This is a genomic window from Nitrospirillum karajorum, assembly GCF_036348415.1.
Taxonomy (GTDB): domain Bacteria; phylum Pseudomonadota; class Alphaproteobacteria; order Azospirillales; family Azospirillaceae; genus Nitrospirillum; species Nitrospirillum amazonense_B.
The window spans coordinates 228,542-457,032 of the sequence record NZ_JAZBQB010000001.1 but is presented as its reverse complement, the minus strand read 5'-3'; the positions used below and the strand labels follow the sequence as shown (position 1 = coordinate 457,032).

The following is a 228,491-nucleotide window of genomic DNA, read 5'->3' as shown; positions in this document are numbered from 1 at the left end:
AAGGTGCTGGACAGCGAACGCCAGGCCTATCAGGCGGAGGACCGGGAGGCGGAGAGCCGCCTGGCCCGGGTGGAACACGTCATCACCCTGTACAAGGCGCTGGGCGGCGGCTGGCAAGGGGTGGATTTGGACGCCGCCACCGTTGACGCCCCCGCCGATTAGGGTTCCGCCAGCGTGCCGGCCAAGGCGACGAAGGCCCGAACGGCCGGTGCCGCGTCCTGCGCCCGGTGGGCCAGCGCCAGGGTGTAGTGGATGTCGTCGTCGGCCAGGGGGCGATAGACCACGCCCTCCACCGCCATGCAGGCGATGGTTTCCGGCATCAGGGAAACACCCAGGCCCGCCGCCACCAGCCGGATGGTCAGTGAGATCTGCGGCACCGATTGAACCACCTGTGGTGCGAAGCCATGGCGGGCGCACAGCTCGTCAATCAAGCTGCGCAGCTCGGCGGCGGCGGCGCGATGGTGCAGCACCATGGGCTCCTTCGCCAGACCGGCCACCGGGACGGCCGGCAACTGGGCCAGCGGATGGCCCGCCGGCAACGCCACCACCAGCCCCTCCGGCCGCAGCGGCAACACGGCCACGCCACCCGGCAGGCTGAGCGGCGGCAGGCGGATGAAGCCGACATCCAGATCGCCGGCGGCGATGGCGGCCAGTTGCGGGCCCACCGCCATTTCCACCAGGTTCAGGTCCACACCCGGATGAGCCTGCCGGAAATCGCGCAGGACGGCCGGCATAAGGGCGCTGAGTCCCGCGGAACCGACGAAGCCCACTTCTAGCCGCCCGACCTCGCCCCGCCCGGCCAGGCGGCCGATGGTCTCCGTCCGCGCCGCCTGCTCCAAGGTCTTGCGGGCCTCCGCCAGGACCAGGACACCGGCGTCGGTCAGGCTGATGCGGCCGCGCGTCCGGTTCAGCAACGGGGTGCCGATCTGCCGTTCCAGCGATTGGATCTGTTGGGTCAGCGCGGGCTGCACGATGTGCAGCCGCTCCGCCGCCCGGCCGAAGTGCAACTCTTCCGCCAGCAGGACGAAGGACCGCAGCAGTTTCAGTTCCAGCATGATGTCCTCAGGCCTTGGTGGTCGCGCTATGGATGGCGGCGGCGCGGCGGGCCTGGGCCACCAGCGCGCGCGCGGCGGCGGCCCCCTCGTTGGCGCGGTAGACCAGCATGATGGGGGCGGTGTCATCCCCGCCCTTCAAATCCAGCAGCCGCACGCCCTCCTGGCCCATGTTGCGCATGCTGTCCGGTGCCAGCGCCACGCCCAGCCCGGCCTCCACCAGGTTCAGCAGCGGCGGGAAGGCCGGCACCTCCTGCACGATGCGGGGGCTGAACCCGGCCTTGCGGCAGGCGGCGATCATGATGTCGTAGATGTTGGGGCCGGCCGTGCGCGGGATGATCAGGAAATCCTCATCCGCCAACTCCGCCAGATCCAGGGTGCCGGCGTCCGCCAGGCGGTGGCCGAGGGGCAGGGCGGCCAGCAACTTTTCCTCCACCACCGCATAGGTGGTCAGGCCCGGCATCTCCGCCGTCCGGCCACGCACCAGGGCCACGTCCAGCGCGCCGTCGCGCACCGCGTCGGTCAGTTGGCCGAAATCGTTCAGTTCCAGGGTCACCTGCACGCCGGGATGCTGGGCGCGGTAGTCGCGGATCAGACGGGCGATCCAGGGATGGGCGGTGACCGACATGCTGAGCCCCAGGCGCAGGCGCCCTTTTTCCCCCGCGCCACCTGGCGCGCGCTGGCCAGGGCCTGATCGATCTGGGCCAGGATGGCCTTGGCGTCCTTCAGGAAGCTGATGCCCACCGCCGTCAGCTCCACCCCTCGGGACAGCCGGTGGAACAGGGGGCTGCCGATCTCCCGCTCCAGCTGCTGGATTTGCTGGCTCAGCGGGGGCTGGCGGATGCCCAGCTTTTCCGCCGCCCGGGTGAAGTGCAGTTCCTCGGCGACGGCGGTGAAATAGCGCAGGTGACGGATGTCCAAGACGGCGTACCTATGTGTTTTGGATATCGAAAAGCGGTGGGTGATATATTGGACTGTAGGCCAGGTGGGGAGCATCATGCAAATCGATGAACTGGCTGGCGTTCCGCTCATGGGCGGTTCCGGGCCCCAACTCCGCGTGGCGTTTCCCCCCGTGTCCTCCCCAAGCCTAGCCCCCGCCGTCGCCCCCTCGCTTCCCGTCCTCAAGGGGCTTGGACTGCCGCGGATGGGGGAATGGATGCCCAGCCGGGGGGCGGTGGGGCACGCCGTGCGCACGGCGCTGGCCACCTTGCTGGCCCTCTACCTCGCCTACGCGCTGCAATTGGAAAGCCCGCAGACGGCGGCGGTGACGGTGCTGATCGTCAGCCATCCCATGAGCGGGGCCGTCATCGCCAAGAGTGTGTGGCGCATCGGCGGCACCCTGGTGGGGGCTGCGGCGGCGTTGGCGCTGATGGCGGGCTTCGGCCAGTCGCCGGAGGCCTTCCTGCTGCTGTACGGCCTGTGGCTGGCGGGCTGCGTGGCGCTGGCCAACCGGCTGCGCCGCTTCCGCTCGTACGCGGCCGTGCTGGCTGGCTACACCTTGGCTCTGGTGGCGCTGGGTGCGGTGGATGATCCCTTGCGCACCTTCGACATCGCCGCCGCCCGGGTGGCGGCCATCGTCGTGGGCGTGCTGGCCAAGATGACGGTATCCGGCATCCTGTGGCCGGTGACGGCGGCCCAGCGGTTGGAAAGCCGGGTGGCCCGCGTCACCGCCGCGGTGATCGGGGCGTTGGCCGATGACCTGACCGGGGCGGGCACGCCCGGCCGCCGGCACCGGGACCTGTTGGCCGAGTTGCAGGGCCTGGATGATCTGGCGACGTACGCGGCGGTGGAATCGGCCGCGTTTCGGCGGCAGTCCGATGGCGCGCGGGTGGCCGCCGCCGCGCTGTTCGGTCTTCTGGCCCGCATGGACGCCGCGCGCCGGGCGCTGGCGTCGCTGCCGGCCGCCGCTGAGCCCTTGCTGGCCTGCTTGAGACCGTTGGGGGAGGGCGACGGCCCGGCTTTCCGCATCGCCGCCGCCGCCGCGCGGCGCCGCCTGAGGGTGGCGCTGCACCTGGCCCATCGGGCCGGCGATACCGCCGCGCTGACGGCCGCGCACCAGTTGGGGGAGGTGCTGGACCTTCTGGTTCAGGTGGCGGTGGCGCGCGACCCCGCCCGCCGCCTGGCCTTCACCCTGCCCGAGCCGGCGGACGGCCCGCTGGGCAGCGCGGTCATCGCGGCGCTCCGCACGCTGATCTCCGTCGGCCTGGCCGCCAGCTTCTGGGTCGCCACCGAATGGCCGGCCGGAACCATCATGCTGAGTTGGACCAGCGCCTTCGGAGCCCTGCTGGCCAGCCGAGCCAACCCGGAGCAGGTCAGCATCCAGGTCTTTCGCGCCGCCCTTTGGGCGGGGCTGCTGGGCCTGCCCGTGACCTTCCTGCTGCTGCCCGCCTTGTCGGAGTTCTGGGGTCTGTCGTTGGTGCTGGCGCCCATCATCGTGGTCGCCGCCCTGATGTCGCAACGACCGGGGCGGGGGGATTTCGGCAGCTTCATGCCCTTGCTGTTCCTGACCCTGGTGGCCCCCACCAACCCCATGAATTACGACCTGCAGGCGTTCCTCAACGCCGCCGCCGCCATCGTGCTGGCCGCCATATGGATTCTGCTGACCTACCGGCTGATCCTGCCGGTGGACGGGAAGGGGGAGGTGCGCCGCCTGCTGGTCAGCTTCTCCGCCAGCGTCCGGGCCTTGGCGTCCGGGGCGGCGGCGTCGGATGGCAAGGCGTGGGAATACCGCCATCATCACCGCCTCGCCCGGCTGGCGGTCTGGGAGGTGGCCTCCGGCGGCGGGGTGGCCGGGAATGGGGACGGCGCCCTGGCCCAGGCGCGCGCCCGCATGGATGTCGGGCGGGCGCTGATCGCCATGCGCGGCTTGCTCCCCGGGCTTGGCCCCCAGGATCGCCGCCGGGCCGAGCTGGTCATGCTGGCGCTGGGGCGGCTGATCGAGGACCCGCCCCGCCTCTCCGCCTTCGCCCGGCGGGCGGGCCGCCGGCTGGAGGTGGCGGCGGATGACGCGGAAGGCCCGCGGCGCCGCGGTCTGCTGGACCTCGCCGCCTGGTGCCGGCAATTGGCCGGGACGCACCCGGACTGAAAATTATCGCGCGCGGCGATATTCCGCTCAATTCCCTCTAGTCCAACGTTAATCGCGGACTACCTGTTCGGATGAGGTGGGCGCCTTAGGGCTACCCAGAGGGCCTATAACAAGGGTTGGCAGGCACGGATGGTAGCGCGACATCGAACCGGCGGCGCATAACCTGCGGGCGCGCCCCATAACGGTTGTACCCGCCCGACTTGTCCTTTAGTGTAGCCCCCACATCGCTACGGACCGCCTCATGGCCACGGTTGCCGCCGCCAAAAAATGTGTCCTCATCGTTGAGGACAACGAACTTAATATGAAGCTTTTCAATGATCTGCTGGAGGCGCACGGCTATCGCACGGTGCAGACCCGCGATGGCGTCATGGCGGTGGAGCTGGCGCGGCGGCACCGTCCTGACCTTATCCTTATGGATATACAGCTTCCGGAGCTTTCCGGTCTGGACGTGACGCGCTGGTTGAAGGAGGATCAGGAGCTGGGGTCGATCCCGATCATCGCCGTCACGGCCTTTGCCATGAAGGGCGATGAGGAGCGTATCCGGGAAGGCGGTTGTGATGATTACATCGCCAAACCCATCTCAGTCGCCACTTTCATCCGGACAGTTCGGCGCTTTCTGGATTAGGGTGCGCGGTAGTGCCTTTTGATCAAGCTGTGGCGTTTCCGCCGCCGCCGGAATAAGTGGTGTCATGTCGGCTCGCGTCCTGGTCGTTGATGATGTCCTGCCCAACGTCAAGCTGCTCGCGGCGAAGCTGACGCGCGAGTATTTCGACGTCATCACCGCCAGCAGCGGGCCGGAGGCACTGGAGAAGATCAAGGCGCACGCGCCCGACATCGTGCTGCTGGACGTGATGATGCCCGGCATGGACGGGTTCGAGGTGTGCGAGCGCATCCGCAGCGACCCCGCCATCATGCATATCCCCGTCGTGATGGTGACCGCCCTGTCCGACATCGCCGACCGCGTGCGGGGGCTGGAGGCTGGCGCCGACGATTTCCTGACCAAGCCCGTCAACGATGTGGCGCTGTTCGCCCGCGTCCGCTCCCTGGTCCGTCTCAAGATGATGATGGACGAATGGCGCCTGCGCGAAAGCACCTCGGGCCAGCTGGGCATGCTGGTGTCCACCGACAGCATGCACAACCAGTCGGCCGAGGGCGCCAACGTCCTGGTGGTGGAGGACAGCTCCATCGACCTGGACAAGATCACCGAGACGCTGTGCCGTGACCGCGGCCGGGTGGCGGCGGCCGACACCTGCGCCAAGGGCCTGGAGCAGGCGCTGGCGGGTGATTTCGACTTCATCGTCATCAGCCTGACGCTGATGCGGGAGGATGGCCTGCGCCTCTGCTCCCAGCTGCGCTCGCAGGAGAAGACCCGCCAGGTGCCGGTCCTGCTGGTGGCGGACGAAACGGATATCGACCGCGTGGCCAAGGGCCTGGAACTGGGCGCCAACGATTACCTGATCAAGCCCATCGACCGGAACGAGTTGATGGCCCGGGCGCGTACCCAGATTCGCCGCAAGCGTTATCAGGAGCGGTTGCGCGCGAATTATGAGCAGAGCCTGTCCCTGGCCCTGACCGACAGCCTCACCGGCCTGTTCAACCGCCGTTACTTGAGCGCGCACCTGCCGCGCCTGCTGGACCGGGGCGGCGACAACCACAAGCCGGTGGCTGCCCTGTTGTTCGATATCGACCATTTCAAGGTCGTGAACGACACCTACGGCCACGGCGTGGGGGACGAGGTCCTGAAGGAGGTGGCGCAGCGCGCCAGCCGCAACCTGCGCAACTTCGACCTGGTGGCCCGGCTGGGCGGCGAGGAGTTCGTGGTCGTCATGCCCGACACCGATCTCGCCGCCGGTGTCCTGGTGGCGGAACGCCTGCGCCGCCGCATCGCCGAGACGCCGTTCAAGGTCAGCGTCGATGGCGGGGAGATCACGGTGACCATCTCCGTCGGCGTGGCCGTGGCCGATGGCGCCCTGGGCGATGGCCGCATGGAAACGGGCGACAGCCTGCTGCGCCGGGCCGACATGGCCCTCTATGAGGCCAAGCGCGCCGGTCGCAACCGCGTCGTGACCGACAGCAGCCTGGAGGCGCCGCCGCTGGCCCATGCCGCCGACACGCCGGATCTCACCCTGCCTGGGTGATGTTTCCTTAGGCGTTGCGCCTATCAGCCGCCATCAGCCCCGGTACAGGCGCTTGCGCACGCTGTCCGACAGGCGCTGCCAGCGGCGGGCCAACCGTATGGCCAGGGGTTGGCCCTCGTGCCGGCCGGCGGGGCGGGCGCCGATGCGCGAATCCATGTCGGTGCGCTGGCGGACGGGGATGGGGCGCACCAGATAGGGGGCGATGCCGTTGTCCCAGTAACGGTCCATGGTTTGGTCCACCGGCATGAAGATGCGCCGGCCGTAGTCCAGCATGCGCCTGGCCCCCTCCAGGCGGATGAGATAGGCGCCGAAGCCCAATACGTGGGTGCCCAGGCGCACCAGCTCGCCATCGCGCAGGGTTTTGACGGTGCGTCCCCGGAACTTCGGGGACTTGGGCTCGCGTACGCGCGGGCGCAAGGATTCCAGCCGCACCACCTGCCATTCCGGCGCGGGGTCGGCCAGCAGATCGGCCACGATGCGGGGCAGGGCGGGGCTCAGCTCCACATCGTCCTCCAGGATGAGGGCGGCGGCGATGTTCTCCCGCACCATGCGCTCATAAAGGCGATAGTGGCTGAGGTAACAGCCGATCTCCGTGTCCAGCATCTCCACGCCATAGACGCGCAGCGCCTTCGCGCGGTCATAGGCGGCGCGGTCGGCGTCGCCGAGGGCACGGCCGTTCACCGCCGGCACGAACTCCGCCGCTAGCCCCAGGCGCGCGCACTGGTCGGTCATATGCGCGCGCCGCACCCCGTCATGCTCTAGATTGATGACGAAGACGGGGCACGGGAGTGTCGGGCTGGAAGGCACGGAAGCGGTGTTCCCAAGGTTCTGGCGCGCCGGGAGAATACCCCAGCCGCCAGACATGCCAATAGGAAAGGGCCGCTCGAGGAGCGGCCCTTCGCCTGACCAGTGTCCTTAACGGTTCCGGCATTCTGTCGCCCGTGGGGGCGGGGCATAGGGCCGGAACGGCGCGCCCGAGCGGGCGCGCGGGACTTACTTGATCTTGGCTTCCTTGAACAGCACGTGCTTGCGAGCCACCGGATCGTACTTCCGGAACTCCAGCTTCTCGGTCGTCTTGCGCGGGTTCTTCTTCTTCACGTAGAAGAAGCCGGTTTCAGCGGAGCTGATCAGACGGATCAGCACGGTATTCTGCTTGGCCATGACCTTTAATCCCACCTACGACAACCCCGTTCGGTCGCCACTCTGGCGGGTCGGGGGCGGTCAAAAACAATTCCGTACCGTGGCCCTCTGGGGCACGGCGTCGCGGCACTTTAGTCAGCGGGCCCTGAGAGTCAAGGCCAAAGAGCCATACGCCGTGGGAACGGGCGCTGCGGCGGGGGATGCGCGCCGTGCATGGGGCCGCGCCACCCCAGGTGGCCGGCCGCAGGCCGCCCCGACGCCGCTGAATGGACTATTCTGAACGCCTTCCGCGTGATCGTTGCACGGTGCCGGACAGGAGAAGCCCCCATGGCCTTTTCCACAGTCGTGAACAGCCAGATCACTGATTCGGTGACGCAGAGCAACGTGAAGGTCGTGGGCGAGGCACCCGCCCAGGCCGAAGGCGAGCTGTTTCAGACGATGGCGGAATCAACCGGCACATCAATGGAAGGCGGGGCGCCGCCGGCTCCCGCGACGGAATAACGGTCCCGGCCGCGTCAGGGATCATTCCCCGCCGCTGGCTGGTCGGCCAGCAGGGGCTGGCCCGCCAGTTGGGCACGGCGCAACAGGGGTGGGTTGGCCAGCAGATCCTCCGCCACCGTCAGGTCCACCGGCGCCGGACGATTGCGCTCCGCCGGGCAGGCGGTGGGCGTACCGATGGGCCGTGGCTGGGCGCGCAAGGGGGCCAGGATGGCGGCGGGGTCCGTCAGCCCCGCGGTGCAGATGGCGGGCGCCAGGCCCTTATGGTCGAACATGTGTCCGGCCGGGGTCAGGATGCGGGACCAGGTGATGAACAGTTCCCCGCCATTCGGCAGGGGGGCGACGGTCTGGACCACGCCCTTGCCGAAGCTGGTGGTGCCCACGTCCAGCGCCCGCCCACTGTCGACCAGGGCGCCCAGCACGATCTCGGCGGAGGACGCGGTCTGCCCATCGGCCAGCACCACCAGGGGGGCGCCGTCCAGGATGTCGTCCGGCGTGGCGTCGTAGTGCTGCACGCTGTCGGGGTGGCGGCCCACGGTGTTCAGGATGGGGCCGCTGGTGATGAACAGGTCGGCCACGGCCACCGCCTGGTCCAGCAGGCCGCCGGTGTTGCCGCGCAGATCCAGCACCCAGCCCGTGGGCGGGCCCGCCGTGCCGGCGGTGTCGCGCAGGTGGCGGACGGCTGCGGCCAGCGCGTCCGCCGTGCCGGCGTTGAACCGGCTGACATGCAGCACGCCCACCGCGCCCGTCCGCTCCGCCATCACCGTGGGCAGGATGATGCGCTGGCGGCTGATGAGCAGCGTCACCATGCCCCCGGTACGGGCGACGCGCACCGGCACGCCGGTGCCTTCCGGGCCGCTGAGGCGGTTCATCACCGCCTCGACCGTCAGGGTGGGGCCGCCCCCGCCGGTGGTATCCACGGGCAGGCCGCCCACGGCGACGATGACGTCGCCCGCCTGCAGGCCAGCCGTGGCGGCCGGGCTGCCGGGCGCCACGGCGAGGATGCGAAAGCCGCGCGGCGTTTCCTCCAGCGTCACACCGATGCCGACATAGCCCTCGCGCCGCGTCCGTTCCGTCCGCGCCGCCGCCGGCACGGAATAGCGGCTGTAGGGGTCGAGGTCGGCGGTGGCGCCCTCCAGCAGGGCGCGGAACAGGGTTTCCCGGTCCTGCTGGGCCGATGCCAAGTCGGTGGATTGCGCCACCACCCAATCGGTGATGCTGGCGGCCAGGTGCGCCCAGGGCGCCGCGTCTTGGCTTTGGGGCAAGCCGTTGGGGGGCAGGGCGAAGGTGCGGGGCGTCCGCTTGCCCACCGCCAGGGTCACGGTGGCCTGGTCGGGGGGCACGGTCACTGTCAGGTCCGGCACCACCCGGCCCGCGTGGATCAGGCCATCGAGCACCAGGCGGCGCATGTCCACCGGGTCCAGGTACAGCTCATCGATCTTGCCGTAGGCGCTCTGGTAGAACTGCTCGGCGGTGACGCCCTTCCCGCCGGGACTGCCAGCGCAGGCGGCGAGGGCGAGAAGCCCGACAAGCGCCGACAGGCTCCGGGCCAGGGCGGCGCCCCGGCGGATATGCGCAGGCCTGAAACTGGTGGTCCGGGCGTGGTCCGCCCGGCAGGTGGCCTGGGCCACGGCGCCTCCCGGTTTGTTTTTCCCTTAGCCGCGGATGCCCATGGCCCACTGCACGCCGATCACCGCCCCCTTGAACAGGGGCAGCAAGGCCAGCGACAGGCCCAGGGTCAACGGTCCCCACAGGGCGGCATGCACCCACAGGGGGGGATGAAAATTCTGTTCCACCGCCAGGGCGGCGCCGACCACGATATGGCCGACGACGAAGATGGTAAAGTAGGGCGGCGCGTCGTCGGCGCGGAAATTACCCGTTTCCAGCCCGCAATTGGTGCAGACCGGCGCCACCTTGGTATAGCCGACGAACAGGGTGTGGGCGCCGCAGTTGGGGCAGCAGCGGCGCATGCCGCGCATCATGGCCGTGCCGACCATGCCCTTGGGCGGGGCGACGATCTCTTCCTGAGTGTCCGTCAAGGCATCCTCCCTATCACCGGCGACACTGGGCCTCGGCGTCACCCGGATGGGATTATCGGGGGGAACGGGGTCGGTCGTCATGGCCTAGATGATGGGTATGGATGGAGCCATGGTCCAGGCGCGTTTGCCAGACCTCAGCCTTGCCGTCCACACCTGTTGTGATTTGCGCGAATTGTGAGCCGGCGAAATCAGACGTTGAGCTGCAACAGGTCCCAGCGGGTGCCGTAGAGGTCCTGGAACACCACCACGGTGCCATAGGACTCGACGCGGGGCTCCTCGCAAAAAGTCACGCCGGCGGCCGTCATGCGATGATAGTCGCGCCAGAAATCGTCGGTGCGCAGGAACAGGAAGACGCGGCCCCCGGCCTGGTTGCCAATGGCGGCCTCCTGCTCCGGCCCCGCCGCCTTGGCCAGCAGCAAGCGGGTTTCGCCAGAGCCCGGCGGCGCCATGACCACCCAGCGCTTACCCCCGCCTAGGTCGGTATCCTCCACGGCGTCGAAGCCCAGCACGTCGCGGTACCAGGCCTTGGCCTCGTCATAATCGCGCACCACCAGGGCGACGCCGCCGATGAATTGCCGGGGGTCGGCCATGGTCAGTCCTTCTTCAGCGGGGGGCGCTTGCTGTGGGCCTTCTGGGGCTTGGCCGCCGTCTTCTTGGTCAGTCGGGCGCGCCCGCCCTTGCCATCAGATTTGCCGCCAGCCAGCCAGGGGGCGTCGTCGGTGTCCTCGCCCAGCAGGGCGAAGACCATGCTGCCGGAGATGCGGTCGGCCTCGACCAGGCGGACCTTGACGATTGTGCCCAGGCGGTAGGTGCGGCCCCAACGGCGGCCCACCAGCTGGTGGTTGACCTCGTCATGGTCGTAGAAGTCGTCCGGCAGGGTGGAGATGGGCACCAGCCCGTCGGCACCCGTCTCATCCAGGGTGACGAACAGGCCGAAGCGGGTGACGCCGCCGATGCGGCCGGTGAAGGTGCCGCCCACCCTGTCCGACAGATAGGCCGCGACATAGCGGTCCAGGGCGTCGCGTTCCGCCGTGGCGGCGCGGCGCTCGGTGACGGAGATATGCTCCCCCACCTGCACCAAGCGGCCAGCTTCCTCCTCATCCAGCCCACCGGGCCCCAGGCCGTAGGCTTTCACCAGGGCGCGGTGCACCACCAGGTCGGCGTAGCGCCGGATGGGGGAGGTGAAGTGGGCGTAGCGCGGCAGGGCCAGGCCGAAATGGCCGATGTTCTCCGGCTGGTACAGCGCCTGGCTTTGGCTGCGCAGGATGACGGTGTTCACCAGGTCCGCCTCCGGCGTCTCCGCCGCCTTGTTCAGGATGCGGGTGAACAGGATGGGCTTCATCACCTGGCCCTTGGCCAGGGTGTAGCCCAGGGACCCCAGGAACTGGCGCAGCGCCTCCAGCTTGTCGCGCGCGGGTTCGGCGTGCACGCGGTACATGCAGGGGCTGTGCTTGGCTTCCAGGGCCTCCGCCGCCGCCACGTTGGCGGCGATCATGAACTCCTCCACCAGGCGGTGGCTGTCCAGGCGGGGGCGCACGCCGATGCTCTGGATGGTGCCGGCCTCATCCAGCTTCACCACCCGCTCGGGAAGGTCCAGTTCCAGGGTGCCGCGGGCGTCGCGGGCCTTCTGCAGCACGGCGAAGGCGCCGTACAGCGGATTGATCACCCGCTCCATCAGTGGGCCGGTCAGGTCATCCGGCGCCCCATCCCGGGACTTCTGCACCTGGGTGTAGGTCAGACGCGCGACGGAGCGCATGAGGCCGCGCACGAAACGGTGACGCTTCAGGCGCCCGTGCGCGTCGATCCACATGTGGACCGCCAGGCAGGCGCGGTTGACCTCGGGCTTCAGCGAGCACAACTCGTTCGACAGCGCCTCGGGCAGCATGGGCACGACGCGGTCGGGGAAATAGACGCTGTTGCCCCGGTCGAAGGCGTTGCGGTCCAGCGCCATGCCGGGACGGACGTAGAAGCTGACGTCGGCGATGGCCACCAGCAGGTGCCAACCGCCGGGATTGTTGGGGTCGGTGTCCGGCTCGGCGAACACGGCGTCGTCGAAGTCGCGCGCGTCCTCGCCATCGATGGTGACCAGGGGAATGTCGCGCAGGTCGGTGCGCCCCTCCACCGTGGGCTCGGGGGCGGCCTCCGCCTCCTCGATCGCCGCCTTGGCGAACTGGGTGGGGATGGCGTGCTGGGCGATGGCGATCAGGCTGACGGCGCGCGGCTCCTCGATGCTGCCCAGCCGCTCCACCACCCGCACCTGCTTCAGGCCCAGGCGGGAGGAGGGCAGCAGTTCGGCCACCACCAGCTCGCCAGCTTGCGCGCCTTCCGCGTTGGCGTCGGCCACGGCGAATTCCGCCTTGGCGCGGCGGTCCACCGGCTTCAGCCGGCCGCCGTCACGGGCGCGCTCATAGATGCCGACGATGCGGGTGGCCGTGCCGCCGTCCAGCTTGCGCATGGTGCGGCCTTCGTAGATGTCTTCTTCCCCGCCAGGCTGGGGTTGCCGCGACAGACGGGCCAGCACGCGGTCGCCCACCGCCAGGGCGGGATGGCCGCGCTTCTCGGCGGCCATGTAGATGCGGGGCGGCGGCGCCTCATGCGCCCAACTGGTCGGCCGGGCCAGCACCTCGCCATCCGGCGTCACCTCCGCCACGATCAGCACCGCGACCTCGGGCAGGGCGGCGGGCACGGCCACGCGCCGGCCCTCGCCCTTCTCGATGCTGCCCTCGCCCTCCAGCTCCTTCAGCAGCTCCTTCAGGACGATGCGGCCGTCGCCGGTGATGTTGAAGGCGCGCGCGATCTCCCGCTTGCCCACGGGCACGGGGCTGGACTGGATATAGTCCATGATCTCTTCCCGGGTGGGGAAGGGGGCGTCGGCCGCACGGCGGGCCGGCACCGGCCTGGGCAAAGCCCGCCGGGGGCCCTCCGGACGCTTCGGCATGGTACTTCCTTAAGCTCGTGGTGGTCGGCGGGCTCAGTCGCCCGCCGCCGCCTTCTTCACTGCGGGCTTCTTCGCGGCTGTGGTGGCCTTCTTCGGCGCGGCGGCCTTCTTTTCCGCCGTCGCCTTGGCGGTCGCCGTCTTGGCCCCCGCAGCTTTGGACGGCGCCTTCTTGGCCGCCGCCTTCTTCGGCTTCTCCTCGCCATCAGCCGCGGTGGCTGCCGCCTTCTTGCCGCTGTCCTTGGCCGCCTTGGCCGCCAGCAGCTCCACCGCCTGTTCCAGGGTGATGGTGTCGGCGTTGATGGCCTTGGGGATGCTGGCGAACAGCTTCAGGTGCTTCACATAGGGGCCGAAGCGGCCGCTGCCCAGGGTGATGGGCTTGCCGTCCTTGGGATGGTTGCCCAGTTCCCGGCCCGCCACCGTCTTGCGCGTGGCCACGCCGGCCAGCAGGACCACGGCCCGGTTCAGGCCGATGGTCAGCACATCGTCGTCCGGCGTCAGGTTCTTGTACGCGTCGCCATGCTTCAGATAGGGGCCGAAGCGGCCGATGCCGGCCGTGATCTCCTGCCCCGTCTCGGGATGCGGGCCCAAGCTGCGCGGCAGGGCCAGCAGGCGCAGCGCGATGTCCAGGTCCACGTCCTGCGGGTTCATGGCGCGCGGCAGCGACACGCGCTTGGGCTTGGGCTCATCCGGCGCGCCGGTCTGGACATAGACGCCATAAGGCCCGCGCTTCATGGACACGGGGTAGCCCGTCTCCGGATCGTTACCCAGCTCGCGGTCGGCGTTGCCCTCCTCGCCGCCCTCGACGCTCAGGGGGCGGGTGTACTTGCAGCCGGGGTAATTGGAACAGCCGATGAAGGCGCCGTTCTTGCCCAGCTTCAGCGACAGCCGGCCCTCACCACAGACGGGACAGACGCGCGGGTCGCGCCCGCCCTCGCTCGGGGCCGGGAAGAAGTGCGGGCCCAGCGCCTCGTCCAGGGCGTCCAGCACCTGGGTGATGGTCAGGTCCTTGGTGCCGTCCACCGCGCCGGAGAAGTCGCGCCAGAAATCCCGCAGCACCGTCTTCCAGTCGATGCGGCCGCCGGAGATGTCGTCCAGCTTGGTTTCCAGGTCGGCGGTGAAGCCGTACTCGACATAGCGGTTGAAGAAGTTCTCCAGGAAGGTCGTGACCAGGCGGCCGCGGTCCTCCGGCTCGAACCGGCGCTTTTCCAGGCGGACGTAGTTCCGGTCCTGCAGCACCTGCAGGATGCTGGCGTAGGTGGAGGGGCGGCCGATGCCCAGTTCCTCCATCTTCTTCACCAGGCTGGCCTCGGTATAGCGCGGCGGCGGCTGGGTGAAGTGCTGGTCGGACTTGACCTCGCCCTTGGCCAGGTCGTCGCCGTCCTTCATGGCGGGCAGGCGGGTGTCCTTCTCCTCCTCATCGCCGGCGTCGTCGCGGTCCTCCTGATAGACCTTGAGGAAACCGTCGAAGGTGACGATGGAGCCGGTGGCGCGGAACTGCGCCTCCGCCTTGGGCGAGGCGATGTCGACCGACACCTGGTCCAACTCGGCGCTGGCCATCTGGCAGGCCACGGTGCGCTTCCACACCAGCTCGTACAGGCGCTGCTCGTCCTTGTCCAGGAAGCGGCCCATCTGGTCCGGCCGGCGGAACATGTCGGTGGGCCGGATGGCCTCGTGCGCTTCCTGCGCGTTCTTGGCGCTGGATTTGTACACGCGCGGGGCGTTGGGCAGGTACTCGTTGCCGAAGGCGGAGGAGATCAGGCGGCGGGCGCCGTCGATGGCCTCGTTCGACAGCTGCACGCCGTCGGTACGCATATAGGTGATCAGGCCCACCGTTTCGCCACCGATGTCCACGCCCTCATACAGCTTCTGGGCGATGCGCATGGTCTTGGTGGCGCCGAAGCCCAGCTTGCGGCTGGCCTCCTGCTGCAGGGTGGAGGTGGTGAAGGGCGGGAAGGGGTTGCGGCGCACCTGGCGCCGTTCCACCGCCCGCACCATGAAGGACAGCGGGCGGATGGTGGCCAGGGCCGCGTCGGCGTCGCCCTTGTTGCCCAGGGTGAACTTGTCCAGCTTCTTACCGTTCAGGCCCACCAGGCGGGCGGTGAAGGGCGCCCCGGCCGGTGTGCGGAACTCCGCCTCGATGGTCCAGTATTCCTGCGGGCGGAAGGCCTCGATCTCCGATTCCCGCTCGCAGATCAGACGCAGGGCCACGGACTGCACGCGGCCGGCCGAGCGTGAGCCTGGCAGCTTGCGCCACAGCACCGGCGACAGGGTGAAGCCCACCAGATAGTCCAGGGCGCGGCGTGCCAGATAGGCGTCCACCAGTTCCTGATGCACCTCGCGCGGATGGGCGATGGCGTCCAGGACGGCGCTCTTGGTGATCTCGTTGAAGGTGACGCGTTTCACGTCCACCTTGCCGGTGATGCGTTTCTCGTCCAGCAGCTGCTTGACGTGCCAGGCGATGGCCTCCCCCTCGCGATCCGGGTCGGTGGCGAGGTAGATGCGGGTGGCGCCTTTGGCGGCCTTGGTGATGTCGTCGATATGGCGTTTGGAGCGGTCGCCCAGCTCCCACTCCATGGCGAAGTCCTCGTCCGGCTTCACCGAGCCGTCGCGGGCCGGCAGGTCGCGCACATGGCCGTAGCTGGCGAGAACGGTGAAATCATCGCCCAGGTACTTGTTGATGGTCTTCGCCTTGGCCGGCGATTCGACGATGAGGACGTTGCTGCCCGACAAGGGGACCCCGCACTGCAATAGGTGGCGATGCTTTCCGAAACGCTCCCCCGCGGCGGGACCGCCAGCTTCACGCCAGGCTGACCCGGCCGCCGGGATGGCGGTGCAGACGGCCCGCCAGCTCAAGTTCCAGCAGGATGGTCAGCACCACCGCCGCAGACAATTGGCAGTCCCGGACAATTTCGTCAATGTGTACCGGGGTGGGGCTTAAGCACAGGGTCACCCGTGGGCGGGCCGCCTCTATCTCTTTTTCGCCAGGATCGGGCTGTGGCGGGACCGGTCCGCCGCCCGGTGGCGGGGCGTGGAACGACGCCAAGCCCTGCGGCCCCAGATAGGCCAGGATGTCCTCCGCCGTCTCCACCAACACGGCACCCTCCTTCAGCAGGCGGTTGCAGCCCTGGGCGCGCGGGTCCAAGGGTGAGCCCGGCACGGCGAAAAGGTCGCGGCCCTGTTCCAGCGCCAGGCGGGCGGTGATCAGCGACCCGGACTTCAGCGCCGCCTCCACCACCAGCACGCCGCGCGACAGGCCGGAGATCAGGCGGTTGCGGCGGGGGAAATGGCGTGCCTGCGGTTCCGTCCCCGGCGGCGATTCGGCCACCAGGGCGCCTTGGTCGGCGATGCGGCGGTGCAGTTCCGCGTTCTCCGGCGGGTAGATGACGTCGACGCCGCCGGCCAGCGCCGCGACGGTGCAGCGGTGCAGGGCCGCCTCGTGCGCCGCCGTGTCGATGCCGCGCGCCAGGCCGGAAACGACGGAGATGCCGGCCTCCGCCAGGTCGCGGGCGATCATGGCGGCCAGCTTGCGCCCGGTGAGCGAGGCGTTGCGGGCGCCCACGATGGCGACGGACGGGCGACTGAGTCGGGCGGGGTCGCCCAGCACGGTGAGGGCGGGCGGCGCGTCCTCGATGGCGGCCAGCTGGGCGGGATAGTCCGGCTCGCACCAGCACAGCAGGCGGGCGCCCAGGCGCTCCAGCGCCACCAGTTCCCGCTCCGCCGCCGTGCGGGGAACGATGCTCAGGGGACGGTCGCGGCCGCCCCGGCGGGCCAGGTCGGGCAGGGCCTCCAAGGCCGCCGCCGGGGTGCCGAAGCGCTCCATCAGCCGGTGGAAGGTGATAGGCCCCACCGACTCCGTGCGCGTCAGGCGCAACCAGTCCAGGCGCTCGACGGGGAAAGGGGGCGCGGGCTTCTCAATTCGGCTGTTCCGGAATCTTGAAGCCCAGATAGGTGCCGGCGCTGATGCCCAGGACGCCCAGGCTGTAGGGGTCGAGGTCCGGCATTTTGCGGTGGACCACCGTCTCGATCAGGAACAGCACGCCGATGACCACCGTCCACACCGCCGTCTGGAAACGGTGCAGGCTGATGCCGTTGGCGTCGGTCAGGATGTCGTGGACGAAGTCGCGGGAGGCCAGCTGGCGGGCCAGCGTGTCGCGGGTGGCGGTCAGCGTGGGCAGGTCGGCCGGTGGTGTGGCCGGGTCCGCCACCTGCGCCAGCACGCCCTGGTAGGCGGCGAGGATGGGGTTGGTCTTGTTCTGCTCCACCATCGCCGCCCCCATGGCGGTGCCGGTGCCCAGGCCCATCAGGCACAGCGCCTGGCCGGTCAGGGTGTCCAGCTCCCCCGTCACCAGGAACAGGTAGAGATAGGCAGCCAGCACGATGACGAACCACCAGGCCATCTGGCTTTGCGCCAGGCTGAAGGCCCGGCGCAACGGCTTGCCATGGGCGCCGGTCACGCCGGCGAAGGTGGCGGGCGCGTTGTCGCGCAGCATGTCGGTGGACATGGCCAGGTACAGCAGGGCGGCGGTGACCGCCACCAGCAGCAGCACGCTGCCCACCGCCAGGGTTTTTTCGCTTTGCGGCAGGGATTTCCAGGCCAGCGCGAGGCTGGCATCCCGGGCCGCCTTTGCCGCTGCCGCGCCGCTGCCATCGTCGATCCGGATTACCGTCCGGGGAACGGCGCCGGGGGGAGCGTCCGGGGTGGGCGCGGTGGTGATGGGCGTCTCGGTCACGGTCCCCGGCGGCGCCATCTGCGCGTCCGAAGTCTGCGCGTCCGCCGGGACCGCCATCATGTGCAACCCGGCGCCCAGCAGCGCCAGCAACGCCGTCACCAGAAACATCCTGCGCACCATGCCCCTCCCCAACCGCAAGGCCTCGCCTGAGAGCGGTAAATCTATCGCGACACACCTATTGAGGGAATGACCAAACAACGAGGCGCAATAAGGTGGTGGCGGACGCCAAATACCCCCTAATCGTCATGCGGGGCTGATATAGGAAGTTAGCCTTCACAGTTTGACTTCGTATCTGGCAACATCATCGGTATGAGCGATCCCTTGGACAGGCCCGACGCGGGCGACCCCGATGCCCCGGCCGTCATGGCGACGGCGGTGGAGTTGCGCGTGGTGCTGGGCCAATTACGGCGCAGGCTGCGCGAGCAGGCCAACGCCGGCGATCTGACGCCCTCGCAAATCGCCGTGCTTCGCCGGCTGGACGGCGGGCCGGCCACAGTAACGGCCCTGGCCAAGGCGGAGGGGGTGCGCTCCCAGTCCTTGGGCGCCACGGTCGCCGCTTTGGAGGCGGCGGGCTTGGTGGCCGGCAATCCCGATCCCGCCGATGGCCGCCAGACCTTGTGGGAACTGACCCCCACCTGCCGGGAGTGGCTGCGGGTAAGCCGCGCCGCGCGGGAGGATTGGTTGTTCCGCGCCATGAACGCCCGCCTGTCGGCGGCGGAGCGGGCCGAACTGGGCCGAGCCGTCGATCTTTTGAAGCGTCTGGTCAACGACTGACAGTCCCAAATTTTAGGAGATCGGCCATGGCCGTCACCACCCTGGATGCCCGCACCGCCCTGATCATCGTCGATCTGCAGAAAGGTTTGCTGGCCATGCCTGGCCTGCCGCCCCTGGGCGGGCTGGTACGCAACGCCGCCGATCTGGCCGCCGCCTTTCGCCGCAAGGGCTTGCCGGTGGTGCTGGTCACCGTGGCTGGCGGCGCGCCCGGCCGGACGGAACAGGGGCGCCTCCCCCAGGCCCTGCCGCCCGACTGGGCCGAGCTGATCCCTGAACTGAACGCCCAGCCCGGCGACCACCGCGTGACCAAGCGCACCTGGGGCGCCTTTCCCCACACGGACCTGGATTCCCACCTCAAGGGTCAGGGCGTGACCCAGGTGGTGGTGGTGGGTGTGGCCACCGGCATCGGGGTGGAATCCACGGCGCGCGAGGCGCATGCCCTGGGCTACAACGTCACGCTGGCGGTCGACGCCATGGCCGACCGCGATGCCGCGGCCCATGACCACAGTGTCACGCGCATCTTCCCCCGCCTGGGAGAGACGGGAACCACGGCGGAAATCCTATCCTTGCTGGACGGGAGCGCATGACCGCGTCCACCGCCTCCACCGGCACCTTCCGCGCCCTGGCCAACCATAATTTCCGCCTGTGGACCGTGGGCGGCATCGTGTCCAACGTGGGCACCTGGATGCAGCGCACGGCCCAGGATTGGCTGGTGCTGACGGAGCTGGCGCATGTCAACGGCGCCTCCGCCGTGGGCGTCGTCATGGCCCTGCAGTTCGGGCCGCTGGCGCTGCTGCTGCCCTTCAGCGGTTTCGCCGCCGACTATTTCGACCGCCGCCTCCTGCTGTTCTGCACCCAGGCGGCCTCCGGCCTGCTGGCGCTGGGCCTAGGCCTTCTGACCGTGCTGGGCCTGGTGCAGTTGTGGCACGTCTACATCTTCGCTTTCCTGCTGGGCTGCGTGGCGGCCTTCGACTCCCCCGCCCGCCAGACCTTCATCGGTGAGCTGGTGGGGGAGGCGGACCTGGCCAACGCCGTGGCGCTCAACTCCACCTCCTTCAACGCGGCGCGGATGATCGGGCCGGCGGTGGCGGGCATGCTCATCACGGCGGTGGGCACGGGCTGGGTGTTCCTGATCAACGCCGCCTCCTTCGTCGCCGTCATCGGGTCGCTTTGCCTGTTGCGGCCGGCGGACTTCCACTCCCGCGTGCGGGCGGTGCGCAGCCGGGGCAGCCTCGTCGACGGCTTCCGTTATGTCTGGCGCCGGCCGGATTTGCTGGCCGTGCTGTTGATGCTGTTCCTCATCGGCGCCTTCGGCCTGAACTTCCCCATCTTCATCTCCACCATGTCGGTGCACGCCTTCCAAGCCGGGTCGGGCGAGTACGGGGTGCTCAGTTCCACCATGGCCATAGGCTCCGTTGTTGGCGCCTTGCTGGCGGCCAGGCGCGCGGCCCCCTCCGTGCCCCTGCTGATCGGTGCCGCCCTGCTGTTCGGCGCGGGATGCGCCCTGGCGGCGGTCATGCCCACCACCTGGACCTTCGGCACCGTGTTGGTGATCATCGGCGTGGCGGCCCAGACCTTCACCACCTCCAGTAACAGCCTGGTGCAGCTGTCGACCGACAGCGCCATGCGCGGCCGGGTGGTGGCGCTGCTGCTGGCCATCGGCGTGGGGGGCACGCCCCTGGGCGCCCCTGTCGTCGGCTGGGTGGCCGACGTGGCCGGCCCGCGCTGGGCCCTGGGGGTGGGCGCTGCCGCTGGCTTGGTGGCGGCGCTGGTGGGGGTGCGCTATCTGGTGAAGCATGTGGGCTGGCGGCCCTGGGGCAGGTTCAAAACCGTAACGTGAACACCGTGCCGCCGCCCTCCACCGGGGACGCGGCGATGGTGCCGCCGTGGGCCAGCATGATCTGGCGGGCGAGCGGCAGGCCGATGCCGCTGCCCTCGCGCTTGGTGGTGTAGAAGGGCACGAAGATCTTGTCGGCCACGTCGGGCGGGATGCCGGGGCCGTTGTCGCGGACCAGCAGGTTCAGATGGCCGGTCACGTCCAGGTGGCCCGCCAGGGTGATGGCCGGCGCTCGGTTGGCCGTGCCGCTGGTCTTCCACTCATCCAGGGCTTCCACCGCGTTCTTGACCAGGTTGATCAGCACCTGGTCGATCAGGTCCGGGTCGGCGCTGATCTCCAGCGAGGGCGGCAGCACCACCACCTCCAGCGCCACGCCATGCTCGGCCAGGGCCGGACCCATCAGCCGTTCCACCCGCGCGAACAGCTCGCGCACCTTCAGACGCTCCACCTGGGGGCGGGGCATCTGGGTGAAGCGGCGGTAGCGCTCGACGAAGCGCAGCAGCCCCCCGGCGCGGCGGGTGACGGTGTCCATGGCCTCGCCCGCGTCCGCCGCGTCCACCAGCACGGCGGGCGGCAGGTCGGGGATGGCGGCCAATTGGGCGCGCAAATCGGCCAGCAGCGATTGCGCCGTGCCCGCCAGGGAGGAGACGGGCGTCAGCGAATTCATCATCTCGTGCGTTAGCACACGCACTAGGTCCGACCAGGCCTTGACCTCGGTCGCCTCCAGCTCCCCGCCGATGTTCTGCAAGGAGATCAGCAGGCGCGGCCCGTCGGCTAGGGTCAGCTGGGTGGCGCGCACGGTCAGGTGCAGGGGGGTGACGCCGCCGGCCACTTTCAGCAGCGCGCTCTGCCCCGGTTGCAGGACGCGCAGGGCGCTGTCCAGCGTGCCGCCGTCCACCAGGCGGCGGTTGAGGTCGTCATGGCCGATCAGGCGGCGGGCGACGTTGTTCAGCAGGTTGACCCGGCCATCGGGATGCACCTCCGCCAGGGCCACGGGCACATGCTCCACCAGCACATTCAGGTAGTCCGCCTTGCGCTCGGCATCGGCGCGGGCGGCGCGGAACTTGTCGAACACCCCGGCGAAGGCGCGCCCCAACTCCTGGAAGCTGGAGCCCATGGCGCGATAGCTGAAGCTTTGGGTGAAGTCGGAGTGGCTGAGCGCGTTCAGGAATCGGGCCAACTCGCGGTTGGTGGTGTTCACCACCCGCACGACGCCGCCGATCTGGAAGGCGATCAGGAACAGCACCAGCAGTTCGGTGGCGTGATAGTCCGTCGACCGCAACAGCAGGCCCAGGGCCACGCAGCTGAGGCACAGCAGGGTGACCCGCAGGGTCAGCGCCGTGCTGAACGATGCCTTAAAGGCCATGCTTCTCCATCCGGCGGTAAAGGGAGGTGCGGGTGATGCCCAGTTCCGCAGCCGCGTGGCTGATGTTGCCCTGGTGCTTGTCCAGCGCCCGGCGAATCACCTGCGCCTCGACCGTCTCCAGATCCAGGGTGCCCAAGGTCAGCGCATCGCCGCCCCCGCCGCCCGGGGCGGGCGCTGGTGCCGGGGGGCGGGGCGCGCCGCCGGGGGCCGACGGCAGGGAGAAGTCCTCCGCCTCCAGGACGTCGCCGGCGCCCAGGATCATGGCCCGTTCCACCGCGTGGCGTAGGGCGCGCACGTTGCCCGGCCAGTGATAGGACTTCAGCCGCCGCAACGCGTCCTCCGACAGGCGGCGGGGCGGGATGGCGTATTTGCGGGCGTACAGCGCCATGAAATGGGCCACCAGTGCCGGAATGTCCTCCGCCCGATCGCGCAAGGGCGGCAGGCGCAGCTCCACCGTGTTGATGCGGTACAGCAGATCCTGGCGGAAGGTGTCCGGGCTTTCCAGCTGGTCCACCGGCATGTTGGTGGCGGAGATCAGGCGCACGTCGATGGGGATGGGCCGGTTGCCCCCCACCGGAATGACCACACGCTGTTCCAGCACCGACAGCAGCTTGCTCTGTTGGTACAGCGGCAGGTTGCCGATCTCATCCAGGAACAGGGTGCCGCCGTTGGCCGCCACCAGCCGGCCCACGCGGTCCTCCTTGGCGTCGGTGAAGGCGCCCTTTTTGTGGCCGAACAGCTCGCTTTCGAACAGGTTCTCGGCGATGGCGCCCAGGTCCACGGCGACGAACACCTGGTCCGCGCGACGCGACCGGCGATGGATTTCGCGGGCGATGACCTCCTTGCCGGTGCCGTTCTCGCCCAGGATCAGGACGTTGGCGTCGGTGGGGGCGGCGCGATCCACCAGGGTCAGCACCCGCGCCATGGCCGGGCTGTCGCCGATCAGGGTCTGGCCCGGCTGGTCCAGGGCCGCCGCCAGTTCCTTGTTGCGGGCGCCCAACTGCGCCGCCTCCCGCCGCGAGGCGGTCAGGGTCATGGCGCTCATCAGCGTGGCCACCAGCCGCTCGTTCGACCAGGGTTTCAGCACGAAGTCGCAGGCGCCCTGCTTCATCGCCTCCACCGCCGTGCCCACGTCGCCATAGGCTGTCATCAGGATGACGGACAGGGTGGGGTCGATCTCCAGCACGCGTTTCAGCCACTGGAAGCCCTCGCGGCCGGTGTTGGCGCCGATGGCGAAGTTCATGTCCAGCAGGACGGCGTCGAACGCCTCATCCTTCAGCAGCAGGGGGATGCGGTCCGGCTGGCTTTCGGTATGGACCAGGATACCTTCGCGCTTCAGCAGCAGGCGGGCGGCCACCAGGATGTCCTGGTCGTCGTCCACCATCAGGATGCGGCCGCTTTTCTGTGTCATGGGTGCAAGCTCTCCAGGGTACTGTCCGGAAACGTACACCGGGCGCGGCCTTAGCGCATGTCCGTTGTGCGATGGTTCCCCCTGGCGTTGCCGGAGTGGCTCCCCTCCAATCATCGAAACGATCATCAATGAAGGGAGCGACCGCATGGCCGGCAAGCAGCACACTTACCGTGTCACCGTCACCTGGACCGGCAACACGGGGCAGGGGACCGCCCATTATCGCGCCTACACCCGCGACCATGAGATCCAGGCGGCGGGCAAGCCGGTCATTCCCGGCTCCTCCGATCCCGCCTTCCTGGGTGACGCCACCCGTTACAACCCGGAGGAGATGCTGGTCGCCTCGCTCTCCGCCTGTCACAAGCTCTGGTACCTGCACCTGGCGGCGGCGGCCGGGCTGACGGTCACCGGCTACCGCGACGCGGCGGAGGGCACGATGGTGGAAACGGCGGACGGCAACGGCCACTTCACCGGCGTGACCCTGCGCCCCGTCGTGACCATCGCCGCCGGCGGGGACCCCGCACTGGCCCAGGCCCTGCATGACAAGGCGCACCACTTTTGCTTCATCGCCAACTCGGTCAATTTCCCGGTGGTGACCGAAGGGTTGGTGGAGACGGCGTGAGGGCCCGCGGGCTATCCTCCGGCAAGCTTCATCCGCCCGGACCTGCCGCCCTTGTCCCGCTCCGCCCGCCTGCTCGACCTCATCCAGGCCCTGCGCCGTCACCGGCGGCCGGTGACCGCCGCTGAACTGGCGGCCGAGCTTGGCGTATCCATCCGCACCGTTTACCGCGACATCGGCACCCTGGCGGGCCAGGGCGTGCCGGTGGAGGGGGAGGCGGGGCTGGGCTATGTCCTGCGGCCCGGCTTCATGCTGCCGCCGCTCATGTTTGGGGATGATGAGATCGAGGCCCTGGTGCTGGGCCTGCGCTGGGTGGCGCAGCGGGGCGACGGCCCCCTGGGGCTGGCGGCGCAGAACGCGGCCGCCAAGATCATGGCCGTGCTGCCCGCCGACCTGAAGGCGCTGGCGGAGGACAGCGGCCTGCTGCCCGTCTCCCTCCAACCCAGCGTGGCCGAACCGCGCGACCTGACGGAAATCCGCCGCGCCATCCGCACGGAACGAAAGCTGCGCATTGCCTACACCGACGGCCAGGGGCGGGCCAGCGACCGCGTCATCTGGCCCTTCGCCCTGGCCTTTTTCGAGCGCATCCGCATGGTCGCCGCCTGGTGCGAGACGCGGCAGGCGTTCCGCCATTTCCGCACCGACCGCATCGTCGAGGTGGCGGTGGCGGATGAGCGCTATCCCCGCCGGCGCCATGCCCTGCTGGCCGACTGGCGGGCGGAGATGAAGGCCGCCCAGTCGGACGTTGCCAAGTCCGGTAAGGTGCCTTAAGGCGACGGCTTGGCGCTGTCGTAGGTCAGCAGTACGTCGGTATGGCCATCGCCCACGCTATGGAACAGGGTGCCGGTCACGGCCACGCGGCGGCCCAGCGGCGGCTTGACGCCCTGGGGCAGCTTCAATTGCAGGGCGTCGATGGACTCCACGTCCTCATCCGTCTCCGCGGTGCCGCCGGCGATGCAGATCATCTGCGGCAGGGTCAGCACATAATAATCCTCGCGGGTGACGCCCTTGGGGCCGTTGCGGGTGCCGTGCTGCAGGGTGATTTCCCCGGTCAGGGTCACAGGCTCCGGCTGGTAGGGCTGGCAATCATGGGCCCGCGCCGGGGCGGCGGCGACAAGGCCGACCAGTACGAGGATCCTGAAAAGCATGCTGTTCTTCCGGGCGGGGGCTTGCGAAAGGCCGGCAGACTAACGTTTGGGCAAAGGTTTGGCGAGGGCATCGATGCTGCTGACAGGACTTGTCAGGGGGCGGGGGCAAGATGCGGCTTCGTCTGATGGAGCCGCTGTCATGTCCACCGAAGCCGCCTTCACATCTGAATTGCCGCCGTCCTTCTCCTTGTGCTGCGCCACCGGTGCCGCCGGCTGGGTGTGGGTGGCCTCCGTCGGCGCCATCGGGCAGGGCCGCGAGGCGGGGGACGTGCGCCTGCCGGCGCGTCATGGCGGGGTGCTGCGCCGGTTGGGGGTGGGGGACCGCGTGGCCTGTTTCGCCCCCGATGCCATGGGGGGCGCCGCGTTCCTGACGGTGGGTCACGTCCTGCCTGGGGCGATGTATGACGAGCGTGACGCCGCCGGGCGTGACTGGGCCTGCCTGCCGGTGGCCTATCTGCCGTCGCGGCCGGTGCGGCTAGCCGCTGTCCTAGATGGGGCACTGGCAGCCATGGGGTGGGGGCTCAGCCTGCCCGTGGGGCTGACGCGGCTGGATGGCGCCTGCCTGGACGCCATCGCGCTGGCCGTTGGCGGACATGACCCTGATCAAACCGGCATGGCCTTTCCGCCGGTCCGCATTGCGTCGCTTGTAGACGCTGATTGATGCAGGTCAGGGATACGGCCATCAGGATGCAATAAAACACCTCTCATTGGAAATAAGTGTGGCGCCAAGGCGGTGGAACATTCGCCGGCCTCACTATTCAAGGAGGGGTAAGTGATGAAGTTCTTGTCCGTCACGGCAGCCGCTGTTGCGCTTCTGGCTGGTGTTTACGGTGCCGCTTCGACGGCGCGCGCCTCCGACGCGGGCGATTTCCTGATCCGGGGCCGTGCCCTGGTAGTGGCCCCGGACGTCGGCAGTTCCTTGTCCCTGGGCGGTGCCGGTATCCCCGGTCACACCGACATCAGCACCGCCATCGTCCCGGAACTGGACTTCAGCTACTTCTTCACCGACAGCATCGCTGCCGAGTTGATCGCCGGCACCACGCCGCACAACGTCAAGGCGTCGGGCACGCCGCTGGGCAAGGTGGACCTGGGCAATGTCTGGCTGCTGCCGCCGACGCTGACCTTGCAGTACCACTTCATGCCGCATGAGAAGATCAGCCCCTATATCGGCGTCGGCGTGAACTACACGCTGTTCTATGGCATTGACAAGGGCGATGCCCTGGCCATGAAGTACGATAACAATTTCGGCTATGCCTTCCAGGCCGGCGTCGATTACAAGCTGGACGACCACTGGTCCCTGAACGTGGACCTGAAGAAGCTGATGCTGAACACCACTGCCACCGTGAACGCCGGCCTGGGCACGCCCATCAAGGCTGACGTTGACATCAACCCCTGGCTGGTCGGCTTCGGTGTCGGGTATCGCTTCTAAGATTTGACGCTCCCGCAAGAGCCTTTGTAAGGGCCGCTCCGCCACTGGTGGAGCGGCCTTTTTAATTCCGGCTACGGCCTCGGGCGGAATGGTGGACTTCCATCGGCGAATTAATACTTGGCGGCGGCAATTAACGACATGTAAATGCGTCATAATACATTGAAATTAAAGAGTTTATATATTTTGGTGGTGAGTTGACATTAAGGAAAACTTAAGGATGCAATTATAACCTTTGGGTGTGGCCGGCGCTGCTTCTGGCCTATCCAAATGGTCATGGAAGGGGGTAATTATGAGAAACGGTTTCTTTTCCCAGGGCACGGGTTCGGATTCGCGGGCCGTATTGGCTGCCGTCAACCGTTCTCAAGCCATCATCGAGTTCGCGATGGATGGCACCATCCTGACCGCCAACCAGAACTTCCTGAACACCATGGGTTATACGCTGGACGAAATCCGGGGCCGGCACCACAGCCTGTTCGTGGATGAGGCTTTCAAGATAAGCGACGACTACCGGCGCTTTTGGGCGGCGCTGGGCCGGGGTGAATTCCAGGCTGCGGAGTACAAGCGGCTGGCCAAGGGTGGCCGGGAAATCTGGCTGCAAGCCACCTACAACCCGGTGATCGGCGCCAGCGGCAGGCCGGTGAAGGTCATCAAATTCGCCACCGACATCACCGCGGCCAAACGGCGCTCCCTTGATGTCATGGGTCAACTGGACGCCATCCACCGCAGCCAAGCGGTCATCGAGTTCGCCATGGACGGCACCGTTCTCACCGCGAACGAGAATTTCCTGAAAGCCATGGGGTACAGTCTGGCAGAGATCCAGGGGCGGCATCACAGCATGTTCGTGGAGGAGGCCTTCAAGGCCAGCGAGGATTATCGGCGTTTCTGGGCGGCGCTGGGCGCCGGCGAATTCCAGGCCGCCGAATTTAAGCGGCTGGGCAAGGGCGGGCGGGCCATTTGGATCCAGGCGACCTACAACCCCATCTTCGATATCAACGGCAAACCCTACAAGGTGGTGAAGTTCGCCACCGACATCACCGCGCAGGTAGAGGCCCGTGAGCAGCGCGCCACCACGCAAAAGGCGATCGCCCAGGACCTGAAGGGCCTCGCCGGCGCCATGTCGATCGCCAACGGGCAGGTTGGTCACGCCTCCAACGCGGCCATGATCGCGTCCGGCAATGTGCAGGCCATCGCCGGCGGCGCCACCGAACTGGTGGCTTCGATCGAGGAGATCAGCCGCCAGATGGCTGAGGCGTCCAAAATTTCAGAGGATGCCGTTCATCAGACCGACCTGACCAACAGCTCCGTCACCGGCCTGCTGAATGCCGCCCAACGCATCGGTGAAGTGGTGAAGCTGATCAGCGACATCGCCAGCCAGACCAACCTATTGGCGCTGAACGCGACCATCGAGGCGGCCCGGGCGGGTGAGGCGGGCAAGGGCTTCGCCGTCGTCGCTGGCGAGGTCAAGGCCCTGGCCAACCAAACGGCAAAGGCCACGGGTGAAATCGCCGAACAGATCGGGACGGTGCAATTGGCCACCACCGACTCGGCCCGCGCCATTCAGGGCATCGGTGGCATCATCACCCGTATCAACGCCATCTCCACGGCCATGGCGGCGGCGGTTGAGGAACAGAACGCGGTGGCCCATGACATCTCCCGCAACATGCAGACCGCGGCGGATGGTGTTTCCAGCATCAGCGAAAGCCTAAGCAAGATCGCCGAGGCCACCCAGGGCGCCGACGACCTGACGCGCCGGATCAGCGACGCGTCGATGGCCATGGTGGGTTGATTTCACGCGTGCACCTGTGCTCCCGGAATGCGGATGTATTGCGCCCCGCAACGCCCCCCTTCGAAATGCAGGGTTCAAATCAAGGCCCTGAGCGGGTATCTAAGCGGTCCGTTACAAGACCATTTCATGACCCGAGACGAGGAGGACCGCGATGCGGGCCGAGATCGAGGCGGTCGTCGAGGCTGTGCGACAGTCCTTGACGCTGCTAAGGAGGCATCTTTGACTGGGAGAATGCCCTCCGCCGCTACGACGAACTGAACGCCCTGTCGGAAGATCCCAAGCTGTGGGACGATTCCGACCGCGCGCAGAAGATCATGCGGGAAAAGACCCAGCTTGAGACCGCCATCGAAGGCTATCGCGCGCTGGAGCGCGACCTGAACGACGGCATCGAGCTGATCGAGATGGGTGAGCTGGAAGGCGACCAGGAGATCATCGCCGACGCCGAGCAGGGCCTGGTCGCCCTGCAGAAGCGCGCGGCGGCCCTGGAGCTGGAAAGCCTGCTGTCGGGCGAGGCCGACGCCAACGACTGCTATCTGGAAGTCAACGCCGGCGCCGGCGGCACCGAGGCCCAGGATTGGGCCCTGATGCTGCTGCGCATGTACACCCGCTGGGCCGAACAGCATAAGTTCAAGGTGGAACTGCTGGACGAAACCAACGGTGAAGAGGCGGGCATCAAGTCCTCCACCATCCAGATCAAGGGCCACAACGCCTATGGCTGGCTGAAGACGGAATTGGGTGTGCATCGTCTGGTGCGCATCAGCCCCTTCGACAGCCAGGCGCGCCGGCACACCAGTTTCTCCAGCGTCTCCGTCACGCCTGTCATCGACGACAAGATCGTGGTGGAGATCAACGAGAAGGATGTGCGGGTGGATACCTACCGCGCCTCCGGCGCCGGTGGTCAGCACGTCAACAAGACGGACTCGGCCGTCCGCCTGACCCACATGCCCACCGGCATCGTCGTCGCCTGCCAGCAGGAGCGCAGCCAACACAAGAACCGGTCCAAGGCCTGGGACATGCTGCGCGCCCGCATCTATGAGATGGAGCTGCGCAAGCGTGAGGAGGCCGCCGCCAACCTGGAAGCGCAAAAGACGGAGATCGGCTGGGGCCACCAGATCCGTTCCTACGTCCTGCAGCCCTACCAGATGGTGAAGGACCTTCGTACCGGTGTCGAAACCAGCCAGAGCGGCGCTGTTCTGGATGGCGATATCGACGAGTTCCTGCAGGCGGCGCTGGCCCATCGCATCAAGGGTCAGGGCGACGAGGCGGACGCCTGACCGGGCGCCCCGATCGTTTTGATGTTGTAATGAAAAGCCAGGGGTGACTCCCTGGCTTTTTCATTGGCCGGGCCCCGGCCGCCTGTCAACGGGCGCCGGGTCCCGGCGCTTGGACCCGCCAACGCTGGGCCGCCGTCGCCAGGTCCTTGACCGCGGAGCAGCCCGTTTGCCGCAGTTTCCGCATGAACGCCATGTGATAGGACTGGGGAAGATCGTCGAAGTAGACTAGGCGGCCGCCGGTTGTCTCATACCGGCGCAGGTTCGCCGCCAATGGGGCGGCTTCGGCCTGGGACGTGGCGAAAATACCGACGACCCGGTCGCCGAACAGCACGTTCCGCGGTCCCACCCACAAAGCGACGATCCGCCAGCCGTCCGGCAGGACATGCGCGATGGGGTCCCAGCAAATCTGGATGACGGCCAACGGCGCCCCGGTCCGCCGGGTCCAATCGTCAACGGCTTGCCACGACAAGCCGGATGGCGATAGCCGCTGTCGCGCGATGTCGTTGTTGGCGAGGCCCGCCAGATCCAGCACCCGCGCCTGGGGGGCGAGCCAGGCCATGACGCCGATATCATTCACGATGACTGGCGACGTCCCATAGAAGCGCGCCACGAACGCGGCGGGCTCGACATGTTCCCATCGTCTATCGTGGGGGGCGGCGGTCGCCAGCGTGACGGCATCCGCTGTCCGGTAGCTCGCCACCGCGACCAGGGCCAGCAGCACCAGGGCTTGGACCCGCAGGCGATGGTCCTGGAGCAGGATGACGAAGGCGGCCAGCATGTTCAGGGCGATGGCGGCGGCTTCATAGCGGTAAAGCCAACCCGCCATTCCCAGCACGACCTGGGCGGCCGCGCAGCACAGGGCGATCCCGCCGAGAACCAGGCCCCAGTCGTGACGCAGGCTGCCGAGGCCGAGGCCCCACCAACGCCTATGGGCGCGAAGGGCGACCAAGCCGGCGGTGATGGTCATGATCCCGAACAGGGTCCAGGCCGCCGGAAAGAACTGGATGACATGCTGACCGTCCTGATCATGCAACATCAGCTTCATCAGGATCGAATTCGGAACCGGCCATCCGCCATCCGCGACCCAGGCCAGGCCGAACGCCGCCATGGGCACCGCGGCGCCCAAGGCCAGGGCTGCCGCCAGGCGCAGCCGGCCATTGATCACGGCGACCAGGCACAGCGGCCCGATGATCAGCACGGCCTCATACCGCAGGGCGGCGACGGCGCAGGCGGCGATGGCCAGGCGGATGATGGTGCGGTCAGGGCACGCCTGGCGGTCCGCCACCGCCCGGCTGCCGTGATAGGTGAAAAGGCTGTAGGCCAGCACCTGTGGCGTATGCTCCATGCCGATGATGGCCGTAACGAACAGGGGGGTGGCGGCGGACAGCGCCATCAGCATGCCGACGCGCATGAGGGACCGAAAGCGCGGGGTTGGCCGTGATCTCGCCCCTTCCGCCGCGGATGCGGCATCCAGGATGGCATCCCACGCCAGCACGCAGCCGATCATGACGGCCGCGTTGATCGCCAGCGGCACCAGCTCGAAGCCCGTCCGCGCCCCCCACAGCAGGTGGACCGCCGCCAGGACCAGGACGAACAGGGGTGATGAGGAGGCGGCGGCCGGATCGAGGCGGTCTATTCCCCAGACGCCGCTGTCACCCCATGTCCGCGCGATCGCCATTTGTATGTAGGTGTCGTCCAGGGGATAGGTGAACGGCCTCCCCGCCGCGACCATGACGGCGCCGAGAATCAGCAGGTTGGCCAGACCCACGATCCATTGCTCGTATTTCAGCCACACAATCTGTGAGATTCTTTTTGAATCTGCGACGTTCAGCGCTGTTTGCATTCCGACTGCCCATAATTCTAATTAATTCTTACGTGCTCGCGCGCGATCAGGTCGGGCAGTATCAATATTTAAAATATTTCAGGAGTGGATACCGGACTGCCGCGCTATTTTCCATTATACCAATTCTGGTAGCGCGGCATCTTTAATAATGGAGCGCTGATCCGGTCGGCGGCGCCAAGCCGCAAAGGCCAGGGCGACAAGGTGGAGACATAAGCCCGCGCCCGGCTCTATTGTTCTGTATGTGTCATGGGGGGCGGTGGGATGATCCGCCGGCCCTTGTCCTTTCGGAGCCATCGTTCAGAAGCGGGCAACCAGGCGGTGGATGGTCTTGCCGGAGGAGGCGCTGGTCGCCTCCTGGTCGAGCAGGAGGGGGGCGCCGGCGAGGGCATCCCGCACCAGGTCGCTGTCGAAGGCGGCATAAAGGCGTCCAGCGCCATCGCGCAGATTGGCGCCCAAGGTGACCCGCCAGCTGAGGTAAAGGGTGCCGCCAGGTCGCACCAGGTTGGCCAGCCGGCGGACGGAGGGGCCGATCAACCCGGCGTCCAGATGCATGATCACCGTCTCACACAGCACGTTGGTGAACGCATGCTCGGGTAGGCCGGCCAAGTCGGGCAGGGCGGCCGTCTGGAAGGTCAGCCTGGGATAGCGCGCCTGCGCCTGCACCAGCAGCCCTTCCGAGGCGTCATACCCCACCGTGGGATAGCCGTTGGCCACCAGCCACGCCACCTCCCGCCCGCTGCCGCAACCGATGTCCACTGTGGGCGCGCCGGGGGTGAAGTACCGCCGGATCAACTCATGCAGGTCCGACGGGGGTGGTTGGCTGTGCCAGTCCTCGGCATATGAGCCCGCTGCGGTGTCGTAGGCGGCAAGCGTTTGCTGATCCATATCTTCCCCTCCCAGGGTGCTGCGGGTTCCCGCATCGGTGCAGTGGAGGGAATGGAGTGCCGTCCGTCAATGGACGATGGCGCCCTCGTCGTTGACCATCGTCAACTCGTTCCCGACCTGAACCAAGCGAGGCGGGTTGCCGAAGCGGGCCACGAGATCCGCGGGCGTGGTGAAGCGGGCAACGTTCCAAGCCACGCCCTGTTCCATGTAGGGGTGGTCATCGTCGAAAAAGTATTCGCCCTGGCCGGCGGTGGGCATGCCCGTATTCAGGTTGGATTTCTTCAGCCGCCCGTCGGCCTCATACAGGTCGGGGCGGGGGTTGTAGCACTTGTAGTGCAGATAGATCGGCACCAGCGTGGGGATGGCTTCCCCCATGTAGTTCATGGGGATCACCGTCGTGCTGGGCTGCGTGCTGACCAGATCCCACACCGGCTCGCGCACCAGTTTCCACATACGGTATTCACAGTGGGGCACGGCGCCGCGCCGCCACCAGAAGTGGCTGAACAGCGTGGTGGGATGGCGTCCTTCGGCGGCCCGCCACGCTTCGATTTCCGTCGTGTGCGGCAGGATGTGCAGCGGCAACCACATCACCACGTTGGCCGTGATGGACATTAAGGACCGCGGGTCGTGGATCAGGAACTCGTCGGGGTGGGCGGCAAAGAACCAGTCCCCTTCCGTCGCCGCGTCCCGCAGCATTTCGTACCCCCGGTGCCGCAGCGTCTGGTCGGTGATGGGGCCGGGCGGGTCGCGGTCATAGCGGACGTTGGCATAGTCGGCGCACAGGGTGCGGGTGTAGGTGCCATCGGAACCATCGACGACGGCGATGGTGTCGAAAAAGCCGTGATGCCGCCGCAGCCAATCCCCAATGATGAGGTCGTCATTGCGTGTGATCAGTATGGCATGCAGTTTCATCTATGGCCGTCCAGCGCCGTCCTTTCCTTGCCATTGCCATGATAGCGTGTAGACAGCCTTGGCGTAAACGCCTGTGCGAGAGGTCTATTCCAGGGCCGGTTGGTGTTCCGGGCCGACCCGGCCTGAAAACGTGAAAAGGGCGGCACCCGCCAGGACGCCGCCCCCGCACATACGTGAACTGCCAAAGCTCTCGTTCGGACGGGCGCCACCTTGGGTTGGGCTGCCCTTGACCTTGATACGCGGTACCCTGCCCGGACCCGTCGCCGACGGCCACAGATTTATGTGATAATATAACGCATACCCGCTATGGCGCTGGCGGCGCCGCGCCTGGCACGCGCGCCGCCTTGGATCTGGAATTGGGGGCGGGGGATCAGGCCGCCGTCCGCTTCACCCAATCCTGCACCAGAACTTCCAGGACCGGCAGGTTGACCGATCCCGAGGTCAGCACCGTGTCGTGGAAGGCGCGAATATCGAACTTCGCGCCCAGCTTGGCCTTGGCGGCCTCACGCAGTTCCAGGATCTTGTTCATGCCGATCTTGTAGGCCAGGGCCTGACCGGGCCAGACGAAGTAGCGCTCGATCTCGGTGATGTTGTCGTGCTCGGGGTTGGCCGTGTTTTCGTTCATGTAGGTGATGGCCTGTTCGCGCGTCCACCGCTTCAGGTGGATGCCGGTGTCCAGCACCAGCCGGGCGGCGCGGAACAGTTCCGAGGCGATGCGACCGGCGTCCGAATACGGGTCCTGGTAATAGCCGTACTCCTTGGGGAAGCGCTCGGCGTATAGCGCCCAGCCCTCGCCATAGGCGCTGTTCCAGATGAAGCGGCGGAAGGTCGGCAGGTTGGCCATCTCCTGCGCGATGGCGATCTGCATGTGATGGCCGGGAATGCCTTCGTGATAGCAAAGGCTCTCCAGCATGGGGATGGGGTTGACCGACATATCGTACAGGTTGGCGTAGAACACGCCGGGCCGCGACCCGTCGGGGGAGGCCGGCTCGTAAAAGGCGCTGGCCGTGGCCTTCTCCCGGAAGGGTTCCACCGCCTTCACCACGATGGGGGCCTTTGGCTTGGTCAGGAAGAACCGGTCGAGGTCGGAGCGCATGCGGTCGATGAGGTCGCTGGCCCGCTTCAGATAGGTGGCGCGGCCCTCCGGCGTGGCCGGGTCGTAGAAGCGCTTGTCGGTGCGCAGATAGTCGAAGAAGGCGCGCAGGTCGCCCTTGAAGCCCACCTTGGTCATGATGCCGCGCATCTCATCCTGCAGCGCCGCCACCTCCTTCAGCCCCTGCACGTGCACGGCCGCCGGGTCCAGGGGCAGGGTGGTCATCAACTGCACCTGGGCGCGGTAGAAGCGCTCGCCATCGGGCAGGGCCCAAACGCCGTTGCTGGCGGTCGCCTTGGTTTCCAGCGCCGACACGGTGCTGATCAGCTTCTGGAAGGAGGCTTGGACTTGGCCAGTCAGGGCCTTCTCCGCAGCGGCCAGCAGGCGGGCCTGATCCGCCTCGGGCAGCTTCAGCGCCGTCACCTTCTCCGTGAAGTCGGCCAACAGGGGGCTGGTTTCCGTGGCGTTGGCGGTGCCATTGGACGTGAACGGCTTGCCGGTGATGACGTTGCGCGCCGCCTCCAGGATGGATTTGAAGGCGAAGGCCGGCGGCAGGACGCCCATGTCCGCCTGCTTGGCGATGCGCGCTAGGTAGGCGTCCATCAGCGGGGCGATGCCCACCAGGCGGGCCACGTAGTCCTCCGCGTCCTGCACGCCGCCCACGGCATGGTAAGTGATCAGGAAGCTGGCGATGTCGGTGTGGGGGCCGGTGAGTTGGCTGATCACATAGCTATGGTTGCGCCAGGGATACTGGGTGATGGTCTGCTGCAGCTCATTCTCGAACAGCTGCTTGCTGACCAGCGCGCTGGGCGACAGGTCCGCCTCCTTGAAGCCCTTCAGGGTTTTCAAGCGCTGTTCGGCCAGGTGGAAACTCTCCAGCAGGCGGGCGTCGTCCGGGATGGTCCACTTGTCGTGCGGGCCCGGCAGGCCCAGCACGGTGCGTTGCTGCGGGTCGCGGGCCAGATCCTCATTCCAGCAATCCTCGAAGAAGGCATTCAGCGCCTTCTCCGTCGCCGACGGCTCCGCCGTAGGGGACGGGGCCGCCAGGGCGGGCCGGGGCGCCAGCTCGGGCAGGGCGGTCAGGGCGACCAGGGCGGTGCCGGCCATCAGGCCGCGGCGCACCAGGGTACGGCGGGACATCGTTTCACCGGAGGAAGAGGCGGTCATGGGCGTTCGGGTACCATGGTCAGGGCTGGCGGGGCAGCGGAGAGGGGAAGGCGCCGCCCAGGGGGCGGACAGTTGGCGGGGATGGTAGCAAGGGCGGAGCGACGGGCCCAAGATCAGTTTGTTACCGAACGGTAACCGGGCGGATCAGTCCGCCTCCTCCATTTCGGCGTCCCGCCCGGCCAAAATGGTTTCCAGGGGCGCCAGCGGCTCGTACCAGTCCGGTGGGAAATTGGCCTTGGCGCGGCTGGCATCGTTGAAGGGACGCTTGATGTCGCCCTTGAAGTACTGGCGGACCAGGGCGCGCCACTGCGCCGCCGGGTCGTTGCCGGCCGCCGCCGCGATCACGCCGAACCAGTGTCGGCCGGCGGCGACATGGCCGATCTCCTCATCATGGATGATCTGCAGCACAGCGGCGCTGTCCTCGTCCCCCACCTTCTTGAGGTTGGCGATCATCATGGGGGTGACGTCCAGGCCGCGCGCCTCCAGCACCATGGGCACCAGGGCCAGGCGGGCGGCCAGGTCGTGGGCCGTGACCTCGCTGGCCTGCCACAATCCGTCATGCGCCGGCAGGTCGCCATAGGCGGCGTCCAGGGCCGCCAGGCGCTGGGCCAGCAGGGCGTGGTGCTTGGCCTCCTCATCCGCGACCTTCACCCAATCATCTTTGAAGGTGCTGGGGGCGGGGGTGCCGTCGGGGAAGGTGGGAAAGCGGGCGACGATGTCCCAGGCGAGGTCGATGGCGTTCAGCTCGATATGGGCCAGGGCGTGCAGCAGGGCCACCCGTCCCGCCACGCTGCCGGCCTTGCGCCGCTTGGGCATGTCGCGCGGCAGCTTCAGCTCCGGCCGCGCGGGCCGCGCCGGCCGATCCGGTGGGACCGTATCGCCGGGACGGTCTGGCAGTGAACCGGCGCGCCAGGCCGCGGCGAAGGTCCGCGTCAGCCGCACCTTCTCCATCGGTGCCGCCGTGGTCAGCACGGTTACGGCCGCGGCGGCCAGGCTGGGCGGCAACGGTTGACCGGCCGAACCATCTTGGAATGGTTCTAAAGTAGCGCCCGGGGCGGTTTCGGGAACATGATAAGGTGCCATGGCGTTTTTGGACGCCAACCGGCGGGGTAAAGTCAAGGGTCGCTCCAGAGGGCGGTTCAAAGGGCATCCTGCGGATATAAGACGGGGCATGGGGGGGAGGATGCGTGTCATGAGGCGGGCGGGGATGGCGCTGGCGATGGCCTTGCTGCCGACGGTTGCATGGGCGGCGGCGGAGGTGGACCAACTGCCCACCATCATCATCACCGGCCGCGTGCCGCCCGACGCCGCCACCGAACGCATCTATGGCACCATCCAGCTGGACGGGCCCTGGCTGGATGCGGCGCCGGAACGGCGCCTTGATGAGGCCTTGCGCAGCGTGCCCGGCTTTTCCCTGTTCCGCCGCACCGGCAGCACAAGCGCCCATCCAACCGCGCAGGGCGTTTCGCTTCGTTCATTGGGACCCAACGGCGCCGGCCGCACCCTGGTGCTGGTGGACGACATTCCGGTCAACGACCCCTTCGGTGGCTGGGTGTACTGGAGCCGCCTGCCCACCGCCGCCATTGCCAGCGTGGCGGTGACGGAGGGTAGCGGCGCCGGCCCCTGGGGCAACCAGGCGCTGGACGGTGTCATCCGCATCACCACCAAGCCCCTGAATGGGGGCGAGGCGCGTGCCGGCAGCAATGGCCTGGTGGAAGGCACCGCCGGTGCCGCCGCCGGCGGTGTCTCCATCCTGGCGCATGCCAGCCGCAGCGACGGCAGCTATCTGGTGCGCTCCGACCAGCGCGGCCCCATCGACACCCAGGCGGGCTGGGACGACGCCTGGGTGGATGTGAAGGCGCAAGGGGAGGCTGGCCCCTTGGCGCTGGCCGGCACCGTCTCCGCCTTTCACGAGCATCGCGGCAACGGCACGCCCTTTCAGGAGAACGGCACGGATGCGCTGGAGGGCAGCCTGCGCTTCAGCGCCGCCGACGGCCCGCTGGGCCTGCTCTGGCACGGCACGCTGTACCTGCGGCGCTACGTCTTCAAGAACCGCTTCTCCTCCGTCAACGCCGCCCGCACGGCGGAAACGCCAGCCCTGGACCAGTACCGCGTGCCGGCGACGGCCGCCGGCGGTTCCCTGTCCACCACGGTGGAGGAGGGTGGCGGGCGCCGCACCGTGCTGGGCGCCGACCTGCGCTGGGCGGAGGGGGCGACACATGAGCGCTTCCAGCCCGTGGCCGGCGTGTTTCAGCGCGACCGCGACGCCGGCGGTGACCAGGTTGTGGGCGGCGTCTATGCCGAGCAGACCTGGCCGCTGGCGGAGACCATCGACCTGCACGGCGGTGTGCGCCTGGATGGCTGGGCCACCGGCGACGGCCATCGGGTCGAACGCTCCCTGGTCCCGATAGGGGGCCAGACCGGCGTCGTGACCCGCAACGACCATTACGATGACCGGGGCGGCGCCCTGCCCACGGCGCGGCTGGGGGCCGACTGGCGGCCCGAGCTGTTCGGCAAGCCGGGCGACTGGACCCTACGCGCCGCCGCCTACACCGGCTTCCGCCTGCCCACCATCAATGAGCTGTACCGCCCCTATCGCGTCGGCAACGATATCGTCGAGGCCAACGCCCGGCTGAAGCCGGAGCGCCTGGCGGGGGTGGAGGCCGGGGTGACCTGGGCGCCCGCCACGGGGCCGACGGTCAGCCTGACCGCCTATCATGACGGCGTGACCGACGCCGTGGATAATGTGCAGATTACCGACCGGCCAGGCACCGTGCCGGGCTTCGGCGTGGTGGTGCCCGCCGGCGGCACCTTCGCCCAGCGCCGCAACCTGGACCGCGTGCGGGCCGAGGGGGTGGAGATGCGGGCGACCTGGGCCCTGGATCCTACGCTGGATGCTGGTTTGGGTTATCTGTGGAGCCGTTCCACCGTGCTGCGTGCCGATGGCCTGCCGGCCCTGGTAGGCAAGCGGTTGTCACAGAGCCCGCTGCACACCGGCACGGCGGACCTGACCTGGACACCGGTGGCCGCCGTCACCACGGCCCTGCGGGTGAAGGCCAGCGGGCAGCAATATGAGGACGGGCTGAACACGCGCCCGCTGGCGCCCACGGTCACGGTGGACCTGTCGGCGGCCTGGCGGGTGCGGGAGTCTCTGGAGCTGTTCGCCACGGCGGAGAACCTGTTCGACCGCACGGTGGAATCAGGGCGCCGCGTCGATGGCCTGGTGGCGATCGCACCGGGCCGGATCATCTCGGGCGGGGTGCGGGTGAATTGGTAGGCGTGGGCTAAAGGTCTCGCACCCCTGCGGCAGGTATTCAGCGCGGGGTGACGGGGGTGGAGGGCTGCGGGTTCACGTAGAACTCGGCCGGATAGGCGGGCTTGTAATAGTGGCCGGCCTTGACCAGCGCCCGCTCATGCTCTGATCGCATGTAGCTGACCACGGGCAGGGACCAGGCTATGCCCAGCAGTAGTACCCACAGGCACAAAGTGACCAGGCGATCTTTATTGAACACGGCGGTCATGATCCCTACTCCTGAACTTCCCTTAACCTGATCCTTTATTGTGGAAGGATTATGGCGGGAAGTCGTGCGTTGCGGCTCATGACGGTATTTTTACGCCCGGGAAGATAAACAGGTTGCTAACAGCGGGGGCCGAGGCCGTGAATTTTTCGCAAGGCGCGATGCTCAAGCCATCCCGCCCGCGCAGACCTCAGCCCTCGACCGGGTCGCCGATGGTGTAGAAGTGGCCGCCGGCCACATGGTGCAGGCTGCGCCAGGCGGGGTCGGCCGTCTCGTAGGTCCAGTGACCGTCCTTGAAGACGCGTGTATCGGCCCAGGCGGCCGTCACCTCGCCAATGAACAGGTCGTAGGTCTGCTGGTTGTGGGGTTCCGGAACGACCCGGCAGGACAGCCAGGCCGCGCAGCCCGCCACGAAGGGCGGCACCTGACCCTCCATGCGGAACAACTGCACCCCGTGCCGGACCAGCTTGTCAGGGCTGTCGGCCAGGCTTTCGCCGCCCACGCCCCGGGTCAGGTGCACCTGCGCCCGCGTCGGCACCTGCAGGGCGAAGGCGCCACTGCCCTCGATCAGGGCGCGGGTGGCGGTGGCCTTGTCCAGCACCACGGTGACCTTGGGCGGGTCGAAGTCCAACGGGCAGGCCCAGGCGGCGGCCATGACATTGTCCGTGCCGTCATGGTGGGCGGACACCAGCACGGTGGGGCCGTGATTCAGCAGGCGATACGCCTTGGCGAGCGCGATGGGCTGGATGAAGGGGGCTTGGGCTGCGGCGTCCATGGTGTCCGTCTTTGGTCGAGGCAGGGCGAGCGGGGCGGAAGAATAAGGGAAGAAGGAAATGCCGGTCCCGTCCGGTACGGTTTCCTGGCTGGCGTCGGGCCCCGCCGTCGCCGGTTGGCGTGACACTATTAAGGTTTCGCGTCGGAATGGGGAGGGGTACGGAACGAAGCCCCTGTTCCTGGCAGGATATGGCAAGAAAATAGATAATAGGAAAACCTTGTTCGCGGTGGCTTGCGCCGCCGTGGCCCTTGTTCCTCCAGTCGCCAGTCGGGCGGCTGACAGTGATATCGTCGTGAACATGCCAACGGCGGCGGCATCCTGCCTGCTGTCCGCCGAAGGCACCCCTTCCCCAACAGCGGCGGCCCAATAGCGGCGGATGCCGGCGCTTTTCAAAAAATGTCACCGGCACAAGAAACGGATTGGCTGGTGGGGCCCCACGGCTCTACCGTTGCCGCCCGCGCCGGTGTCCCCCACCGGCGCATCGCCACCGTTGCCGCCGGATCGCCGCCATGTCCCCCATCCTGGGCCTTTACCTCGTCGCCGTCCTCATCTGGGGATCGACCTGGTATGTGATCGAGTTCCAGCTGGGGGCCGTGGATCCGGCGGTGTCGGTCGCCTATCGCTTCGGCTTGGCGGCGGTGCTGCTTATGGGTTGGCTGGCGGTGACGCGGCAAAGGCTGATCCCGCCCCGGCACGCTTGGCGGCAGGTCGCCCTGGTGGGCGCCTTCACCTTTTCCACCAACTACCTGTTGGTCTATCTGGCGACGGAGCGGTTGCCGTCCGGCCTGGTGGCGGTGGCAGGCTCGGCCCTCAGCCTCATGAATGTGCTGAACGCCCGTATCTTCCTGCGCCAGCCCATCCGTCCCCTGGTGCTGCTGGGCGGGCTGATCGGTATGAGCGGTGTGGTGCTGCTGTTCCTGCCCGAGTTGCAGGTGGACGGCCTGACGGGCAAGTCGGCGGTGGGCCTGGCGCTGGTCATGCTCAGCAACGTCAGCGCCTCGCTGGGCAGCATCTGCGTGCAGCGCGGTGCCCGCACCGGCGTGCCCCTGTTGCCGGCCACGGCGTGGAGCATGGCCTTCGGCGCCGTCCTGATGGTGGGCGTGGCGCTGGCCCGGGGCGCCGTCTTCAGCTTTCCGGCCAGCCTCAGTTACGCCGCCTCCCTGGGCTATCTGGCGCTGTTCGGCTCGGTCATCGCCTTCCTGGCCTACTTCTCCCTGATCGGGCGCATCGGGGCGGACCGCGCCGGCTACATCGCCGTGATGATCCCCATCCTGGCGCTGGTCATCTCCACCGTCTTCGAAGGCTATCACTGGTCGGCGGCGGCCTTCGTCGGCCTGGCGCTGGCGGTGGCCGGCAACCTGCTGGTGCTGGGCCCGAAGACCTGGCGCAAGCGGCGCGTGGACACGGCCACGGCCTGAGACGTCACACGATCGTCGACCCGCCGGGCGCCTATTCCAGCAGCAACCCGGCCGCCGCACAGGCGGCCAGGGTGGGCAGCAGGCCGAGGCGGGTATGGCGCAGGGCGATGAAGGCCACTAGCGCCAGCAGGGCGGCGGGGATGTCCAGGCCGGTGGGCAAGGGCAGGGCGAGGGGGCCTAGGTGCAGCGGCCGGCTGCCGCTGAACAGCACATGGCCGCCGAACCACACCGCCAGGTTCAGGATGACGCCCACCACGGCCGCCGTGATGGCGGCGAGGGCGGCGGTGATCGTGGTGTGGGTCCGCACCTGCTCGACATAGGGGCCACCCAGGAAGATCCATAGGAAGCACGGCGCGAAGGTCACCCAGCTGGTCAGCAGGGCGCCGAGAAAGCCGGCCAGCACCGGCGGCAGCGTTCCGGGGGCGTGGGCAGCCGCGAGGAAGCCGACATGTTGCAGCACCAGCACCAGGGGGCCGGGCGTGGTCTCCGCCAGGCCCAGGCCGTCGATCATCTCCCCCGGCGTCAGCCAACCGTATCCCGTCACCGCCGCCTGCGCCACGTAGGCCAGCACGGCATAGGCGCCGCCGAAGGTGACCAGCGCCATGCCGCTGAAGAACAGCGCCAGGTGGGTCCATACGCTGTCGGCGCCGGTGACCAGGCGCAGGGCCGCCAGCGGCCCCAGCCACAGGGGTAGCCACAGGGCCAGGGTCGACAGGGCCCGGCGGCGGCTGGGTTGGGCATGCGGCGGCACGGCGGCGTCCAGTTGCCGGTCCAGCAGGGCGTCGCCCGCCGGGGTGGCAGGGGTTGTGTTGGCTGCGGCGGGCGCGAACGCCGGGCGGGCCGCCATCCCGATCAGGCCGGCCGCCAGGATCACCACGGGGAAGGGCACATGGCCGACCGCCAGCGCCAGGAAGGCCGCGCCCGCCATGGCCAGGCCGGGCCATCCGCGCAACGCCCTCTTGCCCAGGCGCAGCACCGCGTCCAGCACCACCGCCAGGACGGCGGCCTTGAGGCCATGGAACAGCGCGCCCGTCAGCGGCGCCTGATGGTACAGGGTGTACAGCGTGCTCAAGCCCAGCATGACCAGCACGCCCGGCAGGATGAACAGCAGGCCGGCGATCAACCCGCCGCGCCGGCCATGCAGCAGCCAGCCGACATAGGTGGCCAATTGCTGCGCCTCCGGTCCCGGCAGCAGCATGCAATAGCTGAGCGCGTGCAGGAAGCGGGCCTCCCCGATCCAGCGGCGGTTTTCCACCAGCTCACGATGCATCAGCGCGATTTGACCGGCCGGGCCGCCGAAGCTCAGCAAACCGATGCGGGCCCAGACACGGGTGGCCTCGCCCAGGGTGGGTGGGGGCGCGCTGGGTGGGAACATGGGGATCGCCGTGCGGGGGTGTCGGGCTATTCGGCGACTAAGCCCCGCCTCCGTTCCGGCGTCAAGCGGTAGGTGTTCAGAACATGCCGTCGGGGCTGCTGGCCGGCACCGGCTGGCTGACGGACCAATGCTCCACCACCCGGTCGTCCGCCACGCGGAAGATCTCGACCACCGCCTCACCCCGGTCGCCGGGTGCCGGAATGCGATGGACATGCAGCACCACCAGGTCGCCCTGGGCGATGCTGCGCACCACCTCCGCCTTCGAGTCCGGGTGGCGTTGGAAAATCTCGGCGTAGGCGTCCTGCAAGGCGCGGCGGCCATCGGCCACGCCGGGCGTATGTTGTCTGCAGTCCTGTGCCACGTACCGATCCGCCGCGGACAGGTCATGCTTGTTGAAGAAGGCGTCATAGAAGTCCAGGACCGTCTGGCGGTTGGCCTCCCCCTCGGCCATGGTGCCCGGTATGCGGCTGCTGGTGGCGCCGGCCCATTGGTTGGCTGCTGGCAGGTTGGCTGCGGCTTGGGTGTGGGGGGACTGAACGGCCTCGGCCGATGCCAGGCCGGAACCGGCCAGCGCGGCGCCCAGGACCAGGGCGCGGATGATCAGACGCATCTCTTCCTCATGGGCTGAGCATCACGGGAAAGGCGGGCACCAGGGCGACCTTGCCCCGCCCGCGCCCATCCCGCGTCGCCTTTACCTGCACCGGCATTGTGGCGACTCTGGGGTGACGGCGGGGAAGGGTTAAGGCCCCGAACCATTATACGGTGAAGGGACCTGGTTCCGTGTCCCCGGCGTGGGGCGCCAGCGGGGATAAAATATTTGACATACGGTATCCGGAAACCGACGCTGGCGGCAAATGGGGATGACGGGGGCAAACATATGGGCGCGACCATGAACCGGGCCGTTTGGGCGTTGGCCTTCATCCTGGCCACGGCTTGCCCCCTGGGCCCGTCCCCGCAGGCCAAACCGGCCCCCGCCGGCGGTGTCGCGTCCGTCATCGCCGATTATGAGGCGCTGGCCCGCCAGACGGACGGCACCGACGGTCCCGGTTGGCCGGACGTCAGCAAGGGCGCCGCCGACCGCCGCGCCCAGGGCTACGCAGCGCTGAAGGCCCGCTTGGACAGCTTACCCCCGTCTAACCCCGACGGCGAGGAGGCGCTGACCCGCCGTCTGCTGGATTGGCGCCTCGGCGTGCTGGTGGAGGGGGCCAAGTTCGATGAGGACCGCATCCCCTTCGACAACGGCGACGGCTTCTTCAACACGGCCAACTATGCCGCCGCCACCACCGTTATCCGGACGGAGGCGGACGCTCAGGCCTGGATAGCGCGCCTTAGGGCTTTGCCCGCCTACTATGACCAGCAGATCGCCAATATGCGGCGGGGGCTGGAGACGGGATTCGTCCAGCCGCGTCCTACCGCGGCTTCGGTGCTGAACATCCTGAGGATCGCGGCGGACCAGCCGGCGGAGGCCAGCCCCCTGCTGGGGCCGCTGAAGGCGTTGCCCGCCACCATTCCGGCCGACCGCCAGGCCGCGCTGCGCGCCGACGCCCTGGCCGCGGTGACCCAGGCGGTGAAGCCGGCGCAGGCGAAGCTGGTGGCCTTCTTCGACCAGGATTATGTGCCCCACGCCCGCGACACGCTGGGGGCCAGCAGCCTGCCCGGCGGGCGCGACTACTACGCCTACGCCGTGCGCCGCTCCACCACCACCGACCTGGCGCCCGACGCGGTGTTCGCGCTGGGGGAGCGGGAGGTGGCACGCATCCGGGGGGAGATGGAGGCGGCGATGCGGGCCACCGGCTTCACCGGCACGTTGCCTGAGTTCATCGCCAAGCTGCGCACGGACAAGCAGTTCTACGCCCCGGATTTGGCGACCTATGTGGAAAAGGCCAGTGAGATCGGCAAGCGTGTCGACGGTCTGCTGCCCCTGTGGTTCGGCACGCTGCCGCGCCTGACCTGGACCATCCGGCAAAAGCCGCCGGAACAGGAGGGCTCGTCCAGCGGCTATGATCTGGGTGACCCGGTCAAGGGTGTGCCCGGCCGGGTGGTGGTGGGCTCCCGCTCCTTCGAGGACCCGCTGTTCGGCCTGCCCGCCTGGATCCTGCACGAGGGCGTGCCGGGCCACCATCTGCAGATCGCCCTGGGGCAGGAGCGCACCGACCTGCCCGCCTTCCGCCGCAAGGATGAGCCCACCGCCTTCATCGAGGGCTGGGCGCTGTATGCCGAGCAACTGGGCGAGGACATGGGCGTCTACCGCACGGCCTATGAACGCTTCGGCCGCCTGTCCTTCGATATGTGGCGGGCCTGCCGCCTGATGATGGACGTGGGCATCCACTGGAAGGGATGGAGCGCGGACCAGGCCGCCCGCTGCCTGCGCGACAACACGGCCTTGCCGGAACGCGCCGTGCTGGGCGAGACGCAACGCTACATCGCCTGGCCGGCCCAGGCCCTGGCCTACAAGGTGGGGGAGCTGAAGTTCCTGGAGGAACGGCGGCGGGCGGAACAGGCGCTGGGATCGCGCTTCGACATCCGCGCCTTCCACGACGCCCTGCTGGACGACGGCCCCATGCCCATGGACATTCTGCACGACCAGATGGGCCGTTGGCTGGCCCGGCAGGGGGCCCAATAAGAGGCCCAACGGGGGGCGCGGCAGAGCCCCAGCCCTGACCAGTGCCGGGTCGGGCGTCGCGTGTCGGAATAAAAAGCCGAGAGTCGTGGTAGAGGCTGAATGAAGGCCGGAGGCATCTATGGCTTCACGAGCCGCAGGCGGGGTGGCGAAGGTTCGGTCGAGGCGTCGCCGAGGGTGTTGAAGAAGCCTCTGATGGCCTCGATGTAACGGTTGTCGGCGAAGGCGATGACTGGGTCCTCAAAACAGGGTAGGGCGACCATGAGGCTGGTCACTTCAGTATCGGCCATGCGGATATAGTTACCGTCGCCGAGGGGGGCCGCTAGTTGAAGGGTGAGCCCCGTTTTCCCATGGCCTAGGCCGATGACCAGACAGTTCGCCACCAAATGGGCCATCAACCTCCCGTCTTGCTGGTAGCAGGTGATGTAAGCGACGGAGGCGCCAAAGCATATCGTGTTATTATCAAGACAGTAATCCCGGATCGTCCTAACATTTTCCACCGAGAATATTTGTTGATTTGTGAAGTTTCTCTCTGAAGACATTTTTTCTGCCCCTAATCGAAGGAAATGATATATGCAATTCGGCAGGTGGGGTGAAGAATATATTAATGCTGGGTTATAGTATCCCGGCCCGGCATATGGCCCACGCCTGCCATTATTAATTGTTGTTTTCTTTGGTGGATTTTAGCGTGGAAATGCATGATGGCCAATATCCCGATTTTTAGGGAGGCCAGTCCTAAGATCGGGTGCGGGCAATGCCGGTGGTTGGCGAGCATGGGCGCGGGACGCAGCCGGCTTCCTGTGAGGTTGTCCGCAGGCAGATTCGCGCCCAAGGGGGATGCACCTTTGGAGATTTGCCCCTAAATTCGGATAAGGCCGTGCGCGATGGCGATGGAGGCGGCTTGTGCCTTATTCCGGGCGCCCAGCTTCTTTCGGGCGCTGTCGATATGCTGGTGGACGGTATGGGACGAGATGTTCAGGCGACCCGCAATTTGCAGGGCGGACTCGCCGACAGCGGTCCAGGTCAGGATTTCAGCCTCACGAGGGGATAGCGACAGGGAGGCCCTTGGTTTGCCGACGTCCAACTTGATGATCTGTTCCTGGGCGTATGTGGCGATCACCTGCAACTCGTGCCGATGATTGGCGAAAAGGCGGGTGAATCCCTCACCTGTGAGGGAACTGCTGACGGCAAGCACGCTTTTGCCGGGGCCGGGGCCGTGGACCGGCACAATGGCCCCGGATCTCAATCCAGCCTCCGCGCCTTCCTCAAGGACGATGCGTTGCCGTTCTGTCAGATGCAGGTGGGTGGCAGGCCCACCCCAGGCACTGGGAACCACCGACTGCATCGCCCGGATCATGGCGATGTCGTCGCGGGTATAGCGCTGCTGAATATAATGATCGACCCAGGCTTGGGGATAGTTCCCACACACCAACTGGCCGGTCCAACCGTTGGGATGCACCAGGACGTCATAAACAAACCATTCGAATCCCATGCGCGCGGTTTCCGCGCCCAGCGCCTCGGCGACCTGCGGGATGGTTTTTGCCGCTGCCAGCTTGTCGAGGGATCGGTCGAGTTGGTTCATGGAGACGCCCGCCCACGACATTGGATGCCAGTGCGAGTATGGCCCGAGCGGGCCTTTTCGTCCAATCCCCAGCGATCCGAGGTGCCGGGCGCGGGGATGGGCGGAGCCAGGATACAGGAGGAAGAAGCCCTTGGGGAATGGCGACCCCAGCTGGATTCGAACCAGCGACCTACCGCTTAGAAGGCGGTTGCTCTATCCAACTGAGCTATGGGGCCCCAGGGCGGTCCCGACCCCATGGCCGGGACGCCCGATATCGACAGGGTATCAGAAACGGCCGACGCGGGGGCGGTCGGCGCGGAAGTTGTCGGCGTAATTCTTCGGCCGGACGATGCGGTCGTTGTGGGTGATGACCTCGTAGGTCCAGCCCTTGCGCGTCGCGTAGGCGATGGCCTCCTCCGCGCTTTCGAACGTCAGCTTCACCTGGTTCAGGGTGTCGCCCGAGCTGGTCCAGCCCATCAGCGGTTCCGGCCGGCGGGGGGTGGCCAGTTCATATTCCAGGATCCACGAATGGGTCTTGGCGCGGCCGGACTGCATGGCCGTCTTGGCCGGCTGATAGATACGAACCTGCATCTCTGGATCGTCCCCGGTTGAACACAACGCTTGGTGCCCGCCGTCCGGCTTGAACGGCCGCCGGGCGGCTTGGGAGCCGGACGTCGCCCGCCGGCGCCAGTCCGGGCGATGGTCGGGGCGCCCGGATTCGAACCGGGGGCCTACGGTTCCCAAAACCGTCGCGCTACCAGACTGCGCTACGCCCCGAAACCATCGCGAGCTAGGGTTTACGCGGTTCCCGGGCCCATGGTCAATCAGGAAAGCGGCCCGCCCGCCGGCAAGGCTGGTACGCCCTGCCCCGGCTCCACCCGGTTGCACCCAAGGACGCGCCACACCAGGAAATCCCGACCGCCCTGGATGGGGGGCGCCCGGCAAATTTGACCGGGTGCGGGGAAAATATGGCCGGCCGGATTGTTTGCGATCTTGTCTCGCTTCCCACGGTTTGGGCCGAAAATCCCTTTATTCACAGATACGTAAACATCTCGCCCGGCTGTTGGCACGGTTTCTGCGGTTCGTGAGCCGAACCTAACCGTCCATCAGAGGAGGTTGATGGCGTCCATGACAGCGTAGCGCCCCCGGACTTTCCCGGACGGACCAATTCCCGCCGCGTCGGCGGGGAGGGGCCGCCGCCCGGAGACGGGGACTTAGGCCCCCCCGGCAGCGGGCGGGTGGCGCTTTCGGTGTCGTGGGACCAGCAGCTTGCTCTCGCCAGAAGGATCAGACCGGCCCAAACGGCCGCCCTCCGGCAGCTCAAAAGGAGATGAATGATGTCCTCTCAAGTCGCGCTTTCTTCGGCAATGCGTTCGAACCTGCTGTTGCTGCAGAACACCAACAGCTCGATCGACAAGCTCCAGGCTCAACTGTCCACGGGCAACAAGATCAATAGCGCGCTGGATGGCCCCACGGCCTTCTTCGCCGCGCAGGGTCTGAACCAGCGTGCCAGCGACCTGTCCACCCTGAAGGATGCGATGGGCCAGGCCATCAGCACCATCAAGGCGGGCAACCAGGGCGTCACCTCCATCCAGAAGCTGATCGACCAGGCCAAGGGTCTGACGACCTCGGCCTATTCCAACCTGGGCAATGATCCGGGCGCCATCGCCACCCGCAAGTCGCTGGCCGACCAGTTCAACGCCATCAAGGACCAGATCGACAAGCTGGCGGCCGACAGCGGCTATGGCGGCAAGAACCTGCTGGCCGGCAGCGGCCAGACCTTCGACGCCACCTCCGTGTCGCGGGCGACCATCAACTCCATCACCGGCCTGTCCAACAGCCGCGTCACCAACGTGACCACGTCGGACACCTATTCCATCCGCGTGTCCGGCACGGGTGATATCTCGGGCAGCGCCGGCGACATCGCCTCGGCCGAAACCGCCCGCGGCCTGTTCGGCCTGAAGGTGTCCGGCAAGCTCAGCTCGACCGCCGGCAATTTCTCCGACGTGTCCATCGAGATGCGCGGCGCCGTCGGCCAGACCCGCACCGCCGTGATCACGGAAGGTGGCGAATCCCGGTCCATCACCTTCTTCGACAACACCCAGGCGGTTTCCAATTCCCTGACCACCGCTGGCGTGTCCGGCACCCCGCAGACGTCGACGATCACCATCACCGGTAACGTCGACAAGGGTGACACCTTCACCGCCACGGTCAACGGCACGTCCTTCACCTATACCGCGTCGGCTGGTGATGTCGTCGCGCCGGACGCCGCCACCCGTGAGAAGAACATCGCTGCTGGTTTGTACGGCAAGATCAACGCCGCCACGGTCGCCGGCGGTTCGCTGTCCACGTTCACGCTTTCGAATCCCGGAGGCACCAGCAACAGCTTCACGCTGACGGCTCCCGGCAGCACGGGCACCGCCAACACCTTCACCCTGGGCACCTCGGCGTCCAACGCCCTGACGAAGAACATTTCCGTGTCCTTCTCGTCAGGCACGGTGGTGTCGTTCACGGTGGACCGCACCACCCTTGAGGCCCTGGGAACCACGGGCAATGGCACCTCGACCATTGAAAAGGACGTGGACGTCGCCGTGACCGCCACCGACCTGAATGGCGTGTCCATCACCCGCTCGGGCGCCAATGACCGTGGCAGCGGCAAGCTGGCGGATGGCGAAAACGCCATGTCCTTCACCACGGGCACGGTGCGCATCAACGTCGACCCGACCAAGATCATGCAGGCGGCATCGGCCAGCGCCTTCGCCAACATGACGACGACGCAGCAAACGCCGGCGAACACGCAGAACGACCTGTCGGTGCAGTTCAACGAGACCAACACCAACTCGCTGACGGTGAAGTCCACGAACGTCACCACCGACGGTCAGGGCCTGCGCCTCGACTATGCCCAGAACAACTTCCTGGACCGGTCGGACATCGACGCCGCGGTGGCCCAGCTGACCTATGCCACCAACCAGCTGCGGTCGGCCGGCCAGACGCTCAGCACCAACCTGAACGTCATCCAGACCCGCTCCGACTTCACCGACGCCTTCAACAACGTCCTCTCGGACGGTGCCGACAGCCTGGTCCAGGTCGACCAGAACCAGGCCGGCGCGCAGTTGCTGACCCTGCAGACCCGTCAGCAGCTGGGTGTCACCACCCTGTCGCTGGCCAACCAGAGCCAGCAGGCCATCCTGAAGCTGTTCTAATCGGTGACGTGGGGATGGGCGCAGTCCCCATCCCCACGGTCCCCCATTCCGACGGCCCCCCATTTCGGCTGGCGGGCACAACAAAGAAGGGCGGTCCCTCGCGGGGCCGCCCTTCTTCATTTCATCCAGCGTCAGAAAACCAGGATCATTCCGTTCCCAAAACGACCAGGCGGGCGGGTTTGCGGAAATTCATGGTGATCATCAGGGTGGCCCGCCCCTTGATGACGTACAGCGCCTTGTCGGACACGACGGGCAGGGGAACGTTGCGCGACATGCAATAGCCCACCAGGGCCGCCTGCAACTCCTGCTCGGGGATGGCGACGTCGTTGGCCACCCCTTCCTGGGTAACGGACACGCGGGCCGTGACGCCGCGGTTGACGGTATATTCCAGGGCGCTGACCTCGCCCTCGGGAAAGGCCTCGTTCAGCTTGCGCCGCCGTTCGGTGATGGCGCTCACCACTTCGCGGTCGGTGAAGACGATGCAGCGGAGTTCCTTCATGCGCTCGCGTTCCGACAGGCCAGGGACGCGGAACCTTACGCCAGCTTCCGGCGCCGCCGCCAGTTGCAAATGGGATATGGCATCGCCTTCCAAGGCTCCTCCCGCCCCGCGTGCCGGGCTGCGGCAAATACGCCGATGCTTGCGAATGTGGGAATTTTTTTCGCCGACCCGCGCCGGGATTCGATGGCCGCCGCGTGTAACTCGCGCCCCCGGTACCGTGATCCGGGTCCCGCGCCACCACCGCAACCCCAGCCGACCCGTCACCGGTCGTGTCCCATAAGGCCGGCCCCGAACTTCTTAATTCGTCTGAACAGGCAGGATTTCTCAGCAAATGAAGCGTCTTCTCGCGCCGGTGGCCGCCGCGCCCCTGTGCCTCGCCGCCCTGACCGACCTCCACGCGGCGACGACGATCTCCGATACCCGGTCCAGCGGGGTTGCGACGTCCACAGCCGGTGACCTTACCATCACCGGCACGGTCAGTCCCTCCAGCGGGACGGCGGTGACACTCGACAGCAGCAACACCGTCAGCAGCTCGGGCACGATTTCCATCACCGGCGGCGACGACACGACGGGCATCCTGGTGAAGGGGGGCAACACCGGCAGCGTCAGCCTGAGCGGCACCCTGACCCTGACCGACAGCAGCGTCAGCTCCACCATCCCGCTGACTTCGGCCGAGCGGCGCAACGGCATCTGGGTCTCGGGGACGGGAGTGTTCACGGGTGACATCAACACCTCGGCCACCCTCACGGTGCGGGGCAACGACAGTGCCGGCATCCGGGTCGCGACCGAGATGGACGGCAGCCTGACCATGAGCGGCACGGTGTCGGTCACCGGCAACAACTCCTACGGTATCCAGACCACGGCGATCACCGCCGGCACCATCCTGATTTCCGGTACCGTCAGCGCCCTTGGAACCGGTTCGGTTGGTGTCGCGCTGGACGGCGTGACGGAAGGGACGGTGCAGGTCTCGGGTTCCGTCAGTTCCACCGGCTACCTGTCGACCACGCGCCCCACCACCACCGCCGGTTTCGCGGCACTGACCGCCAACGACGAGCTTCAGGGCGGCGCTGCCTTCCGCATTTCCGCGACCACGACCGGCGGGCTCAACCTGTTGTCGACGGGGTCCATCACCTCCTACGGCTCGGCTCCCGCGCTGCTGATCGGCAACACCAACTACACGGTCGAGTTGGGCACCGTGCCGGGCAGCACTTATGGCCTGGTACTGGCGGGCGCCGTCGTGGCCAGCGGCGTCTATGACGGCTTCAGCACTACCGGCGTGCAGATCGGTGGCCTGGGCGGTCCGGTCGTGATCGATGGCGGCATCGACTTGGCCGGCAGCCTGACTACCTTGTCCTACAAGGCGGACTCCACCGGTATCCAGGTCGGTTCGGGTGCCAGCGCGCCCAACATCACCGTGTCCGGTTCCATCAGCACCACCGTCTCATCGCAGTCCTCGCAGGCGACCGCCATTTCCATCGCCAGCGGCGCCTCCATCAGCACTTTGACCATCAGCGGCACCGTCGCGGCCTACGCCACGGGCTTCGCCGGCGCCACCACCCCGGTCGCCAGCAACGCGGTCGCGATCTACGACGCGTCCGGTACCGTCACGCAGATCACCAACACCGGCACCATCCTGGCCAAGGTGTCCGAATCCACGGACAACACCGGCATCACCGGCACGGCCACGGCCCTGGACCTGCGCGCCAACACCAGCGGCGTCACCATCGACAGCAGCGGCACCATCACCGGCGACATCTTGCTGGGTTCGGGCGACGCCACCGTCAACCTGACCGGCGGTACCGTGACCGGCGCGCTGTCCTACGGCAGCGGCACCAACACGCTGACCATCGATGGCGGTGCCAGTTACTCCGGCGCGCTGACCAGCGATGGAACCCTGGCCGCCACGGTGACCAACGGTAAGCTGCGCGACACCAGCACCAGCACCATCAACATGCGGTCGCTGACCGTGGGCTCCAGCGGTGAGATCGACTTCACCGCCGACCCGGCCAACAACACCAACACGCTGTTCAACGTCTCCGGCGCCGCGTCGCTGGCCTCGGGCACCAAGATCGGCCTGATCTTCAAGAGCAAGGTCACCGACAGCAACAGCTTCACGGTCATCAAGGCCAGCAGCCTGAGTGTGGGAACCACCGACCAGTCGCTGCTGGGCGACGTGTCCTACTGGTACAAGGCCAGCATCGCCGCCGACACCACGGCCGGCACGGTGACGGTGAACGTGGCGCGCCGCAGCGCGGCCGAGGCGGGCATCACCGTCGGCGCCAGCGCCTTCAACGCCATCTACGGCGCCTTCGACAAGGACACGCAGATGGGCGAGGCGTTCTTCAACGCCACCAGCGCCAGCACCTTCGGCAGCCTCTATGAAAAGATGCTGCCGGATTATAACGGCGGCCCGTTCCAGTTGCTGAACCGTGGCATGATGGCGCTGGCCCGTACCGAGGCCGACCCCACCGTGGCCATGGTTGATGAGAAGCGCGGCGCCTGGGTTCAGGAGTTGGGCTTCGCCGTGTCGCAGAACCGGGACCAGGGTCCGGGCTACAACGGCAACGGCGTGGCCCTGATGGGCGGCTATGAAAAGTCCGTCGAAAATGTCGGCATCGTCGGCCTGTCCAGCTCCTACATGATCACGGCGGTCAATGACCCCGATGCCTCCAGCGGTAACCAGGTGAAGGGCCAGGTCTTCACCGGGGGCGCCTATTGGCGCGACCGCTACGGCGGGCTGATGGCCAACGCCAGCTTGAACGCCGGCTATATCCGTTTCTCCAGCACGCGCGTCTTCACCGGCACGGACGACGACAGCGCCTCATTCGAGCGTGACGCCAGCGCGCACTGGACCGGTTACCTGGGCGATGCCCATGTCGGCCTGGGGTATGAGCAGTCGCTGGGCTTCATGTTCCTGCGCCCCACGGCGTCGCTGGACTATTTCGTCCTGTCCGACGGCGCCCACCAGGAAAGCGGTGGGACCGACGCCTTCAACCTGAAGATCGGCGAGCGCACGGGCCAGCAGGGCAACGCCGAGGCGGCGCTGACCTTCGGCACCCAGCTTGGCGGCGATTTCCAATGGAAGCCGGCGCTGACCGTGGGCTGGAAGCAGGTGTTCGGCGACGGTCCGGGCGACACCACCGCCAGCTTCGCCGGTGGCTCCAGCTTCACCCTGGTACCCCAGTCCATGGTCGGGGGCGGGCCCATCGCCCGGTTGACCGTCCAGGGCGGTAACCGCTACTCCGACATCGCCTTGGAACTGGGGGGCGAAAGCCGCCATGGCTACATCGGGTATGACGCCCGGTTCGTGAGCAAGTTCCGCTTCTGATTCCCCGTTCCACTGTCAGAAGGGCCGCCCCACTGCGGGCGGCCCTTTTCTGTATGTCGGGGGAGCCTGGATGTCAGGAAACGGGCGCTCCCAGGAAGCGTTGGCGCAAGGCGTCCCAGGAGCGATGGCCCAGGTCCGCCAGCGGTGGCAACCGGACGGCGACCTCTGACCCTCCAAGGGCTCCCTCATGCGGCCCACCACCCGGCCCGGCGTCCGTGCCGGCCAGGCTGTCACCCAACCGCCGCGCTTCGCGGGCCAGTTGCACCAGGCCGCAGCTGTCGGCCATGGCCGCCAAGTCGCGCGTGGCGTCGCGCAGCGCCGCCGGCGCGTCGGCCGCCGCCAGATCCAGGACGGCTTCCAGGCGGCTCCGGCCGCGGTTGATGATGCCATCGACCAGCACGCGGAACTCCTCGGGGGGCAATGTCCGTTCCAGCCGCGCCAGCACCCTGGGCTCCAGCAGCAGGGTGTCCTCTTCCAGCTCGGCGGGCGGCGGCGCCCGCTCCGTCAGCCAGCGCGCCACCATGTCCAGCAGGTGCTCGGCCTTGAACGGCTTGGAGACATAGTCGTCCATGCCGGCCGCCAGGTAGTCCTCCCGCATGCCGGTCATGGCGTTGGCGGTCATGGCGATGATGGGCATCAGCGGCGTGCGATGGTCGGCGGCGCGGATGCGGCGCGTCGCCTCGATGCCGTCCATGACGGGCATCTGCACGTCCATCAGCACTAGGTTGAACCGGGTCTGCAGGCAGGCGCGCACGGCCTGTTCCCCGTTCTCCGCGATCTGCACCTGGTAGCCCGCCTTTTCCAGCAGCACCGACGCGATGGTCTGGTTGGTGACATTGTCCTCCGCCACCAGGATGCGGCCCCGGCCGCCCTGGGGCGCGGGCGACGCCGCCGGTGCGACTGGCGCCGGCTCAACCTGCAGGCCGCACGCCTGGGCCAGGCCTTCCAGCAATTGGGGCCGGCGTATGGGCTTGGGCACCACGGCGTCGAACAGTTTGTCACCAGCCGCCGCGGGCGTTTCCAGCGAACTGGCCAGCAGCAGGCGGACCCCGGCCAGCCGCGGCTCCTCCCTGATCCAGGTGGCCAGGCCGGGGCCATCCAGGTCCGGCATATGGTGGTCGATCAGAATGACATCGGGCAGTGTCGCCCGGCTTCCCTCCGCGCAGGCCCCGGTCAGGCTGCCGTCCTGCACCGCCAGGATCCACAGCAGGTGGTTGCGGGCTTGGATGCCGCCCGGCGCCTCGTCCACCGTCATGCCGCAGGTCATGAGGTGGTGGACCAGGATCAGGCGGTTGACGGGAGTGTCATCCACCACCAGCGCGTGGCGGCCGCGCAGGCGATCGCCCAGGGGCTGGACCGTGCGGCTGGGCGCCACCCCCCGCTCCAGCGGCACGTCGAACCAGAAGGTGGCGCCAGCGCCGGGCGTGCTCTCCACGCCGATGCTGCCGCCCATCAGTTCCACCAACTGGCGGCTGATGGCGAGCCCCAGGCCGGTTCCGCCGAACCGGCGGGTGATGGAGCTGTCGGCCTGCTCGAACATCTGGAACAGCTTGCCGGCCTGGGCGGGATCGATGCCGATGCCGGTGTCCTGCACCTTGACGCGCAGCCGCCGCGACTGCTGCGGCAGGGCGGGGCCCTCGCCCAGCAGGGTTATGTCCACCGACACCGCGCCCTTGGCGGTGAATTTTATGGCGTTGCCCACCAGGTTCAGCAGTACCTGGCGCACCCGCGTGGGGTCGCCCCACCACATGCCGGACGCGTCGTCATGCACCAGGGCGCCGATCTCCAGCCCCTTGTCCCGCGCACGGGGGCCCAGGATGGCCAGCACGCCATCCACCAATTCATCCAGGTTGAACTGGATGCGCTCCAGCGTGACCTTGCCGGCCTCCAGCTTGGAGATGTCGAGGATATCGTTGATGACGCCCAGCAGGGCGTCGGCGTTGTCGCGGATGATCTCGGCGTAGCCGCGCTGTTGCGTCGTCAGCGGCGTGTCCAGCAGGATCTGCGCCATGCCGGTGATGCCGTTCATGGGCGTGCGGATCTCGTGGCTCATGTTGGCCAGGAAATCCGATTTGGCGGCGTTTGCCTGCTCCGCCACCTGGCGGGCTTCCTCCGCCGTCCGCCGGGCCCGGTCCAGGTCGCCGGTCAGGGTCAGCAACCGTTCCCGCTGAGCGTTCAGCTGCCCGTTCATCACATGCACGCGCCGGTACAGGCTGACCATCTCCGCCAACAGCAGCACCAGCACGACACTGGACGCCACGGCGCCGTCGGCGCGCGCCAGGAACCAGCCCAGGGTGAAGCGCGCCAGCCCCAGCCCGTTCAACAGCGTGTCCATCGCCAGCGCGACGGTGGAGATCAACAGCCCCAGATGGCCCACCGTCCGCACCTTCGTCACCGTGGCCAGCACGGCCGGGGTGCAGAAGTTGATCAGCAGCATCACCAGGTAGACGGCCTTGACCGTCACGTCGTTGTTGTAGGTGTTGACCAGGGTGACGTGCGGCAGCCAGCGATCGATGGAGGTGACGACGATGGCCAGGGTGAGGGGCGCCGCCACCACGGCTCCCATACCTGCTCCCCCAGCCATGCCTCGCCGGAACTCAACGGCGACCGCTGGCGGCTCCCGCCGTTGCCAGTGGGCGAAGCCCAGCACCGCCACCGGAAAGGCCGTGTGCCAGGCCACGTAAAGCCACAGGGCCGATTGCGACAGCGCCCCGTCGGGGTCCAGGGGGGCGAAGGCACCCGGCAATGCCGCAACCTGCAACACCGCCATCATGCCGGAATAGGCGTAGCCGCCGACCAGCCACAGCAGGGCACGCTGGCCCGACAGCAGGAATTGGCTGGCGATCAGGAAGGCCGTCAGCAGATCGGTGACCAGGATGATGACGGCATAGGCCGGCAGCAGGCCGGGGATGTTGCCCACCGGCGTTTTCGCCCCCATGGCACCGACCAGGAACAGGCCCAGCAGCGCCAGGCCCACCAGGAAGGCCGCCGCATGCTGCGACGGCGTGGTGGGGGCCATGAACAGGGTGGTGGCCGGCGCCACGCCCCTGGAGCGAGGGGATGCCAGTCCCCGTCGGCCACCAGCCCCCTGAACAGCGCCAGTCATACCCGTCTTCCCCCACGGGGAACCGTCGGTTCCACCCAAAAACCGGCCCGGTTTCCACTGCCAATCATTGGCGGCCAAACACAGGCCGTCAATCGGGGACAATACTTCAAACGGATAAGGATTGCTGATCTTTTAGCTAGGGTGCCTGATGGTCATGGGCATGCGGCGGATACAGGACGAGGGGATCGGTGACTACATCGGCGATTGTCGACAGGCCGTCCGGTGTCGCCGCCCGGTAGAAGCAGGACCGGCGGCCGGTATGGCAGGCGACACCCACTTGGTCCACCAGCAGCAGCAAGGTGTCGCCGTCGCAATCCACGCGCAACTCCCGCAGATGCTGCACCTGGCCCGAGGTGTCGCCCTTGCGCCAGAAGGATTGGCGGGATCGCGACCAATAGCAGGCACGCCCGGTGGTCAGGCTCTCGGCCACGGATTGGGCGTTCATCCAGGCCATCATCAGCACCTCGCCCGTGTCATGCTGCTGGGCGATGGCGGGCACCAGGCCATTGGTGTCGAAGCGGATGGCGGCCACTGTCGCCTCGACCACGGCCGGGGGCAGGGGATAGGTGATCGCGGTGGTCATGCGGTGGCTCCCGTCATGCGGTTCAACCCACGCTCCAGGTCGCGGATCAGGTCGTCGGCATCCTCCAGCCCCGCGTGCAGGCGGATCAGCGTGCCGGTGCCGGTCCACGGCGTGGCCGTGCGGATCTTGCGCGGGTCGGTCGGCAGGATCAGGGACTCGAACCCGCCCCAGCTGAAGCCGATGCCGAAATGGGACATGCCGTCCACCAGGGCGGCCACGGCGGCGCGCGGCTGCTTCTTCAACTCCACCGTGAACAAGCCGCTGGACCCGGTGAAGTCGCGGCGCCACAGGTCATGGCCGGGGCAGTCGGGGAAGGCGGGGTGCAGCACGCGCTGCACCTCCTCCCGGCCTTTCAGCCAGCGGGCGATGGCCAGGGCGGTCTCTTGGTGGCGGGCCATGCGGGCGGCGAGGGTGCGCATGCCGCGCATGGCCAGGTACAGGTCGTCGCCGCCCACGTTCTGGCCCAGTTGCAGGGCGGTGTTCTTCACCCGCTGCCACGCCTCGCGCGTGCCGACGATAACGCCCACCGTGGCATCGGCATGGCCCACGAAATACTTGGTGGCGGCGTGGATGACGACATCGGCGCCCAGGTCCAGCGGCTTGCTGCAAATGCCGGCTGACCACGTGCTGTCCACCAGGACGGCCACGCCCTTGTCATGGGCGGCCCGGGATATGGCTGGTATGTCCTGCACCTCGAAGGTGAGAGACCCGGGGGATTCCAGCAGGATGGCCGTGGTCTCGGGACGCAGCTTGTGCGCGATGTCGGCGCCGATCAATGGATCGACATATTCCACGACCACGCCCAGGCGGGTCAGCACCGTGTCGCAGAAGTCCCGCGACGGGCCGTAAACGGTGTCGGCCACCAGCAGGTGGGCGCCGGCCTTGGCATAGGCCAGCAGGGCGGTGGTCACGGCCGCCAGGCCGGAACTGGCCACCACCGCGCGGTGCCCGCCCTCCAGCGCCGCCACCGCGTCCTCGAACGCCAGGCTGCTGGGGGTGGAGCGGCGGCCATAACGTGGGGCGCGATGCTCGGGATCGTGCCCCTCCAGCTCATCCAGGCAGGAGAACAGGATGGTGGACGCGCGATAGGGCGGCACGTTGACCACGCCGTAATTGTCCAGCGGGTTGCGGCCGGCATGGACCAGCAGGGTGGCGGGGTTTTTCGTGTCGTCAGACATGGCGCTTAAGATCGAAACGGAAAGGGGGCGGGCATCTTGGCACCACCCCCAGCCCCAGGGAAGCGGCCGCGCCGCCGCGTCCCGTCATGCCTCCGTTGCGTTACAGCCCGTACAGGTAATCCACCGTCAGATGGGCCAGCGTGCGCGCGCCGACGATCAGGCCGGATTCGTCCACGAAGAACCTGGGCGAGTGGTTGGAGGCCGCCTTGGACAGGTCCGCGTCCGGTGGGGTGACGCCCACGAACAGGTACACGCCCGGCACCTGCTGTTCATAGAAGGAGAAGTCCTCCGACGGGGTGACCTTGTCGATCAACTTCACATGGTCCTTGCCCGCCACGCGCTGCAGGGTGGGGACGATCTTGGCCGTCAGCTCCGGGTTGTTGATGGTGACGGGATAGCCCTTGATGACGTCCACGTCGGCGGTGGCGCCGGCGGACTCGGCGATGCCGGCCACGGTGCGGCGCAGGCGCTTGTCGATGTCGGCGCGCATGCCCTCGTCGAAGGTGCGGATGGTGCCGTTCAGGGTGACCGTGTCGGGAATGATGTTGTTGCGGTTGCCGCCATGGATGCTGCCGACGCTCAGGATCGACGGCTCCTTGATCACCTCCATCTGCCGGCTTTCGATGGTCTGCAAGCCCAGCACGATCTGCGAGGCGGTGACGATGGGATCGATGCCGGTCCACGGCAGGGCGCCATGACTCTGCCGGCCGTGCACGGTGATGACGAACTCATCCGCCGCCGCCATGAACGGGCCGGGACGGTAGCCCACGTCGCCGGCATGCAGGGTGGAGATGACGTGCACGCCGAAGACGGCGTCCGGCTTGGGGTTCTCAAACGCCCCTTCCTTCAGCATCTGTTCCGCGCCGCCGACCTCGCCCTTGGCCAGGCCCTCCTCCGCCGGCTGGAAAATGAACTTCACCGTGCCGGGCAACTGGTCCTTCATGCCGGCCAGCACCTCGGCCACGCCCATCAGCATGGCGACGTGGGTGTCGTGGCCACAGGCGTGCATCACGCCCACCTCATGCCCCTCGTATTGCGTCTTCACCTTGGAGGCGAAGGGAAGGTCCACCTGCTCCGTCACCGGCAGGGCGTCCATGTCCGCGCGCAGCGCCACCACCGGGCCGGGCTTGCCGCCCTTCAGTACGGCGACCACGCCCGTCTTGGCCACGCCGGTGCGCACGTCCAGGCCCAGGCTTTTCAGGTGCTTGGCCACCAGGGCCGCCGTACGCGTCTCCTGGTTGCCTAGTTCGGGATGCTCATGGATGTCGCGGCGCCAGGCGATGATCTTGGGCTGTTCCACCGCCGCGCGGGTGTCCACCGTGGCCTGCGCCTGTTCCCGGTCGCCGGCCCAGGCCACCGTCCCCGAGGCCAGCAGCGCCCCCACGCCCGCACCCAAGGCCAATGTCCAGCCGAAATGCCGCTTGCCCATCTGTCACCGCCCCTTGTTGTTTGCCGCCATCGCCTTGGATTGGCTTGGCCTTCTGGGGAAAGGGTACCCATCCACCCCGTCCCGGCCAGCCTGTCGTATCCGCATAGCGGCGCATGGCAGATATGCAAAGCGAGGGGATTATCCCCTTCGATATCCAGCGTGGGTGTCGCGCTGATCTGGTCTCCCCCATTTGCGCAGATCGCTCTATGGCCTTGGCGTCATGTCCTTACCCTCCGGGCTGTTGAATGGGGTGGGTGCAGAAGAGTATTTTTAACAGAAAGTTCATTATTTCAAATAATGGTGGCGCCATGTCCATGAAGGGGCGAACTGACGCCCGGATAGTGGGGCCACTGTTTCTTGGAGGATAAGACTAATGACTTTTGCAACCCGCGCCCAGATTTACGCTTTTTTCACCATGGTCACCCTTGCCGGGGCCGGTAGTGCCGTGGCGGCGAGCGCTGGCAGCACTTCGTCCGGCCCCTGTGGGGCGGCCCCCGTCCTGTCCCTGAAGCACCTCGATGCGCCGCCGGCTGCCATCGACGGCGACGCTTTCGTTGCCCAGGTCAATCGCTACGCCGCCAAGGCCAAGGCCCATGGCGCCTGTTTGGCCCAGGTCGCCGCCAATGGTGATGCCACCGCCCGCACCAGCGGGCCGACCATGGCGCCCGCCCCCTCCGGCGACTGAGCCCAAGACCCATCCAACAGGTTCTGAATGAAGGCGGCCGGGAAACTGGCCGCCTTTGGCGTGCTTTGCGCATGGCAAGGTCGCGAAAACCGCATGTCAGTATATCAGAAGCATAATTCTCTTTTACCGCAATACGTTCTGGGCAAGGTCCGCATCGGTGATAGCGTTATCACCTTCAGGGCGATGGTTGACGGGCCAACCTGGCGGCAGTAGTTTTGCCGCAACGCACAATAAGTATGTGCGTATGCGAAATCACTGTTTCGCCAATCAATCCGCGGGGGAGGGCGCGACCGTCAAGGGCACCACCTTTCGCCATCGGAGATGATTATGGCTTCTGTTTCCCGCGTTTTCGCCGCCTTGATCCTGGGTGGCCTGGTCACCGCCGCGGCGCCCGCCATGGCGCAGTCGCTGGGTGTGGAGCGCGCCTGCGGCAAGCCTCCCGTCGCCCCGGTCAACCACCTGTCCGCCACGGCCACCCCGGCCGACGTCAGCGCCGCGACGGCCGAGGTCCGCGCCTATGGCAAGGCCGCCCAGGCCCGCCTGGCTTGCCTGGACAATCTCAGCGCCAGCAGCGTCATCGCCTGGACGCCCGATGGCCGCGCCGCCATCGCCAGCAGCTATGACCGCACCATCCGCGACCTCAAGGTCGTGGCCCGCGACTTCGCCACCTTGCCGGCGGAGCAGGTGGCCGACACCGCCCACTGACGGGGCCTATCCCTCTCGTGCGGCCGGCGGTTCCGCTGGTTGTGGAACCGCCGTCGCCCCCGGCTTGCGCCCATGCCGGGGCGGCGGGCTCATTTCCGCTGCGCGCGCGTGCAGATCCGTCAGATCCTGGGTCAGTTGCTCCAGCGCGAAGGACAGGGTGTAAATCTGCCCGGTGACGCCGCGGGGCAATTCCCGCAATACGCCCTCGGCCCGCAGCGCCTGCACCGTGTCCAGATAGGCGCGCGCCGCCGCCTGCACCGGCTCGATATCGGGCGCCTGGCCTTGCGTGCGCAGGGCGGTGGCGGCATGGCGCAGGAACAGCACGCCCTGGCGCCGTACGTCCGCCTGGGGACCTTCCAGCCGCCGGGCCGCCGCCCCGTCGGACGCGGCGCGGTCGGCGGTGGCGCGGCCGACCATCACCAGGTCATGACGCACCCGGGTCAGTGTGCGGACCAGGGGGGCAGGGTCGCGTTGGTCGCCCAGCCAGGTGCGGCGTTCGCGCTGCGCCTCCTCCACCGCCGTGTCGAGGGGGCGCAGGGCGGCCCATAGCTGCGCATGGCGCTTGGACAGGCCCTGGCGAACCTCCTCCGGCAGCGCCGGGTCCAGCAGCGCGTCCAGCATGTCGGCGCACAGGTCGGTGACCCGCGCGGCGGTGGTCAGCACCGTCCCGTAGGCCCTGGAGGGCAGCACGAACAGGGCCACGGCCAGGCCGACGATGTTGCCGATCACGATTTCGAACACCCGGTCCATGGCAAGCGCCAGGGACGATTGGGTGCTGCTGGCAGAGGTCAGCAGCACGATGGTCGCGGTGACGGGGGCCAGCTTGAACACCGGGTGGCGTGCCGCCAGCCAGGCCAGCGGCGCCAGCGCCACGGCCAGCGTCAGGCACAGGTGAAGCGGGGAATCCCGCAACCCGACCGAGGCGACCAGGGCGCCCCAGGCCGCCCCCGCCAGGGTGCCGGCAAAGCGATCCAGCGCCGCCTTCAGCGATCCGCCGATGCTTGTCTGCATGACCATGATGGCGGTGATTACCGCCCAATAGCTCTGTGGCAGGTTCACCAGGCGCGCCATGGCCAACGCCGCCACCCCGGCGACCGTGACCCGGAACGCCAGCCGCAGTTCCGGCGCGCGCAGAACCGCCATCATCGTCATGGGCGAGAGGCCGAGGGGCGAAAGGCGATTGGGCGACGGGGCGGCGCGTCGGTGGCGGTCGGCTGCGTCTCCGGCGGGGACGGGGTGGGGAGCGGTGGTTCGGCCAGCGGAATGTGCGGCCCGGCGGTTGGTGGCATGACGCCGGTCCACCGGGGATCGTCGACGAATTTGCGCTCTTGGCGCAAGCGGCGGAAACCAGTGCGCAGATAGAGCGGCAAGGCCGCCGGATGATCGAAACTGCAGGTGTTGATGGTCAGGCGGCGAACGCGGGGCCGCTGCCAGACATGGTGAACCGCCCAGTCCAGCAGCCAGGAACCCAGCCCCCGGCCTATGGCCCAGGGCATCAGACCAAGATAGTCGATGGCCACCGTGCCGTCGGCCGGCAACAGACGCCAGTCCAACTCCACAAAGCCGGCGGGCATGCCATCGACATGGATCACGTGCACCTCCACCTGCGGGTCGGCCAGCATGCGGGACAGTTCATCCTGGTCCATGCCGCGCCGCAACGACCATAGCCATCGTTCGCCAATCGTATCGTACAGGAAACGATAATAGGCCAAGGTGCAGTTCCGGGCCAAGAGCGGACCCTGCGCGATGCCGGGGGCGGGGCGCGGCGGTGTCTGCGGCGGCGTGGCCATTTCCATGAAGGTGATCAGGACCGGCAGTTTGCCGGGCGGTGCCCTGCCCACCTCCCCGACGCCCATCTCCCCGACGCCCATTTTCGCTCAACCCCGTATCGGTTTCCGATGCGGGGTGTAACGACAGGGTTTCCATCAACCCTGCGCCGCTGGCCTGCGGCATATGGTGGCAGGACAGGCGCGCCTCAGGGCTGCCGGGCCAGGGGAATCTGGGGGGCGGCGGAGAGGGGCAGCAGGCCGGTCAGGCGAGGGTCATCCACCAGCTTGTCCTCCGTGCGCAGGGGGTGGAAGCCGACGCGCCGGTACAGGCCCAGCGCCGATGGATGGTCGAAGGTGCAGGTGTTGACCGTCAGCCGCCTTGCCCCGGGCCGGGCCCAGGCGCGGCGCACGCCCCAGTCCAGCAGCCAGGGGCCAATGCCCCGGCCGATGGCCCAGGGCATCAGGCCGAAATAGGCCACGTCCATGGTCCCGTCCGCCGCCAGCTTGTCCGCATCCAGCTCGATATATCCGGCGGGCACGCCCTGGATGGACACGACGTGCACCTCCACCGCCGGGTCGGCCAGGATTTCGGCCAGGCGCTCCGGCGCCATGCGGCGGCGATACTCCCACAGCCAGGGTTCCCCCACCGTGTCGTAGAGGAAGCGGTAATAGGCCGGGGGGCAATTGACGGCGTGCACCGGACCGTCCACGCCGGCAGGCCGTACGGCCTGCGGGCCGACGGGTGGTTCCGCCATTTCCAGATAGGTGATGGTGACGGGCAGCTTGCCCGCGGGTACGTCGCTCCGTGGCACGCCGGCTTCGAGTTCCATGCGTGGCCTCAGGCGGGGCCGGTGGCGACGGGCAGATCGGCGCGGCCGCCCCATTCCGTCCAGGACCCGTCGTAGATGGCGACGTCCGGCTGCCCGATCTCATAAAGCGCCAGCGCCAGGATGGCGGCGGTCAGACCGCTGCCGCAGCTGGTGACCAGCGGGCGGTTGACGTCCACGCCCGCGTCCTGGAAGCGGGCGGCCAGCTCATCCGCCGGCTTCAGGCGGCCATCGGCGATCAGCTCGTTGAAGGGGACGTTGCGGCTGCCGGGGATATGGCCGCCACGCAGGCCGGCGCGCGGCTCCGGCGCGGTCGCTTCGAACCGGCCTTGCGAACGGGCGTCCACCACCTGCTCCACCTTGCGGTCGATGTTGGCTAGCAGGGCGTCGGCGTTGCGCACCAGGGCCGGGTTCAGGTGCGCGGCGATGGGCTCCCCCGCCGGCTTCGGCGTGGCGGGCCCAGCCTCCACCGGCCGTCCCTCGGCCAGCCATTTGGGCAGGCCGCCGTCCAGGACGTAGACCTTGTCATGGCCGAACACGCGGAAGGTCCACCAGACCCGGGCGGCGCTGAACAGGTCATAGACGTCGTAGACGATGACGGTGCTGTCGCGGCCGATGCCCAACTCCGTCACCGCCTGGGCGAATGTTTCCGCCGTGGGCAGCATGTGGGGCAGGGGGATGGTCTTGTCGGCGATGCCGTCGATGTCGAAGAACACGGCGCCGGGAATGTGCTGGGCCGCGAACTCGGCCTTGGCCTCACGCGGCACGGCGGGCATGTGATAGCTGGCGTCGACGACACGGATATCCGCGTCATTCAGGTGCTGGGCCAGCCAGTCGGTGGTGACGAGGGCGCTCGAGGGCGTCGAACTGGGGTTCACGGGGCCAGGCCTCCTTCTTACAGCCAACCGGGAACGGGCAGGTTCCGTTCCTTGAGGAATTCGGGGTTGAACAGCTTGGACTGATAGCGGGTGCCGAAGTCGCAGAGGATCGTCACCACCGTATGGCCGGGGCCCAGGTCGCGGGCCACGCGGATGGCGGCGGCGACGTTGATCCCGCTGGACCCGCCCAGCACCAGGCCCTGGGTCTTCACCAGGTCGAAGATCAGGGGCAGGGCCTCCTCGTCCGGGATCTGCACCGCATCGTCGATGGGCGCGTCCGCCAGGTTGGCGGTGACGCGGGCCTGGCCGATGCCCTCGGTGATGGAGGTGCCGGTGGACACCAGCTCCCCCGTCTTCTTCCAGTTATACAGGGCGCTGCCCATGGGGTCGGCCATGACGATGCGGACGTTGGGGTTGCGCTCCTTCAGCGCCAGCGCCACGCCGGCCAGAGTGCCGCCCGTGCCCACGGCGCAGGTGAAGGCGTCGACCTTGCCGTCCGTCTGCTCCCAAATCTCGACGCCGGTGGTGGCGCGATGGCCCTCACGGTTGGCCAGGTTGTCGAACTGGTTGGCCCAGATGGCGCCGTTGGGTTCCGTCGCCGCCAGCTCCTCCGCGATGCGGCGGCTGACATGGACGTAGTTGCCCGGGTCCTTGTACGGCACGGCCGGCACCAGGCGCAGGTCGGCGCCGATCAGGCGCAGCATGTCCTTCTTTTCCTGGCTCTGCGTCTCGGGCATGACGATGACGGTCTTGAAGCCCCAGGCGTTGCCCACCAGGGCGAGGCCGATGCCGGTGTTGCCGGCCGTCCCTTCCACGATGGTGCCGCCCGGCTTCAGCGCGCCGCGCTGGATGGCGTCCTGGATGATGGCCAAGGCCGCGCGATCCTTGACCGAGCCGCCGGGGTTCAGGAACTCCGCCTTGCCCAGGATGTCACAGCCCGTCGCCTTGGAGGCCGCTTCCAGCCGGATCAGGGGGGTGTGGCCGATCGTTCCGATGAAACCGTCACGTATGTCCAAGGCTGTCTTCCATATCACCAGGGGTCGGGGCGCCGCCCCCGGCGGGCCGCGAGGGCCGCCGAGGGAAAGATCAGAGACTAATGAGCCCGCGCCCACCCTTCAAGCGCGGCCCCCGCATATTGGCGTTGAATGGGACGGAAATCACACAGATACGCTGGTAAATCGCGCGCGCCTTTCAGGTCCGCCAGCCCTGGGGTCAACCGGGGGATGTCCTTGTAAACCGCCAATGGTAGCGGTAACGTGCGGCCATAAATCCAAGCATAAGAATATCGGGAGGATCAATGCGTCGCTTGCTCGGTTTCACCTTGCCCATTCTTGGCGTGCTGTGCGCCGCCCCGGTCGTCCTGGCCCCAGTCGCTTTGGCCCAGGACAAGCCGGCCGATGCCGCTGTCCAATCGACGGGCCAGAATCCCGTGGCCCTGAACGGCAAGCATTTCCTGTCCCAACCCCTGGTGACGGAGATTTTCACGGCCGATCCTTCGGCGCATGTCTTCGATGGCAAGATCTACGTCTACCCCAGCCACGACATTGATGCCGGCATCCCCGATGATGATCTGGGCAGCCAGTACGCCATGCGCGATTACCGCGTCCTGTCCATGGACAAGATCGGCGGGCCGGTGACCATCGGCGGTGTGGCGCTGTCGGTGGAGCAGGTGCCCTGGGCCAAGGAATTCATGTGGGCGCCCGACGCGGCCTACAAGAACGGCACCTATTACCTCTACTTCCCCGCCAAGGATAAGCAGGGGGTGTTCCATATCGGCGTCGCCACCGGCGACAAGCCCATGGGGCCCTTCAAGGCGGAACCGCAGCCCATCCCCGGCAGCTTCTCCATCGACCCGGCGGTGTTCACCGACGCCGACGGCGGCAGCTATATGTATTTCGGCGGCATCTGGGGCGGCCAGCTGCAGAAGTGGGCCAAGGGCCATTATGACGCCGGCATCGGCGACACCGACCTGAAGCAGGATGACAAGCCGGCGCTGACCGCCAAGGTCGCCAAGTTGTCCCCCGACATGAAGACCTTCGCGGAGAAACCGCGCGACGTCGTCATCCTGGGCGAGGACGGCAAGCCCCTGTTGGGCGGCGATCACGAGCGGCGCTTCTTCGAGGCGTCGTGGATGTACAAGCGCGGCGGCACCTATTACTTCACCTACTCCACCGGCGACACCCATTTCCTGGCCTACGCCACCGGCGACAACCCGTATGGCCCGTTCAAGTACCGGGGCCATTTCCTGCTGCCGGTTCAGGGCTGGACCACCCATCATTCCATCGTGGATTGGGGCGGCAAGACCTGGCTGTTCTACGCCGACAACCAGTTGAGCGGCAAAAACCACCTGCGCAACGTCAAGATGACGGAGATGCACTTCAACGCCGATGGCACCATCCAGACCATCGATCCGTTTGTGCCGTGATGGAGCGTGGGGAGGGCGGGCATGTACCCGTCCTCCCTTCCCAACCGCAGACAAGGGCATGGTATAAGGGCGCACACGACATCCGCAGCCGAAAGCCTGGTCCCATGGCCGTCCGCCGTTCCGAGATTTGTTATACCTGCCGCCATTGGCTGGGCGGCGGCGTGCGGGAGCGGGGCCCCAAGGGGCAGTGCCGGCGCTATCCGCCGGTGGTGACGGACCGGGCGCCGGCGGGCGTCTTCCCCACCACGCTGTCCACCGACTGGTGCGGAGAATGGCTGCGCAACGCCGGCTTGAAGCCGGAGAGCGATCCTGGTCCCGATACCGATGAGGACGTGATGGTGGATGACCGCCCGCTGGCCGCCGTGCGCGCGGATGCGGCGGCGGCACGGGCTGGCGGACATCGGCAGGAGGCGCCGGCCCGTCAGGCGCCGCGACCCCAGGAAGAGGGTACGCTCTACGACGATCTGTGACCCCCGGCGGCCCAGTAATTACCGGTCCGGGAACTATTGATCCAAAAACTCCAATGCCGTCCTGTTGAACACGTCCGGCCGTTCCAGGTGGACCAGATGGCCGACGCCGTCGAACACCACCACCCGGGCGTTGGGCATGGTCGCGGCGATGGCCTTGGCGTTGTCGGCGTTGTGGCCCATGCCGGCGCCCAATTCCTTGGTGGTGTAGGGCTTGCCTGGCGCGTTGTGGTCGGCGGCGCCCATGATGAACAGGGTGGGGGTGGCGATCAGCGGGTATTCATGCACCACCGGCTGATCGTGGATCATCTGATAGGACTTGATGAAGGACGTCACCCAGCGCGGATACTCGCCGCTGGCCTTCAGCCGTTCGCGTAAGCTGACGAAGGGCTCGATCGCCGCCACCGGCACGGACAGGGAATAGCTGTTCTTCAGGAAGTCGCGGTAGGCGTCGGCGGACAGGGCGTACTCGCGGTCATAGAGGAAGGCGTCGCTGACCGGGGGCACGGTCATGCGGTAATCCTCCAGCCCCACCGGCGCCTCCAGCACCAGCCGGCGCACCCGCTCCGGATAGGTGCGGGTGAAGCGGGCCGCCAGCATGCCGCCGATGGAATGGCCCACCAGATCGACTTGGGCGATACCCAGGCTGTCCAGGAGGGCGGCGCTGTTGGCGGCGAAGAAATCGAAGCTGTAGGGCAGGTCGGGCTTGGAGGATTTGCCGAAGCCAATCTGGTCGGTGGCGATGACGCGGTAGCCGTCATTGGTGAAGGCGCGGATGACCGTGTCCCAATAGCTGGCGGGGAAATTGCGGCCGTGGAACAGCAGGGCCACGCGGCCATTCGCTTTGCCGGTGGGCGCCACGTCCATATAGGCCTGACGCAGGGTCTGCCCCTCCGCCACGAACTCGAAATAACTGACGGGGAAGGGATAGGGCCATCCCTCCAGCGCGATGCCGATGGGCTCCGCCGCCGCCGGGGCGACGGTGGAGGTCCCCGCCGTGGTGGAGACAGCGGGGCTGGCGGCCAGGGCGGCCGCCAGGATCAGGGGAATAAAGCGCCGCATGAGGGATGGCCCTTCCGGTATCAGGCGATGAAGTCGACCACGCCGCCGTCCACGCGCAGGGCGGCACCATTGGTGGCCGACGCTTGGGGGGAGCAAGCGTAGACCACCATGTTCGCCACCTCCTCCACCGTCGCGGTCCGCTGGATCAGCGAGGTGGGGCGGAAGGCGCGCACGAAGTCGGCCCCGACCTCCTCGATCGGCTTGCCGGTCTTGGCCACCTGGTCCTTCAGCATGGCCTCCACCCCTTCCGACAGGGTGGGGCCGGGCAGGACGGCGTTGACGGTGACCTTGCTGCCGCGCGTCAGCTTGGCCAGGCCGCGCGACACCGCCAGCTGGGCCGTCTTGCTGAAGCCGTAGTGGATCATCTCCACCGGGATGTTCAGCCCGGATTCGGAGGAGATGAAGATGACACGGCCCTGGTTGCGTTCCAGCATGCCCTTAAGATAGGCGCGGGACAGGCGCACGCCCGACAGGACGTTGACCTCGAACATGCGGGTCCAGTCCTCATCCGGCGTCTCGAAGAAGTCCTTGGGCTCGAAGATGCCGGCGTTGTTGACCAGGATGTCGGCCTGGGGCACCGCCTCCAGCAGGGCGGCCGCCCCCTCCGCCGTGCTGACGTCGGCGGCCACGCCCCGCGCGTCGGCGCCGGGCACCAGCTCATTCAGCTTGGCCACGGCGGCGGTGACGGTGGCCTGGCTGCGGCCGTTCAGGATGAGGGAGGCGCCGGCCTTGGCCAGCCCCAGGGCGATGGCGAAGCCGATGCCGGCGGTGGACCCGGTGACGATGGCCGTCTGGCCCTTCAAGTCGATCTGCATGATTTTTCTCCATCAGGAAGGGCGTCGGATGCGGCGCCGTGCATGGCCCTTGATGTAGCACCGGCGGCGGGCGGCAAGAATGGGCGCTGTTGCCAAATCACTCTTTCCAAAACGTGAAGAGTGTTTCCATAAGCATCCCGTTTTTCGCATGCGCGAAAGGGGCGAGGGTGGGGGCGACACCAAACAGATAGGTCGCCGACGCGGTTTTTTCCCGTGCGGCCGATCGCATGAGGCGGAGTGATAGCCATGCCCCTTCCCCTTTTCGCCCTGGCGGCCGCGGCGTTCGCCATCGGCACCACGGAATTCGTCATCATGGGCCTGCTGCCCGATGTGGCGATGGACCTGGGCGTTTCCATCCCCGTGGCCGGCCTGCTCATTTCCGGCTACGCCCTGGGCGTGGTGATCGGCGCCCCCTCCTGACCCTGACCACGGGTGAGCTGCCGCGAAAGGTCCTGCTGATCAGCCTGATGGGCCTGTTCATCGTGGGCAACGTCCTGGCCGCGCTGTCCACCAGTTACACCCTGCTGATGGTGGCGCGCATCGTCGCCAGCTTCACCCACGGGTCCTTCTTCGGCATCGGCTCCGTCGTCGCCGCCAGCCTGGTGCCGGCGGAGCGGCGCGCCAGCGCCATCGCCCTGATGTTCACCGGCCTGACCCTGGCCAACATCCTGGGTGTGCCGCTGGGCACCCTAATCGGCCAGCATTTCGGCTGGCGCGCCACCTTCTGGGCCGTGGCCGGCCTGGGCCTGGTGGCGACGGCTGCCGTGGCGGCGCTGGTGCCGCCGGTGGCGGCGTCGGAGCCGGGCAGCCTGGCGGCGGAGGTCGCGGTACTGAAGCGGCCGGCCGTGCTGGTGGCCCTGGCCACCACCGTGCTGGGTTTCGGCGGGGTGTTCCTGGTCTTCACCTACATCACCCCCATCCTGGAACAGGCCGCGGGGTTGTCCCCCACCGCCGTCACCAGCGCCCTGCTGGTCTTCGGCCTGGGCCTGACCCTGGGTAACATGCTGGGCGGCAAGCTGGCGGACCGGGCCCTGATGCCCACCCTGGTCGGCGTGCTGGCGTTGCTGGGCCTGGTGCTGGCCGTATTCTCCATCACCATGCACAACGCGGCGGCGTCCATCGCCACCCTGTTCGTCTGGGGCGTGGCCGCCTTCGCCACCGTTCCGCCCCTGCAGATGCGGGTGCTGGAAAAGGCCGGCGACGCGCCCAACCTGGCGGCCTCGCTCAATATCGGCGCTTTCAACCTGGGCAACGCCGGCGGCGCCTTCCTGGGCGGCCTGGTGATCGATGGCGGCTTCGGCTATGAGGCGGTGGCCTTTGCCGGCGCCGCCGTGGCCGGTGGCGGCCTGTTGCTGGCCCTGCTGGGCTGGGCCCAGGACCGGCGCGCGGCGGCCAGCCTGAAGGTGGCGGCGGCATCGTGCTGACCAATACCTTGGGGTGATTTGGAAAATGGGATCGGAAGGGGCCGGCCCACGCCGTGTGGACCGGCCCTCCACATAATCTCCACGAAGCTCGCGTACCCCATCTCGGATTACTGGCCATTTTGCTATCCTGGCCCCGGCACCCGGTGTCGTGGGCGCCGGGGTGCCCATCATTCCATGGCCGCCGTAACCGTCAGGATGACGACCGAGATGTTGAAGCGACTGAGTTTTTCGGCCCCCGTGGGCGCCACCCTGCTGAGCCTGCTGGTCCTGACGGCGTGCGACAAGAAACAGGAGGCGGCGGCCCCGCCGCCGCCGCAGGTGGGTTACGTTGTCCTGCACACCCAGACGGTGCCTCTGAAGGCCGAACTGGCGGGCCGCACCAGCGCCCATCGCGTCTCCGACGTCCGGCCGCAGGTGGCCGGTATCATCCAGAAGCGCCTGTTCGAGGAGGGCGCCCTGGTCCAGGCGGGCCAGCTGCTCTACCAGATCGACCCCGCGCCTTATGAGGCGGCCTATGAGCAGGCCCAGGGCAATCTGGCCAACGCCGAGGCCAACCTGATCAGCCTGAAATCCAAGGCCGAGCGCTATGCCGAACTGGTGAAGGTCGAGGGCGTCAGCCGCCAGGATTACGACGACGCCCGCGCCGCCTATCAGCAGGGCCAGGCCACCATCGTCGCCGACCGGGCAGCGGTGAAGGCCGCCAAGGTGAACCTGGACTATACCCGCATCACCGCCCCCATCAGCGGGCGCATCGGCCGGTCCAGCATCACGGAGGGCGCGCTGGTGACGGCGGACCAGACGACGGCGCTGGCCACCATCACCCAGCTGGACCCCATCTACGTCGACATCACCCAATCCAGCATGGAGATGACGACGCTGAAGCGGCGCCTGATGTCCGGCGGCCTGGGCAAGGGGGACGCGCAGGCGACCCTGAAGCTGGAGGACGGCACCGCCTATCCCACCCCCGGCACCTTGAAGTTCGCCGAGGTGTCCGTGGACCAGGATTCCGGCGCCGTGACCCTGCGCGCCTTGTTCCCCAACCCTCAGGAAATGCTGCTGCCGGGGATGTATGTGCGCACGACCGTGGAACAGGGGGTGATGTCCAACGCCATCCTGGCGCCGCAGCAGGGCGTGTCGCGCAATCCCAAGAGCGAACCCATCGCCCTGGTGGTGACCGCCGACAACAAGGTGGAGCAGCGCCTGCTGACCGTGGACCGCACGGTGGGCGACAAGTGGCTGGTGACCGATGGCCTGAAGGAGGGTGACCGCCTGATCGTCGAGGGGTCGATGAAGGCCAGGGTCGGCCAGGCGGTGACGCCGGTGGAGGTCGACCTGTCCGCCAAGGCCCCCACATCGGGCAGCGGGAAGTAAGGCGCCATGTTCGCACGCTATTTCATCGACCGGCCGATCTTCGCCTGGGTCATCGCCATCGTCATCATGCTGTTCGGCGTGCTGGCCATCTTCACCCTGCCGATCTCGCAATACCCGGACATCGCCCCACCCTCCGTCTCGATCAGCGCCTCCTACCCCGGCGCCTCGGCCGAGGCGGTGGAGAGCAGCGTGGTGCAGGTCCTGGAACAGCAGCTGACCGGCATCGACCACCTGCTGTACTTCAGTTCCAGCAGCAGCTCCGACGGCGACGCCAGCATCAGCGTGACGTTCGAGCAGGGCACCAATCCCGACGTGGCCCAGGTGCAGGTGCAGAACAAGGTGTCGCAGGCCACCAGCCGCCTGCCCACCCAGGTGCAGCAGCAGGGCATCACCGTCGCCAAGGCGCAGACCGATTTCCTGATGGTCGTCTCCGTCTATGACGAGACGGACAAGGCGACCAGCGCCGATGTGGCCGACTTCCTGGTCAGCAACCTGCAAGACCCGTTGAGCCGCGTCAGCGGCGTGGGCGCCACCCGCGTGTTCGGCTCGCAATACGCCATGCGCATCTGGCTGGACCCGCACAAGCTGCACAGCTATGGCCTGATGCCGGCGGATATCGAATCCGCCATCCAGGCGCAGAACACCCAGGTGACGGCGGGTGAGATCGGCGCCCGGCCCTCCGCCGCCACCCAGCAGCTGAACGCCACCGTCACCGCCATGTCCCGGCTGCAGACGCCGGACCAGTTCCGCAACATCATCGTCAAGACGTTGACCGACGGCGCCACCGTGCACCTCAGCGACGTGGCGCGGGTGGAACTGGGCAACGAGGATTACAGCGTCAGCACCCGGTTGAACGGCCACCCGGCCTCGGGCATGGCCCTGCAACTGGCCTCCGGCGCCAATGCCATGAAGACCGCCGCGGCCGTGAAGGCCAAGGTGGAGGCCATGGCCCACAGCTTCCCCGCCGGTTACAAGATCGCCTATCCCCGCGACAGCACCGCCTTCGTGAAGCTGTCCATCCATGAGGTGATCAAGACCCTGATCGAGGCCATCATCCTGGTGGTCATTGTGATGTTCGTCTTCCTGCAGAGTTGGCGGGCGGTGCTGGTCCCGGCCATCGCCGTGCCCGTGGTGCTGCTGGGCACCTTCGGCGTGCTGTCGGCGGCCGGCTACTCCATCAACACCCTGACGCTTTTCGCCATGGTGCTGGCCATCGGCCTGCTGGTGGACGACGCCATCGTCGTGGTGGAGAACGTCGAGCGCATCATGCGTGAGGAGAAGCTGTCGCCCTATGAGGCCACGGCCAAATCCATGGAAGAGATCACCGGCGCCCTGGTGGGCATCGCCATGGTGCTGTCGGCCGTGTTCCTGCCCATGGCCTTCTTTGGCGGTTCCGTCGGCGTGATCTATCGCCAGTTCTCCATCACCATCGTCTCGGCCATGGCGCTGTCGGTGGTGGTGGCCCTGGTGCTGTCGCCGGCGCTGTGCGCCACCCTGCTCAAGCCCAATGGCCACGGCCATACCAAGGGCCTGGCCGGCTGGTTCAACCGCACTTTCGACCGGGGGCAGGACGGCTACGCCCGCCGCTTGGGGGGCATCATCGGCCGGCCGGCCCTGTTCATGCTGACCTATGGCGTCATTGTCGGCGCCATGGCCCTGCTGTTCGTCCGCCTGCCGACCAGCTTCCTGCCCGACGAGGACCAGGGCAGCGTCATGGTGCAGTACACCCTGCCGGTGGGAGCCACTTATGCCCGCACCGACCAGGTGTCCCGCGCCATCGAGAAGTATTTCCTGGAGAATGAGAAGGACACGGTGCGCACGCTGTTCACTGTGGCCGGGTTCAGTTTCGCCGGGTCGGGCCAGAACGCTGGCATGGCCTTCCTGGCGCTGAAGGACTGGAGCCTGCGGCCGGGGCCGGAAAACAAGGCGCAGGCCATCGCCGCCCGCGCGACCAAGAGCCTGTCCAGCGTCCGCGACGCGCAAATCTTTTCCCTCATTCCGCCGTCCATCCAGGGCCTGGGCCAATCCAACGGCTTCGACATGTGGCTGCAGGATAACGGCACGCTGGGCCATGCCGGTCTGATGGCCGCCCGCAACCAGTTGCTGGGCCTGGCGGCGCAGGACAAGACCCTGCAGGCCGTCCGTCCCAACGGCCTGGACGACACGCCCCAACTGAAGATCGATATCGACCAGGCCAAGGCGACGGCCCTGGGCCTGTCCATCAGCGATGTGACCAGCACGCTGAGCGGGGCGTGGGGGTCCAACTACGTCAACGACTTCATCGACCGGGGGCGTGTGAAGCGCGTCTATGTCCAGGCCGATGCGCCCTATCGCTCCTCGCCGGAAGATCTGGCGGCCTGGTACGTCAAGGGCTCCAGCGGCACCATGGCGCCCTTCACCGCCTTCGCCAAGGCCCGCTGGGAGATGGGGCCGCCGCAGCTGCAGCGGTTCAACGGCCTGGCCGCCCTGGAAATCCAGGGTGCCGCGGCGGGTGACACCAGCTCCGGCGACGCCATGAACACCATGGAGAGGCTGGTGGGCCAGCTGCCGCCGGGCACCAGCCTGTCGTGGAGCGGCCTGTCCTATCAGGAGCGGTTGTCCAGCGGCCAGGCGCCCATGCTGTACGCCCTGTCCATCCTGGTGGTCTTCCTCTGCCTGGCGGCGCTGTACGAAAGCTGGTCCATCCCGGTGTCGGTGCTGCTGGTCATCCCGCTGGGCGTCCTGGGCGCCGTCACGGCGGCGACCCTGCGCGGCCTCAGCAACGACATCTATTTCCAGGTGGGCCTGCTGACCACCATCGGCCTGTCGGCCAAGAACGCGATCCTGATCGTGGAGTTCGCGGAGGCGGCGGAGAAACGGGGCGTGCCTACGGTGCGCGCCGCCATTGAGGGCGCCCGCCTGCGCCTGCGGCCCATCCTCATGACCTCGCTGGCCTTCGTCGCGGGCGTGCTGCCCCTGGCGCTGGCCACCGGGGCCGGTGCGGGCAGCCAGAACGACATCGGCACCGGCGTGGTGGGCGGCGTGGTCTCGGCCACGGTGCTGGCCATCTTCTTCGTGCCCCTGTTTTACGTCCTGGTGCGCAAGCTGTTCGGCGGCGACCTCGCTGGCAAGCATGGTGGCGGGCCCAAGGAAGATACCCAGTCGGAGGGCGTGTGATGACGCGCGGACTCATGCGTAGCGCCCCGTCCCTGTTGGTTCTGGGCCTGCTGACGGGCTGTATTTCCCTGGACCCGGATTACCAACGCCCGGCCGCCCCGGTTCCAGCCGCTTGGCCCAAGGGTGAGGCCTACGCCGCGCCGGCGGCAGGTGTGCCAGTGGCGGCGAATGTCGCGGCGGAAAAGGGGGCAGCGGAGACGGGGTGGCAGGACTTCTTCGTCGATGCCGACCTGCGCGCCGTCGTCGGGCAGGCGCTGGACAACAACCGGGACCTGCGAGTGGCGGTGCAGAACGTGCTGGCCGCCCGGGCCAAGTATCAGGTGCAGGACGCGGCGCGGCTGCCCACGGTGGATGCCACGGGCAGCGCCGGTTACAGCCGCACGGGCGCCGGCGGCACGCGGCGGGAGACCAAGTCGCTGTCCGCCGGCATCGGCGTCAGCGCCTTCGAGGCCGACCTGTTCGGCCGCGTCGCCAGCCTGACCCGGGCCGAACTGGAAACCTACCTGGCGCAGGAGGAAACGGCGCGGGCCACCCGCATCAGCCTGATTTCCGAGGTCGCCACCGCCTACATCACCTACGCCGCCGACAAGAGCCTGCTGCGCATCGCCCAGACGACGATGGAAAGCGCCCAGCGCTCGGCGGAGGTGACGCGCAAGCGCCTCACCAACGGTGTCGCCACCCGGTTGGACGCGGCGGAGGCCGACACCGTCTATCAGACCGCCCGCGCCAACGTCGCCAGCTACACCACCCAGGTGGCGCAGGATCTGAACGCGCTGGAGATCCTGACGGGTGCGCCGGTGGACCCCGCCCGCCTGCCGGACGGGATCGAGGGCCGTGTCTTCACCCTGGCGGCCCTGCCGGCGGGCATGAGCACCGACGTGCTGCTGAACCGGCCGGACGTGCTGTCGGCGGAACACAGCCTCAAGGCGGCCAACGCCAATATCGGGGCGGCCCGCGCCGCCTTCTTCCCCACCGTCAGCCTGACGACGGCGGCCGGTTTCGCCAGTTCCGCCTTCGGCAACCTGTTCCAGGCCCGGTCGCAGTCGCTGAGCTTCACGCCGTCCGTGTCGGTCCCCATCTTCGACAATGGCGCCAACCAGGCCAACCTGGACTATGCCAAGGCCACGCAGCAGGCGGCGGTGGCGACGTATGAGAAGACCATCCAGACCGCGTTCAGGGAGGTGGCGGACGCGCTGGCCCGCCGCGGCACCATCGCCGAGCAATTGGACGCCCAGCAGGCCACGGTCCGCAGCGCCCAGACCAGCTACGACCTGTCCCAGGCCCGCTACGCGCAAGGGGCGGACAGCTACCTGAACGCCCTGGACGCGCAACGCACCCTGTATTCCGCGCAGCAGACCCTGGTTTCGGTCCGCCTGACGGACGCCAGCAACCTGGTCACCCTGTACCAGGTGCTGGGCGGCGGCATCAAATGACCCCGCCGGAGACGGCGGTGAAGGGGTGACGCGATGAGTTCCCTGGTGCTGATTGCCGAGGACGAGCCCGAGATCGCCAGCATCCTGCAAGGCTATCTGGAGCGGGAGGGCTTGCGCACCGTCACCGCCATCAACGGCCAGGTGGCGCTGGACCTGCATCGGGCCCTGCCGCCCGACCTGGTCATCCTGGACGTCAAGATGCCCAAGGTCGATGGCTACGAGGTGCTGGCGGAGCTGCGCCGACGGGGCGATACGCCCGTCATCATGGTGACGGCGCTGAGCGAGGACCTGGACAAGCTGCAGGCCCTGCGCATCGGCGCTGACGACTATATCGTGAAGCCGTTCAACCCGCTGGAGGTGGTGGCCCGGGTGAAGGCCGTGCTGCGCCGCACCCGGTCGGCCGAAGGTCAGACCCTGCTGCGCCTGGGACCGCTGGAGCTGGACCTCACCGCCCATATGGCAACGGTGACCACCGACGCGGGGCGGGGCCGGCTGGATCTGACGCTGACGGAGTTCCGCATCCTGGCCCACATGATGCGGGCCCCGACCCGCGCCTTCACCCGGGCGGAACTGATCGATGCCTGCCTGCCGGAAGGGGACACGCTGGAGCGCACCATCGACAGCCATGCCAGCAACATCCGGCGCAAGCTGCAGGCGGCCGGGGCCGGCGGTTTCATGGAAGGGGTGCGGGGCGTGGGCTATCGCCTGGGCCCGCCGCTCTGACAGGGGGATGACCATGAGACTGGGGGATTTCCGGGGCCTGCGGCGAATCACCGGCCTGAACCGCCAGCTGGTGCTGTCCATGGCCGCGGTCACGGGCCTGGCGCTGGTGCTTATGACCGCGGGCATCACCACCTTCTTCACCGTGGTCTTCCGCCTGTGGCCCGAGGTCCTCCACCATCCGCCGGGGATCTGGCAGCGTGTGATGGATTGGACGGTCACGGCGGTGCTGGGCATGCTGGGCGTGGCCCTGGCCGCCCGGGTGGCGGTGCGCTTCGCCCGCCGGCTGATCGCCCCCCTGGATGCCGTCGCCGGAGCGGCGCAGCGCATCGCTGGCGGCGACCTGACCGCGCGCGCCCAGGTGGACGCCAGCGCCTTCCAGGAAACCCGGCAACTGGTCCAGGACTTCAACGCCATGGCCGCGCAGCTGGAACGCGCCGTCATCGAGATGCGCACCTGGAACGTCGCCATCGCGCATGAGCTGCGCACGCCGCTGACCATCCTGCGGGGCCGCCTGCAAGGTTATGCCGATGGCGTCTTCACCCCCGACACAGCGGCGTTCCATGGCCTGGTCGGGCAGGTCGACCTGCTGACCCGCATCGTCGACGACCTGAAGCTGCTGACCCTGGCGCAGAGCGGGCGCCTGGAACTGCGCCGCGACCAGGTGGACGTGGCGGCTGAGGCGGCGGCCGTGGTGGCGCTGGTGGGGCCCAGCTGCACCGCCGCCGGCTTGACCATCGAGACGGAGTTGCGGCCTGTCCAGGTCTCTGCCGACGGCGCCCGCGTGCGCCAGGCCCTGCTGGCCCTGCTGGAGAATGCCCGCCGCTACGCCGCCCCGGGCCGGGCCCGGGTGACGACCGGCCTGGAGGGCGCCAGCGTCGTCCTGCGCGTCGTGGATGAGGGCCCCGGCCTGCCCCCGGGCATGGAAACCCACGCCTTTGATCCTTTCTGGCGCGCCGATGAATCCCGCGCCCGCATCAGCGGCGGCACCGGCCTGGGCCTGGCCGTCGTCCAAGCCATCGCCCGCGCCCATGGCGGCGACGTGCGCGCCGAACCGGTGACGCCCCAGGGCGTGGCCTTTGAGATCAGGCTGCCGGCGGGGGCGTGACCACGGCATGCATTATAGGGGCATTCTCATGAATGATCAGATCGACGATCTCAGCTTCGTGGGGTTTGTGAGAAATATCCACGTCAATAGGATCAGAACAGATGACGGCGGATTCCGGCTAGACGTCAAAATTCATCTTTTTAATGGCTATGAAGAAAACTCGCCATCCATTGAGATTGAATTCATTGGCGTTGCCGAGATTGAACTCGGCAACGCCAATTTCATGTCATCGAGCCTGATCACAATATATAATATGTCATCGCACCAATTGGATAGAATTAAGTATCATGTTGTTGATGAAGAGGCAAAATTATTTGCATTTTACCGCAGGGAATTCAGCAGAAATTAACTCCCCAGAGCGCATAACTTCCATCACCTCGCGCCATTGGGCAAACGTTTCAGTAATTTAGGCCGCTGGTATAACGCATATAATTTTCATTGATAAATGTGTTTTAGTGGATAAATGTGTTTTAGTGGTAAATATTTTACACGCTCAACTCTCTGGGGGGTGCCATGTTTCTGAGAATATTGATTTGCACGGTTTTCCTAGCGGCGCCGGTTACCACGCTGGCGGCCGAAAAGCCCTGTAAAACAATCAATGCTCATTATGTTTCTGCTTCTTCTCCTCTATATAAGTTGGATTTTGTAGATCTCAAAGGAAAAGAAGAGATCTCTTCGGATGTTGGTATTCATATTCAGAACGGTATAAAAGGGGAGGAAATTTGGTACTTTTTTGACCAGGGAACGACGGCTAGGATATCCTTAATATCGACTACAGATCTTACTGTTAAGGACTGGCATTCGCCTTCTGACGGTGACCCGCGACCTCATGGGGTTGCCCAGTTTATAGCAATGGATTTGAATGGAAAGATTCCAGATCAACCGCCGAAAGCTGATTCGATTGCGCCTCATTATATAATTATACCTGAATTCGTGGGCGGTTTTCGTTTTAGTAAATCCCCATATTCTCCTTCCGCGTTCGTTTTTGAAAAGTGTACGGGCGACTAGAATAGATCGACGGGAATTGGAATCGCCTTTGGGCGTGATTCCCCTCTGGAGTCGTGGCTGATATTGCCCGCAACGTCATCAACCCCACCGTCGCGGCCGATGCCGCCAGGTGATCTCGGCGCACTCAACATTAATTAATTTCCTATGCATTCCGGGCTGCGCGATTAGCCACCTCCCAGCACGGGTCGGCCTTCAGTTCCGCCGACAGGAAATCCAGGAAGGCGCGCAGCTTGGCGGCGGCGTGGCGGCCGGCGGGGTAGACGGCCTGGATGGCGGGCGCCGGGGAGTGGTAGCGCGGCAGCAGGCCTTTCAGCCGGCCGGTCGCCAGGTCGTCACAGATGTCCCAGATGGATTTCATGACGATGCCGGACCCGGCCAGGGCGGCGGCATGGCCGACCTCGCCATCGTTGGTCTGGATCAGGGGGCGGATTTCCACCGCCACCGGCTCCCCCTCCGCTTCCCGGCAGTAGAAACGCCAGGTGGACATGGGCGGGTCGCCCATGACGATGCAGTGGTGGCGCAGCAGGTCTTGCGGCGTCGCCGGCTCGCCATGCTGGGCCAGATAGGCGGGGGCGGCGCAGGGGACGCGGTAGTTGGGCGCCAACATGCGCACCATCAGGCTGCTGTCGGGCAGGGCCGCCTGGCGGATGGCGACGTCGATGCCGGCCTCCACCAGGTCCACCACCGTGTCGGTCACCAGCACCTGCACCCGCACGTCGGGATATTGGGCGTGGAAGCGGGGCAGGCGGGGGGCGATGTGGCGGCGGGCGAAGGCGGCGGTGGCCGTCACCCGCAGCAGGCCGGTGGCGGCGCGCCGGCGGCTGGCCACCAGATCCTGCGCCTCCTCCAAATCGGCCACGATGCGTACACAGCGCTCATGGAACTCCAAACCCTCATCCGTCAGGCTGAAGCGCCGGGTGGTGCGGTTGGCCAGGCGCACGCCCAGCCGTTCCTCAAGCCGCGCCAACCGCTTGGACACCACCGCCAAGGACAGGTCCAGCTCCCGCGCCGCCGCCGACAGGCTGCCCGTGGCGACCACGCGGATGAAGATGGTGATGTCGGTCAGGTTGTCGATCAGCATGGAAAGAACACCGTTGCCAGGGAAAGCGATACTATAGTCGGGCGGACGAAACCGCCCACCTTGGCGTAAGGTGATGGTTCACGGACCGGTCTCCCCCGCCCCGGGCGCTTACTTGGGCGGAGGATCGTGCCGGCATTAATCCTGCACCAGATAGGAAACGCACCCATGAAGACCCGTGCCGCCGTGGCGTTCGAGGCGAAGAAGCCCCTTGAAATCGTGGAAGTGGACCTGGAGGGCCCGAAGACGGGCGAGGTCCTGGTCGAGATCATGGCGACCGGCATTTGCCACACCGACGCCTACACGCTGGACGGCCTGGACAGCGAGGGTCTGTTCCCCTCCATCCTGGGCCATGAAGGCGCTGGCATCGTGCGCGAGGTGGGGCCGGGCGTCACCAGCGTGAAGCCGGGCGACCACGTCATCCCGCTGTACACGCCGGAATGCCGCCAGTGTAAGTCCTGCCTGTCGGGCAAGACCAACCTGTGCACCGCCATCCGCGCCACCCAGGGCAAGGGCCTGATGCCCGATGGCACCAGCCGCTTCAGCTATAAGGGCCAGCCCATTTTCCATTACATGGGCTGCTCCACCTTCTCCAACTTCACGGTGCTGCCGGAAATCGCCGTGGCGAAGATCCGGGAGGACGCGCCCTTCAACACCTCCTGCTATATCGGCTGCGGTGTCACCACGGGCGTGGGCGCCGTGGTGAAGACGGCGAAGGTCGAGCCGGGCGCCAACGTCGTCGTCTTCGGCTTGGGAGGCATCGGCCTGAACGTCATCCAGGGCGCCAAGATGGTGGGCGCCGACAAGATCGTCGGCGTCGACATCAACGACAGCAAGGAGGAATGGGGCCGCCGCTTCGGTATGACCCATTTCGTGAACCCGAAGAAGGTGGAGGGCGACATCGTCCAGCACCTGGTGGCCCTGACCGAGGGCGGTGCCGACTACACCTTCGACTGCACCGGCAACACCGTGGTGATGCGCCAGGCGCTGGAAGCCTGCCATCGCGGCTGGGGCGTGTCCGTCGTCATCGGCGTGGCCGAGGCCGGCAAGGAAATCTCCACCCGTCCCTTCCAGTTGGTGACCGGCCGCGTGTGGAAGGGGTCGGCCTTCGGCGGCGCCCGCGGTCGCACCGACGTGCCGAAGATCGTCGACTGGTACATGAACGGGAAAATCCAGATCGACCCGATGATCACCCACACCCTCAGCCTGGATGAGATCAACAAGGGCTTCGACCTCATGCACGCCGGCGAGTCCATCCGCTCGGTGGTGGTGTATTGATTTGATCCACCGTCAGGACCGGGCGCGGCCGCCGCGCCCGGTCTTCTCATGTCTGGAGTCACCTCATGACCCTTGAGACCGTATCCACCAGCCGCAGTCACGGCGGGACCCAGGGCGTCTATCGCCACGCTTCGGCCGAGACCGGCACGCCCATGGTGTTCAGCGTCTTCCTGCCGCCGCAGGTGGCCCAAGCAGCAGAGGGGGATGGCGCCAAGCTGCCCGTGGTCTGGTACCTGTCGGGCCTGACCTGCACCCACGCCAACGTCACCGACAAGGGGGAGTTCCGCCAGGCGGCAGCCGACCTGGGCCTGATCATCGTCTGCCCCGACACCAGCCCCCGGGGCGAGGGCGTGGCGGACGACACCGCCTGGGACATGGGCCAGGGGGCGGGCTTCTACGTTGATGCCACCCAGGCGCCCTGGGCGCCGCATTTCCGCATGTGGTCCTACGTGACCAAGGAATTGCCAGAGGTGGTGGCCGCCAACTTCCCCGTCGACATGGACCGCCAGGGCATCACCGGCCATTCCATGGGCGGTCACGGCGCCCTGACCGTGGCGCTGCGCCACCCCGGCCGCTTCAAGTCCGTCTCCGCCTTCGCGCCCATCGTGGCCCCCACCCAGGTGCCGTGGGGGCATAAGGCGCTGCCCGGCTACCTGGGCGATGACCCGGCCGCCTGGCGTCGGCATGATACCGTCGCCCTGATCGAGGACGGCGCGCGGGTGCCCGACTTGCTGGTGGACCAGGGCACGGCCGACAGCTTCCTGGAAAACCAGCTGCGGCCGGAACTGCTGCGCCAGGCCTGCGCCGCTGCCGGCATTCCCCTGACCCTGCGGCTGCAGGAGGGCTACGACCATTCCTACTTCTTCATCTCCACCTTCATGCGCGACCATCTGGAATGGCACGCGGAACGGCTGAAGGCCTGAGCGCGTTCTGTCTTCCAGCACCGTTGACGTTTCCCGGGCGTGCCCCACCTATGGCGGGGCCGCCCGTTTCATGTCGGGCGGCGGCGAGACGGTCCAGGCCGTTGGGCCAAGGCGATACAGGTGAGGAGGGAACGATGGCGAAGCAGGGCCGCATCCGCGTGGGCATCGGCGGCTGGACGTACGAGCCCTGGCGCGGCGCCTTCTACCCCGATGGCCTGACGCAGAAGCGGGAGCTGGAATATGCCAGCCGCCAGCTGACCTCCATCGAGATCAACGGCACCTATTACGGCTCGCAAAAGCCGGAGAGCTTCGCCAAGTGGCATGACGAGACACCGGACGACTTCGTCTTCGCCCTCAAGGGCCCGCGCTTCACCACCAATCGCCGCGTCCTGGCGGAGGCGGCGGAGTCCGTGCAGCGCTTCATCGACAGCGGCGTGCTGGAGCTGAGGGACAAGCTGGGCCCCATCAATTGGCAGTTCATGCCGACCAAGAAGTTCGACCCTGAGGATTTCGGCGCCTTCCTGGCCGCCCTGCCGGCCGAGGCCGGGGGCCGGGCGCTGCGCCACGCGGTGGAGGTGCGGCACGACAGCTTCCGCGATCCGCAGTTCGCGGCGCTGGCGCGCCGGCACGGTGTCGCCGTCATCCACGCCGCCGACAGCGACTATCCGGAAATCGAAGTGGACACCGCCCCCTTCATCTACGCCCGCATCATGGGCACGACGGAGGGGGAGGAGAAGGGCTACAGCGAGGCCGCCCTGGACGCCTGGGCGCAGAAGGCCAAGACCTGGGCGTCGGATGGCAAGGACGTCTACCTCTACGTCATCAGCGGCTACAAGGTGCGCAACCCCGCCGCCGCCATGGCCCTGATCGAGCGCCTGGGCTGAGGGGACCGATGCCGGCCGACCTTTTGGCGGGGCTGGAACCGCCCCCGCCGGTACGGGAAGAGCTGGGGCCGGGCGCCGTGGTGCTGCGCGGCCGGGTGCTGGGCGTGGTGCCGGCGCTGCTGGCCGCTGTGGAACATGTGGCGGAGGTGGCCCCCTTCCGCCACATGGTGACGCCCGGCGGCTTTGAAATGTCGGTCGCCATGACCAATTGCGGCCCCGCCGGCTGGGTCACCGACCGGGCTGGCTACCGCTACGCCGCCCACGACCCCATGACCGGCCGGCCCTGGCCTGCGATGCCGGACGTGCTGCGCGATCTCGCCCAGGCGGTGGCGGAAGAGGCGGGGTATCCCGGCTTCCAACCCGATGCCTGCCTGGTCAACCGCTATGAACCGGGGGCGCGGCTGACGCTGCACCAGGACAGAGATGAGCGGGACAGGGGGCATCCCATCGTGTCGGTGTCCCTGGGCCTGCCCGCGATCTTCCAGTTCGGCGGGCTGAAGCGCACGGATCCCGTCCGGCGCATCCCCTTGGCCCATGGCGACGTCGTGGTCTGGGGCGGCCCTTCGCGCCTGTTCCATCACGGAATCCTGCCGCTGAAGGAAGGGACGCATCCGGTGCTGGGCGCGCGGCGCCTGAACCTGACGCTGCGCCGGGCGCTATAGGCTGGCGCGTGACGAGCGGACGGAACTTTCCGGCAGGGTAGCCGGCAGGGTGGCGCAGCCGTACAGCACGGCGCGGCACATGGCGCGATAATGGGTGGTCAGCATGTCATCCGGGACGGCCGACAGGTCTTGGGTCACGGCGCGGCCGCCATCGGACAGGGTCTGCGCCGCCATGGCGTGGGTGAACTCTGGCGACAGGCACAGCAGGCCATCCCCCTCCAGTTCCCGCAGCAACTTTTCCAGCAGGGACTGGAAATGGGCCGCCGCCTCGACCATCTGGTCGCGGCAGCGCTTCAGCACCTCCGCCGTCAGGTCGATGATGTGGGGAGACTTGGCCAGGACGCGGCGGGTGTAGCCATAGCGCACGTCCATGACCTCGGTGATGATGTCCAGGGCGCTGCCGCCCGCCTGGCGCACGCGGCCCCCCGCCTCCAGCCCCGCGCGGATCAGCATGGTGTTCTCATGCCAGGTGCTGGCCTTGAAGGCGTCTTCCTTGTTACGGAAATAATGGTACAGCGCGCGGCGTGTGAAGCCACAGGCCTCGGCCAGATCCACCATGGTCAGATCGCTGTAGCCGTAAGTCAGAAAGGCCCGGCGCACCCGCGTCAATAATTCGGTACCGGGCTTTAGTGTCTTTTCAGCCATTTGCTTAGCCGCGTCTGTCGTTCATCCCGAAAAGGCGCCATTACTAATGGCGCGGTGACCCCGACGCACCGGGGCAGATGCATTAACTCTTCCTACAGTGGCAAGATCATGGCGATGTCGCCTACCGCGCGGATATACGCCGATGGTGGATCATCCTTCGGCGCCACCGATACCTCCCCTCCATCCTATCGTTTATGCCTCCGGTCCCGCCTGGGGCTATCGTGCGGCGCGGACGGAACCAGTGGCGAAAGGGCGCCCCCATGAGGATCATCTTGACCGGTGCCGGTGGCTTCGTCGGCGGCCATCTGGCGCGCCGCCTTCTGGCTCAGGGCCTGGACGGTCGGGTGGTGGAGCGGCTGGTGTTGGCCGACCTCGATCCGCCCATATGCGACGATGTCCGCGTGTCCCGGGTCGCGGGCGACCTGTCGGACCCGGCCGTGCGGGCCCGATTGGTGGCGGACGGGGCTGATGTGCTGTTCCATTTGGCGGCCCTGCCTGGTGGCGCGGCGACGCGCGACCCCGCGCTGTCGCGCAAGGTGAACCTCGACGGCACGCTGTCCCTGATCGAGGCTGTGGCCGACGCCAAGGGCGGGGGCGAACCGCCACCCCGCGTGGTGTACACCAGCACCATCGCCGTCCTGGGCCATCCCCTGCCGACGCTGGTGGATGACGCCACGCCGCCGCAGCCGGCCATGACCTATGGCACGCACAAGCGCATGGTGGAATTGGCCTTGGACGACTACCGCCGGCGCCGGGTGGTCGATCCCGTGGCCATCCGCCTGTCCGGCATTCTGGCCCGGCCGGGCGGGGCCTCGGGCCTGAAGTCCGCCTTCATGAGCGATGTATTCCATGCCCTTGCGGCGGGGCGGCCCTATACCTGCCCGGTGTCGCCCGGCGCCACCATTTGGGCCATGTCGCTGGACCGCTGCGTCGACAATCTTCTGCACGCCGCCACCGTCGACGGCGCGCTGCTGCCTGGCGCCGTGACCCTGCCCGCGCTGCGCGTTCCCATGGGCACGCTGGTGGACGCCATCGCCCGCCGCACCGGGGCGGATGCCCGCTTGGTCGATTACGCCCCCGATGCGGCCTTGGAGGCCGCGTTCGGCGCGTATCCCCCCTTGGCGACGCCGGTGGCCGATGCCGCCGGCTTCCGCCATGATGGTACGGTGGACGCACTGGTGGCCTCCGCCTTGGCCACGCTCTAAAAACCTCTCTTCGCACGCTGGTCGGGGACACCTCCACCGTTCGCCGATGCCGTGGCGCGCGGGTGCCGTCACGCGCCCGCGCGTCCATGCATTTTGGCCGAAAGCCTGCAAATCTGCCGGGGGCTTTTCTGCGAAGGAAGGCTTGACGGCTATTAAGACGATTAATATGATAAAACGACCTGGCGCTGGTCCGTCCAAGCGACAATCACGTCCACTTCCGGTGGGACGGAATTTCGCTTGGGGGCGTGAGCCATGATGGGTGCGGGAACATCCCGCCCATAAAAGCCGGTCTGCCCTCGGGCGCCGCCACAAGAAACATGAAGGGGGAGGGACATGCGCAAGCAATCCCAGAGAGTCTATTTGCATTCAATCGCCACCCGTTTCCGGGCGGGCGTCAGCTTGGTCGCCCTCGCAGCCGTGGCCACCGCCTTGGCCGCCGGTTCCGCCCAGGCGCAGAGCGCCGCGTCGGCGCCCAGCGATGACCTGCAGGAAATCGTCGTCACCGGCCTGCGCGCCAGCCTGCGCGACGCGCTGGAGCAGAAGCGCACCACCGACATGGTGTCGGAGGCCATCTCCGCCAAGGACATCGGCCAGCTGCCCGACGTGACCATCGCCGAGGCGCTGGTGCGTCTGCCCGGCCTGAACGGCACGCGCGACCGGGGTAACGAAAGCCAGGCTGTCATCCGTGGCCTGGGGCCGCGCCTGGCCTTTGGCACCGTGGACGGGCGCGAGGTCGCGTCCAGCGAGCCGGACCGTAATATCCGCTATGAGCAGTACCCTTCGGAACTGCTGACCGGCGTGCAGGTCTACAAGGCGCAATCCGCCGACCTGATCGCGGGCGGCATCGCCGGCACGGTCAACCTGCAGACCATCCAGCCGCTGGATTACACCGGGCCGCAGTTCGTCGGCCGTTTCGGCGCCGTCTATTATGGCGCTGCCGCCGATCTGCCCAGCTACAGCCCCGTGGGCTACCGCGGCAGCGCCACCTATGTTGGCAAGATCAATGACAAGGTGGCCTTCGCGCTGGGCGGCACGGTGCAGCAGCAGAAGAACGGCTACGCCTCCATCCAGGGCTGGGGCTACAACTCCGGCGCCGATGCCGGCGACCTGAACGGCGATGGAGTCAAGGATCCCACCCCGTGGGGCGCCCAGACCGCCGTCACCCGCATCGACGAACTGCGCAAGGGCGCGTTGGGCGTGCTGCAACTGCGGCCCACCGACAGCCTGGAAATCAAGATCGACGCCTTCTATTCCAAGTTCCACATCGTCGAGAACCAGAACCAGCAATGGTTCCAGAACTGGGGCAACTGGGACAATTCCAACGCCGGCAACTACAGCAACGTCAAATATGAGAACGGCGACGTCGCCGGCGGTACGGTTGCCTGGAACTATCTGCGCAACGTCATCGCCCGCTACGACCAGGACAACTCCGTCTTCAACACCGGCACCAACGTCAAGTGGACGGCGGACAAGTGGACTGTCACGGGCGACGTCTCCTACAGCTACGCCAGCCGCGACAACGTCTGGAACGCGCTGTACATCGACAGCACCAGCCCGGTCACCAGCACCTTCGACTTCCGCTCCGGCGTGACGCCGTCGCTGTCGGTCGTTGGCAGCCCGCTGGCCAATGGCCAGCTGTCAGTGGCGCAGGGCAACAACACCGGTCCCGACCATCTGCGGGACAGCCTGGGCGCCGGTCGCCTGGACGTGACGCGCGACCTGGACAGCAGCGTGCTGAAGGCGTTCGATTTCGGCGTGCGCGTCGCCAACCGCACCAAGTGGTACAGCGCTTACAACTGGACGCAGACCCCGACCAGCACCACCATCCCCTCCAGCATGCTCAGCACCTTCACCGTGTCGGGCTACACCATGCCGGCGCTGCTGGACGGCGATTTTGACAGCCTGGTCAACAAGACCCTGGGCGGGCTGAACAGCAGCCTGGCGACGCAGGACCTGTCACAGCAGTGGCATGTCAATGAGAAGACGGAGGAAGGCTACGCCAAGCTGCGGTATGACACCGACCTGTTCGGCGTGCCGGTCACCGGCAATGTCGGCGTGCGCGTCATCCATGTCGACACCACCAGCGGCGCCTTCCAGTCCGTCAATGGCGGCCCCTACAGCCCGGTCAGCGTCGACAACAGCTATACCGAGCCGCTGCCCAGCCTGAACATGAACTTCCAGGTGGCGCCGGATCAGACCCTGCGCCTGGGCCTGTCGCAGGCCATCAGCCGTCCGCCGCTGGACGAGTTGCGCGCCAGCCGCAGCCTGGACACCACCGGCAACACCCCCACGGGCAGCGGCGGCAATCCGAAGCTGCAGCCCTACAAGGCCAAGCAGATCGACCTGTCCTACGAGTGGTACTTCCGGCCCGAAGCGCTGGTCGCCGTCGCCGGCTATTACAAGTACCTGGACAGCAACGTCGGCTATAAGACCGCCATCCAGAACATCAATGGCGTCCCTTACCAGATGATCAGCCCGTTCAACGGCAGCGGCGGTTTCATCCGGGGTGCCGAGTTCACCTTCCAGACGCCGTTCTTCTTCCTGCCGGAACCGTTGCAGAACTTCGGCATCTATTCCAACTACGCTTATGTGAACAGCAACGTTCACGAATACGCCCCCGTGAACAACCCGCTGGCGGCCAATGGCTTGGCCCGGCACACGGCGACGGTGGACCTGTGGTACAACCACGCCGGCGTGGAGGCCCGCCTGGGCTACAAGTACCACAGCCGTTTCACCACCATTTACGGCTGGGACGCCACGCAGCTGACGACGCTGGAGGCGGAAAGCACGCTGGACTTTAGCGCCGCCTATCAGTTGAACGACAACATCGGCTTCCGCTTCCAGGTCAACAACCTGACGAACGAGCCGCTGCGCCTCTACTTCGACAACATGCCGGACCGTCTGGCCCGCTATGAGAAGTACGGCCAGCGCTACTCCTTCGATGTGACGTTCAAGTACTGAGCGCCCGTTCGTTCCCAGTGAGTGTGTTTCCCTAGTTTTCTCTCTACTCCTCCCGGCCGGGGCGCACCATCGCCCCGGCCTTTTTTCGCGTAAATCTTAAAGGGTGACCTAGTCGCCTGTGAAGAATGGTGCTGATTGGCTCAATTGGAGCTGATCAGGGCCATTTTGCTTTGGACTTGGAGAGCCAGGAAGAGGGCACGCCAAAGGTATTTGAGCCACCTGACGAGGAGGTGGAAGTTGAAGCCGGCGGCGGCGAGGATGGCGTTGATGCGGTCGCCGCTGCGTCCCTTGAGATAGTTCCGCCCCATGCGGTGTTCGGCCTTGAGGTGGCCGATAATGGGCTCGATGGCGGCGCGGCGCTTCATCTCTCGTTTGATGGCGGCGGTTGTCCTTCGGACCTGGCCGGTGATCCAGACCTTGAACTTGTTGGGATGGTCGTGCCCGCGATAGCCCTTATCGACGTGGACCCGGTCTGGATCGCGCCCGGTGTTGGCCTTGATGTCGGCGACGGCCTTGGCGAGGGTGTGTCCGTCGAAGGGGTTGCCGTGGATGGCCTGGGCATGGAGGACAAAAAGCCCTCCCTTGGGCTTGGTGATGGGGACGGCGACGCTGACCTTGCAACCGAACTCGTAGGGGGCGCGGGCCTTGCCCTTGCCGATGCATTCGACCTCGGGGGCGTGGAGGGAATAGACCTTCTGCCCGCGCTGGCGCTGGGTCTGCATGCTGATCTTGATGGCCAGGTCACGTAAGGGGCCATAGTGGGCCAGGAGTTCCGGGGCCTCGGCGTCCCCCTTGGCGGCGATCTTGCGGTTGATGTCGCGGATGAGGCGGCCCAGGCGGGTACGCAGGAACTTCAGTTGGCGATTGGCCCGCTTGTGCTGGTGGGCGTGGGTGTAGCGGCCGACCATGATGGCGGCCTTCTTGGCCACGCGCAGATAGCTCTGGCGCAGCGTGATGCCGTTGTCCTTGGCGAAGGCGACCAACTTCTCGATGGCCTTGGGCTGGACGGTGGTGTCCACCGCCACCCGCGCCAAGTCCTTGGTGCTGAGAGCGCCGGTGGCCTGGGCCACCCGCAGGCTCTCCTGGATCAGTGCCGCCAGCCGTTCCTCGCCCAGACGCTGGCGCCAGCGGGACATCGACGACCGGTCGAAAGGCAGGTCGTGGCGGAAGACCTCCTCGCCGCAGAAGAACTGGAAATAGGGGTTCTCCGCCCAGCGGGCGGTCAGCACCTCGTCGGACAGATTGTGCATGTGCTTCAGGATCAGCAGGCCTGCCATCAGCCGGACCGGCAGCGGCGGCTGGCCCGGGCCGCCCTTGTAGACGCCCCCCAGACGCTGTTCCAGGAAGCCCCAGTCGATCTTCCCCGCCAGCACCACCAGTGGATGCTTCAGGTCGATGATCTGGTCCAGGGCTGGACGCAGAAGGTCTTTCTGTCGGGTATCCCGTGGTCGTGACATGGCCTGTTCCCACCGCTGTTCACAGGGGGAATCGAAATCACGAAACGGCCCAAAAGGGGATCCCCAAATCGCAAGAAAGCGGAGGTCGAGCCCCCGCTTTCCTGCAAATCCGATTACTGATCGGGCGCTGAAACACTCACTGTGCCAAAGCGTTAGCGATCATGCACGGACGACGACCTACTCAAGCACCGGCCGCATGAAACTGCGTTCATAGCTGAGGATGCTGCGGTTGCGCGCCTCCAGGGCGAAGGCGGCCTGGCAGTCGGGGTCAGCGGCCGCGCGGCGGCGGTAATCCTCATAGGCTGCCAGGCTGGGGAAGCTGAACAGGGCTAAGGCGATGTTGTTCGCGCCTTCCGCCGGCAGGAAATAACCGTGGTGGGTGCCGCCCATGCGGGTCACCAAGGAAATCCACAGGCGGGCATACTCTTCGAATTCCGCCACTTTGTAGGGATCAAGGACATAGCGGACATGGCAGGTGATCACGATTGCAGGCTCTGGGCTGTGGTCCAAGGGGGCTTACCTTGGACCACTCCCCCGCGAGCCGTCCACCTCACCGCACGGCCAAGCTCACCGCCGCCAGGCCCGCGCCGTCCGCAGTGACGGCCGCCCCCTTCAGGCTATCGCCGATGCGGATCAGGAAGCTGGCGGTGCCAGCCTCTGTTGGCACATGGTTCGGGCTCATCAGCGTCAGGTGGCCGTTGAGGCCCAAGTGAATGTCGGTGCCGGTGGTGGGAACCGCCGTGCCGTCGGCGTCGACTAGGCGGGCGCGGACGAACAGCACGTCGTTATGGCCGGGGGCGGGGGCGACACCCTGGGTGTCCAGGGACAGTTCCAGGTGATGCGGCGCGCCGGGGGTGCGCACCTGCTGGTGGGCGACGGCGCGGTCGCCGATATAGGCCACCGCTTCCAGCGTTCCGGGCTCGAAATGATCCAGATGGAAGGTGAAGGGTGGGTGGCGCAAGTGACTGGACAGGCGGTTGCTGTCGGGGGATTGGCGGGCGATCAGCCGGCCGTTCAGACGTAGCTCCACGGCGTCGGCGTTGCTGTAGACCCGCACCGCCGGGCTGCTGTCCGGTGTCCAGCGAGAGGATATGTGGACCATGGCGCCGCCACCATCGGCGTTGGCGTCGCGCTGGCTCATGAAGAAATAGGCGGCCGGCTTGGGCAGCCGGTCGATGCTGTAGACGCCCGAGGTTTCCAGGTCGGGAGCGTAGCCGCGGTTGTAGTCGAACATGCCCCAATAGCCGTCGCCCACGGCAGTCAGGCCGAGGTTGTCGTTGTGCGCCTCCTGCACGTTGGTCGCCTGTTGCAGCAGGCCCTTCTCCGGTCCGCCCAGCTCTTGCCGGCTGCTGCGTTCCTGGGGCAGCAGGTCGCCCCACTGGCCCTGCTGGAAGCCGGCGTTCATGGCGTAATACTCCCAGTCGCCGTATTCGGAGACGATCAGGGGCTTGTCCGGGGCGGCGGCCGGCGCCTCCTTGCCGGTTACCGGCAGGCGGTGCTGGCGGGCCTGGAGGTAGATGTCGTAGGCGCGCGGCATCCAGCCGGCGGAGTAGACGCCGGGGCCGGGCAGCTCCTCATGCACCGTGGCGTGCAGCGCATCCACCAACGCGTCCGCCATGGGGGATTCGTTCAGGGAGCATTCCCAGGCCAGCACGCTGGCATGGTTGCGGTCGCGGCGGATCATGTCGCGGCAGGTGCGCACCACCTGGGCGGCGAAAGCGGGGTCCTGGGGGGCGTACTGCCAGCCGGGAATGCCGTCCAGCACCAGCAGGCCCACCTCATCCGCCGTGTCCATGAAGGCCGGGTCCTGGGGATAGTGCGACAGGCGTACATAGTCGAACCCGGCGGCCTTGATCAGGCGGGCCTCCCGGCGGCTGGCCTCCGGTGACAAGGCATAGCCGACATAGGGGTATTCCTGGTGGCGGTTGACACCGCGCAAGAAGGTTTTCCGCCCGTTCAGCCACAGCCCGTCCTTGGTCATGACGATGCCGCGCAGGCCGACGCGGGTGCGGCGGCTGTCCACCGCTTTGCCGTTGGCGGTCACCGTCGTTTCCAGGTCGTACAGCGCCGGATCGTCCAGGGACCAGAGGTGGGGGTTGGCCACCGAGAGACCCTGCGGCAGGGATAGCGCGGCGCCCGGGGCCAGGGAAGCGGTCCTGCTGGTTCCCCACGCCGCCGTCTTGCCATCCCGCACCAGGCGCTGGGTGATGGTGATTCGTTGCGCCTGGGCGCTGTCGTTGCGCACCTCCGTCGTCACGGTCAGGTCGGCGCGGGCGGCGTCCACATCGGTCTGCCGCACGACGATGCCGCCGCCGGCCACATGGTCGGCCAGCATCTCATCGGTGATGTGCAAGGGCCCGCGCACGCTGAGCGTGGCGCCCCGGTACAGGCCGCCATAGGTGTTGAAGTCCAGGTCCTTCAGGGGCTTCGGGCCCGTCACCGCGTTGTCGCGGTTGTCCAGATGCACCACCACTTCGTTCTCGCCGTCCGCCTTCAGCCCGTCCGTCAGGTCCAGGGTGAAGGGCAGGAAGCCGCCCAGATGGGTGGTCAGGTGGCGGCCATTCAGCCAGATGTCGGCCACGTTCATCGCGGCCTCGAACCGCAGGGTCACCCGCTGCCCCTGCCAGGCCGGGTCGGTCTTGAAGCGCTTCACGTAGAAGGCATCGCCCTGCCATTGCGGCCGACCGGCCGACTGGATGATGCGTGCCTCCAGGTGCGCGGTATGGGGCAGGCGCACGGCCTCCCATGTCCAGCCCGCTTGGGGCAGGGCGTCACGGCCGAGGGCGGGGCCGCTTTCCACGCGGTGGAATTGCCAGCCGTCGTTAAAGGCGATGTCGGTGGCCAGGGCGGAGACGGAACTGGCCAACAGGGCGGCCAAGCTCAGGAGGGGGGTCTTCAACATCAACGGCCGGCTTTCGCGGTAAGGGTCGTGGCGGCGGTGACGGTGCGGGCGGCGACGCCCTCCGTCGTGGCCGGCAGCAAGGGGTGATCAAACCCCGGCCCGTCGAACAACTGGTAATGGATGGTCGTGCCCGGCATCACGGCGGCGTGGATGTCCACCTGGCCGTCCTTGGCGCTGACCGGGAAGCTGCCGGCGCCATTGTCCAGGAAGTCCGCCCAGAAATAGGGCGTGGCGCCGGCCGGTACGCTCAGGCGGAAGGTGACCGGCACCGGCGTGGGGTAGGTCGCGCCGACATAATCCCAGCCGGGCAACGCGGCGTGCCGGGCGCCATAGCCGAACAGGGCGGCGTTGCCCCAGGTGGTGCCTTCGCCCCAGCGGGTGCGGCACCGGGTGGCCACCCAGTCGGGCGCCCAATAGACCACGCCGATGCCACCATTGGCCAGCGTGGTGCGGGTGACATCCAGCAGATAGGCCCGCTGCCCCGCCGGCGTGGCCGGATAGGCGGGATCCAGGCTGTCCTCCCCGAGCACGCTGGGCGACGCGCTGCTGGGTTCCAAGGTCCAGGGATAGGCGGTTTCCACCAGCAGCACCCGCTTGTTGAAGCGGGCGGCCAGGCGGTTGACGGTGCGGCCCATGACCGCCATCGGCTGACGCGACCATTTGCGGTAATAGCTGAAGCCGATGATGTCGAAGTCGGTGACCCCGGCGGCCTCGGCATCCGCGAACCACGCCTCGAGGTTCTCCGGCTGCGCCACATGCAGCATGATCTGGATGGGGTGGCCGGTGGCGGCCGCCGTCTCGCGCACCGCTTGGATGCCGGCGTTCAGCAGGGCGGCGTTGCGGGCCCAGCGGATGGGTTTGCCCTCCGTCTTCGGTGCCCGCAGGATGTCGCCATTGGTCTCGTTACCCACCTGCACCATGTCGGGTGTCAGGCCGTCGGCGGCCAGGGTCGCCAGGGTGTCGCGGGTGAAATCATGGACCGCCTGGACCAACCGCGCCTGGTCCAATCCCGCCCACGCCTTGGGGATGGGCTGGTTGTCGCCATCGGCCCAGTCATCGGCGTAGTGGAAATCCAGCAGCACCCGCAGGCCGGCCTCATGCGCCAGGCGGATGCTTTTCTTCACATCGTCCAGGGTGCTGTAGCGGGTCCAGTCCGGGCTGTTCCACAGGCGGATGCGGGCCAAGGTGCCGCCATGGTGGCGCAATATCTGGAAGGGATTGGCCGTCTGGCCGTTGTCGGTGTAGACGGCGCCGCAATCGGCCATCTCATTGGCGAAGGACAGGTCGGCGCCCAGGTAGGGCGGTGGTGCCGCGGCGAAGGCGGCGGCCGATGACAGCAACAGGGTGGCCAGGGCGGCGGCGGCCGGCGGCATCAGGCGGGACAGGTGCAGGGACAAGGACAGCCTCACTTCCGGGCTTCGGGAACCCCCCTCCCAGGGGCGCGTTCTTCTCAGGCCCGGCCGGGGCGCGAGCGCCCTTTTTATCATATAAATAAGATCGTGCTGTCAACCGTCCCGGCCGTGACAAGGACGGGGTGGGCGTTGCCGCCCACCCCGTTCTCAATCACGGGCCGCACCCGCCACGGCCCCGACCGGAACGGTCACTCGGCCGGGGTGGGCGGTGCGCCGCTGGCCAGGCGCAGGATTTCCGACGGGATGTCCCGTTCCGGTAGCACCACCTGCACCAGCCAGACATGGTCCGGGTCGGCCTTCACGTCCGCCAGCGCCTGTTCCAGATGCTCCAGCGTGGTGACGCGGGAGGCCTTGGCGCCCAGGGCGCGGGCGAACTCCGCATACTCCCACTTTGGGATTTTGTTGTAGGCGTTGAAGGGCTGGTCATCGGTGTAGGTCGCCGAATTGGTCAGCGCCTGCTCGATGCCATAGATGGCGTTCTCCATGATGAAGACGACCGGGTTGCGGCCGTAATGCGCCATGCTGGAGATGGTCTGCGCCACCATCTGGAAGCCGCCGTCGCCGGCGAACACCACCGGTCGGGCGCTGGGATCGGCCACCGACAGGCCGAAGCCGGCGGCCGAGGCATAGCCGATGGCGCCCCAGGCCGCCTGGCTGACGAAGCCGTTGGCGCGGTTCACCGGGATGTTGCAGCTGACATACATGCTGCTGCTTTCGTCCGGCACCAGGGTCATGTCGGCCTCCACCCATGTCTCCATGCGCTGGAAGAAGCGGGCATAGGTGATGAGATCGGGCGGGAAGGGCCTGTAGTCCGGGTCGATGGTGGCGGGGCCCTTGGTGGCCCAGGGTTGGCGCGCCGGCTGGTCCGCCAGGGCGGTGGCCAGGGCCGCCAGGAAATCGGCCAGCGGCACGCTGCTGTAGGTGGCGGCGCCGATGCGCACGCTGTTGTCATAGGCCACGATCATGGTGTCGAAATCGGCCTCCATGATCTCTTCGTAATCATCGGTGATCAGGTCGCCGGTCACCACCAGCAGGTCGGCGTCCTTCACCGTCTGATAGGTCGTATAGGTGGATGAGGGCCCGGTATAGGTGCCGACGAAGCCCTCCGTCGTTTCCGCCAGCACACTCTTGGCCAGCAGGCTGGTGACGTAGGGCAGGCCGGTCTGGACGCGCAGGTCCCGGAAGGCGTCTTGCAAGCCATAGCGCTGCAGCTCGATGCCAGCCCAGAACAGGGGCCTTTCGGCGGCGGTGATGTGGGCGGCGGCGGCCGCCGCCGCCTGGGTTATGGCCGCTTCGTCACGCGGCAGTTTGGGCACCGCCAGCGGACCCTGTGGGCGGGCACACTCCGCATCCCACAGATTGCGCCACAGTTCCAGGTAGACGGGCCGCTTGTAGGCCAGCGCCAGGCCCAAGGCGCGGTCGATCTCCGCCGGGGCGTGCGCCGCGTCGCGGATGATCTCCGCGGCCACGGTGATGTGCTGGTAGGCGTCGCGGTCGGCGCGGTAGTTGCCGGTGGCGTGATGCAGCAGGATCTTGTAGGTGCGGGCGAAGGGCCGGTCGGTGGCGGCGGTGCCGGGGCTGCCGGAGATAGCGACCACCGGCAGCCGCTCCACATAGGATCCCGCCACCGGATTGACCAAGGAGAAGGCGCCCACGCCATAGGTGACGGCGGCGCATCCCACGCCCCGCAGGCGGGCGTAGGCGTCGGCGGCATAGCCGGCCTCCAGCTCCGATCGGCAGCCCAGGCGCGTCAGGGGCGTATCCGGGTTGCGGGCCGGGTCGTCGATGTAATCGAACCAGCGGGCGACATAGTCGCCTGGTACGGTGAACACGTCGCGCAACCCCACCTCATAGAGGCGCTGGATGAGGTAGTCACTGACGGTGAAATAATCGGGTAAGGGGTTCATGGCTCACGCCCTCGGGCAAAAGACGGGGATGGGGCCGGGGCCGATGGCGCCGCCGGCCCGCTCGACAGGGGTGGAGAAGGGGATCAGGGTCCCAGGATCTTTTCCGGCGGCAGGCCCGTCAGGTACTCCGGCCAGGGCAGGTGGAACTTGTCGCGCAGGACATGCTCCGCCGTTTGCAGGCAGCCCTCGACCCAGCCCTGGTTGTTGGAATAGGCCTCGCCGCAGATGTAGACCTTCTCCGCCGCCAGCGGCTGGCGGATCTTGGGCATCAGCAGGTTGTAGCGGAAGCCGGCCTTCCATTCGTGCCAGCCGCCGCCGTAGGGGTCGCCCGACCAGTCGTGGTAGATGGCGGAATAGGGCTGGTCCACGTCCACTAGGCCATGGACCTCCAGGATCTGGCGGTGGGCGCTGGACACCATGGCGTCGGTGGCGATGCACTCCGCCAGGGGCACCACGCGCTGATCGTCGCCGGTGGCGGCCGCTTCTTCCTTGGCCAGCGGCGTCACGTTCTTCGGGCGGCGGCCGACGAAAGGCGGGCCGTGCTCCAGGCCCTTCCAGAAGGGGACGGTGGTGATGTCGTTGTAGGACGCCATCAGCAGCGAACGGGTGTTGCCCTTCTCCCCGCCCGGCTGGTCCTCTTCCGTGCCGAAATAATAGATCTGGCGCACAGGCAGGTCGGTGATGGACCGGCCCGCCACCAGGTTCATGGCCCGCCACCACGGATAATCATAGGCCAGCAGCAACTTGAAGGCGTCCTGGATCAGGACGCTGGACAGCATCTCCTTCACGCCCTTCTGATCCCACCCCTCCCAGTCGATCAGTTCCAGGGAGCGGCGGGGCAGGCCCAGGATGATGTCGCGGGCATGCACGATTTCCGGCGGCACCCCCTCCTTGTCCTTGGTCTCCTCATGCACGCCGCCGAAATCGGTGTCGACCACGCGGGTTTCGGTGACGATGAAGGTCAGCTTGTAATGGCCGTCGGCGTCCTTCTCGATCTTGGCCAGGCGCCGGTTCATGTGGATTTCGGCGCCCTGCTCGGCCGCCTGCTCCGCCAGGGTCAGGGGCAGGCGCTGATAGCCGCCGGTGATGGCGCGGAAGCCGTCGGTGTTGGCGTATTCCGTGGCCGGCAGCTGCGCCACCGCGTTGGCGTTGGCGACGTTGGCGTCATAGCCGCCGGCGTCCTTCATGAACTGGTAGGCCTCGGAACTCAGGGTCTGCGACATCAGGTTCCAGAAGCCGTAGGTGTACAGCGGGTGGCCGTAGACCCGCGTCTCCATCCACTGTTCCAGGCTCAGGTTCTGGTTGTTGGGCACCAGCAGGTTCATGGCGAAGACCTGCAGGTCGTTCACCGTCTTGCCGCGTTCGTTCCAGCTGAGGTTGTAGGGCACCTGGGCGGGGTCGGACTGCTGCTTGACCAGCAGGTGCTTGCCCCGCAGGTACAGGATGTTCTCCTTCTCGCCGATGGGCTGGCCATCGGCGCCCTTCTCGGGGTTGCCCATGAGGAAGACATGGCTGGGCAGGTCCAGCGCCTCGATCAGGTTGCTGACCATGGGCTGGTTGGAGGTGGGGTCGTCCTTCTCCGGCACGATGTAGCGCATGCCGCCCAGCTCGGCCGCCACATTGGGCATGCCGGGAAAGGTCTTGGTGTACAGCCGGCCGCCGATGCGGTCGCTGTATTCGAACAGGGCCACGCGCCGCTGGCCTTCCTTCAGGCCCTGCGGCCCCGTCAGGCGCCAGGCGCAGTAGGTGCCGGCGACACCGCCGCCGATCACCGCCACGTCCAGGATTTTGCTCATCCGATATCCTCCCAAGGGCGCCGGCCGCACCGTGAGGCCGGCGAACCATCGGGGGAAGATACTCGTTATGCGAGCATAGTGAAAATCAATGCTTCGTTAACGGGCATTTGCAGCAGTGTGGCCGCTCACGCCCCGCCCGGCGTCCGGCGCCAGTCTCCAGGCGTCATACAGGCTGAGCAGCACGGCCGCGCCCATGACGAAAAAGGCGTTGCGGAAGTCGATCAGGTCGGCGTGCCCCTGGGGATGACCCCGGAGAAAGGCCCCCAGGTTCAGCGCCAGGGCGCCCGTGACCACACCCAGGCCCGAGGTCAGCTGCCCCAGCATGGCGGCCAGCGTGTTGGCGGCCGACACCTCCTCCTTGGGCACGTCGGCGAACTGGATGGTGCTGATGCTGGTGAACTGCATGGAGCGGAACAGCCCGCCCAGGAACAGCACCACGCCCACCACCGCTTTGGGCGTGGCGGGCGTGAACAGGCCGCACGCCGCCAGCGACAGGGACATCAACACCCCGTTGGCCAGCAGCACCCGGCGAAAGCCGAAGCGGCGCAGCACCTGACTGGTGACCAGCTTCATCGCCAGGTTTCCGGCGAAGATGCACAGCACCAGGGTGCCGGACTGGAAGGCGTTCAGGCCCAGCACCGTCTGGAACAGCAGTGGCGTCAGGAAGGGCACGGTGCTGATGGCGACGCGCTGCACCGACCCGCCCCAAACGGCGACGGCGTAGGTCGGCAGGCGCAGGGCGTCCAGCTTGAACAGCGGGGCGGGATGGCGGCGGCAATGGCGCACCGTCAGGACCGCCAGCGCCAGGCCCAGACCGACCCCGGCCACGGCCTGCAGGGGGGCGCGCGACCCCTGGCCCACCATGTCCAGGCCGAAAACCAGGGCCACCAGCGCCGCGCCCGACAGCAGGAAGCCGCCAAAATCCAGCGGCCGCGCGCCGGCCGGCCGTTCCTTGGGCACCCAGGCGATGGTCAGGGCCAGGGCTAGCAGGCCCAGGGGCAGGTTCAGGAAGAAGATCCAGGGCCAATCGGCGTAGGTGACGATGAAGCCGCCCAGCGGCGGCCCCAGCACCGGCGCCACCAGGCCCGGCCACACGGTGGTGCCGATGGCCCGCATCAGGTCCTTTTTCTCGGTGATGCGCAGGATGATCAGCCGGCCCACCGGCACCATGGCGGCCCCGCCCAGGCCCTGCAGCACGCGGGCGGCGGTGAAGCTCCACAGGCCTTGGCTCAGGCCGCACAGCAGGGACGACAGCGTGAACAGGGCGATGGCGCCGCCGAACACGGTGCGCGGCCCCAGCCGGTCGGCCACCCAGCCGCTGATGGGGATGAACACGGCCAAGGCCAGCATATAGGCCGTCATGCCGATGTTCATGTCCACCGGCGCCACGCCGAAGGTCCGCGCCATCTGCGGCATGGCGGTGGCGATGACCGTGCCGTCCAGCAGTTCCATGAAAAAGGCGCCGGCCACCAGATAGGTGACGGCTTGGGCGTGGCGGCCCCGGGCGACGGCGGGACTGTCGGTCATGAACGGGAACCAGGCGGGAACCGGGAAGGGGGACGGGACCGACTATGGCGCGCCGTTCCGTCCCCGTCCCCTGCGTTTAGCTCACCCCACCTTCCAGGCCATGGTGCCCTTGGGCCCCCGATACCAGCCGGGATCGCGGTAGTCGGCGGCGACCTCGTCCCGCACCTTGATCACCGTTACCATGCCGCCCATGTCCAGGCCGCCGTAGGGGCCGGTGCCGGTCATCATGGGCGGGGTGTTGGCCGGGCCGGGCATCATGCCGGCCATGGGGCCCATGTCGCCCATGCCCCGTTCCCCCATGGGCATGTAGCCGGGCAGTTGGGCGCCCAGGCGCCGCGCCACCTCCCCCTGGCTGACGCCCAGGAAGTTGGGGATGTCGTGGCCCATGGTGTTCATGGCGTGATGGCTCTTGTGGCAGTGGAAGGCCCAGTCGCCCGGGTTGTCGGCCACGAACTCCACCGTGCGGGTGGTGCCCACCGGCACCTGGATGGTGGTTTCCGGCCAGCGCGCGCCCTCCGGGATCATGCCGCCATCGGTGCCGGTCACCCACATGTGGTGGCCATGGATGTGCATGGGATGCTCATGCATCGACACGTTGCCGATGCGCAGGCGCACCCGCTGCCCGGTCTTCACCACCAGATGCTCCACGGCGGGGAAGACGCGGCCATTGATGGTCCAGGTGTCATGCTCCAGCATCACCGCCGGGTCGGGGCGCGAGGTGCCGGGGTGGATGGCCCAGGCGTGCAGCATCATGGTGTAGTCGCGGTCCACCGGGCCCACGGTGGGGTCCTTCGGGTGGATGATGAACATGCCCATCATGCCCACGGCCATCTGCACCATCTCATCGTAATGCGGGTGGTACATCTGGGTCCCGTGCTGGCGCAGGGTGAACTCATAGGCCCAGGTTTCCCCCGGTGGGATGGGCGGGGCTGACAGGCCGCTGACCCCGTCCATGCCCGAGGGCAGCAGTACCCCATGCCAGTGGATGCTGGTGGCCTCCGGCAGCTTGTTGGTCACCAGGATGCGCACCCGGTCGCCCTCCACCGCCTCGATGGTGGGGCCGGGGCTGCTGCCGTTGTAGCCCCAGACCTTGACCTTGAAGCCGGGCGCGAACTCCTGCTCGAACTCGTGCGCCGTCAGGTGGAATTCCTTGACCCCGTCCTTCAGGACATGGGGCAGGGTGCTGCCGTTCAGGGTGATGGTGGCCGGCCGGTCGGTGCCGGGCACCAACTTGGGCGGACGCGGCGGCGTGACGGATGCCGCCACCGCTTTCCTGTCCATGCCCATGGTGCGGGGGGCGGGTGCCGGCGCGGCCGGGCTGGCGTGATGCGCATGGTCCTGCGCCGCCGCCGGCGTGCCGCGCAACAGGGCGCTGGCCCCGCCCAGCAGGGCGGCGGACTTCAGCAACTGGCGGCGGCCCCAGGGAAGATAGGTGTTCATGACGGGCCTCCCGGCTGGGCCGTTTCCTTGATGTTGGACGGGGGAATGGTCTGTCGGCCGCCGGCTAGGCGGATCAGGTCGCCGTCGGCCAGCCAATAGTCGCGCACCGCGTCGATGTAGCGGCGATAGGCGGTCAGGCGGGCCTGGCGCGCGGCCATGACCTCGAACGGGCTGGTCAGCATGTAGTTGTATTCGGCCATGCCCAGGCGGACCAAGCGGTCCTGCAAGGGCAATACCGTGTGCAGGTAATGGTCCGCCAGGTCGCGGGCGCGCACCAGGCGGTCGCGCGCCTCCCGCGCCTCTGACCGCAGGTCCACGGCCAGTTGCAGGGTGCGCCGCGCCTCCTGCCGGTACTCGGCCTCCGCCTTGGCCACGGCCGGCTGGCCCTGGTCGAACAGCGGCAGGGCCAGGGTCAGGGAGGGACCCAGCACCAGGGAGCGGTCGGTCTCCCGCTCCCCGCCCACGCCCAGCTCGCCGTCCGTCCACAGGCGGCTGGCATCCGTCAGGCCCAGGCCAGCGGCCTTGGCCGCCGTCGCCCGCCGGGCCGCCGCCAGCTTCAGGTTTCCGGCGATCACCGTCGCCTCCACCATCGTCAGGTCCGGCTCGCGCGGCGGCAGGGGCGGCAGGTCGCCGTCGACGCTCCACCGCGCCTGCGGCCCCCACAGCCCCATGAGGCGGTTCAGCGTCTCCCGCGTGGCCGTGACCTCGCCGGCGGCGTTCATGCTCTCCGCCCGGACGTCCTCCAGGGCCGCCTGCTCGGTGGCCAGGCGCCGCTCGCTGACATTGCCGGCCTGGTGCAGGCGGACCATCAGGTCATAGGCGGCCTGGGCCGCCTCCAGCGCCTGGTCCAGGGTCCGCGCCTCCTCCAGGGCCGCGCGATGCCGCAGGTAGGCGGCGCGGGTTTCCGCCGCCAGGTCCAGCACCTCGGCGCTGACGGTCAGCTTCACCTGCTCGAACCGCTCCGCCGCGACCTTGCGCCGGGCCGGCAGCCACAGCAGGTCCAGGAAGTTGGCGACCACGCTGAAGGTCAGCTTGGGCGGCTCGGCGCCGCTGTTCTGGCCCTTCAGGGGAAATTCGCTGGCCAGGGACAGCAGCGGGTTGCGCAGCAGCCCCGCCTGGACCAGGTCGGCCTGGGCCACACCCAAATCCTCGTAGGTCGCCTGCAGGCCGGGATTGTTCAGCAGGGCCACCTGCACCGCGCCGTCCGCCGTCAGCGGCTTTTCCAGCAGCGTGGCCACAGCCTTCGCCGCCTCCGCGTCGGCGGCGCTGTCCCGGTTCCAGGCCACGCGCTGCGGCAGGCGATCCTCCAGCCGCTTCTGCACATCGGGGAAGCCGGCCTCCGGCGGCACGGTGGCACAGCCGGCCAGGGCGCCCGCCATTACCAACGCCGCCAGCCGCTTCATTGACCGCGCGCTCATGGCGTATCCCGTCCCTGGTGCTGGCCATGATCCATACCCGGCATGGCGGGCATGGGGGGCGCGTCCGCCGGCGGCTGGGTGGACAGGGGGGCGGTGGGGTGGGGCTCCGGACGGGACCAAGGGGTCGCCGGCGCGCCGGCGTCGGCCGCGCTGGGGCCCGGGCCGAAGGGCAACGGGGGCGCCGCTATGGGCGCACACCCTGCGGCGGCCGCCAGCAGGGCGGCACGCGCAAGCATTCTGGGCATGGGAAATCTCGTGGAAATGGGAACCGCGGTCGCGTGGGGGCGCCGCCGGGTTGGCCGAACCGACCCCGGCGCGTCAGGCGAAAGAGGTCGCTCTGGGCGGTCCCAAGGCCGGGGCCAGGGCCAAGCCCGCGCCGCCGGTATCCCCCAAGGGCAAGAGGACGGATTTGGCGGCGGAACGCTCCGCGTCCGGAAGGGGGGCGGGCACCAGCGCGCCGACGCAGGCGGTGGCGCACCCCCCCATGCCGCCGACGCAGCAGCAATCGGCGGCCCGATGGCAATCGTGCGCGGCGGCCGCGATCGCCCGATGGGTCAGAACGGCGGAGGGATGCGCGTGCCCCTGGTCAGGGGCCGCCACCGACACCTGGGCCACCGCCATTTGGGGATGCTGCACGCAGTCGTGCGCCCACGCACCGCCCGACCAGCCCGTGACCACGGCCACGAGGGTCAGGAACGCCAGCAGGAAGGGCAAGGACGACCGCATCATGCGCTCGACTATACCGTCCTCGGCGGCGCGGGCAAGCGTGAAGGGCTTGGTAGCCCAGAGGTTCAGCCCTTATCGCGCGCGTGTTCCGGCTTGCCCTTGCGCTTGGTGGAAGCCAGGTCGCGCAATTCCTCCTCGCTCATCGATTTTTCCATGGAGCGGGAGGCGCCCTTCAGGTCGCTTTCCTTGATGTCGCCCCGCTTGGCGGCCAACGCCGCGCCGGCGGCCTTTTGCTGGGATTTGGATTTGGCGGGCATGACGCTCCCTTTCCTGGAAGATGGATGTCCATGGGAAATCAGGCCCTTGTCACTTTGTTCCGCCTCAGTTCAGGCCCCTTTTGAAATCTCGTCCAGGGCGGTTCCGGCGGCGGGGCGGGAACAATCGACCGCCGCCCCGGTTGAGAAGACCAGCGACTAACCGCGCAATCCTGTTGGGGAGGCTTTCATGATCGGAACCATCCTGTTGGTTATTTTGGTCCTGTTGCTGATCGGCGCGTTGCCCAGTTGGCCTTACAGCAGCGGCTGGGGGTATGGCCCCAGCGGCTTGTTGGGCCTGGTGCTGATCGTCGTGCTGGTCCTGGTGTTGACCGGCAGAGCGTGACCGGGGGCCCTGCCCCCCAACCCGTTTCCCGTCCAAAGCGCTGCCTGAGGGCAAAATGACAAATCAGGACATCGGTCGCCTGCTGGGCGACGTTTCCAGCCATTTTGAACGGCCCCATGACATCGTCGTGTCCGACCAATACACGCGGGAGCAGAAGATCAACCTGCTGCGCCACTGGGAGCACGACCTGCAGCTGTTGATGGTGGCGTCTGAGGAAAGCATGACCGGCGGCACCCCCGGCCAGACGGCGGAACAGATGAAGGCGGTCTGCGACGCCTTGTCGGCGCTGGAGGGCCTGCACCGCCCCGGTGGGCCGGCCAAGGTGGGCTGAAGGCCAGGGTGGATTCCAGCCATTCGGCCGGAACCATCAGGCGCTCAATGGGGTTTACCACCATCGGGCCCAACTTCCGGATCCCGTTCCCGGAGATGATAAGGAGAGCAAACCCATGGCGAGCATGAGCATCGACGACGTGACCGGCAAGGCCTCTGACATCGCGGCGGATACCGCCGCCGCCGCCAGCAAGGTGGGGCGCACGGCTTACGACGCCGTGCGGGAAGGCGCCTATGCCGCGGCGGATTTGGCCAAGGCCAAGGGCGACCAGGCCGTGCAGGAGGTCAGCACCCGCGTGGCGGCGCGGCCCTTGACGGCCATCGCCCTGGCCGGTGCCGCCGGCTTCATCCTGGCGCGGCTGTGCAGCCGCTGATCCTGCCAGCGTTCAGCGACGGCCCCGGTATTCCGGGGCCGTTCGCTTATGTCGGCGGGGCCGTCTGTCTGGTTTGGGGCCTATCTGGTCTGGGGAAGCGTTGGTCCCGGGCGTTTGCGCGCTCTGCGTGCAATATTCGGGGCCGCCGCCATGGTCAACTGTCGCTGATTCTGCCACCCGGGGCCCCACTACACGGGCCCGGCCATCAATAACGCGCCACCAAGGGGGATGACATCCGTGCCTACCGCCGCCCCGGTCCCCGCCGACACGTCGCCATCGGTCGGGGCCCCGACGCCGCTATCAAGCCTGCCGCCCACCGGGCACCGCCGCCCCGCTGCCCCGCAGGCGCGCTATCGCGCCGTCAGGGAGGAGACGGTGGCCCGAACCCTGGGCCTGACAGCGGAAGACCAGACGCTGCAATCCATGCCCGACGCCAGCCCCACCAAATGGCATCTGGCCCATACCACATGGTTCTTCGAGACCTTCCTGTTGACGCCGTTGGTGCCGGGGTACCGGCCGTTCGATCCCACGTTCCGCTACCTTTTCAATTCCTATTACGACGGTGTGGGTGAGCGGTGGCCCCGCGCGGCGCGCGGCCTGCTCTCCCGCCCCACGGTGGCGCAGGTGATGGCCTATCGTGACCATGTCGACCAGGCGATGGACGCATGGTTGTCAGGGGGCATCGACGCCCATGCCTCGGCACTGCTGGAACTGGGATTGCAGCATGAGCAGCAGCATCAGGAACTGATCATCACCGATATCAAGCATGCGCTGCTGACGCACCCGTTCCCGCCCCCCGTCTTTCCGCCGCCCACCCCGGTGGTGGCCCCCGGGGTCGATGACATCGTCTGGCGGAGGATGCCGTCGGGCCTTTACGCCATTGGTAGCGGCGGCGGCGGGAGGGACTTCATCTTCGACAACGAAGGACCACGGCATAAGGTCTGGCTGGAGACATTCGAGATCGCCGACCGGGTCGTGACCAATGCCGACTACCTGGCCTTCATGGAGGATGGCGGTTACCGGCGGGCGGACCTTTGGCTGTCCGATGGCTGGGCGGCGGCGCAGGCCCAGGGCTGGCAGGCGCCCTTGTATTGGCGGCGGGGGGAGGAAGGGGCCTGGCATGTGGGCACCCTGTCCGGCGTCCGCCCCGTCGATCCCAACGATCCCGTCTGCCACATTAGTTTTTACGAGGCCGACGCCTACGCCCGGTGGGCCGCCGCCCGCTGGCCCGGCGCCCGCCTGCCGACGGAGGCGGAGTGGGAAATCGCCGCCGGGGAACCCGGCACCGACCGTGTGGTGGACGACAGTTTCCACCCCCGCGCCGTGGCCGGCTTTTACGGCGACGTCTGGGAATGGACGGCCAGTCCCTACACCGGCTACCCCGGCTATCGCCCGCCCGAGGGCGCCATCGGTGAATACAACGGCAAGTTCATGAGCGGCCAGATGGTGCTGCGCGGTGGCTCGCGTGCCACCCCGGCCGGCCATATCCGCAAAACCTATCGCAATTTCTTCCCGCCGGCCGCGCGCTGGCAATTCTCCGGCATTCGACTTGCGAGGACGCCATGATCGTGACGGACGTGATCGACCGTGTGAGCTTCATGGACTTTGAGCCGGCCGGGGCCAGCTTCCGTGACGATGTGCTGGCGGGCCTGTCGCACCCCATCCGCCGCATCCCCTGCAAATACCTGTACGACGCCACCGGTGCCGCCCTGTTCGAGCGTATCTGCGAGTTGCCGGAGTATTATCCCACCCGGACGGAACTGGGCATGCTGCGCCGGTATGGCGGGGAGATCGCCGCCCTGGCGGGGCCGGAGGCGCAGGTGGTGGAATTCGGCACCGGCGACGGCCGCAAAAGCCGGCTGCTGCTGAACGCCCTGGACCGTCCGGCCTCCTACGTCTCCATCGACATTTCGCGCGACCAGTTGATCCGCGAGGCGGCGGCGCTGGCGCTGGACATGCCGCAGGTGGAGATCACCGCCGTCTGCGGTGACTACACCCAGCAGACCCTGTCGCTGCCGACCATTGGGCGGCGGCGCATCGGCTTCTTCCCCGGTTCCACCATCGGCAATCTGACGCCGGTGGCGGCCACCGCCTTCCTGGCCCGCTGCGCCCATCTGCTGCCGGGCGGCGCCATGCTGGTGGGCGTGGACATCCCCAAGGACATTTCCGTGGTGGAGGCCGCCTATAACGACAGCGCCGGCGTCACCGCCGCCTTCTCGCTGAACCTGCTGGCCCGCATCAACCGCGAGCTGGGCGGCACCTTCGACTTGTCGGGCTTCCGCCATTACGCCTATTTCAACGAGGACCAGTCGAAGATCGAGATCTTCCTGATCAGCCAGCGGGAACAGCGGGCCGCCGTGGCCGGCCGCTTCTTCCACTTCCGCGCCGGCGAACGCATCCACATCGAGGATTCCTACAAACTGTCGCCCGCCACCTTCCAGAACATGGCGCGGGCCGCCGGGTTCGAGCCCACCAAGGTCTGGGTGGATGCGGAGGGACTGTTCAGCCTGCACTGGCTGTCGGCGCCATAAGGTTAAGGGAACCGGTGGACAAAGGCGCTTCCGCCAACGAAGCTCCGGTCCGGGAGTGAACAGCCTGGAAGGATAAGCGATGAGATTGGGCGGTACCGGTCCCCGATCGCGCGGGGCGACCGCGTGCTAGGCGGCGATGTTTGGCTGATCCTGGCGGCAGGCGGTTGCATAGTCCTGGCCGTGGTTCTCATCATCCGGCTGAAGCTGCATCCCTTCCTGGCGTTGCTGTGCACGGCGTTGGCCCTGGCGGTGGCGCGGGGCATGGCGCCGGATCGCGCCATGGGCGCCGTGCAGAAGGGTTTCGGCGACATCATGGGCGGGGCGGGCCTGGTGGTGGCCTTGGGTCTGACCCTGGGGACCATGCTCCAGCTGTCGGGTGCCGCCGCCTCCTTGGCCGGGGCCACGGTGGGGGCGGTGGGGCCGCGCTGGCGGCCCTGGGGCTGCCTGCTGGCCTCGCTGGTCCTGGGCCTGCCCCTGTTTTTCGAGACGGGCGTCGTCCTGCTGCTGCCCATCATCGCGGCGCTGCCTCTGAGGGGGGCCCTTGGGAGTGGCGACCGTGACGGCCGGCAGCATCTGCGCCTGATGCTGCCAGCCCTGGCCGGGCTGTCGGTGCTGCACGCCCTGGTGCCGCCCCATCCCGGGCCCATCATCGCCGTCGACCAGTTGGGCGCCGGCGTCGGCCCGACATTGGTGCTGGGCGTGCTGCTGGGCCTGCCCATCGCGGTGCTGGCGGGGCCGGTGTTCGCCGGTCTGGTCGTGCCCCATGTTGCCGCGTCCCATGTCGCGGTGTCCCATATCACAGGTGGCACGGCGGGCAAGGCGCACCCTACGCCGTGGCCGTCCCCTTGGGTGGCGCTGGCCGTCGTGCTGCTGCCGGTTCTGCTCATCGCCGCGAAGGCGGTGCCAGCCCTGGGCCAGAACCCCGTGTTGGCCCTGCTGGGGGCACCGCCCGTGGCCTTGCTGCTGGCCAACCTGGTGGCGCTGACGGTCTTTTTCGCGCCCCGGCGCGGCCGGGGGAACGGGGCTCATGGGGATGGGGCTGTCAATTGGGATGCGCTGTGGCATCAGGCCATGGCCCCGGCGGCCGGCATCCTGCTCAGCATCGCCGGTGGCGGCGCCTTCAAGCAGGTGCTGGTGGAGGCCGGATTGGCGGACACCCTGGCGCGCATCGCCCAGCAGGGGGCGGTCTCGCCCATCGTGCTGGCCTGGGGCATCGCCGTGCTGATCCGCCTGGCCACCGGCTCGGCCACCGTCGCCACCATCACCGCGTCAGGCGCCCTAAGCGCCGTCGCGGGGACATCCGGGGTGGCGCCGGAATGGCTGGTGCTGGCCGTGGGCGCGGGGTCGCTGTTCTTCTCCCACGTCAACGACCCGGGCTTCTGGCTGGTGAAGAACTACCTTGGCCTCAGCACCGCCGACACGCTGAAGACCTGGTCGGTGATGGAAACCATCGTTTCCGTCACCGGCCTGATTCTGGTGCTGGCGGCCAGCCACCTGTTCTGACCTTGGATGCAAGAAAGCCAATGGCGCGGGAATATTCTCGCGCCATTGGTAGCCCGCGACTGCGGGCGCCGGAGCTTTCCGGGGAGCGTAGCGGAATGGAAAGTGAGGAAGGCAAGCGGCCGGATGGCCGCGCCCGCCGTTTGAGGGCACCGCTTAAGCCGCCAGCCCGTATCGCTTCAACAGCGCATCGTTCTGTGGTTCGCGCCCCCGGAAAGCGATGTAGCTGTCCAGCGCCGGGCGGGAGGAGCCCACGGCCAGGACCTGGGTGCGGAAGGCCTCGCCCGCCGCCGTTCTGTCACCTTCCAGGAACTTGCCGAAGCCGTCCAGCGACAGCCGCTCCGCCCAGAGATAGCTGTAATAGCCCGCCGCGTAGCCGCCGGCGAAGATGTGGGTGAAGGCGTGGGCGAAGCGGTGCCATTCCGGCGGGGTCAGCACCGCCACCTCCGCCCGCACGCGCTCCAGCAGGGCCTGGATGCCCTTGGCGTCGGTGATGCCGGCGTCCAGGTGCATCTGCAGGTCGAACAGGGCGAACTCCACCTGGCGCAGCAGGGCCAGCGCCGCCTGGAACCGCTGGGCGCCCAGCATGGCGTCGAACAGGTCGTCGGGCAGGGGGGCGCCCGTGTCGACATGGCCGGACATGGACCGCAGCACCTGCCGGTCCCAGGCGAAGTTCTCCAGCAACTGGCTGGGCAGTTCCACCGCGTCCCACTCGAAGCCGGTGACGCCGCTGATGGAGGGGTAGTCGACCTCGCTCAGCACGTGATGCAGGCAGTGCCCCATCTCATGCAGCAGGGTCAGCACGTCGCCATGGCTCAGCAGGCTGGGCTTGCCGCCGGCCGGCGGGGCGAAGTTGCAGTTGAGGTAGGCGACGGGCAACTGCGTGCCGTCCTGGCCCTTAAGGCGGGCGCGGCACACCGCCATCCAGGCGCCGCCTTTCTTGCCGGTGCGGGCGTACAGGTCCATGTACAGGCCAGCGAAGGGCACGCCGTCGCGCGACAGGGTGTAGTAGCGCGCATCCGGGTGCCAGACCGGGGCAGGCTGTTCCGCCAGGGTGATGCCGAAGACGTCGCGCAGCAGGCCCAGCAGGCCGTCCAGCACCCGGGGCAGGGGGAAGTAGGCCTTGACTTTCTGGTCATCGACGTTGTGCAGGGCCTGCCGCAGCTTTTCCGCGACATAGCCGTTGTCCCAGGGCTCCAGCATCGTGATGCCCAGCGTGTCGCGGGCGAAGGCCTCCAGCTGCGCCTTGTCGGCCAGCGCCGGCTGGCGGGCGCGGCGGGCCAGGTCGCGCAGGAAGTCCACGACCTCCTGGCCCGTGCGCGCCATCTTGGTGGCCAGCGATAGGTCCACCGGGTCCTTGAAGCCGAGCAGCGCCGCCGCCTCCCGCCGCAGGGCCAGGATGGCGCCCATGCGCTCGCTGTTGTCCAGCGTTTCTGGCTTCAGGCCCTGGTCCGACGCCCGCGTGCCATAGGCGCGGTAGACGCGGGCGCGTAGGTCGCGGTTGTCGGCGTAGGTCAGGATGGCGCGCACCGACGGCTGGTGCAGGGTGACGGCCCAGCCTTCGAGGTTGCGCGCCGCCGCCAGGCTGGCCAGCATGGCCTTGTCTCCCGCCGGCACGCCGGCCAGCATGGATTCATCCGTGATGTGCTCCACCCAGGCCTCGGTCGCGTCCAGCACCGCGCTGCTGTAGGCGGTCTGCAGCCGGCCCAGTTCCACCTGCAGGGCGGCGAACCTCTCCCGCTCCGCCGGTGGCAGGGCGACGCCGCCCAGCTTGAAGTTGCGCAGGCTGAGGTCTACCAGGCGCCGCTCCGTCGGGCCCAGGGCCGACTGGTCCACGGCGGCATAGGCGGCATAAAGCTCCGGGTTCTGCGCGACGGCGGAGGAATAGCCGATCAACCGTTCCAAGGCGGCGGCGTGGGCGGCGCGCAGTTCCGGCGTGTCCGCCACGCTGTGCAGATGGCCGACGGTCGCCCACAGGTCGGACAGCTCCGCCTCCGCCTGTTCCATGGCGCGGCAGACGGTGTCGAAGCCGCGGTCGTCACCCGTGACGATGGCCTGCACCACGGCGTCGTGCCGGGCGATGGCGGCCTCCAGCGCCGGGGCGACGTGTTCCGGCTTCACCGCGTCGAAGGCGGGCAGGCCGCCGGGGGCCAGCAGCGGGTTGTCGACGGCGGCTTCCGGGGCGGTTGGGGCGATGGTCATGGATGCGCTCAAGTCCTTGATCTAAGACGGCGGATGTCGGAACCAAAATCCCATATGGGATGCCGCCCGTGCAATTGGGAGAGGGGGTGCCAGAGCGGCGCGCCGATGCCGCTGCCCCGGCCGGGGTACCTACGACGCACCTGTTAATGGACTGGTTACGGGAATGGTGGAAAATGGTTGGGGAAACCGGCATTTTCCCGACTGACCGTGCGGCCGATGCCGTGCGGATCGACGGCGCGGCTCGGGCCTGGAGGCGGATTTGGTGGAGCATCGTAGCGCGTCCGCCCGGGTGGATGACCGGGCCGGCCTATGACGGCGGGTTCCGACATCACCGCGCCAACGACCGCTGGGCACCGCATCCTGCTGGTCGAGGATTCGCCCACCCAGGCCCTGCGCCTGCAAATGACCCTGGAAGGCCAGGGCTGGTCCGTCACCGTTTGCGGTGACGCCGAAAGCGCGCTGGACCATCTGGGCCGCGAAATGCCGGATCTGGCGCTGGTCGACTACCACCTGCCCCGCATGAACGGCGACGAGTTCGTCCGCCGGGTCCGCCTGGATTTGCGCACGCGCGGCCTGTCGGTGCTGATGCTGACCGACAGCCACGCTGCGGATCGGGAGCGCCAGGGCTATGATAGCGGCGCCGACGCCTATGTGCCCAAGTCCGCCGACATCGATATCCTGTTGAGCCGTGTCGCGGCCCTGCTGCGCAAGACCACAGCCGGTGCGGTGGGGGACGGTCCCCGGCCTGGCCCCGGTGGCCATGCGCCGCAGCCGCCTGCTGGTGGTGGACGACAGCCCGACCTACCTGCTCTTCATCACCGCCCAGTTGCAGGAGGACGGGCACGAGGTGGTGGGCGTGTCCGGTGGACGCGAGGCCCTGGACCGCATCGAGCGCGAGAGGTTCGACTGCGTCGTCGTCGACCTGGTCATGCCAGAGATGAGCGGCACGGAATTGTGCCAGCACCTGGACCGGATGCGCCGCCAGCATGACCGGCTGTTCCAGATCATCATCCTGACGTCCCGCGACAACAAGGAAGACATGATGCGCGGGCTGGAGGCCGGCGCCGACGACTTCGTGGGCAAGGCCAGCGAAAGTGAAATCCTGAAAGCCCGCATCCGCGCCCTGCTGCGCCGCAAGTTCCTGCATGAGGAGAACCTGCGTATCACCAGCGAATTCCGCGATAAGGAGATGGAGCTGGAGCGGACGCGGGACGAACGCCGTATCGCCCAGGAGCGCGCCGCCATGGCGGAGGCGCTGGAGCGTTCCCATGCGGAACTGGAAGAGGCCTATCGCGAACTGCAGGACACCCAGTCGCAGTTGGTTCAGGCGGCCAAGATGGCCTCCCTCGGCGCGCTGGTGGCCGGCATCGCGCATGAGCTGAACAACCCTCTGGCCTTTGTCGGCAACCATCTGGGCACCATCGCCCGCTGCCTGGAAAACATCACCCCGGAAATCCATGGGCATCTGTCGGAAAAGGGCGGGCGCGACCTGGAAAAGATGCGGCAGCGTCTGGCCGCGACCCGCCTGGGTATCGACAGGGTCGAGGATCTGGTGGTGAAGCTGCGCACCTTCTCCCGCCTGGATGAGGCGGAGGTGAAGGAGGTGGAGATCGAGGACAGCCTGGAATCGGTGCTGACCCTGTTGCAGCACAAGCTGTCGGAACGGATCGTGGTGGAGCGCAAATACGCGGGCCCGAAACGCATCACTTGCCAGCCGGGCCCCCTGAACCAGGTGCTGATGAACGTCGTGGGCAATGCCATCGACGCCATCGACGGGGCCGGCACCATCACGCTGGAAACGGCCCGGAATGGCCCAATGTTCCGCCTGTCCGTGCGCGACACCGGCCACGGCATTCCCGCCGCCATCCGCGACCGCATCTGCGAGCCCTTCTTCACCACCAAGCCGGTGGGTTCCGGGACTGGCCTCGGCCTTTCCATTTCCTATAGCATCATCCAACGCCATCGCGGGCGCTTGGAATTCCACAGTGAAGAGGGACAGGGTACCGAGGTGGTGATCGAGATACCCCTGGACGGGGCGTCGGCGGACGCGCCGGCCCAGCCCGGTCCCGCGCAGGCGGCGCATACCGCGCCGGGGCAAGCGGCGCACGCGGCGCCGGGGAGTGCATGATGAACGGCCAGCAGCTTCCCACCGTCATGGTGGTCGATGATGAGCCGGAGGTGCTGATGGCGGTGGCCGACGCGCTGGAGGACGAGTTCAACGTCCTGACCAGCACGTCGCCGCTAACGGCGCGCGCCATGCTGGAGGATGAGGACATCGCGCCGGTGGTCATCATTTCCGACCAGCGTATGCCGGGCGTGGCGGGGCATGAATTCCTGCGCTGGGCGCGGGAATTGTCGGACGCGACCCGGGTGTTGATCACCGGGTACACCGACATTGATGCCTTGGGCGCGGCCGTGAATGCCGGCCAGATTTTCGGCTACCTGCCCAAGCCCTGGACGCCCGAGCGCCTGCGCCGCCTGATCCGCGAGGCGGCGGAGCATTGCGCCGTGCGCCGCGCCCTGGCGGAGGAGCGGCGGCTGCTGTCCCATCTGATGGACAGCGTGCCGGACGCCATCTCCTTCAAGGACAGGAACCTCCGTTACCTGCGGGGCAACCGCGCCCACGCCCAGGCCCTGGGACTGACTGATCCAGCGGACCTGATCGGCCGCACGGACACCGAAATCGGTATCGTGGACGCGGCCGCGCGCGAGGCGGCGGACCGGGCGGCGTTGGAGGCCGGCATCGTCGTCGCCGAGGCACCCCATGATGCCGCCGGCCACCGTTGGCATTCCGTCGTGCGTTCCACCTTCAAGAATGGCGAGGGGGGGACGGAAGGTCTGGTCACCATCGCCCGTGACATCACCGCCGCCAAGGAGGCGGAGCGGGCGTTGAGCGAGGCGCACGCGACCTTGGAGCGCCGCGTGGCGGAGCGGACGGAGGACCTGGCGGCCACCGCCCGCGACCTGCTGGCCGCGCGCAAGGCTGCCGAACTCGCCAATGAGGCCAAGTCCCGTTACCTGGCGACCGTGGCCCACGAGCTGCGTACCCCTTTGACGGGGGTCATCGGTTTTTCCGAACTGCTGTTGCGCGGCGGGGTCAGCCCGGGGGAATGGCACCGGTTGCTGACCTTGCAGGCGGAGGCTGGCCGTGCCCTGCTGGGCCTGCTGGACGATATCCTGGACCTGTCCAAGATCGAGGCCGGCCGGCTGACCCTGGAAAGCCTGCCGTTGGATGTCCGCGCCCTGGTCGATGATTGTGCGGCCCTGGTGCGGCCCTCGGCCATCGGCAAGGGCCTGGGGTTCAGCACGGCGGTGGCCGGCACCGTGCCGGCCAGGATCATGGGCGACCCGACCCGCCTGCGGCAGGTCGTCCTCAACCTGCTGACCAACGCCGTGAAGTTCACCGCCACCGGTGGCATCGACCTGGTGGCGGAGGTCCTGCCTGGCCGCCAAGGACCGGAGGGGCAAGCATCGCGCCTGCGCGTGTCCGTCACCGACACCGGCATCGGCATCCCCGCGGAACGTCTGTCCAGCCTGTTCGAGGAATTCAGCCAGGTGGATGAGACGACGGCCCGCCGGTTCGGTGGTACCGGCCTGGGGCTCGCCATCTGCCGCCGCCTGGTGGAGCATATGGACGGCCGCATCGGGGTGGACAGCGCGCCGGGCCAGGGCAGCCGCTTCTGGTTCGAGCTGCCGCTCACCCTGCCGGCGGAGGCGCCGGCGACCCCGCCCGCCGAAGAGGTGGCGGGGCCACCGCAACGACCGGCGGCGGGCCGCCGCATCCTGCTGGTGGAGGATGACCGCTCCACCCAGGTTCTGGTGTCCACCGTCCTGCGCAGCGCCGGACATGAGGTGGAGATCGTGGACGATGGCGCCGCCGCCGTGCGGGCGGTGGACACCGGCACCTATGACCTGGTGTTCATGGACATGCACATGCCGCGTATGGGCGGGCTGGAAGCCGTCACCCTTATCCGGGCGCTTCCCCGCGCCCCGGACCGCCCCCTGCCGCCGCTGGTGGTGTTGACCGCCGGTGTCTCGGACGAGGAGCGGGAGCGGTGCCGCGCGGCGGGGCTGGATGCCTTCCTCAGCAAGCCCGTGGATTTGGAGGAGTTGCTGAAGGCGGCGGCCACTGTTGGCCTTCCGCCCCGGGATCTGGCCGGTGAAGGGACAAGTGAAGGGGATGCCCATGGCTGATCCGGGCCAGAGCACCGGCGCCCCGCTGTTGCGCTTCGATTTGGACGGCCAGGCCTATGGCCTGCCGCTGGCCATGGTCGAGCGGGCGGTGCGCGCCGTGGCGGTCACACCCCTGCCGGGGGCGCCAGGCCTGGTGCGCGGCGTCATCAACCTGCAGGGACAGGTGGTGCCGGTCATGGATGTCCGCCGCCGCTTCGGCCTGGACTCCCGGCCGTTGTCGCTCAGCGACCACATGATCGTGGCGCGCGGGCCCTACCGCACCGTCGTCCTGCTGGTGGACAGCGTCGTGGGCACAGTGGCCGCAGCACCCCTCGATTGGGTGTCGGCTCAGGGCCTGGTGCCGGGCACGGACGACGCCATCGTCGGCGTGGTGCGGCTGTCCGACGGCCTGCTGCTGATCCACGACCTCGACCGCTTCCTGTCGGCGGCGGAGGAGGAGGCGCTCTCGGCCGCGCTGGCCAGTGCGAAGGGGCCAGCCGTGGGGGAAACAGGGGGGCGGATGCATCGCACCCTGCCTGATACCCTGCTCTCCGCCATGTCCGACCGGTTGAGCGCCAGCATCGGCCTGTATTTCCCGGCTGACCGCTGGATGGATATGGAGCGCGGCCTGGAACGGGCGGCGGTGGAGCTGGGCTATCCCGACACCGTGGCGGCCGTGCGCGATTGGTTGTCGGCGGGCGCGCTTGACCGGACGCAGCTGGAGGCGCTGGCCGGGCAGCTGACGGTGGGGGAAACCTATTTTTTCCGCGAACCCCGCAGCTTCGAGATTCTGGGCCAGAACATCCTGCCCGATCTCATCGCGGAGCGGCGGGCGGCCGGTACGCTGGCCCTCAGGATATGGAGCGCCGCCTGCTGCACGGGGGAGGAGGCGTACAGCCTGGCCATGCTGCTGGACACGCTGTTGCCCGACCGCTCGGCCTGGACCATCACGCTGCTGGCCACGGATGTGAACCCGCGCTTCCTGCGCCGCGCGGCCGAAGGCATATACGGCGAATGGTCATTCCGGGGCGTGGACCCGGCGCTGCGCGGCCGTTACTTCACCGCGCTGGCGGGCGGGCGTCACCGCATCAGCCCCGACATCGCCCGCATGGTGACCTTCGCCTACCACAACCTGATGGACGATCCCTACCCGGCGCTGGAAAGCAACACCAACGCCATGGACGTCATCCTGTGCCGCAACGTCCTCATGTATTTCAACGCCGATCAGGCGGGGCGTGTGGTGCGGCGCCTGTCGCATGCCCTGGTGGACAATGGCTGGCTGCTGCCCAGTTCCGTGGACGGCGCGCCCACCCTGTTCGCCCCCCTGACCTTCGTGCCGTTCGACGGGGCGACGGTCTATCGCAAGGTGTCCTTGCCGGCACCCGCGCCGCCGCCGGTCCACCGGCATTCCCCGCCCATGCCCGTGCCTGTGCCCACTCCCGTGCCCATGCCCGTGCCAGCGTCGCCGTTTCCGCTCGCCGTACCCGCGAAGGCGCCGGTCCCGACCTTGGCCCACTGTCGCGCGCTGTATGATCTGGGCCGGTATGGCGACGCCGTTGAGGGACTGGAGGCCCGTTTGGCCGTGGCGCCGGCGGATGAGGTGGCCATGCTGCTGCTGGCGCGGTGCTATGCCAACCAGGGACACCTGGCGGAGGCCGCGCATTGGTGCCAGGGCGTGCTGAACCATAACCGCGTCAGCGCGGAAGCCCATCACCTGCTGGCCATGATCCAGCAGGAGCGGGGGGACGCCGCCGCCGCGGCCATGTCGCTGCAGCGCGCGCTGTTTCTGGCGCCCCAGTCCATCGCCACGCATCTGGCCATGGCCAACCTGGCGCGCAGCCAGGGCCGCATCCGCGACGCCCGCAAGCATTACAGCAACATCATGGGGCTTTTGCAGGGCCACCGCCCGGATGACATCCTGCCCGACCTTGAAGGCATGACCGTGGGGCGGCTCATGGATGTGGCCGCGCACGCCCATGCGGCGCTGGGCGGCGACCCGTCGGGGGAGTTCTGAGGCATGGCCATTTACCAGGGCATGGAGAACCAAGCCACGGAGAGACGGAGCATGGACTGGGACAGCGCCCATCGCCGGCTGGCGGCTTGGGCGGCGACGCTGGAACGTGGCTGGGTCCCTGATGAGGAGATGACGCGGCGCATCCTGCATCGGCGTGGGCTGGAGTTGGCCAAGCCGCCCGTGCTGACCGACGACGGCGATCTCCTGGAACTGATGGAATTCACGGTGGGGACGGAGCGGTACGCCTTCGAGACCGCGGCCGTGGCGGAGGTGATGGCGCTGAACGGCTTGACCGCCGTGCCCAAGGCACCGCCCTTCATCGCCGGCCTGACCACCGCGCGCGGCCAGGTGCTGCCCCTGGTCGATCTCGGCCGCCTGCTGGGCCTGGCGCCGGTGGCGCCGGCGGAGTTGCGCCGGGTGGTGGTGCTGGCCCAGGCGCAAGCGCTGGGGCAGCCGGCCGGCGGCCTGGGATTGCTGGTCACCGCCATCGTTGGCGTGTCCCGGGTGCCGCGCGCCCAGGTGCAGGCGCCGCCGGCGGTGTTGGCCGGCCGCCAACGCCATTACCTGGCGGGTGTCCTGCCCCCGCACCTGGCCCTGCTGGACGCTCGGCGGTTGGTGGCGGATCCCGACCTCGTTGTTGACGGCCGGCCGGCCGCCAGGTCGGGCTGAGCCCCATGCGGCCGAGCACGCGCCCAGTCACCCACCAAGCCCCGTCCCAAAATCACGGTCCACGCACAGCCCCTCGGGAGCGCCGGTCATGAAGTATTCTGTCGGAATGAAAATCTGGATCTGCCTGTGCAGCGTCCTGTTCATTCTTCTCGTGGTGGCTGCCAGCTCCTACGGCAACATTCGTCAGCTGACGGAAACCACCTCGCTCCGCTCCCATTCCTATGAGGTGCAGGCCCGCCTGCTCAGCCTGCTGACCGCTGTCCAGGATATGGAGACGGGGCAGCGCGGCTATCTTGTCACGGGGGAGGAGCGCTATCTGGAACCCTATCGCCAGGGCATGAACACCCTGGAGCAGGTGTTGCAGACGGTGACGACGCTGACCCAGGACAACCCGGTGCAGCAGCAGAACCTGGAGCGTTTGCGCGTTCCCCTGAAGGACAAGGTGACGGAGCTGAAGGATACCATCGACCTTCGCCGCCTGCAGGGCTTTGACGCGGCGAAGGCGGTGGTGCTGACGGACCGCGGCAAGCAGTCGATGGACGACATCCGCCGCATCGTCGCCACCATGCAGGCGGGCGAGGGCGAATTGCTGCGGGCGCGGGAGACGGCGGCGGCGGCCAGTGCGGAAAGCACGGTCCTGGTCATCGCCGGGGGCACGTTGCTGGCGGCGGTGTTCGTGGTGGTGGCGGGCCTGTTCCTGGGCCGCAACATCGCCACGCCGTTGCGCGCCATCACCACCACGGCGGAGCGCATCGGCGCGGGCGACCTGACGGTGGCCGGCAGCATCGAGGTCAGCGACCGGGGTGACGAGGTGGGCAGCCTGGGCCGCACCTTCCACGCCATGGCCGGCAACCTGCGCCAGCTGATGCGCGATCTGCGCGAAGGAACCACGGTGCTGGGCACGGCCAGCAGCCAGATCGTCACCATCACCGCCCAGGTGGCCGCCAGCGCCGCCGAGACGGCCACCGCCCTGGCCCAGACCAGCGCCACCATGGAGGAGGTCAAGAAGACCTCCCAGGTGTCCAGCGAAAAGGCGCTCTACGTCTCGCAGACGGCGCAGAGCACGGCCCAGATCTCCCAGAACGGCAAGCAGGCGGTGGAACAGTCCATCGACGGCATCACCAAGGTGCGTGAGCAGATCATGGCCATCGCCGAGGCGGTGATGCAGCTGAGCGAGCAGAGCCAGGCGATCGGCGAGATCGTGGCGACCGTGAACGACCTGGCCGAGCAGTCCAACCTGCTGGCCGTCAACGCCGCCATCGAGGCGGCCCGTGCGGGCGAGCAGGGCAAGGGTTTCGTCGTGGTGGCTCAGGAGGTGCGCAGCTTGGCCGAACAGTCCAAGCAGGCCACCACCCAGGTGCGGTCCATCCTGGGCGACATCCAGAAGGCCACCGCCACGGCGGTGCTGGCGGCCGAGCAGGGCAGCAAGGCGGTGGATGCCGGCGTGAAGCAGTCGGTGGCGGCGGGCGAGGCCATCGACCGCCTGGCCCAGAGCATCGCCGTGGCGACGCAGGCCGCCACCCAGATCGCCGCGTCCAACCAGCAGCAGCAGGTGGGCATCGACCAGGTGGCGCTGGCCATGGAGAACATCAAGCAGGCCAGCATGCAGAACATGAACGCCACCAAGCAGGCGGAGACCGCCGCCCACAACCTCAATGAATTAGGGCATAAGCTGAAGACCGTCACCGGCCAGTACCAGGCCTGAGGACCGGCGCATGAGCCAGTCGGACGATCAGCTCCTGAAAAGGCTGCTGGCCATGTTCGAGGTGGAGGCGGAGGAGCACCTTTCCGCCATCGCCGCCGGACTGCTGGCCCTGGAGCAGGCGCCGCCGCGCGACCGCGCGCAGGAGCTGGTGGAGACCACCTTCCGGGAGGTGCACACCCTCAAGGGTGCCGCCCGCGCCGTGAATCTGGGCGCGGTGGTGGCCGTGTGCCACGCCATGGAAAGCGTCTTCGCGGCCTTGAAGGGCGGGCGACTGGCGCTGACGCCCGCCGGCCTGGACCTGCTGCATCAGGGTTATGCCCGTGTACGGGGCCTGCTGGACGGCAGCTTGGCCGCCGGGCCGGACCAGGACGTTCTGGTGGCGGCCCTGGACGCTTATGCCGAGGGGCAGGAACCGGCTGCGGCGGTGCCGGTGTCGGTCCTGACACCGCCGGACGCCCCGCCCGCCTCACCGGCTTCGGAGCGGAGAACGGAAACGCCGGCCCCCGACGCGCCGGCCCCCGACACGCCGGCCCTGGACACGCCGCGCGTCGGCAGCCGTCCCACCCTGCGCATCGCCACGGCCAAGGTGGATGCCCTGCTGCGCCATGCGGAGGAGCTGGTGTCCGCCCGGCTGGCCGCCGGTCGCCAGGTCGCGGAACTGGGGGGGCTGGCGTCGGAGGTGGCGGAGCGCGTGCGCTCCCACGAGCGGGCCCGCCGCCGCGTGGTGGAGGAGGGGGAGGACAGCCCCACCGTCCGCCTGCTGAAGCAACAGGGTGACACGCTGCGCTGGCTGTCCGGTCGCATCGCCCAGCTGGCGAACGCCGGTCGCCAGGACGTGCGCATCCTGGGCAAGATGCTGGACAGCCTGCTGGACGAGGCGAAGCAGGTGCTGATGGTGCCGGTGTCGGTGCTGCTGGATCCCATGGCGCCGCTGGTGCGCGACCTGGCCCGCGCCGAGGGCAAGGACGTGGATTTGGTCATCCGGGGCGGGGACCTGGAAATCGACCGTCGCATCCAGGAGGAGATGAAGGACGCGCTGCTGCACATCGTGCGCAACGCTGTCGCCCATGGCATCGAGGCGCCGGAGTTGCGCGCGCGTCGGGGCAAATCGGCCCGGGGCGCCCTTGCCATCACCGTGGCCCAGACGGAAGGGGGAAGGGCGGAGATCGCCATCGCCGACGATGGCGGCGGTTTCGACGTGGCGGGCCTGCGCCTGGCCGCGGCGGAGCACGGGCTGATGACGGCGGAGGCCGCGGCCGCGCTGGACGACGACGCGGCCCGCGCGCTGGCCTTCCATTCCGGCCTGTCCACCAGCGGCCTGCTGACCGACGTGGCCGGCCGGGGGCTGGGCCTGGCTATCGTGCAGGAAAAGGTGGAGCGGCTGGGCGGCAGCCTGGCGGTGGAATCGACGCCAGGCCTGGGTACCGTCTTCCGCATCCGTTTGCCCGTCACCCTGGCCAGCTTCCGCGGAGTGCTGGTGGAGGTGGAGGGCGCCTGTTTCATCCTGCCCACCGGGGGAGTGGAACGGGTGGCCCGCATCGCCCAGGGCGCCATCGCCACCGTGGAGAACCGCGAGACGGTGGTGTTGAACGGGCGCACGCTGGGCCTGGTGCGGTTGGCCGATGTGCTGGGCTTGTCGCCCGCGCGTCCCTCCCAGGCGCCGCCCAGCCACCACACGGTGGCGGTGCTCAGCCGGGGCGGGCAGGCCACCGCCTTCATCGTCGACCGCGTGCGCGATGAGCAGGAGGTGCTTATGAAGGGCCTGGGGCCGCAGTTGGCTCGCGCCCCCTATGTCACCGGCGCCAGCGTCCTAGCGACGGGAGAGGTGGCGCTGATCCTGAATGTTGCCGACCTGCTGGCGGGGGCGGCCCAGGCGCCGGCCACCCCACGGTCGACGGTGACCGTGTCGCGCAAAAAGTCCATATTGATTGCAGAAGACAGCATCACTGCACGCACGCTATTCAAGAACCTGTTGGAGGCGGCGGGGTATCAGGTGCGCACCGCCGTGGACGGGATCGACGCCTGGGCGGTCCTGACCGGTGGGGAGGAGTTCGACCTGCTGGTGTCGGATGTGGAAATGCCGCGCATGGGCGGGTTCGAGCTGACCGCCAAGGTGCGCGGCACCGCCAAGCTGGCGGACTTGCCGGTGGTGTTGATCACCTCGCTGGGCTCACGCGAGGACAAGGAACGGGGGATCGATGCCGGCGCCAACGCCTATCTGGTCAAGGACAGTTTCGACCAGGGCAACCTGCTGCAAATCGTCAGTCATTTGGTTTAAGGGAAGTCTCTCATGATTCGGGTCGTCGTCGCTGAAGACTCCCCCACGCTGCGCGAATATCTGGTTTCCATCCTGTCGGCTGAACCCGATATCGAGGTGGTGGCCACCGCCATCGACGGCCTTCAGGCGGTGGAGGCCGTGGCCCGCCATCGCCCCGACGTCGTGACCATGGACATCCACATGCCGCGCTTGGGTGGCCTCGCCGCGACCCGGCGCATCATGGAGGAAACGCCCTGCCCTATCGTGGTGGTCAGCAGCACCATGAGCGACCAGGTGGCGGCCACCTTCCGCGCCCTGGATGCCGGCGCCGTGGCCTTCGTCCACCGGCCGGTGGGGGTGGGTCATCCCCGCCAGGCCATTGAAGCGGCGGAACTGGCGCAGACCGTGCGCCTGATGGCCGAGGTCAAGGTGGTGCGGCGTTGGGCCAACCCGGCCAAGCTGCCCCGTCCGCCCGTGGCCCGCCCCATGCCGGAGGCCAGCCTGCCTGGCGGCGTGCGGCCCGCGGTCATCGCCATTGGGGCCTCCACCGGCGGGCCGGTGGCCCTGCAGGCCATTCTGGCGGGCCTGCCCGCCGACTTCCCCATCCCCCTGATGGCGGTCCAGCACATCTCTCCCGGTTTCGTCGGCGGCTTCGCCGAGTGGCTGGCCGGCGGCTCCGCCTTGCCGGTGCAGGTCGCCAAGGCGGGGGAGGTGCCCCGCCCCGGCCACTTCTATCTGGCGCCCGACAACGCCCACATGGGCTTGGGCGCGGATGGGGCCATCACCCTGGATCACGGCCCGCCGGAGAACAGCGCCCGGCCGGCGGTGTCGCATTTCTTCCGTTCCGTGGCCCGGGTCCATGGGGGCCGCGCCGTGGGGGTGCTGCTGTCCGGCATGGGCGTGGACGGGGCGGTGGAATTGCGTGAGATGCGCGACGCCGGCGCGGTCACCTTCGCGCAGGACAAGGAAAGCAGCATCGTCCACGGCATGCCCGGTGCCGCCATCGCCCTGGGCGGCGCCACCGCCGTGCTGAAACCGTCCGACATCGCCACGCGTCTTGTCACGCTGGCCCGCAAAGTGGAGGAGAGCTAGGCCTGCCGCTGCGCCCGGAAGGAGCCGGGCGCCAGCCCCGTCCATTTGCGGAACGCGCGGTGGAAGGCGCTGGTCTCGGCGTAGCCCAGGCGGGCCGCCAGGTCGGGGATGGCCTCCGTCCCCGCTGCCAGCGCCGCTTCGGCGGCGCGGCGGCGCAATTCGTCCTTGATGGCCTGGAAGGGGCGCCCCTCTTGCCGCAGCCCCCGGCGCAGCGTGGCGGGGAGCAGCGCAGGGTGCGCGCCACACTGTCGAAATCCGGCCAAGCCGCGGGGGGCTGGCGGTCCAGCAACTGAGCGACGCGGCGGGCGTAGCTGTCGGGGTTGCGATAGCGCACCAGGAAATTTTCCGGCGCGCGGTTCAGGAAGGTGACAGCGGTCCGCGCGTCCTGCGCCACCGGCAGGGCCAGCAGGGTGGCATCGAACCACAGACGGGCGGCCTCCTGGCCGAAGCGCAGGGTGGAACTGTACACCACCCGGTATTCCTCGGCATGCGGTGGCGCCGGGGGGATGAAATCGGCGGCGCCGATGGGAATGCGCCGCCGCACCAGCCAGCAAGCCAGGCCGTGCAGATAGGTCATCAGCGTCTCTTGCGCGAACAAGGCCAAGGGCGCGTCGGGGACGGTGGGGCGGATCTCCAGGCAGGCCAGGCGGCCTTGGCGGCGCAGGCCCACCCGGATGCCGTCGAACACGCTGTTGTATCCCCGGCAGGCGAGTTCCAGCGCCCGGCCCAGGTCCCGCCCGCCCAAGGCCAGCAGGCAGATGACGGAAAAGGTGCCGATCTTCATGCGGCGGCTGTCCAGGCCGAAGAACTCGTCATCCAAGACCTGGGCCAGCAGGCGCAGCAGGGTGCCGTAGGTGGCCACCGGCACGCGGGCGCCGTCAGGAAAGGCGCCCAGGCCCGCCTTGCGCCGCAGCGGGGCGGCGTCCAGGCCGCACGCGGTGGCGCAGGCCAGCGCGGCCTCCACGAAATAGGGGGCGACACTGTTCTTGTCCTGAAGGAACTTGTCCACGCGACGACACCCAAGACGGATTGACAAAAACGATCACCGGATTTGATCCGGTTGGTCATTCCCGATTGGTTCGATCATGTCTAGTGTGGTCGCGGCTGGCAAGCCGGCCCCAAGAATGTGGAGGAAGCGTCCCGATGCTGATCACCGAGGAACAGGCCATGGTGCGCGACATGGCGCGCGCCTTCGCCCGGGAGCGGCTGGCCCCCGGGGCGGCGGAGCGTGACCGCACTAGCGCCTTCCCGGCCGAAGAGATCAGGGCTATGGGCGAATTGGGCCTGATGGGCATGCTGGTGCCCGAGGAATGGGGCGGGGCCGGCACGGATATCCTGTCCTATGTCCTGGCGATCGAGGAGATCGCGGCCGGCGACGGCGCCATCTCCACCATCATGAGCGTGCACAACTCCGTCGGCTGCGCCCCCATCCTGAAGTTCGGCACCCCGGCGCAGAAGGACCGCTATCTGCGCGCCATGGCCACCGGCCAGATGCTGGGTGCCTTCTGCCTGACGGAACCGCAGGCGGGCTCCGACGCATCCGCGCTCAAGACCCGCGCCGTGCGCGATGGCGACCATTGGGTCATCAACGGCGCCAAGCAGTTCATCACCAATGGCCAGAACGCCGGCGTGGCCCTGGTCTTCGCCGTCACCGACCCGGCCGCCGGCAAGAAGGGCATCTCCGCCTTCCTGGTGCCGACCGACACGCCCGGCTATACGGTGGCACGGCTGGAACACAAGCTGGGCCAGCGTTGCAGCGACACGGCGCAGATTGTGTTCGATGACGTCCGCGTGCCGGCTGACGCCCTGCTGGGCGAACCCGGCCAAGGCTATCGCATCGCCCTGGCCAACCTGGAAGGTGGGCGCATCGGCATCGCGGCGCAGGCGGTGGGCATGGCCCAGGCCGCGTTCGAGGCGGCGCGGGATTACGCGCGCGGCCGCACCAGCATGGGCGTGGCCATCATCGAGCATCAGGCCGTGGCCTTCCGCCTGGCGGACATGGCCACCCGCATCGAGGCGGCGCGCCAGTTGGTGCTGCATGCTGCCAGCCTTCGCCAGGCGGGCCAGCCCTGCCTGAAGGAGGCGTCGATGGCCAAGCTGTTCGCGTCGGAAATGGCGGAGCGCGTGTGCTCCGACGCCATTCAGACCCTGGGCGGCTATGGCTATGTCGAGGATTTCCCGGTGGAGCGCATCTATCGCGATGTGCGCGTCTGCCAGATTTACGAGGGCACCAGCGATATCCAGAAGCTGGTGATTTCCCGCAACCTCTAAAGGATCGGTAAGCGATGAAAGTACTGGTCGCGGTCAAGCGGGTCGTTGACTACAACGTGAAGGTTCGCGTGAAGGCGGACGGCACGGGTGTGGAGACGGCCAACGTCAAGATGTCGATGAACCCGTTCGACGAGATCGCGGTTGAGGAGGCTGTGCGCCTGAAAGAGGCGGGCAAGGCCACCGAGATCGTGGTGGTGAGCGTGGGGCCGAGCCAAGCGCAAGAGACGCTGCGCACGGCGCTGGCCATGGGTGCGGATCGCGCCATCCTGGTGCAGACGGATGTGGAGACGCAGCCGCTGGGCGTGGCCAAGGCGCTGAAGGCGCTGGCCGAGAAGGAACAGCCCGGCCTGGTGATCCTGGGCAAGCAAGCCATCGACGATGACGCCAACCAGACCGGCCAGATGCTGGCGGCGCTGCTGGGCTGGGCCCAGGGCACCTTCGCCAGCAAGGTGGTGCCGGCCGAGGGCACGGTCGCCGTGACGCGCGAGATCGACGGCGGTCTGGAGACGGTGGAGCTGAAGCTGCCGGCGGTGGTGACCACCGACCTGCGCCTGAATGAACCGCGCTACGCCTCGCTGCCCAACATCATGAAGGCGAAGAAGAAGCCGCTGGAAACGGTGGACCCGGCCAGCCTGGGTGTGGACCTGACGCCGCGCCTGAAGACGCTGAAGGTGGCGGAGCCGGCGAAGCGCGCCGGCGGGGTGAAGGTGGACTCCGTCGAGGAGCTGGTGGCCAAGCTGAAGACCGAAGCGCGGGTGATCTGACCATGACAACTCTTGTGATTGCTGAGCCCTCGGTGGAGGGCGTGAAGGCCCCGACGCTGACCACCCTGGGGGCGGCCGCCAAGCTGGGCGGCGACGTCCACGTCCTGGTCATCGGCCAGGGCATTGCTGCTGTCGCCGAGGCGACAGCCCAGGTCGCCGGTGTGGCCAAGGTGCTGACGGCGGACGCCGCCGAGCTGGCGCATGGCCTGGCGGAGAACGTGGCGCCGCTGGTGGTGAACCTGGTGAAGGCCGGCGGCTACAGCCATGTGCTGACGCCCAGCACCACCTTCGGCAAGAACGTGGCGCCGCGCGTCGCGGCCCTGCTGGACGTGGCGCAGATCAGCGACATCACGGGTGTGGAGGGTGCGGACACCTTCACCCGGCCGATCTACGCCGGCAACGCCATCGCCACCGTGCAGTCGTCCGACCCGGTGAAGGTGGCGACGGTGCGCGGCACGGCGTTCGAGGCGGTGGCGGCCACGGGCGGCAGCGCGTCGGTCGAGGCCGTGTCGGGTGCGGCGGATGCCGGCCTGTCCACGTTCGTGAGCCAGGAGGTGTCGAAGTCGGAGCGGCCGGAGCTGACCAGCGCCCGCGTCATCGTCTCGGGCGGCCGGGGCATGCAATCGGGCGACAACTTCCCGCTGCTGGAGGCCCTGGCCGACAAGCTGGGGGCGGCGGTGGGCGCCTCTCGTGCGGCGGTGGACGCCGGCTTCGTGCCCAACGACTACCAGGTCGGGCAGACGGGCAAGATCGTGGCGCCGGAGCTGTACATCGCCGTCGGCATCTCGGGCGCCATCCAGCACCTGGCCGGCATGAAGGACAGCAAGGTCATCGTCGCCATCAACAAGGACGAGGAGGCGCCCATCTTCCAGGTCGCCGACTACGGCCTGGTCGCCGACCTGTTCAAAGCCGTGCCGGAATTGACCGGCCAGGTCTGAGGCCGCTTCAGTTTCAAGGAATAACACCGTGACTTGGCCGGGTGCTCGTGAGGGCGTCCGGCCAATTTTTTATTCCACGCCCCTTAAGTCACCTCATGCCCCGCCGCCCGCAGCAACGACAGCGCGCGGTCCCGGTTCTCCGCCTTCACCATCAAATGGTCGGTGTTGAAGGTGGAGGTGACGAAGATGCCGATGCCATCCTCCGACAGGGGCCGGATGACGGACAGCAGGATGCCCGCCTGATCGAAGGCGAAGGGGCCGATGAACTTCAGGCACACCCAATCACGATCAGCCTTCACGTCCTGTGGCACCCGCTCTTCCCGGCAGATCAGCGACAGTTCCTCATCATCCCGGGCCAGGGCGGTGAAGCCCTCGCCCTCCCACCAGGCGGGGATAGGGGTATCGGGCGGAAATTGGACGATGGCGTAGCGGCCATCCAGGTGCTGCAAGGTGATGCCCATGGGGGTGCTTTCCGAATGACGAAGCGGTGGCGCCAATGACGGCGCCACCTTACCGGAAAGTCCCCCATCTTACAGGTGGGGATGGCGGCGGCCACACCCGGCCACCGCCTCGCGTCCTATTCCACCGTGTCCACTGGGGTGGCGGCCACCACCACCGGCGCCTCGGCCAGCAGGTCGCCCACCGCCGCGCGGAAAGCGGTGTAGTGCGGGCTGGCGCGGTGGGCCTCGATGGCGGCCTCATCGGCATAAATCTCGAACACATGGAAGCGGACCGGCGTGTCCGTGCCCCGGAACAGGTCATAGCGGCGGTTGCCCGGCTCCGCGCGCGAATGACCGGTCAGCGTGCGCATCAGCGCTTCCACCTTGTCCACGGCCTCGGGCTTGGGCGTGACGGTGGCGATCAGGGAAATGCTCATCATCTAACTCCATTTGCGCCCTCAGGCGCCGGGTGCCGGCATCCGCCGGCTAGGCTTATCCTCGATTTCCAGTCCGCCTTTGGCTCCCCGGAAATCTCCGGCGGACGCGGTCGCGTCCTACGGCGGCATGGGTCCTCCCATGCCGCCGTTGTTGGTCAGGCTTCGACGGCGTAGCGCTGCAGCCAATGGGCGTAGGGGGCGGGCAGCACCCAGGAAGGGCGCTCGATCCCCAGCTTCAAGGCGGCGGCGTAAGGCCAGTGCGGGTTGGCCAGGTGGTTGCGGCCGACCAGCACCTGGTCCAGCTGCTGCTCCCGCACCGCGCGGTCGGCGACCTCGGGGTTGGCGAAACCCCAGGCGGAGGAAACGGGGATGCCGGCCTCCTGACGCACGCGGGCGGCGATGGGCGCCAAGAAGGCGGGGCCCCACGGCACATTGCCCTTGGGCGTGGAGAAGCCGACGCTGACGCTCAGCAGGTCCAGCCCTTCCTGGCGGAAGCGGCGGGTCAGGGCGATGGACTCCGCCATCGTCTCCTCATCCCGGCCGTCATACTCGATGACGCCGAAGCGCGCGGTCAGGGGCAGGTGCTCCGGCCAGACCTGGCGCACGGCGGCCAGCGTTTCCACCAGGAAGCGGCCCCGGTTCTCGGCGCTGCCGCCGTACTGGTCTGTGCGCTGGTTGGCGTCGCGGTTGAAGAAGCTCTGGGCCAGATAGCCGTGGGCGAAGTGCAGCTCCAGCCATTCGAAGCCGGCATCGCGGGCGCGCTTGGCGGCGGCCACGAACTCTTCCCGCACCCGGGCGATGTCGTCCAGGGTCATGGCCTTGGGGGTCTTGGGCAGGTTGGCGCCGAAGGCGATGGCCGACGGCGCGATGGTGTCCCAGCCGCGCGGATCGCCCTCGGCGATATGGTCATCGCCCTCCCAGGGGCGGTTGGCGCTGGCCTTGCGGCCGGCATGGCCGATCTGGATGCCCGGCACGGCCCCGGCCGCCTTGATGGCGCGGACGACCGGCACGAAGGCCTGGGCCTGCGCGTCGTTCCACAGGCCGGTGCAGGCCGGGGTGATGCGCCCCTCCGGCGCCACGGCGGTGGCCTCCACCACCACCAGGCCGGCACCGCCCCGGGCCAGGGTGGCGTAGTGGCTGAGGTGCCAGTCGTTGGGCAGACCATTGGTGGCGCTGTACTGACACATCGGCGGCACGGCGATGCGGTTGCGCAGGGTGATGTCCTTGATCTTCAGGGGATCGAACAAGGTGGGCATGGGGAAGCTCCGGATGAACGGGAACGGTAAGGGATGGGACAGGGGTGGTCAGCCTCGAAGCGCCGCCAGCAACAACTCGGCGGTCTTTTCGGACGAGGCCGGGTTCTGTCCGGTGATCAGCAGGCCGTCCTGAACGGCGTAGGGCTGCCAGTCGCCGATCTTGCTGTAGACGCCGCCCTTGGCCGTCAGCATGTCCTCAACCAGGAAGGGGACGACCGTGGTCAGGCCGACGGCCTCTTCCTCGCTGTTGGTGAAGCCCGTGACCGCGCGGCCCTGCACCAGGGGGGTGCCGTCCGCCGCCTTCACGTCGCGCAGCACGCCTGGGGCGTGGCAGACCAGGGCGACCGGCTTGCCCGCCGCGACGGTGGTTTCGATCAGGCGGATGGAGTTGGCGTCGTTCGCCAGGTCCCACAGCGGGCCGTGGCCGCCGGGATAGAACACGGCGTCGAAGCCCTCATGTCCGACCTCGGCCAGGATTCGGGTGGTGGCCAGGGCCTGCTTCGCCGCGGCGTCCGCCTCGAACCGGTGGGTGGCGTCCGTCTGGAAGCCTGGATCGCTGCTCTTGGGGTCCAGCGGCGGCTGTCCGCCCTTGGGCGAGGCCAGGGTGACGGTCGCCCCGGCGTCCTTGAAGACGTAATAGGGGGCGGCCAGCTCCTCCAGCCAGAAGCCCGTCTTGGCGCCGGTGTCGCCCAGTTGGTCGTGAGAGGTCAGCACCATCAGGATGTTCATGATCCTATGTCCTTTCGGTTCGAAGAGTGGAATAGACCAGTCGTCTAGTTATTTGGGCGCGGAAACACCGGCGAAGGAGGCCGCCGGCGGGACCGCGTCAGTGAGGGGTGTCGAGGTGCAGCATCATCCGGGTGGCGCGCATCGCGGCCTCCAACGGGCTGGCGCTACGGGAAATCTTGGCCATCAGGCTGGCACCCAGCCAGGTCTGATACAGGGTTTCCGCCAAGGGACAGGGGGCCCCGGCGATGGTGAGCGACCCGTCGGCGACGCCGTCCTCCAGCGCCTGGCCCAGGCGCTTGATGATGGCCTTGGTGCCCCGGTCCAGCACGGCGCGCATGGCCTCCGACAGGTCGGCGACCTCCGCCCCCAGCTTTACCGCCAGGCACTTGCCTTCGGCATCGCAGTCGCCCTGGGTGTCGATCCAGTTCTGCCAGTAGGCCAGCATGCGATCGACCACCGGCTTGCCGGGCGCCGACAATTGCCGGTCCAGATCCGCCAGATAGGTCGCGAAATAGCTTTCCAGCAGGGCGGTGCCGAAGGCGTCCTTGGAGTCGAAATAGTGATAGAACGACCCCTTGGGTACATTGGCGGCGCCTAAGATCTCGTTCAGCCCAACCGCGGCGAACCCCTTGCCGCCGATAATGCGCTGGGCGGTGTCGAGGATGTGCTGGCGCACGTCGATGCTGTGGGGCTTGGCGATCATGGGTGCGATATAAGCACGATTAGACCAGTCGTCTAGTGACGGTCGTCACCCTTAGTCGACTTCCACCACGATCTTGCCCACCGCCTGACGGGCGCCCAGGGCGGTCAGGCCTTCGGGGGCGCGGTCGAAGGGTAGGCGCAGGCCGATGTGGGGGCGGATTGTGCCCTCGGCCAGCCAGCCCATGATCTCCCGCAGGTAGGTCTGGTTCAGGGCGGGGTCGCGGCGGGTGAACTCGCCATAGAACACGCCCAGCACGGCGCCGTCCTTCAGCAGGGTGAGGTTCAGGGGCAGCTTGGGGATGCCGGCGGTGAAGCCCACCACCAGGTAGCGGCCGCGCCAGCCCAGGGTGCGGAAGGCGGGTTCGGCATAGGCGCCGCCCATGGGGTCGTAGATCACGTCGGCCTCGCCCTTGCCGGAGACGGCTTGGCAGGCGGCGCGGATGTCGGCGGTCAGGGCCTTGGCGGCGGCGGGGTCGTCCAGGGTGGCGGGATAGACCACCACGGCGTCGGCGCCGTTATCCTGGGCGATGGCGGCCTTCTCTGGGGAGGACGCGGCGGCCACGACGCGGGCGCCCATGGCCTTGCCCAGTTGCACCGCCGCCAGGCCCACGCCGCCGGCCGCCCCCAGCACCACCAGCGTTTCCCCCGCCGCCAGCTTGGCGCGGTCACGCAGGGCGTAGTGGCTGGTGCCGTAGGTCAGGCGCAGGGCGGCCCCGGCGGCGTCATCCACACCGTCCGGCAGGGTCAGGCAATCCGATGCCGGCAGGGCCAGCTGTTCCGACAGCCCGCCATGCGGCACCACACCGATGACGCGGTCGCCGATGGCCAAGCCCTGGACGCCCTCGCCCAGGGCGATCACCCGGCCGGCCACCTCCAGCCCGGGGGCGAAGGGCCGGGGCGGGCGGGCCTGGTACAAATCCTGGATGACCAGCAGGTCGGGGTAGTTCAGCGCCGTGGCGCTGACGGCGACCACCACTTGGCCGGGCCCCGCCACCGGTGGCGGCAGATCCGTGTCCAGCACCAGGGTGTCCGGTCCCCCCGTCCGATGGCTGCGCCATGCCCGCATCGCTGTCCTCCCAGTTCGTTGGGGCCCAGAGTGGGGGAGGCGGCGGGGCCGGTCCATCATTCATATTGACCGGTCCCCGCACCCTTTCCAGGATCGCGGCGTTGCCGGCCCGCGCGCAGTGCGCTGCCGGGCCGGGTTTTCGAGAAAGGGAGTGTCACGCATGATCGGCCGCCTGAACCATGTCGGTATCGCCACACCGTCGATCGAGGACGCCATCGCCGTCTACCGGGACCTTTTGGGCGCCACGGTGATTCGGGAACCCTTCGATTTGCCGGCCCAGGGCGTGCGCGTCTGCTTCATCGACACGCCCAACAGCCAGATCGAACTGATCGAGCCCCTGGGTGAGGCCTCGCCCGTTCACGCCTTCCTGAAGAAGTTCCCCCAGGGCGGCCAGCACCATGTCTGTTTCGAGGTGCCGGACATCCACGCCGCCGCCGCCGACATGGCGGCCAAGGGCGCCACGGTGCTGGGCCAGCCCCGCATCGGCGCCCACGGCACGCCCGTGATCTTCGTGCACCCCAAGAGCATGGGCGGCGTGCTGGTGGAACTGATGGAAACGCCCAAGGCTCCGCATTGATCCGGCGCCCTACGTAAACCCTAGGCCCCGACCGGGGCCGCCGGAGATTTCTGGGGAGCGTCAGCGGACTGGAAATCGAGGATAGCCAAGCCCGCGGATGCGGGCGCCCGGCGCCTGAGGGAAAACGAACAAAACTACACTCCGCTCAGGATACCCTTGATGCGGCTGGCCAGCGCCTCCATGGAAAAGGGCTTGGTCTGCACATGCAGGCCAGGCGCCAGCCGTTCATTGCCGATGACGGCGTTTTCGGCATAGCCGGTGATGAACAGCACCTTCAGGCCGGGGCGCAGGTCCCGGCCCGCGTCGGCCAACTGCCGGCCGTTCATGCCCTGGGGCAGGCCGATATCGGTCACCAGCAGGTTGATGGGGGTGTCGGATTGCAGGATGCGTAGCGCCTCCGGGCCGTCCATCGCCTCCAGCGTCGTGTAGCCCAACTCATCCAGCACCTCGGTCACCAGCAGGCGCACGGTGGGCTCATCATCAACCACCAGCACGGTTTCCCCCCGCTTGGCCCGGGGGGCGGCCTGGGTGATGGCCAGCATCTCCGCCGCCTGCTCCTGACCGTGGTGGCGGGGCAGGTACAGCGACACGTTGGTGCCCAGCCCCACCTCGGACAGGATGCGGATTTGGCCGCCGGATTGCCGCACGAAGCCATAGATCATGGACAGGCCAAGGCCGGTGCCCTGGCCGATGGGCTTGGTGGTGAAGAAGGGGTCGAAGGCGCGGGCGATGACCTCCGGCGGCATGCCGACGCCGGTGTCGGTAACGCTCAGCAGCACGAACTGGCCGGGTGTCATGTCATGGGCGCTGGCGGTTTCATTGTCGATCTCGCGGTTGCTGGCCTCGATGGTGATGTGGCCGCCGCGGGGCATGGCGTCGCGGGCGTTGATGCACAGGTTCAGCAGAGCGCTTTCCAACTGGTTGGCGTCGATTAGGGTGGTCCACAGGTCCGGCGGCGTATCGACGATCAGCGCGATGGCGGGGCCCACCGTGCGCCGCACCAGATCCTCCATCTCCAAGACCAGGCGGCTGACATCCGTCGGGCGAGGGTCCAGGGTCTGCTGCCGCGAAAAGGCCAGCAGCCGGTGGGTCAGGGCGGCGGCGCGGTCCACCGCACCCCGCGCCGCCGTCATGTACCGGTCCAGCGCGTTCAGGCGGCCCTGGCGGACGCGCTGGTCCAGCAGTTCCAGGCTGCCGCTGATGGCGGTCAGCAGATTGTTGAAGTCATGGGCTAGGCCGCCGGTCAACTGGCCCACCGCCTCCATCTTTTGCGCCTGGCGCAACTGCGCCTCCGCCAGGCGCAGGGCCTCGGCCTGGCGCTTCTCCTCCGTGATGTCGCGGCCATAGCCATAGACCACGTCCCCTTCGGCGAAGGAGTTCCAGGAAATCCAACGGAAGCCGCCATCCTGGTGCCGCAGGCGGTTTTCGAAGCAGATAAGCTGGCCCTCGCTCAGCAAGGCCTCATGGGCCTGCACCGTGGCGCGGGCGTCGTCGGGCCAGACCATCTCCACGAAGCTGCGGCCGATCAGTTCCTCGGGTTCATGGCCCAGGATGGCCTTCCAGGCGGGGCTGGCGTCGCGGAATATCCCGTCGCGCCCGATCACCAGCAGCAGGTCGCGGGAAAAGCGCCAGACGCGGTCGCGTTCCGCCGTGCGCTCCGCCACCCTTTCTTCCAGGTCGGCGTTCAGGCGGGCCAGCTTGTCGGCGGTGACGCGCAGGGTGCGCTCCGCTCGCACCTTGGCCGTCGTCTCCACCACGATGGCGATGACACCGGCGGGCCTGCCCGCCTCATCCAGGATGGGGGAATAGTCCAGGTTCATCCACACCTGCTCCGGTCGGCCGGAGCGATGCAGCGTCAGTTCCTGGTCCTGATAGGCCAGCGTGCCGCCGGCCAGCCCCACCTTCATCACATTGTCGTTGAAGTCCGCCACCTCATGCCAGCCTTCCCGGACCTTGGAGCCCAGGAGTTGGGGGTGGCGGCCGCCGGCGAAGACGGAATAGGCATCGTTGTAGATCATGATGCCATCCGGTCCCCACAGCGTGACGATGGGAACGGGCGACTGCAGGATCAGGCCCACGCTGGTGCGCAGGCTTTGCGGCCATTGGTCCAGGGGCCCCAAAGGCGTCCGCGACCAGTCATAGGCCGCGATCAGCGACGCCAATTCGCCGCCGCCGGACAGGAAAGCCGGTATTGCCTCTTGCGCCATATGCCGCCGCGCCCCATCCAACCGCATTAGCCGCCTTCACGCCGAAAATCCTACGACGCTTGTTATGTCACGCGAGGAAGGCGGGCACATCGCCAACCAAAGACTATGTCGCGGCGCGACATCCCCCTCCAAAAGGCAGAGGCGCGGGGTATCGGGGTCAATGCTGGTGGTGAAGGTCCATCATCTCCAGCGGCATCATGTTGGCGCTGAGGTTGGCCATGATCCACAGCGATCCCGCCACCACCAGGAAAACGATCAGCACGCCGAAGGCCAGGGCCAGCACGTTGTTGGTGTTGTCCGGCCCGGTGGTGATGTGCAGGAAAAAGACCAGATGGACACCCATCTGGGCCACGGCCAGGACGGCCAGGCCGATGGGCACCCCTTGCGGCCACAGCACATGGGTGCTGGCCGCCCAGAAGGACGTCGCGGTCAGCAGGATCGCCAGCGCCAGGCCGACGATATAGACCTTGAGGCTGGCCAGAAGCTCCTCCCGGCTGTCGCCCGGCGCTGTGTCCAGGGGAACCGCGTCATGAGGGATGCCATCGGGGGCATGATGATCGGTTTCGGCCATCTCAGCGTCCTCCCATCAGGTAGACGATCGTGAACAAGGCCACCCAGATGATGTCCAGGGCATGCCAGAACAGGCTGAAGCACATCAGTCGGTGCAGGACGGTGGTGCGCCACCCCTTGTCCGCCACCTGCGCCACCATGACCACCAGCCACAGCAGCCCCACGGCGACATGGGCGCCGTGGCATCCCACCAGGGTGAAGAAGCCGGACAGGAAGGCGCTGCGCTGGGGCGTGGCGCCCTGGGCGATCATGCCGGCGAACTCACGCATCTCCAGGACCAGGAAGCCCAGGCCCAGCAGGAAGGTAACGGCGGCGGCGCTATGGAAGGCGGTGCGGTGGCGCGCCTCCATGGCCAGCGACATCATCCCGCAACTGAAGCTGGAGAAAAGCAGCAGGGCCGTTTCGACGGCGACGTTGGTGGGGTCGAACAACTCGGCCCCCGTCGGTCCACCGGCCGTCGCCTTGCCCACCACCGCGTAGGTGGCGAACAGGGCGGAGAACATCACGATGTCGCTTAGCAGGAACAGCCAGAAGCCGTAGGCGATGATGATGCGCTTGGGCGCCGGCCCCGCCGTGCTGGTGCCGGTCCGCATGCCGTGGGCGGCCCTGGGCGCGTCGTCGTGTAGGCTGGCGGCGGTCATGGCGTGACCCCCGTCCATTGGGCATCCTGGTGGTGGGCGTCTTGGTGGGCGCGGTCGGCCTGCGCCACCGCTTCGGCGGGGATCTCGTACTCGCTGTCATCGCGCCAGGCGAAGACCAGGGTGGTGGCCAGGGCTCCGGCCAGGCCCAGCGCCACCAGCCACCAGATGTGCCAGATCAGGGAAAAGCCGGTGACGACGGCGAAGAAGGCGGTGACGAAACCGGTGGGGCTGTTCACCGGCATGTGGATGGCCTCATACACCAGCGCCCTGGCGGCGGCCACCCGCTCCTCCCGCGTGCGCCGCTTCACCTGCCAATAGGCGTCCTCCCGCTCCACATGGGGCAGGATGGCGAAGTTCCAGGCCGGCGGAGGGGAGGGTGTGGACCATTCCAGGGTGCGGCCATTCCATGGATCGCCCGTCACGTCGCGGCGGCGGTCGCGGGTGCGGATGGACACGATCAGTTGGATGATCAGGGCCACGATGCCGGCCAGGATGAAGGCGACGCCCACGGCCGCCACGATCAGCCAGGGCTGCCAGGATGGATCGTCATAGTGCTGCAGCCGTCGGGTCATGCCCAGCATGCCCAGATAGTAAAGCGGCATGAAGGCCAGGTAGAAGCCGACGAACCAGCACCAGAAGGAAACCTTGCCCCAGCCTTCGTCCAGGGTGAAGCCGAAGGCCTTGGGGAACCAGTAAGTGTAGCCGGCCAGCACACCGAACACGACGCCGCCGATGATGACGTTGTGGAAGTGGGCGATCAGGAACAGGCTGTTGTGCAGGACGAAATCGGCCGGCGGCACCGCCAGCAGCACCCCGGTCATGCCACCGATGACGAAGGTCACCATAAAGCCCACGGACCACAGGATGGGCACCTGGAACCGCACCCGCCCGCCGTACATGGTGAAGAGCCAATTGTAGACCTTCACGCCGGTGGGCACGGCGATGATCATGGTCATGACGCCGAAGAAGCCGTTGACGTTGGCGCCCGCCCCCATGGTGAAGAAGTGGTGCAGCCAGACGATGAAGGACAGGATGCAGATGGCCATGGTGGCCGCGACCATGGAGCGGTAGCCGAACAAGGGCTTGCCGGAGAAGGTCGAGACGACTTCGGAAAACACGCCGAAGCAGGGCAGGATGAGGATGTAGACCTCTGGATGCCCCCACACCCAGATGAGGTTGATGTACATCATCGGGTTGCCATCGCCGTCCGCCGTGAAGAAGTGCATGCCGAGATAGCGGTCCAGCAGCAGCATGGCGAAGGTGGCGGTCAGCACCGGGAAGGCGGCGATGATCAGCAGGTTGGACGCCAGCGAGGTCCAGCAGAACACCGGCATGCGCATGTAGCCCATGCCCGGCGCCCGCATCTTCAGGATGGTGGTGGCCAGGTTGATGCCCGACAGCAGGGTGCCCACGCCCGAGATTTGCAGGGCCCACAGGTAATAATCGACGCCCACGCCGGGTGAATATTTCAGTTCGCTCAGCGGCGGATAGGCCAGCCAGCCGGTGCGCGCGAACTCCCCGATCACCAGCGACAGGTTGGTCAGCAAGATGCCCGAGGCGGTGAGCCACAGGCTGACGGAATTGAGCGTGGGAAAGGCCACGTCGCGGATGCCCAGTTGCAGGGGCACGGCGAAATTCATCAGACCGATGATGAAGGGCATGGCCATGAAGAAGATCATGATGGTGCCGTGGGCGGAGAAGATCTGGTTGTAATGCTCCGGCGGCAGGTAGCCGGAGTCCGGACCCACGGAGATGGATTGCTGGATGCGCATCATGACGGCGTCGGTGAAGCCGCGCAGCAGCATGACCAGGGCCAGGACGACGTACATGACGCCGATGCGCTTATGGTCGACGGACGTCAGCCATTCCTTCCACAGATAGGGCCAGTGGCCCTTCACCGTCACCCAGGCCAACACACCCACCACCGCCAGGATCATGAGGCCCGAGGCGATCATGTCGATAGGCTCGTTGATGGGGATGGCGCTCCAGCTCAGCTTGCCAAACATGCTGCGTCCTTCTTCAAGGGCCCTGCTTCACCGGCGGGGCCGTCAGGGCCGGATGGGCGCCCGGGTTGGCGATGGCGGTGAACAGGTCCGGTGTGACGTCGCGGAAGGTGCGGGGGCGGTCCGCCCGGCTGGGCTCGGCCAAGCGGTGGAAGGCGGCCTCATCCAGCGCGTCGCCTTGGTCCCGGGCGGTGGCGATCCACTGGTCGAAGGCGTCGCGCGGCACGGCCTCCACCGTGAACAGCATGTCGGGGAAGCCGGCGCCACTGAACTGGGCGGAGATTCCGGGATAGCGGCCGGGCTTGTCCGCCTGCAGGTTCAGTCGCGTGATCATGCCGGGCATGGCGTAGATTCTGGCTGCCCAGTTGCGGCACGAAGAAGCTGTTCATGACGCCGTCTGAGGTCAGTTGGAAGCTGATCGGCGTGCCGGCCGGCACGACCAGGTGGTTGACGCTGGCGATGCCCTGTTCCGGGTAGATGAACAGCCATTTCCAATTCAGCGACACCACCTGGACCGGCACGGCGCGGCCGGCGGCGGCCAGGGGCCTGGGCGGGTCCAGGTCGCGGGAGCTGACCCAGCCGATACCGCCCAGCAGCAGCACGGTCATGGCCGGAATGGACCACACCACCATTTCGATGCGGCCGGAATATTCCCAGTCGGGGCGGTAGCGGGCGCGGGCATTGCCGGCGCGGAACCACCATGCCACCCCCAGCGTCGCCAGGATGGTGGGCAGGACGATGGCCAGCATGATGCCCAGGGAATCCAGCAGGATGGTCAATTCCTGCGCGGCAACTGGGCCTTGCGGGTCCAGGACGCCGCCGGAACAACCGGCAAGGCCGGGCAGCACCAAGGCCAGGGCGGTGGCGGCGACGGGGCGGGCCATGGCTTTCCTTGGGTGTGGTGGGGAGGGAGGGGAACGGGGGTACGGCCGGTCAATGCGCCGGTCCGCCAGATGTTCCAGACGGGGGATGGGGAAAAATGTCGCGGGGGTCCCCATATCGCGGTGAACGCCCTCACGCCAGACATCCATCTCCGAAGGAAGGGTCATGCCCCGTCAGGCCAGCCTTTTTCCCGACATGCCGCCGGCCGCGCCGCCCGGATTTCGTTACGCACCCGATCTCATCGACGCGGGGGAGGAGGAAGGGCTGGTCGCCAGCATCGCGGATTTGCCGTTCGCGCCCTTCGATTTCCATGGCCATCAGGCCAACCGCCGGGTCGTTTCCTTCGGCTATCGCTACGACTATGCCCGGCGGGCGGTGGCGCCGGCCCCGGACATACCGGCCTTCCTTTTGGATCTGCGGGCGCGGGTGGCGGCCTTCGCCGGCCTGCCGCCAGAAGACTGCCGCCAGGTGCTGATCAATGAATACGCCCCTGGCGCCGGCATCGGCTGGCATCGGGACAAGCCGCAGTTCGGCGTGGTGGCGGGGGTATCCTTGCTATCCCCCGCCACGCTGCGCTTCCGTCGGCGGGAAGGCCCGGAGGACGCTCCGGCTTGGCGCCACGCCGCGGTACCCCTGGCACCCCGGTCGGTCTATCTGCTGACGGGGGAGGCGCGTGCCCTATGGGAACACAGCATCAACGAGGGGGAAGCGCTGCGCTATTCGGTGACGTTCCGCACCCTGGCGTATCAGGTTTGACGGGAAAGACAGCGCCTTTGGAGCTGAGTACCCAACCGGCGGGGCATCTGGCGCCACGCCCCTAGTCAGGGGCCCGGCGGCCCACCCAGCTCATCCAGTTTCCGCTTGAGCGCGCGCGACCGGCGACGGTGCAAAGCCACATATGCGGCCGACCAGAGCATGATAAGTCCGATGAGGGGCAGATAGAGCCCCAGGTGGTGGTCGCCACTTTTTACCCAGTACCCCCAGGCGATGGTGGCCACGCCCATCAGGGAGGGCAGCGCGACCGCGACGGCGGAAGGCATGGCTATACGTCGCCGAGCAATCATATGCCGGTAATAATCGGTAACCGCCTGGCATGTCGCGGACGGGGAGGGAAGATCGCCAGGCCAAGTGTCAGATGCAAACCATACAATCATGATAGCCCCGAGGACGCTGAACACTTCGCCAATCCGGATTATCGGATCAGTCTCGTTCCATGCTTGCCATCCAAACAAACCGGCCAACGCCATGCCAAGGCCCGCCCCTACGATTATTCTGGTGCGGAGCTTGCGACGATACGTGCTGGCCAGGGATCGAATGTCAGTAACGGACATTGGCTTCATCTCCTGTGGTTGGTCTTTCCAGATTTTCTTGAGAAAATCATCGGGTGGGCCGGCCGTCATGGCGTGACTCCCTGCTGGAACATCTTTGCAAGAACTGTCTTGAGGCGATGTATTTTCGTCGCCACCGCGCCCGGCGACATCCCCACAACCTGGCTTATCGCCGCTGCGTCGAGATCTTCCAGGTAGAGGAGCGCGATCTGCCGGTCTGGTTCCGCCAACCGCCGGATCAAGGCCATGAGCCGATCCAGCGAACGACGTTCATGGACGCTTGCCTCCACATCGTCAGGGGCTGTGATTTCGCCAGCCTCTTCAAGGGTTAAGGTGCCGGCGCGTCTCTGGCGCCGGCGCTTGATCGCGTATGACGAAGCGACATTGTGTGCGACGCGAAAGACCCATGTGCTTGGTGAGCAACGACCATCGTAACGGGCCAGGCTTTGCCAAAGCGCGACGTGCATGTCCTGGATGAGGTCGGGCCTCAAATCCGGCTGCAGCTCATAGGCGCCGGCTATCCGCTCGATGGCCGCGCTGAAAGCGCTGGATAGCGCCGTGTAGCGCTCATCTTGATTGAGACCTTCGAGCTTCATTCGCTCATCTTTCGATAAACGCGACTGCAATGATTAGTCTTCCAGCGCCCGGAAATCTTACAAGCAGGGCCGGATTTTTCTGAGCGGCGGTGGTTGGCGTCATGATGTCGGGGCAGCAATTGCGCCAGGCGGACTCGGCCGGGGTGGTCAGTGGGCCGGTACGCCAGATGTTCCGGACCGGGGGTGGGCAAAATTGTCGCGGGGCCGCGCCCCGAACCGTCCCGGCGGCCATGGCGGCGAAAAACGACAAAACACCGCACGGCAGGGCAATCCACTGCTGCGCCGGCCCCATAGTGTGATGGCGAAACCGCGTCAGGCGCGGTGTTTCGTCTTGGCTCCGGAGCCCACCGCATGCGGGCTGCCGAGCCTGAGCTCGTGTTGGGGGAAGGATGCCGTCCATCACCATGTCGCCGCCGCTTCGCCGCCTCTATCCCCTGATCCTGGCGCTGGCCCTGTCCGGGTGTGGCGACAAGCACCCGCCGGCGGCCGCCGCCGCTCCGCCCGCGGTGACGGTGGCCCAGCCGCTGCCCCGCAAGATCGTGGACTGGGATGAGTTTACCGGCCGCTTCGAGGCGGTGCAGACGGTGGAACTGCGCGCCCGCGTTTCCGGCTATCTGGAACAGATCAAGTTCCGCGACGGCCAACTGGTGCAAAAGGGCGACCTGCTGTTCGTCATCGACCCGCGCCCCTTCCAGGCCACGCTGGACAAGGCCAACGCCGATCTGCAGCGGGAAAAGACCCGTCAGGCCCTGGCGGTTTCAGAGCTGAAACGGGCGGCCCAGCTGTTGGCCGCCCGTGCCATCAGCCAGGAAGAGTACGACACCCGCGCCCAGGCCGAACAGGAAAGCCAGGCGGCGGTGGCATCGGCGGCGGCGGCGGCGCGGTCGGCGGCGCTGGATCTGGAGTTCACCCAGATCCGGTCCCCCATCTCGGGCCGCATCGGCGACCGCAAGATCGACATCGGCAACCTGGTCAGCGGCGGGTCGGCGCAATCCACCCTGCTGGCCACCATCGTGACGCGGGACCCGATCTATTTCGTCTTTGACGGCAGCGAGGCGGATTACCTGCGTTACAATCGCCTGGCCCTGGAAGGTGTGCGCGCATCCTCGCGCGACAAGGCCAACCCCGTCTTCGTCCGGTTGATGGATGAGACCACCTGGACCCGCAAGGGCGAGATGGATTTCGTCGACAATCGGCTGGACCCCAGTTCCGGCACCATCCGTGGGCGCGCCGTCATCCCCAACAAGGACGATTTCCTGCAGCCGGGCACCTTCGGCCGGCTGCGCCTGCTGGGTTCCGGCGAGTACGACGCCCTGTTGGTTCCGGATGAGGCCATCGCCTCCGACCAGTCGCACAAGATCGTCATGACGGTGGGCGAGGATGGAACGGTGACGCCCAAGCCCGTGGTGCTGGGCAACCTGGCCTATGGCCTGCGCGTCGTCAAATCCGGGCTGGCGCCGACCGACCGCATCATCATCAGCGGCCTGACGCGGGCACGGCCCGGCGCCAAGGTCACGCCCCAGCCCGGGACCATCACCCCCGCGGCCGAGCAGTAAGGGCCGGCATCATGAAGTTCTCCCATTTCTTCATCGACCGGCCCATTTTCGCCTGCGTGATCTCCATCCTCATCACGCTGGTCGGCGGCCTGGCCTATTTCGCCCTGCCGGTGGCCCAATATCCCGAGGTGGCGCCCCCCACCGTGGTGGTGACGGCCACATATCCCGGCGCCTCGGCCGAGACGGTGGCCAACACCGTGGCCGCCCCGTTGGAACAGGAGATCAACGGCGTCGACGACATGCTGTACATGGTCTCCCAGAACACGGGTGACGGCGGCCTGTCACTGACCATCACCTTCAAGCTGGGCACCGACATCGACAAGGCGCAGGTGCTGGTGCAGAACCGGGTGTCGGTGGCGCAGCCGCACCTGCCGGACGAAGTGAACCGCCTGGGCGTCACCACGCGCAAGAACTCCCCCAACCTGATGATGGTCATCCACCTGTATTCCCCGGATGACAGCCTGGATCAGCTCTATATCTCCAACTACGCCACCTTGCAGGTGCGCGACCCGCTGGCCCGCCTGGATGGCGTGGGTGATGCCCGCATCCGTGGCGCCGGCGATTATTCCATGCGCATCTGGCTGGATCCGGAGAAGGTGCAGGCGCGCGGCCTGACCACGGCCGAGGTGGTGCAGGCGTTGCAGGGCAACAACGTGCAGGTGGCCTCGGGCCAGCTGAACCATCCGCCGGTGCCCAAGCCCGCCGCCTTCGAGGTGCAGGTGCAGACCCTGGGCCGGCTGACCGACCCCGGCCAGTTCGCCGACATCGTCATCAAGTCCGACGCCCAAGGCCGCGTCACCCGCGTACGCGACGTCGGTTGGGTGGAGCTGGGCGCCCAGGACTACAACACCTATTCCTATGTCGACGGCAAGCGCGCCGCCGCCATCCTGATTTACCAGCGCCCGGGTTCCAACGCCCTGAAGACCGCCGCGGCCGTGCTGTCGTCCATGGAGACGATGAGCCACGACATGCCCAAGGGCCTGGCCTACAAGGTCGTCTACAACCCCACCCAATACATCGCGGAATCGGTGAACGAGGTTTACCACACCATCTTCGAGGCGATGGTGCTGGTGGTCATCGTCGTCATCGTCTTCCTGCAGTCCTGGCGGGCGGCGCTGATCCCCATCGTCGCCATCCCCATTTCGCTGATCGGCACCTTCGCCGTCATGGCGGCCGTGGGCTTTTCCCTCAACAACCTGTCGCTGTTCGGCCTGGTCCTGGCCATCGGCATCGTCGTCGACGACGCCATCGTGGTGGTGGAGAATGTCGAGCGCAACCTGGCCCAGGGCCTGTCGCCCCGGGAGGCCGCCCACAAGACCATGGATGAGGTGGGCGAGGCGCTGATCGCCATCGCCCTGGTGCTGACGGCGGTGTTCCTGCCCACGGCCTTCCTCACCGGCATCTCCGGCCAGTTCTATCGCCAGTTCGGCGTCACCATCGCCGCTGCCACGCTCATTTCCATGCTGGTGTCGCAGACGCTGAGCCCGGCCCTGGCGGCCCTGCTGCTGAAGCCGCACGACACCCAGCACGACGCCCAGCACGACAAGGCGCAGGGTGCTGCGGCCAAGCGCGGCTTTCATCCGATCGCCCGCTTTTTTGCTGGCTTCAACCGGGGCTTCGACTGGCTGTCGGACCGGTACGGCCGCTTGACGGGCCATCTGGTGCGGCTGGCCACGGTGGTGCTGGTGGTCTATGCCGGCCTGATCGTGCTGGGCGGCGGCCTCATTTCCCGCACCCCCACCGGTTTCATCCCGTCACAGGACCAGGGTTATTTCATCACCGTCATCCAATTGCCGCCGGGATCCTCCCTCAGCCGCACGGACGCCGTCCTGCGCCGTGCCCAGACCCTGCTGGCGGCCCGTCCGGGCGTGGCGCATACGGTTGGTTTCGCCGGCTTCGATGGTGCCACCTACACCAACGCCCCCAACGCCGGCGCCGTGTTCGTCGTCACCAAGCCCTTCGCCGAGCGCGTCAAGGAGGGGCTGACCACCCAGGGGATCTTCAGCGATCTGCAGAAGACCTTGCAGCAGATCGACGGCGCCCTGACACTGCTGATCCCGCCGCCCACCGTGCCGGGCATCGGCTCCTCCGGCGGGTTCAAGCTGTATATCGAGGACAGGCGCGGCCGTGGCTTGCAGGCGCTGGCCGACGCCACGCAGGAGATGATGCTGGCCGCCAACAAGACGCCGGGCCTGGCCAACGTCTTCAGCCTGTACAACACCCGCACGCCCCAGGTTTACGCCGACATCGACCGGGTCAAGGCCGACATGCTGGGCGTGCCGCCGTCGCGCATCTTCGATACGTTGAACGTCTATCTCGGCTCCGCCTTCGTCAACGACTTCAACCTGCTGGGCCGCACCTACCGGGTGACGGCGCAGGCCGATGGCGCCGGCCGTACCAGCGTGCGCGACATCGCCTACCTGCGCACCCGGTCCGACAATGGCGGGCTGGTGCCCTTGGGCTCCGTCGCCACCTTCCGGGACGTGACCGGGCCCTATCGCGTGCCGCGCTACAACCTTTATCCGGCGGCGGAGCTGCAGGGATCGCCGGCACCCGGCTATTCCACCGGCCAGGCCATCGCCGCCATTGGCGAGCTGGCGCGCGAGCATCTGCCCGACGGCTTCTCCTACGAATGGACCGAGCTGACCTATCAGCAGATCATCGCCGGCGACACGGCGCCCATCGCCTTCGGTTTGGCCGTGGTGTTCGTTTATCTGCTGCTGGCGGCGCAATACGAAAGCTGGATGCTGCCGCTGTCGGTCATCCTCATCGTGCCCATGTGCCTGCTCACCGCCCTTTCCGGTGTGAACCTGCGCGGCATGGACAACAACATCCTGACCCAGATCGGCTTGGTGGTGCTGGTGGGGCTGGCGGCCAAGAACGCCATCCTGATCGTGGAGTTCGCCAAGCAGGATGAGGAACAGGGGCTGGACCGCTTCCAGGCCGCCATCCGCGCCGCCCGCACCCGCCTGCGGCCCATCCTCATGACCTCCTTCGCCTTCATCCTGGGCGTGGTGCCCCTGGTGATCGCGTCCGGTGCCGGGTCGGAGATGCGGCAGGCCCTAGGAACGGCCGTGTTCTTCGGCATGCTGGGCGTCACCTTCTTCGGCCTGTTGTTCACGCCGGTATTCTACGTCGTCTGCCGCTGGCTGGCGCAGTGGGGCCAGCGACGCTTCGGCAAACGGCGGGACACGCCGCCGGCCGGTTCACACGGCCCGCACACGGCCTGACGGGGAGGGGGATCGGTCCATGCGTATTCCAGGTGCCCTACTGACCCTGACGGTCGTCCTGTTGCCCCTGTCGGGCTGCGTGACCGTAGGGCCGGATTACCACACGCCCGCCACACCGGCTGCCGCCGGGGCGCCCTTCACCCGGGCCGTTCACGCCATGGACGGGGACGCCAACCTGCTGAAGGCGGAGGAACCGCTGGAGGATTGGTGGCGCCAGCTGGGCGACCCGGTGTTGGACCAACTGGTGGCTGACGCCGTCAAGGCCAACCTGGACCTGAAGGCGGCTGACGCCGCGGTCCGCGCCGCGCGCGCGGAAGCCGAGGCCGTGGGCGCCCGCAACCTGCCGTCGGTGGGCGCCAGCGCCAGCTACAGCCGCGCCCGTGCGGCCGCGGCCACGCAACAGGGCCTGCCCGACGCGCAGCTGCCCGACAGCAACGTCACCACCGCGGGCGGCACCCTGTCCTGGGAAATCGACCTGTTCGGCCAGGTGCGCCGCGCCATCGAGGCGGCGGAGGCCGACACCGCGCGGGCGGAGGCGCTGCGCCATCAGGTGCTGACTGTCATCATCGCCGACGTGGCCAGCACCTATGTCGATCTGCGCGGCGCGCAACTGCGCCTGTCCGTGGCGCTGCGCAACGCGGAAAACCAGCGCGGCACCTTCGACCTGACCCATACCTTGAGCGATGCCGGCCGGGGGACGGACCTGGATATCGCCCGCGCCCAGGCGCAGCTGGAAACCACGCTGGCCTCCATCCCGCCGCTCCGCGCCACGGTGGCGGCGGATGAGCACATTCTGGCCACCCTGACGGGGCGGGAGCCTGGGGCGCTGGCGGCCCTGCTGGACGCGCCGGCCCCGCTGCCCGACCTGCCCGACAGTGTGGCCGTGGGCACGCCGGCCACGCTGCTGGGCCGCCGGGCCGATGTGGCGGCGGCGGAGCGGGCCCTGGCGGCGGCCACGGCCCGCATCGGCGTCGCCACCGCCGACCTCTATCCCAAGATCTCGCTCACCGGGTCGGTGGGGGTGCAGGCCCTGCAGCCGGGGGACTTGGCCGCGCGGGGCGCCTTCACCTATGGCATCGGGCCCAGCATCAGCGTACCGCTGTTCGACGCCGCCCTCTATGCCCGTATCCGCGAGGCCAACGCCAACACCGACCAGGCCCTGGCCAATTTCCAGAAGGCGGTGCTGACCGCCTGGCAGGAGGCGGAGACGGCGCTGGTCCGCTATGCCCAGGAACGGGCACGCCGCGCCGCGCTGGACACCGCCGCCACGGCCAGCACCCGGGCGGCCAGCCTGGCGGCAACCCGCTACCGCTATGGCGCCGACAACTTCCTGACCGTGCTGGACGCCCAGCGCACCCAGCTGGCGGCGGAGGACCAACTGGCCCAAAGCCGTATCCAGGTGGCGCAGGATCTCGTGGCGACATACCGCGCCCTGGGCGGCGGCTGGACGGTTGCCGGTGAGGTGCCGTCCGCAGCCACGGCCGCCGCGCGTTAAGGGGGAACGGCGCCGGTCCCGCGCCGTCTTTCCAGCGTCAGCAGATAGTCCTTGGCCTCCAGCCCGCCGGCGAAGCCGGTGAGGGCGCCATTGAGCCCCACCACGCGATGGCAGGGTGCGATGATGGACAGCGGGTTGCGTCCGTTGGCGGCCCCCACCGCCCGCACGGCCGCCGGCTTGCCGATCTGACGGGCGATGTCGGTGTAGCTACGCACCGCGCCATAGGGGATGGTCAGCAGCGCCTGCCACACCTGCCGCTGGAACGCGGTGCCGGTGAAAGAGAGCGGCACGGTGAAGACGGTGAGATCGCCCGCGAAATAGGCCAGCAACTGCCGCTCCGCCTCCCGCAGGACGGGGTGGTCGGGTTGGTGCGCCAGGGTACCTAGGCGGACCCGGCCGGGCCGGTCATCCTGCCACAGGACCGCCGCCAAGCCTTCGTCCCCGGCCACCAGCGTCAGGCGGCCGACGGGCGAGGGCAGGGTCTTGAACGCGAACGGCGTGGCGGTGGCCATGATGACAGTTCCTTCGGCGGAGGCGCAGGGTGGCGGCGGTCCGCCGCCCGCGCAAGGGCCTTCATTCAGGCATCATAACAGTTATCGCTATGTTCAATCGAATATAGCGGTTAGCGGGGCGACGTGTATCGGCCCATATCCGGGATATACTTTTGGTTTGGTAATACAGTTTGCGCATGACGCAACCAATTTTCTGAATTTAGTTAATGAGAATGGTTATCAACTGCCTGGTGTTCATTCGCTCCCGTATAAATTCGCCGGCAATAACTTGACGGTGGGCGCCGCCGTCTTATGATGCCGTATTCGTCTGCCGGCGTCTGCTTGCCCTCGGGGCGGGTCTTGGCGTTCCGGCAGGGCCGATTTTTCACGGGAGCGTGTGAGACATGGATCTCAGTCGTCGCGGCTTTATCAAGCTGTCCGGCGCGGGACTTGCGGCTTCCAGCCTGGGCGCGTTGGGCTTCGGCCTCGCGGGTTCGGCGCTGGCGGCCTCTGTCCGGCCGTTCAGGCTGACCGCCGCCACCGAAACCCGCAACACCTGCACCTACTGCTCGGTGGCTTGCGGTATTCTTATCTACAGCCAGGGCGATCGCGCGAAGAACGTGAAGTCCTCGGTCATCCATATCGAGGGTGATCCGGACCATCCGGTGAACCGCGGCACGCTGTGCCCCAAGGGCGCCGGCCTTCTGGACATCGTGCGCGCGCCGGGCCGCCTGACGGTTCCGAAATACCGGCCCGCCGGGGCGAGCGAGTGGAAGGAAGTCTCCTGGGACTTTGCCCTGGACCGCATCGCCACGCTGATGAAGCAGGACCGCGACGCCAACTTCGTGGAGAAGAACGCGGCGGGTGACACGGTCAACCGGTGGCTGTCCACCGGCATGCTGGCGGCCTCCGCCTCGTCCAGCGAGACGGCCTACGCCACGTGGAAGGTCGCCCGCTCGCTGGGCATGTTGGCGTTCGACAACCAGGCGCGTGTCTGACACGGACCGACGGTGGCCAGTTTGGCCCCAACATTCGGTCGCGGTGCGATGACCAACACCTGGCAGGACATTAAGAACGCCAATGTCGTGCTGGTGATGGGCGGCAATGCCGCCGAGGCGCATCCTTGCGGTTTCAAATGGGTGATCGAGGCCAAGATCGAGAACAAGGCCAAGCTGGTCGTTGTCGATCCCCGCTTCACCCGCACGGCCTCCGTGGCCGACGTTTACGCCCCCATCCGGCCGGGCACCGATATCGCTTTCCTCAGCGGCGTCATGCGCTATCTGCTGGAGAACGATGCGATCCAGCACGCCTATGTGAAGGCCTACACCAATGCCAGCCTGATCGTTAAGGAAGGCTTCGGCTTCGAGGATGGGCTGTTCACCGGCTATAACGAGGAAAAGCGCAGCTACGACAAGTCCAGCTGGGATTACGAGCTGGATGAGCAGGGCTACGCCAAGTCCGATGACACCTGGCAGCACCCGCGCTGCGTCATCAACCTGCTGAAGCAGCATGTCGCCCGGTACACGCCCGAGCTGGTGTCCCGCATCTGCGGCACGCCCCAGGACAAGTACCTGGAGATCTGCAAGATCTTCGCCAGCACGGCGGCGCCGGACAAGGCGCTGACCAGCCTGTTCGCGCTGGGGTGGACGCAGCATTCCGTGGGGGCGCAGAACATCCGCGCCATGGCCATGGTGCAACTGCTGCTGGGCAACATCGGCGTCGCCGGTGGCGGCATGAACGCGCTGCGCGGTCATTCCAACATCCAGGGCCTGACCGACGTCGGCCTGATGTCCAACCTGCTGCCAGGCTACATGACCATTCCGAAGGATTCGGACGTCACCCTGGACAAGTATCTGGAGACCAAGCAGTTCAAGCCGCTGCGGCCGGGGCAGACCAGCTACTGGCAGAACTACCGCAAGTTCTTCGTCAGCTTCCAGAAGGCCCTGTACGGCGATGCCGCCAAGGCTGAGAACAACTGGGCCTACGACTGGCTGCCCAAGCTGGACGTGGACGGCTACGACGTGTTGCGCGCGTTCGAGCGCATGGATAACGGGCAGATGAATGGCTACATCTGCCAGGGCTTCAACCCCATGCAGGCCTTCCCCGATCGGGGCAAGATCCGCCGCAGCCTGTCCAAGCTGAAGTATCTGGTGGTCATCGACCCGCTGGATACGGAGACGGCCAACTTCTGGCAGGACTACGGTCCGCAGAACCCGTCCAAGCCGGCCGAGATCCAGACAGAGGTGTTCCAGCTGCCCACCACCTGCTTCGCGGAGGAGGAGGGCTCGCTCGTCAACTCCGCGCGCTGGCTGCAATGGCACTGGAAGGCGGCGGACGCGCCGGGCGAGGCCAAGCCCGACCTGTGGATCATGGCCGGGCTGTACCACCGCCTGAAGTCCCTATACGCCAAGGACGGTGGCGCCTTCCCCGATCCCATCCTGAACCTCAGCTGGTCCTATGCCGACCCGGCGGAGCCGCAACCGGCCGAGCTGGCGCGGGAGATGAACGGCCGCGCCCTGGTCGACATCAAGGACGACACGGGGGCGGTGGTGCTGAAGGCGGGACAGCAGCTGGACGGCTTCGCCCAGTTGCGAGACGACGGCACCACCATGTCCGGCTGCTGGATTTTCGCCGGCAGCTGGACGGAGAAGGGCAACCAGATGGCCCGGCGCGACGCGTCGGACCCGCGCGACGCCGGCATCGCCCCCAACTGGGCGTGGGCCTGGCCCGCCAACCGCCGCATCCTGTACAACCGCGCCAGCGCCGACCTGGACGGCAAGGCGTGGAACCCGCACAAGCCCGTCATCCAGTGGAACGGGTCCAAGTGGGTGGGCTTCGACGTGCCGGACTACGGCCCGACCGTGAAACCGCAGGACGGGGTCGGCCCCTTCATCATGAACCAGGAAGGGCAGGGGCGCCTGTTCGCCCGGGGCCTGATGGTCGAGGGTCCGTTCCCTGAGCATTACGAGCCGTTCGAAAGCCCGGCGGAGAACGTGCTTCACCCCAAGGTGAAGAGCAACCCGGCCGCCCGCGTCTTCCCCAACGACCGCAAGGCCATGGGCACGGCGCAGGACTTCCCCTATGTCGGCACCACCTACCGCCTGACCGAGCACTTCCACTATTGGACCAAGCACGCCCTGATCAACGCCATCCTCCAGCCGGAGGAGTTCGTTGAGATCGGTGAGGCCCTGGCCAAGGAGAAGGGCATCGAGCAGGGCGGCTGGGTCAAGGTGTCGTCCAAGCGCGGCCAGGTGATCTGCAAGGCCTTCGTGACCAAGCGCATCAAGCCGCTGATGGTGGATGGCAAGCCGACGCACGTCATCGGCTGCCCCATCCACTGGGGCTTCACCGGCGTGGCCCGCAAGGGCTATGGCGCCAACACCCTGACGCCGTTCGTGGGCGACGCCAACACCAACACGCCGGAGTTCAAGGCCTTCCTGCTCAACATCGAGAAGACCAGCGCGCCGCCCGCGGTGGACGTGGCCCAAGGGCCGCGTGACGCCCAGGGCGTGCCGAAGTCTCTCACCAAGGTGGGGAGCCTGTGATGGCCGACCTGCAATCCCAGGACTATATCCGCCGGTCGGCCACCAACCTGACGCCGCCCTCGGTGCGCCACCATGAGCTTGAGGTGGCCAAGCTGATCGACGTCAGCCGCTGCATCGGCTGCAAGGCCTGCCAGTCCGCCTGCATGGAATGGAACAACCTGCGGCCGGAGATGGAGGAGTTCCACGGCGCCTACGAGAACCCGCACGACCTCAACCCCGGCACCTGGACCCTGATGCGGTTCGCCGAGTACGAGGACGAGCAGGGGAACCTGGAGTGGCTGATCCGCAAGGACGGCTGCATGCACTGTGAGGATCCGGGCTGCCTCAAGGCCTGCCCGGCCCCCGGCGCCATCGTCCAGTACGCCAACGGCATCGTCGACTTCATCAGCGAGAACTGCATCGGCTGCGGTTATTGCGTGAAGGGCTGCCCCTTCAACATCCCGCGCATCAGCGCCCAGGACCACAAGTCGTACAAGTGCACCTTGTGTTCCGACCGCGTGGGCGTGGGGCTGGAGCCGGCCTGCGTGAAGACCTGCCCCACCGGCGCCATCATGTTCGGCTCGAAAGACGACATGAAGGACTGGGCGGGCGAGCGCATCGCCGAACTGAAGGAGCGCGGCTTCCAGAACGCGGGCCTATACGACCCGCCGGAGGTGGGCGGCACGCACGTCATGTACGTGCTGCATCACGCCGACAAGCCCTCGCTCTATTCCGGCCTGCCGGACAAGCCGCATATCAGCGCGCTGGTGGGGGCGTGGAAGGGCTTCCTGAAGCCCTTGGCCCTGGCCGGCCTGGCCTTCGCCGCCGTCAGCACCTTCGTCCACTCCATCGTCTCCGGTCCCAACGAGACGACGGCGGAGGATGAGGAGGCCGCGCGCCGGGAGATGTCAGGCCCCGAGATGTCAGGCAAGGGGGATTCAGAAGGGAAGGGCAAGTCATGAGCTATCCCAAGGGGACGCTGGTCCGCAACTCCACGGCCACCCGCCTGAACCACTGGATCACCGGCATCTGCTTCGTGCTGCTGACCCTGTCGGGCCTGGCCATGTTCCACCCGGTCTTCTTCTGGCTGTCGAACCTGTTCGGCAGCGGGCAGTGGATGCGGGCGGTGCATCCCTGGCTGGGGGTGACCCTGATGGTCAGCTTCATCGGCCTGTTCGTGCAGTTCTGGCGGGACAACCTGTGGAACCGCGACGACACCGCGTGGGCCAGGAAGCTGGACCGCGTCATGGCCAATGACGAGGAGCATGTGCCGCCCGTCGGCCGGTTCAACGCCGGCCAGAAGGTGGTGTTCTGGGGCATGGCCCTGATCATCCCGGTGCTGTTCGTCACCGGCATCCTGATCTGGGAGGTCTATTTCGGCGCCGCCACCTCCATCGAGACGCAGCGCGTGGCCGTACTGATCCACAGCATGGGCGCCATCGGCGCCATCCTGATCTGGATCACGCATGTCTACGCGGCGATCTGGGTGAAGGGGTCCATGCGGGCCATGCTGCATGGCTGGGTGACGCCCGGCTGGGCCCACCGGCACCACCGCAAGTGGTTCCGCAGCCTGGTCGCCAGCGGCTCGCCGGGGCCGACGCCCACCAGCACGGCTAAATTCCGCGAGCACTGAGCGGCATCTGGGCCTATCTATCAGGGGCGCGGGTCCTGCCGGGGCCCGCGCCCCATTTCTTTCATACGATGCGGGGGCGGCAAGGCGCCGCCCCGGGAGAGACCGGTCATGAGACAGGGTGAGGTGGCGCCCAAGGCGCCGTGGATGGGCAACCCACAGGGCGGGGTGACGGCCCCGGCCCCGGTGATCCTGCCGGACCCCACCACCCGGTTCGCCCGCACCTCCGGGCGGCTGGGGGTGCTGGCCGTGGACCACCCCATGGCCCAATGGCTGGATTTCCTGTGTGAGCTGTCGCAGGCCCAGCAGGAGGCCGCCGACATGATCGACCTGCCGGCGGTGGACGCGGAGGATGTGGCCAAGGCCAATGGCGCCGGCATGCCGCCGCTGGCCGCCGACGGCCATGACCGCGACGTCGCCTGGCGGGAGGCGCTGACCCTGATCCTGCGCTATTTCGACCGCCTGCCGGAGGTGCCGGACCTGGTGGCCGCCGTCATCGACAGCCTGAACGACGTGGATGGCGAGACGCTGGAACATCTGGCCGACGATTTCCTGCACGGCGCGGTCAATCCCGATGACGCCGGCCGCGCCGTCTTCATCGCCGCGGCCCTGCAGGTCTATTTCACCAAGCTGGCTGGTAGCCTGGAGGAAAGCCAGGCACCCCTGTTGCCCGAGCGCGGCCTGTGCCCCTGCTGCGGCTCAACCCCGGTGGCGGGCGTCATCACCGCCTCGGGCGCCACGCCCGGCGTGCGCTATCTCTATTGCTCCCTCTGCTCCACCGCCTGGAACCATGTGCGGGCGGTGTGCATCACCTGTGGCCAGTCGGCCCAGCTGTCGCTGAAAAGCGTGGAGGGGGAGAATGGCGCCGTGCAGGTGGAAACCTGCGACGACTGCCACACCTACGCGAAGATGCTGTACCTGGCCAAGGACCCCAAGCTGGACCCCTACGCCGACGATCTGGCCAGCCTGGGCCTGGACCTGATGGTGGCCGAGGTCGGCTGGCTGCGACACGCGCCCAACCCACTGTTGCTGGCGTAGGGAGAGCGGCCCCGGTCCTCATGGCACCGGGGCCGTCCGCAGTCGAGCGGGTGGTGACGGCTAGAACAGCGCCACCGCCAGATAGCCGCCGACGATGCCCAGCAGCACCACGCCGGCGATGACCGCCGCCAGCGCCTTGGGCGGGAAGGAGCGGTGCAGCATGGCGATGGACGGCAGGCTGACGGGCGGCAGGGTCATCAGCAGGGCGCCGGCGGGGCCCACGCCCATGCCCAGCGACAGCATGGCCTGGATGATGGGAACCTCCCCCGCGGTGGGGATGACGAACAGGGTGCCGGCGATGGCGAAGGCGGCGATCCAGATGAAGCTGTTGCCGACCTCCGGCCCGATGGTGGGGAACAGCCAGGCGCGGGCCGCCCCCAGGACCAGCACGATGACGATGTATTCCGGGATCAGGCGCACCGCCATGCGGCCCAGAATCTTCAGCCAGCGCACGAAGGGGTTCTGCGCCTCCGCCTCCGCCTGAAGGGCGTGCAGGGCGGCCTGCTGGTCGGCGATGGGGCTGAAGCGGTTCACCAGGGCGCCCATGCCCAGCACCATGACCAGGCCCAGCGCCAGGCGCAGCCCCGTCCACTGCCAGCCCAGGACGAAGCCGATGAACACCAGGGTGGCGGGGTTCAGCACGGTGTTGCCCAGCCAGAAGGCCATGGCGGCGCCGGGGGCGGCCTGCTGCCGGCGCAGGCCCATGACCACCGGGGCGGCGCAGCAGGTGCACATCATGCCGGGCAGGGACAGCAGGCCGCCGGCCAGGACACTGCCGAAGCCGGTGCGGCCCAGCGCCCGCGCCACCCAGTTGACCGGCAGCAGCGCCTGGATGGCGGAGCCCAGCAGCAGGCCCAGCACCATGGCCTGCCAGATGGCCTTGCCATAGGCCAGGGCATAGCCCACGGCCGCGTCCCAGGATGGGGCCGGGGCGGCGGCGTCGCTGCCCATCAGGATGGACTTGCCGATGGCATGGTTGGCCGCGGCGACGAAGGCGCGGGCGTAATAGGGCGACCACTTCACATAGAACAGGCCGGCGACGGCGATCAGCACGACGATGGCGGGGCCGATCATCGGATGAATCTGGGGCGGGTTGATCTTGGGGGCTTTTTGTACTGACATCATGATCCGGTGGGCAGGGGGCTGGGTCGCGCGGCGCCCGGCCTGGGGCGTCGCGCGGGGTCGGGCCCGGCCGGGCCACGGGTTCCGCATCGGGCGCCGCTGATCGCCGGTTGCAGGCGATAGGCGTCCTCGATCGGAACAAAACCCGTCTTAACGCCGCTTGCAAATATTGGCAATGTCCTTATCTGCATGCGGTGGCCGATCCTGCCATCCCTACAAAAGACGGCGCATCCATACAAGTAAAGGCGATAGAAATGTCCAATGACCCGATACGTTTGACCGATCTCGCCCATGGCGGCGGCTGCGGCTGCAAGCTGGCGCCGGCGGTGCTGCAGCAGCTGCTGGCGGGTCAGGCGCAGACGGCGGCCTACGCCAACCTGCTGGTGGGCACGGAAACGGGGGACGACGCCGCCGTCTGGCAACTGGACGACCGCCACTGCATCATCGCCACCACCGACTTCTTCATGCCGGTGGTGGACGACCCGCGCGACTTCGGCCGCATCGCCGCCACCAACGCGCTGTCCGACGTCTACGCCATGGGCGGCCGCCCCCTGTTCGCGTTGGCCATCCTGGGCATGCCCCTGGGCAAGCTGGCGCCCGAGGTGGTGCGGGAGATCCTGGCCGGCGGCGCCGCCGTCTGCGCCGAGGCCGGCATTCCCGTGGCCGGCGGCCATTCCATCGATTCAGGTGAGCCCATCTACGGCCTGGCCGTCATCGGCGTGGCCCCGCCCCAGGCCATCCGCCGCAACGCCACCGCGCGCCCCGGCGACGCCCTGATCCTGACCAAGGGCCTGGGCGTGGGCGTCTATTCCGCCGCCTTCAAGAAGCAGCATCTGGACGCGGCCGGCTATGCCGAGATGATCGCCAGCACCACCCTGCTGAACAGCGTCGGCGCCACCCTGGCGCAAGATCCCGACGTGCACGCCATCACCGACGTCACCGGCTTCGGCCTCCTGGGCCACGGGCTGGAGATGGCGCGGGGTGCCGGCGTGACGCTGTCGGTGGACTGGGACCGTCTGCCCTTCCTGTCCCAGGCGGCCCAACTGGCCCAGGCCGGCTTCATCACCGGCGCCTCCAACCGCAACTGGGCCAGCTATGGCGAGGAAACCCGCCTGCCCGCCGACCTGGCCCCGTGGCAGCGCGCCCTGCTGACCGACCCGCAGACCTCCGGCGGCCTGCTGGTGGCCGTGGCGCTGGAGCGGGCGGAGGCGATCTGCCGGCAGGTTGTGGAGGCGGGCTATCCGATGGCGCGTGTCATCGGCCGCGTGACGGAGGGGGAACCGGTGGTGCGGGTGGGGTGAGCCCCGGCAGCGACCGAAAATTGGCGGAAGGGAATGGGAGTTGAACCCACCCGGGACAGTCTCGCTGCCCCACCCGGATTTGAAGTCCGGACGCCCCACCAGGGGCGATTCCCTTCCGTCTAAACCGCTGAACTCACAAAACCACAGGCGGGCCGAACAAGTCCAGCCGGTGCGGATTGATGCGGCGCAGGTCACCCCGGCGCAGGGTGACGCCGTGGCGGTCGAAGAAGTCCAGGATTTGGATGGCGACCTTGCGCCCGTTGTCCATGCGGTCGCGGAAGGGGGCCACGACGAAGGTGCCGCCGGGGGCCTGCGCCGCCACGTCCACGGCGATGGCCACCATCTCCCGCACCGTGTCGCGCAGGAAGAAATGGTCGTGCGCCACCTGGTCGGCCCAGCCCATGCGGCCGGCCAGCTTCAGGATGCGGCGCACCTCCGTCTCCTCCCGCCCGGTTTCGGTGGCGATGTCGCGCACGCGCGGCGGGCGGAAACGCACCTCGCCGCCCAGCAGGGGCGCCATCTCCGCCCAGGCCGCCTCATCCGCCGGCGCCAGGCGCACGGTGTGGCCGCTGAGCCGGATGAAGGAGCCGTCCAGCGCCACCAGCCCCTGCGCCACCGCGCGTTGCACCGCCACGGCGAAGACGGCGGCGGGCAGGCGGGGCTGGACCGCCAGGCGCAGCTTCTCCCGTCCCATGCCCTGAAGGTCCGGATTCTCCGCGTGATAGGCGGCCAGCGTTTCCGACAGGTGCGCCAGGAAGGTGGCCCACTGCTCCGCCGACAGGGCGGTGCGCGCCTCCCCCTGCTCCAGCACCACCAGGCCCAGCTCGGCGGCCAGTGCCTCGGCGGCATCGCCGGGCAGGGCGTGGTCACGGACGAAGGCCGTCAGGTCCACGGTATGGGGCGGGATGGCCAGCAGGGCGCCCAGGGCGGCCCTGGCATCGGGCAGGGCCAGGGCGATGCGCTGGGCCACGCGTTCCGCCGTGCGGCGGCGGCGGGGCGGGGGGCGCAGGTCGATGAAACGGCCGCCGCCCAGGGTGTGCTGGGCGGAAACGTCGCGGATGACGTAGCGGTCGCCCACCGCCGCCGCGATGGGCCGCTCCAGCACCAGTTGAACCTGCGTCGCCTCGCCGCCCGCCAGCGTGTCCTCCGACAGCAGGACGACGCGGGCGCCCACCTCCGCCGCCGCATGGTGTAGCCGCACCGGGAACCATTGCGGCAGCGGCTTGGCCCCCGCCTCCCGCGGCAGCAGGCGCAGGCTGGCGTCGATGCGGTCGGTGGGGGCGTGCAGGGCCGGGGCCAGCACCATATCGCCCCGGTGCAGCGCGTCCTTCACGATGTCCGGCCCGGCCAGGTTCAGGGCGCAACGGTCGCCGGCCCGGCCCTCCTCGGCAACCGTGTTCTGGGCATGCAGAGAGCGGACGCGCGCCGTGAGGCCGGAGGGGCTGACCGTCACGGTGTCGCCCACCCGCACGCGGCCGGACAGCACCGTGCCGGTGACCACCACGCCCACGCCGGTGAGGGTGAAGGCGCGGTCGATGGCCAGGCGGAAGGCGCCGGTTTCGGCCGTGCTTTTGGCCACCGCCTGGGCGCGCGCCTCATGTTCCAGCCGGGCCCGCAAGTCCGCGACGCCGGTGCCGTCGAGGGCGGAGACGGGCAGGATGTCGGCACTGTCCAGGCTGGTGCCCCCCAGGGCCGCCCGGATTTCCGCCGTCACCGCCGCCAGCCGATCGGGCGTGGCGAGATCCGCCTTGGTCAAGGCCACCAGGCCGTGGCGGATGCCCAGCAGGTCGATGATGGCCAGATGCTCGCGCGTCTGCGGCATGACGCCATCGTCGGCCGCCACCACCAGCAGGGCGTAGTCGATGCCGCCGGCCCCCGCCACCATGGTATGGACGAAACGCTCATGCCCCGGCACGTCGACAAAGCCCAGCGTCGGGCCGTCGGCCAAGGGCAGGTAGGCGAAGCCCAGGTCGATGGTGATGCCCCGGGCCTTCTCCTCCTTCAGGCGGTCGCCGTCCACGCCCGTCAGGGTGCGGACCAGCGCGGTCTTGCCATGGTCGATATGGCCGGCGGTGCCGATGATCATGGCCGGGGCAGCTCCGCCAGCGTGGCCACGAACGCGGCCTCGTCGCGCAGGCAGCGCAGGTCCAGCACCAGGCACCCGTCCTCGATGCGGCCGATGATGGGGCGGGACAGGGCGCGGAAGGTGGCGGCCAGTTGGGTCAGGGCGCCGCCGCCCGCGCGCACGGCCAGGCCGGCGCTGGGCAGGGTGTCCAGGGGCAGGGCGCCGGACCCGATCTGGCTGGCGCAGTCATAGACCTCGACCGTGTAGCCGTCACCAAGGGCCTGCGCCAGGATGGGCGCCAGGCACTGCGCCTGCGCCTCGATCTCCGCCCTGGGGCGGGACAGCAGGGCCAGGGTGGGCAGGCGCTGGGCCAGGCGGTCGGGGTCGCGGTACAGCTTCAGCGTCGCCTCGATGGCTGCCAGCCGCACCTTGTCCACGCGCAGGGCCCGCTTCATCGGGTTGCGGTTGACGGCGGCCACCAGGTCCCGGCGGCCGACGATGAAGCCGGCCTGGGGCCCGCCCAGCAGCTTGTCGCCGGAGAAGGTGACCAGGTCCGCCCCCTCCGCCACCGCCTCGCGCACCGTCGGCTCCCGCTTCAGGCCGTGGGTGGAGAGGTCCACCAGGGTGCCGGAGCCCAGGTCGTTCAGCAGGGGCACCCCGGCGCCGTGGGCGATCTCCGCCAGCTCGGGCGCCAGCACCTCTTTGGTGAAGCCCTGGATGCGGTAATTGCTGGTGTGGACCTTCAGGATCACGCCCGTCTCGGCCGTCAGCGCGCCCTTGTAGTCCTTGGCGTGGGTACGGTTGGTGGTGCCGACCTCCACCAGCCGGGCGCCGGCCTGGGCCATGATGTCGGGCATGCGGAAGGCGCCGCCGATCTCGATCAGCTCCCCGCGCGAAACGATGGCGTCACGGCCCTTGGCCAGGGTGTTCAGCGCCAGCAGCACGGCGGCGGCGTTGTTGTTGACCACGGTGGCGTCCTCCGCCCCCGTCAGCTCGCACACCAGGGCGCGGACATGGTCGTCACGCTCCCCCCGCTTGCCGCTGTCGAGGTCGAATTCCAGCGCCACCGGGGCACCCATGGCGGCCAGGGCCGCCTCCATCGCCTCGGGCGCCAGCAGGGCGCGCCCCAGGTTGGTGTGCAACACCGTACCCGTCAGGTTGAACAGGGGCCGCAGGTTCGACCGGCTGGCGTCCTCCAGCCGGGTCAGTGCCAGGGCCGCCACCGCCTCGGCATCCGGGACCGTGTCTCCGCCGGCCAGCAGGGCGACACGCGCCTCGGTCAGCACGGCGCGGATGGCGTCGGTCGTCGCCGCACGACCGTGGCGGTCCAGCGGCGCGGACGCGGCGGGGGTGGCAAGGACGGCGCTGATGGAGGGTAGGTCGCGGAGACGCACGGGACGGGGCGCTTTCGTTGGGGACGAACCCCTTGTGGCCCCCTTTTAAAATTTGGTCAATCCCGCCGGAATCAACGCCTTGGCCCGTCCTGTCGCCGTGTGGTCTCCGGCCTCCGACGATCGCTCATAACGCCAGGATTCAAAACGCGAGGCCTAGGCCCACGGTCCAGCCCCGGACCCCGTTGCCGACGATGGCGGAGCCGCGCAGGGTGACGCCCTCCACCCCATAGCCGATATGGGGCGTCATCACCTCCAGCCCGCCGCCCACCTCCAGGAACTTGTCAAAGCCCAAGAACGCCTGCTGGGCGCCGATCAGGATGTTCCCCCGGCCGAAGGCGATCCAGCGCAGGTCGTCGGCGAACAGGTGGCCCAGTGGGCCGTCCAACTGCGCGTTGACGGTGGCGAAGCCGAAGCTGCCCGTGGTTTCCAGTGAGGGGTCGCTGACCCGGTTGGGGATGTCGGCGAACTCGCTGAAGCGGCCCATCAGGTGCAGGCGCAGGTCATCGGGCAGGGCGCGGTCGTGCTGCACCTCCACCCCGCCGCCGGCCAGGAAGCTGTCGATGCGCATGCTGGTCAGGATGCCGCCCGTGCTTTCCCGCAGCAGGTCGGCATCCGTGCCGCTGAATTCGCCGCTGCCGCGAATGCGGGTGTACCCGCCCAACGCCACCGGCCGGATGGTGGTGGATGGGCCCACCGGGATGTCCAGGCCGAAGCCACCCAGGGCGGAATAGGACTTGTAGCTTTGCTTGACCTGTCCGGCGTCGGCCGGGCCGCCGACGCTCGCCAGCGCCGTGTCCTGCCAGGCGCTTTCATAGCCCAGCGTCACCTCCAGGTAGGGGGCCACGCCGTCGGTGTCGTCCTTGTCGCGGAAGCTGTGGGTGATGGGCAGCTTGTAGCCGTGCAGCGTGATCTTGTCGCTGCTGTAGCGGGCGGCGCTGGCGTCGGGCGTGCCACCGAAGACGCCCAGGGTTTCAAAACCGTGGCCGATATCCTCCGCCTTCAATTGTTGGCGCACGGCGTCGCGGATGGCTTGCGGGTCCGCCCCGGCGGTTTGCGCCCGCGCCATCGGCGCCAACAGCATCCCCCCGGCGACCACGGTCCAGGCGATTCTGGCTGCCGGTCGCCATCCGTTTGCTTTCGCGCCGCACCGTGGATTTCCCATGCGCATCGGCTCCAACCCTTTCATCGCCCGTTCCAGGGAAATGCTATGCGGCGGCCAGGGGACAATGGGGCAAGAGTAATAACAATAAAAATGGTGTTATATATTTTGTATTGACGATTCTGTGCGGCGATGATTGAAATCATCCAACGGCCTATGCTGGAGGAATGATCATGAGAATGACGGCGACGGCGATCGCACGCCCACGGACGCAAGCGTGGGCGGAAGCCTGCCTGCCCCTGGTGGCCCTGCTGTATCTCATGCTGCTGGGCACGATCTTCGCGGTTTGAGCCGCTTCACGAATAGAACACTAATCGTCAGTGAAACCTGTTTCCGTCATCCCGGAAACAGCAACGGCGGCCACGGGTTTCCCCGGGCCGCCGTTTGTCCGCGTGTCGCGGCGTTACCTCAATTGGTGGCGGGACGCTGCACCGTCCGGTCCACCAGCCCGGCCCAATTGCTGACCGAAACAAAATGGGCATAGACCAGGGGCAGCCAGCCGCGCTGCCGCCAGCGCTCGAACTCTTCCGCGCTCAGCTGGTTGAACTTGCCTTCGTCGATGACCTTGAAGCCCGCCAGGCTCAGCTTCTGGCCGTCCTTCAGCGTCACGTCGGCGCGGTTTTCCACCAGCAGGCCGGCCTTTTGCAGCGCTTCCACGAAGTCGGTGGTGGCGTTGTAATGGCCCTGGTAGTCGCTGCAGAAGGCCAGGGCGTTGCGGGTCACCTCGGTCGGCTGGCCACCGTCGAACAGCTTGTTGGCGCTGCCGCGGCCGAGGCTGGCGGCCGCCTCGTCAATGCACAGCGTGAACTCCGCCTTCTCCCGGTTTTCCAGGAAGATGAAGGGGTAGCGGCGGACATAGGCGGGGATGTAGGCGCCCGGTTCCCAGCCGCCCTCGGCATCCACGAACAGGTTTTCGCCATTGCGCAGGCCCAGCAGGACCACGGCCTGGGGCGGGGCGCCATCCAGGAACAGGATGGGATAGTGCTTGCACGCCAGCGTGAACTCCGCCCCGATGACGGGGACCGAGTTGGCGCCCGTGGCGAACCGATAGTCCGTGACCGGCGCCAGCGACAGGTCACCATCACGCTCCGCCGCCAGGGGACGGGGGCGCTGGTAGAAGGCGGGAAGGGTTTGCTGCGTGCTCATCTCTGTTCCAGATCCCAAGGTGGGGGAAGGCCCGGATGTTAGGGGGCCTTTCCCGCGCGCGGTCAACATCGGCGACGGGGTAACGCCCGTCGCCGCCACGCTACCACCGATGGCGGAGGAATGGGCACTGCTATCCACCCCCCGATTGCCCACCTCGCTTCGCGGGTTGTCATTCCGCTACCTGGGCCAGGCGGATGCTGTGGCGGTTGACGGGCACGTCCAGGCCCAGATGGCCGCGTAGGGTGTTGGCCGTGTAGTCGGTTCGGAACAGGCCGCGACGCTGCAGGATGGGCACCACCTGCTCGGTGAACTGCCGGAAGGCGCCAGGCTTGCTGACATGAATGTTGAAGCCGTCGGCGGCCCGGCCCACGAACCAGCGCTCAATCTCATCGGCCACCGTCTCCGCTGTGCCGATGAAACTGCCGCGCCAGCGGCCGAAGCGCCAGGCCGCCGCCCGTAGGGTCAGGCCTTCTTCCCGCGCCGTACGGATGATGCGCTCCGCATGACCTTTGTAGCCGTTCAGGCTGACATGGCTGAGGTCGGGGAAAGGGGCGTCCAGGTCGTATTGCCGGAAGTCGTGGTAGTTGAAGGGACGGCCCAACTGGACCAGCAGCTTGTCCAGGTCAAGGTCCGCCTCCTGCTCCGCCGCCAGGCGCTCCGCCTCTTCCTGCGTGTCGGCGATGGTGACCGTCAGGCCGGGCAGAACGACGATCTTGTCCGGGTCGCGGCCCTTGGCGGCGGCGCGGGCCTTCAGGTCGGCATAATAGGCCTGGGCGCCTTCGAAGGTGTCGGGGGTGGCGAAGGTGGCGTCGGCGATCAGGGCGCCCAGGTCACGGCCGGCGTCGCTGTCGCCAGCCTGGAAGATGACCGGCTGCCCCTGCGGGCTGCGGGTCAGGGCCAGGGGGCCGGCGACGGAGAAGAAGCGGCCCTTGTGGTTCAGGGCATGCTGCTTGCTTTTGTCCAGGAACACGCCGGCCGCCTTGTCGCGGGGAAAGGCGTCATCCTCATAACTGTCCCAAAGGCCCTGAACGACGGAGACGAACTCCGCCGCGCGCTGATAGCGTTCCGCATGGTCGAAATGCTGGTCGCGGCCATAGTTGCGGGCGGCCCCCTCCAGCCCCGTGGTCACCACGTTCCAGCCGGCGCGGCCCCGGCTGATATTGTCCAGCGAGCCGAACTGCCGGGCGACGTTGTACGGCTCCCAATATGAGGTGGTCAGGGTGCCTACAAGGCCGATGTGGCTGGTGGAAACGGCCAGGGCCGACAGCAGGGTCAGCGGTTCCAGCCGGTTCAGGAAATGCGGTGCGCTGTCGGGCGTGATGTAGGGGCTGTCGACGATGAAGACCAGGTCGAACTTGGCGGCTTCGGCCTGGCGGGCGGCGTCGATGTACCAGTTGATGTCGACACTGGCGTCACAGGGCAGGTCGGGATCGCGCCAGTCGCCATGGGTGGTGCCGACGCCGGCCAGGATGGCGCCCAGGTGCAGGGTACGGGTCATGGTGTGGGTCTCCCAGGCGGTGTCCAGGGGCTGGCCGCCATCAATTGGTTCGGGGAAGGCTGTCGGGGAAAAGTCTAGCGCCGCCGGGCCTGCCGGAAATTTTGGAAATCGTGCAGCGATTGTTTGGCGGCGCTGAAGGATGGCTCAGAACTTCACCGAGACGCGGCTGTAGTAATAGCCGCCGGTGATGCCGAAGGGAGAGAACAGGCCGTATTTGTTCAGGCCGGTCTTGGCGTCGACGATGCCGATGGCGTCGGGATAGACGTCGAACAGGTTGTTGGCGCCCAGGCTGACGCTGACGCGGTCGGTCAAATCCACGCCCACGTCCAGGTCGGTGATCCATTTGGCGCTGAAGGTGCGATCGTTGCTGGCCACCGTGCCGGCCTCGGTATAGCTGCCGTAGCGGGTGACGCGGGTGCCCACATGCAGGCGGTCCCAATGCCAGTTGGCCGACAGGATCAGCTTGCCGCGCGGGGTGCCGTCGGTCAGGTCCGCCTGCCGCTGCCGGTCGAACAGTGCATAGCCCAGGGTGGCCAGTTGCGTGGGCGTCGGCTTGATATGGGTGATGGTGGTGCGCGTCCAGCTGTAGGCGGCGCCCAGCCGCACGTCGCCGGCATCCCCCAGATCCGCCAGGTAGTTGGCCACGGCGTCCACCCCGTCCGTCCGGGTGTCGACGGCGTTGGTGTAGTACTGCGCCGACAGGCCGGGGGCGAAGCCGGCGCGCTGCAGGATGGTGGACACGGCGCTGCCGGTCAGCAGCCCGGTTTCGACGATGCGGTCCTTGATGTCGATGCGGTAGGCGTCCAGCGTCAGTTGCAGGTTGCGCGCCGGCTCGGCCGTCACGCCCACGCTGGTGTTGGTGGAGGTTTCTGGTGTCAGGGGCGTGGCCCCCAGGGCCTTGGCCTCGCCCGAGGTCGCCGGCAGCACCTTGATGGGCAGGGTAATGTAATTGCCGGCCGCGTCCACCGTGCCGGTGAAGGTGGAGGAGGCGTAGATGCTCTGCGCCAATGAGGGTGCGCGAAAGCCATTGCTGACCGTGCCGCGCAGGGCGTAGCCGGGCGCCAACTCATAGCGCGTGGCGATCTTGCCGCTGGCGGTGTCGCCCACGGCGCCGGTGTAATGCTCCACCCGGCCGGCGGCGTCCACCGACCAGGCGGGCGTCAGGTTGGTGGCCAGGTCGATATAGGCGGCGCCGTTGTTGCGGGCGATGGCACCGCTGTCGGCGGGCGAGGTGCCGCTGTACGAGGCGAGGCCCGGCTGTGGATGCTGGCCGGCGTAGTAGCCGCTGGGAATGACATAGCTGCCGATGGCGTAGCTGGCCGGGTCACCGGGGCCGATCTCATAGCGCTCATACCGGTGCTCTAAGCCCCAGGCGACCGTGACCGGGGCGGGCAGCCCGAAATCCAATGGGCGGTTCACGTCCAGGTTTGTGGTCACCTGGTCGAAGGTCTGGTCGGCCAGGTGGAAATAGGTGGGGCTGGTCGGCCCCAGGGTGGCGTTCAGGGTGTTCTCGCCATCCAGCTTGGCGTCGTCACGGCCATAGGTGGTGCTGAGATCCCAGGACCAGGAGGCGATCTCACCCCGCCCGCCCACCGTGGTTTGGAAGTCGGTCTCCCAGATGCGGCGCAGGGCGTTGAAGCCGTTGGGATAGACCTCGGGCAATGAGTTGAGGTTGTTGGGCAGGAAGCTGCCGGTATTCTTGCGCGACCGCCGCTTGGACACGGTGCTGAAGGAATAGAGGGTGACGTCGTCGCCGACCGGTAATTCGGCATTATACGATCCGCTGTAGATCGTCTCCTGTCCGGGGCCGTAGCCGCCGCCGTAGAAGGTGCGGTCGGCCGTGGCCTCGCGCGGGTCCCGGGCGCCGTTGGCCAGGGGGTTGTACAGGTTGGCCACGCTGGTGGGGGCGGCGCGGCTGGCCGACTGGTTGTCCTTGTAGTCGGCGGACAGGTTTATGAAACCCTGTCGCGGCAGCTCCAGCCCATAGTTGGCGGCCACGTGCTTGGTGAAGCCGTCACCGCCGTAGTTCTGGCCCAGGCTGCTCTCGACACCGCCGCCCTCGGCGTTTTTCTTCAGGATGATGTTGATGACGCCGGCGATGGCGTCCGATCCATATTGCGCGGCGGCACCATCGCGCAGCACCTCGATATGATCGATGGCCCCCACGGGGATCAGGTCCAAATCCACCGGGACGCCGCCGTTGGCGATGCGCGCCAGGTTGTTGATCAGGGCGGTGTTGTGCCGCCGCTTGCCATCGACTAGCACCAGCGCCTGGTCCCCGTTCAGGCCGCGCATGGTGGTGGAACGCACGGTCCAGCTGGTGCCGCCGCCGTTGACGCCCGGCAGGTTGAAGGAGGGCACCAGCTGGTTCAGCAGTTCCTTCAGCCCGACCTTGCCCGTCTCCGCCAAGGCGGCCGACCCCACGACATCGATGGGGGAGGGACTGTCGATGGCCGCCCGGCTGCCACCGCGCAGGCCCGTCACCACGGTTTCCTGCACCGCGTCCAATTCCACACTGCCGCTGGCCGGGGCGCCGGTGGTCGCTGTCGCCGGGGCGGCCGGTTCCGCCGCGTGCGCCGTGACGGCAACGGCGGGCAGGGCCAGCGCGGTGGCCAGCAGGAGGATGTTGTGGCGGTTCAAGATGGCGGTGGCACGCATGTAAAACCCCCTTGGGCCCGGCTTGGCACGCCTGCCAGGCTTCCCCGTGTTGAATAAAGCGATGGGGTTTTTAGACAGGCCGCTGCCCTGGCCCGTAAATCGACTTATCCTTGAGGATCTGATGAGGGTACTAAATTGGTAGTCAGGCCGCGCATCATTGCGGCGGGCTGCCCGAGGTGAAGCCTTGGAAAGGCTGGATTCTTATAATGCTTTAAATAAGTGTGAAATATGGAGCTATGCGATATATTGTACATCGCTATGCTGCGGACTCAGGTTGCTGTCTTGCGTGTCGGCATGTGTAATTGGGGCAATGAGAACCCATGGACAGTGAGGACCGTGCCCCATGCCCCCCAATCTGCCCACCGAATTGCTGCGCACCTTCGTCGCCATCGTCGACGCCGGCACCTTGCAGAAAGCGACGGAGCGCATCTTCCTCACCCAGTCGGCCCTCAGCCTGCAGATCAAGCGGCTTGAGGATCTGCTGCAGACGCAGCTGTTCCTGCGGGAGGGGCGGCGCCTGACCCTGGCGCCGGCGGGGGTCACCCTGCTGGGTTTCGCCCGCAAGATCCTGGAGATGAACGAGCAGGCGGTCAGCGCCGTCACCGCCGGGGCCTTCGCCGGGCCCGTGCGCGTGGGCATGGTGCAGGACATGACCGACACCCTGCTGACCGGCGTGCTGGCCAGCTACGCCCAGATCCACCCCCAGGCGCAATTGCACGCCCGCATCGCCGGCACCGCGGAACTGCTGGACCTGCTGACGGCCGACCGGCTGGACGTGGTGGCGGGTTTCGGCCCGGCGGGCGATCCCAACGGCGTGCTGACCGTGCCGGTGCGCTGGATGGGCAATCCGGAGCTGTTGAGCGCCGACGTGCTGCCCCTGGTGGTGCTGGAAACGCCGTGCCGCTTCCGTGAGGCGGCGCTGGCGGCCCTGGACCGCATCGGCCGGCCCCATCGCATCGTGGTGGAAACCCCTAACCTGTCCAGCCTGCGCGCCGCCGTGCGCGCCGGCCTGGGCCTGACCTGCCGCGCCATGGCCTTCGACCCGCTGCCGCCCCTACCGCACGGGGTGCTGCCGCCTCTGGCGCCCGTCAGCGTCGTCCTCGCCCACCGCCCCAACCCGTCGGAGTCCATCGCCAGCCTGATCGGTCTGGTGCGCCAGGCGGTCGCGGCCCAAGGTGCCGGGGACGATGACGGTGAGGAGGATGAGCCGCGGGCCAACGCGGCGTGATTTCAACGGCGCTCGAATATGAAAATGGGCTCACGGCATCGCTGTCGTGAGCCCTTCCCTTCATGGGTAACGGATAGTTACGCGTCATACCCCGGCGATTCCCGGGCCAGGCGGCGCAGCAGGCCGGCCCAGGGCAGCTTGGCGTGATCGGGGCGGTGGTTGGCCACCTGCTGGCGCACCTCGGCCTGGGCGTGTTCCGGGGCCAGCAGGATGCCGTTGCGACCGGCGCTTAGGGTGCGTACTTGCAGGGTGGCGGAGCGTTCCAGGGCGTGGATGCCCAGGAAGGCGTGGGCGGCGGTGGGGCCCAGCGCCAGGGTGCCGTGGTTGCGCAGCAGCATCAGGCTCTTGTCACCCAGATCGGCCACCAGCCGCTCCCGCTCATCCAAATGCAGGGCGATGCCTTCATAGTCGTGATAGGCCAAGCGCGGGATGACGGTCAGGGAATGCTGGTTCAGGGGCAGCAGCCCCTCCTTGTGCGCTGAGACGGCGATGCCGTCGGCGGTGTGCAGGTGGATGACGAACTTGGCGTCGGGCCGGGCGCCGTGGATGGCCGAATGGATGGTGAAGCCCGCCGGGTTGATACCGTATTCCGTGTCGCCCCCCGTTGAGTCGTTCCAGGCCGGCGCCTGCAGGATGTTCCCGTCCAGGTCCACCTTCACGAGGCTGCTGGCGGTGATCTCATCGAAGTACAGGCCGTAGGGGTTGATCAGGAAATGCTCCTCCGGCCCCGGTACGCGGGCGGAGATGTGGGTGTAGATCAGGTCGGTCCAGCCGAACAGGGCCACCAGGCGGTATAGCGCCGCCAACTCCACCCGCACCTGCCACTCCGCCTCATCCACCCGCCCCTTCAGGGACTGGATGCCCAGGTCAGGATCCGTCCGCCATCGTCATTCTCCATCATGATGATTGGCCTTCACCGTTGATCCACGCGGGCGATACGTCAAATTGGGGTTTTTAAAGCATCGCTTGAGCGCGCCTGCGGCGCCCATCCCTCTGGGGGCTGCTCAAGCGACTGTTGAGACTTATCAAACAGTCGGCGCCGCCCGCGTCCGCTAGCCTGGGCCTTGGCGGTAAACATTGGGGTTCGGGTGCATCATGGCGTGGGGTCGGGATTGGTCGCGGCGGGGTTTCTTGCGGGCGGGCGCGGGGCTGGGGGCGGCCGTCGCCGTTCCGGCGCTGCTCACCGGCTGCGATGACAAGAAGGCGCCGGGCGTCCTGAAGGTGGGGGACCAGCGCGGCGGGTTGCAGGCGTTGCTCAGCGCCTATCCTGACGACAAGCCCGGCCTGGACTATCAGGTGGAATGGGCGCAGTTCCCCAACGCCGCCCCGGTGATCGAGGCGCTGAACGCCCGGGCCATTGACGTGGGCGCGGTGGGTGACGCGCCCTTCGGCTTCGGCCTGGCGAGCAAGGCGCAGGTCAAGGCGGTCGCGGCCTACCGCTCCAGCGGGGCGGGCACCGCCATCCTGGTGAAGGGCGACGGGCCGGTGCGGACGGTGGCCGACCTGGCCGGCCATACCGTCGCCACGAGCAAGGGCTCCATCGGCCATTTCCTGGTGCTGCGCGCGCTGGCGGAGGCGGGGGTGCCGGTGGACAAGGTCACCATCGCCTTCCTGGCGCCCAACGATGCCAAGGCCGCCCTGCTGGCCGGCAGCATCGATGCCTGGGCCACCTGGGACCCCTACAGCGCCCTGGGGGAGTTGCATGACAGCTTGACGGTGCTGGTGAACGCGGAGGGACGCATGCCCGGCCTGTCATACCTGTTGTCCACGCCGGCGGCCCTGTCCCAGCGGCGCGACCTGGTGCGCGACTTCGTCGGCCGCATCAACCGGGCCCGCGACTTCACCCGCGCCCAGCCGGACAAATACGCCGCCGTCTTCGCCGAGCAGACGGGCGTGCCGGCGGAGGTGGCCTTGTTGATGATCCGCCGCACCAACTTCCAGCCCGTGGTGATCGACGACGGCATCATCGCCGACCAGCAGAGCGTGGTGGACCAGTTCGCCAAGGTGGGGCTGGGCGGTGATGGGCTGGATGTCCGGCCCGCCTTCGAACGGTCACTTTGACGCGAAGAAGCCGGGATCAAAGACCGCGTAGCATGGCCATGAAGGGGGCGACCCGTGACTGGTGCGTCTCAACCGCCTCACCCAGATTGGCCCCACCCAGGTTGGCATCGCTGCAAAGCCCCAGGAAAAAGGTGGCGATCATTCCCGCCACCGCCCTGGCGTCCAGCGCCGGGTTCGCCGCCGCCACGTTGCGCTCAAGGCTGTCCAGGCGCCGCGCGTTGTAGGACCGGATCAGGTCCGCCGCCGCGTCCGGCAGGGCGCCGATGGCGCCGGTGGCGTTGACGACGAGGCAGCCGGGCTGGCTTTCCAGGATGAACGGCGCCTCGGTCAGGAATTTTTCGATATTCGCCCAGCCCAGAGGTTCCCGCGCCAGCAGGCGCAAGGCCGGCCCCGTGTCCAGGTAGCGTTGAAGGGCGGCCAGGAACAGATCCTCCTTGCCCGTGAACTCGGCATAAAGGCCCGACTTGTTGACGCCGGTCGCCTGTTCCAACTGCTGCACGTTGGTGCCGGCGTAACCCTGCCGCCAGAAAAGCGGGATCGCCTTGTCCAGGACGGCGTCCCGCGTGAATAGCTTTGGTCTGGCCATGCCCCTCATCCCACCCGGTCTGTGCCAATCAATTCAATAACCGCGCCTGGGAACTATATCGAACCATTTGGTTCATAAGGTCATTGGCGGAATGCCCCGTGAGGGGGGGTGAACCAAACAGCTCTGAATGTGCCGGGTCAAGGCCCTGGCAGGGAGTGACGAATGCGCTTCGCAGTATCGGATAGGATTGGCTTCTGGATCGCCGCCGGGGTGGTGGCGCACACGCTATGGACCAGCGCCGCGCCTGCCATGGTCTATCCGCTGTATGCCACCCATTGGCACCTCAGCCCCACCATCACCACCGGCATCTTCGCCGTCTATCCGGTCACGGTCGTCGCCGTGCTGATCCTGTTCGGCAACCTGTCCGACCAGCTTGGCCGGCGGTTGGCCATGCTGTTTGGGGTCGCGGCCTCGGCCGCCGGCGTCCTGCTGTTCGCCATGGCCAGCGGCGTGGCGGACCTGTTCATCGGCCGCTTCCTGATGGGCGTGGGGGTGGGGCTCTCGGCCGGCCCGTCGGCCGCCGCCCTGGCCGACTATGCCGGCGGCGGCGCCGGCGCCTCCCGCGCCAGCGCCGCCACCCTGGTGGCGCAGTCGGCCGGTTTGGCCGCCGCGCTGTTGGTGGGCGGGGCCTTGGTGCAGTACGCGCCGTACCCCACGCACCTCAGTTTCTGGGTGCTGGGCGCCCTGCTGTTGCTGCTGTTCGCCGGCGTCGCGCTGTTGCCGCGCCGGCCGGCGACGGCCACCGCGGCGGGGTGGCGGCCCGCGTTGCCACGGGTGCCGGCCGGCTTGGGCGCGGTTTTCGGAATCACCGCCTTCACCGTCATGATCGCCTATGCCCACGGCGTCATGATCGCCTCCCTGGGCGCCCAGGTGGCGCGGGATCTGGTGCGGTCCAACAACAGCCTGATCAATGGCGCCGCCCTGGCCCTGTTCGCCATCGCCCTGGGCGTCACCGGCCTGTTCGCCCGCCGCCTGCGGGCGGAGACCGCCATCCTGATGGGGGCCGGCGCCTCCGTCGCGGGCATGGGCTTCCTGGCCGCCGCCGTGCTGGCGCACAGCCTCGCCGCGTTCCTGGCCGCCACCGTGACATCGGGCATGGGATACGCCTGGATGGTCTATGGCGGCCTGGCCGCGCTCAATGCCGTGGCGCCACAGGGCTCTAGGGGCGGGCTGCTGTCCGCCGCCTTCCTGCTGGCCTACCTGTTCACCGGCGTTTTGGCCTTGGCGTTGGGCCGGCTGGCGACAGCGACGGACATGGCCATCGCCGTCCTGACCGGGGCGGCCATCATGACAGCCCTATGCGCCGTCCTGTTGGTCCTGATGGCCCTACGCTCTGGACGGAGCCTGAGCGCGAGCGTCAGCGCGCCATTCGCTTGAGCATTTTGAACCGTTCGGTTCCAATCCGTCCAAATCGTCCGGCGTCATCCAAGCCTCAGCCGCCCCGTCGCCGGGATGCTGGTGGCGGGGCGAGTGGCGAAGGCGACTTCAGTCCTCCGACCCCGCCAGCAGGGTCTCCACCTCCGAGGCGCGGGTCAGGGTGATGTCCACCGGGCAGCGGTTGGCGATGGACAGCAGCTTGGCCCGCTGCTCCTCGTCCAAGGGGCCTTCCAGCACGATGGTCCGCGTAAACAGGTCGGCCGGCGTCTGGTCCGGCCGCTTGGTGTGGGTCACCCGCGTCTGGGCCCGCACCAGGGGCAGGCCCTTGCGTTCCGCGTACATGCGCATGGTCATGGTGGTGCAGGCGGCCAGGCCCGCTGATACGAAGTCGTAGGGGGCGAGGCCACTGTTCAGGCCGCCCACGTCCACCGGCTCATCCGCCAGGAACTGGTGCGGACCGCTGCGCATGGCCAGCTGATAGCGCCCGCGGCCGGTTTCCACCGCCAGCACGCCGTCCGCCTCGCCATGGGGGCTGGGCGCCGCGTCCTGCGGCGGCAGGTAGCGCCCGGCCCAGGCGGCGATGACGGCGGCGGCATAGTCGGCATCGGCCGGGCGGGTCAGCAGGTGGTCCGCGTCATCCAGCGAGACGAAGCTCTTGGGATGCTTGGCCGCCACGAAGATGCGCTGCGCGTTGTCGATGCCCACCGTCATGTCCCCGGGGGCGTGCAGGATCAGCAAGGGCCGGTGCAGCTGACCGATGCGCGCCGCCAGATCCTGCTGGCGGGCGTCATCGACGAAGCTGCGGCGCAGGACGAAGGGCCGGCCGGCCAGATCGACCTCCGCCGCCCCCTCCGCCTCGATGCGGTCCAGCGCCTCCGGCCCCACGGTCCGCAGCACATGGGCGACGTCGGCCGGGGCGGCGATGGTGACCACCGCCTTGACCGACGGCATGTCGCCCGCCGCCGCCAGGGCCGCCGCCCCGCCGAAGCTGTGGCCCAGCAGCAGGCCGGGCGCCATGCCCGCCTGGGTCATCGCGGCGCCCGCCGCCACCAGGTCATCGACATCGGCCGCGAAGCCACCGCCGGCGAAATCGCCGCCGCTTTTGCCCAGGCCGGCGAAATCGAAGCGCAGCACGCCGATGCCCGTCCTGGCCAGCGCGCGGGCCAGCCGCGTGGTGGCCAGGGCATCTTTGCCGCAAGTGAAGCAATGGGCCAGGATGGCCCAGCCGCGCGGCGCGCCCTCGGGCGGCTCTATCCGGCCGGACAGGCGATAGCCCTTGGCGCTGTCGAAATCGAATTGCTGGCTGGCCATGCCGGCCTCCTTATCCCCTATGGCGATCCCCCTCTTGTACCACCGCCGGTGGGGCGGTGGCCAAGGCAAGGGGGCGGGGTCGGGCAGGCGGTTACCGGCCCGTGACCCGGCGCAAATGGCGTTTCAGGGTGTCCTTGGGGATGCGCAGGTCCTGGCTCCACGCCTCGATATCGCCGGGATGGCGCTGCATGACGTCCAGCAGTTGCTCCGCCGGGATGTCGCCGGCGGTGCGCAGGGTGGGGGAGCGCTCCATCAGGCGGTACAGGCTGGTGCGCGATACGTTGAGAAGCTCGGCCGCGGCCTTGACGTTCCAGCCCGCCCCCTCCAGCGCCGCCAGCAGTTCCGCCTCATCCACCGTCGCCGGGTCCCGGCGCTTGCGATCTGCCGCCGCGTCGGCCGCTGCGGCGCGCGCCGTTCCGCCCGCGACCGGCCCGGCATGTGGCGGGTGGGGCGCGGCGGTCCTGGCGGGGGGAAGATCGGTTGCCAGGGTCACCGGCGTCCCCAGGCGGATTTGCCGGGCGACGCCGATCAGTTCCCGGATGTTGCCGGGCCAGCTGTGCAGCAGCAGGGGCATGACCTTCACCGCCGGCAGGGCGGCGGGATCGAAGGCGTTCAGGTTGGGCTCGCCCCGGGTCAGGAAGTGGCGCAGCAGCAGGCCGATGTCCACGCGGCGCTCGCTCAGCGGCGCCAGCTTGATCACCACGCCCTCCAGCCGGCGGCGCAGCGGCTGGTTGAAGGCGGGGTCGTCCAGCGGCCTGTCCGTGGCGGAAATCACCCGCACGTCGGCCTTCTGGTTCCGGGAATCGCCCAGCTTGCGGTACTCCCCACACTCCAGGGCGCGCAGCAGCATGGGCTGCACCTCCTTCGGGGTGTCGCCGATCTCATCCATGAACAGCGTGGCGCCGTCCGCCAGGGCGAACAGGCCGCTGCGTTCCCGGGTGGCGCCGGTGTAGGCGCCGGCCGCGGCGCCGAACAGCTCGGCATGCGCCAGCGCCGGCGACAGGGTCGCCATGTTGATGGTGTGCAGCTTCTGCGCGGCGCGGCCGCTCAGGGCATGGATGGCCGACGCCACCAGTTCCTTGCCCACGCCCGTGGCGCCGCTGACGAAGACGGGCAGGGCGGTCGGCGCCGCCTGGCGGATCAGGCCCCAGGCCACCTGCACGCTCTGGCTGACGCCGATCAGCCCGTGCTTGGCCGCCTCCGTCTGGATGGGCAGGCACGCCTCGAAGATCGACAGGATCACCGTGTCGGACAGGCAGATCAGGATGTCCGCCCCCAGCTCACCCAGGCTGACGGTCTGCGCGCCCTCGATCACCCGCCCGTTGACGGAGACGGACATGCGGCTGTCCGGCGGCCGGATGTCGAAGGTGCGCGGGCCCCGTCGGCGGATTTCCAGCGGCTGGCGCGAGATGTGGCGGTCCTCCAGCGCCCGGTGGTTCTGCCCCACGGCGGAGCGGAACAGCGGCTGGAAACGGCTGAGGGCGAAGGCGCCGTCCGGCCCGAAGGCCAGAGGGGTGATCATGCCGACCAGGCTGGGGTCTGGATGCCAGACGATGCCCAGGCAAGCGACGGTATGGTCCCGACCACTCCACGGTGCCGCCCCGTGCAAGGTGGGGGCGGCCGTGGCGTCCGGGTTGTAGGTGGCGTGCATGATGCCCTCAAACCCTCGCAAAAAATGATCAATTCTTAGAAACCACGCCATATGCGGGTATAATTATGTATCACCAGGGCGAAATAAGATACACTTCTAGCCGTTGTCACCTGAAATCACACCGTGCCCAAACGGGGTAGTCGCTCAATTTAGTCATGGTCGGGAACGTGCGCAAATCGCGGTTGGGGGAGCTGGATGTTCGCGCAGACCATCAGCAAGTATAAGATCGAGCGTATTATTGGATCCGGCTCCTACGGCACCGTGGTCCAGGCGACCGATCCTGTGCTCAACCGCACGGTCGCGCTGAAGATACTGCGCCAAACCGACGCCCCGGCGGACGGCCTGAAGACCCATATCCGTGAGGCGCGCGCCCTGGCGCGGCTGCAACATCCCAACATCGTCGGCATCTTCGGGCTGGAGCAGGAGGGCGACCAGACCTACCTGGCCATGGAGCATGTGGAGGGGGAGACGCTGGCCGCTCGGCTGGCGCAGGGACCCCTGCCGCTGGACCAGGCGCTGGACATCGCCGCCCAGCTGGCCGACGCCCTGGCGGCGGCCCACGGCCAGGGCGTGGTGCACGCCGACATCAAGCCCGCCAACGTCATCCTGGACCAGCGCAGCCACCCCCGGCTGGTGGATTTCGGCCTGGCCCGCCTGTCCGGCATCGCCCGGGCGCAGGACACCCTGGCCGCGACCATGGAACGGGGGACGGCCTGCGCGGCACCGTCAGCTATATGGCGCCCGAGCTGTTCATGGGCGCCCAGCCCGACACCCTGTCCGACATCTTCTCCTTCGGTGCCCTGGTGTTCGAGATGCTGGGCGGCCGCCGCGCCTTCGACGCGCCCAGCGAGGGCGCCGTCATGCAGCGCATCCTCAACGGCCGCCCGGAATCCCTGTGGGTGCCCGGCACCCCCCTGCCCAAGCCGTTGTGCGACCTGGTGGACCGCATGCTGGCCGTCGACCCCGCCGCCCGCCCCGCCACCATGGACGCCGTGCGCGACGCCCTGCGCGCCATCGCCGCCGGCGCCACCCCGGCGCCGCCCCCCGCTGCTCGGGTTCGGACGCCCGGCCGCGTCCTCGCCCTGGTCCGCCGCCACGGGCGCGCCCTCGCCGCCGCCGGGGTGGCGGGCGTTGTGCTGACGGCCGGTCTGGCGCTGGAGTGGCCCGCCGTGCGGGATCGTATGGCGGGACACGCCCCGGAGGCCAGCCTCCAGTCCATGATCGATACCGCCATGGACCGCCTTTACCATTTCGAAGACAAGGGCGCCATCGACGCGGCGGTCACCGGCTTCCAGAAGGTGCTGGCGCGTGACCCCACCAATGCCGCCGCGACGGCGGGACTGAGTTTGGCGCTGTTACAGCGTTATATGGATCAGCAGCCAGATCCCGTGGTTTTGCAACAGGCGGATGCTGCTGCTCGTCTGGCCTTGTCATTGGATGACCAATTGGCCCTGGCTCATGTAGCCATGGGATGGGTTGACGTGAACAACAACAAAATTGATGAAGCGGATAGTGAATTTAGAGAATCAATTAACTTGGACAGTAACAATGTCCTGGCAATTAAGGGAAGGGTGCAAATTCTTTTAAAGAGAAACATGGTTGCTGACGCCATTATGGCGCTCAAGTCCGGCATAGAACAGCATCCAGATTTTAGATCTTTTTACGACCATCTCGGAATGATCTATTTCAATCAAGCAAAATATGCTCAAGCTGAGGAGATGTTTAAGAAAAGCGTGGAGTTGGCACCGGACAGTGCCTATGGCTATGCCAATCTCAGCGCGGCGCTGCATATGCAAGGGCGTACGGTGGAGGCAATCCAGACCGTACAGCGCGGGCTGCGCATCCGGCCCTTGCCGCAGTTGTACAATAACCTGGGCACATACCTCTATTTTTTGGGTCAATATCCCCAAGCAGCGGAGGCATTCGAGCGTCTTACGCGGGTGGATGGCTATAGCCAGCATTATCTCACCTGGGGCAATTTGGGCGATGCTTATCGCTGGACTCCAGGCAAGACGGCAGAAGCGCGGGACGCCTATCGTGTGGCGCTGCGCCATCTTAATTCCCGATTAGCTAGTGCTCCCCAGGATCCGGCCCTCAATGGCAAGGTCGCGGTCTATCGCGCGAAATTAGGGGAGGAGGCATCTACCCTAACGGCGCTGGACTTAGCCTTGAGCGGAAATCCAACGCCAAAGATTCTGTTCGATGCCGCTGTCGCCAACGAGGTTCTCGGAAGACGTGACCAGGCGCTGGACTTACTGGCCCAGGCGCGGGCGGCGGGCTATGCCGCCAGCGAAATCGACCACGAACCGGAACTGGCGCAACTGCGCCTGGACCGTCGCTATCAACTGTCCCTAATCAAGAAGGAGGATGCCGGTGACCAGTGAGAATAATACTACTTCAAATATTTATTCCATGCAGTTGCATTTCGACGTGCGGCAGATCAGCACGGCCCTGTGCTTCAACCTACTAAAAGCTGATGGAAGTGCCGCTATCCAGAAGTCTGGGTTGGCCGCCGGCGGATATTCATTGAGCCGCGGTGACGGTATTAACATCCTCATCAGCGCGAGCTTCAACAAAGACGCGGTCCCCGGTATACACATTGAGGGTTTGACCTTGGTGTCACTCCCGGCCTGGTACATCGAGCACTGCCCGGTGTCGGTGCTGGATGAGGTCTACCTGTCTCCGTATGATCAAAATTTCGCAACGCGCCGTGTTGACCAGTGGCAGCCTACTGCCCCCCCCGCAGGCGTCCTCTCGTTCGCGGATGACTCAACCGGGCAATTGTACTTCAAGCCTGGCAGCTCGACCGTCCAGATTGGCGATATCGCAGGTGGCGCCGATCTGCCCATTCTTGCAAAGTCTGGCCTTTGGCAGATCATGGGCTTCCTCTCGGTGGTCGTGACAACCAAGGAAGGGGTGACACACCGGGTTTATACCTTCGATCCCGACGTAATGGTCGGACCTGGGGGCCTCCCCCCGTTACCAATGTTACCTACTAAGGGCTGAATTAGATAAACTGCACCGTTTATCACTGGAAAGGAACATTTTTTCTATGTAGCATGGTAATGAATTCATTGGCCGGGCGCAAATTGCGCCCGGCTTAATTGTATCTCATTAGATACAAAAATATCCATCTGTGCTTTATGCTATTTTTGCGCTATTCATGAACGTCATAAGCTCGTGCCAATTTATGCTATAGGCCTTACCGGCATTGATTTATTATTCGATGATTATCGCTTCCTAGGGGAACTCGTGGGATTTCATTGTCGCACCGCCGCGCGATATCCCCACAATCTGCAATTCCATTGCGGCACTTGACATCGGCCGCTACCGCTTACCTACCCGCGCCCCACCCTTGAGAATTTTCAAAGATTCACAGCACCAGAAGTCCATTGCCGCATTAAATCCCACGTCATTTAATGGGGATTAGTGATCTTTGATCACCGAAATTTCCCTGTGAAATGAGGTGCGGCTTTGTCCCTGGTCCTTGACGACCCCCAGGCCCCGGCGCTGTCCGGGGCCGCGCGGCCCGCCGGCGCGCCCGCCACTGCGCCCATCGGCGTCCCCTTGGCCCGGCGCCTGCTGTCCCATCTCGGCAATTCCCGCTGGACCGTGCCCCTGGCCCTGGTGCTGGCGTGGGAGGTGGGGTCGCGGGTGGGGCTGGTGCCGGCCCGGGTGCTGGCCGCCCCCAGCGCGGTGCTGGTCACCTTCTGGACCTTGCTGGTGTCGGGGGAACTGCCGTCCAACCTGTTGGTGTCGCTGGCCCGCGTGGTCACGGGGCTGGGCATCGGCGTTGCCGTGGGCACGGTGCTGGCCGTGGTCGCCGGCCTGTTCCGCCGGGGGAGACGCTGGTCGACCCCCTGATGCAGATGCTGCGCACCTTACCCTTCCTGGCGCTGGTGCCGCTGTTCATCGTCTGGTTCGGCATTGGGGAGGTGCCCAAGGTGGCGCTGATCGCCCTCGGCGCCGCCTTCCCCACCTATCTCACCCTGTTCTCCGGCATCCGCGCCATCGAGGCCAAGCTGGTGGAGGCGGGGCGCAGCTTCGGCCTGTCGCGGCTGGAGTTGATCACCAACGTCGTGCTGCCCGGCGCCACCCCGTCCTTCCTGGTGGGCCTGCGCTATGCCCTCGGGCACGCCTGGCTCAGCCTGGTGGTGGCGGAGCAGATCAACGCCTCCGCCGGGCTCGGCTACCTTATCAACAACGCCCGCGACTTCATGCGCACCGACATCATCGTCGTCTGCCTGGGCGTCTATGCCGTCCTCGGTCTTGGCACCGACTTCCTCGTCCGCTTGCTGGAACGCCGCCTGCTGGCCTGGCGTCCCACCTTCCTGGAGCGCTGACCCATGGCTTCCCCCACCGCCCCCATCGCCGCGCCGTCCCCCGCGCCGTGCTCTCCATCGGAACCCGCCGCCGTCCGGGTGCGCGGCTTCACCCGCCGCTTCGGCGACGTCACCGTGCTGCGCGACCTGGACCTGGACATCGCCCCGGGTGAGTTCGTGGCCCTGCTGGGCCGCAGCGGCTCGGGCAAGACCACCCTGCTGCGCACCCTGGCCGGCCTGGACGCCGCCCCGGCGGAGCAGGTGTCCACCCCCGGCGCCCGCGCCGTCGTGTTCCAGGAGCCGCGCCTGCTGCCGTGGAAGAAGGTGTGGCGCAACGTCACCCTGGGCCTGAAAAGCGGCCGCAGCCGCCTTCAGGCCACCGCCGCGCTGGAGGAGGTGGGCCTGGGCCATCGGGTGGACGCCTGGCCCGCCACCCTGTCGGGTGGGGAGGCCCAGCGCGCCGCCCTGGCCCGCGCCCTGGTGCGGGAGCCGCAACTGCTGCTGCTGGACGAACCCTTCGCGGCGCTGGACGCCCTGACCCGCCTGCGCATGCACCAGCTGGTGCTGTCGCTGTGGCGGGCGCATCGGCCGGCCGTGCTGCTGGTCACCCACGACGTGGATGAGGCGATCGCCCTGGCCGACCGCATCCTGGTGCTGGCCGACGGCCGCCTGGCGGTGGAGGAGAAGGTGACCCTGGCCCGCCCGCGGGAGGCGGGGCCGGAGTTCCAGGCCCTGCGCCGCCGCCTGCTGGGCCATCTGGGGGTGGAGCAGCCGGGGCCGCGCGACACGGCGCCGCTGAGCTTCGTCCCGCCGTCCCCCCGGCCGGCGGCATCCGCGCCCCCTGGAACCGGCCGTCCGCCGCCGTTAATGGTCATAACGGCCACAACGGCCATGGGGGCGGCTTCACCAACGGCGCCCGCGCCGGCGCCCAGCTGGGCGGGGGGCTGTCATGACGGCGGCCCTGCGCCGGGTGGCGGCGGACCAGGACGGGCTGGACGGGGCGGCGTTGGACGGCCTTTTGGCCGGGCTGACCGCCGAGTTCGCCGCCGGGGCGGCCGCGCATGACCGCGACGGCAGCTTCCCCTTCGAGAATTTCCACAGCCTGCACGCCCAGGGGCTGCTGGCCCTGACGGTGCCGCCCGCCCTGGGCGGGGCCGGGGCGGACCTGGCCACCACGCTGAAGGTGGTGCGCGCGGTGGCCAAGGGCGACCCCGCCACGGCCCTGGTGCTGGTGATGCAGTACCTGTTCCACGCCTCGGCCGACCTGCGCGCCATGCCCGACGCGGTCTATGCCCGGGTGGCGCGGGACGCGGTGGAGAAGGGCGCGCTGATCAACGCCCTGCGGGTGGAGCCCGATCTGGGCACGCCGGCGCGCGGCGGCCTGCCGGCCACGGTGGCGCGGCGCACGGCGGACGGCTGGTCCATCAGCGGGCACAAGCTCTATTCCACCGGCATCCCGGCGCTGACCTGGCTGCTGGTCTGGGCCCGCACCGATGAGCCGCAGCCGCGTGTCGGCGGCTTCCTGGTGCATCGCGACAGCCCCGGCATCCGCGTGGTCGAGACCTGGGACCATCTGGGCCTGCGCGCCAGCGGCAGCCACGACGTGATCCTGGAAGACGTGCCCACGCCGCTGGACCACGCCCTGGACCTGCGGGCGCCCGGGGTGGCCGGGCCGCGCGACGCGCTGTTCGGCGCCTGGGCCGCCGTCCTGACCGCCGGCATCTATGACGCGGTGGCGGAGGCGGCGCGCGACTGGCTGATCGCCTTCGCCCGCCAGCGGGTGCCCAGCAACCTGGGGGCCGCCCTATCCACCCTGCCGCGCTTCCAGGAGGCGGTGGGCGCCATCGACGGTCTGCTGCTGTCCAACCGTGCCCTGCTGGCCGCCGCCACGCGCGGGGAAACCAGCGCGGTGGAGGCCGGCCTGGTCAAGCATCTGGTGACGGAGAACGCCATCCAGGCGGTGGAGACGGCGGTGCGCCTGACCGGCAACCCCGGCACCACCCGCCACAACCCGCTGGAGCGGCATTACCGCGACGTGCTGTGCGGCCGCATCCATACCCCCCAGGCCGATGTGGTGCTGGTCGGCGCCGGCCGCGCCGCCTTCGCCGCTGCCACCCCCTCCTGAAGACTCCCCTCTTTAAAGGGTTCCCCCATGTCCAACACCTTGCAGTTCATCGGCTTCATCGGGTCGCAGGATGGGTCCGAGACCCGGCCCGGCAGCGGCCCCATCATCGACCGCGACTACATCGGCACCGTGGCGCGGGCCCAGGAATACGCCGGCTTCGACCGCGTGCTGATCGCGCACTCCAGCGCCTCGCCCGATGGCTTCCAGATCGCGGCCTACGCCGTGCAGCAGACGGAGCGGCTGAAGATCCTGTTGGCCCACCGTCCCGGCTTCGTGGCGCCCACCCTGGCCGCCCGGCAACTGGCCTCGCTGGATCATTTCAGCCAGGGCCGCCTGGCCGTGCACATAATCACCGGCGGGTCGGATGAGGAGCAGCAGCGCGACGGCGACTTCCTGAACAAGACGGAACGCTACGCCCGCACGGACGACTATCTGGAGGTGGTGCGCAAGGTGTGGACCAGCACCGCCCCCTTCGACCATGACGGGCCCTATTACAAGTCGCGCGGCTCGCATTCCTACGTGCGGCCGGTCAACGGCACGCTGCCCATCTATTTCGGCGGGTCCTCAGACGAGGCCATCGCCGTGGCCGGCAAACATGCCGACGTCTACGCCCTGTGGGGCGAGCCGCTGGACGACGTGCGCGACACCATCACCAAGGTGCGCGCCGCCGCCGCCCTGCATGGCCGCCAGGACCATGTCCAGTTCAGCCTGTCGCTGCGCCCCATCCTGGGCCGTACGGAGGAAGAGGCCTGGGCCAAGGCCGAGCGCATCCTGGAACAGGCCAAGCACCTGCGCGCCACGCAGTCGACCTTCCGGCCGGTGCGCGCGGGAGAGCCGCAGAACGTGGGCTCGCAGCGCCTGCTGGCGGCCGCCGCGGCCGGCAAGGTGCGGGACAAGCGCCTGTGGACGGAGATCGCCGCCCTGACCGGCGCCCAGGGCAACTCCACCAGCCTGGTGGGCACGCCGGAGCAGGTCACGGAATCGCTGCTGGATTACTATGATCTCGGCGTCCGCACCTTCCTCATCCGGGGCTTCGACCCGCTGGTGGACGCCATCGAGTATGGCCGCGACCTCATTCCCCTGGTGCGCCAGGCGGTGGCCGCGAGGGAGGCTGGCCAGGGGGCGACTGCGGCGGTGGCGGCCGAATGAGCCCCATCCGCGTAGTCAGCCAACTGACCGAGCCCATCAATGCCGAGGTGGCGCGGCGGGTCAGCGCCGCGACGGGGGAGGGGGCGGTCGAGCTGATCACCCTGCCCCGGGGGTGCCGGCCGAGTGGCCGCGCGACGCCGATGTCTTCGTGGCCGCGCCCTTCCGCCGTGCTGGTGGCGACCTGCCGGCCCAGCCGCCGGGCTGGCCCTTCAACCTGCGCTGGGTGCAGCTCGTTTCTGTCGGCATCGACTTCTATCCCGACTGGCTGTTCGACGGGCCGGTGGTGACGGCGGCCAAGCGCACCTCCGCCACCGCCCTGGCCGAGTTCTCGCTGGCCGCCATCTTCGCCGCCGCCAAGCGCTTCCCCGAGATTCTGGGTCAGCCGGGCGGCTGACTGGAATCCGACACCCCTTGGGCTGGTGGAGGGCGCCACCCTGGGCGTCGTCGGCTTCGGCGGCATTGGCCAGGCCCTTGCGCCCAAGGCCCTGGCCCTGGGCATGACGGTGCTGGCCACACGGCGCGGGGCCGGCGATCTCGGCGTGCCGGGCGTGGAGCGGGTGGACGATGTCGTCGAATTGTTCGCCCGCGCCGACCATGTGGTGCTGGCCGCACCCGCGACGGCGGAAACCCACCATCTGGTGAACGCCCGCGTGCTGGCCGCCGCCAAGCCCGGCCTGCATCTGGTCAACGTGGCGCGCGGCGCGCTGATCGACGACCAGGCACTGCTGGCCGCGCTGGCGGAGGGGCGGGTGTCGCTGGCCACCCTGGACGTGACGCATCCGGAACCCTTGCCGGATGGCCACCCGTACTACAGCCACCCCCGCGTGCGCCTGTCGCCGCACACCTCCGTCTACACGCCGGACACCCACGCCAACCTGGCGTCCCAGTTGGCCCATAATCTGATCCGTTTCCGCCGCGGGGAACCGCTGGAAGACGTGGTCGATCTGGCGCGTGGCTACTGAAGGATAAGGAAAGATCGAACCCATGATGCTGATATCGCGCCGGTCCGCCCTGCGGGGGCTGGCGGCGGGGGCCTTGGGCCTGGGCGCCCTGAACCTGGGTGCCTGTGGCCGCAAGAAGGACGCGGACCTGGCCGGCCTCACCCTGCGCGCGGCGACATACCGGGGCAATCCGGACTCCTTCTTCGAGCAGGCGGGCGTGGCCGACACGCCCTACACCCTGGAAACGGCCCAGTTCGCCGGTGGCAACCTGATCGCGGAGGCGATCAACGCCCATTCCCTGGACGTGGGCGGTATGAGCGAGATCCCGCCCATCTTCATCGCCGCCGCCAACCCCCTGGTACGCATCATCGCCGTGTTGCAGGGCGACGTGAACAACCAGGTGGTGCTGGTGCCCAAGGACAGCCCGCTGCGGACCACGGCGGACCTGAAGGGCAAGCGCGTGGGCTATGTCCGCGCCACCACCACGCAATACATGCTGCTGAAGATCCTGAAGGAACAGGGGCTGACCTTCGCCGACATCACCCCCGTGGCGCTGTCGCCGCAGGACGGCTTGGCGGCCTTCAACCAGGGCAGCCTGGACGCCTGGGTCATTTATGGCGTGGTGGTGCAACTGGCCCGAGAGGGTGGGGCGCGGGTGCTGACCACCGGCCTGAACCGTCTGTCCGGCAACTATCTGGTGGCGGCCTCCAAGGACGCCCTGGCCGATCCGCTGAAGCGGCGCGCCATCACCGATTACCTGCAGCGCTACGCCAAGACCCTGGCCTGGATCGAGGCCGATTACACCCGCTGGGCTCGCCTTCGGGCGCAACTGACCAACATCCCCGAGGCCGCCTACATCCAGGAATACCGGGAGCGCAGCGCCGCCTATCGCCTGCTGCCTGTCAGCGACGCGGCCATCGCCTCGCAACAGGACGTGGCCGATACCTTCGCCGCCGCCGGCGTCATTCCCGCCCCGGTGGACGTGCGCCCGCTGTGGGACGACAGCCTGCATGAGGTGTTGGCGAAACTTTAAGGGCGCCTGATTGCGGGGTGTTAGGATCTGCGGTATTTTGCGAGGGCGCCGGGGGGAGCTGCTACTCCCCCCGGCGCCCTTCACCTCCCCAGTTTCAGCTCAACGGCCATGCCGAGGAACCGGAAGCGGAGATGAAGGAAGAAGGATCGGATGAGCATCCAATTTCCTTTCTTCCTGTGGCGGGGAGGCGGCCCATCCGCCCCCTGACCACGGGAAGATATTCATCGAAAACCCGGAGCGCCCACAACCCATAGGTTGCTCTTCCGGCATCTGGCATTGGGTGCGGATTTTTCCACCGCCATGTCACACGGCCGTGAAGCCATCTCGTCTTTGGGTCATGCGATGACGCATGATCTGATGGAGATGACGATGAGCACCCATACCCCCCGCCTCACTGACGCGTTCAAGCTGGCGCCCGAGACCATCAAGGGCCTGCTGGCGGCCAGCACCGCCCTCAAGGCCGGCGGGCTGGAGCCGGCGCTGCTGGAACTGGTGAAGATCCGTGCGTCGCAGATCAACGGCTGCGCCTTCTGCCTGCACATGCACGTCACCGACGCCCGCAAGATGGGGGAGACGGAGATGCGCCTGCATTTGCTGAACGCCTGGCGGGATTCCTCGCTGTACACTGACCGGGAGCGCGCCGCCCTGGCCTGGACGGAAGCCTTGACCCGCGTGGCTGACACCGGCGCGCCGGATGAGGACTACGCCCTGGTGCAGGCCAACTTCACGGAGGTGGAGCAGGTGCATCTGAGCTTGGCCATCGGCCTCATCAACCTGTGGAACCGCCTGCAGGTGGGCTTCCGCGCCGCCCACCCGCCGGTCGTCCATAGCGCCGCGACGGCCGCGTGATGGAGGCGGGGGACGCCACCGCGATCTTCCAGGCGCAGCGGCCCCGGCTGGTGCGCCTGGCCTACCGCATGCTGGGCTCCCTGGCGGAGGCGGAGGACGTGGTGCAGGACGCCTACCTGCGCTGGCGCCAGGCGGACCAGGCCACGGTGGCGGTCCCCGCCGCCTTCCTGTCGCGCATCGTCACCCGCCTGTGCCTGGACACGCTGAAGTCGGCCCGGGTGCGGCGGGAGACGTATGTCGGCGCCTGGCTGCCGGAACCCCTGGCCGGCAGTGACGAGGACGCGGGCGAGGATGACCTGACCCTGACGTTGATGTTGGCGCTGGAACGGCTGTCGCCGCTGGAGCGGGCGGCCTTCCTGCTGCACGACGTGTTCGGTGTGGCGTTGGATGAGGTGGCGGGTACCCTGCACCGCGATGCCGCCGCCGTGCGCCAGCTGGCCGTGCGCGCGCGCCGCCATGTGCAGGAGGCCCGTCCCCGCTATCCCGTCGCGCCGGAGGAGGGGGAGCGCATCGCCCGGGCCTTCTATGCCGCCTCCCACCTGGGCGATGTGGACACCCTGCGCGGCCTGCTGGCGCAGGAGGTGGTGCTGCGGGCCGATGGCGGCGGCAAGGTGCATGCCTTCCGCAACCCCATCGTCGGGGTGGAGCGTATGGTCCGCCTGTTCGCCAGCCTGTATGCCAAGGGGGAGTTCCAGGCGGCCGTCTTCATCCGCCCCCTGCGCGTCGACGGCCTGCCCGGCTATGCCAGTCTGGAGCGGGGCGTGATGCTGCAGACCACCGCGTTCGAGATCGAGGACGGCCGCATCACCGCCATCTACATCACCCGCAACCCCGACAAGCTGTCCCGGGTCGCGCAGGCGCTGGGGGTGGCCGTCGGCAACTCATGACAGGGTGCCCCCGGCGCAGGCTTGCCCGACCTGCGTTGGATTGTGAAGGTTGGCATTTGACCCGCCGTGCGCTTGCGTCTTGTTGGCTTCCGCTGCATCCTCCCGTCGCAAAGCCAGGGGAGATTTGCACCATGACCCATCGCATCTTGATTGTCGGCCAGGATCCCGACACCGTTGACTACACGGCACCGGGGATCATCCCGGGCATGACCGCCGACAAGGTTCGGGCAGGCGTGACCGCGTCCAAGCTGTCGCTGGAGGGCCAGGGCTACATCTGCGACAACCTGTATGTTCAGCCCGCCCCCGCCGTGGCGGAGGCGGAAGTCGCCGCCGCCTTGTCCCGTGCGACCTATGACGTGGTGGTGATCGGCGCCGGCATCCGTAATCCGCCGGCGAACCTGATCCTGCTGGAAACAGTGCTGAACACCATTCATCGCGCCGCCCCCCAGACCCGTATCGCCTTCAACACCCGGCCGGATGATACCGACGCGGCGGCGGCGCGGTGGCTTGGGCGATAGGACCTGCCCGATTTCGCGGGGCCAATTTCGCAGCGTGGTCGCGTCGCGGGTCAGGACAATTCACAGTCGATTGACGGTCAATCACTGATCACATAAGCAAATCTCGTTTTTATGAAACTGTGAAATACGCCAAACGAGTGCTTCCCCATTCGTTTCGCGGAGCGCTGTTTCATGGTTCGGGTCCCGTCCTCCCCCATCGCCGTTTCTTCCTTGCTGCTGGGGACCGCCCTGTGCGCGCTGACGGTTTCCGCCTGGGCGCAGACCGTGCCACCGGCCCCGGCCTCCGTGACTGAGGCCGCGCCGGACCTGGAGGCCAGCGGCGGCATCGCCGACATCGTGGTGACGGCGGAAAAGCGCCAGACCCGCCTGCAGGAAACGCCCATCGCGCTGACCGCCTACACCGCCGACACTCTTCAGGACCAGCACATCAGCACGGTGCGCGACCTGGCGGGCCTGGTGCCCGGCCTGACCGTGCCGCGCGGCGGCATCACGCCGACGACGCAGCTGTTCTTCCTGCGGGGTATTGGTGAGACCGACCCCATCTTCGACCCCGCCATCGCCCAGTATGTGGATGACGTCTACATCCCGCGCTCCATCGCCGCGTCGCCCCTGCTGGCGGAGTTGGAGCGGGTGGAGGTGCTGCGCGGGCCGCAGGGCACGCTCTATGGCCGCAACACCAGCGCCGGCGCCATCCGCTACATCACCCGCGACCCGAACGACGAGGTGCGGTTGTCGGTGGATGCCGGCGTCGGCACCTGGGGCGCGTTTGAGAGCCATGGCTACGTCTCCGGCCCCCTGATCGCCAACAAGCTGTACGCCAGCCTGGCCTATGGACATGAGCAGCACGACGGCTATACCCACGATCCCACCATCAACAAGGACGTGAACGACCTGAACGTGGACAGCGCGCGGGCCAAGCTGAAGCTGCAGGCCACCGAAGACCTGGACATCCAACTGACCCTGGATGCCAAGCGCGACCGCTCCACCACCGCCTATTACACGCCCAAGAACCAGCCGGGCGGCGGTTTCGACCCCTCGCTGTCGTTCGCGGAGCCGCAGCCGCAGAACAACTCCAACTCCGGCGGGGCGGCGCTGCGCATCACCCAGGCCTTGGGCGATAAATTCACGCTCAAGTCGGTCACCGCCTATCGCCTGTTCGGCCAGGCGCCCGTCACCTACGACAATGACGGCGAGGCGGCGGTGAAGCAGGTGAACTTCATCCGCTATTACGAGAATGAGCTGACGCAGGAGTTCCAGGCCAACGGCAGCTGGGGCCCGCTGGACTTCACCAGCGGCCTGTTCTACCTGCACGAAAACTTCTCCAGCGACCGCAACGGCTTCAGCTATCCCAGCCTGGCCAACCCGCCGCAGGACCAGGTGGGCAACACCAAGACCGACAGCTACGCGGCCTACGGCCAGGGTGACTACCACGTCACCGACAAGCTGACCGGCACGGTCGGCCTGCGCTACACCATCGAAAGCCGCGACTTCACCTATCGGCAGTTCGACGACACCTTGACGGGCACGCGCATCACCGACGCCTCCGGCAACCCCATCGTGCCGGCCACCGCCACCAACAAGGCCGGCGCCTTCCAGACCAAGTCGGATGCCACCTGGTACTCCCTGACGCCCAAGTTCGCCGCCTCCTATCAATGGACGCCGGATCTCTTGACCTATGCCAGCTACTCCAAGGGCTTCAAGGCCGGCGGCTTCGATAATCGCGCCAGCGCGTTGATCAATGCCCAGCTGCCCTATCAGCCGGAAAAGGTCGAGACGTATGAAGTGGGCGTGAAAAGCCAGTGGTGGGAGCGGCGGCTGCTGGTCAACCTGGCGCTCTACTACAACGACTACACCAACTTGCAGGCGACGGCGACCGATCCCGCCACCCTGCGCTCCCGCCGCCTGAACGCGGCGTCGGCCTATACCGAGGGGTTTGAGCTGGAAACCACCATTCAGCCGTTCGAGGGCCTGCGCTGGGACAACTCCGCCAGCTATACGCTGGCGCTGTACGACCAGTTCCCGAACTACGCCGGCATCGGCACCAGCGCCAGCGGCAACCGTTTGCCCTATGCCCCGCGCTGGACCTTCCGTACGGCCCCCACCTACACCCTGCCGTTGGCGGTGCCGGGCCAGGCCCAGGTGGGCGTGGACGCCCAGTTCCAGACCCTGTCCTACGCCGACGTGGCCAATTCCTGGCAGGTCACCATCCCGGCGCAGTGGAACGTCAACCTGTTCGCCAAATACACGACGGAGGACGAACGCTGGACCTTCTCCGCCACCGTGCGCAACCTGTCCGACCGCCGCCTGCCCCAGGGCGGCAGCTACTCCGCCTCCGCCGCCGGCACGGTGTGGACCTTCGTGGAAAGCCCGCCGCGCACGGTGTTCTTCAAGGTCGGGTATAAGCTGTGATGCACCGGTCTGCTAAGCTTTCCACCTACGGACCATCGGGCCTCAAGACCACCTTCAGGAAAACTCGATTTCCCTGGCCCGGATCCAGCCCCTAGGGTTGCTGTCCACCCACCCATTGATGCCACCAGGCGGAGGGACAAGATGAGCGAGACCACCAATCCCGAGGCGCCGGCGCGGCTGCGTACCTTCATCGGGCGGCTGGACGCCCTGGTGCACCAGCACTTGCCCGAGGGCGCCTTGCTGGACCAGGCGCGCGACGCGTTGGCGGAGCTGGTGGCCCAGGATGACTGGCTGCCGGCCGCCTATGCCGAGCCCGATCCGGTGCGGTATCGCCAGTTCCTACTCTATGCCGACCCCGACGGGCGCTATTCCGTCGTCAGCTTCGTCTGGGGGCCGGGGCAGGAGACGCCGGTGCATGACCATACCGTCTGGGGACTGGTCGGCGTCCTGCGGGGGGCTGAGTATTCCCAGCGCTTCGTCGTGGGATCGCGCGATGAGCTGGTGGCCGTCGGCCCCAAGCAGCGCTTGGAGGTGGGGGAGGTGGAGACGCTGTCGCCCCAGGCGGGTGATATCCACCGCGTCACCAACGCCCATCTGGACCGCACCTCGGTCAGTATCCATGTCTATGGCGCCGATATCGGGCAGGTGCGGCGCTGGGTCTATCCGGCGCAAGGGCCGCGCAAGCCCTTCATCTCCGGCTACAGCAACGCCGGCGCCACGCCCGCCTTCACCATTACTCGTACGCCGTCCCTGGAGCACGCCTGATGTCCTTCCCCACCGTCTCCGCGGCGCAAGTCCGCCTCCATCTCATCGCCCGGCGCGAACTGGCCCTGCTGGACGTGCGGGAGGAGGACCCCTACGCCCACGCCCACCCGCTGTTCGCCGCCAACCTGCCCTTGTCGCGGCTGGAGCTGGAAGTGTTGGACCGTGTGCCCCGGCGCGATACCGCCATCGTGCTGTATGACAATGGCGAGGGGCTGGCGGAACGGGCTGCGGCTAGGCTGGCGGACCTGGGGTACACCAACGTGCGCTTGCTGGCGGGTGGCCTGGAAGGCTGGCGCGCCGCCGGCTATGAGGTCTTCCGCGACGTCAACGTGCCGTCCAAGGCCTTCGGCGAGCTGGTGGAGACGGAGGCGCACACGCCCTCGCTGAGCGCGCCGGAGGTCAAGGGCCTGCTGGATGAGCAGGCTGACGTGGTGGTGCTGGACAGCCGGCGGTTCGAGGAATACCGCACCATGAGCATACCCACCGGCACCAGCGTGCCGGGGGCGGAGCTGGTGCTGCGCGCCCGTACCCTGGCGCCCGATCCCGCCACCACCATCATCGTCAATTGCGCCGGCCGCACCCGCAGCCTGATCGGCGCCCAGTCGTTGCGCAACGCCGGGGTGCCCAACCCCGTCTACGCCCTGCGCAACGGCACCATCGGCTGGACCCTGGCCGGCTTCAGCCTTGAGCATGGGCAGGAGCGCCGCTTTGGCGACGTGGACGACACGGCGCGGGAGACGGCCCGCGCGGCCGCCCGCACCGTGGCCTATCGCGCCGGCGTGCGCCGCCTGCCGTACGCGGCGCTTGAGACGCTGGAGGAGCGGGGGCGCACCCTCTATCGCCTGGACGTGCGCACGCCGGAGGAATACCAGGCCGGCCATCTGCCGGGCTTCCGCAGCGCGCCGGGCGGCCAGCTGGTGCAGGAAACCGACCATTCCGCGCCTGTGCGCGGGGCCCGCATCGTCCTGTTCGACACCCTGTCGGTGCGGGCGGACATGAGCGCCTCGTGGCTGGCGCAAATGGGGTGGGAGGTGTTGGTGCTGGACGACGTTCCCGCCACCGCCTTGACCGCCACGGGGGCCTGGCGGCCTTCCTTGCCGCCGCTGCCGGTGGTTGAGGCCATCCCGCCGGCCCATCTGGCGCGGCTGCTGGCGGCCAATCTACCGAATGGGGGCGGCGTCACCCTCCTGGATGTGGGGCCTAGCCCGGCCTATCGGCGGGGCCGCGTCCCCGGCGCCCGGTTCATCATCCGCGCGCGGCTGGCGGTGGACCTGCCGGCGGCGGCGCGCGACCGGACCATCGTCGTGACCTCACCCGACGGTGTCGCCGCCCGCTTCGCCGCCGTCGACATCCAGGCCCTGACCGGCCGGCCGGCGCTGGTGCTGGACGGCGGCACGGCGGCATGGACGGCCGCCGGCCTGCAGCTGGAAACCGGGGAGGGTGCCTACCTCTCCGCCCCCGATGACGTCTACCGCCGCCCCTATGAGGGCACGGACAACGCGGTGGAGGCGATGCAGGCCTACCTGGATTGGGAATACGGCCTGGTGGGGCAATTGCGCCGCGATGGCACCCACGGCTTCTTCGTCATCCCGCCCTCGCGGGATGCCCACGACACGCCACCTTCCCTGTCCCCGCACCTGGCCCATGAGGGGCATGGGCACTGACGGGGCACCGCGCCCCATCACTCCCGGCTGATCGAGACCACGACCTTGCCCTTGGCGCTGCGGTCGGTGAGGGCCGCGTGGGCGTCCGCCACCGTATCCAGGGTATAGGGGCGCGGGTCCAGGCGGGGCAGCAGCTTGCCGGTCTCGACCAGGGTGCTGACCTGCGCCAGGATTTCGCCGTGGTGGGCCCGGCCTACCCCTGTCAGCAGCGGGGCCAGGGTGAAGACGCCGGAATAGGTGGCGCCCTTGAATGACAAGGGGGCCAGGGCGTGGCTGCCCCAGCCCAGCGCGCTGACCACATGGCCGAAGCGGGCCACCGCCTGGAAGGAGGCGTCCAGCACCGCGCCGCCGTTGGTGTCGTACACCAGCTCAAACCCCCTGCCGCCGGTTAGCCGGCCCACATAATCGGCCACCGTTTCGGCAGCGTAATCGATGGCCGTGGCGCCCAGGCTGCGGACGTATTCGGCATCCTCCGCACTGGCGGTGGCATAGACGGTGGCGCCCAGCGCGCGACCGATCTGCACCGCCATGTGGCCGACGCCGCCGGCGCCGCCCTGGACCAGCAGGGTCTGGCCCGGCCCCACCTTGGCACGATCCACCAGCCCTTCCCAGGCCGTGATGGCCACCAGCGGCAGGGCGGCGGCCTCGCGCATCGTCAGGTTGGCCGGCTTCAGCGCCAGCAGATCGGCATCGACCGCGGCATACTGGGCGAGGGAACCCTGAAGCCCGCCCACGCCGCCTGTCATGCCGTAAACCTCGTCACCTGGGCGGAAGGCGGTGACGCCGGGCCCCACCGCCTCGACCACGCCGGCCAGGTCCAGGCCGAGGATGGCCGGCAGCGGGTGGCGGGCATGGGCGGCGGCACCGGCGCGGATCTTGGTGTCCAACGGATTGACCGCGCTGGCTTGGATGCGGACCAGCACCTGGCCTGGGGTCGGCTGGGGGCGGGCGATGTCGGTGATGCGGAAGGGGCCGTCCTGCGTCTCGACGATCGCGGCATTCATGGTGGGGACCATAGTGTTCTGCTCCGGTTCGGGGGCGCCTTCATCGGCGCCCACAAACCTTGCGCCCAACCAAGATGCATGAAAATCTTAAGGCCGGTACGAACACCATGCAGTTTTGTTTGGGTAAATTCATGCGCGTCCTGGAATGGAGTGACCTGCCCATCTTCCTGGCCATCGCGCGGGAAGGTACCTTGGGCGCCGCCGCCCGCAAACTGGGCCAGACGCAGCCGACCATGGGCCGGCGTCTGCGCGCGCTGGAGGAGGCGGTGGGCGCCGCCCTGTTCCAGCGCACCAGCGACGGCTTCGTCCTGACCGATGAGGGACAGGCCATGCTGGGCCCGGCCCTGCGCATGGAGGAGGAGGCGCTGGCCCTGCAGCGCCAACTGGCCGGCAGCGTCGGCGGGCTGGAGGGCATGTTGCGCGTCTCCTGCTCCGACTGGTTCGGGGTGACGATGCTTTCCCCCGTGCTGGCGGAATTCGCCGGCGTGCACCCGGCCGTGGTGGTGGAATTGCTGACCGACCCGCGTCTGTATAGCCTGCCCCGGCGGGAAGCGGATCTGGTGATGCGCATCAAACCGTTTGATGAGCCGGAGGTCATCGCCCGCAAGCTGGTGACCATTCCCTACGGCCTTTATGCCAAGCCGGGTTTGTGGAACCCGGTGGCGGGCGATGGCGCCGGTTGCCGCCTGGTGCTGATGGACACGGCCTTTGGCGGCATGCCCGACGTGGGCTGGGTGACGCGGCTGTTGCCCAAGGCCACCGTGGTATCACGCAGCAACAACCGCGAGGTCCAGGCGCGCCTGTGCGCGCTGGGGGTTGGCTTGGCCGTCCTCCCCGTCCTCTCGGGGACAGCACCTCGGGCATCGCGCGGGTTGATCTGGGGGAGGCGCCGCCCAGCCGTGACACCTGGATCGGCTATCACCGCGACCTGCGGCGATTGCCGCGCCTGCGGGCGCTGGTCGACCTGATCATTCAGCGCCTGGCCAATTGACGGATCAGGCCAGCGCGCTCCATCCCTGCCAGCCGATATAAAGGCCGACCAGGATGATCAACGCGCCCGACGCATAGGGCGCCCGGCGGGCCAGAGTGGTGAAGGCCTCTCCCCAGCGGCGGGAGGCGTGGCGCATGCCCAGCGCCGCCGCCGCACCCACGCTGACCATGGTCAGCGCCAGGCCGATGCTGAAACACAGCACCAGGGCCACGCCCAGGGTCACCTGCTTCAGTTGCAGGCACAGCAGCAGCACGGTGATGGCGGCGGGGCAGGGGATCAGCCCGCCCGTCAGGCCGAACAGGACGATCTGGCCCGTCGTCACCGTGCGGTTGGCGAAGCGGCGTTGGATGTCGGCCGCATGCGCCCGCTCATGGGCGTCCTGATAGCCCGTTTCCCCCAAGGGCAGGCCTTCGGCATGGTGGTTGTGATGGTGGTGGTGATCATGCTCGTGATCATGATGGTGCCCGTGGCCATGGGCGTGCTCATGGTCATGAGCCGCCTCTTCCCGTTGGGCCCGATACGTGCGCCAAAGCATCCACAGGGCGATCAGGATGATCAGGATACCGGACGCGATCTGGAAATAGGGTTCGGTCGTCTCCGCGTTCCAGCTTTGGCCGAAGTGCAGGCCGGCCAGCGCCACCGCCCACACCACCAGGGTATGGGACAGGGTGGCTGACAGGCCCAGCAGCACCGCCTGCCCCACCGTTCCCCGGATGGCGATGATGAAGGCCGCCATCATGGTCTTCGAATGTCCAGGTTCCAGCCCATGCAACGCGCCCAGCAGGATGGCGCTGGGGATGAACAGCCAGGCGTTGCCGGCGCCCTGTTGCAGCAGGTCTGAAAGCGGGGTCATGGGGTGGTCGATCTGGTCAGGGGTTGGCACGGGCGCTGAACCTATCCCCCCCGAGGGGATATTGCAAGACGCGACGGGGGCATGCCCGGTGCCAGTGGAACCCGCCTTTCCATCCACCGTTGTCGTGCCGGTGCCGTCCCGACAGGGGACAGCGATAGGGGATCACAGCGGCCATGGCACACAACACGGGTTCAGGAAGGGCGGAGATGGCGGGCCTGGCGGGGGAGGCCGCAGACTGCCGGCGCTGTGATCTCTACCGCGCCGCCACCCAGGTTGTGTTCGGCGACGGGCCGGTGGATGCCCCGCTGGTTCTGGTGGGGGAACAGCCGGGCGACCAGGAGGACAAGGCCGGGCGCCCCTTTGTGGGCCCCGCCGGGCGCATCCTGGATCAGGCGTTGGCGGAGGCGGGACTGGACCGGAGCCGCCTGTACGTCACCAACGCGGTGAAGCACTTCAAGCATGAGATGCGGGGCAAGCGCCGCATGCACCAGCGACCCAACCAGGGTGAGATTGAGGCATGCCGCTGGTGGCTCAACCGCGAGATCGCCTTGGTTCAGCCGGCCGTCATCGTGGCCCTGGGCGCCACGGCCGCCCGGTCGCTGATGGGCCGCGTGGTGGTCCTGGTGCGGGAAGGCGGGCGCCCGCTCACCTGGGCGGATGGCCGCCCTGGCGTGGCGACCTATCACCCGTCGGCGGTGCTGCGGGCTAGGGATGAGGAGGCCCGCACCCGCACCTTCGCCGTTCTGGTGGCGGCGCTGACCCAGGCGCGGGAGATGGTCGAGCGCCACCTGATAACTATAGGTGAAGGATAAGCGAAGCTTTGACTTATCAATACTTGAATTTCTTTGAGTGTTTCGGAACAAATCGACGGTTTTGAGCCTTTATTATTCATCCGGCGCGAGAACGCGTCGGCGGCCCAGGTTCCGCCAGCGGCGGATGGACCGATCCCGAAGCAGACTAGAAGCAGAATGGAGTGATCCTATGGCTTCCAACACTTCGAACAATACGTCGAACCGAGGGTTCGCCTCGATGGATGATGAAAAGCAGCGCGAAATCGCCTCGAAGGGCGGCTCCAGCGTTCCGGATGAGAAGCGCAGTTTCTCCAAGGACCATGAGCTGGCCGCCGAGGCGGGCCGCAAGGGTGGTCAGGCCTCGGGCGGGAACTTCGCCCATGACCGTGAGCGTGCTTCCGAAGCCGGCCGCAAGGGCGGCCAGCATTAAGGCCGAGTGTTAAGGCATCCAGGGGCCGGATCCGCCGGCGCTTCGGCGCAGAACGGAATCCGGTCCGGAGTTGAGGGGCTGGGCCTGAGGGTCCAGCCCCTTTCTTGTTGGGGAATTGAAATCGAACAGTCTGATATCGACGATGAAAGCGAGCCTTGTTCTTAGCTGTATTCAAAGCATCTAATAACTCGAAATAAAACGGAACCACTATCGATGTCCCGCCTTGTATGCGGACGCTGCCGAAGCCTTAAGGGTCGGTGGCGCGATGCGCAAAGGAGAGAGGACGTCATGACCAAGGACAGCAGCACCAGTGGCCGCGGCTTCGCCTCGATGGACGGCGAGAAGCAGCGCGAGATCGCCAGCAAGGGCGGCTCCAGCGTGCCCGATGAGAAGCGCAGCTTCTCGCAGGATGCCGGCCTTGCCGCCGAGGCGGGCCGCAAGGGTGGACAGAACGTGCCGGATGAGAAGCGCAGCTTTTCCCAGGACCGCGAGCTGGCGGCCGAGGCCGGCCGCAAGGGGGGGCAGGCATCCGGTGGCAACTTCGCCCATGACCGGGCGCGGGCGGCGGAGGCCGGTCGCAAGGGAGGCTCCGCGCACGGCCATCGCTGATCCGGCGCGTCTACCGCCCATGGCCACGCCCGTTCCGCCTGGGGTTGGGCGTGGCCAATGGGCGGCTGGAACCTGGGGACCGGCCAATGGTTCCCACCGCATCCCCCACCTTGATGGAGCGCCACTATGGATGACGCCATTCCCCCGCAGCAGCAGGACCACCAGCCGGGTCGCGAACGCGAGATGACACCGGCGCCGGATTATGCGCCCCGCTTCCCGGGTGCCGGCCGCCTGAAGGGCAAGGCGACCCTTATAACCGGTGGCGACAGCGGCATAGGCCGGGCCGTCGCTGTCTCCATGGCGCGCGAGGGGGCCGACGTCGCCATCGTTTACCTGGATGAGCATGAGGACGCGGCCGACACCGTGGCGCTGATTGAGGCGGAAGGGGCCCGTGGCCTTCGCATCGCCGGTGACGTGGGTGAGGAGGGCTTCTGCCGCGAGGCGGTGGAGAAAGTGGTCTCCACCTTCGGCAAGCTGGACATCCTGGTGAACAACGCGGCGGAGCAGCATACCACCGGCGGCCTGGGTGACCTGACGGCGCAGCAGTTGGAGCGTACCTTCCGCACCAACGTCTTCGGCTATTTCTTCATGTCCAAGATGGCGCTGCAGCACATGCCGCGCGGCGGCGCCATCGTCAACACCACCTCCGTCACCGCGTACAAGGGCAGCCCCCACCTGTTAGATTATTCAGCCACGCGGGGTGCCGTCCTGGCCTTCACCCGGTCCCTGTCCCAGCTTCTGGTGGAGGCGGGCATCCGGGTCAACGCGGTGGCGCCCGGCCCCATCTGGACGCCGCTGATCCCCGCCTCCTTCGCGGCGGACAAGGTGGCGGAACATGGCAAGGACACCCCCATGGGCCGGCCCGGCCAGCCCAATGAGGTCGCCTCCTGCCATGTCTTCCTGGCCAGTGACGAGGCGTCCTACATGACGGGCCAGGTGATGCACCCCAACGGCGGCACCATCGTCAATTCCTGACCCGACGCCCGGATCAGGCCTGGTGGACGTAGCGGCCGGGAGCAGGCAGGTCGGGGGCCGTCGCGTCCGGCACGATGGCCGGTGGCGCCACCTGGGTGCCGTCGCCCTTGGCGACCAGCCATTCCTGCCAGGCCGTCCACCAGGAACCGGGATGGTGCGGCGCCAGCCCCGCCCAGGTGTCGGGGTCGATATACCGCTCATCCGCCGTGCGGGTCAGGGTCTGGTAGCTGCCCCGTTCGCCGCGCGGCGGGTTGACGATGCCCACATTGTGCCCGCCCGACACCAGCGTGAAGGTGACATCGGTGTCGCTGAACAGATTGATCTTGTAGACGGACCGCCAGGGCGCCACATGGTCGCGCACCGTGCCCAGGGCGAAGATGGGCACCTTGATGTCCCGCAGGGCGATGACCCGCCCCTCCACCGCGAAGCGGCCGGCCGACAGGCGGTTTTCCAGGAACAGGCTTCGCAAATATTCGCCGTGCATGCGGGCGGGCATGCGGGTGGAATCCGCATTCCACGCCATGAGATCGCTCATGGGTTCCCGGTCGCCCAGCAGATAGTCGCGAATGACGCGAGACCAGATGAGGTCGTTGGGGCGCAGCAGCTGGAAGGCGCCCGCCATCTGGGCGCCGCTGAGATAGCCCTGGGACCACATCAGGTCGTCCAGCAGGCTGACCTGGCGTTCGTCCACGAACAGCATCAGGTCGCCCGCCTCCGCGAAGTCGGTCTGCGCCGCCAGCAGCGTCAGGCTGGCCAGCCGGTCGTCACCGTCGCGGGCCATGGTGGCGGCGGCGATGGACAGGATGGTCCCGCCCAGGCAATAGCCGCAGGCGTGAACCTTTTGACCAGGCACGGCGCGGTTGACGGCGTCCAGGGCGGCCATGACGCCCAGTTGGCGATAATCGTCCAGGCTGAGGTCCCGGTCATCGGCGTCCGGGTTCTTCCACGACACCATGAAGACGGTGTGGCCCCGGTCCACCAGCCAGCGCACCAGCGAATTCTCCGGCCGCAAATCCAGGATGTAATACTTCATGATCCAGGCCGGCACGATCAGGATGGGCTCCGCCCGCACCGTCGCCGTGGTCGGCGTATACTGGATCACCTCCATCAGGCGGTTGCGGTGGATGACCGTGCCGGGGGTGATGGCCACGTTCCGCCCCACCTGGAACTCCTCCGCCCCCGCCGGGGGGGCCCCCCTCATCAGGCGGCTGGCGTCGTCCATCCAGTTCATGGCGCCGCGCACCAGGTTCCTGCCGCCCTCCTGCATCGTCCGGCTGACGATGACGGGATTCAGCCAGGGCAGGTTGGTGGGGGACAGGACGTCGGCCCATTGGCTGAACAGGAAGCTCAACTCATTTTCATGCTGACGCGCCACGCCGGGCACCCGCCGCGCCCCGTCCAGCAACAGCGCCTCCCCCAGCAGATAAGCTTGGGCCACCGCCACATGCGGCCATTGCGACCAGACGGGATCGACGAAACGGCGGTCGCCCGCGCGGGGGCCCACCAAGGGTGCGGGCTTGCCACCCGCCGCCGCTTCCGCCAGCCAGACGGCGAACCGTCCGGCGGCGTCCGCGGCCGCCAGCGACAGGGCCAGCCGCCGCCCCGGGCTGGCCGTCAGGTGTATGGCCCAGTCGGCCCACGCCTCGGCGATGACGGAGGGGGACAGGCCCTGGGTCAACCGCGCCGCCGCGGCGCGCAACGCCCTATCCAGCGCGTGGAAGTCGGGGTCAGGCGCTGGTGTGGCGGCCGGCGGGACGATGGGGGGTGGGGCGTCGGATGGCGGAACGTCGGGTTGCGGGACGGCGGGAAGGGGGGCGCCTGGGGCCTGCGCGGCCGCCGGCCGGTATCCTGGCCGGCGGCGCGGGCGCGTGCTGGCGGAAGGGTTCGCGAGGGTCATGGCGTCCTCCATTCATCCATCCGTGCCGTGGACTACTGCATATATTTCCCGCCGTTCACCGACAGGGTTTCGCCGGTGATGAAGCCGGCCTCATCGGCGGCCAGGAACACGACGGCGCGGGCGATCTCCTCCGGCAGGGCCAGGCGCTTGGCCGGGATGCCGTCGACGATGGTTTGCAGGATGGGGGCCGGCACCGCCTCGACCATGGTGGTCTTGGTGTACCCCGGCGCCACCGCGTTGACGGTGATGTTGCGCGCCGCGCCTTCCAGGGCCAGCGCCTTGGTGAAACCGATGAGGCCGGCCTTGGCGGCGGCGTAGTTGGTCTGGCCCGCTTGGCCCGACAGCCCGTTGACGGAGCTGATGTTGACGATGCGGCCGAAGCGGCGTTCCCGCATGCTTTCGATCACGGCGCGGCACATGTTGAAGCAGCCGCCCAGATCGACATCGATGACCTGGCGCCATTGCTCCTGCGTCATCTTGTGCAGCATGGCGTCCCGGGTGATGCCGGCGTTGTTGACCAGGATGTCGACCGGGCCGTGTTTGGCCGTGACCTGGGCGATGCCCTCCGCGCAGGCGACGAAGTCGGCCACGTCCCACGCGGCGGTGGCCAGGCCTGTCTCCCGGCGGAAGGCGGCGGCCGTGGCCTCCTCCGACGCAGGATATGTCGCGACCACCGTGTGACCGGCGCCCTTCAGGGCCAGGCTGACCGCCGCCCCTATGCCGGTGATCCCGCCCGTGACCAAAGCGACGCGTGCCATCAGAACCTCCATTTCCATGAGTGCCTGTTGGACCGTAGGAGATCACCGGCGCGCCGCGGCCTTGGTGCGGTGCATCAACAATGGCGTTCGGTGCCCACGGTTTGCGCCGCATCAATGCGGGGGTGGGGGGACCAGGGTTCCCTGGGGGGTGGCCGGCGATCTGGGCGGCCAATAATCTGGGTCCAATAATCTCGGTGTGGGGTGACGTCATGCGCGCCATGGTGTTGGGAACGTCGGGTGCCTTGCAGGAGAGGGAGTTGCCGGACCCGGAGCCGGGCCCCGATCAGGTTCGTATCGCCATCCATGCCTGCGGCGTCTGCCGCACCGACCTGCACGTGATCGACGGCGACCTGCCACCGGGCGGCCTGCCCCGCATACCGGGACATGAGGTCGTGGGCGTTGTGGACCGGCTGGGGCCGGGTGTGTCCGGCCTTGGCGTGGGGCAGAGGGTGGGCGTGGGCTGGCTGGCGCACAGCTGCCGGCATTGCCCCTACTGTTTGTCAGGGCATGAGAACCTGTGCGATGCGCCGGGTTTCACCGGCTATACCCGCGATGGCGGCTTCGCCACCCTCATGGTGGCGGAGGCGCGCTACGTCTATCCCCTGGATGGCATCGATCTGGACGACGCCACGGCCGCGCCCCTGCTGTGCGCCGGGCTGATCGGCTGGCGGTCGCTGGTGATGGTGGGACCGCACCGCAAGTTGGGCATTTATGGCTTTGGCGCCGCCGGTCACATCATCCTTCAGGTGGCCCGCTGGCAGGGGGCGGAGGTCTATGTCTTCACCCGGCCCGATGATTTGGCGGCGCAGGAATTCGCCCTGTCCCTGGGCGCGGTCTGGGCCGGCGGGTCGGATGGGCCGGCGCCGGAACCGCTGGACGCCGCCATCCTCTACGCGCCGGTGGGCGCGCTGGTGCCCGCGGCCCTGGCGGCGGTGCGCAAGGGCGGCCGGGTGGTGTGCGCCGGCATCCACATGAGCGACATCCCCGCCTTCCCCTATGACCTGCTGTGGGGGGAGCGGCAGGTGGTGTCCGTGGCCAACCTGACGCGGGACGATGCCCTGGATTTCCTGCGCATCGTGCCCCTGGCCGGCATCCGCCCCCAGGTCACCTCTTATCCCCTGGCCCAGGCCAACCAGGCCATCGCCGACCTGCGCGCCGGGCGCCTCACCGGCGCCGCCGTGCTGGTGCCGTAAGGGCGCCTCCCAAGGGCGCCCATCTCGTCATCGCGCCGCCGCCAGATGCCGGCGGAAGCGCCACAGGCTGAGCAGGAAGAACAGCGACCCCATGGCGGCCACGGCGGCGAAATGGCGCCAGACCAGCGTGATGTCCGCCCCGCGGTAAAGGATGGCCTGGGCGAATGCGACGAACTGGGTGGCGGGCGAGAACTGCATGACCCGCTGCAGCCACAGCGGCATGCTCTCCAGCGGCGTGTTGCCGCCGGACAGAAGGTTCAGCGGCAGGACGATCAGGATGAACAGCAGGCCCAATTGGGGCATGGATCGCGCCACCGTCGCCAGGAAGATGCCCAGCGCCGTGGTGAAGAACAGGTAGACGGCCGTTCCCGCCATGAACAGGGGAATGGACCCGGCCAGATGGATGCCCAGGGCCCAGCGGATGACGACGGCCAGGGACAGGCCCGTCATCGCCAGAACCACCAGGCCGTTGGCCAGCACCTTGGCCCCCATGATCTCCAGCGGCCGGACCGGCATGACCAGCAGGTGTTCCAGCGTGCCATGCTCGCGCTCGCGGATCACGGCGGCGCCGGTCAGCAGCACCGACAGCATGGTGACGTTGAACAGGATGGCCATCATGCCGGTGAAGCGCGTCGTCTCCAGCGTCTGGTTGAAGGCGAAACGCAGCTGGGCGCTGACGGCGTCGGAGGTGGTGGCGGTCTTGTCGCGCGCCAGGAAGCGGCTGACCTCATCGCTCAGCACCGACTGGATCTGCGCGGCGCCGATGCCGGCCTGCATCATGGCGGTGGCGTCCACCAGAATTTGCAGTTCCGCGCCGTGGCCGGCCAGCAGGTCGGACTGGAAATCTGGCGGCACGTCCAGCACGAAGGTATAGCGCGCGTCCGCCATGGCGCGGTCCACCTCCCCCTTGGCGATCAGGGCGGGGGCCTGGAAGTCCGGCGGGCGGAAGGCGGAACGGAAGCGCAGCGACAGCGGCGACTGGTCCTCATCCACGATGGCGATGGAGGCGTTGCGCAATTCGTGGCTGATGCCCGTGGCCTGCAGGTAGATCATGCCGGTGAAGGCGTACAGCACGAAGAACAGCATGAAGCGGTCGCGCAGCAGGCCGGCCAGCTCCTTGCGCGCCAGGGTCAGCAGGTTGCGGAAGGCGGCCATGGCTTATGCCTCCTGCTTGCGCAGCAACACGGCCGCCGTCAGCACCAGGACGGGGAAGAAGGCCAACAGCGACAGGATGAAGGGTGTCAGCTCGGCCAGCGACAGCCCCTTGGTGAAGGAGCCCACCACCGTCTTCACGAAATAGGTGGTGGGGAACAGCGTGCCCAGCAGGTGCGGCATGCCCGACAGGGTGGAGACGGGCTGCATCATGCCGGAGAACTGGATGGCCGGCAGCATGGTGGCGATGGCGGTGCCGAAGACGGCGGCCGTCTGGGTGCTGACGAAGCAGGACACCAGCAGGCCCAGCGCGGTCGTGGCCATGACATAGGCCAGCGCGCCCAGGCTGAGGCCGGCCAAGCTGCCCTTCAGCGGCACATGGAAGATGACCAGGGCCATGACCACCATGACGGCGTAGTTGAAAAAGGCGATGGCGATGTAGGGCAGTTGCTTGCCCAGCAGGAATTCCAGCCGCGACACCGGCGTCACATAAAGGTTGGTGATGGAGCCCAGCTCCTTCTCCCGCACCACGCCCAGGGCCGTGAGGATGGACGGGATGAAGACCAACAGCAGGCCGATGACGCAGGGCACCATGGCGTCCACGGAGCGGAAGGCCTGGTTGTAGCGGAAGCGCGGCACCAGGCTGAGCCCGGGGGCCGCCTCGACCCCTGCCTCGGTCGCCAGATCCTGCTGCAGGCGCTGGAACAGGCCGGCGACATAGCCCTGGATGGTCTCGGCACGGAAGGGCATGGCGCCGTCGATGCGCACCGCCACCTCCGCCGGCGTGCCCTTCTTCACATCGCGGCCGAAGTCGGGCGGTATGTCCACGACCAGGGCGACATCGTTGGCCTGAAGCCGCCGCAGGCCGTCCGCCGCGTCCGTGGCCGGTGGCGTCTGCTGGAAGTAGCGGGAACTGGAGAACGCCTCCGCCACGGTGCGCGACAGGGGGGAGTGGTCGCGGTCCAGCACGGCGAAGCGCAAATTCTCGACATCGAAATTGATGCCGAAGCCGAAGACCAGCATCAGCAGCAGGGTGCCCAGCAGGGCCACGGTCAGGCGCACGGGGTCGCGCCGCAGCTCCAGCCCCTCGCGCAGGGCGTAGGCGGACAGGCGGCGCGGTGAAAAGCCGCCGGACTCCGCCGCCGGGGTTTCGATCAGCGTCGCCGGGGCCGTTTCCGGCGGCGCCTCCTCCGGCTCGTTTTCCCGCATATAGGCGACGAAGGCGTCATCCAGGCTGCTGGCCTGCTTCTCCTGGCGCAGCGCCTCCGGCGCCCCCACCGCCAGGACGCGGCCGGCCTGCATGAAGGCCACCCGGTCGCAGCGCGCGGCCTCGTTCATATAATGGGTGGAGACGAAGATGGTGACGCCCTGGTCGCGCGACAGCGTGGTCAGTTGGCGCCAGAAGGCGTCGCGCGCCACCGGGTCCACGCCCGACGTCGGTTCGTCCAGGATCAGCACTTCCGGCTTGTGCAGTACGGACACGGCCAGCGACAGGCGCTGGCGCACCCCCAGGGGCAGGCTGTCGGCCAGCGCCGGCAGGTAGGGGGCGAGGCCGAAGTCGGCCACCACCTCGGCCACGCGCGCGTCGGCGGCGGCCCCCAGCAGTCCGAACAGGGTGGCGTGCAAGTCCAGGTTCTGCGCCACCGACAGGTCGCCATAGAGCGAAAAGGATTGGGCCATGTAGCCCACGCGGCGGCGGGTGGCCAGGTCGCCGGGGTCGACCGGCTGGCCGAACAGCAGGGGCGTGCCGGCGCTGGCTGGCAGCAGGCCGGTCAGCATCTTCATGGTGGTGGTCTTGCCGCAGCCGTTGGACCCCAGGAAGCCGAAAATCTCCCCCTTGGGGATGGCGAAGCTGACCGCATCCACGGCCACGAAGTCGCCGAAGCGCCGCGTCAGTCCGCGCGCCTCGATGGCGATGGGCCGACCGGCGGGCAGGGCGGGCACGGCGGCGCCGTCGGCGGGCCCGCGCCGGTCGGGCGGCAGCAGGGCGACGAAGGCGGCCTCCAGGTCCGCGGTGCCGGTGCGGGCCATCAGCTCGGCCGGGGTCCCGTCCGCCAGGATGCGGCCGCCGTCCATCATCACCGCCCGCTCGAAGCGCTGGGCCTCATCCATGTAGGAGGTGGCGACCAGCAGGGTCATGCCCGGCCGCTCCGCCCGGATGCTGTCGATCAGGTCCCAGAACTGGCGGCGGGACAGCGGATCGACGCCGGTGGTCGGCTCATCCAGGATCAGCAGGTCGGGGTCGTGGATCAGGGCGCAGCACAGGCCCAGCTTCTGCCGCATGCCGCCCGACAGCTTGCCCGCCGGCCGGTCGGGGAAGGGGGCGAGGCCGGTGGCGGCCAGCAGGTGGTGGATGCGGCGGCTCCGCTCCCCCGCTCCTTGCCCGAACAGCTTGCCGAAGAACTCCAGGTTCTCCCGCACCGACAGGTCGGGATAGAGGTTGCGGCCCAGGCCCTGGGGCATGAAGGCGACGCGCGGCTGCAGGCGGCGCCGGTCGGAACCCCGCGCCATGTCGCCGCCCAACACCTCCAGCGTGCCATCCTGCAGGCGTTTCGCCCCGGCGATCAAGCCCAGCAGGGTGGACTTGCCCACCCCATCGGGGCCGATCAGGGCCAGGGTGCCGCCCGCCGGGACCGTCAGGTCCACGGCCGCCAGCGCCCCCGTCCGGCCATAGCGGTGGCTGACGCCGGCAACCCGTACGGCCGTTGGCGCCTGGCCGGTCATTGCGGCGCCGTCGTCGTCAGCCGCGATTGCAGCCAGGCCGGCCAGGCGGCCTGCGCGTCCAGGCGGACATAGGCCGTGCCGCTGACGCCGGTCTTCACCTGTTCGATATGGCTGGTCACCAGGGCCTGGGGCACCCGCGCCTTGATGCGGAACATCATGCGGTCCCGCTCCGCCCGGGTTTCCACCTGCTTGGGCGTGAACTGGGCCTTGGGCGCCACGAAGCTGACGGCGGCGGGAACGGCCAGGCCGGGCAGGGCGTCCAGCAGCAGCCGCACCTCGGCCCCCAGCGCCACCCGGTTGGCGTATTCCGTGGGCAGGAAGAAGGTCATGTAGACGTCCGACAGGTCCAGCAGGGTGGCCACCTTGCCGCCGGCGCCCAGCATCTCTCCCGGCTGGGCCAGCTTGTACAGGATGCGGCCCGTCACCGGCGCCTTCAGGATGCCGTCGTCGGCCAGGTCGCGCAGCCGGTCGGCGTCCGCCTCCGCCGCGCGGATGGCCTCGTCGGCGGCGCTCAGGCCGCTCTTGGCCGACTGCAGGGCGGCGGCGGCGCTGCGCAGCTGGTTGCGGTTGCTGTCCACTCGCTGTTGCGAGACGTTGCCGCGCGTGAACAGCTCATTCGCCCGGTTCATCTCCTTGTTGGCGAAGTCCAGGTCGCTTTGCCGCTGCACCACCAGGCTGGCGGCCTGGTCGCGGGTCTTGCGCGCCTGCGCCAGGGCGGCGGCGGCGGCCCGGTATTGCGATTGGACGTCGCGCACGTCCAGCCGGGCCAGGATGGTGCCGGCTTGGACCAGCTGCCCCTCCTCGAATTCGATGCTCAGGACGCGGGCGGCGTATTTGGCGGCGATGTCCACCTCCTGCGCCTCGATACGGCCATCGGCGGAAACGAAGCCGGCGGGCAGCACGGGCGGCCGTGTCCGCAGCCAGGCCCAATAACCGCCACCGGCGGCGCCGGCCAGCAGGATGATCACCAGCAGGAACTTCAGGATGCGCATGATCCGCGTGATCCTCTTTATCGGTCGGTTTCTTGGGGGGCGGTTTTTCGGGGGGCGGCTTCAGGGGGCGTCAGCAGGGCCGCGACCTCGCGCAGCAGCGCCAGCCGCTCGGCATCGTCGCCGTGGCGCAGGCGCTCGCTCAGGTCCAGCACGGTGCGGGCGTACAGATTGTGCCAGTCCTCATCCGGCACGGTGACCAGGCGCGGCTGGGCGGCGGGGACGCGCTCCGCCTTGCCGGGCCGCAGCACGATGGTCTCGTCCAGCGCCGGCTGGTGGATGGGAACTGCCAGGCCGGAGGCGGCCAGGGCGTCCGCCAGCGCCTGCCGGGGCGCGGTTTCGCCATGCATCAGGGCGACGCCGCCCCGGATGGGGCCGCGCGCCGCCAGCCAGGCCAGCAGCTCCGCCTGGTCGGCATGGCCGGAATAGCTGTCCAGGGTGCGGATGCGGGCGCGCACCTCCACCTCCTCCCCATGGATGCGGACGGGGCTTCGGCCCTGGACCAGCAGGCGGCCCAGCGTGCCCGGCGCCTGGTAGCCCACGAACAGCACCGTGGCGTTGCGTTGCCACAGGTGGTTCTTCAGGTGGTGGCGGATGCGGCCGGCGTCGCACATGCCGCTGGCCGCCATGATGATGGCGCCGCCGCCCAGCCGGTTCAGGCGCTTGCTGCCCTCCACCTCGGTGATGGGGTGGAAGTAGGGACGGTCGAAGGGGGTGGCCACGCCGGCGTGGTTGATGTCGGGCAGGTGCCGGCGGAAGACGTCCGTCACGTTCACGGCCAGCGGGCTGTCCAGGAAGATGTCGGTGCGCGGCAGCGTGCCGTCGTCGATCAACTGGTTCAGGTCATAGAGCAGCTCCTGCGTCCGCTCCACGGCGAAGACCGGGATCAGCAGGACACCACCGGATTTCAGCGCCTCCGCCACCTCGACACCCAGTTGGCGCCGGCGCTCCTGGTTGTCCACCGGCGGGCGCACCGTGGCGCCGTAGGTGGATTCGCAGAAGACCCAGTCGGCCCCGGCCGGCCCCTCCGGCAGGCCGTGGAACGGCTTGTCCCCGGGGCCCAGGTCGCCGGAGAACAGCAGGGTCTGCTCACCGCCATCGCCTGCGACCCTCACCTCCACCGAGGCGGAGCCCAGCAGGTGGCCCGCGTCCCAGAAGCGGATCTTCGCCCCCGGCATCACGTCGATCCAGGTGCCGTAGTCCGCCGGCTCCAGCTGGTCCAGGCAGGCCTCCGCATCCTTGCGGGTGTAGATGGGCTGCACCTCCGCCCGGCCGCGCTGCCGGTTGCGCTGGTTCAGGTGCTGGACCTCACTTTCCTGGATGAAACCGCTGTCGGGCAGCATGAAGGTCAGCAGGTCACGGGTGCCGCTGGTGCAATGGATGCGCCCCTTGAAGCCCTGGCGGCACAGCTTGGGCACCAGGCCGCTATGGTCGATATGGGCGTGCGTCAGCACCAGGGCCGCCGGCTCGCGCGGGTCGAAGGGGAAGTCGCGGTAGTTCAGCTCCTTCACCGTCTTGGGCCCCTGGAACAGGCCGCAGTCGATCAGCAGGGTGCCGCCGTCATGGCGGATCAGGGTGCAGGAGCCGGTGACGGTACCGGCGGCGCCGTGGAAGGTGACGCTGGGGATCATAGGGACGGGCCCTTCGCAGGATCAAGAGTCTCTGGAACGCTGAGGACGTGTCGGTGCCATGCGGTCGCGCCACCTTCAGGCCATGGGCCAGCAGGGCGCGCCATATCCCCTCGGCATCGTCGGCGAAGCTGAACAGCTCAAGATCGGCGGCGGAGATCATGCCGGTCTTGGCCAGCAGGCCGAAGTCAAGGACACGCGTCCAGTAGGCCTTGTCCATCAGCACCACGGGGATGGGAGCGGACTTGCCGGTCTGGCGCAGGGTCAGGATCTCGAACATCTCATCCAGGGTGCCGAACCCGCCGGGGAAGATGACCAGCCCCGCCGCCCGCATGGCGAAGTGCAGCTTGCGCATGGCGAAGTAATGGAATTGGAAGGTCAGTTCCGGCGTGGTGTAGGGGTTGGGTTCCTGTTCATGCGGCAGGGCGATGTTGAAGCCGATGCTGGGCGCGCCCACCTCCCACGCGCCACGGTTGACGGCCGCCATAAGCCCGCCGCCCCCGCCCGTGGTGATGACATTGTCGCGGTAGCCCCCCGGCCAGCCGTCCAACGCGCCGCCCCGCTCCGACGCCAGCCGGCCGAAGGCCAGGGCCTCGGCATACCAGCGGGTGGACTGGGGGAACTCCGCCATCCGCGCCGCCTCCTCCGCCGTGGCCGCGGCGTCGGGGGGACGTACCCGGGCGCTGCCGAAGGTCACCAAGGTTGAGCGCACCCCCCAATCCCGCAGCCGCTCCTCCGCCTTTTCATACTCCAGCATCAGGCGGGTGCCGCGCATGCTGTCGCTCAGGATGAATTTATGGTCCAAGGCCGGCAGGCGATAGGAGGACGAGTTGCGCTGGGCCTGGTTACTGGGGGGCGCACCGCTGGGGTCGGGGATTTGCTGGGTGGACATGGTGTAATGTGTCCTTGTCAGGCCCGGTAGGGGAAGCAGCTTCGGCGCCGCTCCCCCATCCGTTCATGACCCAACCATTAACCATCCCGGCGGTTGGCAAAATGATTCACCTCAATCCCTGGTTACTGGGCCCCTGGTTATCGCGGTCTCCAGCGCCGCGGCCGGCGGACGTCAGGGGCTGATCACCACCTTCAGGGCCCGGGTGTCGGCGGCGTGGCCGAAGGTGTCATAGGCCGACAGGATGCCGTCCAGGGTGAAGCGGTGGGTGATCAGCACGCTGGGGTCCAGCTTCCGCGATTGCACGGTCTTCAACAGCATCGGTGTGCTGACGGTGTCCACCAGCCGGGTGGTGATGGCGATGTTCTGGGCCCACAGGCGGTCCAGGTGCAGGTCGGCCTTGTGGCCGTGGACACCGACATTGGCGATGGTGCCCCCCGGCGCCACCAGGTCCTGGCACAGCTCAAAGGTGGCGGGGATGCCCACCGCCTCGATCACGGTGTCGACGCCGGCGCCATCGGTCCAGGATTTCACCGCCTCCACCGCGTTGGTGGCCGCGCTGTTCACGGTGCGGGTGGCGCCGAAGCGGCGCGCCACCTCCAGCCGGTTGTCGTCGACGTCGATCATGATGATCTCCGCCGGGCTGTAGAACTGGGCCGTCAGCAGGGCCGCCAAGCCGATGGGGCCGGAGCCGACGATGGCCACGGTCGCGCCCGGCGCCACCTTGCCGTTTAGCACCCCGCATTCAAAGCCGGTGGGCAGGATGTCGCTCAGCATGGCCAGCGCTTCCTCATCCGCGCCCTCGGGAATGGGGTACAGGCTGGTGGCGGCATGGGGGATGCGGACATATTCCGCCTGGGTGCCGTCGATGACGTTGCCCAGGATCCAGCCGCCGGTGCGGCAGTGGGAATACATGCCGCGGCGGCAATAGTCGCAGGTGCCGCAGGCGGTGATGCAGGAGATCAGCACGCGGTCGCCCGGCTTGAACATGGTGACGCCCGGGCCCACGGCGTCGATCACGCCCACGCCCTCATGGCCCAGGATGCGGCCCGGCAGGCAGGTGGGCACGTCGCCCTTCAGGATGTGCAGGTCGGTGCCGCAGATGGTGGTCTTGGTGATGCGGACGATGGCGTCGCCGGGATCCTTGATCTCCGGCTTCGGCCGCTGCTCCAGCGCCTTGCGGCCGGGGCCTTGATAGACAAGCGCCTTCATGGGTGGTCTCCTATCAAGTATGGGGTCAGGAATGAGGGGGGCGGGGGCGCCCCCTCCTCAATGGGCCAGCAGGGCCGGGATGGGCGTCTTGGTCAGGATGTCGCGGGTGACGCCGCCCAGGGCCCATTCCCGCAGGCGTGAACGGCCGTAGGCCCCCGCCACGATTAGGCCGGCGTTCAACAGCTCGGCCTCGTTGAACAGTCCGGCGGAGATGTTGTCCCATTTGCCCAGGCGTCGGATTTCCGTGGTCACGCCATGGTGGGACAGGTAGCGGGCCAGATCCTCGGCGGAGTGGTCGCGGTGGCCCTCCGCCGCCCGCCGGGCATCGGCCCCGGTTTCCACCACGGCGATGGCGACCCGGCTGGCCCGGCGCAGGAAAGGCAGGGCCTGGGCCACGGCATTGGCCGACTCCCGGCTGTTTTTCCAGGCGATCAGGACCGTGTCCAGCGGCTGCAGCCGCAACGGGTCCTCCTCCGGAATGACGTATACGCCCCGGCCGGACCCGAACAGCGCCGCCTCCACCACGTCGCTGGCGCGGTTTGGTTCGGCGACACGGTAAGGGGTGCGAACGACCAGCAGGTCGGCCATGCGCGCCTGATCGGCGATCAGGCCGCCGACCTCGGCCGCCACGTGATCGAACCGGCATAATTCATGACGGCAGGACAGGGCGTCCAACCGCTGCGCCAGCGCCTGCTCGGTCAGCCGGCATTGCGCCTGGCACTCCCGCAAATGGTCGGCCAGGGCGCCGCGGGTGACGCTGTAGTGCGCGATGCTTTCCGGTGGATCGGGCAGGATGGTGAGGTACAGGCCACGAACATGGGCCTGATGCGCCACCGCCAGGCGGTCGGCATGCAGGATGCGGCTTTCGTCGTCGGCGCTGCCATCCAGGTGGACAAGGATTTCTTTGATCATGGTGCCGGCCCTCATAGGGGGTGCGGCCTGTTCATGCCCGAGGGGCACGATGCCGGGTCGCCAGCCGTTTGGACAGTCGCCCAAACGGCGTTTTAGGGCATTGACCCAGGTCAACCTTGTCCGGCGGGCTGCCGGCGCCGTTGTTTCAGCTTGGGCCGGGCTTCTTGCGGCGTGGCATCGATTGCCAGCGGTTGGTGTTCGGGCGATGGGGTGAGGGGGGTGCGGCCAGGCAAGCATAGAGGCGTTGTCGGGCCTCATCCGACAGGTCGGCTTCCTTCAGATGCCGGACCTCCGGTGGCTTGGGCGTCTCCGGGGCTGGCCCCGGATCGTTTTCGCCGGGAGTGTTCCCGTCCTTCGCCTGGTCAACCGGGGGCTTTTCCAAAGGGGTCTCCCACAAATTGTGTTGAGGGGACGGGGGGCGTCAGGCGGACGCGGGCGTCCGCACCGCTTCCAACTGGCTTTCGCGCACAACCCGTTCCTGGCCGTCCTGGTCCACCTTGATCCGGTACTGCGGATCCCGTCCCTCCGCCGGCAATTGCCGGGTGACGCTGACGGTGGGGCCGGCGGGGCGGGTTTCGCCTGGTCCAGGACGCAGAACGGCGCGTTGGCCGATGGCGAATTTATGGGGATACATCGAGTGTTCTCCGAAAAAGGTGGTTCATGGTCAGCCGGGTGGCCGCCGTTTCAGGGATGGGACTCCCCCCATATCGCCGCGTAGTGGCAGCCCGCCGCCGCCAGCACCATCAGGTGCCAGATGACGTTGTGATATCGCACCCGTTCCATCAGATAGGCCCCGACGCCCACGGTGTAGATCACCGCGCCGATGCCGATCAGGAGGGCGGTGTCGGGGTGTAACCGCCCCGCTAGCGCCGGTATGAAGGGCAGTCCGATCCACCCCAGCCCGAGGTAAAGGGCCAGGCCCATGCGCTCGTACCGGCGCGGCGCCGACAGCTTCAGCAGGGCGCCGACCAGGGCGATGGCCCAGACCAGGGTCAGGGCCAGGGCGGCACGGTTGGACGGCAGGCGCATCAGAAGGGGGGTATAGGTTCCCGCGATGGCCAGGAAGATGCCGACATGGTCCAGGCGTCGCAGCCATTCCTTGCGCGATCGTTGTTGGGATAAATTGTAGGCGGCGGAGAACGTGAGCATCGCCGCCATGGCCAGGGCGTAAACCGCCAGCCCCAAGGCGCCGTCGGTGGCGTTGGGACCCACTGGCAAGGCGATGAGCCGGACGCCGGCGATAAGCGCCGCCGTGACCCCCACGACATGGACGACGGCGTCGGCCCGGTACTCCCCGCTGCTGTAACGCGGGGTGGAACGCGCGGCGGTCGCAACGGTCATCGCACGCTCCTTGAGGGACTGGCATTGAATGGGGTGAGCGGGGGCCGGGCGAATGGCTTGGCCCCCGTCCACAGCTCAGCGCCGACGCGGCGCTGGCCTATGCAGGGGAACGGTGCCGGGCCGTTCATCCTTGTGGCGAAAGACGATCCGCCCCTTGGTCAGGTCATAGGGGGTCATCTCGACGGTGACCCGGTCGCCAGCCAGAGAACGGATGCGGCTTTTGCGCATGCGTCCGGCGGTGTAGGCGATGATCGAATGGCCGTTTTCCAACATGACCCGGAAGCGGCCATCGGGCAGCGCCTCATCGATCTTACCCTCGAATTCGAGGTATTCTTCCTTGGCCATCGCGGCCTCCCGTTAGAGCGGGGCGCGATCAGGGGGAATCATCTGATCGTACAAATCCGCTCTATCATGAACAGGTTAGGGTCAGGACGCGATCTGATCGCATCCTGTTTCAAGCTGAAAAAAAAGCGACGGCATGGAGGCCATGCCGTCGCTCTTCAAAAGCCGAAACCACGAGCCTCAAGCGGCGCGCAGGTTCTCCGCCGACGACTTGCCCTTGCGGGGGTCGCGGACGATCTCGAAGCTCACCTTCTGGCCTTCAGACAGGTTGCCCATGCCCGAGCGCTCAACGGCGGAAATGTGGACGAACACGTCGGCGGTGCCATCCTCGGGCTGAATGAAGCCAAAGCCCTTGGTGCTGTTAAACCACTTCACGGTACCGATAGACATGAGATATCTCCTGGGGTTTTCCCGATCGGAGCTGCCCGGCGCGGGAGTGCGGCACGGGCGCCAAAATCACGACAGGGAAGGCCGGCATCCGCCGGTCAGTAGCCCAGCAGCAACATCGACTTCCCCAACATGAGCCTCGGGGCTGCATATTGCAAGCCCCGTCTGGCACGGCTCCGGCGCAACGCTGGGGCGCCACCAGACACGCCCCCTTTGGGGGCGGAGGTGGCGGACTTTCGTGCCCCTTCTCTTTTTCCGGGAACTTTTACGTCCACCCCGTTGTTTCCGTCACTTTCCGAGGTAGACCCAGGTCGGCCGGGACCGTATCCGCGCCGTCATGCCTCGTTCCACGCTTTGGGCTCCACGCTTGGGCTCAAGCCCGCTCGGCTTGGGCAGCGACCGTTTATGAAGGCGCGGGGGGCAGGAGTGACCACAATGAATATGCCGATGCACGACGTGGTGGAGAAAATCTCCACCGGCAATCCCGGGCTCGACGCCATCCTGCGCGGTGGGTTGCCACCCCGGCGGCTCTACCTACTGGAGGGGATGCCGGGGTCCGGCAAGACGACGCTGGCGCTAGAGTTCTTGCGTGCCGGCGCGGCGGCCGGGGAAAGGACGCTTTACATAACGCTGTCGGAAACGCGGGAGGAGTTGGCGGTGGTCGCCGCCTCCCACGGCTGGAGCATCGGGGACTTTGACGTTTTCGAGCTGAGCGCCGTGGACGCGGTGCTAGGCGACGGGCGCCAGCAATCCATCCTGCATCCATGGGAGGTGGAGCTGGGGGAAACCGTGCGCCTGATCCAGCGGGAGGTGGAGCGTGTGCAGCCGCAGCGGGTCGTTTTCGACAGCCTGTCGGAAATGCGCCTTCTGGCGCAGGACCCCTTGCGCTATCGCCGTCAGGTTCTGGGACTGAAGCAGTTTTTCGCCGGCCGCAATTCCACCGTCATCTTCGTCGATGACATGACGTCGCCGGACGACGGCAAGGATTGCCACCTGCACAGCATCTGTCACGGCGTGGTGACCCTGGAACGGCTGACCCTCGATTTCGGGCCCGCCCGGCGGCGCCTGCAGGTGCAGAAGCTGCGCGGCGTGGACTTCGTGGCCGGCTTCCACGATTTCACCATCCGCACCGGCGGGTTGGAAATTTATCCCCGGCTCATCGCCTCGCATCACCACGCGCCCTATCGGGAGGAGCCGGTGGGCTGTGGCGTGAAGGAACTGGACGCCATGCTGAACGGCGGTCCCCTGCGGGGGACCAGCACGTTGATCACCGGGCCGGCCGGGACGGGCAAGACGACGATCACGCTGCAATACCTCTACGCCGCCTGCGAGCGCGGGGAATGCGCCACCCTCTATGAATTCGATGAGCGCATCGGCACCTTGCTGTCCCGGGCCGCCGACTTCGGCCTCGACATCTCCCGTCACCTTGAAAGTGGTCGCCTGCGGGTGGAACAGGTGGAACCGGCCGCCCTGTCGCCCGGGGAGTTCACCCACCGCGTCCGGCACGAGGTTGAGAGCCGCAGCATCAGCATGCTGGTGATCGACAGCCTGAATGGCTACATGGCGTCCATGCCGCAGGAAAAGCAGCTCATCCTGCAGATGCACGAATTGCTGTCCTACCTCAACCAGCAGGGCGTCGTGACCTTCCTCATCAATCCGCAACAAGGATTGTTGGGAAGCATGGCCAGCAACCTCAACATCTCCTACATCGCGGATACCGTCCTTCTGCTGCGGTTCTTCGAGGCGGAGGGGCGCATGCGCAAGGCGGTCTCGGTCCTGAAGAACCGGGCGGGGCCGCATGAGGACGCGATCCGGGAGTTCAAGGTCGATGCGTCCGGCTTGCGCGTGGGACGCCCGCTCACCGCCTTCCGCGGCGTCATGACCGGCACCCCGGAATATACGGGGGATCCCGGTCCACTGATGAGGGACCGCCGCGCCGATGCATAAGTCCGCCGCCGAGGGGCGTCGCGTCCTGATCTGTGCGCCGTTCGGGCGCGATGCGGAAAGCGTCGCGGGCCTGCTGGCGCGAAGCGGCTATCACGCCGCCGTTCATCCGGACATCGCGGCCCTGGCCTGCGGTCTGGACGACCAGGCGGGCGTCGTCCTTCTGACCGAGGAGGCGCTGTGCCGGGACATCGGCCCCTTGCGGGCGGCCTTGGGGGACCAGCCGGACTGGTCGGACATCCCCTTCGTCCTGCTGGCCGCACAGCGCACGGGCGGGACGCGGGCCATGGAGGCGACGCGGGCCCACCTTTGGGGCCTGTTCGGCAACGCCGTGGTCCTGGAGCGTCCGCTGAGCCAGCAATCGCTGTTGAGCGCGTTGGATTCGGCCATGCGCTCCCGGCAAAAGCAGTTCGAGATGCGTGACCGCCTGGAGGAACGGGACCGGGCGCGCCAGGCGCTGGCGGAAAGCGAGGCGCAACTGCGCCTGGACGTCATGCGGCGCCAGGCCGCCGAAGGGCAGCTGAAGGCGCTGAACGACACCTTGGAGGAGCGGGTGGCCGAACGCACCAGCCGGCTGATGCAGGCGGAGGCGGCCCTGCGGCAAAGCCAGAAGATGGAGGCGGTGGGGCAGCTGACCGGCGGCATCGCGCACGATTTCAACAACATGCTGACGGGCATCATCGGTTCTCTGGACATCATGCGGCGCCGCATCGCCGCCGGCCAGGTGGACAGGCTGGAGCGATACATGGACGCGGCCTCCACCTCCGCCCAGCGCGCCGCGACACTGGTCGCCCGGCTGCTGGCTTTCTCACGCCGCCAATCGCTGGATGCCAAGCCGCTCGATATCGGCGCCCTCGTCCGGTCGCTGGAGGATCTGCTGCGCCGGACCATCCTTGAGACGATAGAACTGCGCGTCATCGAGGCGCCGGACCTGCCCCATGCCGTGGCCGACGCCAACCAGCTGGAAAACGCCCTCCTCAACCTGGTGATCAATGCGCGGGACGCCATGCCCCAGGGTGGGCAACTGACCTTGGAGATGAAGGCCGTCCACCTGGACGATGCCTACATCGCCACCCGGCCGGAGGTGGCCGTGGGCCGGTATGTCGTGATCACCGTTTCCGACACCGGCGTGGGCATGTCGGCGGAGCTGATCGAAAAGGCGTTCGAGCCGTTCTTCACGACCAAACCGGTTGGCCAGGGCACCGGCTTGGGCCTGTCCATGGTGTATGGCTTCGCCCGGCAGTGCGGCGGGCAGGTCCGCATCCACAGCCAGCCGGGGGTGGGCACGGCCGTATCGCTTTACCTCCGGGCGGACGATCCGCCGCCGGTGGAGGAGGCCGCGCCCCCGGCGGCGACGCCCTGCGAGGGCAGGGGGCAGCGCGTGCTGGTGGTGGAGGACGACACGTCCGTCCGCTTGTTGATCCGGGACGTTCTGGAGGAACTGTCCTATGAGGTGGCGGAGGCGGGCGAGGCCGCCGCCGCCCTGGCCATCCTGACATCCGACCGGCCCATCAGCCTGTTGGTGTCCGACGTCGGCTTGCCTGGCATCAACGGCCGGCAGTTGGCGGAGATCGCGCGGGAGCACCGGCCCGGCCTGCCCGTGCTGTTCGTGACCGGCTACGCCGAGAACGCCGCCATCCGGGCCGGTTTCCTGGGAACCAACATGGACATGATCACCAAGCCCTTCACCCTGGATGTTCTCGCCGCGAAGGTGTCGGAAATGATGGAGCGCTCCGGCCCCGCCTGATCAGGCGCGGGTCGCGGGGCCCGCAGGGGGCCCGCGTTGACGCGATGGGAGAGGAGGGGGCCGGAATTAGCGGGATGGCGGTCAACCGGGCCGGGTTGCCAATGCGATCAGCCGGCGCCCACCGAAGCCCTGGGTGCCGCCGCCCCAGCCGTCCAGCAACTCGATGTCGGCGAACCCTGCCACCTCCAGGTGGAAGGCAAGCTCCTGGGGGAACAGCAGGCGCAGCGATTCCGCCGGGTCCTTGCGCACCGCGTGGCCCTTGCGCCGCCAGGTCACTTGCTCCGTCATCGTCTGGGCGCGCAAATCCAGTCCATGCCGGATGGTGGCGACAGCCTCCTCCCCCTCCCGGTTGAAGGTGTGGCGGCTGAGACGCCGGAAGGGCTGGGCGCCGGTGAAGGCGATGGCGTTGACCACGTCCACGATCAGCCGTCCACCCGGCCGCAGGTGGCCGTGGAAGTTCCGCAACGTCTGCGCCACCTGGCGGTTGGTCAGGTTGTAGGAAAAGGTGGTGCCCAGGCAGATCAGCAGGTCGAACACGCGTGACAGCTGGACGGTTCGCATGTCGCCGACGTGGTACTCCCCCGCCGGATCCTTGGTTCGGGCGGTGTCGATGAAGCGGGCGTTGATGTCCACGCCGACGGGGGCCATGCCAGCCTCGCGCAGCGCGCGGCAGGTCATGCCGGTGGCGCAGCCGACGTCCAGCACGGCGGGTCCCGCCTCCCGCGCCTGCGCCTCTATAAAGCGCAGGCGCTCCACCGGCATCTTGAAGACCACGTCCCAGAGTTCGGGTGTCTCGGCAAGCAAGGTCATGGCGTCACCGCGATGGGAAGGGCGCTGGCGATGGACCACCCGGGGCGATCGCCGCCGAAGACCGACAGCGGGATGGTCAGCAGGCCGTGACGTTCCAGCAGCGCCGGTGCCGCGCCCTCCACGGGGATGAGGTAGCCTTGGCGGGGCGGATGGGCGGTGACGCCGGCCGCGGCCAACTGGCCGGCGACCGCCGCCCGCCGTTCCGCCAGCGCCTGGCGCAGCCGCTCCGGCAGGCCGTCATGGTCGGTCATGAGCGCTCGGGCGCGGAACAGGTCGGCTTGTGACGGCGGGTCTTGGCGAAAATCCTCGGCATGCCTGGCGAAGTCGCCTTCCGGCACGATGGCGACACCGAAGACCTGCGCGGTCAGCCAGCCCTTGGACAGGGAGTCGAGATAGATCGCCTGTCCCGTCGCCATCAGGTCCAGAACGGCTGGCGCCAGCGGCCCGCCGAAGGAATAGACCCCGTCCAGCAGCAGGCGCCGCGATGACGCCCCGGCCAGCCAGTCGCGGCCGGCGCGCGCCTCCGCCGTTGTCCAGTCCCGCCCCTGCAGTTTAAGAGGGGCCGGCAGCAGCACGATATCCGCCCCGATGGCCTCCGCCGTTTGGAAGACCGCCGCCGCGTCGAAATCCGGGAAGATGCCGCGGCGGGTCGCCGGTAGCCCCGCCGCGGCCGCGATGCGCCCGTAGACCGGGTAGACGTCGCCGGGAAGCAGGAGCTGGCGCCCCTGTTCCGCATACCGGCGCAGAAGCAGGCCCAGGGCGTGGCGCACCCCTCGGCACACCAGCGTCTCCCGCGCCCCGTCGGCGGGCAGGCCCCGCACCGCCCGCCATAGCTGCGCCATATGGCAGCGATGCACGGTGGGGAAGGCGTCGGGCACCTCTACCTGGGGCCGCAGGAGGGTGAAAGCCTCGGCGATACGGGTTTCGGTCAGGCGAAGAACATCGGGGCGGTCGGCGGCGGCCTGCCGCTCCCAGGCGAGGAACTCCATGAAATCCATCAGGCCGTCTCCAAGGCCGGCGTCCCAACCGGTGCCTCCATGATGCTGGCGCGGTCTTCCAATGAGGCGTAACAGCGCCCATCCGCCATCACGTTCCAGCTGCGGGCGATGCCGTTGACCCGTTCCCAGGACAGGCTGGGCTCGGTATAGGCGGCCACGCGCAGGGGCCGGCCGTCCACCATGCCCTGATAGACCGGCGCCCCCCAGGGCAGGCGCAGGGCCACGGGCCACCCCCGTTCCTGTGCCCAGTCGTGCACCAGCGACAGCGGCGCCTGATGCGCCTCACACCACCGGTTGGCATCATGGTTGTGGTAGACGGACTCGACGCTGGTGGAAACGTACAGTTCCTTGAAGCACACCTCGTCCACGCCCGCGGCCGCCGCCCAGCGGACATAAGTCTCGATATCCGAAACGGAAGCCACGCCGCCCTGTTGCAGCACGCACACCAGGCGCAGGCGTAAACCCGCCAGGGCGCCGCGGTGCGCGCCTATCGTTTCCAGCAGGGCCGGCGTCGCCGCCTCCAACCCCATGAGGGTGGCATTGGCGGCCTCATCCCAATGGTGGCGGGAGACGGCCAGCACGGTCAAGCCGGCCTGACGCAGGGCCGTCAACTCTCCGGCGGCCGTGTGCCGGTCCATGCGTGCCCAGCGCACGCCGTTGGTGATCAGCACCACGGTGCCGAAACGGCGGTGGCAGCGGGCCACCAGGTCCCGCAGGTAGGGCTGCGGCCACAGCGTCGGCTCTCCACCGCCGGTGATCACGGCGCGTTCGGCGCCGCTTAGCCGGGCGCGCTCGATCCAGCGGTCGATCAGGGGCCAGTCAGGCTTGCCGCCGGGCTGATCGGCGGAGATGGAGGCCGCCGAGAAGCAGAAGGAACATGCCGCCTGGCAGCCGCGTGCCACCGGCAGGAAGGAGAGGGAGCGCGGCCGCAGGGCGCTGAAGGGTGTGAACCGCGGCCCTTGCAGACGCAAGGACGCCGCCATGGTTTCCTCCAGGCTCTGCCGGCTCTCCAGGCCCCCGTCCCGGTCCGGGGTCCAGGTTTCCGCCACGGGCAGGTCGGGGGATGGCCAGATCATACCCAGGCCGTTGCGCAGGTTGGGGCGCAGCAGCGCGGGGTCCAGAATGGATTTCAGCACCAGCGGGCGGTCGCCCGGTATGCCCAGCCGTCGCACCAGCCGTTCGGCCTTGGCCATCCCGATGGCCAGCCGGTCCGGTGGTAACACGTAGAATTCCCCTGGGTAGGTGCTCTCGGGGATTTGCCCTTTCCGATAGAGGCGCTGGTACTTGTCGAAGGCGCGCGCGAAGTTCGACAGCGCGGTCACATGGTACAAGGGAGGCAAGGCGTTCTCGCGTCGCAGGAAAACCCGGTCGGTCATAGAACTATGGCGCGCGTCCCATCTGGCGAGGGGGGCATGCGGAACGATGATGATAAATGTGCCGCCCCCGTGTCCGCTTCCCCGCCGCGATAGAGGGCCGCGATGGCCATCGACGACGCGCCGAAAATATTCATGGATGGGAATGGTCGGGCGCGGCCAAAGAAAAACCCCGGAACCTTGCGGTTCCGGGGGCTCTATTGGCTCCCAGGGAGGGACTCGAACCCCCGACCCGGTGGTTAACAGCCACCTGCTCTACCGGCTGAGCTACCTGGGATCAGCGCGCCTGCTTCGTTTTCGTTTGACCGATCAGTCAGCGGCGCTGCGGTGGGCGGTGATATAGCAAAGCGTTTTTGGGATTGGAACCCCTTTGTTTGGGAAAATCGAAAAAAATGTGACGCCCTCCTCGCCAATCCGGCGAGCGCGGCTGGAATGGCCATGAAAACAGGGGCTTGTGGCTCTTGGTTGAGGACGGACGTGATGACGGGGCGCGCGATGGGGGTGAATACCCGGGCGGATTCCCCTATCTAGGGGGATACCGCGCCGCATGAGGAACCTGTCCATGTCGAAGTCCGAGCCCCCGTCCAACAGCCAGAGGAATCCCTGGACGGTGCTGTCGCGGGAGGTGCGGTACCAGAACCCCTGGCTGCGGGTCGTGCATCATGAGGTCCTGCGCCCGAATGGCAGTCCCGGCATCTTCGGCACGGTGGAATTGACCACCGTGGCGGTGGGGGTGCTGCCGGTGGCCGCCAATGGCGACACTTGGCTGATTGGCCAGTGGCGTTTCGGCGCCGGCCGCTACAGTTGGGAAATCGTGGAGGGGGGCATTCCCCAAGCTGGCCCCAAGGCGCTCACGCCCCTGGCCGGGGCCGCCGAGGAATTGCGCGAGGAAGCGGGCCTCAGCGCGGGCCGCTGGCTGGAAATCCAGCGCATGGACATGTCCAACAGCATCAGCAATGAGCACGCCCACCTTTACCTGGCCTGGGATCTGGCCGAGGTGCCGGTCGCGCCTGACGACACGGAACAGCTCACCATCCGCCGTCTGCCTTTGCGCGCGGTGCTGGACATGGTGCTGTCAGGCGAAATCGCCGACGCGATGACCATCGCCGCCGTGCTCCGGCTTCGCCTCATGCATCTGGAGGGTACCCTACCGCCGGATGTGGCGCCCCTGGTGGCGGCCGGATTCGACGCGTAGCCGGGTCAGGCCACAACAGGCGAGGGCCGGGCGGGACGGCACACAGCACTTATTATATATGAAAGATATTCAGGGGGAGTTGGAGGCACGGCCGGGAATCGAACCCGGATTCACGGATTTGCAGTCCGTTGCATCACCATTCTGCCACCGCGCCATCCACGAGAACCAACCGGAGGAGCCGTCGGACGGCGCCTGCGGTCAGGGCAGGGCGCCTCTATAGCGTCGCCCGCCGGGGCGGTCAAGCGTGCTGGCATCGCTTTCTGACGTTTCGGTGACGGATGGGCGCGAAGGCCGCACCACCATCCCTGGCCGGCCTTTCCGCCGCAGGCCGCAATTGTCATCGGGCGGCGGGGGGATATATACCGATCCTGGTTTTTCAAGCATGTGCGGGCGCACCGGCCCGCCTGTGCCCCTACTTCGTCCGCATCGTTTCCAGCAGATCGGTATATCCCATGGTCGCCGACTACTCCGCCGCCCGCGTCAACATGATCGAGGGCCAGATTCGCCCCAACAAGGTCACCGACCCCTTCGTGGTGGAGGCCTTCCTGGCCATCCCGCGCGAGCGCTTCGTGCCGGAGGCGCTGGCCGGCGTCGCCTATGTCGACGAGGATGTGCCGGTGTCGCCCGGCCGTTACCTGATGGAACCCATGGTGCTGGCCCGCCTGGTGCAGGAATTGGCCCTGAGCCGCGCCGACAAGGTCCTGGCCGTCGGCGTCGCCACCGGCTACTCCGCCGCTGTCATGGCGGAGATGGCGGGCTCGGTGGTGGCGTTGGAAAGCGACGGCGCGCTGGTCGAGGCCGCGCGCAAGGCGCTGGCCGGTGTCGCCGGCGTGACCGTGGTCCAGGGCGATCTGGCCGCCGGTCATGCCGCCAAGGCCCCCTATGGCGCCATTCTGATCGATGGCTCCGTGTCCGAGGTCCCGGCCAGCCTGCTGGACCAGTTGGCGGAAGGCGGTCGCCTGGTGGCCGTGGTCATCAATGCCGCCGGCCTGGGCGAGGCGCGCTATTACCGCAAGGTGGGCGGCGTGGTTTCGCACCGCATCCTGTTCGACGCCGCCGTTCGCCCGCTGCCGGGCTTCGAGCGCCGCGCCGAGTTCGTGTTTTAATGCTGGTCGCGGGGACGGCGGCCGGGTTGTCGCCGTCCCCGCGGCTTTTGGTGCGCTTCCGGATGGTGCCAGGTGGCCGGATTTTCGTGGGGCGCCTGGAACATGGCCTTAAGTGGACCTATGCGGGTTCACCGGACGTGTTAAAGAATATTTCATGGGGCGCTTTGGCGTCGATGGGGACTCGGGGCGACGCTCTGCCACGCAGCCGTGTGGAGGGCCACACGACAGTGCGAAGCGTATGTTCCGGCTGATTTTTTAAGGCGTTTGGGGAATGGCGATGCAAATGAACACCGCTGGACGTGGGGCAAAGGGCATGGGAACCGGACATGGGGTTAAGCGGGCGCACCGACTGGTCGCTGCCCTGCCGTTGGCGGCGTTGACCTTGGTTCTGGCGGGGGGCGCCCAGGCCCAGTCACTGGAAGATGCCCTGATCCAGGCCTATCAGAACAACCCGACGCTGGAAGCCGGCCGCGCCGGTCAGCGCGCCACGGACGAAGGCGTGCCGCTGGCCCGCTCCAGCATGCTGCCGACGGTCACCGCCGACGGCAACGTCGGTAAGGAGCGCCTGACCCAGGGCCGCTTCATCGAGCATATGAACCCGGCGCAGAGCGGCGTGACCATCAACCAGGCGATTTATGCTGGTGGCACCATCCAGGCCGGCATCAGCCAGGCGGAAAATCAGGTGGAAGCCGGCCGCGCCAGCCTGCTGGACACCGAACAGCAGGTGCTGCTGGCCGCCGCCACCGCCTATCTGGATGTGGTGCGGGACCAGGCGGTCCTGGAACTCAACATCAACAATGAGCAGGTGCTGACCCGCCAGCTGGAGGCGTCCCGGGATCGCTTCCGCGTGGGTGAGTTGACCCGCACCGACGTCAGCCAATCCGAGTCGCGACTGGCCGGCGCGACGGCCGACCGTATTTCCGCCCAGGGCAACCTGGCTGCCAGCCGCGCCACCTATGCCAGGCTGATGGGCCAGTTGCCCGGGACGCTGAAGCAGCCGAACCGCTTGGTGCATCTGCCGGTGAACCAGGAGGAAACCATGGCCCAGGCCGAGGTGTCGGCCCCGGTGGTGGTGGCCGCGCGCTACAATCACAAGGCATCGCAGGATGCCGTGGACGGCGCCTTCGGCCAGATGCTGCCGCAGCTGTCCGCCAGCGCGCAGTACTACCGCAACTGGGACCAGTCGGCCCCCAACAGCCAGTACGACACGGCCGTCATCTCCGCCCGCGTCACCATTCCGCTATATGAGGGCGGCGGCACCTCGGCCAAGGTGCGCAGCGCCAAGCAGACGGAGCAGCAGCGCCGTACCCAGGTGATGGAGGCGGTGCGCTCCGCCGATGAGACGGCGGTGAAGGCCTGGCAGGCTTTGGTCACCGCCCGCGCCGCCATCGAGGCGTACAAGAGCGCCGTCGCCTCCAACGAGATCGCGTTGGAAGGCGTGCGGCAGGAGCAAGCCGTCGGCTCCCGCACCATCCTGGACGTTCTGAACGCGGAGCAGGAACTGGTGAACGCCAAGGTGGAACTGGTGCGGGCCCAGCACGATGAGCAGGTGGCTTCCTACCAGGTCTTGTCGTCCGTGGGGGACCTGACCGCCGCCAAGTTGGGCCTGAACGTGCCGCTGTACGATGCCAAGGCCCATTATGAAGAGGTGAAGGACAAGCTCTGGGGGCCGTCCATCGAGAAGTAAGGCCGGCAGACAGCGAGGCTGGAGCAACCTGGATGCCCGCTGGCCGCGGCGCGCTGGGTTCATAGGCTGGCCTGAGATGTCCGTCTGATAGAAAAGGGGCGGTCCCGACGCGCGGGGCCGCCCTTTTCTTCTGAGGAATGCGTGAGCCTGCCCCTATTCTTGGGGCGGATGAAGCAATGGCGGGGCTGGCCGGCGCGGGGATTGATCGGCGAGGGTTGGGCGCAGCATTGGCGGGCCGCGCATCCAATGATTAACCCAATGGCATTTTTACTGTTCTTGCCCTAGGCTGCGCCAGATGTCGGTCCCCCCTGTCGGTGCGGGGCCGCGGGGTCTCAGGTCCACGCCGTTACAGGTCAGGTTAGGCAACAATGGCTGACAAGTCACAACAAGAACCTTCGATGGAGGAGATCCTCGCCTCCATCCGGCGTATCATTTCCGAAGACACCGACGCCCCGCCGCCTGAGCCGGAGGCTCCGCCGCCTCCGCCTCCGCCTCCGCCCCCACCGCCGCCGCCTCCCCCGCCGGAGGATGATATCTTCGAAGCGGTGCCCATGCCGCCGCCCCCTCCGCCGCCGCCCCCACCTGAGGACGACGTGCTGGAACTCACGGATATCATCCCGGACGAGCCAGCGCCGGAGCCCGAGCCCCTGCCGGACCCCTTCGCGTATGAGCCGCCGCCCCCGCCGCCGCGTCGTCCGCCGCCGTCCATGGACGATGACCGCCTGATGTCGGAATTCACCGAGGAGGCGGCCAGCCGCGCCTTCTCCGGCCTGTCGGGGTTCCGCCGCGGTGGCCCCAGCCTGACGGGGGAGGGGCCCATTGGCCGTTCCGACGTCACGCTGGAAGAGATCGTGCACGTTCTGGTTCGGCCCATCCTGCGGGAATGGCTGGACGAGAACCTGCCCACCCTGGTCGAGCGCCTGGTCAAGCGCGAGATCGAGAAGGTGGTACGGCGCGGACTCGACTGACGCCCGCCGCCTCGATAAACCTTGGCAGACCCCAGGTAATTTGAGAGGGGGCGGCGCCGGACCCCGCGCCGCCCTTTTCTTTTGTTTTGAGCCCGTGATTTCAGGTGCCCGCCATGCTGGACAAGACCTTCTCCCCCGCCGATGTCGAACGCAGCCGCTATGAGCGCTGGGAGCGCTCGGGCGCTTTCGCCGCCCATGTCGACAGCAACGCCCAGCCCTATACCATCATGATGCCGCCGCCCAACGTGACGGGCAGCCTGCACATGGGGCATGCGCTGACCTTCACGCTGCAGGATCTGCTGATCCGCTATCACCGCATGAGCGGCCGCGACGCCCTGTGGCAGCCGGGAACCGATCATGCCGGCATCGCCACCCAGATGGTGGTGGAGCGTAACCTCGCCAAGGAAGGCAAGACCCGCCAGGAGATGGGCCGCGAGGCATTCCTGCAGAAGGTGTGGGAGTGGAAGGCCGAGTCCGGCGGCACCATCACCCGCCAGTTGCGCCGCCTGGGCGCCTCGCCCGATTGGTCGCGTGAGCGCTTCACCATGGATGAGGGCCTGAACGCCGCCGTCCGCAAGGTGTTCGTCGAGCTGTACCGCCAGGGCCTGATCTACCGCGACAAGCGCCTGGTGAACTGGGACCCCAAGCTGCACACCGCCATCTCCGACCTGGAGGTCGAGCAGAAGGAGGTGAAGGGCAGCCTTTGGTACTTCCGCTATCCGGTGGAAGGCATGGCGGATACTTTCATCACCGTTGCCACCACCCGTCCGGAAACCATGCTGGGTGACACCGGCGTGGCGGTGCATCCGGAGGATGAGCGTTACAAGGACCTGGTGGGCAAGTACGTCATCCTGCCCATCACCGGCCGCCGCATCCCCATCGTCGCCGACGAGTACGCCGATCCCGAGACCGGCACGGGCGCGGTGAAGATCACGCCCGCCCACGACTTCAACGACTTCGAGGTTGGTCGCCGGCATAACCTCGAAATGATCAACCTGTTCGACCGTGACGCGAAGCTGAACGAGCACGCGCCGCCCGAGTATCAGGGGCTGGATCGTTTCGTCGCGCGCAAGAAGGTGGTCGAGGAGATCGAGGCCCTGGGGCTGCTGGAGAAGATCGACCCCCACACCCTGATGCAGCCGCATGGCGACCGTAGCGGCGTGGTCATCGAGCCGTGGCTGACCGACCAGTGGTATTGCGACGCGGTCACCCTGGCCAAGCCCGCGTTGGAGGCGGTGGAGCAGGGTAAGACCCAGTTCGTGCCCAAGCAGTGGGAAAACACCTATTACGAGTGGATGCGCAACATCCAGCCGTGGTGCATCAGCCGGCAGCTGTGGTGGGGGCACCAGAATCCCGGCGTGGTTCGGGCCCGACGGAAAGTTCTTCGTCGCCGAGACGGAGGCCCAGGCCCAGGCCGAGGCGGACGCCCATTACGGCGCCGCCACGCCCCTGACCCGCGATTCCGATGTGCTGGACACCTGGTTCTCGTCCGCGCTGTGGCCCTTCTCCACCCTGGGCTGGCCGGAAAAGACGCCGGAGGTGGCGCGCTATTACCCCGGCGACGTGCTGGTCACCGGCTTCGACATCATTTTCTTCTGGGTCGCCCGCATGATGATGATGGGCATCCACTTCATGGGCGACGTGCCCTTCCGCACCATCTACATCCACGCCCTGGTGCGGGATGAGAAGGGGCAGAAGATGTCGAAGTCCAAGGGCAACGTCATCGATCCCCTGGACCTGATCGACCAGTACGGTTGCGACGCGCTGCGCTTCACCCTGACCGCCATGGCGGCCCAGGGCCGCGATATCAAGCTGGCGACCTCGCGCGTCGAGGGTTACCGCAATTTCGCGACCAAGCTGTGGAACGCCGCCCGCTACGCCCAGATGAACCAGGTGGCGCCGGTGCCGGGCTTCGCGCCCACCGGTTTGACCCAGACGGTCAACCGCTGGATCGTGGGCGCGGTGGCCGATTGCGCGGCGCAGGTGACGGAAGCGCTGGAAGGCTATCGTTTCAACGACGCAGCCAACGCCCTGTACCACTTCGCCTGGGGCAGCTTCTGCGACTGGTACCTGGAATTCACCAAACCCATCCTGCAGGGCGAGGATGAGGCGGCGAAGGCCGAGACCCGCGCCGTCACCGCCTGGGTGCTGGACCAGATCCTGCACCTGCTGCACCCCATCATGCCCTTCCTGACGGAAGAGCTGTGGGAGAAGCTGGGCGAGGGACAGGAGCGCGGCGACCTGATCACCGCCACCTGGCCGCAGTACCCCTCGGCCTACAAGGACGTCGGCGCCCAGGCCGAGATGGATTGGGTGGTGCGCTTCATCTCCACCATCCGCACCATCCGGTCGGAAATGAACGTGCCGCCGTCGGCGCAGTTGCCGCTGCTGGTGAAGGGGGCTGGGGCCGACACCGCCGCGCGCCTGGTCACCCACCGCGACCTGATCCTGAAGCTGGCCCGCCTATCCGACATCACCCTGACGGAGGAGGCGCCGGCCACCGGTGCCGTGCAGGCGGTGGTGGATGAGGCGACGTTGGTCCTGCCGCTGGCCGACTTCATCGACATCGCCAAGGAGAAGGCCCGCCTGGCCAAGGAAATCCAGAAGCTGGAGGGCGAGATCGCCAAGGTCGACGCCAAGCTGGGCAACCCCAACTTCGTCGACAAGGCCCCGCCCGAGGTCATCGAGGAACAGCGGGAGCGCCGGGCCGAGGCGGACGGCACCCGCGCCAAGCTGGCCGAGGCGCTGTCGCGCCTGGGCTGAGCCCCGCCTCCTCGCGGCATCAAGGTCGCGTCCGGCTTCCCCGTCGCTCAGGCGGCGAAGGGGCCGGGCGCGTCCGCCGTCGGCTTTTTCAGCCAGATGCTGGCCAGTGCCACGAAGGGCACCAGGTGCAGCAGGGTGCGGGTCTCATTGGTGAGGCCCAGGGCCAGGACGGCGACCACCTGCACCCCGACGAAGGCCGCCAGCGCCAGGGCACGGGGGCCGTGCCGCCGCACCATGAGGGCCGTCATCCCCAGGACGGTGGCCAGATAGACGGGAATCAGCAGATCCAGGGACAGGCTGGGATCGGCGACCCAGTCATAGAACTGGCCGAAGTTCTCCCCCACCTGGATGTGGAAATAGCCGTCGAAGGTGGTGGAGGACGACTTCTGGATTTCCTTGAACAGCTTCCAGCCCATCTCTTCCTTGAGCAGGGTGCGCCGCAGGGTTTCGATGATGGCGAAGGCGGCGATGCTGCCGCCGACCCCGGCGCCCAGCCATCGTGGATCCGGCCGCCGCTTTTCAATCCAGGCATCGACGAGCGCCTTGGCCACCATGTAGCCGCCGATGAACACGGCGGACTCGTGATTGAAGCAGGCGACGCCCAGCAGGGCCAGGAAGGCCCACCACGGCGCCCGGGTCAGGACCAGCAGGTAGAAGACCGCCGTGGTCAGCAGCAGCACGAAGTCCCAGATGTACAGCCAGGGCTTGGACATCAGCGCCGCGAACAGGACATGCATGGCCAGCAGGGCGGTCCACGCCTTCTGCCGGCCATTCCCGTCCTGGCCCCCCGCCGCCTGGGCGGCGTAGAACAGGGCGAGGCCGGCGCCGGTCAGGCCAAAGATCGCGACGGTGGCGTGCGCGTTGGCCAGGGTCATGCCCATCAGCTCGATCAGATGTTCCATCACGGGCGCCAGCACGCGCGACTGGAAGAAGCGCCAGTGGGGATAGCCGTACAGCACCCCCACCTCCGCCTGCAGGTTCTGCAGCAGGTACTGATCGAAGAAGTGGACGACATGACGCCATTGCGCCACGGCCAGCATGAAGGACGTGCCCGTCACCAGCAGGGCGTCCAGGATTTCTTCCCGCTCTTCCCGCAAATCCAAACCACGCATAAGCGACTTTTCCCCCAAAGCCGGTCCCTCGGCCTGGCCGCTTCACCGCAGGGCCAGGTCCGCCAGGGCGGCCGGCAGGTCATGGAAATGATCCACCAGCCGGTCCGCCCCTAGTTCTTCCACGGGCATGCGCGGATAGCCATAGGTAACGCACACGACGTGGCAGCCGGCGGCGCGGCCGGCGGTCACATCGTTGGCGCCGTCGCCCACCATGACCGTCCGGGCGGGCGCCACGCCCAACTGGGCCATGGCATGCAGCAGGGGCCCTGGGTGGGGTTTGCGCGTCGGCAGGGTGTCGCCGCCCACCACCGCCGTGAACAGGCCGTCCAGGCCGATGGCCCGCAGCACGGCGTGGGTCGCGCGCTCCGGCTTGTTGGTCACCAGGGCCAGGGGGATGCTTTCGCGCAGGCTGGCCAGCGTCGCCGCCACACCGGGGAAGACGCAGCCGGGATCGGCCGGCAGGGACTCGTAGATGGCCATGTAACGGTCGGTCATGGCGGGGATCGAGTCGGGGTCCAGGGGCCGTCCGACGGCGGCGAAGGTGCGGGTCACCAGCATGGGGGCGCCGTCGCCGATGAATTGATGCACCTGAGCCAGATCCAGGTTGGGCAGGTTCTCCTCATCCAGCAGGCGGTTGATGCCGGTCAGGATGTCGGGGGCGCTGTCGATCAGGGTTCCGTCGAAATCGAACAGGATGGCGGCTGGCAACGCGGACATGGGCGGGCCTCCGGCGAAGGCGGTTTCGCGACACACCAACGTTGTGGCAGTAAGGGGGCCGCGCTGGCAATGGCGTCGGGATGGCCTGGCGCCCGCCTCATCCCATCTGACGACGGCTCTTGCCCCGCC

At 67.9% G+C, this 228,491-nt stretch carries 197 protein-coding genes, 5 tRNA genes and 5 pseudogenes (1 of these 207 cut by a window edge); 100 read left to right on the top strand and 107 right to left on the bottom strand.

The annotated features are described in order from the left end of the window. On the top strand, positions 1-162 hold the 3' portion of the coding sequence (locus UCD39_RS02050) for an efflux transporter outer membrane subunit (protein ID WP_330494475.1). 1,281 nt of this gene lie to the left of the window's left edge; the window shows 162 of its 1,443 coding nt (coding positions 1,282-1,443); its start codon lies off the left edge, out of view; the stop codon is at positions 160-162. Here the strand turns inward: UCD39_RS02050 and UCD39_RS02045 are convergent. Genes UCD39_RS02045 through UCD39_RS02035 form a run of 3 tightly spaced genes read right to left on the bottom strand, consistent with a single transcriptional unit; the run spans position 159 to position 1,973 of the window. Continuing rightward, positions 159-1,055 carry a LysR substrate-binding domain-containing protein gene (locus tag UCD39_RS02045; RefSeq protein WP_330494474.1) on the bottom strand — a complete coding sequence of 299 codons (897 nt, stop codon included), beginning with the start codon at positions 1,053-1,055 and terminating at the stop codon, positions 159-161. The genes UCD39_RS02050 and UCD39_RS02045 overlap by 4 nt on opposite strands. 7 nt (positions 1,056-1,062) lie before the next feature. Further along, positions 1,063-1,680: a LysR substrate-binding domain-containing protein gene (locus tag UCD39_RS02040; protein WP_330494473.1), complete on the bottom strand. Its 618-nt coding sequence runs from the start codon at positions 1,678-1,680 to the stop codon at positions 1,063-1,065. Next, the gene (locus tag UCD39_RS02035; RefSeq protein ID WP_330494472.1) at positions 1,644-1,973 is read right to left on the bottom strand and encodes a LysR family transcriptional regulator; all 330 of its coding nucleotides are present in this window, start codon (positions 1,971-1,973) and stop codon (positions 1,644-1,646) included. The genes UCD39_RS02040 and UCD39_RS02035 overlap by 37 nt, the downstream gene beginning before the upstream one ends. Positions 1,974-2,208: 235 nt before the next feature. On the opposite strand from UCD39_RS02035, the gene UCD39_RS02030 reads away from it, so the two are divergent. The 3 genes from UCD39_RS02030 (at position 2,209) to UCD39_RS02020 (ending at position 6,275) form a co-directional block, all read left to right on the top strand. Beyond that, positions 2,209-4,137: an FUSC family protein gene (locus UCD39_RS02030; protein ID WP_330494471.1), complete on the top strand. Its 1,929-nt coding sequence runs from the start codon at positions 2,209-2,211 to the stop codon at positions 4,135-4,137. Positions 4,138-4,378: 241 nt separating this feature from the next. Then, positions 4,379-4,762, top strand: a complete 384-nt coding sequence (locus tag UCD39_RS02025) for a response regulator (RefSeq protein ID WP_330494470.1) — start codon at positions 4,379-4,381, stop codon at positions 4,760-4,762. Between the two features lie 64 nt (positions 4,763-4,826). Beyond that, positions 4,827-6,275 (top strand): PleD family two-component system response regulator, encoded by a 1,449-nt coding sequence (locus tag UCD39_RS02020; RefSeq protein WP_330494469.1) that lies wholly within the window; start codon positions 4,827-4,829, stop codon positions 6,273-6,275. Positions 6,276-6,308: 33 nt separating this feature from the next. On the opposite strand, the gene UCD39_RS02015 is transcribed toward UCD39_RS02020, so the two are convergent. Together UCD39_RS02015 and rpmG are read right to left on the bottom strand one after the other, a co-directional pair. After that, positions 6,309-7,139, bottom strand: coding sequence for a glycosyltransferase family 25 protein (locus UCD39_RS02015; protein ID WP_330494468.1), 831 nt, complete (start codon positions 7,137-7,139; stop codon positions 6,309-6,311). 129 nt (positions 7,140-7,268) lie between these two features. Continuing rightward, positions 7,269-7,436, bottom strand: a complete 168-nt coding sequence (gene rpmG / locus UCD39_RS02010) for a 50S ribosomal protein L33 (RefSeq protein WP_040845325.1) — start codon at positions 7,434-7,436, stop codon at positions 7,269-7,271. Positions 7,437-7,742: 306 nt separating this feature from the next. Here rpmG and UCD39_RS02005 point away from each other — a divergent pair, with 306 nt between their 5' ends. After that, the gene (locus UCD39_RS02005; RefSeq protein ID WP_330494467.1) at positions 7,743-7,916 is read left to right on the top strand and encodes a RebB family R body protein; all 174 of its coding nucleotides are present in this window, start codon (positions 7,743-7,745) and stop codon (positions 7,914-7,916) included. 14 nt (positions 7,917-7,930) lie between these two features. Here UCD39_RS02005 and UCD39_RS02000 read toward each other — a convergent pair whose 3' ends face one another. The 7 genes from UCD39_RS02000 to UCD39_RS01970 form a co-directional block, all read right to left on the bottom strand. Next, entirely contained in the window at positions 7,931-9,544 is a 1,614-nt protein-coding gene (locus UCD39_RS02000) for a S41 family peptidase (protein ID WP_330494466.1), read from the bottom strand. A gap of 24 nt (positions 9,545-9,568) precedes the next feature. Then, entirely contained in the window at positions 9,569-9,952 is a 384-nt protein-coding gene (locus UCD39_RS01995) for a DUF983 domain-containing protein (RefSeq protein WP_246130664.1), read from the bottom strand. Positions 9,953-10,140: 188 nt separating this feature from the next. Then, positions 10,141-10,542, bottom strand: a complete 402-nt coding sequence (locus UCD39_RS01990; protein ID WP_330494465.1) for a VOC family protein — start codon at positions 10,540-10,542, stop codon at positions 10,141-10,143. Between the two features lie 2 nt (positions 10,543-10,544). Beyond that, positions 10,545-12,890 (bottom strand): ribonuclease R, encoded by a 2,346-nt coding sequence (gene rnr, locus UCD39_RS01985; RefSeq protein WP_330494464.1) that lies wholly within the window; start codon positions 12,888-12,890, stop codon positions 10,545-10,547. A 33-nt stretch (positions 12,891-12,923) separates the two neighbouring features. Continuing rightward, entirely contained in the window at positions 12,924-15,620 is a 2,697-nt protein-coding gene (gene topA, locus UCD39_RS01980) for a type I DNA topoisomerase (protein ID WP_330494463.1), read from the bottom strand. A gap of 67 nt (positions 15,621-15,687) precedes the next feature. Further along, positions 15,688-16,806: a DNA-processing protein DprA gene (gene dprA, locus UCD39_RS01975; RefSeq protein ID WP_330495473.1), complete on the bottom strand. Its 1,119-nt coding sequence runs from the start codon at positions 16,804-16,806 to the stop codon at positions 15,688-15,690. Then, positions 16,802-17,740 (bottom strand): hypothetical protein, encoded by a 939-nt coding sequence (locus tag UCD39_RS01970; protein WP_330494462.1) that lies wholly within the window; start codon positions 17,738-17,740, stop codon positions 16,802-16,804. The genes dprA and UCD39_RS01970 overlap by 5 nt, the downstream gene beginning before the upstream one ends. A gap of 189 nt (positions 17,741-17,929) precedes the next feature. Here UCD39_RS01970 and UCD39_RS01965 point away from each other — a divergent pair, with 189 nt between their 5' ends. From UCD39_RS01965 to UCD39_RS01955, 3 genes are read left to right on the top strand one after another with little or no spacing between them, the layout of a single operon-like run. Next, positions 17,930-18,394: a MarR family winged helix-turn-helix transcriptional regulator gene (locus UCD39_RS01965; protein WP_330494461.1), complete on the top strand. Its 465-nt coding sequence runs from the start codon at positions 17,930-17,932 to the stop codon at positions 18,392-18,394. A gap of 26 nt (positions 18,395-18,420) precedes the next feature. Then, the gene (locus UCD39_RS01960; RefSeq protein ID WP_330494460.1) at positions 18,421-18,981 is read left to right on the top strand and encodes an isochorismatase family protein; all 561 of its coding nucleotides are present in this window, start codon (positions 18,421-18,423) and stop codon (positions 18,979-18,981) included. Beyond that, positions 18,978-20,234 (top strand): MFS transporter, encoded by a 1,257-nt coding sequence (locus UCD39_RS01955; protein ID WP_330494459.1) that lies wholly within the window; start codon positions 18,978-18,980, stop codon positions 20,232-20,234. The genes UCD39_RS01960 and UCD39_RS01955 overlap by 4 nt, the downstream gene beginning before the upstream one ends. Here UCD39_RS01955 and UCD39_RS01950 read toward each other — a convergent pair. Continuing rightward, on the bottom strand, positions 20,218-21,597 hold the full coding sequence (locus tag UCD39_RS01950; protein WP_330494458.1) for a sensor histidine kinase: 1,380 nt from the start codon (positions 21,595-21,597) through the stop codon (positions 20,218-20,220). The genes UCD39_RS01955 and UCD39_RS01950 overlap by 17 nt on opposite strands. Beyond that, a complete protein-coding gene (locus tag UCD39_RS01945; protein WP_330494457.1) occupies positions 21,587-23,008 on the bottom strand; it encodes a sigma-54-dependent transcriptional regulator in 1,422 nt (473 codons plus the stop codon). Before UCD39_RS01945 ends, UCD39_RS01950 begins: the two co-directional genes overlap by 11 nt. A gap of 145 nt (positions 23,009-23,153) precedes the next feature. Here UCD39_RS01945 and UCD39_RS01940 point away from each other — a divergent pair, with 145 nt between their 5' ends. Together UCD39_RS01940 and UCD39_RS01935 are read left to right on the top strand one after the other, a co-directional pair. Further along, on the top strand, positions 23,154-23,627 hold the full coding sequence (locus UCD39_RS01940; RefSeq protein ID WP_330494456.1) for an OsmC family protein: 474 nt from the start codon (positions 23,154-23,156) through the stop codon (positions 23,625-23,627). A gap of 51 nt (positions 23,628-23,678) precedes the next feature. Next, the gene (locus UCD39_RS01935) at positions 23,679-24,395 is read left to right on the top strand and encodes a helix-turn-helix transcriptional regulator (protein WP_330494455.1); all 717 of its coding nucleotides are present in this window, start codon (positions 23,679-23,681) and stop codon (positions 24,393-24,395) included. On the opposite strand, the gene UCD39_RS01930 is transcribed toward UCD39_RS01935, so the two are convergent. Then, positions 24,392-24,772, bottom strand: coding sequence for a hypothetical protein (locus UCD39_RS01930; protein ID WP_330494454.1), 381 nt, complete (start codon positions 24,770-24,772; stop codon positions 24,392-24,394). The two genes, UCD39_RS01935 and UCD39_RS01930, sit on opposite strands and share 4 nt — an antisense overlap. Before the next feature lie 139 nt (positions 24,773-24,911). Between UCD39_RS01930 and UCD39_RS01925 the strand changes: the two genes are divergently transcribed. From UCD39_RS01925 to prfB, 4 genes are all read left to right on the top strand, one after another. Then, complete coding sequence (locus tag UCD39_RS01925) at positions 24,912-25,433, top strand: hypothetical protein (protein WP_330494453.1); 522 nt, start codon at positions 24,912-24,914, stop codon at positions 25,431-25,433. A gap of 114 nt (positions 25,434-25,547) precedes the next feature. Further along, positions 25,548-26,201, top strand: coding sequence for an OmpW/AlkL family protein (locus tag UCD39_RS01920; protein ID WP_330494452.1), 654 nt, complete (start codon positions 25,548-25,550; stop codon positions 26,199-26,201). A gap of 289 nt (positions 26,202-26,490) precedes the next feature. Further along, complete coding sequence (locus UCD39_RS01915; protein WP_330494451.1) at positions 26,491-27,987, top strand: methyl-accepting chemotaxis protein; 1,497 nt, start codon at positions 26,491-26,493, stop codon at positions 27,985-27,987. Positions 27,988-28,138: 151 nt separating this feature from the next. Further along, a protein-coding gene (prfB, locus tag UCD39_RS01910; RefSeq protein ID WP_330494450.1) for a peptide chain release factor 2 occupies positions 28,139-29,261 on the top strand; the annotation gives its coding sequence in 2 pieces (ribosomal slippage) (positions 28,139-28,207 and positions 28,209-29,261; 1,122 coding nt in all). A gap of 85 nt (positions 29,262-29,346) precedes the next feature. Here prfB and UCD39_RS01905 read toward each other — a convergent pair. The 5 genes from UCD39_RS01905 to UCD39_RS01885 all read right to left on the bottom strand — a co-directional run bounded on the left by UCD39_RS01905 (position 29,347) and on the right by UCD39_RS01885 (position 36,112). Beyond that, complete coding sequence (locus tag UCD39_RS01905) at positions 29,347-31,056, bottom strand: DUF8728 domain-containing protein (RefSeq protein WP_330494449.1); 1,710 nt, start codon at positions 31,054-31,056, stop codon at positions 29,347-29,349. 345 nt (positions 31,057-31,401) lie between these two features. Continuing rightward, positions 31,402-31,989, bottom strand: coding sequence for a class I SAM-dependent methyltransferase (locus UCD39_RS01900; protein ID WP_330494448.1), 588 nt, complete (start codon positions 31,987-31,989; stop codon positions 31,402-31,404). 66 nt (positions 31,990-32,055) lie between these two features. Beyond that, positions 32,056-32,901 (bottom strand): glycosyltransferase family protein, encoded by an 846-nt coding sequence (locus UCD39_RS01895; RefSeq protein WP_330494447.1) that lies wholly within the window; start codon positions 32,899-32,901, stop codon positions 32,056-32,058. Positions 32,902-33,271: 370 nt separating this feature from the next. Then, positions 33,272-35,161: a DUF885 domain-containing protein gene (locus UCD39_RS01890; RefSeq protein WP_330494446.1), complete on the bottom strand. Its 1,890-nt coding sequence runs from the start codon at positions 35,159-35,161 to the stop codon at positions 33,272-33,274. A 144-nt stretch (positions 35,162-35,305) separates the two neighbouring features. Further along, the gene (locus UCD39_RS01885; RefSeq protein ID WP_442943587.1) at positions 35,306-36,112 is read right to left on the bottom strand and encodes a ferritin-like domain-containing protein; all 807 of its coding nucleotides are present in this window, start codon (positions 36,110-36,112) and stop codon (positions 35,306-35,308) included. 241 nt (positions 36,113-36,353) lie between these two features. On the opposite strand from UCD39_RS01885, the gene UCD39_RS01880 reads away from it, so the two are divergent. Next, the gene (locus UCD39_RS01880) at positions 36,354-38,438 is read left to right on the top strand and encodes a TonB-dependent receptor plug domain-containing protein (protein ID WP_330494444.1); all 2,085 of its coding nucleotides are present in this window, start codon (positions 36,354-36,356) and stop codon (positions 38,436-38,438) included. Positions 38,439-38,475: 37 nt separating this feature from the next. On the opposite strand, the gene UCD39_RS01875 is transcribed toward UCD39_RS01880, so the two are convergent. Both UCD39_RS01875 and UCD39_RS01870 read right to left on the bottom strand, forming a co-directional pair. Continuing rightward, entirely contained in the window at positions 38,476-38,682 is a 207-nt protein-coding gene (locus UCD39_RS01875) for a hypothetical protein (protein ID WP_330494443.1), read from the bottom strand. A 187-nt stretch (positions 38,683-38,869) separates the two neighbouring features. Beyond that, positions 38,870-39,454, bottom strand: coding sequence for a flavin reductase family protein (locus UCD39_RS01870; RefSeq protein ID WP_330494442.1), 585 nt, complete (start codon positions 39,452-39,454; stop codon positions 38,870-38,872). A gap of 509 nt (positions 39,455-39,963) precedes the next feature. On the opposite strand from UCD39_RS01870, the gene UCD39_RS01865 reads away from it, so the two are divergent. Further along, positions 39,964-40,872: a DMT family transporter gene (locus tag UCD39_RS01865; protein ID WP_330494441.1), complete on the top strand. Its 909-nt coding sequence runs from the start codon at positions 39,964-39,966 to the stop codon at positions 40,870-40,872. Positions 40,873-40,903: 31 nt separating this feature from the next. Here UCD39_RS01865 and chrA read toward each other — a convergent pair whose 3' ends face one another. Together chrA and UCD39_RS01855 are read right to left on the bottom strand one after the other, a co-directional pair. Then, positions 40,904-42,247 (bottom strand): chromate efflux transporter, encoded by a 1,344-nt coding sequence (chrA, locus tag UCD39_RS01860; protein WP_330494440.1) that lies wholly within the window; start codon positions 42,245-42,247, stop codon positions 40,904-40,906. A 76-nt stretch (positions 42,248-42,323) separates the two neighbouring features. Next, positions 42,324-42,857: a nuclear transport factor 2 family protein gene (locus tag UCD39_RS01855; protein ID WP_330494439.1), complete on the bottom strand. Its 534-nt coding sequence runs from the start codon at positions 42,855-42,857 to the stop codon at positions 42,324-42,326. Between the two features lie 279 nt (positions 42,858-43,136). Between UCD39_RS01855 and UCD39_RS01850 the strand changes: the two genes are divergently transcribed. Beyond that, positions 43,137-44,870 carry a DUF885 domain-containing protein gene (locus UCD39_RS01850; RefSeq protein ID WP_330494438.1) on the top strand — a complete coding sequence of 578 codons (1,734 nt, stop codon included), beginning with the start codon at positions 43,137-43,139 and terminating at the stop codon, positions 44,868-44,870. A 116-nt stretch (positions 44,871-44,986) separates the two neighbouring features. On the opposite strand, the gene UCD39_RS01845 is transcribed toward UCD39_RS01850, so the two are convergent. The 5 genes from UCD39_RS01845 to UCD39_RS01825 all read right to left on the bottom strand — a co-directional run bounded on the left by UCD39_RS01845 (position 44,987) and on the right by UCD39_RS01825 (position 47,205). Further along, positions 44,987-45,262: a hypothetical protein gene (locus UCD39_RS01845; protein ID WP_330494437.1), complete on the bottom strand. Its 276-nt coding sequence runs from the start codon at positions 45,260-45,262 to the stop codon at positions 44,987-44,989. 464 nt (positions 45,263-45,726) lie between these two features. Then, a complete protein-coding gene (locus tag UCD39_RS01840; protein ID WP_186455974.1) occupies positions 45,727-46,449 on the bottom strand; it encodes a helix-turn-helix transcriptional regulator in 723 nt (240 codons plus the stop codon). A gap of 138 nt (positions 46,450-46,587) precedes the next feature. Beyond that, a tRNA-Arg gene (locus tag UCD39_RS01835) sits at positions 46,588-46,664 on the bottom strand. A 49-nt stretch (positions 46,665-46,713) separates the two neighbouring features. Continuing rightward, positions 46,714-47,019, bottom strand: coding sequence for an ETC complex I subunit (locus UCD39_RS01830; RefSeq protein ID WP_330494436.1), 306 nt, complete (start codon positions 47,017-47,019; stop codon positions 46,714-46,716). 109 nt (positions 47,020-47,128) lie between these two features. Beyond that, positions 47,129-47,205 (bottom strand) — tRNA-Pro (locus UCD39_RS01825). Between the two features lie 560 nt (positions 47,206-47,765). Between UCD39_RS01825 and UCD39_RS01820 the strand changes: the two genes are divergently transcribed. Continuing rightward, the gene (locus tag UCD39_RS01820) at positions 47,766-49,631 is read left to right on the top strand and encodes a flagellin N-terminal helical domain-containing protein (RefSeq protein ID WP_330495472.1); all 1,866 of its coding nucleotides are present in this window, start codon (positions 47,766-47,768) and stop codon (positions 49,629-49,631) included. 145 nt (positions 49,632-49,776) lie between these two features. Here UCD39_RS01820 and UCD39_RS01815 read toward each other — a convergent pair whose 3' ends face one another. Then, positions 49,777-50,223, bottom strand: coding sequence for a hypothetical protein (locus UCD39_RS01815; protein ID WP_330494435.1), 447 nt, complete (start codon positions 50,221-50,223; stop codon positions 49,777-49,779). A 238-nt stretch (positions 50,224-50,461) separates the two neighbouring features. Here UCD39_RS01815 and UCD39_RS01810 point away from each other — a divergent pair, with 238 nt between their 5' ends. Then, positions 50,462-53,458 carry an autotransporter outer membrane beta-barrel domain-containing protein gene (locus UCD39_RS01810; RefSeq protein WP_330494434.1) on the top strand — a complete coding sequence of 999 codons (2,997 nt, stop codon included), beginning with the start codon at positions 50,462-50,464 and terminating at the stop codon, positions 53,456-53,458. Positions 53,459-53,531: 73 nt separating this feature from the next. Here UCD39_RS01810 and UCD39_RS01805 read toward each other — a convergent pair whose 3' ends face one another. The 4 genes from UCD39_RS01805 to UCD39_RS01790 form a co-directional block, all read right to left on the bottom strand. After that, a complete protein-coding gene (locus UCD39_RS01805) occupies positions 53,532-56,564 on the bottom strand; it encodes a hybrid sensor histidine kinase/response regulator (RefSeq protein WP_330494433.1) in 3,033 nt (1,010 codons plus the stop codon). Between the two features lie 136 nt (positions 56,565-56,700). Beyond that, complete coding sequence (gene hisI, locus UCD39_RS01800; RefSeq protein WP_330494432.1) at positions 56,701-57,147, bottom strand: phosphoribosyl-AMP cyclohydrolase; 447 nt, start codon at positions 57,145-57,147, stop codon at positions 56,701-56,703. Then, positions 57,144-58,325, bottom strand: a complete 1,182-nt coding sequence (gene metC / locus UCD39_RS01795) for a cystathionine beta-lyase (RefSeq protein WP_330494431.1) — start codon at positions 58,323-58,325, stop codon at positions 57,144-57,146. The genes hisI and metC overlap by 4 nt, the downstream gene beginning before the upstream one ends. Before the next feature lie 100 nt (positions 58,326-58,425). Next, a complete protein-coding gene (locus UCD39_RS01790) occupies positions 58,426-59,754 on the bottom strand; it encodes an amidohydrolase (RefSeq protein WP_330494430.1) in 1,329 nt (442 codons plus the stop codon). A gap of 373 nt (positions 59,755-60,127) precedes the next feature. On the opposite strand from UCD39_RS01790, the gene UCD39_RS01785 reads away from it, so the two are divergent. Together UCD39_RS01785 and UCD39_RS01780 are read left to right on the top strand one after the other, a co-directional pair. Continuing rightward, on the top strand, positions 60,128-60,439 hold the full coding sequence (locus tag UCD39_RS01785; protein WP_330494429.1) for a hypothetical protein: 312 nt from the start codon (positions 60,128-60,130) through the stop codon (positions 60,437-60,439). 327 nt (positions 60,440-60,766) lie between these two features. Continuing rightward, positions 60,767-61,144 carry a hypothetical protein gene (locus UCD39_RS01780; RefSeq protein WP_330494428.1) on the top strand — a complete coding sequence of 126 codons (378 nt, stop codon included), beginning with the start codon at positions 60,767-60,769 and terminating at the stop codon, positions 61,142-61,144. A 6-nt stretch (positions 61,145-61,150) separates the two neighbouring features. Here the strand turns inward: UCD39_RS01780 and UCD39_RS01775 are convergent, their stop codons facing one another. The 5 genes from UCD39_RS01775 to UCD39_RS01755 form a co-directional block, all read right to left on the bottom strand. Beyond that, positions 61,151-62,296 carry an FUSC family protein gene (locus tag UCD39_RS01775; RefSeq protein ID WP_330494427.1) on the bottom strand — a complete coding sequence of 382 codons (1,146 nt, stop codon included), beginning with the start codon at positions 62,294-62,296 and terminating at the stop codon, positions 61,151-61,153. Then, the gene (locus UCD39_RS01770) at positions 62,293-63,015 is read right to left on the bottom strand and encodes a GNAT family N-acetyltransferase (protein WP_330494426.1); all 723 of its coding nucleotides are present in this window, start codon (positions 63,013-63,015) and stop codon (positions 62,293-62,295) included. The genes UCD39_RS01775 and UCD39_RS01770 overlap by 4 nt, the downstream gene beginning before the upstream one ends. Positions 63,016-63,119: 104 nt before the next feature. Further along, on the bottom strand, positions 63,120-63,743 hold the full coding sequence (locus UCD39_RS01765; RefSeq protein ID WP_330494425.1) for a GNAT family N-acetyltransferase: 624 nt from the start codon (positions 63,741-63,743) through the stop codon (positions 63,120-63,122). Between the two features lie 8 nt (positions 63,744-63,751). Next, positions 63,752-64,618 carry a 3-mercaptopyruvate sulfurtransferase gene (gene sseA / locus UCD39_RS01760; protein WP_330494424.1) on the bottom strand — a complete coding sequence of 289 codons (867 nt, stop codon included), beginning with the start codon at positions 64,616-64,618 and terminating at the stop codon, positions 63,752-63,754. A gap of 17 nt (positions 64,619-64,635) precedes the next feature. Then, positions 64,636-65,634: a cysteine synthase A gene (locus tag UCD39_RS01755; protein ID WP_330494423.1), complete on the bottom strand. Its 999-nt coding sequence runs from the start codon at positions 65,632-65,634 to the stop codon at positions 64,636-64,638. 281 nt (positions 65,635-65,915) lie between these two features. On the opposite strand from UCD39_RS01755, the gene UCD39_RS01750 reads away from it, so the two are divergent. Continuing rightward, a complete protein-coding gene (locus UCD39_RS01750) occupies positions 65,916-67,043 on the top strand; it encodes a glycoside hydrolase family 43 protein (protein WP_330494422.1) in 1,128 nt (375 codons plus the stop codon). Positions 67,044-67,147: 104 nt separating this feature from the next. Beyond that, positions 67,148-67,513 carry a hypothetical protein gene (locus UCD39_RS01745; protein WP_330494421.1) on the top strand — a complete coding sequence of 122 codons (366 nt, stop codon included), beginning with the start codon at positions 67,148-67,150 and terminating at the stop codon, positions 67,511-67,513. A gap of 33 nt (positions 67,514-67,546) precedes the next feature. On the opposite strand, the gene UCD39_RS01740 is transcribed toward UCD39_RS01745, so the two are convergent. Continuing rightward, on the bottom strand, positions 67,547-68,572 hold the full coding sequence (locus UCD39_RS01740; protein WP_330494420.1) for an alpha/beta hydrolase: 1,026 nt from the start codon (positions 68,570-68,572) through the stop codon (positions 67,547-67,549). A gap of 20 nt (positions 68,573-68,592) precedes the next feature. Then, positions 68,593-69,387, bottom strand: coding sequence for an SDR family NAD(P)-dependent oxidoreductase (locus UCD39_RS01735; RefSeq protein WP_330494419.1), 795 nt, complete (start codon positions 69,385-69,387; stop codon positions 68,593-68,595). A 246-nt stretch (positions 69,388-69,633) separates the two neighbouring features. Between UCD39_RS01735 and UCD39_RS01730 the strand changes: the two genes are divergently transcribed. The 9 genes from UCD39_RS01730 (at position 69,634) to UCD39_RS01690 (ending at position 79,607) form a co-directional block, all read left to right on the top strand. Next, the gene (locus UCD39_RS01730) at positions 69,634-69,807 is read left to right on the top strand and encodes a hypothetical protein (protein WP_330494418.1); all 174 of its coding nucleotides are present in this window, start codon (positions 69,634-69,636) and stop codon (positions 69,805-69,807) included. A gap of 47 nt (positions 69,808-69,854) precedes the next feature. Further along, on the top strand, positions 69,855-70,811 hold the full coding sequence (locus UCD39_RS01725) for an MFS transporter (RefSeq protein WP_330494417.1): 957 nt from the start codon (positions 69,855-69,857) through the stop codon (positions 70,809-70,811). 207 nt (positions 70,812-71,018) lie between these two features. Further along, positions 71,019-72,182 carry an efflux RND transporter periplasmic adaptor subunit gene (locus UCD39_RS01720; protein WP_330494416.1) on the top strand — a complete coding sequence of 388 codons (1,164 nt, stop codon included), beginning with the start codon at positions 71,019-71,021 and terminating at the stop codon, positions 72,180-72,182. Between the two features lie 6 nt (positions 72,183-72,188). Beyond that, complete coding sequence (locus tag UCD39_RS01715) at positions 72,189-75,338, top strand: efflux RND transporter permease subunit (protein ID WP_330494415.1); 3,150 nt, start codon at positions 72,189-72,191, stop codon at positions 75,336-75,338. Continuing rightward, entirely contained in the window at positions 75,338-76,771 is a 1,434-nt protein-coding gene (locus UCD39_RS01710; protein ID WP_330494414.1) for an efflux transporter outer membrane subunit, read from the top strand. The genes UCD39_RS01715 and UCD39_RS01710 overlap by 1 nt, the downstream gene beginning before the upstream one ends. Before the next feature lie 33 nt (positions 76,772-76,804). Further along, the gene (locus tag UCD39_RS01705) at positions 76,805-77,494 is read left to right on the top strand and encodes a response regulator (protein ID WP_330494413.1); all 690 of its coding nucleotides are present in this window, start codon (positions 76,805-76,807) and stop codon (positions 77,492-77,494) included. Positions 77,495-77,507: 13 nt separating this feature from the next. Further along, a complete protein-coding gene (locus UCD39_RS01700; RefSeq protein ID WP_330494412.1) occupies positions 77,508-78,599 on the top strand; it encodes an ATP-binding protein in 1,092 nt (363 codons plus the stop codon). Positions 78,600-78,627: 28 nt separating this feature from the next. Beyond that, positions 78,628-78,948 (top strand): PIM8 family immunity protein, encoded by a 321-nt coding sequence (locus tag UCD39_RS01695; protein WP_330494411.1) that lies wholly within the window; start codon positions 78,628-78,630, stop codon positions 78,946-78,948. Between the two features lie 164 nt (positions 78,949-79,112). Next, on the top strand, positions 79,113-79,607 hold the full coding sequence (locus UCD39_RS01690) for a hypothetical protein (RefSeq protein WP_330494410.1): 495 nt from the start codon (positions 79,113-79,115) through the stop codon (positions 79,605-79,607). A gap of 142 nt (positions 79,608-79,749) precedes the next feature. Here UCD39_RS01690 and UCD39_RS01685 read toward each other — a convergent pair whose 3' ends face one another. After that, a complete protein-coding gene (locus UCD39_RS01685) occupies positions 79,750-80,688 on the bottom strand; it encodes a LysR family transcriptional regulator (RefSeq protein ID WP_330494409.1) in 939 nt (312 codons plus the stop codon). A 165-nt stretch (positions 80,689-80,853) separates the two neighbouring features. Between UCD39_RS01685 and UCD39_RS01680 the strand changes: the two genes are divergently transcribed. From UCD39_RS01680 to alkB, 4 genes are all read left to right on the top strand, one after another. After that, on the top strand, positions 80,854-81,963 hold the full coding sequence (locus tag UCD39_RS01680) for an S-(hydroxymethyl)glutathione dehydrogenase/class III alcohol dehydrogenase (RefSeq protein WP_330494408.1): 1,110 nt from the start codon (positions 80,854-80,856) through the stop codon (positions 81,961-81,963). A 65-nt stretch (positions 81,964-82,028) separates the two neighbouring features. Next, complete coding sequence (gene fghA, locus UCD39_RS01675; RefSeq protein WP_330494407.1) at positions 82,029-82,886, top strand: S-formylglutathione hydrolase; 858 nt, start codon at positions 82,029-82,031, stop codon at positions 82,884-82,886. Positions 82,887-83,020: 134 nt separating this feature from the next. Further along, positions 83,021-83,770 (top strand): DUF72 domain-containing protein, encoded by a 750-nt coding sequence (locus UCD39_RS01670; RefSeq protein ID WP_330494406.1) that lies wholly within the window; start codon positions 83,021-83,023, stop codon positions 83,768-83,770. Positions 83,771-83,778: 8 nt separating this feature from the next. Continuing rightward, entirely contained in the window at positions 83,779-84,432 is a 654-nt protein-coding gene (gene alkB, locus UCD39_RS01665; protein WP_330494405.1) for a DNA oxidative demethylase AlkB, read from the top strand. Here alkB and UCD39_RS01660 read toward each other — a convergent pair. Continuing rightward, a complete protein-coding gene (locus UCD39_RS01660) occupies positions 84,427-85,077 on the bottom strand; it encodes a TetR/AcrR family transcriptional regulator (RefSeq protein ID WP_330494404.1) in 651 nt (216 codons plus the stop codon). The two genes, alkB and UCD39_RS01660, sit on opposite strands and share 6 nt — an antisense overlap. A 260-nt stretch (positions 85,078-85,337) precedes the next feature. Between UCD39_RS01660 and UCD39_RS01655 the strand changes: the two genes are divergently transcribed. Together UCD39_RS01655 and UCD39_RS01650 are read left to right on the top strand one after the other, a co-directional pair. Then, entirely contained in the window at positions 85,338-86,282 is a 945-nt protein-coding gene (locus UCD39_RS01655) for an NAD-dependent epimerase/dehydratase family protein (protein ID WP_330494403.1), read from the top strand. A 333-nt stretch (positions 86,283-86,615) separates the two neighbouring features. Beyond that, positions 86,616-89,243 carry a TonB-dependent receptor gene (locus UCD39_RS01650; RefSeq protein WP_330494402.1) on the top strand — a complete coding sequence of 876 codons (2,628 nt, stop codon included), beginning with the start codon at positions 86,616-86,618 and terminating at the stop codon, positions 89,241-89,243. A gap of 140 nt (positions 89,244-89,383) precedes the next feature. On the opposite strand, the gene UCD39_RS01645 is transcribed toward UCD39_RS01650, so the two are convergent. The 12 genes from UCD39_RS01645 to UCD39_RS01590 all read right to left on the bottom strand — a co-directional run bounded on the left by UCD39_RS01645 (position 89,384) and on the right by UCD39_RS01590 (position 104,085). After that, positions 89,384-90,700 carry an IS5 family transposase gene (locus tag UCD39_RS01645; protein WP_330494401.1) on the bottom strand — a complete coding sequence of 439 codons (1,317 nt, stop codon included), beginning with the start codon at positions 90,698-90,700 and terminating at the stop codon, positions 89,384-89,386. Positions 90,701-90,877: 177 nt separating this feature from the next. Beyond that, on the bottom strand, positions 90,878-91,183 hold the full coding sequence (locus UCD39_RS01640; RefSeq protein WP_330494400.1) for an NIPSNAP family protein: 306 nt from the start codon (positions 91,181-91,183) through the stop codon (positions 90,878-90,880). Positions 91,184-91,250: 67 nt separating this feature from the next. After that, entirely contained in the window at positions 91,251-93,602 is a 2,352-nt protein-coding gene (locus UCD39_RS01635; protein ID WP_330494399.1) for a glycoside hydrolase family 2 TIM barrel-domain containing protein, read from the bottom strand. Beyond that, positions 93,602-95,011, bottom strand: coding sequence for a glycoside hydrolase family 53 protein (locus UCD39_RS01630; RefSeq protein ID WP_330494398.1), 1,410 nt, complete (start codon positions 95,009-95,011; stop codon positions 93,602-93,604). The genes UCD39_RS01635 and UCD39_RS01630 overlap by 1 nt, the downstream gene beginning before the upstream one ends. 191 nt (positions 95,012-95,202) lie before the next feature. Further along, positions 95,203-96,921 (bottom strand): alpha-keto acid decarboxylase family protein, encoded by a 1,719-nt coding sequence (locus UCD39_RS01625; protein ID WP_330494397.1) that lies wholly within the window; start codon positions 96,919-96,921, stop codon positions 95,203-95,205. An 83-nt stretch (positions 96,922-97,004) separates the two neighbouring features. Further along, positions 97,005-98,717, bottom strand: coding sequence for a flavin monoamine oxidase family protein (locus UCD39_RS01620; RefSeq protein ID WP_330494396.1), 1,713 nt, complete (start codon positions 98,715-98,717; stop codon positions 97,005-97,007). Between the two features lie 96 nt (positions 98,718-98,813). Then, the gene (locus tag UCD39_RS01615) at positions 98,814-100,244 is read right to left on the bottom strand and encodes an MFS transporter (protein ID WP_330494395.1); all 1,431 of its coding nucleotides are present in this window, start codon (positions 100,242-100,244) and stop codon (positions 98,814-98,816) included. 81 nt (positions 100,245-100,325) lie between these two features. After that, complete coding sequence (locus UCD39_RS01610) at positions 100,326-101,684, bottom strand: multicopper oxidase family protein (RefSeq protein WP_330494394.1); 1,359 nt, start codon at positions 101,682-101,684, stop codon at positions 100,326-100,328. Beyond that, positions 101,681-103,102, bottom strand: a complete 1,422-nt coding sequence (locus UCD39_RS01605; RefSeq protein WP_330494393.1) for a TolC family protein — start codon at positions 103,100-103,102, stop codon at positions 101,681-101,683. Before UCD39_RS01605 ends, UCD39_RS01610 begins: the two co-directional genes overlap by 4 nt. Then, complete coding sequence (locus UCD39_RS01600) at positions 103,099-103,347, bottom strand: hypothetical protein (RefSeq protein WP_330494392.1); 249 nt, start codon at positions 103,345-103,347, stop codon at positions 103,099-103,101. Before UCD39_RS01600 ends, UCD39_RS01605 begins: the two co-directional genes overlap by 4 nt. Positions 103,348-103,420: 73 nt before the next feature. Further along, positions 103,421-103,831, bottom strand: coding sequence for a hypothetical protein (locus UCD39_RS01595; protein ID WP_330494391.1), 411 nt, complete (start codon positions 103,829-103,831; stop codon positions 103,421-103,423). A 62-nt stretch (positions 103,832-103,893) separates the two neighbouring features. Further along, complete coding sequence (locus UCD39_RS01590) at positions 103,894-104,085, bottom strand: DUF3008 family protein (protein WP_330494390.1); 192 nt, start codon at positions 104,083-104,085, stop codon at positions 103,894-103,896. Between the two features lie 187 nt (positions 104,086-104,272). Here UCD39_RS01590 and UCD39_RS01585 point away from each other — a divergent pair, with 187 nt between their 5' ends. The 6 genes from UCD39_RS01585 to UCD39_RS01560 all read left to right on the top strand — a co-directional run bounded on the left by UCD39_RS01585 (position 104,273) and on the right by UCD39_RS01560 (position 109,166). Continuing rightward, positions 104,273-104,428: a DUF3309 family protein gene (locus tag UCD39_RS01585; RefSeq protein ID WP_145735030.1), complete on the top strand. Its 156-nt coding sequence runs from the start codon at positions 104,273-104,275 to the stop codon at positions 104,426-104,428. A 55-nt stretch (positions 104,429-104,483) separates the two neighbouring features. Next, positions 104,484-104,759 carry a hypothetical protein gene (locus UCD39_RS01580; protein ID WP_330494389.1) on the top strand — a complete coding sequence of 92 codons (276 nt, stop codon included), beginning with the start codon at positions 104,484-104,486 and terminating at the stop codon, positions 104,757-104,759. Between the two features lie 115 nt (positions 104,760-104,874). Then, a complete protein-coding gene (locus UCD39_RS01575) occupies positions 104,875-105,132 on the top strand; it encodes a hypothetical protein (protein WP_145735028.1) in 258 nt (85 codons plus the stop codon). A gap of 237 nt (positions 105,133-105,369) precedes the next feature. Continuing rightward, entirely contained in the window at positions 105,370-106,698 is a 1,329-nt protein-coding gene (gene egtB, locus UCD39_RS01570; RefSeq protein WP_330494388.1) for an ergothioneine biosynthesis protein EgtB, read from the top strand. Continuing rightward, complete coding sequence (egtD, locus tag UCD39_RS01565) at positions 106,695-107,663, top strand: L-histidine N(alpha)-methyltransferase (RefSeq protein WP_330494387.1); 969 nt, start codon at positions 106,695-106,697, stop codon at positions 107,661-107,663. The genes egtB and egtD overlap by 4 nt, the downstream gene beginning before the upstream one ends. 123 nt (positions 107,664-107,786) lie before the next feature. Continuing rightward, positions 107,787-109,166 carry a GntT/GntP/DsdX family permease gene (locus tag UCD39_RS01560; RefSeq protein ID WP_330494386.1) on the top strand — a complete coding sequence of 460 codons (1,380 nt, stop codon included), beginning with the start codon at positions 107,787-107,789 and terminating at the stop codon, positions 109,164-109,166. A gap of 153 nt (positions 109,167-109,319) precedes the next feature. Here UCD39_RS01560 and UCD39_RS01555 read toward each other — a convergent pair whose 3' ends face one another. Then, the gene (locus UCD39_RS01555; protein ID WP_330494385.1) at positions 109,320-111,365 is read right to left on the bottom strand and encodes a M3 family metallopeptidase; all 2,046 of its coding nucleotides are present in this window, start codon (positions 111,363-111,365) and stop codon (positions 109,320-109,322) included. 309 nt (positions 111,366-111,674) lie between these two features. Between UCD39_RS01555 and UCD39_RS01550 the strand changes: the two are divergent. The 8 genes and pseudogenes from UCD39_RS01550 to cheB form a co-directional block, all read left to right on the top strand. Beyond that, positions 111,675-112,046, top strand: a pseudogene (locus UCD39_RS01550) (response regulator); the annotation flags it as partial. A gap of 79 nt (positions 112,047-112,125) precedes the next feature. Further along, positions 112,126-113,493, top strand: coding sequence for an ATP-binding protein (locus tag UCD39_RS01545; protein ID WP_330494384.1), 1,368 nt, complete (start codon positions 112,126-112,128; stop codon positions 113,491-113,493). Further along, the gene (locus tag UCD39_RS01540) at positions 113,490-115,559 is read left to right on the top strand and encodes a response regulator (protein ID WP_330494383.1); all 2,070 of its coding nucleotides are present in this window, start codon (positions 113,490-113,492) and stop codon (positions 115,557-115,559) included. The genes UCD39_RS01545 and UCD39_RS01540 overlap by 4 nt, the downstream gene beginning before the upstream one ends. Beyond that, positions 115,552-117,552 carry a CheR family methyltransferase gene (locus UCD39_RS01535; RefSeq protein ID WP_330494382.1) on the top strand — a complete coding sequence of 667 codons (2,001 nt, stop codon included), beginning with the start codon at positions 115,552-115,554 and terminating at the stop codon, positions 117,550-117,552. The genes UCD39_RS01540 and UCD39_RS01535 overlap by 8 nt, the downstream gene beginning before the upstream one ends. A gap of 3 nt (positions 117,553-117,555) precedes the next feature. Then, complete coding sequence (locus tag UCD39_RS01530; protein WP_330494381.1) at positions 117,556-118,221, top strand: chemotaxis protein CheW; 666 nt, start codon at positions 117,556-117,558, stop codon at positions 118,219-118,221. Positions 118,222-118,327: 106 nt separating this feature from the next. After that, positions 118,328-119,926, top strand: a complete 1,599-nt coding sequence (locus UCD39_RS01525; protein WP_330494380.1) for a methyl-accepting chemotaxis protein — start codon at positions 118,328-118,330, stop codon at positions 119,924-119,926. Positions 119,927-119,936: 10 nt separating this feature from the next. Then, positions 119,937-122,204: a hybrid sensor histidine kinase/response regulator gene (locus tag UCD39_RS01520; RefSeq protein WP_330494379.1), complete on the top strand. Its 2,268-nt coding sequence runs from the start codon at positions 119,937-119,939 to the stop codon at positions 122,202-122,204. Positions 122,205-122,216: 12 nt separating this feature from the next. Beyond that, the gene (cheB, locus tag UCD39_RS01515) at positions 122,217-123,275 is read left to right on the top strand and encodes a chemotaxis-specific protein-glutamate methyltransferase CheB (protein ID WP_330494378.1); all 1,059 of its coding nucleotides are present in this window, start codon (positions 122,217-122,219) and stop codon (positions 123,273-123,275) included. On the opposite strand, the gene UCD39_RS28400 is transcribed toward cheB, so the two are convergent. Next, entirely contained in the window at positions 123,272-123,700 is a 429-nt protein-coding gene (locus tag UCD39_RS28400; RefSeq protein ID WP_442943586.1) for a helix-turn-helix domain-containing protein, read from the bottom strand. The genes cheB and UCD39_RS28400 overlap by 4 nt on opposite strands. Then, positions 123,679-124,239: pseudogene (locus UCD39_RS28395) on the bottom strand (AraC family transcriptional regulator); the annotation flags it as partial. The pseudogene UCD39_RS28395 and the gene UCD39_RS28400, both read right to left, overlap by 22 nt. A gap of 179 nt (positions 124,240-124,418) precedes the next feature. Here UCD39_RS28395 and UCD39_RS01505 point away from each other — a divergent pair. Genes UCD39_RS01505 through UCD39_RS01495 form a run of 3 tightly spaced genes read left to right on the top strand, consistent with a single transcriptional unit; the run spans position 124,419 to position 127,248 of the window. Beyond that, positions 124,419-125,546 carry an acyl-CoA dehydrogenase gene (locus tag UCD39_RS01505; protein WP_330494376.1) on the top strand — a complete coding sequence of 376 codons (1,128 nt, stop codon included), beginning with the start codon at positions 124,419-124,421 and terminating at the stop codon, positions 125,544-125,546. A 14-nt stretch (positions 125,547-125,560) separates the two neighbouring features. Then, positions 125,561-126,310: an electron transfer flavoprotein subunit beta/FixA family protein gene (locus UCD39_RS01500; protein WP_330494375.1), complete on the top strand. Its 750-nt coding sequence runs from the start codon at positions 125,561-125,563 to the stop codon at positions 126,308-126,310. Between the two features lie 2 nt (positions 126,311-126,312). Then, the gene (locus UCD39_RS01495) at positions 126,313-127,248 is read left to right on the top strand and encodes an electron transfer flavoprotein subunit alpha/FixB family protein (RefSeq protein ID WP_330494374.1); all 936 of its coding nucleotides are present in this window, start codon (positions 126,313-126,315) and stop codon (positions 127,246-127,248) included. An 83-nt stretch (positions 127,249-127,331) separates the two neighbouring features. On the opposite strand, the gene UCD39_RS01490 is transcribed toward UCD39_RS01495, so the two are convergent. The 6 genes from UCD39_RS01490 to UCD39_RS01465 form a co-directional block, all read right to left on the bottom strand. Next, complete coding sequence (locus tag UCD39_RS01490) at positions 127,332-127,709, bottom strand: ACT domain-containing protein (RefSeq protein ID WP_330494373.1); 378 nt, start codon at positions 127,707-127,709, stop codon at positions 127,332-127,334. A gap of 116 nt (positions 127,710-127,825) precedes the next feature. Continuing rightward, on the bottom strand, positions 127,826-128,128 hold the full coding sequence (locus tag UCD39_RS01485) for a putative quinol monooxygenase (RefSeq protein ID WP_330494372.1): 303 nt from the start codon (positions 128,126-128,128) through the stop codon (positions 127,826-127,828). A gap of 152 nt (positions 128,129-128,280) precedes the next feature. Continuing rightward, positions 128,281-129,381 carry an NADH:flavin oxidoreductase/NADH oxidase gene (locus UCD39_RS01480; RefSeq protein WP_330494371.1) on the bottom strand — a complete coding sequence of 367 codons (1,101 nt, stop codon included), beginning with the start codon at positions 129,379-129,381 and terminating at the stop codon, positions 128,281-128,283. Positions 129,382-129,429: 48 nt separating this feature from the next. Next, positions 129,430-130,110, bottom strand: a complete 681-nt coding sequence (locus UCD39_RS01475) for a type 1 glutamine amidotransferase domain-containing protein (protein WP_330494370.1) — start codon at positions 130,108-130,110, stop codon at positions 129,430-129,432. Positions 130,111-130,207: 97 nt separating this feature from the next. Then, positions 130,208-130,813, bottom strand: a complete 606-nt coding sequence (locus UCD39_RS01470) for a TetR/AcrR family transcriptional regulator (protein WP_330494369.1) — start codon at positions 130,811-130,813, stop codon at positions 130,208-130,210. A 51-nt stretch (positions 130,814-130,864) separates the two neighbouring features. Continuing rightward, positions 130,865-131,878, bottom strand: a complete 1,014-nt coding sequence (locus UCD39_RS01465; protein WP_330494368.1) for an NADPH:quinone oxidoreductase family protein — start codon at positions 131,876-131,878, stop codon at positions 130,865-130,867. A 160-nt stretch (positions 131,879-132,038) separates the two neighbouring features. On the opposite strand from UCD39_RS01465, the gene mce reads away from it, so the two are divergent. Next, positions 132,039-132,455, top strand: a complete 417-nt coding sequence (mce, locus tag UCD39_RS01460; protein ID WP_330494367.1) for a methylmalonyl-CoA epimerase — start codon at positions 132,039-132,041, stop codon at positions 132,453-132,455. 134 nt (positions 132,456-132,589) lie between these two features. On the opposite strand, the gene UCD39_RS01455 is transcribed toward mce, so the two are convergent. The 6 genes from UCD39_RS01455 to UCD39_RS01430 form a co-directional block, all read right to left on the bottom strand. Beyond that, positions 132,590-134,662: a hybrid sensor histidine kinase/response regulator gene (locus UCD39_RS01455; protein ID WP_330494366.1), complete on the bottom strand. Its 2,073-nt coding sequence runs from the start codon at positions 134,660-134,662 to the stop codon at positions 132,590-132,592. A 157-nt stretch (positions 134,663-134,819) separates the two neighbouring features. After that, positions 134,820-135,233, bottom strand: a complete 414-nt coding sequence (gene cyoD, locus UCD39_RS01450; RefSeq protein ID WP_330494365.1) for a cytochrome o ubiquinol oxidase subunit IV — start codon at positions 135,231-135,233, stop codon at positions 134,820-134,822. A gap of 1 nt (position 135,234) precedes the next feature. Further along, positions 135,235-135,873: a cytochrome o ubiquinol oxidase subunit III gene (cyoC, locus tag UCD39_RS01445; RefSeq protein ID WP_330494364.1), complete on the bottom strand. Its 639-nt coding sequence runs from the start codon at positions 135,871-135,873 to the stop codon at positions 135,235-135,237. Beyond that, a complete protein-coding gene (cyoB, locus tag UCD39_RS01440) occupies positions 135,870-137,879 on the bottom strand; it encodes a cytochrome o ubiquinol oxidase subunit I (RefSeq protein ID WP_330494363.1) in 2,010 nt (669 codons plus the stop codon). The genes cyoC and cyoB overlap by 4 nt, the downstream gene beginning before the upstream one ends. Positions 137,880-137,892: 13 nt before the next feature. Beyond that, entirely contained in the window at positions 137,893-138,102 is a 210-nt protein-coding gene (locus UCD39_RS01435; RefSeq protein WP_330494362.1) for a COX aromatic rich motif-containing protein, read from the bottom strand. Further along, positions 138,038-138,760 (bottom strand): cytochrome ubiquinol oxidase subunit II family protein, encoded by a 723-nt coding sequence (locus UCD39_RS01430; RefSeq protein ID WP_330494361.1) that lies wholly within the window; start codon positions 138,758-138,760, stop codon positions 138,038-138,040. The genes UCD39_RS01435 and UCD39_RS01430 overlap by 65 nt, the downstream gene beginning before the upstream one ends. A 163-nt stretch (positions 138,761-138,923) precedes the next feature. On the opposite strand from UCD39_RS01430, the gene UCD39_RS01425 reads away from it, so the two are divergent. Continuing rightward, a complete protein-coding gene (locus UCD39_RS01425) occupies positions 138,924-139,514 on the top strand; it encodes an alpha-ketoglutarate-dependent dioxygenase AlkB (RefSeq protein WP_330494360.1) in 591 nt (196 codons plus the stop codon). A 65-nt stretch (positions 139,515-139,579) separates the two neighbouring features. Here UCD39_RS01425 and UCD39_RS01420 read toward each other — a convergent pair whose 3' ends face one another. Together UCD39_RS01420 and UCD39_RS01415 are read right to left on the bottom strand one after the other, a co-directional pair. Beyond that, on the bottom strand, positions 139,580-140,158 hold the full coding sequence (locus tag UCD39_RS01420) for a hypothetical protein (protein WP_330494359.1): 579 nt from the start codon (positions 140,156-140,158) through the stop codon (positions 139,580-139,582). Then, positions 140,155-140,682: an RNA polymerase sigma factor gene (locus UCD39_RS01415; protein ID WP_330494358.1), complete on the bottom strand. Its 528-nt coding sequence runs from the start codon at positions 140,680-140,682 to the stop codon at positions 140,155-140,157. Before UCD39_RS01415 ends, UCD39_RS01420 begins: the two co-directional genes overlap by 4 nt. A gap of 404 nt (positions 140,683-141,086) precedes the next feature. Between UCD39_RS01415 and UCD39_RS01410 the strand changes: the two genes are divergently transcribed. Genes UCD39_RS01410 through UCD39_RS01400 form a run of 3 tightly spaced genes read left to right on the top strand, consistent with a single transcriptional unit; the run spans position 141,087 to position 146,963 of the window. After that, positions 141,087-142,238, top strand: coding sequence for an efflux RND transporter periplasmic adaptor subunit (locus UCD39_RS01410; protein ID WP_330494357.1), 1,152 nt, complete (start codon positions 141,087-141,089; stop codon positions 142,236-142,238). Positions 142,239-142,249: 11 nt separating this feature from the next. Beyond that, entirely contained in the window at positions 142,250-145,468 is a 3,219-nt protein-coding gene (locus UCD39_RS01405; RefSeq protein WP_330494356.1) for an efflux RND transporter permease subunit, read from the top strand. A 19-nt stretch (positions 145,469-145,487) separates the two neighbouring features. Continuing rightward, entirely contained in the window at positions 145,488-146,963 is a 1,476-nt protein-coding gene (locus UCD39_RS01400; protein ID WP_330494355.1) for an efflux transporter outer membrane subunit, read from the top strand. On the opposite strand, the gene UCD39_RS01395 is transcribed toward UCD39_RS01400, so the two are convergent. Next, positions 146,960-147,475 carry a methylated-DNA--[protein]-cysteine S-methyltransferase gene (locus tag UCD39_RS01395; RefSeq protein WP_330494354.1) on the bottom strand — a complete coding sequence of 172 codons (516 nt, stop codon included), beginning with the start codon at positions 147,473-147,475 and terminating at the stop codon, positions 146,960-146,962. The genes UCD39_RS01400 and UCD39_RS01395 overlap by 4 nt on opposite strands. 383 nt (positions 147,476-147,858) lie before the next feature. On the opposite strand from UCD39_RS01395, the gene UCD39_RS28720 reads away from it, so the two are divergent. From UCD39_RS28720 to fdhE, 5 genes are all read left to right on the top strand, one after another. Then, positions 147,859-148,452 (top strand): hypothetical protein, encoded by a 594-nt coding sequence (locus UCD39_RS28720; protein WP_503629718.1) that lies wholly within the window; start codon positions 147,859-147,861, stop codon positions 148,450-148,452. Between the two features lie 12 nt (positions 148,453-148,464). Beyond that, complete coding sequence (gene fdnG, locus UCD39_RS01390; RefSeq protein WP_503629717.1) at positions 148,465-150,999, top strand: formate dehydrogenase-N subunit alpha; 2,535 nt, start codon at positions 148,465-148,467, stop codon at positions 150,997-150,999. Then, on the top strand, positions 150,999-151,940 hold the full coding sequence (gene fdxH / locus UCD39_RS01385) for a formate dehydrogenase subunit beta (RefSeq protein ID WP_330494353.1): 942 nt from the start codon (positions 150,999-151,001) through the stop codon (positions 151,938-151,940). The genes fdnG and fdxH overlap by 1 nt, the downstream gene beginning before the upstream one ends. Then, entirely contained in the window at positions 151,937-152,611 is a 675-nt protein-coding gene (locus UCD39_RS01380; RefSeq protein ID WP_330494352.1) for a formate dehydrogenase subunit gamma, read from the top strand. The genes fdxH and UCD39_RS01380 overlap by 4 nt, the downstream gene beginning before the upstream one ends. A 108-nt stretch (positions 152,612-152,719) precedes the next feature. Next, entirely contained in the window at positions 152,720-153,646 is a 927-nt protein-coding gene (gene fdhE, locus UCD39_RS01375; RefSeq protein WP_330494351.1) for a formate dehydrogenase accessory protein FdhE, read from the top strand. A gap of 60 nt (positions 153,647-153,706) precedes the next feature. Here fdhE and UCD39_RS01370 read toward each other — a convergent pair whose 3' ends face one another. After that, positions 153,707-154,720 carry a permease gene (locus UCD39_RS01370; RefSeq protein WP_330494350.1) on the bottom strand — a complete coding sequence of 338 codons (1,014 nt, stop codon included), beginning with the start codon at positions 154,718-154,720 and terminating at the stop codon, positions 153,707-153,709. Positions 154,721-155,022: 302 nt separating this feature from the next. Between UCD39_RS01370 and selD the strand changes: the two genes are divergently transcribed. Continuing rightward, positions 155,023-156,069, top strand: a complete 1,047-nt coding sequence (gene selD / locus UCD39_RS01365) for a selenide, water dikinase SelD (RefSeq protein ID WP_330494349.1) — start codon at positions 155,023-155,025, stop codon at positions 156,067-156,069. A gap of 21 nt (positions 156,070-156,090) precedes the next feature. On the opposite strand, the gene UCD39_RS01360 is transcribed toward selD, so the two are convergent. From UCD39_RS01360 to UCD39_RS01330, 7 genes are all read right to left on the bottom strand, one after another. Then, positions 156,091-156,186, bottom strand: a tRNA-Sec gene (locus UCD39_RS01360). Positions 156,187-156,202: 16 nt separating this feature from the next. Beyond that, a complete protein-coding gene (selB, locus tag UCD39_RS01355) occupies positions 156,203-158,155 on the bottom strand; it encodes a selenocysteine-specific translation elongation factor (protein ID WP_330494348.1) in 1,953 nt (650 codons plus the stop codon). Then, on the bottom strand, positions 158,152-159,528 hold the full coding sequence (gene selA / locus UCD39_RS01350; RefSeq protein WP_330494347.1) for an L-seryl-tRNA(Sec) selenium transferase: 1,377 nt from the start codon (positions 159,526-159,528) through the stop codon (positions 158,152-158,154). Before selA ends, selB begins: the two co-directional genes overlap by 4 nt. Positions 159,529-159,667: 139 nt before the next feature. Then, positions 159,668-160,609, bottom strand: a complete 942-nt coding sequence (locus tag UCD39_RS01345) for a hypothetical protein (protein ID WP_330494346.1) — start codon at positions 160,607-160,609, stop codon at positions 159,668-159,670. A 486-nt stretch (positions 160,610-161,095) separates the two neighbouring features. Then, complete coding sequence (locus UCD39_RS01340) at positions 161,096-161,833, bottom strand: SapC family protein (protein ID WP_330494345.1); 738 nt, start codon at positions 161,831-161,833, stop codon at positions 161,096-161,098. 169 nt (positions 161,834-162,002) lie between these two features. Further along, positions 162,003-163,331, bottom strand: coding sequence for an LLM class flavin-dependent oxidoreductase (locus UCD39_RS01335; RefSeq protein ID WP_330494344.1), 1,329 nt, complete (start codon positions 163,329-163,331; stop codon positions 162,003-162,005). 144 nt (positions 163,332-163,475) lie between these two features. Beyond that, a complete protein-coding gene (locus UCD39_RS01330; protein ID WP_330494343.1) occupies positions 163,476-165,989 on the bottom strand; it encodes a TonB-dependent receptor plug domain-containing protein in 2,514 nt (837 codons plus the stop codon). Between the two features lie 343 nt (positions 165,990-166,332). Here UCD39_RS01330 and UCD39_RS01325 point away from each other — a divergent pair, with 343 nt between their 5' ends. Beyond that, positions 166,333-167,217 (top strand): LysR substrate-binding domain-containing protein, encoded by an 885-nt coding sequence (locus UCD39_RS01325; protein ID WP_330494342.1) that lies wholly within the window; start codon positions 166,333-166,335, stop codon positions 167,215-167,217. A gap of 77 nt (positions 167,218-167,294) precedes the next feature. Here the strand turns inward: UCD39_RS01325 and UCD39_RS01320 are convergent, their stop codons facing one another. Beyond that, positions 167,295-168,056, bottom strand: coding sequence for a class II aldolase/adducin family protein (locus UCD39_RS01320; RefSeq protein ID WP_330494341.1), 762 nt, complete (start codon positions 168,054-168,056; stop codon positions 167,295-167,297). 292 nt (positions 168,057-168,348) lie between these two features. Here UCD39_RS01320 and UCD39_RS01315 point away from each other — a divergent pair, with 292 nt between their 5' ends. Further along, positions 168,349-169,278: an ABC transporter substrate-binding protein gene (locus UCD39_RS01315; protein WP_442943538.1), complete on the top strand. Its 930-nt coding sequence runs from the start codon at positions 168,349-168,351 to the stop codon at positions 169,276-169,278. A gap of 16 nt (positions 169,279-169,294) precedes the next feature. On the opposite strand, the gene UCD39_RS01310 is transcribed toward UCD39_RS01315, so the two are convergent. Then, the gene (locus UCD39_RS01310; protein ID WP_330494339.1) at positions 169,295-169,864 is read right to left on the bottom strand and encodes a TetR/AcrR family transcriptional regulator; all 570 of its coding nucleotides are present in this window, start codon (positions 169,862-169,864) and stop codon (positions 169,295-169,297) included. A gap of 162 nt (positions 169,865-170,026) precedes the next feature. On the opposite strand from UCD39_RS01310, the gene UCD39_RS01305 reads away from it, so the two are divergent. Continuing rightward, positions 170,027-171,241 (top strand): MFS transporter, encoded by a 1,215-nt coding sequence (locus tag UCD39_RS01305; protein WP_330494338.1) that lies wholly within the window; start codon positions 170,027-170,029, stop codon positions 171,239-171,241. 108 nt (positions 171,242-171,349) lie between these two features. On the opposite strand, the gene UCD39_RS01300 is transcribed toward UCD39_RS01305, so the two are convergent. Together UCD39_RS01300 and UCD39_RS01295 are read right to left on the bottom strand one after the other, a co-directional pair. After that, the gene (locus UCD39_RS01300) at positions 171,350-172,552 is read right to left on the bottom strand and encodes a bifunctional alpha/beta hydrolase/OsmC family protein (protein WP_330494337.1); all 1,203 of its coding nucleotides are present in this window, start codon (positions 172,550-172,552) and stop codon (positions 171,350-171,352) included. Positions 172,553-172,643: 91 nt separating this feature from the next. Continuing rightward, positions 172,644-174,203 carry a sigma-54-dependent transcriptional regulator gene (locus UCD39_RS01295; RefSeq protein WP_330494336.1) on the bottom strand — a complete coding sequence of 520 codons (1,560 nt, stop codon included), beginning with the start codon at positions 174,201-174,203 and terminating at the stop codon, positions 172,644-172,646. A 195-nt stretch (positions 174,204-174,398) separates the two neighbouring features. Between UCD39_RS01295 and UCD39_RS28390 the strand changes: the two are divergent. From UCD39_RS28390 to UCD39_RS01210, 18 genes and pseudogenes are all read left to right on the top strand, one after another. After that, positions 174,399-174,863: pseudogene (locus UCD39_RS28390) on the top strand (serine/threonine-protein kinase); the annotation flags it as partial. Positions 174,864-174,937: 74 nt separating this feature from the next. Continuing rightward, positions 174,938-175,141 (top strand): annotated as a pseudogene (locus UCD39_RS28385) (hypothetical protein); the annotation flags it as partial. A 54-nt stretch (positions 175,142-175,195) separates the two neighbouring features. Beyond that, positions 175,196-176,587: a tetratricopeptide repeat protein gene (locus tag UCD39_RS01285; RefSeq protein WP_442943585.1), complete on the top strand. Its 1,392-nt coding sequence runs from the start codon at positions 175,196-175,198 to the stop codon at positions 176,585-176,587. Then, the gene (locus UCD39_RS01280; RefSeq protein ID WP_330494334.1) at positions 176,577-177,209 is read left to right on the top strand and encodes a hypothetical protein; all 633 of its coding nucleotides are present in this window, start codon (positions 176,577-176,579) and stop codon (positions 177,207-177,209) included. The genes UCD39_RS01285 and UCD39_RS01280 overlap by 11 nt, the downstream gene beginning before the upstream one ends. Positions 177,210-177,677: 468 nt before the next feature. After that, complete coding sequence (locus UCD39_RS01275) at positions 177,678-178,067, top strand: ABC transporter permease (RefSeq protein ID WP_330494333.1); 390 nt, start codon at positions 177,678-177,680, stop codon at positions 178,065-178,067. Next, the gene (locus tag UCD39_RS01270) at positions 178,067-178,546 is read left to right on the top strand and encodes an ABC transporter permease subunit (RefSeq protein WP_330494332.1); all 480 of its coding nucleotides are present in this window, start codon (positions 178,067-178,069) and stop codon (positions 178,544-178,546) included. Before UCD39_RS01275 ends, UCD39_RS01270 begins: the two co-directional genes overlap by 1 nt. A gap of 3 nt (positions 178,547-178,549) precedes the next feature. Next, the gene (locus tag UCD39_RS01265; RefSeq protein ID WP_442943536.1) at positions 178,550-179,590 is read left to right on the top strand and encodes an ABC transporter ATP-binding protein; all 1,041 of its coding nucleotides are present in this window, start codon (positions 178,550-178,552) and stop codon (positions 179,588-179,590) included. Continuing rightward, positions 179,475-180,650, top strand: coding sequence for an acyl-CoA dehydrogenase family protein (locus UCD39_RS01260; RefSeq protein ID WP_330494331.1), 1,176 nt, complete (start codon positions 179,475-179,477; stop codon positions 180,648-180,650). The genes UCD39_RS01265 and UCD39_RS01260 overlap by 116 nt, the downstream gene beginning before the upstream one ends. Positions 180,651-180,677: 27 nt before the next feature. Then, complete coding sequence (locus UCD39_RS01255) at positions 180,678-181,799, top strand: LLM class flavin-dependent oxidoreductase (RefSeq protein ID WP_330494330.1); 1,122 nt, start codon at positions 180,678-180,680, stop codon at positions 181,797-181,799. A gap of 112 nt (positions 181,800-181,911) precedes the next feature. Continuing rightward, a complete protein-coding gene (locus UCD39_RS01250) occupies positions 181,912-182,193 on the top strand; it encodes a Rossmann-fold NAD(P)-binding domain-containing protein (protein WP_330494329.1) in 282 nt (93 codons plus the stop codon). Between the two features lie 25 nt (positions 182,194-182,218). Further along, positions 182,219-182,761, top strand: coding sequence for an NAD(P)-dependent oxidoreductase (locus tag UCD39_RS01245; RefSeq protein WP_330494328.1), 543 nt, complete (start codon positions 182,219-182,221; stop codon positions 182,759-182,761). A gap of 22 nt (positions 182,762-182,783) precedes the next feature. Next, on the top strand, positions 182,784-183,773 hold the full coding sequence (locus tag UCD39_RS01240; protein WP_330494327.1) for an ABC transporter substrate-binding protein: 990 nt from the start codon (positions 182,784-182,786) through the stop codon (positions 183,771-183,773). 369 nt (positions 183,774-184,142) lie between these two features. Next, positions 184,143-184,622: a carboxymuconolactone decarboxylase family protein gene (locus UCD39_RS01235; protein WP_330494326.1), complete on the top strand. Its 480-nt coding sequence runs from the start codon at positions 184,143-184,145 to the stop codon at positions 184,620-184,622. Then, positions 184,622-185,509 (top strand): sigma-70 family RNA polymerase sigma factor, encoded by an 888-nt coding sequence (locus tag UCD39_RS01230; protein WP_330495470.1) that lies wholly within the window; start codon positions 184,622-184,624, stop codon positions 185,507-185,509. The genes UCD39_RS01235 and UCD39_RS01230 overlap by 1 nt, the downstream gene beginning before the upstream one ends. Before the next feature lie 131 nt (positions 185,510-185,640). Next, complete coding sequence (locus UCD39_RS01225) at positions 185,641-186,027, top strand: hypothetical protein (protein ID WP_330494325.1); 387 nt, start codon at positions 185,641-185,643, stop codon at positions 186,025-186,027. 171 nt (positions 186,028-186,198) lie between these two features. Next, positions 186,199-188,436, top strand: a complete 2,238-nt coding sequence (locus tag UCD39_RS01220) for a TonB-dependent receptor (protein ID WP_330494324.1) — start codon at positions 186,199-186,201, stop codon at positions 188,434-188,436. Between the two features lie 141 nt (positions 188,437-188,577). Then, complete coding sequence (locus tag UCD39_RS01215; protein WP_330494323.1) at positions 188,578-189,201, top strand: cysteine dioxygenase family protein; 624 nt, start codon at positions 188,578-188,580, stop codon at positions 189,199-189,201. Then, positions 189,201-190,865, top strand: coding sequence for a rhodanese-like domain-containing protein (locus tag UCD39_RS01210; RefSeq protein ID WP_330494322.1), 1,665 nt, complete (start codon positions 189,201-189,203; stop codon positions 190,863-190,865). The genes UCD39_RS01215 and UCD39_RS01210 overlap by 1 nt, the downstream gene beginning before the upstream one ends. Before the next feature lie 17 nt (positions 190,866-190,882). On the opposite strand, the gene UCD39_RS01205 is transcribed toward UCD39_RS01210, so the two are convergent. Next, positions 190,883-191,881, bottom strand: a complete 999-nt coding sequence (locus UCD39_RS01205) for a zinc-dependent alcohol dehydrogenase family protein (RefSeq protein WP_330494321.1) — start codon at positions 191,879-191,881, stop codon at positions 190,883-190,885. 119 nt (positions 191,882-192,000) lie between these two features. Here UCD39_RS01205 and UCD39_RS01200 point away from each other — a divergent pair, with 119 nt between their 5' ends. Beyond that, positions 192,001-192,837, top strand: a complete 837-nt coding sequence (locus UCD39_RS01200) for a LysR family transcriptional regulator (RefSeq protein WP_330494320.1) — start codon at positions 192,001-192,003, stop codon at positions 192,835-192,837. 27 nt (positions 192,838-192,864) lie between these two features. Here UCD39_RS01200 and UCD39_RS01195 read toward each other — a convergent pair whose 3' ends face one another. Continuing rightward, complete coding sequence (locus UCD39_RS01195) at positions 192,865-193,713, bottom strand: nickel/cobalt efflux transporter (protein ID WP_330494319.1); 849 nt, start codon at positions 193,711-193,713, stop codon at positions 192,865-192,867. 173 nt (positions 193,714-193,886) lie between these two features. On the opposite strand from UCD39_RS01195, the gene UCD39_RS01190 reads away from it, so the two are divergent. The 4 genes from UCD39_RS01190 (at position 193,887) to UCD39_RS01175 (ending at position 196,518) form a co-directional block, all read left to right on the top strand. Next, a complete protein-coding gene (locus UCD39_RS01190; RefSeq protein ID WP_330494318.1) occupies positions 193,887-194,525 on the top strand; it encodes a UdgX family uracil-DNA binding protein in 639 nt (212 codons plus the stop codon). 169 nt (positions 194,526-194,694) lie between these two features. Beyond that, complete coding sequence (locus UCD39_RS01185) at positions 194,695-194,934, top strand: con-10 family general stress protein (RefSeq protein ID WP_145730516.1); 240 nt, start codon at positions 194,695-194,697, stop codon at positions 194,932-194,934. A 288-nt stretch (positions 194,935-195,222) separates the two neighbouring features. Beyond that, positions 195,223-195,543 (top strand): con-10 family general stress protein, encoded by a 321-nt coding sequence (locus UCD39_RS01180; protein ID WP_145730518.1) that lies wholly within the window; start codon positions 195,223-195,225, stop codon positions 195,541-195,543. A 126-nt stretch (positions 195,544-195,669) separates the two neighbouring features. Next, positions 195,670-196,518: an SDR family oxidoreductase gene (locus UCD39_RS01175; RefSeq protein ID WP_330494317.1), complete on the top strand. Its 849-nt coding sequence runs from the start codon at positions 195,670-195,672 to the stop codon at positions 196,516-196,518. 13 nt (positions 196,519-196,531) lie between these two features. On the opposite strand, the gene UCD39_RS01170 is transcribed toward UCD39_RS01175, so the two are convergent. Together UCD39_RS01170 and phbB are read right to left on the bottom strand one after the other, a co-directional pair. Next, the gene (locus UCD39_RS01170) at positions 196,532-198,415 is read right to left on the bottom strand and encodes a PHA/PHB synthase family protein (RefSeq protein WP_330494316.1); all 1,884 of its coding nucleotides are present in this window, start codon (positions 198,413-198,415) and stop codon (positions 196,532-196,534) included. Between the two features lie 32 nt (positions 198,416-198,447). Further along, positions 198,448-199,173 (bottom strand): acetoacetyl-CoA reductase, encoded by a 726-nt coding sequence (gene phbB, locus UCD39_RS01165; RefSeq protein WP_330494315.1) that lies wholly within the window; start codon positions 199,171-199,173, stop codon positions 198,448-198,450. Between the two features lie 209 nt (positions 199,174-199,382). Here phbB and UCD39_RS01160 point away from each other — a divergent pair, with 209 nt between their 5' ends. Then, a complete protein-coding gene (locus tag UCD39_RS01160; protein WP_330494314.1) occupies positions 199,383-200,366 on the top strand; it encodes a zinc-dependent alcohol dehydrogenase family protein in 984 nt (327 codons plus the stop codon). A 27-nt stretch (positions 200,367-200,393) separates the two neighbouring features. Here the strand turns inward: UCD39_RS01160 and UCD39_RS01155 are convergent, their stop codons facing one another. The 11 genes from UCD39_RS01155 to UCD39_RS01105 form a co-directional block, all read right to left on the bottom strand. Beyond that, complete coding sequence (locus tag UCD39_RS01155) at positions 200,394-201,521, bottom strand: ABC transporter permease (protein ID WP_330494313.1); 1,128 nt, start codon at positions 201,519-201,521, stop codon at positions 200,394-200,396. 3 nt (positions 201,522-201,524) lie between these two features. After that, entirely contained in the window at positions 201,525-204,242 is a 2,718-nt protein-coding gene (gene rbbA / locus UCD39_RS01150; protein WP_330494312.1) for a ribosome-associated ATPase/putative transporter RbbA, read from the bottom strand. Continuing rightward, on the bottom strand, positions 204,239-205,234 hold the full coding sequence (locus UCD39_RS01145; protein WP_330494311.1) for an HlyD family secretion protein: 996 nt from the start codon (positions 205,232-205,234) through the stop codon (positions 204,239-204,241). The genes rbbA and UCD39_RS01145 overlap by 4 nt, the downstream gene beginning before the upstream one ends. Before the next feature lie 17 nt (positions 205,235-205,251). Further along, positions 205,252-206,862: an MBL fold metallo-hydrolase gene (locus tag UCD39_RS01140; protein ID WP_330494310.1), complete on the bottom strand. Its 1,611-nt coding sequence runs from the start codon at positions 206,860-206,862 to the stop codon at positions 205,252-205,254. After that, the gene (locus tag UCD39_RS01135; RefSeq protein WP_330494309.1) at positions 206,792-207,751 is read right to left on the bottom strand and encodes an LOG family protein; all 960 of its coding nucleotides are present in this window, start codon (positions 207,749-207,751) and stop codon (positions 206,792-206,794) included. The genes UCD39_RS01140 and UCD39_RS01135 overlap by 71 nt, the downstream gene beginning before the upstream one ends. 171 nt (positions 207,752-207,922) lie before the next feature. Beyond that, the gene (locus UCD39_RS01130; RefSeq protein ID WP_330494308.1) at positions 207,923-208,960 is read right to left on the bottom strand and encodes a zinc-dependent alcohol dehydrogenase family protein; all 1,038 of its coding nucleotides are present in this window, start codon (positions 208,958-208,960) and stop codon (positions 207,923-207,925) included. A gap of 57 nt (positions 208,961-209,017) precedes the next feature. Continuing rightward, positions 209,018-209,872: a universal stress protein gene (locus UCD39_RS01125; protein ID WP_330494307.1), complete on the bottom strand. Its 855-nt coding sequence runs from the start codon at positions 209,870-209,872 to the stop codon at positions 209,018-209,020. A 421-nt stretch (positions 209,873-210,293) separates the two neighbouring features. After that, entirely contained in the window at positions 210,294-210,506 is a 213-nt protein-coding gene (locus UCD39_RS01120) for a hypothetical protein (RefSeq protein WP_330494306.1), read from the bottom strand. Between the two features lie 50 nt (positions 210,507-210,556). Next, entirely contained in the window at positions 210,557-211,213 is a 657-nt protein-coding gene (trhA, locus tag UCD39_RS01115; RefSeq protein ID WP_330494305.1) for a PAQR family membrane homeostasis protein TrhA, read from the bottom strand. 75 nt (positions 211,214-211,288) lie between these two features. Beyond that, positions 211,289-211,558: a translation initiation factor IF-1 gene (gene infA, locus UCD39_RS01110; RefSeq protein ID WP_145730545.1), complete on the bottom strand. Its 270-nt coding sequence runs from the start codon at positions 211,556-211,558 to the stop codon at positions 211,289-211,291. Between the two features lie 177 nt (positions 211,559-211,735). Continuing rightward, the gene (locus UCD39_RS01105; protein ID WP_145730547.1) at positions 211,736-211,945 is read right to left on the bottom strand and encodes a cold-shock protein; all 210 of its coding nucleotides are present in this window, start codon (positions 211,943-211,945) and stop codon (positions 211,736-211,738) included. Positions 211,946-212,377: 432 nt separating this feature from the next. Here UCD39_RS01105 and UCD39_RS01100 point away from each other — a divergent pair, with 432 nt between their 5' ends. Then, the gene (locus tag UCD39_RS01100) at positions 212,378-213,889 is read left to right on the top strand and encodes an ATPase domain-containing protein (protein WP_330494304.1); all 1,512 of its coding nucleotides are present in this window, start codon (positions 212,378-212,380) and stop codon (positions 213,887-213,889) included. Further along, complete coding sequence (locus UCD39_RS01095; RefSeq protein WP_330494303.1) at positions 213,882-215,633, top strand: ATP-binding protein; 1,752 nt, start codon at positions 213,882-213,884, stop codon at positions 215,631-215,633. Before UCD39_RS01100 ends, UCD39_RS01095 begins: the two co-directional genes overlap by 8 nt. A gap of 81 nt (positions 215,634-215,714) precedes the next feature. Here UCD39_RS01095 and UCD39_RS01090 read toward each other — a convergent pair whose 3' ends face one another. The 4 genes from UCD39_RS01090 to UCD39_RS01075 all read right to left on the bottom strand — a co-directional run bounded on the left by UCD39_RS01090 (position 215,715) and on the right by UCD39_RS01075 (position 219,091). Continuing rightward, a complete protein-coding gene (locus UCD39_RS01090) occupies positions 215,715-216,443 on the bottom strand; it encodes a class I SAM-dependent methyltransferase (protein ID WP_330494302.1) in 729 nt (242 codons plus the stop codon). After that, a complete protein-coding gene (locus UCD39_RS01085) occupies positions 216,440-217,441 on the bottom strand; it encodes an aminotransferase class I/II-fold pyridoxal phosphate-dependent enzyme (protein WP_330494301.1) in 1,002 nt (333 codons plus the stop codon). Before UCD39_RS01085 ends, UCD39_RS01090 begins: the two co-directional genes overlap by 4 nt. Further along, positions 217,441-218,817 carry a radical SAM protein gene (locus UCD39_RS01080; protein WP_330494300.1) on the bottom strand — a complete coding sequence of 459 codons (1,377 nt, stop codon included), beginning with the start codon at positions 218,815-218,817 and terminating at the stop codon, positions 217,441-217,443. Before UCD39_RS01080 ends, UCD39_RS01085 begins: the two co-directional genes overlap by 1 nt. A gap of 198 nt (positions 218,818-219,015) precedes the next feature. Continuing rightward, positions 219,016-219,091: transfer RNA gene (locus UCD39_RS01075), tRNA-Asn, on the bottom strand. Between the two features lie 285 nt (positions 219,092-219,376). Between UCD39_RS01075 and UCD39_RS01070 the strand changes: the two genes are divergently transcribed. Further along, a complete protein-coding gene (locus UCD39_RS01070; protein ID WP_330494299.1) occupies positions 219,377-220,009 on the top strand; it encodes an NUDIX hydrolase in 633 nt (210 codons plus the stop codon). 80 nt (positions 220,010-220,089) lie between these two features. Here UCD39_RS01070 and UCD39_RS01065 read toward each other — a convergent pair. Next, a tRNA-Cys gene (locus UCD39_RS01065) sits at positions 220,090-220,163 on the bottom strand. Between the two features lie 298 nt (positions 220,164-220,461). On the opposite strand from UCD39_RS01065, the gene UCD39_RS01060 reads away from it, so the two are divergent. The 4 genes and pseudogenes from UCD39_RS01060 (at position 220,462) to UCD39_RS01045 (ending at position 226,533) form a co-directional block, all read left to right on the top strand. After that, positions 220,462-221,115, top strand: coding sequence for a protein-L-isoaspartate O-methyltransferase family protein (locus UCD39_RS01060; protein ID WP_330494298.1), 654 nt, complete (start codon positions 220,462-220,464; stop codon positions 221,113-221,115). 313 nt (positions 221,116-221,428) lie between these two features. After that, complete coding sequence (locus UCD39_RS01055) at positions 221,429-222,802, top strand: TolC family outer membrane protein (RefSeq protein WP_246130208.1); 1,374 nt, start codon at positions 221,429-221,431, stop codon at positions 222,800-222,802. 368 nt (positions 222,803-223,170) lie between these two features. After that, on the top strand, positions 223,171-223,770 hold the full coding sequence (locus UCD39_RS01050; RefSeq protein ID WP_503629716.1) for a PopZ family protein: 600 nt from the start codon (positions 223,171-223,173) through the stop codon (positions 223,768-223,770). A gap of 113 nt (positions 223,771-223,883) precedes the next feature. Next, positions 223,884-226,533, top strand: a pseudogene (locus UCD39_RS01045) (valine--tRNA ligase). Between the two features lie 47 nt (positions 226,534-226,580). Here the strand turns inward: UCD39_RS01045 and UCD39_RS01040 are convergent. Further along, positions 226,581-227,645 (bottom strand): hypothetical protein, encoded by a 1,065-nt coding sequence (locus UCD39_RS01040; protein ID WP_330494296.1) that lies wholly within the window; start codon positions 227,643-227,645, stop codon positions 226,581-226,583. A gap of 42 nt (positions 227,646-227,687) precedes the next feature. Then, positions 227,688-228,362: a phosphoglycolate phosphatase gene (gph, locus tag UCD39_RS01035; protein ID WP_330494295.1), complete on the bottom strand. Its 675-nt coding sequence runs from the start codon at positions 228,360-228,362 to the stop codon at positions 227,688-227,690. Positions 228,363-228,491 lie beyond the last annotated feature (129 nt).

Bases quoted from the DNA above. Each gene is read 5' to 3' on its own strand.
- UCD39_RS01655 (WP_330494403.1), top strand. From the start codon at position 85,338: ATGAGGATCATCTTGACCGGTGCCGGTGGCTTCGTCGGCGGCCATCTG.
- UCD39_RS01770 (WP_330494426.1), bottom strand. From the start codon at position 63,015: ATGGGCGTCGGGGAGATGGGCGTCGGGGAGGTGGGCAGGGCACCGCCC.
- UCD39_RS01125 (WP_330494307.1), bottom strand. From the start codon at position 209,872: ATGATCAAAGAAATCCTTGTCCACCTGGATGGCAGCGCCGACGACGAA.
- UCD39_RS01480 (WP_330494371.1), bottom strand. From the start codon at position 129,381: ATGCCCACCTTGTTCGATCCCCTGAAGATCAAGGACATCACCCTGCGC.
- UCD39_RS01775 (WP_330494427.1), bottom strand. From the start codon at position 62,296: ATGACGATGATGGCGGTTCTGCGCGCGCCGGAACTGCGGCTGGCGTTC.
- UCD39_RS01175 (WP_330494317.1), top strand. From the start codon at position 195,670: ATGGATGACGCCATTCCCCCGCAGCAGCAGGACCACCAGCCGGGTCGC.
- UCD39_RS01420 (WP_330494359.1), bottom strand. From the start codon at position 140,158: ATGACGGCCGGCCCACCCGATGATTTTCTCAAGAAAATCTGGAAAGAC.
- UCD39_RS01405 (WP_330494356.1), top strand. From the start codon at position 142,250: ATGAAGTTCTCCCATTTCTTCATCGACCGGCCCATTTTCGCCTGCGTG.
- UCD39_RS01920 (WP_330494452.1), top strand. From the start codon at position 25,548: ATGAAGTTCTTGTCCGTCACGGCAGCCGCTGTTGCGCTTCTGGCTGGT.
- UCD39_RS01635 (WP_330494399.1), bottom strand. From the start codon at position 93,602: ATGTTGAAGACCCCCCTCCTGAGCTTGGCCGCCCTGTTGGCCAGTTCC.
- UCD39_RS01190 (WP_330494318.1), top strand. From the start codon at position 193,887: ATGGCACACAACACGGGTTCAGGAAGGGCGGAGATGGCGGGCCTGGCG.
- UCD39_RS01465 (WP_330494368.1), bottom strand. From the start codon at position 131,878: ATGCGGGCATGGCGCAGCCATCGGACGGGGGGACCGGACACCCTGGTG.
- UCD39_RS01885 (WP_442943587.1), bottom strand. From the start codon at position 36,112: ATGGAGAAGGTGCGGCTGACGCGGACCTTCGCCGCGGCCTGGCGCGCC.
- UCD39_RS01785 (WP_330494429.1), top strand. From the start codon at position 60,128: ATGACTTTTGCAACCCGCGCCCAGATTTACGCTTTTTTCACCATGGTC.
- UCD39_RS01240 (WP_330494327.1), top strand. From the start codon at position 182,784: ATGATGCTGATATCGCGCCGGTCCGCCCTGCGGGGGCTGGCGGCGGGG.
- UCD39_RS01160 (WP_330494314.1), top strand. From the start codon at position 199,383: ATGCGCGCCATGGTGTTGGGAACGTCGGGTGCCTTGCAGGAGAGGGAG.
- UCD39_RS02045 (WP_330494474.1), bottom strand. From the start codon at position 1,055: ATGCTGGAACTGAAACTGCTGCGGTCCTTCGTCCTGCTGGCGGAAGAG.
- gph (WP_330494295.1), bottom strand. From the start codon at position 228,362: ATGTCCGCGTTGCCAGCCGCCATCCTGTTCGATTTCGACGGAACCCTG.
- UCD39_RS01930 (WP_330494454.1), bottom strand. From the start codon at position 24,772: ATGCTTTTCAGGATCCTCGTACTGGTCGGCCTTGTCGCCGCCGCCCCG.
- rbbA (WP_330494312.1), bottom strand. From the start codon at position 204,242: ATGACCGGCCAGGCGCCAACGGCCGTACGGGTTGCCGGCGTCAGCCAC.
- UCD39_RS01695 (WP_330494411.1), top strand. From the start codon at position 78,628: ATGAATGATCAGATCGACGATCTCAGCTTCGTGGGGTTTGTGAGAAAT.
- UCD39_RS01875 (WP_330494443.1), bottom strand. From the start codon at position 38,682: ATGACCGCCGTGTTCAATAAAGATCGCCTGGTCACTTTGTGCCTGTGG.
- fdhE (WP_330494351.1), top strand. From the start codon at position 152,720: ATGAGACAGGGTGAGGTGGCGCCCAAGGCGCCGTGGATGGGCAACCCA.
- UCD39_RS01325 (WP_330494342.1), top strand. From the start codon at position 166,333: ATGCCCCCCAATCTGCCCACCGAATTGCTGCGCACCTTCGTCGCCATC.
- UCD39_RS01255 (WP_330494330.1), top strand. From the start codon at position 180,678: ATGTCCAACACCTTGCAGTTCATCGGCTTCATCGGGTCGCAGGATGGG.
- UCD39_RS01990 (WP_330494465.1), bottom strand. From the start codon at position 10,542: ATGGCCGACCCCCGGCAATTCATCGGCGGCGTCGCCCTGGTGGTGCGC.
- UCD39_RS01620 (WP_330494396.1), bottom strand. From the start codon at position 98,717: ATGAGCAAAATCCTGGACGTGGCGGTGATCGGCGGCGGTGTCGCCGGC.
- UCD39_RS01060 (WP_330494298.1), top strand. From the start codon at position 220,462: ATGGTCGCCGACTACTCCGCCGCCCGCGTCAACATGATCGAGGGCCAG.
- UCD39_RS01680 (WP_330494408.1), top strand. From the start codon at position 80,854: ATGAAGACCCGTGCCGCCGTGGCGTTCGAGGCGAAGAAGCCCCTTGAA.
- UCD39_RS01095 (WP_330494303.1), top strand. From the start codon at position 213,882: ATGCATAAGTCCGCCGCCGAGGGGCGTCGCGTCCTGATCTGTGCGCCG.
- mce (WP_330494367.1), top strand. From the start codon at position 132,039: ATGATCGGCCGCCTGAACCATGTCGGTATCGCCACACCGTCGATCGAG.
- UCD39_RS01580 (WP_330494389.1), top strand. From the start codon at position 104,484: ATGACAAATCAGGACATCGGTCGCCTGCTGGGCGACGTTTCCAGCCAT.
- UCD39_RS01380 (WP_330494352.1), top strand. From the start codon at position 151,937: ATGAGCTATCCCAAGGGGACGCTGGTCCGCAACTCCACGGCCACCCGC.
- UCD39_RS01940 (WP_330494456.1), top strand. From the start codon at position 23,154: ATGGCCGGCAAGCAGCACACTTACCGTGTCACCGTCACCTGGACCGGC.
- UCD39_RS01750 (WP_330494422.1), top strand. From the start codon at position 65,916: ATGCGTCGCTTGCTCGGTTTCACCTTGCCCATTCTTGGCGTGCTGTGC.
- UCD39_RS01140 (WP_330494310.1), bottom strand. From the start codon at position 206,862: ATGATCCCCAGCGTCACCTTCCACGGCGCCGCCGGTACCGTCACCGGC.
- UCD39_RS01585 (WP_145735030.1), top strand. From the start codon at position 104,273: ATGATCGGAACCATCCTGTTGGTTATTTTGGTCCTGTTGCTGATCGGC.
- cheB (WP_330494378.1), top strand. From the start codon at position 122,217: ATGATTCGGGTCGTCGTCGCTGAAGACTCCCCCACGCTGCGCGAATAT.
- UCD39_RS01235 (WP_330494326.1), top strand. From the start codon at position 184,143: ATGAGCACCCATACCCCCCGCCTCACTGACGCGTTCAAGCTGGCGCCC.
- UCD39_RS01085 (WP_330494301.1), bottom strand. From the start codon at position 217,441: ATGGATTTCATGGAGTTCCTCGCCTGGGAGCGGCAGGCCGCCGCCGAC.
- UCD39_RS01605 (WP_330494393.1), bottom strand. From the start codon at position 103,102: ATGAGCGCGCGGTCAATGAAGCGGCTGGCGGCGTTGGTAATGGCGGGC.
- UCD39_RS01265 (WP_442943536.1), top strand. From the start codon at position 178,550: ATGGCTTCCCCCACCGCCCCCATCGCCGCGCCGTCCCCCGCGCCGTGC.
- UCD39_RS01685 (WP_330494409.1), bottom strand. From the start codon at position 80,688: ATGCTGATCGACAACCTGACCGACATCACCATCTTCATCCGCGTGGTC.
- UCD39_RS01145 (WP_330494311.1), bottom strand. From the start codon at position 205,234: ATGCGCATCCTGAAGTTCCTGCTGGTGATCATCCTGCTGGCCGGCGCC.
- UCD39_RS01370 (WP_330494350.1), bottom strand. From the start codon at position 154,720: ATGATCGGCCCCGCCATCGTCGTGCTGATCGCCGTCGCCGGCCTGTTC.
- UCD39_RS01650 (WP_330494402.1), top strand. From the start codon at position 86,616: ATGCGCAAGCAATCCCAGAGAGTCTATTTGCATTCAATCGCCACCCGT.
- fdxH (WP_330494353.1), top strand. From the start codon at position 150,999: ATGGCCGACCTGCAATCCCAGGACTATATCCGCCGGTCGGCCACCAAC.
- UCD39_RS01220 (WP_330494324.1), top strand. From the start codon at position 186,199: ATGGTTCGGGTCCCGTCCTCCCCCATCGCCGTTTCTTCCTTGCTGCTG.
- UCD39_RS01890 (WP_330494446.1), bottom strand. From the start codon at position 35,161: ATGACCGCCTCTTCCTCCGGTGAAACGATGTCCCGCCGTACCCTGGTG.
- UCD39_RS01735 (WP_330494419.1), bottom strand. From the start codon at position 69,387: ATGCAGATCGACTTGAAGGGCCAGACGGCCATCGTCACCGGGTCCACC.
- infA (WP_145730545.1), bottom strand. From the start codon at position 211,558: ATGGCCAAGGAAGAATACCTCGAATTCGAGGGTAAGATCGATGAGGCG.
- selB (WP_330494348.1), bottom strand. From the start codon at position 158,155: ATGATCATCGGCACCGCCGGCCATATCGACCATGGCAAGACCGCGCTG.
- UCD39_RS01745 (WP_330494421.1), top strand. From the start codon at position 67,148: ATGGCCGTCCGCCGTTCCGAGATTTGTTATACCTGCCGCCATTGGCTG.
- UCD39_RS01970 (WP_330494462.1), bottom strand. From the start codon at position 17,740: ATGGTGCGCAGGATGTTTCTGGTGACGGCGTTGCTGGCGCTGCTGGGC.
- UCD39_RS01295 (WP_330494336.1), bottom strand. From the start codon at position 174,203: ATGCACGCCACCTACAACCCGGACGCCACGGCCGCCCCCACCTTGCAC.
- UCD39_RS02040 (WP_330494473.1), bottom strand. From the start codon at position 1,680: ATGTCGGTCACCGCCCATCCCTGGATCGCCCGTCTGATCCGCGACTAC.
- UCD39_RS01590 (WP_330494390.1), bottom strand. From the start codon at position 104,085: ATGCCCGCCAAATCCAAATCCCAGCAAAAGGCCGCCGGCGCGGCGTTG.
- UCD39_RS01965 (WP_330494461.1), top strand. From the start codon at position 17,930: ATGAGCGATCCCTTGGACAGGCCCGACGCGGGCGACCCCGATGCCCCG.
- UCD39_RS01820 (WP_330495472.1), top strand. From the start codon at position 47,766: ATGTCCTCTCAAGTCGCGCTTTCTTCGGCAATGCGTTCGAACCTGCTG.
- UCD39_RS01130 (WP_330494308.1), bottom strand. From the start codon at position 208,960: ATGAAGGCGCTTGTCTATCAAGGCCCCGGCCGCAAGGCGCTGGAGCAG.
- chrA (WP_330494440.1), bottom strand. From the start codon at position 42,247: ATGTTCCCACCCAGCGCGCCCCCACCCACCCTGGGCGAGGCCACCCGT.
- UCD39_RS01135 (WP_330494309.1), bottom strand. From the start codon at position 207,751: ATGTCCACCCAGCAAATCCCCGACCCCAGCGGTGCGCCCCCCAGTAAC.
- UCD39_RS01410 (WP_330494357.1), top strand. From the start codon at position 141,087: ATGTCGCCGCCGCTTCGCCGCCTCTATCCCCTGATCCTGGCGCTGGCC.
- hisI (WP_330494432.1), bottom strand. From the start codon at position 57,147: ATGACCACCGCGATCACCTATCCCCTGCCCCCGGCCGTGGTCGAGGCG.
- UCD39_RS01525 (WP_330494380.1), top strand. From the start codon at position 118,328: ATGAAAATCTGGATCTGCCTGTGCAGCGTCCTGTTCATTCTTCTCGTG.
- UCD39_RS01335 (WP_330494344.1), bottom strand. From the start codon at position 163,331: ATGACCCGTACCCTGCACCTGGGCGCCATCCTGGCCGGCGTCGGCACC.
- UCD39_RS01540 (WP_330494383.1), top strand. From the start codon at position 113,490: ATGATGAACGGCCAGCAGCTTCCCACCGTCATGGTGGTCGATGATGAG.
- UCD39_RS01330 (WP_330494343.1), bottom strand. From the start codon at position 165,989: ATGCGTGCCACCGCCATCTTGAACCGCCACAACATCCTCCTGCTGGCC.
- alkB (WP_330494405.1), top strand. From the start codon at position 83,779: ATGCCGGCCGACCTTTTGGCGGGGCTGGAACCGCCCCCGCCGGTACGG.
- UCD39_RS01310 (WP_330494339.1), bottom strand. From the start codon at position 169,864: ATGGCCAGACCAAAGCTATTCACGCGGGACGCCGTCCTGGACAAGGCG.
- UCD39_RS01725 (WP_330494417.1), top strand. From the start codon at position 69,855: ATGGGCCTGTTCATCGTGGGCAACGTCCTGGCCGCGCTGTCCACCAGT.
- UCD39_RS01780 (WP_330494428.1), top strand. From the start codon at position 60,767: ATGGCTTCTGTTTCCCGCGTTTTCGCCGCCTTGATCCTGGGTGGCCTG.
- UCD39_RS01765 (WP_330494425.1), bottom strand. From the start codon at position 63,743: ATGGAACTCGAAGCCGGCGTGCCACGGAGCGACGTACCCGCGGGCAAG.
- UCD39_RS01500 (WP_330494375.1), top strand. From the start codon at position 125,561: ATGAAAGTACTGGTCGCGGTCAAGCGGGTCGTTGACTACAACGTGAAG.
- UCD39_RS01230 (WP_330495470.1), top strand. From the start codon at position 184,622: ATGGAGGCGGGGGACGCCACCGCGATCTTCCAGGCGCAGCGGCCCCGG.
- UCD39_RS01730 (WP_330494418.1), top strand. From the start codon at position 69,634: ATGCCCCTTCCCCTTTTCGCCCTGGCGGCCGCGGCGTTCGCCATCGGC.
- UCD39_RS01555 (WP_330494385.1), bottom strand. From the start codon at position 111,365: ATGACCATCGCCCCAACCGCCCCGGAAGCCGCCGTCGACAACCCGCTG.
- selD (WP_330494349.1), top strand. From the start codon at position 155,023: ATGTCCAATGACCCGATACGTTTGACCGATCTCGCCCATGGCGGCGGC.
- egtD (WP_330494387.1), top strand. From the start codon at position 106,695: ATGATCGTGACGGACGTGATCGACCGTGTGAGCTTCATGGACTTTGAG.
- UCD39_RS01070 (WP_330494299.1), top strand. From the start codon at position 219,377: ATGTCGAAGTCCGAGCCCCCGTCCAACAGCCAGAGGAATCCCTGGACG.
- UCD39_RS01710 (WP_330494414.1), top strand. From the start codon at position 75,338: ATGACGCGCGGACTCATGCGTAGCGCCCCGTCCCTGTTGGTTCTGGGC.
- UCD39_RS01195 (WP_330494319.1), bottom strand. From the start codon at position 193,713: ATGACCCCGCTTTCAGACCTGCTGCAACAGGGCGCCGGCAACGCCTGG.
- UCD39_RS01850 (WP_330494438.1), top strand. From the start codon at position 43,137: ATGAACCGGGCCGTTTGGGCGTTGGCCTTCATCCTGGCCACGGCTTGC.
- UCD39_RS01080 (WP_330494300.1), bottom strand. From the start codon at position 218,817: ATGACCGACCGGGTTTTCCTGCGACGCGAGAACGCCTTGCCTCCCTTG.
- UCD39_RS01895 (WP_330494447.1), bottom strand. From the start codon at position 32,901: ATGAAACTGCATGCCATACTGATCACACGCAATGACGACCTCATCATT.
- UCD39_RS01105 (WP_145730547.1), bottom strand. From the start codon at position 211,945: ATGTCTATCGGTACCGTGAAGTGGTTTAACAGCACCAAGGGCTTTGGC.
- UCD39_RS01185 (WP_145730516.1), top strand. From the start codon at position 194,695: ATGGCTTCCAACACTTCGAACAATACGTCGAACCGAGGGTTCGCCTCG.
- UCD39_RS01840 (WP_186455974.1), bottom strand. From the start codon at position 46,449: ATGAACCAACTCGACCGATCCCTCGACAAGCTGGCAGCGGCAAAAACC.
- fghA (WP_330494407.1), top strand. From the start codon at position 82,029: ATGACCCTTGAGACCGTATCCACCAGCCGCAGTCACGGCGGGACCCAG.
- UCD39_RS01545 (WP_330494384.1), top strand. From the start codon at position 112,126: ATGCGCCGCAGCCGCCTGCTGGTGGTGGACGACAGCCCGACCTACCTG.
- UCD39_RS01830 (WP_330494436.1), bottom strand. From the start codon at position 47,019: ATGCAGGTTCGTATCTATCAGCCGGCCAAGACGGCCATGCAGTCCGGC.
- UCD39_RS01610 (WP_330494394.1), bottom strand. From the start codon at position 101,684: ATGAACACCTATCTTCCCTGGGGCCGCCGCCAGTTGCTGAAGTCCGCC.
- UCD39_RS01595 (WP_330494391.1), bottom strand. From the start codon at position 103,831: ATGATGCGGTCGTCCTTGCCCTTCCTGCTGGCGTTCCTGACCCTCGTG.
- UCD39_RS01225 (WP_330494325.1), top strand. From the start codon at position 185,641: ATGACCCATCGCATCTTGATTGTCGGCCAGGATCCCGACACCGTTGAC.
- UCD39_RS01855 (WP_330494439.1), bottom strand. From the start codon at position 42,857: ATGCGTCTGATCATCCGCGCCCTGGTCCTGGGCGCCGCGCTGGCCGGT.
- UCD39_RS01705 (WP_330494413.1), top strand. From the start codon at position 76,805: ATGAGTTCCCTGGTGCTGATTGCCGAGGACGAGCCCGAGATCGCCAGC.
- UCD39_RS02025 (WP_330494470.1), top strand. From the start codon at position 4,379: ATGGCCACGGTTGCCGCCGCCAAAAAATGTGTCCTCATCGTTGAGGAC.
- UCD39_RS01180 (WP_145730518.1), top strand. From the start codon at position 195,223: ATGACCAAGGACAGCAGCACCAGTGGCCGCGGCTTCGCCTCGATGGAC.
- UCD39_RS01055 (WP_246130208.1), top strand. From the start codon at position 221,429: ATGGGAACCGGACATGGGGTTAAGCGGGCGCACCGACTGGTCGCTGCC.
- cyoD (WP_330494365.1), bottom strand. From the start codon at position 135,233: ATGGCCGAAACCGATCATCATGCCCCCGATGGCATCCCTCATGACGCG.
- UCD39_RS01810 (WP_330494434.1), top strand. From the start codon at position 50,462: ATGAAGCGTCTTCTCGCGCCGGTGGCCGCCGCGCCCCTGTGCCTCGCC.
- UCD39_RS01520 (WP_330494379.1), top strand. From the start codon at position 119,937: ATGAGCCAGTCGGACGATCAGCTCCTGAAAAGGCTGCTGGCCATGTTC.
- UCD39_RS28720 (WP_503629718.1), top strand. From the start codon at position 147,859: ATGGATCTCAGTCGTCGCGGCTTTATCAAGCTGTCCGGCGCGGGACTT.
- UCD39_RS01490 (WP_330494373.1), bottom strand. From the start codon at position 127,709: ATGGGCATCACCTTGCAGCACCTGGATGGCCGCTACGCCATCGTCCAA.
- UCD39_RS01210 (WP_330494322.1), top strand. From the start codon at position 189,201: ATGTCCTTCCCCACCGTCTCCGCGGCGCAAGTCCGCCTCCATCTCATC.
- UCD39_RS01090 (WP_330494302.1), bottom strand. From the start codon at position 216,443: ATGACCTTGCTTGCCGAGACACCCGAACTCTGGGACGTGGTCTTCAAG.
- UCD39_RS01270 (WP_330494332.1), top strand. From the start codon at position 178,067: ATGCAGATGCTGCGCACCTTACCCTTCCTGGCGCTGGTGCCGCTGTTC.
- UCD39_RS01305 (WP_330494338.1), top strand. From the start codon at position 170,027: ATGCGCTTCGCAGTATCGGATAGGATTGGCTTCTGGATCGCCGCCGGG.
- trhA (WP_330494305.1), bottom strand. From the start codon at position 211,213: ATGACCGTTGCGACCGCCGCGCGTTCCACCCCGCGTTACAGCAGCGGG.
- UCD39_RS01645 (WP_330494401.1), bottom strand. From the start codon at position 90,700: ATGTCACGACCACGGGATACCCGACAGAAAGACCTTCTGCGTCCAGCC.
- UCD39_RS01925 (WP_330494453.1), top strand. From the start codon at position 24,912: ATGTCCACCGAAGCCGCCTTCACATCTGAATTGCCGCCGTCCTTCTCC.
- UCD39_RS01215 (WP_330494323.1), top strand. From the start codon at position 188,578: ATGAGCGAGACCACCAATCCCGAGGCGCCGGCGCGGCTGCGTACCTTC.
- UCD39_RS02015 (WP_330494468.1), bottom strand. From the start codon at position 7,139: ATGTCTGGCGGCTGGGGTATTCTCCCGGCGCGCCAGAACCTTGGGAAC.
- UCD39_RS01625 (WP_330494397.1), bottom strand. From the start codon at position 96,921: ATGAACCCCTTACCCGATTATTTCACCGTCAGTGACTACCTCATCCAG.
- UCD39_RS01865 (WP_330494441.1), top strand. From the start codon at position 39,964: ATGTCCCCCATCCTGGGCCTTTACCTCGTCGCCGTCCTCATCTGGGGA.
- UCD39_RS01955 (WP_330494459.1), top strand. From the start codon at position 18,978: ATGACCGCGTCCACCGCCTCCACCGGCACCTTCCGCGCCCTGGCCAAC.
- phbB (WP_330494315.1), bottom strand. From the start codon at position 199,173: ATGGCACGCGTCGCTTTGGTCACGGGCGGGATCACCGGCATAGGGGCG.
- UCD39_RS01535 (WP_330494382.1), top strand. From the start codon at position 115,552: ATGGCTGATCCGGGCCAGAGCACCGGCGCCCCGCTGTTGCGCTTCGAT.
- UCD39_RS02030 (WP_330494471.1), top strand. From the start codon at position 2,209: ATGCCCAGCCGGGGGGCGGTGGGGCACGCCGTGCGCACGGCGCTGGCC.
- UCD39_RS01870 (WP_330494442.1), bottom strand. From the start codon at position 39,454: ATGGACGCCGCAGCCCAAGCCCCCTTCATCCAGCCCATCGCGCTCGCC.
- UCD39_RS01050 (WP_503629716.1), top strand. From the start codon at position 223,171: ATGGCTGACAAGTCACAACAAGAACCTTCGATGGAGGAGATCCTCGCC.
- UCD39_RS01615 (WP_330494395.1), bottom strand. From the start codon at position 100,244: ATGACCGACAGTCCCGCCGTCGCCCGGGGCCGCCACGCCCAAGCCGTC.
- UCD39_RS01600 (WP_330494392.1), bottom strand. From the start codon at position 103,347: ATGCCCAGAATGCTTGCGCGTGCCGCCCTGCTGGCGGCCGCCGCAGGG.
- UCD39_RS01455 (WP_330494366.1), bottom strand. From the start codon at position 134,662: ATGGCGCAAGAGGCAATACCGGCTTTCCTGTCCGGCGGCGGCGAATTG.
- UCD39_RS01040 (WP_330494296.1), bottom strand. From the start codon at position 227,645: ATGCGTGGTTTGGATTTGCGGGAAGAGCGGGAAGAAATCCTGGACGCC.
- UCD39_RS01960 (WP_330494460.1), top strand. From the start codon at position 18,421: ATGGCCGTCACCACCCTGGATGCCCGCACCGCCCTGATCATCGTCGAT.
- UCD39_RS01200 (WP_330494320.1), top strand. From the start codon at position 192,001: ATGCGCGTCCTGGAATGGAGTGACCTGCCCATCTTCCTGGCCATCGCG.
- UCD39_RS01340 (WP_330494345.1), bottom strand. From the start codon at position 161,833: ATGAGCACGCAGCAAACCCTTCCCGCCTTCTACCAGCGCCCCCGTCCC.
- UCD39_RS01880 (WP_330494444.1), top strand. From the start codon at position 36,354: ATGAGGCGGGCGGGGATGGCGCTGGCGATGGCCTTGCTGCCGACGGTT.
- UCD39_RS01425 (WP_330494360.1), top strand. From the start codon at position 138,924: ATGCCCCGTCAGGCCAGCCTTTTTCCCGACATGCCGCCGGCCGCGCCG.
- UCD39_RS01485 (WP_330494372.1), bottom strand. From the start codon at position 128,128: ATGATGAGCATTTCCCTGATCGCCACCGTCACGCCCAAGCCCGAGGCC.
- UCD39_RS01470 (WP_330494369.1), bottom strand. From the start codon at position 130,813: ATGATCGCCAAGCCCCACAGCATCGACGTGCGCCAGCACATCCTCGAC.
- UCD39_RS01900 (WP_330494448.1), bottom strand. From the start codon at position 31,989: ATGGATCAGCAAACGCTTGCCGCCTACGACACCGCAGCGGGCTCATAT.
- cyoC (WP_330494364.1), bottom strand. From the start codon at position 135,873: ATGACCGCCGCCAGCCTACACGACGACGCGCCCAGGGCCGCCCACGGC.
- UCD39_RS01915 (WP_330494451.1), top strand. From the start codon at position 26,491: ATGAGAAACGGTTTCTTTTCCCAGGGCACGGGTTCGGATTCGCGGGCC.
- UCD39_RS01205 (WP_330494321.1), bottom strand. From the start codon at position 191,881: ATGGTCCCCACCATGAATGCCGCGATCGTCGAGACGCAGGACGGCCCC.
- UCD39_RS01670 (WP_330494406.1), top strand. From the start codon at position 83,021: ATGGCGAAGCAGGGCCGCATCCGCGTGGGCATCGGCGGCTGGACGTAC.
- UCD39_RS01720 (WP_330494416.1), top strand. From the start codon at position 71,019: ATGTTGAAGCGACTGAGTTTTTCGGCCCCCGTGGGCGCCACCCTGCTG.
- UCD39_RS01740 (WP_330494420.1), bottom strand. From the start codon at position 68,572: ATGCGGCGCTTTATTCCCCTGATCCTGGCGGCCGCCCTGGCCGCCAGC.
- UCD39_RS01170 (WP_330494316.1), bottom strand. From the start codon at position 198,415: ATGACCCTCGCGAACCCTTCCGCCAGCACGCGCCCGCGCCGCCGGCCA.
- UCD39_RS01530 (WP_330494381.1), top strand. From the start codon at position 117,556: ATGGCCATTTACCAGGGCATGGAGAACCAAGCCACGGAGAGACGGAGC.
- UCD39_RS01430 (WP_330494361.1), bottom strand. From the start codon at position 138,760: ATGGCCCGCCCCGTCGCCGCCACCGCCCTGGCCTTGGTGCTGCCCGGC.
- UCD39_RS01345 (WP_330494346.1), bottom strand. From the start codon at position 160,609: ATGCTGTTGGCGCCGATGGCGCGGGCGCAAACCGCCGGGGCGGACCCG.
- UCD39_RS02020 (WP_330494469.1), top strand. From the start codon at position 4,827: ATGTCGGCTCGCGTCCTGGTCGTTGATGATGTCCTGCCCAACGTCAAG.
- UCD39_RS01120 (WP_330494306.1), bottom strand. From the start codon at position 210,506: ATGTATCCCCATAAATTCGCCATCGGCCAACGCGCCGTTCTGCGTCCT.
- UCD39_RS01505 (WP_330494376.1), top strand. From the start codon at position 124,419: ATGCTGATCACCGAGGAACAGGCCATGGTGCGCGACATGGCGCGCGCC.
- rnr (WP_330494464.1), bottom strand. From the start codon at position 12,890: ATGCCGAAGCGTCCGGAGGGCCCCCGGCGGGCTTTGCCCAGGCCGGTG.
- metC (WP_330494431.1), bottom strand. From the start codon at position 58,325: ATGTCTGACGACACGAAAAACCCCGCCACCCTGCTGGTCCATGCCGGC.
- UCD39_RS01260 (WP_330494331.1), top strand. From the start codon at position 179,475: ATGACGGCGGCCCTGCGCCGGGTGGCGGCGGACCAGGACGGGCTGGAC.
- UCD39_RS01575 (WP_145735028.1), top strand. From the start codon at position 104,875: ATGGCGAGCATGAGCATCGACGACGTGACCGGCAAGGCCTCTGACATC.
- UCD39_RS01845 (WP_330494437.1), bottom strand. From the start codon at position 45,262: ATGGCCCATTTGGTGGCGAACTGTCTGGTCATCGGCCTAGGCCATGGG.
- UCD39_RS02005 (WP_330494467.1), top strand. From the start codon at position 7,743: ATGGCCTTTTCCACAGTCGTGAACAGCCAGATCACTGATTCGGTGACG.
- UCD39_RS01950 (WP_330494458.1), bottom strand. From the start codon at position 21,597: ATGGCCTTTAAGGCATCGTTCAGCACGGCGCTGACCCTGCGGGTCACC.
- UCD39_RS01790 (WP_330494430.1), bottom strand. From the start codon at position 59,754: ATGGGCAAGCGGCATTTCGGCTGGACATTGGCCTTGGGTGCGGGCGTG.
- UCD39_RS01155 (WP_330494313.1), bottom strand. From the start codon at position 201,521: ATGGCCGCCTTCCGCAACCTGCTGACCCTGGCGCGCAAGGAGCTGGCC.
- rpmG (WP_040845325.1), bottom strand. From the start codon at position 7,436: ATGGCCAAGCAGAATACCGTGCTGATCCGTCTGATCAGCTCCGCTGAA.
- UCD39_RS01715 (WP_330494415.1), top strand. From the start codon at position 72,189: ATGTTCGCACGCTATTTCATCGACCGGCCGATCTTCGCCTGGGTCATC.
- UCD39_RS01300 (WP_330494337.1), bottom strand. From the start codon at position 172,552: ATGGCCAGCCAGCAATTCGATTTCGACAGCGCCAAGGGCTATCGCCTG.
- UCD39_RS01495 (WP_330494374.1), top strand. From the start codon at position 126,313: ATGACAACTCTTGTGATTGCTGAGCCCTCGGTGGAGGGCGTGAAGGCC.
- UCD39_RS01700 (WP_330494412.1), top strand. From the start codon at position 77,508: ATGAGACTGGGGGATTTCCGGGGCCTGCGGCGAATCACCGGCCTGAAC.
- UCD39_RS01945 (WP_330494457.1), bottom strand. From the start codon at position 23,008: ATGACACAGAAAAGCGGCCGCATCCTGATGGTGGACGACGACCAGGAC.
- UCD39_RS01100 (WP_330494304.1), top strand. From the start codon at position 212,378: ATGAATATGCCGATGCACGACGTGGTGGAGAAAATCTCCACCGGCAAT.
- cyoB (WP_330494363.1), bottom strand. From the start codon at position 137,879: ATGTTTGGCAAGCTGAGCTGGAGCGCCATCCCCATCAACGAGCCTATC.
- UCD39_RS01395 (WP_330494354.1), bottom strand. From the start codon at position 147,475: ATGGCCACCGCCACGCCGTTCGCGTTCAAGACCCTGCCCTCGCCCGTC.
- UCD39_RS01400 (WP_330494355.1), top strand. From the start codon at position 145,488: ATGCGTATTCCAGGTGCCCTACTGACCCTGACGGTCGTCCTGTTGCCC.
- UCD39_RS01660 (WP_330494404.1), bottom strand. From the start codon at position 85,077: ATGGCTGAAAAGACACTAAAGCCCGGTACCGAATTATTGACGCGGGTG.
- UCD39_RS01475 (WP_330494370.1), bottom strand. From the start codon at position 130,110: ATGAACATCCTGATGGTGCTGACCTCTCACGACCAACTGGGCGACACC.
- UCD39_RS01805 (WP_330494433.1), bottom strand. From the start codon at position 56,564: ATGACTGGCGCTGTTCAGGGGGCTGGTGGCCGACGGGGACTGGCATCC.
- UCD39_RS01690 (WP_330494410.1), top strand. From the start codon at position 79,113: ATGTTTCTGAGAATATTGATTTGCACGGTTTTCCTAGCGGCGCCGGTT.
- UCD39_RS01415 (WP_330494358.1), bottom strand. From the start codon at position 140,682: ATGAAGCTCGAAGGTCTCAATCAAGATGAGCGCTACACGGCGCTATCC.